We start from the raw sequence: 230,686 nt of genomic DNA, 5'->3' as shown, positions 1-230,686 counted from the left end.
CAATTAACTGCTGCAACACTGATACAACTAGCTCAGCAATCACTTCTTGGGACTACTGTTCACACGGTGTAGCATGGTTAGGAGGACCGAAGCCTTCACCGGGAGTATAGCTATTGCGCAGACAGCGGGACAAATACACCTGTGCTTTTTTCACGGAAGTTTTTAAATCAAACCCGTGTGCAAGGAATGTTGCAATGGCTGCTGACAACGTACATCCGGTACCATGCGTGTTTTTCGTATCCACACGAGCATGATGCAACCCTAGCGGCTCTTCACCTGAGAGCCCAAGCCAGTCTATAAGATCTGGATTTGCTTCATCAAAATGCCCACCCTTGAGCAATACAGCCTGCGGGCCTAATGCAAGAATACGCTTAATGGCCGTTGCAGCATCTTCTTTTGATTCAATCTTCATTCCAGCAAGCAATTCTGCTTCCGGTTTATTCGGCGTCACAACAGTAGCCAATGGAAGTATCCGTTCTACCAAAGCGTCTACTGCATCCTGCTGCAACAGTGCATGACCACTTGTGCTCACAGAAACGGGATCAATGACCAGCGGAAAACTTTGCTCCTTAAGCACATCCGCCACACCGGTAATAATCGGCGCAGAGAATAGCATTCCTGTCTTTGCTGCTGCAATCGGAAAACCGTCCAAAACAGTAGTAAGCTGCTGAACCACAAAATCCGCATCCGGTGCATGAATCCCTGTCACGCCAAGTCCATTTTGCGCAGTAAGAGCTGTAATAACACTGGTGCCGAACCCGCCAAGCACGGCCATAGTTTTCAAATCTGCCTGAATGCCAGCACCACCGCCTGAATCGGAACCGGCAATGGTAAGCACGCATGGATGTTTTTGCATTTTATGATCTCCTAACAACTATTCTTTTTGCCTACGACAGTCGGAAAAATAACGCATAGCAATATCGCAATCAGTTCTCGTTTTTTTCAAGAACGTCACTAAGACAAAATGGGGGGGCTTCCCCTGCTCCCGTCCTAACATCCTATTAGGATTTATCAAAACTACAGACAACCATTTGTCAAACTAATCATCCCTGCCGGTTATCAGAAGTAAGGAAGCTGCGCCTCTCCTAAGCCGTGTCTGAATCTGTCAGTCAAAGGCAACAAAAAACCCTGCCACGTTCGCGGCAGGGCTTAACTTTTTTAAACAACGGCGTCCATGAGCAGGTTATCACGGTGAATAGCTTCCGTGTAACAACGAGCTCCCATTATATCCTCCAGTTCATCACTATGTTTGCGCATAACCTTTTTCAGGTCACCGGAGGCATAGTTTGTCAGTCCCATTCCTATGACTACATCATTTTCTGAAACAACGCGGACAAGGGCACCTTGACCGAACACTCCATCTACACGGACAATGCCTGCCGGAAGCAAGCTTTTACCGCGTTCAACAAGCGCTCTTTCAGCACCTGCATCGACGACAATAGAACCTTCCGGATCAGAATGATATGCAAGCCAGTACTTACGACTTGAAACTTTTTTTCTGTCAGGACGAACCCACGTACCCATTTTTTCACCGGAAAATGCACGGACAATTGCGTCCTTTTCCAAACCGGAAAGAATAAGAGTCGGTACGCCAAGCTGTGCAGCACGTCCTGCAGCAGTAAGCTTTGAAAGCATACCACCTGTACCCACGGTAGTTTTACCGCCGCACATTGCCACAAGATCAAGAGACTGAATATCTTCGACTACTTCGATAGGCTTCGCGTCAGGATCACCATCTGGGTTTGAAGTATACACACCCTTTGCAGAAGTCAGGTTGATGTATAAATCCGCGTTCACCACGTTTAAAAGCAAAGAAGCAAGGTTGTCGTTATCCGTAAATGCAAGCTCTGCCGTAGCAACAGTATCGTTTGCGTTTACGATCGGGATAGCACGCCACCCAAGCAGGGACGCAAAAGTGTTTCGTGCATTGAGCAAACGGTGACGATCTTTAAGGTCATCACGAGTTAGCAGTACCTGTGCAGACATTTTGCCGTTAGCGGTAAACTCTTCATTATAAAAATGCATGAGTCGTCCCTGACCAACAGCTGCGGCAGCCTGCTTATCCGGCACGCCTTTAATCTCACAACATGTTTTTAATACTGTTCTGCCCGCTGCAACTGCACCGGAGGAAACCAGAACTACCTGAGTTCCACGGTCATGCAACTGTGCAAGCTGATGTGTAAGATTTTTAATAACAGTAAGGTCTACCCCCAAACCGGAAGTAAGAACAGCGCTACCGACTTTAACAACAACACACTTAGCCTGGTTCAGAACCTGCTCGCGCTCCAGTTCCCAATCCATGATTCACCTGCTATTTATTCTTCAGTCACCCATACAACTTCTACATCAGAGAAGTCTTCATCATCGTCTTCTTCGTCCTCAAGTTCCCATGTTCGTGCGGTGTTAACCGGTGCACTCATGTCAAGAGTATCGCGAAGCTTCCACATCTCTTCTACAACTTCTTCTACACCAACGTCGTTGAGTGCAGACATGAAGTAGATGGTTCGTCCATCTTCAGTAGCTTTTTGCTTAAGATGCTCCACAATCTCCTCATCAGCAAGGTCAATTTTGTTAATAACCTGAATCTGAAGACGATCACCAAGCACTTCGTTAAACTTGCAGAGTTCTTCGTTAATAAGATCAAAGCCAGACCATGGATCTTCAAGGTCTACGTCTTCAATGCTAAGGATATGAACGAGAAAACGGGTTCGTTCAACGTGTTTAAGAAAACGATGGCCAAGTCCCTGACCTTCATGAGCACCCTCAATCAGCCCCGGAATATCGGCAATAACCATACGCTGGTCAGTATCATACTCGTTAATCATTACACCAAGGTTCGGCGTAAGGGTTGTAAATGCATAGTTTGCAATTTTAGGACGAGCTGCAGATACTTTAGAAATAAAGGTAGATTTACCAGCGTTTGGAAGACCAAGCAGGCCAGCATCAGCAAGAATTTTAAGCTCAAGGCGAACCTTGATTGACTCACCCTCTTCACCCGGCTGAGCAAAGCGTGGAGTACGCATTGTTGCTGATTTAAAAAATTCGTTACCGTGACCACCACGTCCACCGCGACAAAGGAGAATTTCCTGATCCGGTTCAGAAAGGTCAGCCACGAGTTCTTCTACACCATCTTCCCGAATAGCATAGAGAAGTGTACCAACAGGCAGATCAAGGATAAGGTCTTTACCCTTACGGCCAAACATCTGGCTACCACCACCAGAATGACCGCCTTCTGCCGCGTAGTTACGCTTTAAACGGAAGTCGTACAGAGAAAGCAGCTTGGAAGAACCGCGCACATACACGTTACCGCCGTCACCGCCGTCACCACCGTCAGGGCCGCCTTTCGGGATAAATTTTTCTCTGCGAAAAGATACGCAGCCGTTGCCGCCCTTGCCGGCACGAATATTGATGATTGCTTCATCTACAAAACGCATAATTAGTTGCCTTTCTTATGGTTAAATTTTTGCGAAATTGTATCGCATGTGCCCGCGTGCGTACAGGGTGAGATATTGTATAACGGGTACGGATTCATTGCCCGTAGCAAAACCGCTCTATACACAAAAAAAGGCGGAAGCGCATTGCGACTTCCGCCTGACAGGTCACTATAAAAGTGGATTACTCAGCAGCAAATGGAACAATGCTTACACGAGTTTTCACAGCTTTTTTGCGCATGTACTTTTCGTACTTAACTACGCCGTCAACCTTTGCGAACAGGGTAAAGTCTCTACCCATGCCTACGTTTTCACCAGGGAAAACTTTGGTGCCGAGCTGACGAACAAGGATGTTGCCAGCAAGAACATTCTGACCACCGTAGCATTTAACGCCACGTCGTTGGCCGTTTGAGTCGCGGCCGTTTCTGGAACTACCACCAGCTTTCTTATGTGCCATGATTTACACTCCTTTCAAAAATTTACTAGGCTTCGATGCCTTTGATTTTAAGAGCAGTGTATGCCTGACGGTGACCCTGCTTTTTACGGGAGTCGTGGCGACGACGTTTTTTGAAGATAATAACCTTCTTGCCGCGGCCATGCTCGAGCACTTCAGCGGTTACTTTAGCGCCTTCAACGTAAGGAGCGCCTACGGAAAGCTCAGAACCACCAACCAAAAGAACTTTATCGAGAACAATTTCGCTACCAGCTTCTGCTTCGAGCTTCTCAACAAAAATTTTTCCGCCTTCTTCAACACGGAACTGCTTACCGCCAGTTTCGACGATTGCGTACATAATATTTATCCTCCAAAGAAAGAAAGGTAGACTATACCTCTTTCCAAGGAAAGGGTGTCAACCTGGTTTGCTTTTTTTAAGAGCAATGTCAAAAGGGAAGCAATGCCCTATCATGCGGCTTCGCAATTGACAAGTATCTATTTACACTTTTTCCTCGCTTCGACCAATAAAAAAGCAGTGTCCTCCCTGTAGAATACACTGTCAGGGACACAGCGCGAAGGCCACACAATTTCCTATTTGAAAAGTATCATTGCCGCTAAGAAAATTTATAACTGACAGGAAGATACGGTTCTAGTAGTCACTAACTGAGTGTGTCTCATCTCGTGTCCGGAGAGAAGTACCGCACCAAGGCCCTCCCCCAAGGCTTTTCTCTCCGGACCCTGCAATAACTAAGGATTATTCCTTATTTCAATATTTAATAGCCCTGATTATATCAGGGCTATTTTTTTACCTACACTTTCATCCAAACAAAACATAATCAAAAAACTACCTCACACAACCAGTCACACCTCAAACACTCTTCCTTTTCCTTCCGCACTGCTTGTATCCACGTTACTCATTGTTACCTTGCAAGTGCAAAACTAACGAATGAAACCAACCAAGCGCTCACATTTTTTAACAATTTAAAATAGTAAAACAGAAAAAGCCCTCTCCCTAATGTAAGCGAGACTCCATGCCACACTTTTTTAGAACCTGTTACATCAAAACAAATCACGCCTCAAAAAAAATGACACATAAATAAACACTGCTCCCCACCCTCATTCTTTAAAAATGAGAACACAAAAATCTAGAAGCTATTCTCAGCAAGGCATTCAATTACTCTTGCATGTCCTTAAGCCAACACACTTCTCTAAGACTCATTCGTAGTTAGAAAAATAAAAAATTATCTCCCAGCATAAATTTTCATCTCCACCTTGGAGTAATACTTTTTTGCGCCCCCCCCAAAAAGCACGCAAACCAATAAGCCAGCCACTCACATTTATCAAACGGCACTATTAGAAATAATAATGACGCATTGCTTTTACAATGTGTCTCATTGATACACTCTTCAAGAAACCGCTTCCAAAACGTGAAACAATTCGTAACACAGTTTTCATTTTTCAAAACAAATATACGCTTTCTTTTCAGATAAATAGACAAAACCAAGCGATTCACAATGAAAATAGATGTTGTTTACCGCTTGCATCTTGAAAAAAATATCCGTATCTAACACTCACGTTATTGAGGTGAATCACTATTTGTTCCATACAGGCAAATAATGACCCAACGGCGGGCAGCTAACTCCACTTGGCTTCCTTCCCCGTTTCATCCCAATAATAAAAATTTGTGAGACCTGTGCTCTTAGTGGCCTTAGTATAAGATGAGATACGATAACAATTTTTTACTAGGCATATCCGTTTTTTCTCCACTTTACGGATAACCGCACACTAAAAACACCCGTCTAACATTTAAGCCCGCTTTCGTGGCAGAAAGCGGGCTCTTTTTTGTCTTTAAGATACCGTGCAGCAAATACAGTCTCTAATTCCAAGTCATTGTTCAACCCTACCGACCTCCAAAAAAAGACCTCATATGCTGCGCAACACCATGCTGCGTTACCAATCTCCACCTAAGCTTTTTTCATAGTTATTCAATCTAGTTTCATTTAAAGCATTTTTGTTCCACCTCCTGATCCCCCTCGCACTCTCAATACATCTAAACCAACTGTACAACACAAGCAGGGGACCTATATGACATGTAAGCTTTGGGTAAAATAAAATCTGTTGCGAATGCATGACGCAGCACGTAAAAACAATACCCAACCGATCACGACGAATAAGGAACAAATTTTATGAAAGGCATTATCCTCGCTGGCGGCTCCGGCACACGACTCTACCCGATAACACGTGGAGTCTGTAAACAACTGCTGCCAGTCTATGACAAGCCGATGATATATTATCCGCTTTCAACGCTTATGCTCGCAGGCATTCGCGAAATTTGTATCATCTCCACACCGGAAGACCTTCCACGTTTCAAGGGAATGTTCGGAGACGGGTCACAACTCGGTTTGAAACTTGAGTACATCGAGCAGCCGAAACCTGAAGGGCTGGCACAGGCGTTCATTCTTGCCGAAGAATTCATCGGCGACTCTCCTGTCAGCCTCATTCTTGGAGACAACCTTTTCTACAGCGATGGTCTTATTGAATTACTGGAACGTTGTGCATCCATCACACACGGCGGAGTCGTATTCGGGTACCACGTACAAGATCCGGAACGGTATGGCGTTGTGGAATTTGATGAAGACTTCAATGCATTAAGCGTTGAAGAAAAACCGGAAAATCCTCGTTCTTCCTACGCAGTCACCGGACTATACTTCTTTGACAACCGCGTTGTGGAATTTGCCAAAAATATTAAGCCGTCACCACGCGGCGAGCTTGAGATTACCGATATTGTAGATATATACCTGCAGGAAGGAAGTCTTAAGGTCGAGGTGCTTGGACGCGGCATGGCCTGGCTGGATACAGGAACATTTGACTCCATGCAGCAAGCATCCTCCTTTGTACAGACAGTGCAAAACAGACAGGGCTTGAAAATCGCCTGCATTGAAGAAGTGGCGTATAACAAAGGCTATATCAACAAAGAACAGTTACGTGCTCTGGCACAGCCGATGCTCAAAAACGATTACGGTCAATACCTGATGCGACTCGTCGAAGCATAGTACGCTTAAAAAGAAAAAAAGAAAAAGACCGTTACATGCTAACTATACGTAACGGTCTTTTTCTTTGTAGACATAGCCTTTCGGCCTGCACCGAAAGAACGGGTAGCCCGCAATCTAAATTCTAATGGTGGTCAAGATGTTCGCCTTTTTTCACGCGGTAAATCGCAGTAGAAAAAATGACCACAAAGTAAATGAAAATAAGGCCAACGCCCACGAAGCCCTGTGGGGTTGAGTGCATCATGCCTTCCAAAAGTTCACCTAACATAACTCCACTCCTTTTACTCGTTCCAATAACCCCTGCAACATCAAAAAAAGTAGTTGCGCTATTTAGTAAAAATGTCAAGATCAGTTTTGCAAATTCAGCAAAACTTTTCCCATTATCCCTTGCAGCGCAAGGCATAGTATTTCTCTAACCTTTTCCACCAGTTTTCACCTCACCGGATTTTTATATGACAACCAAAGATTCACAGTTCGCCAAGGGCGACATCCTTACCGTAACCATTGACGCCCTTGCTACCGGCGGCAAAGCTCTCACCCGCTTAGAAGGCATGGTTATCTTCATGGACAAAGGCATTCCCGGCCAGACTGTTGAAATAAAAATTACTAAAAAGAAAAAGCGGTTTGCAGAAGCTGTCCTCACCAAGGTGATCAGCGACGCGCCTGACCAAATTACCCCTCGCTGTAGTCATTTCGGTGTATGCGGCGGTTGCCAGTGGCAGAACATGGAATACAGTAAGCAGCTTGAATGGAAGAAACGTTTTGTTTCCGACAGCCTAAATCGCATCGCAGGTGCTCAAGATATCAAAATCAACGACCCGATTCCATCCCCTGAAACCTTCTTTTACCGCAATAAAATGGAATTTGCCTTTGGCGACAAACGCGGTGACAAAACAGTAGGTCTACGCCGATATGGAACCCATAACGTGGTCGACCTGCATGAATGCTACATGCAATCCGAACGCACCATGGAAATGGTTAACCTTGTGCGCGATTTTGTAAACGCAATTCCAGCGCTTACTTCATATGATGCAAACGCACGTCGTGGATACCTCCGCTTTCTCGTTATCCGTGAAACAAAACATACTAACCAGTGCATGGTGCAGATCATTACCGGCAAAGATACCACTAACGGCGACCAGCAACACCGCGCTATCCGCAAGCTCGGCCACATTCTTCAAGAGCAGATGAATGTAACCACCTTCATCCATTCACTGCGCACACACACTACACAAGTTGCGTACGGTGAAAAAACAATTGCTGTTCTGGGACAAAAAAGCCTTACCGAAGTACTTAATTTCGAAAACGGTATGCCTTCGCTATCCTTGACATCTCATGCTGACGGCTTCTTTCAAGTAAACACTGACGCCACAGCACGCCTTTACGGTACAGCTATTGAACTTGCTGAACTTACCGGTACTGAAAAAGTATGGGATCTCTACTGTGGCGTTGGAGGAATTGCCCTTGCTGCTGCACGAAATGCCGCCGACGTTTTTGGAATGGAAATCACTCCGCAGGCAATTGAGTCAGCGAATGAAAACGCCACAATCAATAATATCGACAACGTCCGTTTTGTAAGTGGTGATGTTCGTGGTGCACTTGATAACGAACCATCCAAGCCAGACGTCGTTTTTGTTGACCCACCTCGTTCAGGAATGAACCCAGAAGTTATTGAACTGATTATGGAACGCTCCCCGAAACGCATTATTTATGTTTCCTGCGATCCGGCAACTCAAGCTCGAGACATTGCCCTTTTAAGTAGTCAGTACACTGTAACAACTGTTCAGCCTGTTGATCTCTTTCCGCAGACAGCTCATATCGAGAACATTGTCCGCCTCGACCTTACAGACTAAAATACAAAAAAAGAGTGGAAGCATTTGCCTCCACTCTTTTTTTCTCCCCTGTTCCTGCCAGTCTTCTACGTGCTACACTAAAAAAATGTTAGAAACCTCCGGAACTGAAAACGGAGACACTCCACCCGCTTTCAGCAACCTCTTTCAAGCGCAAAAGCGTTGCGCCAGTTAGACTCACCGAGAAGCTGTTTGCATACTCAACCTGCTTGTTTTGTGTGAAAAAAAGAACAAAAAAGCAGCTTCATAAGTTGACGCAGAGTATTGTGCGTGATAACTCCAAACCAACTTGTGAACGATTGCACGAAGTGATCTAACTTATGCAGTGCTTTCGCATGCTAAGGGAAATCATTTATGGTCGTTAAGAAAAACAAGGGAGCTAATCCCGGAAAGTACTACGACACTATGGGGACAGTCGGTACGATTGGCCTACACATGGTGTCACACCCCGCAGTGGGGGCGGTGGCCGGCTACTTTCTGGATGATTGGTTAGGGACGAAACCATGGATGTTCATAGCCTTTCTGATTCTCGGTGTGATCGCCGGATTCAGAGCTGTGTATGTTGACACCAAAAAGGTAATGAGGAATCAGGAAAAAGAAGAAAATGATAGATTTCAGCGAAAAGATTGAAAAGCGTCTGTACTTCAAAGGATTCAGGCTGCCGGACATCCGCTCGATTCTTCGTATCCAGATTCAACTCTGCGGCATTACCATTATTGCAGCATTATGCACAGTCTGGTTTAGCATGTGGCCAATTACATTTGCAATTGGGGCAGTAATAGCCACGTTTAGTTTCTTTTCAGTCGCTAAGTTCATACAGCAAATCATCTTGCGTGAGTATGACCGAAGCATGCTGTGGGGAATGCTATTCAGATTTTATGGACGTCTTCTTATGGTCGGGGTGGCTGTCGCCATTTTGATCGTGAAGTTTCATGTTCCTATGATGGCACTTGTGTCCGGTTTGGCTACAAGTATGGTAACGATGCTCATCTGGATGATCTCCAGACAGAATGGGCGGAAAACCAAGGAGGCTTAGGATATGGCAAGCGGTTTGCCTCATCCGGTGCTGCTCGCGCCTCTCGCAGGCATGGACAGCATTACTATCAACGGGGAAGTAGTCAATTTTAGCCATGTGTTTTACACATGGATCGCCATGGCAATTCTATTTACTTTGGCCTTCCTTGTACGCGGACAAATTAAACTTGTCCCCGGAAAGTTACAAAACGTTTTCGAGGTCATTATTGGCGGTCTCGAAGATTTCGTAGTGAGTAACATCGGTGAAGACGGAAGAAAAATCTTCCACGTTCTTGCTGCCCTGTTCCTCTTTATTATTACAATGAACCTCATGGGCCTTATTCCGGGCTTCGACGCCCCAACTGCGAACGTTAACACGAACGCAGCAATGGCTCTGTTTACATTTGCATACTACAACTGGATCGGCCTCAAGCGTTGGGGCTTCGGTTACATCAAGCACTTCTGCGGCCCATTCTGGTGGCTGGCTCCGCTGATGTTACCACTTGAACTCATTTCTCACTGTGCTCGTCCACTTTCTCTGACACTCCGTCTTTTCGGTAACATCAGAGGTGAAGAAATTGTTCTGATCCTGTTCTTCCTGTTGGCACCTCTTGTAGGTACTATTCCGATCTACTTCTTGTTCGGTCTTGCTAAGTGTCTGCAGGCATTTATCTGGTTCATGCTCAGCATGATCTACCTCAAAGGCTCTCTCGAACACGCACATTAGTCCGCATGTTCCGGCCTTATTCCGGGGGAAATGGTCTTCGACCAACTAACATAAAATAATTTTAGGAGTGTTTCAAAATGCGTAAGTTTCTTATGATTGCTCTCAACACCGTTGCTCTGATCTCCATCGCAGCTGTAGCATTTGCATCCGACGGTGCTAACACCTACGGCGACCTCGTATACTTTGGCGCTGCTCTCGGCATGGCTATTGCTGCTGCTGGTTGTGGTATCGGTCAGGGGCTTGGTCTGAAAGCTGCTTGTGAAGGTACTGCACGTAACCCAGAAGCATCTAACAAAATTACCGTTGCTCTCATTCTTGGTCTGGCATTCGTAGAATCCCTTTCCATTTACGCTCTCGTTGTTAACCTTATGCTTCTCACTGCGTAAGTCTACAACTTGCCTATTTAGAGGAGGCCGTAGCTGCGGCCTCCTTTTTTCACCTTAACTTATGAGAATTATTTCACAAATTTGGAGCGTTCATGCCACAACAAAAAAGTGAACATATTCCAAGAGCGACCATTCAACGTCTGGCCGTATATGTTCAAGTGTTGGAAAACCTTCAGCGCGAAGGTACTGAAGTTATTTCTTCAGAGCCGCTTGCAAAAGCGTGCAATGTTAACGCTTCACAGATACGAAAAGACCTTGCTTACTTTGGCGAATTCGGTGTGCGTGGTGTTGGTTACTACGTAAAAAACCTTATTGCTTCTATCACCAGCGCTCTTGGTGTTGATAGGGAATGGAGAACCGTACTCGTTGGTGTAGGTAACCTTGGTAAAGCTCTTCTCAACCATAAAGAGTTCCGTCTCCGCGGTTTTAACATCGTTGGTGCATTTGATTGCGACCCGTTTAAGATCGGCGAAGAAGTATCAGGACTAGAAGTTGTTTGTACAAAGCGTTTGCGCGAGATGATAGGCGATAACGGCGCCGAAATCGGTATTATTACTACTCCTCCGGAGCGTGCCCAGCGTGCTGCTAACCACCTTGTGGAAGCAGGTATTAACGGTATTCTCAACTTTGCACCGTCCCGTATTACTGTTCCTGACCATGTATATGTTGAATACGTAGACTTTTTTCACCATTTGTACGCACTTTCTTTTAATATCACTCATCCACATTCTAAGTAGTACATTTGGAAATATATTAGTTATTGCGCTCAAATTATCGGTCGAAAATTTTTCTTTAGTTACCCCGTATACTATTGTGTACGGGGTAAAAGCGTTATGATGGATTCTGGCTTCTAGCTTCTGGAGGAAAAAAATGTCACTCAGCTTTTTTCTACTTACAGACTTTGGTAACACAGACCCATACGTTGCACAGATGAAAGGCGTGTTAAACACACTTGCTCCGCAGCATCAAGTTTTCGATATTACACACAACATTGCGCCATACAACATAGCTCAGGCAGGGTTCTTTCTCGATTCAACTATCGAGCACCTCCCGCCTTACTCTATTACAGTGTGCATTGTTGATCCGGGCGTAGGAACAACGCGTGATATTCTATGCATGGTTTTAGATAATAAAACCATTCTTGCTCCGGATAATGGCTGCCTCTCTTTCCTACATAACCGTTATCCGGCAGCTCCTGTGTACAGAATAATGCAACATAACCTGCCGCTGGACTACACAACCCACTCTTGTACATTCCATGGTAGAACCCTGTTCTCTCCATTAGCGGCAGACATTGCCTTACATATTGAACAAATGCCATCATATATGGAATGCATAATTCCTGCGCCGTTCAGTAAAAATTCAACGCGGGACTGCAGGGTGAAAATATTCCCGCCGCAACCAATGAAAACAGATTCCATTTTGACCCCCTACATGAAACGTCATGGTCACCTACTGACCGACTCTATAGTCATGCTGCCAGATTTTTTGGCCAAAGTGGACAATAACATTATTGAAACCCATGTGCTGCACATAGACTCCTTCGGCAATGTTGTCCTTGGGTTACCAAGCGAAACATGGCGTGAACAAATCGCAAACGGCGGCGAACTAACTCTGTATACCCAAACAAGTCGCCCACTCAAATTCATATCTGCCTACGCAGAGCTATCTGAAAATCAGATTGGCATAATCTGCGGGAGTCAAAGATACTTGGAAATTGCATGCAATATGTGCTCAGCAGCACAATTCATCAACCTCAAGCTAGGCGAACAAGTCAAAATAGGTCTCTCTGTTACGCCCGAGATGTAATAATGCTGACACAATACTGGTCTGAATATATGACGGCGCTCAGTTTTATGACGCGCCTCGGTTCTGCACGCATGTGCTCCAGCGAAGAAATCGCCGCAACCATGCGTCAATTTTATGCTGTCGGCCTCACAATCGGGGCTCTTATAACCTTTCCTTTTGCACTCGGTATTTTTTCCCAGCATCCTTGGATTCAGGCATGGTTATGGGTTTTCCTTTCTATATGGATTACACGAGCACTCCACTGGGATGGGTGGGCAGACATATGGGATGGATGGGGAAGCTGTGCCAGAGGAGAACGCTTCTGGCAAATCGTCAAAGACAGCAGAGTTGGTGCATTTGGCGCTATTGCTATGGTGATAGGCATTCTTGGCCAAACTCTACTTGCACACGAACTATTTTTGCTCGGTGAATGGCAGGTGCTTATCTTTGCGCCTGTTGCAGGCCGTGTTGCTTCTGTTATTATCGGTGGTCTAGGTGACGCACCAGAGGAATCCGTACAAGGACGTCTTTTTTTGCAAGGTGCAACGCGCGCTACCATACTCATTCAAACAGCCCTCGCGATTGTCACAGGATTCCTTCTCTGTGGCTTCTTACCTACCATATACACAGTTATCCTCAGCGCAGGCATGCTCTGGGCCTATCTCCGACTAGCCAGCATTCAAGGTGGTATCAACGGTGACTTTCTTGGTGCTACCATTATCGGTGGAGAACTCATCGCGATGCTGGCATACCTCATCTAATGCCTCTTTCTTCATGCACCGAAAACCTGATTCAGCAACTTCGGCACGGAACATGCTATAACTAGTATACAACTAGGTAACATGTCATTCAGTTGACACTACTAGGAAGGGTTATGGCACCATTCAAGTTCAAGTTACAGCAGGTGCTCGAATACAGGACACAGCTGGAAGACCAGGCCAAACTTGTTATGGCTGAAGTACAACGCAAGTACGAAAAACAGGTACAACGCGTTGACGGCTTACGAGAATCGTTTGCGGAGAACCAGGCACTCATGAGCTCTACTTCAGACCCTGCGCAGGCATGGATTATCCGCAATTTCCTGCAAGGTGTGCGTCAAGATATCAGCACAGCTGAACATCGTCTCCTGACACTCGCACAAGAACTACACTCTGCAAGGCAAGATTTGACTGAGAAATCTCAGGAAAAAAAGCTTCTGGAAAAACTTAAAGAAAACCAAGCAAAGCGGCACGCACATGAAGAAAAGACAAAAGAACAACAACAGCTCGACGAAACAGCAACACTTAGGTTCAAAGCTCAAGCTTTCTAAACTCTGTAAGCTTCTCGGATGCGCGATTCTGTTCAAGCTCATTCTCGTAGGGTCTATTGTTTTTGATACTGACACACAAATTACTTCTATCCTGCCGACAAGCTCTGAGAAAAATATAGAGACAGTGGCTGACAATACCTCTCTCACACTTGAGGAACGCTTTGCACATGTTAAAGAGAGCTTGCCAACACCATCAGCAACGCTTACTACCACCAAAGCGCATGCTGAAGAAAAAGAAGCGCCTAAAAAACCTGCTCCAGAGCCAAAGGTAGAAGATTCCATGACTCGCGACCTGCTTAAAAACAAGCAGGTTGAATTGAACAGACGCGAACAAGAACTCACTCGCCTTCAGGCAACCATCGACGGGAAGCTTGCTAAATTGCAGGCACTTGAAAAACGTCTCCAAGTCATGCTTAACAATGCAAAAGAGACGCAGGACAAAAAAATGAAGCACCTTGTAGACGTGTACTCCAACATGAAAGGGAAACAAGCTGCACAGGTTCTTGAAAGCCTCGATGAAGAAATTTCTGTAAAAATTCTGGCTGGCATGCGTGGACGTAAAGCAGGTGAAATCCTGACCTTTGTCAGACCGGACAAGGCTGCACGTCTTTCCGAGGCACTGACAAATATGCAGTTACCATTTGAGTAGAGAATGCCCCGTATAAAAATTACTGTCGCCTACATTGGTACCCGATACGTCGGGTGGCAAATTCAACCTCCCAAGGTTGAACACCCACAACCAACTATCCAAGGCGAAATTGAAAAAGTTTTGACCGCTGTCACCGGCACTCTAGTTAGAGTGCATGGCAGCGGTCGCACTGATTCCGGTGTACATGCAGATGCCCAAGTCGCGCACTTTGATTTGCCGGAAAAATGGGCACGGGTGAACTGGCAAAAAGTATTCACCACCAAACTCCCGCATGACATTGCTGTCACCAGTGTGGAAACAATAGATGACGAATTCCACTCCCGCTTCAGTTCAATAGGCAAAAGCTACACTTACACCTTGTGGCTTAATAATAAGTACGTGCTGCCTGCACGCTATCCGTTTGTATGGAAAACAGGTCCGCTGGATATTGCGGCCATGGAGACCGCAGCAGAGTCACTTACCGGAGAGCATGACTTTGCAAGCTTCCAAAACATTGGAACCGATATCACCCGCACAGTCCGCACAATGACCCGCATCTCCCATAACTGCCCTGATTATGCCCAACGTGAATCACTGCCGGATGAACTCGTGTGGACGTTTGAGGCCACAGGTTTTTTAAAGCAAATGGTGCGTAACCTCATGGGAACACTCGTAGCATGTGGCAGGCATAAAATTACACCGGAATCCGTACTTGATATTCTTGCCGCTAAAGATCGAACTGTAGCTCCTGCTACAGCTCCTGCATGTGGTCTCTGCATGCATAAAGTCTTTTATTAACCCAGGGTACATCCTTCAGCTGCGCACTTCCGCTGCCCACACTCCGATAACAAACCTATATTTTTATCAATAAACACAAGAGAAGGCCGGATTGCTCCGGCCTTCAGTTGAACACGCATAACCATTTGTCCAAGATACGCGCACCGTGCCCTCTGCACAGTATGGAATTACTGTACGGTTGTTGGTGCATTGTAGCTATTACATTTTTAATGATAATTACTAGCTACGTGTAGCTTGGCTCTTCTTCTTTTACAATCTGGAACGCCTTGTTTGATTTTACCGTACCGCTGATTCCATGGAACTTTTTGACGCCTTCGATTGTTGCTTCAAGCAAATCTTCGGTGTCCGTATCCAGCAGCAGGACATCTCCTACTTTAAGGCGAAGCAACTGGTTACCAGTTATTTTTGACTCCCCAAACCGGACTTTCATATCTACAGGAGTCTCAAGCAAACGTTCTTTCAGGCGGGAAACCCAAGCATGGTCAACTTCCAAACGTTCAGTCTGGAAACTTGCATGCAGCTTGGAGCGGATAGGTTCAATGGTCGCATAAGGCAGACACACAATTAATGAACCGATTGCGCTTTCCAGCTCCACCTCGAAGGTAATAACAACTACAACATCGCTTGGCGGCACAATTGCAGCAAACTGCGGGTTAATCTCAGAACGAACAAGCTCCAAGTTAACTTCATGCACAGGGCGCCAGCTTTCTTCCATGTTATCCAGCGCAATCTTTATAACGCGGTCAACAATCGCCTGTTCGATACGGGTAAATTCACGCCCTTCAATTTTTGGCTGACTTCCTGCCCCGCCAAAAAAGTTTTCCACCAAAGCAAAAACAAGGCGGGAATCTACAACGATAATGGCGTTACCGCGAAGCGGCTCCATTTTAAAAATATTGATGCTTGTCGGAACAGGCAAAGAACGCATGAAGTCCCCGAACTTCGTCATATCAATCGAAATCGGGTTCAGCTCCACTCGCTTACGCACTGCGTTGGAAAGTGCGTTTGTGCAAAGACGTGAAAAGCGATCATTTACAATCTCAAGAACCGGCATACGGCCGCGGATAATCCTGTCCTGGTTTGCCAGGTCAAATGCAACTATCCCAGTCTCATCTTCCGGAATATCCGTTTCACTTTCGATTTCGCCGCCAGATAGTCCACGCAGCAGAGCATCTACTTCATCTTGTGCTAAAATCTTATTCATACGTCCTGTATCTCCGAAAACCTGTACTCATGCGTTGTGCAGAGCACATAGCGAGTAATCAAGTAGGAATTTTTTGACACAACATGTGTCTGGGTAATTATTATGCACTATTAATGCCAATACCCTGTCTACTCTCACTGTAATGCATACCTAAAAGTATACAGAGCGTAGACACACAATTCCTCCTATTGACCATTCACACTAACACACTGGTTTGTTACGAATATTTTTCTCTCACCCTGTCCACATCATGCTGGCTTGCATATCCGAGCATGATAATTGTTTCTCCAACATCATATGGACAGGAAGTTGACCGACGGTAATTTTTTACCCGGTCAAGTTCACGCTCAGTGATTATTTTTTGACTTACCAGCTCTTGTTCGAAGTTTCCCTGCGCTCTGCTGGGGGTACTGGGATTTACATCCATTACCACCTCCTTCTGCGAGCTGGATTCAGCCCTTGCCATGCGCAGTTTATTAATCACAATTTTCTTCTCTTCACGCTTGGAGATGAGTGCTGCCTGTAATTCAGAAACTTCATTGTGCAGGGCACGGCGTGCCTGCTTCGAAGCGTTAATCTTATCGTGCATTCTGGTTGTTGCGAAAAAATTGCATCCCGCAACCAAACATACAAAAATAAGCCCACAGAATCCTAAGACCAAAAGATCCATTCCCACCTCTTTTCATAAACGTTAGGCTGAGGACGACAACACACCCATTATAGACTTTAGTGAAACTAGAGCAACGTACCTGCTTTCAATCATATTCTCAACCTTCAAGATTAAACGTAAGAATAGTCCTGCTTTCTTCCTGACATGTTTTATGGCATGGTCTCCCTACTATGCAGATTACCATCATTGATTACACCGGTCGGAAAAAGTCCCTTCATGTTCCTCAGGCAGAGCCTCGTACCTTGGCTCAGGTTATTTTTACCAGCGGACTTGTTCCTGCCCCTCCCCTCTGCTCAGGATTGGGTCAGTGCGGAAAATGCAGAGTACGCTTCGTGGAAAATGCGCCACTTCCTGTTGGACCTGACACTCTCATCTTTAAAGAACATGCCATTGACGCGGGCTGGCGACTGGCATGTAGACATGAACCGGAAGACGGAATGGTTATTGAAATACCGAAAAATTCCTATATCCGACATGTCGAAATCGCGGAATCCAGCAGCAAATCGTTACACCTTGCTATAGACTTGGGCACCACCAGTATGCACTGGACGCTGCTGGACGGAAAAAAACGCATCGCTTTCGGGTCTGAACCTAACCCTCAAATGGGTGCCGGATCAGAAATTATGTCCCGCCTCAGCTTTGCCACAACAGACTCCGGAAAAGAAATTCTACAAGACCTTGTTGTCAGCAGGATTACAGAACTCATTGGAGAGCTTACCGAAGATTCCTTTGGTTCTGTAGACTCTCTTGCCATTGCGGCAAACCCTGCCATGACTTATCTGCTTTTAGGGCTTGATACATCCGGACTTGCTACCGCCCCATACAAACTTACCTACAAGGGTGGAACAGTAGAAACAATCGCAGACTTACCACCTGCGTATATTGCGCCCCTGGCAGCGCCATTTGTAGGCGGAGATTTAACCGCCGGACTGACTTCAATATTACAGAAAAAACCGGAATACCCTTTTGTCCTTACTGACATGGGTACCAACGGAGAATTCATTCTTGCTCTCAGTCCGGACAACTACCTTGTAACCAGTGTTGCACTTGGGCCTGCACTGGAGGGCGTCGGTCTGCATTATGGTGCAACTGCAGCCAAGGGTATTGCTACATCGTACAAATTAACCCCTAATGGTCTTGTGCCGTCAGTTCTCGATGGAAAATATTCAGACGGGATCAGCGGGACAGGCTATCTTGCTCTGATCCATGCATTACGCAAAATCAATTTCATATCCAACGACGGCCTGTTTATTGAAAAGCAAACTCAGGGACTGGGTGCGCGGCTGGCAGAACGTCTGGAAATTCGTCACGGCATCCAGCACTTAGCGCTGCCTGACAGCATGTACCTTTCTGCAGAAGATATTGAAGAGTTCCTCAAGGTAAAGGCAGCATTTACTTTTGCACTTACCCGTATTCTGGAAACCGCAGAAATTTCTGCAGCACAGTTGAAAAAAATATATCTTGCCGGTGCCCTCGGAGAGCACGCAGCAGTGCAAGATCTCGAAGGATTAGGATTTATTCCGGCTGGAATGGGCTCCAGAGTGGAAGCTGTAAATAACACCTCCCTGAAGGGAGCTGAACTGATGCTTATTGACCCCACCCTACGCAGCATGGCAGAAAGCCTGACCGCAAACTGTGAAGCCGTTGATCTGACCGCAGACCCCGACTTCACGCAAACATTTATGCGCCACATGCGCTTTACATTTATATGAGCACAGTTCTTTCATTCCCGACAGCAAAAATCCGTAGTGTTTTAGACGGATACGATAAAGTTTTAAACAAAGCCATGCCTATCAAGGCGGCTCACAGACGCGACCTGCCATACGCTGTGGCAGATCTGTCACGTATGCTTACCAACGAACGTGGTGGTATGCGCGCCAACTATTGGGCTACCCCGCGTACCCTTTCTGCATACCTTCGCTTTTTCCTCCCATGGAACCTGTACAGACTTTCGTGGCTGCTGCCACAGCTGCACGTTCCACTGAAGAATGGCGATACCATTTTAGATTTAGGCTCCGGCCCGCTCACTTTTGTGCAGGCATTATGGCTAAGTCGTCCTGACCTACGTAACAAAGACCTTACGTTTATCTGTACAGACGTAGCCAAAAAGCCAATGGAACACGGTCGCCGTATCTTTGAGGTAATGGCTGGTGTTGAGCCAGGCAAAGGTCCTTGGAAAATCAAGCTACAACGCGATACTCTTGAAAAAAGCTTACGCAGCAACTACGGCAAAATGGCGTTAGTTGCCGGTGCAAATGTACTGAATGAGCTTTCTCCAAGTCGCGGACAAACTATGGAAGACCGCTTCGTTGAGCTTTCCTACAACATGGCTGCTGCATGTAAAGAAGACGGCTCTATTCTTTTTATTGAACCAGGCACACGCCTTGGCGGCAAAATTATCGGACTCACCCGTGAAGGTCTTCTCGAAGAAGGCTTCCTGCCGCAGGCTCCATGTCCTCATGAACTGGAATGTCCTATGCTTGAACGCGGCGCAACAAGCTGGTGTCACTTTAACATGACAGCTGACCATGCGCCGCTGTGGCTGCGTGATCTGACCCAGCGTGCTCGTATGAACCGCAAAAATGTCAGCCTGAGCTTCCTTCTGGCAAGCAAGGCAGCCCCTGAGTATACGGAAAACGTACGGGTACTTTCTGATCCAGTACTTATTCCGGGCAGAAAACAGAAGGCTCGCTACGCCTGTTCTCGTAAAGGAATTGCCTTACTGCATGAGGCTGAAAAGTTTGAAAGCGGTAGCCTTGTAGATGTTGAGTGGCAGGACAAACCACATCGAGATGCTAAATCCGGTGCTTTGGAAGTTTTTCCAAAACGTCGATAGCTAAATATAGGGATACAAACAATGCGCGTTGTTGATTTGGGACTCATCTCCTACGCTGATGCTGAAAAGATTCAAAAAGAAACTCTGGCCGAGGTCGTGGAAGGAGCGGAAGAAACGCTTTTTCTGCTAGAACACCCGCCAGTAATTACGCTTGGTCGCAACGGCGGCAGAGAAAACCTGCATGTAAGCGATGAGTTTCTACAACAACAAAACATTGAGCTTGCCCAGTCTTCCCGAGGCGGCAATATCACCTGCCACTTCCCCGGTCAGCTGGTCGCATATCCAATATTTCGCGTTGCCAAAAAACCTGGAGGCATGCGCGGACTCTTCCACGACCTTGAAGAGGTCGTCATACAGACCTGTTCTCATTACGGATTGCAAACCACTAGGCAGGAAGACAGACCCGGTGTATGGATTGAGAACAGAAAGATTTGTTCCATTGGCATAGCCATGCGTAAATGGACAAGCTACCACGGACTTGCATTCAACGTTTTAAACGACGTCGATTTATTTTCATTAATCACTCTTTGTGGTCTTGCTGATGCCGAGCCTACTTCGCTCGAAAAAGAACTTGGCCGCAATGACATAGACATGCAGGAAGTGAAACATGTGCTCACAGAAGCGTTCAGAACCGTATTTGCGGATCCCACCTTGGCTCAGGGTTAAGATACCTTGCAACAAGACCTATTCTGCAACAACAGAACTGGTAAAAGACCTTAATCTTAATACGGTATGCCAAAGTGCCAAGTGCCCGAACATGTTTGAGTGTTTTACGGCGCACACAGCGACCTTTTTGATTATGGGCAACACATGCACCCGTAACTGTGCATTCTGCAATATCAGTAATGATCCTGTTGAAAAACTTGATGCTGATGAACCGGCTCGCGTAGCTGAAGCCGCAAAACGCCTCGGTCTGAAGCATGTGGTTATTACTTCTGTAACACGTGACGACTTGATAGACGGTGGTGCAGAGCACTTTGCAAAAACAATCCGTGCTGTCCGCAACACAATTCCGGACTGTAGCATCGAAGTTCTTATCCCTGATTTTCAGGGTAGCAAGGCTTCCCTTCAAATGGTTATCGATGCCCAACCGGACATCATCAACCACAACGTAGAAACCCCGCCTGTGCATTACGACGACATTCGTCCGCAGGCAGATTATGAGCAGAGCATTACCCTGCTCAAGCGGGTTAAAGAAGCTGGTTGCCGTTCCAAGTCCGGCCTTATGGTTGGACTGGGGGAAACTGATGAAGAAGTACGTGGTGTTATAGACGACCTTGCAGCAATTGACTGTGATATCGTAACAATCGGTCAGTACATGCGCCCTTCTCGTCTACACCCTGAAGTGAAGCGCTACGTGCACCCTGATGTTTTTGATGAGTATGCAGAATACGGCAAAAGTAAGGGCGTTAAACATATGTTCAGTGCCCCACTTGTCCGCTCCTCTTACAACGCAGCAATGTTTGCTGAAGAAGAAAAAAACAAAGCTGTAAAAACTGCTTTATAGAATTGTATCTATACGCCGTTATCCCCGCGTAGGGGTGGCGGCGTATTTTCATATTGGAGACGCTGTAGAGACACACTACGATACAGCGCTGGAACCTTATCGATGTTATCGAATGATTGCGATGACACGAAGAACCATAATCTATTACACTGGGGGAGGCACATAAAGCTGAACACTTCCGCAACCATCAGCTTAAACAAATAATTATTCATTTACGTGTAAAGTTTGGATCTTTCTTGCTGCTCATGCTGGAGAAGTTCTCCTTTTCTGGTAATCGCAGCACTTTTAGTCAACCGATTATTCCCAGAGAAAATCACTATGAATGCACATCCAAAAGACCTGTTACACGAAATACTCGGCGCGGCGCTTAATGCGGTTGCACCGGATAAAGCCGTCGGTAGATTTGTATCCCTTGACGGAGATACCCTGCTTATTGACGACGTTACTTATTACCTCAACACCTTTGAGAACATCTATGTTGTTGGTGCCGGCAAAGGCGCTGCACCCATGGCGGCAAAGCTCGAAGAAATACTCGGTGACAAAATTACTGACGGTGTAATTTGTGTAAAATACGATCACACTGTCCCGCTGCGTATCATCCGTACAATAGAAGGAGCACATCCTGTTCCTGATGCCAACGGCGAACGCGGTGCGCGTGCTATTCTTGATCTTGCTACCAAAGCCGGAAAAAAAGACCTTGTACTCTGCTGCATTACAGGCGGAGCAAGTGCCCTGACACCTGCACTTGTGGACGGCATTTCTTTAGACGAAGGCAAGCAAGTAACTCAACTTCTTCTAGACTGCGGCGCGACAATTAATGAAATCAATGCGATTCGTAAACACATGTCCATATTCGGCAGCGGAAACCTGGCCCGTGCCGCATATCCGGCTCCACTTGCAGCATTGATTATTTCAGATGTCGTAGGGGACAGTTTAGACGTTATTGCTTCCGGCCCTACTTCGCCGGACAACTCCACGTTTAAAGACTGCATGGACATTTTTGAGCGCTACAAGCTTATCGACAAAGTACCTGTCAACATATTGGCACACATGGAAAAAGGGATTGAAGGCGTAATCTACGAAACACCCAAAGTAGGTGACCCTGTCTTTGATTCTGTGCAGAATCTACTTGTAGCAACAAATAAACAAGCCTTAGAGGCTGCAGCAGTAAAAGCTAAAAAACTTGGGTACACACCACGAATTGTGACTTCAACAATGACAGGTGAAGCACGTACGGTGGCCAAAGAGATCGCTCAAAAAGCTCAGAATGTTATCAGTTCTAAAAAAGGAAAGCTCTGCCTACTCTCCGGTGGTGAAACCACAGTTACCCTGACAGGGAAAGGAGTTGGGGGCCGAAATCAGGAAATGGCACTGGCGGCAGCAGTTGCCCTTGATGGATGTCCTAATATTGCAATGCTGTGCGCAGGCACTGATGGTTCTGATGGCCCAACTGACGCTGCAGGCGGCTTTGCACTTCCGGACTCCCTGACACGTGCTAAAGAGTGCCGCATAGACCCGCAAGTTTATCTGGCAGATAACGACTCTTACAACTATCTGAGAAACACAGGAGATCTTCTGCAAACCGGCCCGACGCTCACCAACGTAATGGATATTTGCATTACGTTGGTACAGCATGAACCTTTTTAATACATGCGCTTAGAACTAATAAAAAAATCCCGGACAGACCTAGGTCTGTCCGGGATTTTTATATTCAAAGCAAAAGATGCTTGAACAAAAAACCGATAAAATATCAGCGCATCAGATTGATAGAAACTCACACATTGCAGCGTTGCCGCAAAAACGGAAAACATAGTGGAAAACGCAGTCTACTCTATGCTCTTACGTATGCTTTGCGTACAGTTAGTTCAATCTGCATAAGTGCAACAGGCAAAAGCCTGAATGCATCAGGTAGATCTCAAAGAATTATTTTACAACTTCTTTAAGAGTTTTACCTGGAGTAAACTTAACAACTTTAGTTGCTGCAATCTCAATTTCTTCACCAGTGCGAGGGTTGCGGCCTTTACGTGCTGCACGCTCAACAACTTTGAAGCTACCGAAACCGGTGAATACTACAGAATCACCGTCCATGAGTGCTTCAGTGATGGTTTCAATAGTAGATTCAAGTACAGTTTCAGCCTGAGATTTAGAAGCAAGGTTAGCTTTAGCGAAAAGCTTTTCTACGAATTCAGCTTTAGTCATGAAGTTCTCCGTTACATAATGTATGAGTTTAACAGACCACGAAGGTCTGATAATTTCCAATCGGGCGCTCGCGCCAGCAAAGAGCAATCGCAAAGCTTAGTCAGTTTGTCAACAACCAATGGCTCGAAAACTGTTAATTCTCAGGCGTTGAGAGCTTTTTATGGCATTTTTGCCCCGATAAACTCTTTTTTCATCTTCCATTATGTCAATAACCTATCGCACACAGAAAAAACGTCCCCAATCAAGGACTGCTGCACTCTCTCAATTTGTCTTTTTGATACGGATACTCACGGGTTGCTGTTATATAGCATTTCGCTATACAACAGAGGGCAATACAAGGAGCATTCTACATGGAAGTTGTTATTGAGAAGCTACCCGACATACGCGTAGCCGCTGTTCGAGAAATTGGTCCATATAACACGTCTGCACCACAGGCGTGGAAGCAGCTTTCCCTGTGGATTGCCAAAAATGGTCTGCTGTCACGGCATTCAATATTTTTAGGTTTACGCCACGATCCCACAATAACGCCGGAAGATCAGCTACGCTATGATGCAGCAGTAAGTATATCTGCAGAAATGGATAATTCCGGCATAGCACGAGAGCTATTTGTTCCCGGCGGTGAATTTGCCATGTACACACATAAGGGTTCATACAACACACTCAATGAAGCCTGGGAAAAACTGTACTGGAAATGGCTACCTACCAGCGGCAGAACTCCTGCTGATCAACCAAATATTGAAATCTATCTAAGCGACACCAACTTTTCTGCCGATAAAGAAATCATCACCAGACTATTACTCCCACTTCAGCCCATATAACCTTCTGGAGGCCACATGCTTGGCGCACATCGATCTTTAGTATTACTTCTTTGCGCTGCACTGCTGACCATTTCCGGCTGTGCATCTTCTCAAGTTCGTTTACGATACGTTCCGGCAGACAAACTCCCTGCCGTACAAACCCAACACCATGCCAATATCGGCCTTGTGCAATTTACCGACACACGCCCGACTCAAGTTCTTGGCATTGACCAAGGCAAAGAACTTGCTCCCGTCTCCAATGTAGCCGCATGGGTTACACGTGGACTTGAAAATGAACTGGTACGCCAAGGGGCAGCTGTCACTTACGTTATCAGCCCTGATCAAATTAAAACGCTCCCAACCCGCGTAACCGGAACCATTACCCAGCTTCAAGTAACTCCCCTTTCTGCCATGGAATACCGCGGAGAACTCACACTCACTATCGCCATAAATGATGACCTGCCAACAACCTACAAAGCAACCGTAGTTAAACAAGGTGTACCTTACACAAACATCATTGAACCGTTGCTTGCAGAGTTATTACAGGAAGCAATTACTCCTGCTATCCCGACAATCTTTGCCACCCAGTAATGTCATGCAAAAACTTCGATCTCTTACCATCGCACTCGCTGTTATAAGCATCTGCACTTGTACATACGCTCTGGCCTATGCAACTCCAGAACGTCTTGCGCCGGCACCTTTTTCACACACAGTGAAAATCCCCTATGGCTACTCTCTCACAGAGCAAGCAGCCACGGTCATTGCCGAAGCTTTTGCCCTGCACGGGGCATTTAAACGAGCATCACGTTGGGTTGAACATCGGCAGCAACTCGCGCGGACACCAAGCACCACGCCAGCCCTTGCCGCAAGAGACGAAGCAATTGTCGCCACACAACTCTACAAGTTCCATCGTTCAAAGATATTCCGCACTAAGGATATCGACGGGCATTACATCAACGTCGAAGTAACAATCACTCCCATTGAAAAATTCGACGAGAAGCGCTTACTTGCACTCAGACCGACAAGTTGCTCAACTATCTACGAAGCCATATTCATGGCAGAAGAGAAATACCTGCGGGATTTTTCAACGACTGTTTTTAACGATAAGCAGCGAACTTACCTGCTTAACCTCAACCCAAAATCAAAATTCTTTTTTGATAATATAGCCAACCGACTACGAGCACTAAAAGCCTACCGAAAGCTTGTTCCTAAATACGAGCAAGGCATTTGGGAAAATCCTAAGCAAGTGCTTTCGAAAATTGATCAACTTTTGGCATCTGCCCCCACTGAACCGATTCTTTTACACGCCAAAGGGAGCATCCTTTTTCAGTTGAAAGATACTATTGGAGCCATTAGCCACTACAATGAAGCAATCGATCTGGAACCAGATCTAGTAGTCGCCCTGCACGACAGAGGCACAGCGTACGTTCGGGCAAACCTCGCGGATATGGCACTCGTAGATTACGACAAAGCTATTTCGCTTTCGCCTAACAATCCGCACCTCTACATCTCACACGGTTCGGCAGATCTCGTTCTCAAAGACTACGCCTCCATGTGTGAGAACTACCGTAAAGGCTGCACGCTCGGTCTCTGCAACGAGTTCAACTGGGGCATCGCACGCGGCTTCTGCAAGCGGTAGCTATTAAACAAGGCTGCCTCCGGCGGGTCTCCGACGGGCAAGGAGCCAGCCCCTTGCATCCCCGCGAGAGGAACTTCCTCTCGACTACGATTAGCGAGAACCTATTTTCTCTTTATTAGCATCTCGGCTTAAATATGATTTAAACAAAAAACGGGTGGAGTTTTTACTCCACCCGTTTTTTGCTATTCACGCTTTTCACCATCCATATTATTCCTACCTCAACCCCCTAACCGTCTACTCTAATTAAAACAAACCAACGCAGCTAAAACACACCGAACCAGAATAACCCTCTAATTTTTCTCCTACCAACCCACCTAAAAAACACCACCAACCTCATTAAGAACTCATAATGATTCGGCACAGATTTGGTGAGTAAAAGATGGAGAGGGGCGAGGGGTGAGCGAAATGTTCGAGTGCAAGACATCAGAAGAAAATCAAACGAAGGCGTAGCAGCGCTACGTCGATGTGAAAAATTTTGTCTGATAACGCAGCAAGCGGGCATTGCAACCATTCATCGCCCTTTCCACACCTCCCACCCACCAAACTAAAAAGACGAGTCGGCCGTGCCCGAGGGGTAAGGGGCACGGCCGACGCTGCAAGGGAGGAGGATGAGTTGTGTGGCATCGCTGCCTTGCCACACGCAAGCCAACTGCTGCCTGTCGGCTTGGACTAACTCTGCTGTCTCCGCAAACCTTCGGAAACAAGCATCCATGTATCCACCATACCCTGAAAAAAGGAGTTCGCCATTATATTCTGATTTCTTTGCCACTACTGTTCCTATACCTAACTCATGAAAAATAAAAACAAGTTCAAATAGATAACGGACTACATTCATTGTGCATTCAAGACTCCCTATGAACCATCTTCGGTGCATAGAGCCAAGTACAATAATCAACAAAATAACATCAACTTTGAGCAAGCAAATTAGAAAGCATGAACACTTCAAATCAATCCTACTATGACGGCAAGGACATCTTGAAGTCCAAAAACTTGGAGCGTATGATCAACCAATGATAGATATTAACCGCACAATTCCTACCGTCATTTCACGTGTTGCTTCATTAGAAATATTACAAGGGATACGCATCGCAACGTTCAAAAAAGATCGACACATAACTATACGACGCATCAACGACACGACCCTGCGGATAACTCGACATGGATTCACCAACGCCGAATACGAATTGGATGAAGAGAAGCTAAAAAAAGAAATGAAGACACTGCTTAAGCAAGAATTCCCCCGTAGCAACAAGGTGCACTTAAGCTCTGTTTCACAAGAAGAGTAGCCAACTTGCTATGACAACACTATTTCTGAACCTTCGCGCATAGCAAAGCATAACAACCTCGGAGAGCGCTGAGCAGCTTCACGCTTGCACTTCTCTACTATCGTAGACAGCTGATCATCTGTACGGTCAGAATCATGATGGAATAATCCAAGCTGCTGCACGCCAGCGGCTATTGCCAACTCCAAAGCCTGCCGCCATGACGAATGTCCTTGCCCCTTGCAACTGAGGTATTCGTCACACGTGTATTGAGCATCATGCACAAGTAAATCTACGCCACTGCACATTTGAACATACGCAGAAAAATCCATATTCGCACCGTGATCAAAGTCCAGTTCATTATCAGGCAAATAAACTACAGACTTACCACGATCTGCAATTTTAAATCCCGCACATCCGCCTGGATGAGACGCCGGAATAGATGTCACAAGCGCACTACCAATTTCGGTAATATATCCATGCTCTAATGCAGGCTTCCACTCAATAGCAGCCTTTATGGTACGGGTACATTGCGGAGAAAATTTCTGCGCCTCCAAAGGATCACACATCCTTTCCAGCTTATCGCGCAACCCCCTGTGTTCAAAAACAGTAATGCGGGTATCAGAAAAATAAAGAGGCTCAAAAAAAGGTAAACCATCCAAATGATCATCATGCGCATGGGTCAACAAAAGGGAATATTCCATGCGTTGTTCTTTTAAAAGAGCGTTACCTAACTTACGGATACCTGTGCCGGCATCACATATGATAACAGACTGATCTGATGTGCGGACCTCAAGACATGAAGTTGCCCCGCCATACAACTGTGTCTGCCCGCCTGAAATGGGGATATTACCGCGGGCACCCCAGCATCGAACAAACATAGACGCTCCTCTGGAAAAATTCTTAAGTTACATAGTATAACCATACAATCTTATTCCAGAATGGTACATTACATAAATGGTTACTTTTGATAAACAAGACGCTGTACGCGACCCCACATTGCAGCACTCACCGGATCATGCTGAAATCCCCTTGCACTAAGGGCTTCTTCCAGTCACAATTTAAAGAAAACAGTAATTCGCTGCAAAAGTAACATTTCAGAGCATAGGTCAATAAAACCTACATCTGAAAGGAGAATATATGTACGACACTCCTACATTAGAACGATATGCCGAGATACTTTTTTGGGCCCTGTCTAGAGCCAGAACCACTCCCTACAAGAAAAGTGATATCATTCTAGTAAACTATGACATCGACGGTCTTCCCTTAGCTGAGGAAGTATGTTCATTGCTGTACGATAGAGGAATGATCCCCGTTCCACGCATGAACGAAACGCCGCGCATGCAAGTCGACAAGTACACCAAGGCAAACAACAAACGCCTCACAACCCTTATTCCGGGACAACGTGATCTATACAACCACCTTAACGGATCAATTTCCGTTTATGCTCCAGCGTCGTTAGCACATTTGGCCAATATTGATCCGGAACTGATCGCAATGCATAGCAAAGCACAACAGCCAATACGCACCATCATGCAGACACGAGAAGATATGGGCGCATTCAGCTGGACGTTATGCATGTTCCCGACAGAGGCACTAGCTTCGCAGGCTGGACTGACACTTGAAGAATATGCACGGCAGATTGAGACAGCGTGCTATCTCAATAAACCAGACCCAACGCTGGAATGGCGTCAGTTTGCACGAAAAGTGGATGAACTTACAGAATGGCTGGATAGTTTCGGCGATTGCACTATGCAAATAGAATCTGAATCAGTTGATCTGAATGTCCGCATAGGTCAGCGACGCAAATGGGTTGGTTTCACAGGCCGCAACATTCCTTCATTCGAGCTGTATGTCTCTCCGGATATGCACCACACCAACGGTGTGTACAAATCCACTCTGCCAACGTTCCGTTCCGGCAACATTATTGGAGATATTCAGCTCATATTCAAAGAAGGACGTGTCACTAAAGTTACTGCAGATCACAATCAAGCCTTTGTAGAACAGCAGTTAAATCAAGACACTGGCGCTGCGCTAGTGGGCGAATTTGCATTAGTTGATAAACGCTTCTCTCCTATCTCCAAATTTATGGCAAACACCTTGTATGATGAAAACCATGGCGGAGAAAATGGATCAATGCATATTGCACTAGGTAATTCTTATTCAAACACCTTTAGCGGCAATGCAGAACAGCTCACAGAATCCACAAGAAAGACTCTTGGATTTAACAGTTCGGCGCTACACTGGGACTTAATCAACACTGAAGAAAAACGAGTCATAGCACTTCGTCCAAGCGGAAAGCGCGTAACAGTCTATGAAAATGGAATGTTTACTCTATAGAGATCTCTATAGAGCATACTATGCAACCTGTCTTAGATACAACTACCATTTTATATTGACTTCAACGCACCAACTACATAGTAGGTATGAAGACATACTATACAGTGGGCGCAAGACTTTGCAATGCGTCCACTTCATTTTTAGAATTAGTCTAAAAATACGACAGGTAGGGGAGTGTTATGGAGACAAAAGCAATATGCACAGAAGACCTCAAAGATCTTATCTACCATAAGAGCTTAAAAGTAGGTACTTACTGGATTCTTTTCTCCTCCTGCGTTCTTCAAGTATTAAACACCTACTATGTCATTAAAGATTATGAACTAATCACACCAGTCGGTGTAGTATGCAACACTATCCACACCTCTTTTCTTATTCTTGGAGCACTATGCATACGAGTAGCCGTTAAAAGTAAACGCGCTTCACACCCCAGCTGGCTTATTGCAGCTCTTTGTATTGGTTTTTTCTGGGCAGTGTCCACAGTAAACACCGCCTACTTCTGGAACGAACCAGAACCTGCCTCCCGTGGAGTCGTCATCGGAGCCTTCTCCCTTGTTATCGGCTGGTATGCCCGCCCTGCCCTACTTCTAGCAGCATTCCCCACAATGCTAGTGTCCTACCTCTACCTTATCATCGGGTATAGCGACAAAACTCTTCTGGGCTTGCTGCTTTCAGTACTCAAATTTCCTGCACTCATTGGCGCAAGTCTTTACACACTTCGTCTCTGGCTCTCGTTCTGTACAGAAAAATTTGTTGAAAACGAAATTTTAACAAAAAAACTTGAAGCAATGGTTCGGGTTGATGAACTCACCCAAATTGCAAACCGCAAAGGGTACAACGAAGCGCTTGATCGAGCCCTCGAAGTTGCAAGACGCTTTGAAAAACCGCTAACGTTGCTGCTCATTGATGTTGATTACTTCAAGCAATATAATGACCACTTAGGACATCATGCTGGTGACCGGTGTATCAAAGGCATTGCAAAAATAATCTCAAAACAAGCCCGCCGTGCAATTGACACTGCTGCCCGTATTGGCGGTGAAGAATTCGCACTCATACTTCCCTCATGCACTCTAAGTGATGCTGAAACCATTGCGGATCAAATGCAGGACGCATTGGCAAAACAAATGATCTACCATCCTGCATCGCCAATCAGCCCTAATGTGACGATCAGCATTGGTATTGCTGAATTCCTTCCTCAGGATGACGCAAGCAGCCTCTACAGAAAAGCCGACAGGGCACTGTACGAAGCAAAACATCAGGGAAGAAACTGCGTCGTCATTGCCCAGCAGCACCCCGTTGATGGCGATCTTGAACCCACCGCAATATAATTTTTTCTTGCCCGCAAAAAGCAAAGAAGGCACCATCTGCCCTATGGAACACATTCTTATCAAAGTGTACGGAAGCATTTCGAATGCGAATCCTGAACTCTTTAAAGCTGCACAAGCAATGCTTGAAGGACAGGATGAAGATGCAGTGGAATTGGATGGCACATTCTTTACCATCAGCTTCGAAGGCATTTATTTTATGATGGATGAATTCATCGAAGCCATTAAGCCATACCTTACAAAGGAATGCTCTGGACGTATTGATTATATTGACGTTGATGAATGGAGCCTGACTCGATTCTGGATAGAAGGCGGGCTGATTACACACAATACAGCTAACTTAAACCACGTCATGGATCATTCTGGACATTAAGCACAAAAAAGCCGCTGAAAACAATCAGCGGTATTTTTTTAACCTTGAACAAAGCCCCTCTTAGCAACTTGAACCGCCCCCCTGCATTCTTCTCCGCTTAAATGTCTTCGAACCATGTAAGACCAAGTGTTCCGAGGGTGGGATGCAAAGTTAAATTCTGCATCGACCTATCATATAGTTCTATACAACCACTTTCTTTTTAATTTGATATACTCACACTTTACAGGCATATTCGTAATGTCTGCTAAGGAATATCATGCACAATTACGAAACAATATTATTTGCCTTTGGGCTCACACTTTTTGCCGGTCTTGCAACCGGCATCGGCTCTGTGCTTGCTTTTTTTACAAAAAAAACAAACACAAGCATTCTTTCTGTAGCGCTCGGATTTTCCGCAGGTGTGATGCTCTATGTGTCTTTCGTAGAAATTTTTGTAAAAGCGAAATTGGAATTACAATCTGTGTTGGGAGAAGTGCAGGGAACGTGGGTAACTGTTCTAGCGTTTTTCGGAGGAATCTTCTTCATAGCCATTATTGACAGACTGGTACCTTCCGAAGAAAATCCGCATGAAATTCATAAAATTGAAGAGATTGATTCTCTAGAAAAGAGAATCAATCGAGAAGCGTCTGAGCAAAAAGATAAAAAGTTACTCAGAATGGGCGTATTCACTGCGCTTGCAATAGGAATCCACAACTTTCCGGAAGGTCTTGCGACATTTACAGCAGCACTGACTGACCCGAACCTTGGGATTGCCATTGCCGTGGCCATTGCAATTCACAATATCCCAGAAGGGATAGCCGTTGCGATTCCCATATACTATGCAACAGAAAGCAGAGGCAAAGCCTTTACGTTATCCTTCCTGTCTGGATTGGCAGAGCCTATAGGTGCACTTATCGGTTACCTAATACTCATGCCTATCCTTACACCGACAGTCTTTGGTGTGGTCTTCGCCGGAGTTGCAGGAATTATGGTATTCATCTCACTGGACGAACTGCTCCCGACAGCGCAAGAATACGGCGAACACCATCTTTCCATCTACGGACTGATAATCGGAATGGTTGTAATGGCAGTTAGTTTGCTACTTTTTTTGTAGGACAAACCTCACCATAGCGCCCTGCGCCGTGCCCCATCCGATTCACATTCGCTTCTTCATACGAATCCAGAGTGTACAAACGAATTTTATTAGAACGCGGAAACTCTTTTTTCAGCAAAGTCTTCAGCAAACGTTTCACCTTATCAGCACTCTGGTTTTCCCACACTTCCTGATAAAACCCGTCTTCCACAACGCGAAAAGAATCTTCACCACAGCACACAATAGCAACAGATCGATTGCGCTTATACGATCGCATGTCAACACACTGACCAACCTTCAGCTTCTTCATGCGCTTTAATACAGATTCAATGGATGTCTGTTTGTTTGTCATTAATTTCTCTTACTTTTTCCTAGGTGAAGAACCCCTTCAATGTCGAGCAGGTACCTTTTCATATCTAATCCTTGTGCCGAAAAGCCGCCAAGTCCGGATGCAGACACAACACGGTGACAAGGAATAATAAGAGGCCACCGGTTACGAGCCATAACCTGCCCCACACCACGTGCAGCGTTTGGACTTCCTGCGAGGGCAGCCAATTCGCCATAGGTGACTGTTTTCCCGTACGGCACCTGCATTAAAGCAGTCAGAACCTTTTGACCAAATGGTGTCATTTTTTCAAGAGCAAAGTAAATATCAGGCCACTGTACTGGCTCACCGGCTTCATAACGCAGCAGGCAATCTTGCAATTGCTTACCCATATCTGACAACTCTTCGGTGGCACTTTCACCATCTGCCCATTGCAAAGAAATCTCAGTTAGGGTGTCGTCCTGCCAATTCAGGATAAGACGAAGCTTATTACCGACAATCTGTTCTATCTCTGGTAAATACATGCTCACTCGCCCACATAAATGTTTCTTTTGAAGCCTGGCTACCGCGGCAAGAAGCCCATTTTATCTGCAACCGCGTCGTATTCTTTATCCCACTGTTCGCGCAGACGCTGTGGCAAATTTTCCCTAATTGTGAACCATAATGGAACACTATCAGCCGCATCCACTTCTTTCCCCTGCCACACGTCACGCTTAGCAAGTTCAGCCATAATTTTGTCTACAAGGGCACGCTTTGCTGTTCCCCAATGCGGTGCAAGCAACTCCCCTTCCATCGCATCCCCAGTCAGGCGCTGAATAACAACAGTACTTGGGACTTTCGGCACAGCACGTGTGATGGCATCAATAAATTCCTCTTCTGTCATCGGGGTGTATTTCCCGTCACGCCACATTTTCGCCAATACAGTGTTGTCAGCAACATAGAGGCTATGAAATTTTATGCCACGTATAGGAAGTTCACACACCATTTCCACCGTACGCAAAAAATCTTCAGTTGTTTCATTCGGGAGTCCTGCAATCAGATGCACACACACCTTTATTCCACGTTCTGCAGCAAGGGTAACGGCATTAACAAAATCCTGATAAGTATGACCGCGGTTAATAAGCGAGAGCGTACGGTCATGTGCGGACTGAAGCCCCAATTCAAGCCATATTTCGTCCAAATCCTGTTTTGCGATGATATCTAATTTTTCTTCGTCGACACAATCAGGACGAGTGCCTATTGATACTCCCATAACACCCTGTAAAGATGCAATAGAAGTAAGGTTTTTAGAGAGTTTTTCAGCAGGCCCATAAGTATTGGAAAAAGACTGCAAATAGGCTATAAACAATCTCGCGTTTTGAGAGCGTGTATATTTTTTATACCAGGAATCCCACTGATCATTCAAATTCATCCCCTGGAGACCCATCCCAGACCCTGAGCCGGAAGGGTTGCAGAAGATGCAGCCAGTACGGGAAATAGTACCATCCCTGTTGGGACAGGTTGCCCCGGCATCCAGAGGGATTTTTTGTACGCGTTCCGCAAAACGATAGCGAAAGTAAGTTGCCAATTGGAGATATCTATTCATCTTCTTGAATTCTTCTCTAATTTTCTAGTTTTCAACAGGTTACGATGTAACAAGCCACATCTTATAGCCAAAGCAAGCGAGAGCATATGGCCAACGCATTAAATTTTCTTCTTGGAATGTTTTCCAACGACCTTGCTATTGACCTTGGTACCGCAAACACCTGCGTTTACGTAAAAGGGCAAGGCATTGTACTGCGCGAGCCTTCCGTAGTTGCTGTTAAAAAAGACAACCGCGGCGGCAGCGTTGTACTTGCTGTAGGGCAAGATGCCAAGCGCATGCTTGGACGTACCCCGGGCAACATCCAGGCAATCCGCCCGATGAAAGACGGCGTTATCGCAGATTTTGAAATTACGGAAGCTATGCTCCGTCATTTCATCACCAAAGTCCACAACTCCCGTCGCCTTGTGCGCCCGAGAATCATCATCTGCGTACCTACAGGCATTACTCAGGTCGAAAAACGAGCAGTTAAAGAATCAGCCCAGAGTGCCGGCGCCCGTGAAGTATACCTGATCGAAGAACCAATGGCGGCAGCAATCGGCGCCAACCTTCCGATTCAGGAACCTACTTCCAACATGGTAGTTGATATCGGCGGCGGTACGACTGAAGTTGCAGTTATCTCCCTTTCCGGTGTTGTTTACTCCAAGTCTGTTCGCGTTGGCGGTGACAAAATGGACGAAGCCATTATGACACACGTTAAACGCAAATACAGCATGCTCATCGGTGAAGCGACTGCAGAAGACATCAAAATCAAAATCGCTTCCGCATACAATATGCCGGAAGAAGAAACTCTGGAAGTAAAAGGCCGTGACCTCGTAACAGGTATTCCACAGCATATTACCATTACTTCCGAAGAAATCCGCAAAGCAATTGCAGAACAGGTAGACTCCATTGTTCAGGCTGTTCGCATTGCACTTGAACAGACTCCTCCGGAACTCGCTGCAGATATTGTAGACCGAGGTATTGTTCTCACTGGTGGTGGCGCACTGCTCAAGGGTCTCGACCAGCTTCTGCGTGAAGAAACTTCCCTGCCTATTACCGTAGTGGATGACCCGCTCTCCACTGTTGTTATCGGTACCGGTAGAGCTCTTGATAACTTGGATATTTTGAAGGAGGTAACGGTCGATTAACTCCTCACTGAAACGCATCCTTATTTTCCTGTTCACCGCTCTTCTCTTGTACCTGCTGTTGTTATCATGGAACATGCGTTCCGGTGCGGTAGACCGCTTTGCTGCCAACACAGGACTGGAATTTACAGGTGCTGTGTTGAAACCCGGCAAATGGGTAGTACACAATGCTACCGATCTGTGGAATCAATACATCTACCTGCAGGATGTACAGCAAGAGAATGTCCGGCTGCTGAAGCAAGTAGAAAAACTAAGTTTTGAACTTGCCGATGCCAGAGAAAATGTTGCCGAGTTAAAACGACTTAGGGCACTTATGAGCCTCTCTCCACCTCCTACGTGGAGCAGAGTAGCTGCCCGTGTGCTTTCTTACAGAATCGGAGTTCAGGCAGAACTGGACTCCATTATCCTTGATAAAGGCTACATAGATGGCGCTGGCAAAAATACACCTGTAGTTACCCACGAAGGTATTGTAGGCCGCATTGTTAAAGCCGGTCCTACCACCTCCTCTGCCCTACTGCTTACTGACCTTAACAGCCGCATCGCTGTTATCAGCAGTAACAACAGGACGCGAGGCCTGCTTGTGGGTTCTGGCTCCCGCGACGAGCTTCAACTTAAATATGTCCCTATCAACGCTCAGCTTGAAGAGGATGAATTGCTCGTAACGTCCGGCCTTGCAGGTGTATACCCTAAAGGATTGCCTATTGCCAAAATAGTATCCATCACGCATTCGGATATTTCGCTTTTTAAAACGGTAAAGGCTGTCCCGCTTGCCAGCCTAGGCAACCTTGAAGAAGTTATTTTGCTTCAGGCAACTCCTGTTACAGCAGAAGTTAAAGCCGAGCCTTTATCTGGAGAAACTGCTTCTTCGGAAAACGTAGAACAGAATGCAACTAACTAGCGCTGTTTTCACACGCGGACAGGGTTATGCGAAAAAGTAAGCGTCCCGTCTTTAAAAATATATTCTGGTGGCTCGGCTATACGATCGTTGCCATCTGGATGCAGTATGCAATCGCAGGTGTGGATTTTTTCATGCCTGCGGTTATCTGCTCTATGCAGGAAGAAAATCCCCGCCAAACTTTCTGGCTAATTACAATGTTCGCCCTCATTCAAGAAGGCACTGGGGCCATTGCCTTCGGCTCCTCTACATTATGGTATTGTTCCGCCCTCGTGCTCATGTACTACGGTCGATGGTTGTTCGATGCGAACAACTTCTTTTTCATCGTACTGGTATCGTGTGCTCTAGGAGTATGGAACGTAGGACTCACCTTGCTGATGGCAAACTTGCAATCATTCCAAGTTAACCTTCAATTACTTGTCGCCGACAGCTGCTTGCTAGCCGGCCTCATTCCTCTCGTCTGGTTTATTCTGTACTCACTACGGCAAGGATTCCTGCGTAATGTCAATGCAACTTGATCCGGATGGCTACCAACCACCTAAAACAGGATTATGGTTATTGCAGGGGCTTGTCTTTCTGCTTTTTCTCATATTTCTGCTCAGATTCTGGTATCTGCAAGTTCACCACGGCGATGACTTTGCCAAAAAGGCCCGTGACAACCGAATTCGTCAGGCACAGATATATGCTCCGCGCGGTCTACTACGCGCCCGTGGCGGTGAGCTGCTTGCAGAAAACCGCCCTGCATACGGTCTCGGCATCGTCCGTGAAGATGTAAAAGATACTGAGGCTACCCTTAAGCAGATCAGTTTATGGACAGGTGTACCTCTTGAAAATATTGAAAAAAGATACAAGAAAGGCCGCTGGCGCACTAAAGCATTCGAACCTCTATTGCTTGTCCCTACCATCGATTTTTCCCAGCTAGCTATCATTGAAGCTAATTCACTGGACTGGCCTGGACTGGCGGTTATGACCCGCCCTCAGCGCTACTACCCTGAGGGAGATCTCTTCGCCCATATTCTTGGCTATGTTTCAGAAGCAAACGAAAAAGAGCTGGAAGCAAATAAAGAATTAGACCTTGGCGATACCGTAGGTAAGCAAGGTCTTGAGCTCATCAAAGAAAATACCTTACGCGGTATAAAAGGTCTGCGCCAGATGGAAGTTGACATTTCCGGACGCGAATACAACTCGCAGACTCTGGAAGAGCCTTCCGCAGGCTCATCTGTCACCCTCTCCATTGATCTTGGCCTGCAACGTTTTGCAGCTAAGCAATTGGAAGGTCAGGCCGGCTGTATCGTTGTTATGGATCCAGAAACCGGTGAGCTCTATGCACTTGTTACCACCCCAAGCTTTGACCCGAATGCGTTCACTCGTGGACTAAGTCATAAGGAGTGGGCGGGACTACGTGACAACCCTAAGTTCCCGCTTCAAAACAGGGTTATTCAATCCGTTTACCCTCCAGCTTCAATCTGGAAACTGCTTATGGCAGGGTTATATCTCGAGGAAGGTATTGACCCGAATGAAAGCATTAAATGTAACGGAAAATACAAATTAGGGAACCATACATTCCGTTGCTGGAAAAAATGGGGACACGGCCCTCAAAATATGACCGAAGCGCTCGTGCATTCTTGTGACGTCTACTTCTATGAAATCGGACAACGCATCGGTATCGACAAAATTGAAGCCTTTGCACGCGAGAACGGTTTTGGAGTAAAAACCGGAATTGACCTGCCGCACGAACGTTCGGGACTTGTTCCTTCCAAAGCATGGAAGCGTAAGCGTTTCAAACAGCCATGGCAGGGTGGCGAAACTGTAATTACATCCATCGGTCAGGGTTTTACCCTAGTCACACCTGTCCAGATTGCTGTATTCATATCTTCACTGCTTAATGAAAACGGTGAGTTACTTAAACCAAACCTGTTCAAGGATGCTCCAAAAACAATTCAGGGCACATCTTCTATGACCCGAGAACAGCGTAATTTTATTCTTAAAGCAATGCAGGAAACCGTTGAAGCCAAACGCGGCACAGCACGTATTCTACGCACAAAAAAAGCTATTGTTGGCGGTAAGACCGGTACCGCACAGGTTATGAAGTTAAAAATTGATGCCAACGATAACCGCTTGAAAAACGAAGACCTTGAATACTGGCAGCGAGACCACGCATGGATGGCCGCTTGGGCAAAGTACAACGGTAAAAAATATGTAGTTGTTACTATGGTTGAACACGGCGGCGGTGGCTCCTCCACTGCAGGGCCTATTATTCGTGATATCCTGAATTACATATACGAGCACAACAAATGATTGCATTTGACAGACGCTTACTCACCCATATGAACTGGGGGTTGCTTCTTATAACAATCCTCCTGTTCGGCATTGGCGTATTGAACCTCTACTCTGCAAGTGCGTTTATGTCTCAAGAAGGTATGGCCGTTACTGCCTACTACCAGAAACAACTTGTCTGGGGTTTCATAGGGCTGGGTGTCCTCATTCTGTCCATGCTTATTGACTATCGTCACTTAAAAAGTCTGGCGTGGCCTATCTTTATTGTAACCATTATTGCACTCGCGCTGGTCCCCGTTGCCGGTAAAACCATCTATGGTGCACGCCGCTGGCTTGATCTCGGCTTCTTTAACTTTCAGCCGAGTGAACTTGCCAAGATTTCAACTATCATCATCACGGCACGACTTCTCTCCCGCTCCGCACATCCGCTGGACTGGAAAGAACTTTTTATAATGCTCGGTATCTGCTCCATTCCAGCTGCTCTCATTTTGACTCAGCCGGACCTTGGAACAACACTGAACATGCTGCTTAACGTAGGTGGAATCATCTTGTTCCGTGGACTTACACGCCGTGTTTTTAAAACATGCGCGGTTGTAATCCCATCTCTCATACCTTTGGGCTGGCTATGCATGTTGGATTACCAACGGCAACGAGTGCTCACATTCCTCAACCCGGGGGATGACCCTCTGGGAGCTGGTTACCAGATTATCCAATCTCAAATTGCTATCGGTTCCGGTCAACTTACAGGAAAAGGCTTCCTTGGTGGCACACAGTCACAGTTGCGTTTTTTACCGGAAAAGCATACGGATTTTGCTATTGCTGTTTTCGGGGAAGAATGGGGATTCATTGGCTGTCTTTTGCTTTTATCTCTATTCTGTCTCTTCTTGCTGGCTATATTTACCACCAGCAGAGATGCTAAAGACCGTTTCGGTTCTTTTTTATCCGCCGGCGTTTTCTTTTACTTCTTCTGGCAATTCCTCATCAACATGGGAATGGTAATGGGACTTATGCCGGTAGTTGGCATTCCACTACCTTTTATCAGCTACGGCGGCAGTGCTACGGTGGTAAACCTCTGCCTCATCGGTCTAGTACTAAATGTCTCTATGCGACGTTTTGTTTTCAAAACAGATTAACCTGTTATACGATTTTTTTGATACGCGACGTGCGTGAGTAGAAAGGAGTCTCCAATGGCTAAAGACGAAATCAACGCCTTTTTAGGTTCTGGCACCATTTACGAAGGTAAGCTGAACTTTCAGGGGTCTGTACGCATCGACGGCAATTTTACCGGCGAAGTGTTTTCCGAAGGCACTCTGGTTGTTGGTAAAGATGCCAAAATGAAAGGCCAGATCCGTGTAAGCCAAATGATCCTGTCCGGACATATTACTGGCGAAGTTTACGCCACAGACCGCGTTGTACTGCACAAAACTGCCAATCTCGTAGGCACACTTCACACCCCTGCTCTTGTCATGGAAGAAGGCGCTAAAATAGAAGGTCAAATCTCCATGAACGGTAACACTGAAGCCATGGTTGCCGAACCAGCAGCATAACCTCCGACCACTCTTTAATTTTTGTAAAAAAAACCGCCGAAAGGCGGTTTTTTGTTTACGGTTACATTTTATAAATAAAATTCTCCCACAACTTTTTACAACCATTAAATATTTCTTTCTTCCACCTTGTGCAATAATGCGCGTCCACGTAACTCATCAAAGTCACATAGTTAGGCAGATAAACCCCCACCGCCGGTGAATTACATTTTTCGTCAATGCACGATTATCAAGTGTTCCCGAGCGACTGTTTAACTACACAGTAACCCTTTTTTTTAAAAAAGGTTTTGACACAACATAGTGAATCAGCTAATTCGGAAACGACTTTGAGCTTAAATTCACAACCTCACCAAGGGAGCAGGCATGATCGATTTGGATATTACGTTACTTATCCAATTGGTGAACTTCCTCATCGTGCTGGTTGGCTTGAACGCACTCCTGATCCGCCCCATCCGGGAGATTATCAAGCAACGCCAGGACAAGATGTTAGGGCTGCTTGGCGACGCCGAACAGTTCGTCGAAGCCTCTGACTCCAAAATCAAGAACTACGAGAACGCTCTTACTGAAGCGCGTAAAGCAGCAGTTGCTGAACGCGAAAAAGTAAAAGAGGCCGCTCTCGCTCAGGAAGCAGACATTGTAGCCAAGGCAACCGCAGACGCCCAGGCATCTATTGCTGCATCCAGAGAAAAAGTCGCTACCGATGTAGCAGCAGCAATGGGTACTCTGAAAGGGCAAGTGGGCGCTCTTGCAGAACAAACCATGGCTAAAGTGCTCGGATAGCCGCGAAAGCGTTGAAGGAGGGTTCGCTTTGAACAAGCTGAGAACTATAGTCGGTGCATCGACGCTGGTACTGCTTATGGCAGGCACTGCGTTCGCGCAATCCGACGGACATGGCTTACCGTGGGATAACTTCGCTTACCGCGTAATTACCCTCGCAGTCGTACTCGGCGTCATCTGGTATGCAGCTGGAAGCAAGATTAAATCCTTCTTTAAAGGCCGTTCAACCGGCATTGAAGAAGAGTTGATTTCTCTTGAATCCCGCAAAGCAGATGCAAAAGCCAAGCTAGCTGAAGTAGAGCAGCGAATTGCCAACATGGATGCAGAAGCCCAGAGCATCCTTGATGAATACCGTAAACAGGGTGAAGCAGCTCGTGCTGCTATCATTGAGCGTGCTGAAAAGTCCGCTGTCCAGATTACGGAACAGGCAGGCAAAGCTGCAGAAAACGAAGTAAAGCAGGCAATGGAGCAGATGCGTGAAGAAATGGCAGACCTTGTTGCTGAAGCTGCTGAGCAGATGATTGCTAAGAAGCTCGACAAGAAAGGCCATGAGGCACTCATCGATAAATACTTAACTAAGGTGGTGCTCAGTTGACCGGTAACATCATAGCACGCAGATATGCCAGGGCGCTTTTCTCCCTAGGCAAGAAAGCTGGTTCTGAAGAACTGAAAGCTTTCGGCAAGGAGCTTGATGCACTGGCTGGAGTGATCAAGAGCACACCTGAGCTTGGCAAAATATTCCGGAATCCAATCATCTCTATCGATGAAAAAAAAGCAGTTTTAGCTTCTTTATTGGATAAAGGACAGGTTAGCGCTATTGTCCGCAACTTCTGCAATTTGCTTGCGGACAAAGATCGTCTTTCCACCATTCCGGAAATTCAAGCCTTTTACAATGTTCTGCTTGATGCCGACCAGGGTGTTGTTCGCGGTGAACTTATTACCGCAATCAAACTTCCAAAGGCCAAGTGCGATAAAGTAAAATCCCAATTGGAAAAACAGGCTGGCCAGAAGCTGTTCCTGTCTTTCAGCACAGACAAATCCATTCTTGGTGGCGTAGTTCTGAAAGTAGGAGACAAGGTACTCGATGCTAGCCTTAGAGCACAGCTGGGTATCTTGAAAGAAAACATCAAGAGGGGTGAGTAGGGCCATGCAGATTAAAGCAGAAGAAATCTCCCAAATTATTGAAAGCCAGATCGAGAATTACGAGCAGCGCGTAGAAATGAGCGAAACCGGTACCGTACTGTACGTAGGTGACGGTATTGCTCGTGTATACGGTGTTCGTAACGCTATGGCCATGGAGCTGCTGGAATTCCCAGGCGGCCTTATGGGCATGGTTCTTAACCTCGAAGAAGACAACGTTGGTGTTGCTCTTCTTGGCGACGACACAGGCGTTAAAGAAGGCGATCCAGTAAAACGTACTGGTCAGATCTTCTCCGTACCAGTTGGTGACGCAGTTATGGGTCGCGTATTGAACCCACTGGGTCAGCCACTTGACGGCCTTGGACCAGTAGAAGCTGAAGAGGTTCGTCCTGTTGAGCTTAAAGCTCCTGGTATCATCGCACGTAAATCCGTTCACGAGCCAATGCCTACCGGTATTAAAGCTATTGACGCAATGACCCCAGTAGGTCGTGGTCAGCGTGAACTGGTTATCGGCGACCGTCAGGTTGGTAAAACCGCTGTTTGTCTCGATGCTATTATTGCACAGAAAAACACTGATATTCACTGCTTCTACGTAGCAATCGGTCAGAAAAAATCTACCGTTGCTCTTGTAGCAGATACCCTTAAGAAGCACGGCGCGATGGAATACACCACCATCATCTCCGCTACCGCTTCTGAACCGGCACCACTGCAGTTCATTGCTGCATACACCGGTTGTACCATGGCTGAGCACTACCGTGACAATGGTAAACACGCACTCATCATTTACGATGACCTTTCCAAACAGGCTACTGCGTACCGCCAGATGTCTCTCCTGCTCCGTCGCCCTCCAGGACGTGAAGCGTTCCCAGGTGACGTATTCTACCTGCACTCCAGACTCCTTGAACGTGCAGCTAAAGTAAACGACGATCTCGGTGCTGGTTCCATGACTGCTCTGCCAATCATTGAAACTCAGGCCGGTGACGTATCTGCATACATTCCTACCAACGTAATTTCCATTACTGACGGTCAGGTATACCTTGAGCCAAACCTCTTCAACGCCGGTATCCGTCCTGCGATTAACGTAGGTCTTTCCGTATCCCGAGTTGGTGGTGCTGCTCAGATTAAAGCTATGAAGCAGGTTGCAGGTACCATGCGTCTTGATCTTGCTCAGTACCGTGAACTCGCAGCATTTGCTCAGTTCGGTTCTGACCTTGATAAAGCAACACAGGCTAAACTGAACCGCGGTGCCCGTCTCGTTGAGCTGCTCAAACAGCCTCAGTACGAGCCAATGGAATTCTGCGATCAGGTTGCTTCTATGTATGCTGCTACTCGTGGCTTCATGGATGACGTTGAGGTTGAACAGATTCGTGCTTTCGAAGCCGGTTTGCTTGACTTCCTTCGTACTTCCAAGTCCGACATTCTTGCTGACCTCAAAGATCGTGAAGTAATTGACGATAACATTGAAGGTCGCCTGAAAGCCGCTATTGACGAGTTCAAAAAAAGCTTTAGCGCTTAAGGATTGGAGGTAGTTTATGCCTTCATTGAAAGATGTCCAACTACAGATTGCCGGGGTAAAGAAAACCAAGCAGATTACAAAAGCAATGAACATGGTTGCTTCTGCAAAACTGCGTGGTGCCCAGTCTCGCATCGAACGCTTCCGCCCTTATGCGGAGAAATTCTACGAGATGTTGGGTGATCTTGCCAGCAAGGCAGATGAAAATGCGCATCCACTGCTTGAAGTCCGCGAGGAAATCAAGACTTGTGCGATCGTACTTGCAACTTCCGACCGCGGACTCTGCGGCAGCTTTAACGCCGGCCTTATCTCTAAGGCTGAAAAGCTTGCCAAAGCAAAAGCTGCGGAAGGTAAAGAAGTTAAATTCTACTGCATTGGTAAAAAAGGACGTGATTTTGCCCAGAAATCCGAGTTTGACCTTGTAAAAGGCTATCCGGATTCCATGGGTAACTTTGACTTCTCCCTTGCCAGTGAGCTTGGAACAGAAGTTATTCACGCATACCTCAGCGGTGAATTTGATGAAGTTGTACTCATTTACGGCGAATTCGTAAGCATGGCTAAACAGGTACCTGTTGAACAGCAGATCCTGCCTATGTCCTCTGATGCAGCACCTGAGGTTGAAGAAGATACCACAGGCGTCAAAAAAGAGTTCATTTACGAACCAGCTGTAGAAGGTCTTCTTGCAGAGCTTCTGCCCCGCTTTATTAAGGTCCAGATTTACCGTGGTCTGCTTGATACTTCTGCATCTGAGCATGCAGCACGTATGGCAGCTATGGATAACGCCACAAAGAACTGTGACGAAATGGTTGATAACCTGACACTTATCTTTAACAAGACCCGTCAGGCCGCCATTACCAGTGACCTCATGGATATTGTCGGTGGCGCTGAAGCGCTGAAAGGATAAGTAAGGGAGCGAATAAGCTATGGCTAACGTAGGTAAAATCGTTCAGGTTATCGGCGCGGTTGTTGATATCGAATTTGCCGATGGCAACCTGCCGAATATTCTGAATGCTGTTAAAATTGATAACCCGAATAACACCGACGCCCCTGTGCTCATCTGTGAAGTTGCACAGCACCTTGGCGACAACGTAGTTCGTACCATCGCGATGGACGCTACTGAAGGTCTTGTTCGTGGTATGGAAGTAACCGATACTGGCGCAGCTATTACTGTACCAGTTGGTGATGCTTCCCTTGGCCGCATCATGAACGTTGTTGGTGTACCAGTGGATGAAATGGGTCCTATTGACGCTAAAAAGCGTATGCCTATTCACCGCCCTGCTCCGGATTTCACCGAGCAGGACACTAACGTTGAAGTTCTTGAAACCGGCATTAAAGTTGTAGACCTTCTCATTCCATTCCCTAAGGGTGGTAAAATGGGTCTCTTCGGTGGTGCGGGTGTAGGTAAGACCGTTATTCTCATGGAAATGATTAACAACATCGCTAAGCAGCACGGTGGTATTTCCGTATTCGCTGGTGTTGGTGAGCGTACCCGTGAAGGTAACGACCTTTACCATGAAATGAAAGACGCGGGCGTTCTTGAGAAAGCTGCCCTCGTTTACGGTCAGATGAACGAACCTCCGGGAGCACGTGCACGTGTTGCGCTTACTGCTCTCACCTGTGCGGAATACTACCGTGATGAAGAGAACCAGGACGTGCTTCTCTTCGTTGACAACATCTTCCGCTTTACTCAGGCTGGTTCCGAAGTATCTGCGCTCCTCGGTCGTATGCCATCTGCGGTAGGTTACCAGCCTACTCTCGGTACTGACCTTGGTGGCCTTCAGGAACGTATTACATCCACAACCAAAGGTTCTATTACCTCTGTTCAGGCTGTATACGTACCTGCTGATGACTTGACTGACCCTGCTCCAGCTACCACATTCTCTCACCTTGACGGTACTCTCGTACTTTCCCGTCAGATTGCGGAACTTGGTATTTACCCAGCGGTAGACCCGCTTGACTCTACCTCCCGTATTCTTGACCCTAACGTTGTAGGTGAAGAACACTATGCTATCGCTCGTGAAGTGCAGATGATCCTCCAGAAGTACAAAGACCTTCAGGACATCATCGCTATTCTCGGTATGGACGAACTCTCTGATGATGACCAGCTCGTTGTAGCACGTGCTCGTCGTATTCAGCGTTTCCTCTCCCAGCCGTTCCACGTAGCGGAAGTATTTACCGGTACCCCTGGTGAATATGTTAAACTTGAAGACACCATCAAAGGCTTCCGTGGCATTCTTGATGGTGACTACGACCACATGGCCGAGAACGACTTCTACATGGTCGGCGGCATCGAAATGGCTATCGAGAAGTACAACCAGGGTCAGCAGGCTTAATCCAGAAAAGGAGCTGACTTATGGAAAATACACTTCGTCTCGAGATTGTTACGCCAGATCGGCTCGTACTTAGCGAAGATGTGGACTACGTAGGCGCACCTGGTTTCGACGGTGAGTTTGGTATCCTTCCAAATCACATCCCGTTCCTTGCTGCCCTGCAGGTTGGCCCTCTGCACTACAACGCTGATGGACAGACACGTTACGTGTTTATCTCCGGTGGGTTTGCAGAGATCTCCGACAACAAGGTAACCGTCCTTGCTGAGGCTGCTGAGCGCGCTGAAGATATCGATATCGATCGTGCGCGTCAGGCTAAAGAGCGTGCAGAACAGCGTATGTCCATGGAAATGGACAATGTTGACTACGCTCGTGCACGAGCAGCTCTTGCTCGAGCACTTCACCGCCTCAAACTGCTTGAATCTTAATAAGATTCAGACAATCGCAATATAAAAAGCAGGCTGTTTTCGAACAGCCTGCTTTTTTATTTTTTAACGATTTCAGTCCCCTGCCCTGTCCCCTCCCTCCCTTCAACTCCCGTCCTGTGCTCTCTTACGTATTTTCTTATAAGCATCTATTATAGGTTTCTACTAGACAAGCCCCCGTTCCCACACGTAGTACATATGCGTTAGAAGTACTTGTTACCATGTTATCTCAGGAGTGATAATGTCTGCCAGAGAAACAATCGGAGCACTTGTGCTTGCCGCGGGTAAAGGAACCCGTATGCACTCTGACAAGCCTAAGGTTCTTCAAGAGCTTTTAGGCGCACCAATGCTCCGTTACGTATATACAGCGTTAGATCCTCTTTTCGGGGAAGGCATCTGGACTGTTATCGGTCATAAGTCTGAAATGATCGAACAGGCATTTGCAAACGAAAATAGAAACTTTATTCATCAAACCGAACAGCTCGGTACAGGACACGCATTACAGACAGCTTGGGACGAACTTATAGAGTCCGGCCTTTCCCACGTGCTTGTCATTAACGGTGACACACCGTTATTACCGCAGCCACGTCTCATCAATTTTTTAAAAGAGTCTTTAGCCAGTAACGCTGATATTGGCTTCATGACCCTTACCCTCCCGCAACCTGGCTCGTTCGGCCGCGTTGTGCGTCATCTTGGCGATGTAGCAGCTATTATCGAAGCAAAAGACTACGATGAAAGCTTACATGGTCCGGAACCCCGTGAGATCAATGCAGGCATTTACCTGCTTAAAATCGCAAGTGTTGCCCCGCTTCTCAAACGCCTCAGCAACGAGAACAAAAGCGGCGAATACTATATCACCGACCTCGTAGGATTTGCTGTTGAACAACAAATGACTGTTGTCGGCGTTGACTGTGGAAACGATCCACATCTTCTCGGCATCAATAATCCTGCAGAGCTTGTCCGTTCAGAATCCCTGCTCCGCGCCAACCTTGTTATGGAATGGCTTGAACAAGGTGTCACCATCCATGCACCGGAATACGTCCGTCTTGGGCCAATGGTTACTCTTGAACCCGGTGCAGTCTTGCATGGTCCGTGCGAACTCTACGGTACAACACACGTTTCACGCGGTGCAGAAATTTATTCTAACACTTGGATTAAAGATTCCAATTTAGCGGAAGGATGTGTTATTCATCCATTTAGCCACCTTGAAGGTGCAACCGTGGGAAAAAACTGCTCTGCAGGTCCTTACGCACGCCTTCGTCCAGGTGCTGTCATGGAACAGGGTTCCAAAGTCGGTAACTTTGTTGAAATGAAAAAATCCGTATTAGGAGAAGGCTCCAAAGCAAATCACTTCACTTATCTTGGGGATGCTGAAGTGGGCACAGGTGTTAACATTGGCGCAGGTACTATTACCTGTAACTACGACGGTGTTAACAAGCACAAAACAACCATTGAAGATGGTGCCTTTATCGGCTCTAACACCTCTCTGGTTGCCCCTGTTTGCGTAGGGCAAAATGCACTTATTGGCGCAGGCTCCGTTATAACTAAAGATATTCCTGAAAACTCTATTGCTATTGCTCGCGCTAGGCAAAAGAACTTGCCTAAAAAACGCTAGTATTGATTTCTCGTACCAAAAAGGATAGTTAAAGCTTATGGAACTTATAGACCGTTTAGAACAAAGACTGGAATCTCTTCTTGAAGAAATTGAAACCCTTAAGAACGAAAACATTCAGCTTAAAGAAGAAGTTGAAGTAAGCCTTTCTGTGCTTGAAGAAGAGAACCGTTCATTAAAGGAAGAATTGGAACAAGAACGTTCCACGAAAGAAGCAGTTATGGGTCGTATCGACGGTCTGCTGTCTAAACTTTCAACCTCTTCAGACTCAATGTAGTACATTATGCGCAGCTTCAACCTGAAGATACTCGGCACTGAAGTCTCTTTCAAATCGGAAGCAGACCACGACACTGTCGAACGAGCAAAAGTGCTCGTAGAAGATCGCTATAATGCGCTCTACAGTCCGGGTATGCCTATAAGCAAGGAAAAGTTGCTCACCTTCCTTCTTTTAGGACTTGCTGATGATTATTTGCAAACAGCAGATAAGCTGCATGCGCTTGAAGAGCGATTAGAACGACTAACAACGAAAGTGGAAAGCTGCGCAGATAATAACGCAGCACCGCAGGAATAATCTGTCTAACTTTTGCATATGTTCCTGCTCATAGTACGCAATACTGTATTATTGTAATGCAGTCAGTCGGGGCTTTTTTCCACTTTCACTTTATATATAAAGGCACAGTTGTGCTCTAAACTTGTACATCTCAGATTCACCAAATCTGTGTGTAATAACGGGAGAAAAGGTATGAGTCTGATCTCATTCGGGCTCGTCCTTGTAGGTGCTATCATTGGAGCTGGTTCCGGATACGCACTGCATAAAGTTGTTTCCTCTAAGCGAATGGGTGACGCAAAGGAACTTTCCACACGCATCATTGAAGAAGCTCGCAAGGAAGCACAGGCTCAAAAGAAAGAAATCATTCTTCAGGGTCAGGACGAGATTTACAAACAAAAACGCGAAATTGAGCGTGAATTTAAAGACCGTGAAAATGAAACAAAAACTCGCGACCGTAAAATTCAGGAACTCAGTGAACGCGTAGAACGCAAACGCGAACAGGCTAACCAGAAAGAGCAGGAACTGCTTTCACTGGAAAAAGACCTCACTCGTAAAGAGCGTAAGCTTGAAGATAAAATTACCCTGCTTGATTCCAAACTGGATGAGCAGGAATTGAAATTACAAGAAGTATCTGGCCTCACCATTGAAGAAGCAAAAGAACGCCTCTTCAATGAAGTGGAAGCACGCACCAAGCATGAAGCCGCTAAAATGATCCGCCAGATCGAAATGGAAGCAAAAGAGACTGCAAACCGCAAATCTCAGCACATCATTGCTACTGCTATCCAGCGCTACGCAGGTGACTACGTAGGTGAACAGACCGTTACCGCTGTAACCTTGCCAAGCGAAGACATGAAAGGACGCATCATTGGCCGTGAAGGGCGCAACATCCGCGCTATCGAAGCAGCCACCGGTGTTGACCTCATCATCGACGATACCCCTGAAACTGTAATCCTTTCTGCTTACAGCCCGCTGCGTCGTCAGATTGCCAAAATGGCACTTGAACGTCTCATCAGCGATGGCCGTATCCACCCTGCACGCATCGAAGATGTTGTTCGCAAGGTTGAACAGGAACTGGAAGTACAGCTTCGTGAAGTAGGTGAACAGGCTACATTTGATGCTGGCGTTCACGGTATCCACCCAGAGCTTATCAAGTTCCTCGGTCAGCTTAAATACCGCACAAGTTTCTCTCAGAACGTGCTGCAGCACTCTCTGGAAGTTTCTTCCCTCTGTGGCATGATGGCTGCTGAGCTTGGCCTTGATGTTAAAAAGGCTAAACGTGCAGGTCTGCTGCACGACCTTGGTAAAGCTGTTGACCATGAAGTTGAGGGCCCGCACGCACTCATCGGTGCTGATCTGGCTAAAAAATACGGCGAAGCTAAAGATATTATACACGCAATTGCAGCGCACCATGAAGATACTCCGCCGACCACTGCTCTTGCTGTTCTCGTTCAGGCCGCGGACTCCCTGTCCGGCGCCCGTCCAGGTGCTCGTAAAGAACTCCTTGAGAACTACGTAAAACGCCTTGAAGAACTTGAAGGCATTGCAACAGCATTTGACGGCGTAGCTAAAGCATACGCTATTCAGGCTGGTCGAGAAATCCGTGTTATGGTTAACTCCGATAACGTTGATGACGACTCCACCTACCTGCTCTGCAAAGAGATTGCTGATAAGATTGAAAACAATCTTACCTACCCGGGTCAGATTCGCGTAACCGTAATCCGCGAACGCCGCGCAGTAGGCTTTGCAAAATAGCAAGACGCTCTCTAGAGTACGTAAAAAAGACCGCACATTGTGTGGTCTTTTTTTATGCGCTACATAAATACGAGATTAACTGTTCAACCAGAGAAGAATGAGTTTCCCTTCACATGAAGCTATTGAGTATGTAGTATTGAATCAGTCAGTTATATATTCATTTTTTCAGTTTTCTAATCACGGTTGCCAACTATGTTACCAACACTTCTTGTTCATCCGGATCCAGAAATCCGCACACAGCTCAGAAAATTTTTCGAGCCAGTTGATTTTGTGCGAATAGTGGGCGAGGCCGTGCATGTAGACGAGGCACTTGAACTGCTTAGTGCCATTGAATATGCAGTTCTTGTTGTGGCAGTTTCCATACAAGAACCACGAGACGGCTTTGAACTCACGCGGCGCCTCCGCGGACGCACCAAACAACCTGCTCTTATTTTTCTGGCAGACAATGAGGACGACGCTTTTACAGCGTTTGAACTCGATGCCACAGATTATCTCATTTTTCCTTGTACACAAGAACGGTTTGCGCGTTCTGTTTCGCGTCTTGAGCAATTCAGGATGCACTTCAACCTCGCGCAGGAACCATCCACACAATGGCAGGAACCAACTGTCCGTGACTCTTCCGACGATATGCAGGAAGAACCGGAACAAACACTGCAACTTCCTTTAGAAGAGGAAGAGCAGGACCAGTTCCTCCACGCGTTACGACAGGCATGGGAGCTTACAGAAAAATTCCGCCCCGCAGAGATCGAAAAACTTGCTATCACCTCTGGCGGACGCACTATGCTGTTGCCGTACAACGAGATTATCTTTATTGAAGCCAGCGAAGACTACACCTATGTCCACACCGCTTCAGGAAAACACCTAACCTCGTACAGGTTGAAAATCCTTGAAGCCAGACTGCGCCCGCACAACTTTTTCCGTGCGCATCGTAAGTTCCTTGTGAATCTTGATATGGTTACAGAAATCGCATCACTTCCCGGCTCTAACTTTATGCTGAGAACAGCCGGACGTACTCGCATTGAAATTCCTATCAGCCGCAGGCGGTTAGGCGAACTCAAACAAGTTTTGGGGCTATAGCATGACAGACAACACACAACCTACATCTAACGGCACTATTGAATCTCTTTTAACGGAACAACGTGTCTTCCGTCCTCTGCCGCGTGTTATTGCAGACTCTGCTGTAAACCCTGCTGATCTCAAACATGCCCACCACAAAGCTAACGTTAATAGCTTGGCCTACTGGGAAGATGCCGCAGAACGACTTCAATGGTACCGACGCTGGGACACCGTTCTTAACGAGACGGATGCCCCCTTCTACAAATGGTTTTACGGTGCTCGCTGTAACATAGTTCACAATGCCCTCGACAGGCATATAACCTCCCCTAACCGCAACAAACTTGCGCTTATCTGGGAAGGTGAACCGGGCGATACCAGACGACTCACATACTTTGAGCTTTACAGGGAAGTTAACAAGTGCGCCAACGCACTACGCGAACTTGGTGTAACTAGAGGTGACAGAGTAGTCATCTATCTTCCATCCCTGCCGGAGACCGTTATATCCATGCTGGCGGCAGCTAAAATCGGCGCAATTCATAGTGTCGTATTCGCTGGATTCTCTGCCAATGCTCTCGCGGAGCGTATTGAAGATGCAAAACCAAAAATCATCATTACGGTTGATGCCTTCTACCGTAACGGTCGAATTCTCTCGCTTAAGCCGCTTGTCGATGAAGCACTGAAACAGGTTGAACACTCTGTAGACCACACCATTGTTGTGCACCGCACTCATGTAACAGTAGACATGGATACAGAAAAAGATTTGTGGTGGCATGATATTATGCGCGGCAAATCCTACGAAGCCATAACAGAAACTATGGATGCAACCGACCCGTTGTTCATGCTCTACACTTCCGGCACAACAGATAAGCCCAAGGGTGTTGTCCATTCCCATGGCGGCTATATGGTCGGGGTTCATCACACCTTCACTCAGGTTTTTGACAACAACGCTACCGATATTTTTTGGTGTACTGCTGACGTAGGTTGGATTACAGGACACTCGTACGTGGTCTACGGTCCCCTCATGGCAGGGACCACTACCTTTATTTATGAAGGGCATCAGCTATATCCGGAAGCAGGAAGATTATGGTCTGTAGTTGAACGCTGGGGTATTTCCGTACTCTATACAGTGCCGACACTTATCCGTATGCTTATGCGCTTTGGTGAGAAATACGCCCTACGTCATGATTTAAGTACACTTCGCCTGCTCGGCACTGTCGGTGAACCAATTTCACCGGAAGCATGGGTCTGGTTTCATAAGCACATCGGCAAAGGGAAATGCCCGTTGCTGGATACATGGTGGCAAACTGAAACCGGAATGATCATGATTTCCCCGTACCCGATTTCTATACTCAAACCGGGGTCTGTAGCTCGACCGTTACCTGGAATTGATGTTGATATCATTGATGATGATGGTAACACAGTGCCAACAGGAAAAGGTGGATATCTGGTCATCAAAAAACCTTGGCCAGCTATGATTACGACTCTTTTCAATGACGATGAGGCCTACAAGGATATATACTGGTCGCGATTCCCCGGATGTTACTGCTCCGGAGATATTGCCCGAAAGGACGAGGACGGATACATCTGGCTGCAAGGTCGCGCTGATGATGTAATATTGATCTCAGGACACCGCATCGGAACAGCTGAATTTGAAGCTGCGTTTGCCACACATCCGCTTGTGGCAGAGTGTGCCGTCATCGGTATTCCCGACACCATTCGAGGTGAAGTGGCAAAAGCTTTTGTCGTACTTAAGGAAGATACAGACACGCTGTACCTTATGGACGAAGAAGAGGAAACAGAACAGCAACTCATTGACCATGTCCGTGCTGAACTCGGCTCAATTGCTGTTGTTGGTTCCATAGAAATTCGTGACACCCTGCCGCGTAACCGTAGTGGTAAAATCATGCGCAGACTACTACGCGCAGAGGCCACCGGAGGTGACCGTGGAGATACCAGTACATTAGAAGAAGACCCGTTCTGGGCAACAATCAAATAGGACCGTTGCACCGTGCAATCTGTCCGGCATTGTTGTCCGCCCAGTTGAACGTGGTGCATTATTATTTTTCGGAGATAACATGGCATTAAAAATAGCAGTACTTGCGTCCGGTTCCGGCTCAAACTTACAATCTATTATTGATGCCGTAGAACGCGGTTCGCTGGAAGCAGATATCCGTCTGGTTCTATGCAACCGCAGCGATGCCTTTGCGCTTGAACGCGCAAAAAAAGCAGGAATACCAACAGCTACCATTCTTCATGCAGGCTACGAAAACAGAGAAGCATTTGATGCGGCTATGATCGAGCAACTTCAAGCTGCTGGTGCTGATCTTATCGTACTTGCTGGTTTTATGCGTCTACTGACTCCTTTGTTCATTCAAACATTTTCAGGACGCATTATTAACATCCATCCTGCCCTGCTTCCTTCCTTCAAAGGAGCACATGGCATTGCAGATGCTGTTGATTACGGTGTAAAGCTGGCAGGATGCACTGTACATTTCGTAGATGAAATTATGGACAATGGTGCTATTATTGCTCAAGCAGTGGTTCCATTTTCTTCTGAAGAGTCAGCAGAGATTGTGCAGAAGCGTGTTCTTTCATTTGAGCACCGCATTTACCCGCAAGTCTTACAGTGGATTGCTACCGGACGTGTAACCCAAGACGGACGTAAAGTTTTTGTGCAGGATACAGGCTTACCTAAGGTAGTGCCTGACGGCAGCTTTATTGTTTCACCTCAATTAGAAGATGGATTTTAGGGAATGAAAATAGGGCGAGTTAATCTAGCTTCAGTAAACCTTAACCTGCTTGTTGCGCTAAAAGCGTTGCTGGATGAAGGCAACGTTACCCGCGCAGCAAGTCGTTTAAACATTACGCAAAGTGGTATGAGTAAAAACCTGCGACACCTACGGGAACTCTTTGATGACCCGCTTCTGGTTCGTAGCGGCAACCATTTTGCCCTCACTGAACGTGCTGTGGAACTTAGCCAGAATCTAGAACGCATTCTTGGTGAAGTAACAGAATTACTCGACCGCAGCAGCTTTGATCCGGCAGAATGTACTCGCACATTTACATTCGCCACATCTGACTATGTGGCCGAATATATCTTCCCCACCGTTTTGGAAAGCTACCGAAAAGTTGCTCCTAACATTTCCATCAATCTAGAAATTGCGGATGAAACCTCTATCAGTAAGCTATCGAACGGTTCATACGATCTGATTACATCCATGCTGGATTCCCAGTATCAGGGGCTGCATCACCTTGTTATCGGCCGCGATCAATTCGCCTGCTGCATGCGCAAGGATCATCCACTAATGCGACGTGGTGGCGGACTTTCCCTCAATGAATACTGTACACTCGAGCACGCTGCCATTACTGGCGGTGGGGACAAAGTTCATATTATTGATGCTGAACTGGCTAAAATCGGCAAGCGTCGTACAATACGATTTTCTGCCACACTGTTTACGACAGTCTGTAAAGTTGTAAGTAACTCTGATATGATTGCGACAATGCCAAGCCATATTGCAAGCAACCTTGCCCCCGAATTCGGCCTATCATGGTGCGCACTACCTTTCTATATTGAGTCCTTCGACTATACTATTGCATGGCATGAACGACAGCATCATGATGCCTCACATATATGGTTCCGCAATATGATGCAGCAGCTTATTCAATCCAGCCTATACAGTCATATGGCACAGGAAGCACCGAGTGACATATTGTGCGTGCTATAAATGGAGAAGAGTATGAGCAACGAAAAAAACGACGTCCGTAGTCTTTCCCTGTCAACAGCAGATAAAAACTACCTGAAAAATCTCGTACAGTGGAGCATTACCACGTACTTTGAAGGTGCTCGTCCTCTTGAAGAAAAAGCCGTTCCGAAGCCGGATAACCCTGCGCTTACAGAAGAGCTTGGCGCTTTTGTCACGCTGAAAAAAAGTGGTGCACTTCGCGGCTGCATCGGCAATGTCGTCGGAAAGGGACCACTATATATCACCGTAGCCCGCATGGCTCGCGCCGCTGCATTTGAAGACCCTCGTTTTCCGCCGGTCTCAGAATCTGAATTTGCTGATCTTTCAGTAGAAATCTCTATCATGGGACCAATCAGCATCTGTCCGGACACTGACCTTATTAAAATAGGCAGGCACGGACTCATTATGCAGTACGGATCATACTCCGGCCTGCTCCTTCCTCAGGTTCCTAAAGAATTGCATTGGGACCGTAAAACATTTCTAGAGCAAACTTGCGTAAAAGCAGGGCTCAAACCCGACATGTGGCAGCATCCGGAGACAAAAATCCTCTGGTTTGAAGCCTACGTATTTTAATCCACACTCAAACAACCATCTTTAATCCATACACTTTCATAAAGTGTATGGATAATCCTGCTTGCTTGGACAAACAATATCTTGCATGATCGTGCCGCGCACATGGGTGTGCGTATTATCCTTCACATATATTGCACGACATTCTGGAGAGCCTACCATGTCCGACGCAGATCGCCGCCGAATGTATATTTTTCTGCTTGTTATGACCATTGCTGTTGCAACTGGTTTTCAAGCGTGGCGCACCCTCTACAACAACTTTGCAGTTGATATTGTAGGACTGACAGGCCAACAGATCGGTATCATTCAATCCGTTCGCGAAATTCCGGGTTTTCTCGCCCTGCTTGTCATCTACATTCTGCTCTTTATTGCAGAGCACCGCCTTGCCCCTATCTCTATAGCCATTCTTGGACTTGGAGTAGGACTGACAGGCTCGCTGCCTACATATCACGGAATGATCATCACAACGCTCATTATGAGCTTCGGTTTCCACTATTATGAGACAATAAACCAGTCACTTATACTCCAATATTTTGATTTGAAAAAAGCTCCTGTCATCATGGGTAGACTCAGAGCTATGGGCTCTGCAACCAACCTTATTGTAGGTGGCGCTATCTTCCTGTTGAGCATGGCGTTAAACTTCCAGCAGCTTTTTTGGCTATTCGGTATCATTGTTATTCTCGCAGCCTTCTGGTGTTTAACGCAAAACCCAACATCAGCTAACGTACATCCGCAGCACAAAAAAATGATTCTGCGCTGGCGTTACTGGCTGTTCTATCTTCTTAACTTTTTTGCGGGAGCACGCAGACAAATTTTTGTGGCATTTGCAGTTTTCCTTATGGTGGATAAATTCCAATTCACCATTCAAGAAATCACCCTGCTCTTCATTGCCAACAACGTCATCAACTGGTGGCTTTCACCTGCTATTGGCCGTGCCGTTAACAAGTTCGGTGAACGCAAGGTACTTTCCTTGGAATATGCAGCCATGATTGTAGTCTTTATTTCATACGCCTATGTTGAATCTAAGATGCTCGTAGCACTTCTATATGTGCTGGATCATATTTTCTTCAACTTCTCCTTGGCGATTAAATCCTACTTCCAAAAGATTGCAGACCCATCCGACATTGCGCCTTCCATGGCAGTCAGCTTTACAATTAACCACATTGCAGCAGTCGTTGTTCCGGCTCTTGGCGGCATGCTCTGGATGGTCGACTACAAAATTCCGTTCCTTGCGGCGGCAGGACTAGCAGGGGTTTCTCTTACATTAGTCCAACTTATCCGCACACCGGACAATAGATAACACTTAACTCACTGACATCGCTCACAGTACGTGCTATGTAAAGTCACATACGTAACGAAATGACATAAGGAGAACCAAGTGAAACGATTACTCTGCTTCGTACTCATTTGTATTACATTTACGGTACTCACTGCATTTGCAGAAGCTGCACCAAAAACAACCAAGGCAACGCAATCTGCCCAACCTAAAGCAGATAAACCTGCTGTTATCACTTCCCGCACAACTCCTATCTTTATTGAACAGAAAGGGGCGGACAATCTGGGCTCCATGCTGGCTTTTGAACTCAAAAGCACCTGTAATACTACAAGTCTCTTTAAAATGACCGGTGATGACGTACCGAAAATCACTGTCATGCTCACAACAATGTCAGAGTTTACTGACCGCCCAACAATCGGCTCAGTATACAGCATTGTGTGGGTCTTTTCCGAAAACGCTAATAACCTGAAGTACTATCTTGCTCAGGATACCGGCATCGTAACAGCAGAGAACGTTACCATGCTCGCAACCTCCATTGCGAACAAAACAGACCAAATTGCTCTGCAGTACGGATACTTATTTGAATAACGCTCCGACGTAAGCAGTTGTTTCACCCAAAAAGAGGACAGTGAAAAAAAATCACTGTCCTCTTTTATTGTTACTATTAGTCATCCTTAGTTATCTATTTCAGCAGTATATAATTATATATAATTAATTCAGGTAGTAAAACCAGTACGTTTTTACAATGTGTCATTTTATACGCAGGTATTTTTGGTTTCCTTTAGTCGAAAAATATGGTTACACCTCTTTTTGTTCCTAATCAGGACTAAAAATAACTTAAAATGACGATGGAGCTTGTAATGAAAAAATTTGCTGCCTTACTTCTCGCATTAGCCCTGCTTGTACCAGCAATGGCACAGGCAAAAGATAAAGTTCTTATGATGGCTACCACCACCAGTACCGACAACACCGGTCTGCTTGATGAACTTATGCCAGAATTCACTAAAGATACCGGCATCGACATCCGCTGGACTGCTATCGGCACCGGTAAAGCTCTTGCTATGGGCCGAAACTGCGACGTTGATGTTCTGCTCGTACACGCTCCTGGTGCAGAAAAGAAATTTGTAAAAGAAGGCCATGGCGTTGACCGTACCCAGCTTATGTACAATGACTTTGTTATCGTAGGTCCAGCTGCTGATCCTGCACACGTTAAAGGTATGCATGTAGAAGAAGCACTGAAAGCAATTGCAAAAGCAAAAGCTCCTTTCGCTTCTCGCGGTGACAACTCCGGTACCAACAAAAAAGAAATCTCTCTCTGGAAAGCTGCAGGGATGGCTGTTCCTGACAAAGCAGACTGGTACATGCAGCTTGGTCAGGGTATGCTCAAAACCCTGAACGCAGCAGCTCAGAAAGGTGCTTACACCATGACTGACCGTGGTACCTGGATCAAGTACATGGACGTAAACAAAGGTAAGACACCGTTGAAAATCGTAGTAGAAGGCGATAAAGTACTCTTTAACCAGTACAGTGCTATTGCTATCAACCCTGCTGTTTGCCCTAAGGCAAAGGTAGAGTTTGCTAACGAATTCATCGCATGGATGGCTTCTCCTAAAGCACAGAAAGCAATCGGCGACTTCCGTCTTCTCGGCAAACAGCTCTTTACCCCTAACGCAGGTAAGTAATTTGCTTTTGTAAAAATAGACTTTGCTGGGGTGGCTTTTGCCACCCCATTTTTTTTGGCAAGGAGATTACATGGGTTTCATTTACGAAGGCTTGCTGAAAGCTTTTCAACTTCTCTTCGACGGCAATCCTGAGACATGGTCTGCCGTATACATCACACTCTGCGTATCATCCCTTTCTATTTTCTTTACCATCCTGATCGGGGCACCACTCGGTTTTATACTCGGATACTGCCGCTTTAAAGGACGCGATACCTTACGGATGACTACCGACACCCTGCTCTCCTTTCCCACCGTAGTTATCGGTCTGCTTGTATACTCGCTGGTATCTCGACAAGGCCCGCTGGGTGACTACGGGTTACTCTTTACCCTTCCCGGGATTGCTATCGGGCAAGTGATGCTCGGTATGCCGATTGTTGTAGCAATGGTCGCAAATGCTGTAGAAAATGCAGACGCCGGCATGAAAGAAACTTTGCTTACCCTCGGTGCAGATAAATTGCAGGTACTACGTGCAACCTTATGGGAAACCCGCTACCACCTTATGCTCGCCGGTGTCGCAGCCTACGGACGCATCGTATCAGAAATTGGCATATCCATGATGGTCGGCGGCAACATCAAATGGCACACACGCACCATCACAACCGCCATTGCGCTGGAAACCGGTAAAGGTGAGTTTGCAATGGGCATTGCCCTTGGTGTGGTTCTGCTTATTATCGCGTTTGGTGTTAACTTCAGTGTCGCCAAACTCAAACGTCGTGCGGGGCAATAATCATGTCGCTTTATCAACTTTCGAACATCGTACAAACCTACGGCGGCAGGACAGTTCTCACTATTGATTCCCTTACGCTGGAATCTGGTACCATTACAGGCATCATCGGTCCTAACGGTAGCGGCAAGTCAACGCTCATGCGTATGCTTGCGTTTCTGGAAGCACCGAAAAGTGGAACTCTCCTATTTAGAGACGCCGAAGCCTCAATTACAGACACTTCACTACGTCGGGAAGTTACACTGCTCACTCAGCAGCCTTATTTGCTAAAGCGAACCGTTAAAGAAAATGTTGAGTACGGTCTACGCGTGCGCGGCATGTCTAATATTACCGACATGGCAGCCACAGCACTGGAGGAAGTCGGTCTTTCACCAGAGACTTTTCTCAACCGCAACTGGTTTGAACTTTCCGGTGGCGAGGCACAAAGAGTAGCTCTTGCAGCACGCCTTGCTATCAACCCAAGCGTACTTCTTATGGACGAACCGACGTCATCCCTAGATGAAGAATCTACTGAGCGTATTCGAAATGCAGCAATACGTGCAAAAGCAGAACGCAATACAAGTCTAGTTATTGTTTCACACGACAGAGAATGGTTAACATCTGTATCTGACAGAACTATACTTATTCGTAACGGAAAAATAGAGTCTGCACATATAAGTTAGCTACATCTGCACTCACGCAACTGTATTTACACCTTAACAATGCGCCATCACATTAGCATAATACAGGAGCACTATATTTCTCTGCTCTTTCACGAGTTCTACGCCACAACACTTGTCGTTATTCCAGTTACTCGCTATAGTTAACACTGCATTAATCTGCGCAGTAACATTTTTTTATCAGGTGATTAACATGGATGCTTTTACTTATAGTGCCCCTACTCAGGTAATTTTTGGTCAGGACGCTGTCGATCTTATCGGCTGGCATATTGTAAAAGAGGCGTCTTCCGTCCTTCTCGTTCTCGGCGGCGGATCTGCACGTAACAACGGTGCCTATGAGGCTACCATCCGTTCGTTGCAGGAAGCAGGCGTAGACTGGACTGAATTTTGGGGAATTAAACCAAACCCGTCACTTGATCAGATTGAAGCAGGCATCAACATTGCTCGCAAAGCCAGTGTAGGAGCTGTACTCGGTGTTGGTGGCGGTAGCGTTATTGATGCTGCAAAAGCCATCGCTGCCGGTGTATATCTTGATGATTACTGGGAACGCGTTGAGTCTCGCAAAACTGTAGAGCGTTCTTTACCTGTATACACAGTTGTTACGTTGTCCGGAACCGGTTCTGAAATGAATGGTAAAGCCGTTATCACTAACGAACGGATGCAAAAAAAATGGAGCCTTGGTGGACATTGCATGATCCCTAAAGTGACCGCAATCGACCCGCTCTATCAAGTTCAGACCCCATGGAAAATCACCGCAGGCAGTGGAATTGATGCAATGACACACATCATGGAAAACTACTTCCGTGGTCGCATTGCAGATAAGCGTACCGGATATTTCAATGAGGAAACAACCCTGAACATCTGTGAAGGGCTGCTCATTTCTCTCATCAACTCCCTGCACTCCCTGCACCACGATCCTTCCAATTATGAAGCTCGTGCCAACCTTGCCTGGGCTTCCTGCTTAAGCCTCAACGGTCTTACAGGATGCGGCTTGTCCGGTGGGGACTGGACTTCCCATGCACTTGAACATGCATTGAGCGGACGCTTCCCGCATATTCCACATGGTGAAGGCCTTGCCGTCATCTTCCCTTCATGGATGCAACAGGTATGTGCAAAAGCACCAGAAATTTTCAATCGTTTTGCAGCAACAGTATGGGGACAGGACACTATTCAGGGTGGCATTGATGCAACCCGCGCAGCGTTCTCAAGTTGGGGCGCACCATCCCGTCTTTCCGGCTGGGGTGTAACCGAAGAAGACGTGCCTCACCTTGTCGATAGTGCATTCGCGTATCGAGACCTTGGACGAATTGCTCCACTCAGCAAAGACGATGTAGCTGAAATCTTTATGCGTATACTGTAACCATCCACTCTCTAAAAAAATAGGCCGTCATCGCAAATGTGATGACGGCCTTTCTTTTAGCCATACATTAAAAAACAAGCAGGTAAGACTTCAGAAATTTATTATCCAATTACAGAAGAAACAGCTATTTCACGTAACGTTTGATAGTACTTACGGAACAGCTCTTCCTGTTCCATTGTCGGAGCATTCCCCTCCCCACTAACACCGGACTGGAACATAAGCACGGTACCATCAACCAGCATATACCAGTTGTAATAGTATCCAGCACCGTTGTCGCCTTTCCCATTCGCTGAAAACATCACCCATATACTCTGGGTATTACCGAGTCGCTGAACACCTTGTGCGAGAATTTCAACAGTACCAAAATGTTCTGATAACGTATCCAACGAAACTCGACGTTGAAGTTCCTGCATAACTGCGTCTTCCGAGGACACACGTCTCGCCGGTGCATATTGAATAGAAAAAAAAGGAATACCATTTCCCAAGGCACTTCGATATTCAACAGAACGTCTTGCCCCAGTGGATGCAACCTTCCCCCATGTTTTTGGAATAGAAACACGGCAGGTACGTTTTTTACCACTGGCATTCCATTGATAACGGGTAATAGAAACCAGACCGTCACTAAATTCCTGTTCGGGAGACAATCGATATTTTTCGGTATGGAATAATACAGTGCGTGCCATCTCAGCAGGAAGACCGTTCTCAGAATACTTCTGAACATCTTCTACCAAAGCAATACAAGACGTACAGCCAACAGAGTCAGAAAATTTTCCCTTGCTGGCTGCATACAACTCTCCATCATATTTACGAAAATCTACAGTACCATACTGCTCACTACGTATAGAACTAACAGCATCATCAAGCAGAACGGCAAGTGTACCGGAAGCATTTTCAAACGCTTCTGCATGATCAGGACATATACTGTTACACAACTCCAACCCCTGACTCTGCTTCATGTAGAACGTATAAAGCTCCATATCTACACTGCGCATCGCAGCCGCCCGTTCAACGCGCACATCCCCCGCTAAAGCCTGCACTGTCGCAGTGCACACAATTAGCACCATCGCAACGATACAATTGGTTACAAGCTTCACAGCACCCCCTCCACAACGGTAAAGCAATTCTTACAATGCAATAAAGACACTCTTACATAGCATTATTTCCCTTAAAAAATAAATAGTTATTTCACAGCAAACCTGCATAACGGCCCAACAGACACCAAGCTTTACCAGCTGTGTATTGCGCAAAGGTTTGCCCCGCCTCTTCACAGGGCAACCTTTAATGTATATAGAGTCTGTGGCGATGGCGCACCGCGACCATCCACAGATTCACCGGTACACATTGCCGGAAAAAAGGGGCCGTCATGGTTAATATTCTTGATCTCTCATATGAAGAGCTTGAAGAGTTCCTCGTTGGACTCGGGGAAAAAAAATTCCGCACCAAACAGGTTTGGCAGTGGCTGTGGAATAAATATGTTCAATCCTTCGATGAGATGACAAACATCTCCAAAGTTGTTCGCGCACGTCTGAAGGAAGAAGCATACATCCGCTGGCCGGAAGTTGTTACTACTCAAGAAAGCAAAGACGGCACGATCAAGTTTCTCTTAAAGCTGCATGACGGTGCTCTGGTTGAAACAGTACTGATTCCCGGCTCCAACGGCCGCTACTCCCAGTGCCTTTCCTGTCAGGTAGGTTGCGCTATGGCGTGTACTTTCTGCTCAACAGGCACAATGGGCTTCAAACGTAACATGACCCAGGGTGAAATCTTGGGACAGGTACTCGTTGCACGTCATTTCCTGCAAGACGTTGCAGAACGTCCTATCCTGCGTAACATCGTATTCATGGGAATGGGCGAACCGCTGTTGAACCTGAACAACCTCATCAAGTCTCTCAAAACCATGCACAGCACTCTCGGCCTTGCATTTTCTCCACGCCGAGTAACCGTGTCTACCTGTGGTATTGAGAAGGGACTCTCCGTACTTGGTGAATCCGGTCTTGCATTCCTCGCAGTTTCTCTTCACGCGCCAAATCAGGAACTGCGCGCTGAGATTATGCCTAAGGCTGCACGCTGGAAACTTAATGATTTTATGGACGCCCTCAAAAACTACCCGCTTAAAACACGCGAGCGTATCACATACGAATACCTTCTGCTCGGCGGCGTAAATGACTCTGTAGAACATGCGCGTGAGCTTGTGAGACTCATCTCACAGACAAAATCAAAGCTTAACCTCATCGTCTACAACCCATCCGAGGGAGATCCGTACAAAGCTCCATCAGAAGAAGCGGTTCTCAAATTCCAGAAGTTCCTCTGGGACAAAGGCATTACCGCTATTATCCGCCAGTCTAAAGGAGCGGATATTAAAGCTGCTTGTGGTCAGCTCGTTGCCGACCAAAATAAAAAAGAAGCAGCTTGCTAGAAAAGATAAAGCCCAGAGCGGATTCTCTGGGCTTTTTTTTATCTGTGATACTTTCCACTGATACACTGTCGCTAGCTATAATCTCTCGTTCCTCGAGAACAGCACCGCTTTGAAAAGAGCTTCTCAGGACTCTCCTAAAACTTTCATTTTCGAAGCAGGAACCTTTGCTACACAGTCTCACGGTTTATGATCCACGACCTTTCGCATAATTAATAAGGGGCTGTCCTTCGCATGAAGAACAGCCCTTTTGCAATTCAAATCAGAAAGATTAAGGCGTATGAGCAATTAACTAATTTTTTTTCGCACCAAAAGGTTTTTCCCAAACCTCTGAGGCTAAAAAATGTCAGCAACGTATTACAATTCAGCAAGTGTACAATCTTTTCCACTGGCAAGCTGCTTATACAACGTCTCTACAATAACGATTGAGTCTGGATGTCCTTGCAAGGTATACTGCATCACACGTTCTGGATGATAATGACAAACAGCCGTAATCACCTCTGAAACATACGTTGATGAGGCTGGACGCGCCAAAATATACGCAGCGTTATCTGCTTCAACCTTTGCAGCAAATCCTTTTTCTTCCAGTACGCTAAGTGCATCCTCCACAAGAAGTTGCGATACTTGGAGACTGTCACTCAAAGACTCCACAGTCACTGCCCCGCCATTATTTCTGTATGTCTTGGCAAGTGTTGCCATTACTGCTGTAGCAAGTATGGATTTTTCATAACAACTGGTTCTGCCTGCCAGCATTTTATCTTCTTCAGTAGAACCGTATTGAATAGCGTAACAAATCTCCACACCGAACAACACGATCAACCAACTGATGTAAATCCAAAGAAGAAAGAGCGGAAACTGCGCAAAGCTGCCATAGATAAGGTTGTAGTTATTCGCACCAACAAGATACGAAATGTACACATTTTCAACGCTCTTCCAAAGAAAGACGCCTACCAGTGCACCGACAAAAGCACTTTTTGCCTGAACCTTAAGGTTCGGGATAAAAGCATACGCAAAAAAAAGCAGGAACCAGATCATCACAGTCGGGATCAGTTTCAACAACTGGAAATAGACATAGCTTATGGCATCAATACTGAGCAATCCCTGCAGGATAGAATCGTGCTGCATTGTTACGCTTAAGCTAACAGCAACACCAAGTAAAATAGGTGCAACAAGAACTATAGAGAAAAAGTCTGTAAACTTGCGCCACATTGTGCGCCCTTGCTTTACATTCCATATCCTATTGAATGCAGACTCAATATTCCCCATCAAGGAGATAACTGTAACAAATAACGTGGCAACACCGATAACACCAAGGGTGGTGACATTAGTATTGTTCACATACTGCAGAAGATAATCCACAGCCTTTGTGTTTCCAGCAGATGCGTTAAGAAGAATAAAACGCAATGTCTCGCTATTTTGAACGCCCAGCCCCTTAGAAATGGAAAATAGAACAGCAAGAAACGGCACGATTGAAAGAATGGTTGTGTAAGCTAGTGCTGTTGCCCGTAACATGCAGTTATCGACAAAAAAACCTGTAAATATAACAGATAGACGCCTGCAAAAAATAACCGCCCTTCGTTGCAGCAAAGGCAATTCTTTTACATTAACACTCCACATGCCCTTGGTAACAAAGTGAATCAATGAAGATATATTCATCTTAGAAAAAGAACTACCCATGGTGTATCCTGCTAGTACGCTTTATTAGTTAACAATCTTGTACCAGTCAGCCTACATGCTGTAGCTTGACTCCACAATACTCTTGTAAAACAATATCCCGAAACAAAAGGCTTTCTGATTATATTAGGAGTATCACATGGAAGAGCATATCGATGTCTGCCCACACCTTTCAGATGTTCTACGCGAAATGGACATAGCATTTCTCGTTGCGGGTGAATATGGGATAACAGTTGAAGAGGCCAGTAAATTTATCGACCACGACCATTTTGTATTTCTGGATGTAAGAACACACGAAGAAGCGAAGACGTTACGCTTTTCATTCGCAAAACATATTCCGCTGAATGAACTTCCAGACCGGATGAGTGAAGTGCCTCGCGATAAGTTCATCATCACCTTCTGTCTCTCTGGCTTTAGAGCCTCCATGGCCTACACCTACTTGAGGACACAGGGATATGATGAAATCAAAGCGTTGAAGGGGCGCCTCGACCAACTGGCCGGAGCTATGACACCTGAGCGCTTCTACTCATTACGCTAACCACAAAAAAATCCGTCAATCTCCACAAAGATTGGCGGATTTTTTACTCAACTATTTTGTAGCTAATTCTTCCATACCAAAGCACGTTCCACCCAACGGGACAATATAGAACAACCAAGAGTCAACAAAAGATACATCATAGCAATGGTGATCCAGATTTCGAATACCAAATAGGTAGACGCCATCAGTTCCAGTCCTTGAAAAGTCAGTTCTTGAATAGAAATTACTGACAGGATGGCTGAGTCTTTAATTGTTGAAATAAACTGCCCTGCAAGCGGTGGAATAATTACCTTGAGTGCCTGCGGCAGCACAACAAGTCTCAACTGATCAAAACGATTAAAGCCGAGCGATGCGGATGCTTCCCATTGCCCTCGCTGCACACTATTGACGCCACCACGAACAATTTCTGTAATATATGCGCCTTCATATAAACCAAGTGTTATGACCCCAGTTACAAACTGGACAACCTGCGATGGCTTGCAAAATACAATCGAAATGACAGAATGCAGCCAGGGTGGAAGATCTTGTACAGCTGTATCAAGCGATAAATATTGGGTTAGTTGTGCAGACAGAAAAAAGTACGAAATAAAAATGAGCACAATAGGTGGCATGTTGCGCACTATCTCTACATAGGTACGTGAAATCATCTGCCCAAAATGGCTCTGACTCACCCGCGCAAGTCCCATCAACACTCCCACTACGGAAGCAAGAAGCGTCGCCCATATGCTTAAACGAATTGTAGTGAAAAGGCCTTCGAGTAAAAAGTTAGGCTCCCATGTCCCATTTGAATTCTTCAAAAGAAATTGTGGGATGGTTTCCCAGCTCCACTCATATTGCAACTCGTTTTCCAACTGCCAGTAGAAATAGAGAATGCCGCCACCAATAAGTGCCAGCAGGATATAATCGAGGAGAACAGGTTTGTATCGTTTGTGCTGCATAAGAAAAATGTGGCGGACCAAGTCCGCCACAGTGTTAAATGTAATGTTTCAACCCAGTCATCAATAAATTAAAGCTACTTAAGCAGGGACTCCCACTGTTTGCCTTCGAACCAGTAGTCCTTACGGGCTGTAAGCCAGCCGGAATCGTGCTTGATACGAATCCAGTTATTAAGAACATTCAATGTATCCGGATCGCCTTTACGGAGAGCAAATGCGATAGGTTCTTTTGTAAATGTCCCTTTTACCGGCACAAAAAGTTTTTTCGGGAACTCGTATGCCTTAAACGCAGGAAGCGGAGCACTGGCAAGCATTACGGCTGCACGACCAGTCATAAGCTCCTGCACACACTGTGTTTCTTTTTCAAAAAGACGAATTTCTGCTTTAGGAAAATATTCTTTAGCGGCGGCAGCTGGAGTTGAGCCAATGCGGGCAACAATAATCACACCGTCTTTATTTACATCTTCCAAGGAGTGAATGTTGCCACCTTTTTTCAGTGAAGCAAGAATACCGATTCCGGTGTAGTCGTAAGGATCTGTAAAGTTCACTTTGAGATTACGCTGTGTCGTTACAGACATACCGCCAATAATGACATCAAACTTATCTGAAAGCAGCGCAGGAATAATACCGGACCAAGTTGTCGGAACAAATTCAATTTCAACACCAAGGTCTTTGGCGAGCTCCTTCATTACATCGATTTCAAAGCCGATAAAATTACCGTTCTTATCTTTCATTGCCCAAGGAACAAAAGTTGAAAAACCTACACGCAGCTTATTACGTTCAATCACTTTAGAAATCACGCTTTCCTTATTCAACTCGGACATGACATTCTGCGCAGCTGCAGGAAGGCAAAATACCACAACAAGCAGTAAGGTACTCACTGTTTTCAATATAGCTTTACCCACGGAAATCCTCCACTTTATCTTGGAATCGGTTTCTAGAGGTCATACGAATATTTCTTTTCCAAATAATGTACAACAAAAGATAAACCAACTGTAATCACTAAATAAATAAACGCCACTATAAACCATATCTCAAATGTAAGATAGGTTTCCGAAATGATAGCCTGTCCCTGCATCGTCAGATCATAAATTGCAATAACCGAAACCAATGCGGAATCTTTTACCAAAGACACCGCCTGTCCAGTGAGGGGCGGTAACGTGGCTCGAATTGCCTGCGGCAGTACTATAAGCCTGTAGGTGTGAAAACGGCTAAGCCCCACACTTTCGGCAGCCTCCCATTGCCCCTTAGGAACCGAACTAATGCCTGCCCTGAAAATCTCTGCAATATAGGCTCCTTCAAAAAGTGCCAAAGCAAGAACAGCAGAAAGAAAGCGCTCCATTTCCAAAACCGGTGCAATAACAAAGTACATTATTAACACCTGAAGCATTAACGGCGTATTACGAATGAGTTCGACATAAAAAATAGCTACATAACGGGCAACTATCGAACGTGAAAATCTAAAGAGTACGGCTATCAGCCCGAAAGCAAATGCCAGCACCATGGAGTAACAAGTGATTTCAAGTGTGACTCCAAGGCCTGTAAGTAACGGCCCTGCATGAAATGCTCCGTCTGAAAGCGTAAAAAGATAACGAGGGACTCTACTCCACTGCCAGTTATAGCCAGACGCCTCTGCACCGGAAAAGATACTCCAGACAAAAGCTGTAATCACAGCAAGATACATAGCTAAATCAACGGCAATGGCTCGAGAGTCAGGATGAATATGATGAAAAATTTTACGATAGATATACTGCATGCTGACCAGATAGTACTCCACAAAAGTAAACAATATCCGAATGATACTAAAAAGTTAATCTATTGGACAGATAAACATTCTGCTCTTTCACTTTGGGCTATGTCTTTTCATTTTTGAGGAATTCGTCAAAAAAGTGTAAATACAAACTGATACACAATTCCAAATAAATTTAATCACGTATCAGCTCACTTGCTCTCCCAGCATCACACTTTCATCCCGTTATAACGCATCGAATAATAAGAATAATGATGAAAAATGCAGTGGCGCAAAACTATAAACTTCCTCGAACTCACCAGAGCCTTAATAAAATAAGGAAACACACCTTCCTTTCTATACTCCCTGAATGCATTTCTCGTAGCAAATTTGGTACAATTATACATACGTAATTTGAATTAAATTAAAACGGAAAATGAGAATCTGCGCTGACTAGCCCATTTTCAGGAGCTTTTATTCGCCAACACTCACCTTAGAAATAAAAAAGGACATGCAGACGAGATACCGTCTAGACTTTAACTAAAAAATCAAATAATCTTATTATATCATAATATTAGAGCGATCTAAAAAAAACTTCGAAGTGCTTTAGTTGTCCATTTATCTTCTAATTGCATTATTAATGCAGACATCCTCACCACACTACCCAGCTGCAAAGAGGCAAAAAGCACTGCACTAAAATTGGCATGAAATTCTCTACTTAAAGTTTTTTTATACAAAATAGTAAAAAGCGCTTTTTTTATTCTTCAATTTTTTTTTCATAACTTCATACAGATTTGTTATTCAATTAATAAAAAATCATTAGTAACTTTTTATTACATACAAAATTTGCATGACAAACACGTGATGTCTTACTCACTTTTCTACATTTAAAATAAACAAAGCAGTTTTTTTTACTTTAAAATTGTTTAAGCATTGTTAAATACAAGTACTGTTTTTTTGCTTACAAAAAACTATAGTAAAATATTCAAACAACGATAATACGTTATATACTGCAAAAAATTCTTCGTAGACAAACTACAAAAGATAGCGCAACATGCAGTAACTCTTTTGTAATTTCATCTTGTATAGATTTTGATTAACAAGGAGCAAGCACAGCTTCAGGTTGTGTTTTCAATTTTAACACTCTTTGTCAGGTAAAAAATTTACTGTACAGTTTTTCACTGTTGCTTAACATTTTTGACTGATCAAAGAAGATTGAAGCTGTTTTTTAAATGTTAGAATAATTCTTTGGTAAACAAAGAATAGAAAGTAGGTAATACTCACCAGTGTTATGCTATGTGCATTGTTCTGCGCTTACCCCAGCAGGTCAGAATGTGTTACGCATGTCCGTAACTAAAAAACATAGCAGCCTCAAAACTATGGTGAGCATGTTCTAACTTAAGCACATTAAATGACGTTGCAGACATTTATGGTGCGAATAAATTCCCCTTGTTCAAACCGTACTATGCAATTCACATGTTCCCCAGACGAAGTGTATAAATCTGTCTGCTGTTTAGTGCTTACAACCTTACAGGCTATATCAGGTAATGACACAAGCTGTTCCCCAAGTACCTCTTAGTGAGGATCTGTCGCACGACTTTTTCCCCGTCCTGCCTTCACTGGTCTTGCGTTCGACCCGTGGGAACTACGACATTTATATCCGCAGTGAAGATTCCTTTGCGCTCTATGCTAAAGCTGGAGACAGTTTTACTGAGCATCATGAACGAATCCTGCTCAATAGCGGCCGAAAAAATGTTTATATCAGGCACGATCAACGACCGGAATATTTTGACCACATTACATCCCATCTCGGCGAAGCACTGCTCGACGAAAAAATTCCAAGACCCGCAAGAGCGCAAATTTTTTACGAGACATCCCTAGAAATCGTAGAAGATATCTTTTCTAAAGAACTTCCTCCCACTATAGATCGAGGCCAGTTCAACAGGGTTTTTGAATTTGTAACAAAGGGTGTAAGTTTTCTTACTCTGGAAAATTCCCTTCAAACCATGGGCTCAATCATTGCTCATGACTATCAAACCTATTCACATTCACTACATGTCTTTGTTTACTCCCAGCTTATTCTGCAAACATATTCATTTGCAGAGCGGGACATGGTGCAGTTCGGGCTTGGAGCCATCCTGCACGACATTGGTAAGAAAAAAATTTCAGAAACAATTCTCACTAAACCCGGAAAACTAACTTCAATTGAACGGCAGCATATCAATACCCACCCAGTACATGGTGCCGGTATATGCGCACGCCTTCCACTTTCACAAGACGCTCTCAACTGCATTCTTTTCCACCATGAAAAACTTGATGGTTCAGGCTATCCTTGCGGGCTTAATGATCCGGACATTCCTCTTCCGGTTCGAGCTGTAACCATTGCGGACATCTATGATGCCATCAGGTCTTCAAGACCATATTCAGATGGAACTGATGCGTTCAGAACCTTGCGAATTATGAAGGAAGAAATGGCGACACAAATTGATATGAATGTATTCAGAAGGTTTATCGAAATACTGAGCGGAAATAATGTGATTTAGCATGCAGCTACAAAAAAAATAGTCTGCATTTCTGCCCTGTTCGTATATTCTTAAAATGACCGAAAAATACCAATTGAATTCGGGTTCAATCGTAAACTCCTGCGCATCATTTCAAAAAAAAATGGGTTTCCCCCTTCCCTAACCCATTTTGTATTACTATATTGCAAGGTGCGCTCACAATACTTTTGAACAGAATCCGGAGGATACTTGTAATGTGGGAATACACTGAAAAAGTGCGCGAGCACTTCTTAAACCCAAAGAATGTAGGTGAGATGAAAGACGCCAGCGCTGTTGGCGAGGTGGGAAGCCTTGCTTGTGGTGATGCGCTTAGACTCTACCTTAAAATAGATGACAATGACCGTATCGTTGACGCCACATTCCAGACCTTCGGGTGCGCCAGCGCTATTGCATCATCTTCTGCACTGACTGAATTGCTTAAAGGCAAAACTCTCGAAGAAGCAGAACAGATTTCCAACAAAGATATCGCCGAATTTCTGGGCGGTCTTCCTGAAGAGAAAATGCACTGCTCCGTTATGGGGCAGGAAGCGTTAGAAGTTGCGATTAAAACCTACCGCGGTGAGCCTGTAGAAGTTCACGAGCACGAAGGTAACATCGTATGCCATTGTTTTGGCGTTACCGATGAGCAGATTATGCGTGCTGTGAAAGAAAACGGCCTCACAACTGTAGAAGATGTTACACACTACACCAAAGCTGGTGGCGGCTGTGGTAACTGCATCGACGATATTCAACGAATCATCGATGAAGCCACAGGTAAAGCTGCTGTGTGTGAAGTGCCAAAGACACCAACCCGCCCTGTTCTTTCTAATATTGAGCGTATGCAGCTCGTAATGAAAGTGCTCAACGAGGAAATCCGTCCACGCCTGAAACAGGACGGCGGCGACGTTGACCTTATTGATATTGAGGGACACATTGTAAAAGTTGCGCTGCGCGGCATGTGCACTAGCTGCCCATCCAGCCAGCTGACTCTCAAGAATGTTGTGGAAAAGGCATTGCAGGAACAGGTAGAACCTGAACTTACCGTTGTGGAGGTATCGCAGTGACAACAATCTATCTTGATAACAACGCAACCACAAAAATTGACCCACTCGTACTGAAGGAAATGATGCCGTTTCTTACAGATTACTACGGCAATCCTTCCAGTATGCACAAATTCGGTGGTCAAGTCAGTTCACATATTGCCAAGGCACGTCATCGGCTTGCGTCTCTTTTGAACGTACAACCAGATGAAATTATTTTCACCGCAGGCGGTACAGAAAGTGACAACACAGCTATTTACTCAGCGCTTGAATCACAGCCGGGTAAAAAGCATCTCATCACCACCCGTGTCGAACACCCTGCAATCCTTAACGTGTGCCGTCATCTCGAAGAACATGGTTATGAAGTAACCTATCTTGATGTAGATGAAAAAGGTCAGCTCAACCTTGATGACCTTCGTGCAGCCTTACGTCCTGACACCGCTATTGTTTCCATCATGTACGCTAACAGCGAAACCGGCGTTATCTTCCCGATGCAGGAAATCGCCAAGATAGTTAAAGGACAAGGCGTAATGCTGCACACTGATGCTGTGCAAGCTGTCGGTAAAATAGACCTCAACCTCCAGACACTTCCTGTGGACTACCTGTCCCTTTCCGGCCACAAAATTCACGGCCCTAAAGGCATCGGTGCATTATTTGTTCGCAAAGGTGTTCCATTCCGTCCTCACCTGCGTGGAGGACACCAGGAACATGGACGCCGTGCCGGTACCGAAAACACTGCGTCAATCGTTGGTCTTGGTAAAGCTGCAGAACTAGCTCAGCTGAACATGGATATTGAAAGCAACGGCGTTAAACATATGCGCGACGTTCTTGAGGAAGGACTTCTCAAAGCTATCCCTCAAGCTATCATTAACGGTGACACAGAACACAGATTGCCAAATACCACCAACATCTCCTTTAAACATGTTGAAGGTGAAGCAATCCTGCTCATGATGGATGGATTTGGTATTGCAGCAAGCTCCGGCTCTGCATGCACATCCGGAAGTCTTGAACCATCTCACGTACTCCGCGCAATGGGCGTGCCGTTCACCTTCGCGCACGGCTCCATCCGATTCTCTCTTTCCCGCTTTAACACCGATGAAGAAATCAAAGTAGTACTTCAGGAGCTTCCTCCTATCATTAAGCGCCTACGTGAAATTTCTCCTTTCAAGTGTAACAACAGCGCAGACGCGCCGAAATGTCCCTGTTAATAACAGACCCTAAGACTACACTTCTGGGTCGGACAACGCATATAGTTTGTCCGACCTTTTTTTTCATCCTATAAGGAACTCCCATGAACATTGCAGATTCAATGATTGACCTTGTTGGCAAAACACCATTAGTGCGACTCAACCGCGTTTCAGAAAACGTTGAGGCAGAAGTTATCGGCAAGCTTGAGTCCATGAACCCATGCTTCTCCGTTAAAGACCGTATTGGCTTCAACATGGTGCAGACCGCTATTGATTCCGGTAAAACTAATGAAGAGACTGTATTTGTTGAAGCAACTAGCGGTAACACCGGCATCGGCATTGCCTTCACCTGCGCTGTAAAAGGCTTTCCACTTATTCTCACCATGCCGGAATCCATGAGTCAGGAACGCCGAGCCCTGCTCAAAGGTTTTGGTGCTCAGCTCATCCTGACCCCAGCCGCTAAAGGCATGGCTGGCGCTGTTGAAGAAGCAAACCGCATTACTGAAGAAAACCCTAATGCCATCCATCTTCAGCAGTTTGCAAACGAAGCAAACCCTGCAATTCACCGTAAGACAACTGCAAAAGAAATTCTCGCAGACACTGACGGCACCATCGATATTTTTGTTGCAGGCGTAGGAACTGGCGGCACAATTACCGGTGTTGGTTCCGTACTTAAACAACATAACAAAGAAATTAAGTGCGTTGCTGTCGAACCAGATGCATCACCTGTTCTTTCAGGCGGCGAAGCCGGTCCTCATGCAATTCAGGGCATCGGGGCAGGTTTTATACCGGAAGTACTCGACAGGAACGTGATTGATGAAATAATACGAGTAACCAACGAAGACGCACTCGCCATGGCACGTCGCCTTATGAAAGAAGAAGGTATCATGTGCGGGATTTCGTCTGGAGCAAATGCATACGCGGCGTTACAGCTCGCAAAACGACCAGAAAACAAAGGTAAGCGCATCGTATTTATTATCTGCGACACAGCAGAGCGTTACCTTTCAACCCCGCTTTTTACAGAAGCTGACTAGCAAACTCGCAAGGGAGACCTCATGCAACGTAATTACGCTGAACTGGAGCAACACAATATGACAGAACTCGACAATGTCGTTGAAGAGCTCTGCGCTCCAGAATCTTACGCTGCGGTATACCATCGTTCCAAACACGATGCCCCAATGCCTTCAACAGAGGCATTGCTTGAACTGGTAGAACGACTTAAGGCTGCCCTTTTCCCAGGCTATTTTGGGGATAAAACCGTACGCCTTGAATCCATGCGGTACCATCTGTCTGCAAACCTTGATTCTATTTATCGAATTCTTGCAGAACAAATTAAACGCGGTGGTTGTTTTATCTGTGCTGAGTTTGCTGACGAGTGCACTTCTTGCGAAGAACATTCACGTACCACAGCCATGAAGTTTGTTCAGTCGCTGCCAAAGCTGCGTAGACTTCTTGCTTCAGACGTAAAAGCTGCATTTGAAGGCGACCCTGCCGCAAAAACTCCAGGTGAAACCATCTTCTGTTACCCATCTATTACAGCGATGATTCATCACCGTATTGCACACGAACTCTACCGTCTTGAGGTTCCTATTATCCCTCGTATCATCAGTGAAATGGCTCACTCCAACACTGGAATCGACATTCACCCGGGTGCTCAGATTGGTGAAGAGTTCTTTATTGACCATGGTACAGGCGTCGTAATAGGCGAAACCTGCATCATTGGTAAATGCTGCCGTCTCTATCAGGGGGTAACTCTCGGTGCGTTGTCATTCCCTAAAGACAGCGATGGACTGCTTGTAAAAGGCAACCTGCGCCACCCAATCCTTGAAGACAATGTTACTGTTTATGCAGGGGCAACAGTGCTTGGGCGCATCACCATCGGTCACGATACCATGATAGGTGGTAACGTCTGGATTACACATGATGTGGAACCAAACTCAAAAGTTGTTCAGTCACGCACTACTAAGCCGAAGAAAGAAGAAAAATTGGTGGGCGAAAAGGCCTAATCTTAAATTGCTGCCTGCGAGGTAAGTCCATCACAAGCGTTGATCACGGCTTATTGCCTCACTACCTTTCATTAAATTTAAAAAGGGCTGTCCCTGTTACCAGGACAGCCCTTTTTTCTTTCATGTCTTTCTAAATTAACAGCTCGTGCTTATTCTTTTTTGCTTTTGAAGTACTCAATGGTCTTCTGTAATCCCTCTTCGAGGCTCGTTGTTGGAGACCAATTAAGCTTTTCACGAGCCAAGCTGATATCCGGCATACGCTGTTTCGGATCATCATGCGGAAGAAGATTAAATTTAAGCACGGAATTAGAATTCGTGAGTTCAATAACTTTTTCAGCCAATTCACGGATAGTTATCTCGTGAGGATTACCTAAATTTACTGGCCCCCCGAACGAATCATCTGTTCTATCCATAAGGCGGATCATGCCTTCTACCAGATCATCCACAAAGCAAAACGAGCGGGTCTGCATCCCGTTACCGTAAATTGTCACAGGCTCTTCTCTGAGAGCTTGAATAATAAAATTAGATACGACACGCCCGTCATGCGGATGCATCTGCGGACCATATGTATTAAAGATACGAGCTACTTTTATTTTTACATCATACTGACGCTGGTAATCGAAAAAAAGCGTCTCCGCACAACGCTTCCCTTCATCATAGCAGGAACGAATCCCTTTAGGATTAACCCTGCCCCAGTAATCTTCTGTCTGCGGGTGTATTTCTGGATCGCCATATACTTCTGATGTGGAAGCCTGAAATATCTTTGCACCGGTACGCTTTGCGAGTCCCAACATATTAATAGAACCATGCACACTGGTTTTTACTGTCTGAACAGGGTCATACTGATAATGTATCGGTGATGCCGGACACGCGAGGTTGTAAATTTCATCTACCTCAACATAGAGCGGAAAAGTTATGTCATGCCGGAGTAACTCAAAATATGGATCTTCAAGCAGGTGGACAATATTCTCTTTGGTGCCTGTGAAAAAATTGTCCACACACACTACTTCACACTGTTTTTCCAACAAACGCTTACACAAATGCGCCCCGAGGAACCCTGCTCCGCCTGTTACCAGCACTCGCTTTTTCGGTGTAAAAGTCATGCGTACCCCTTCGCTAAAACATACTCATTTTAAATATGATTTCAGGTACGTAGAGTAATTACTCTCACAGTTTTATTCTTTGATAATTTACATAAAAAAAGAGGATAGAACAAAAGTTCTATCCTCTTCTTATATTCTTACACTACCTCAACCAATCTTTCGAAAGGTAGTGGCGCATATGCCGCCGGAGGCTCGTCGAAGACCTGCCGGAGGAAATCTTACTATAACTTTTCTACCAACTCATCCACAAGTGCAGGAATGGTGTAATCTTCCGGCTGAATATCCGGAGTAAAACCAAAGCGCTCAAGAGTTTTTGTAGTGATCGGACCAATAGAAGCAAGCTTCACTTTGTCACGATGTTCTTTGATCATGTCTGGGGACACGAGATCGAAGAAGTTTTCAACGGTAGAAGAAGAACCGAAAGTTACGCAGGAGAGCTCACCGCTTTTGATGAGTTCAAGAACTTCGTCACGCTGCTCACCTGCTGGCTTGGTTTCGTATACAGGAAGAATATCTACCTGTGCACCAGCTTTGCGGAGTTCTTCCGGCAATACTTCACGAGCTACTTTAGCGCGTGGAAGCAGAATCTTGCTGCCGTCCATACCACGCTCAAGAAGTCCTTTTACAACGCCTTCAGCAACGTATTTTTCTGGAATAAAATCAGGCTCAACACCTTTTTCACGAAGAATATCAGCTGTTGCTGGGCCGATTGCCGCAACTTTGCAGGAACCGAGAGCACGGGTATCAAGACCAAGCTCTGCAAGCTGATTCCAGAAATGCTTTACGCCGTTAACGGAAGTGAAGATAACCCACTCGTATTCGTTAAGGGACTTAATTGCTGCATGTACTTCACTGTAGTCAGCAAGCGGATCAATTTTGATAGTTGGGAACTGAATTACGTTTGCGCCAAGCTTGGTAAGGGATTTTGCCATACCGCTTGCCTGCTCACGAGCACGAGTTACTACTACGCCTTTACCGCGCAGTGGAAGCTGTTCGAACCAGTTAAGTTCTTCACGGAGCTTAACTACGTTACCAACAACGATGAGAGAAGGAGAGGTAAAGCCCTGCTTTACGCCTTCTTCAGGAAGAGTTGCGATAGTTGCAGACATGGAACGATGCTTTGCTGTTGTACCCCAGTGCACAAGTGCTGCCGGAGTATCAGGGTCCATACCGTTTTCAATAAGCTGCTTGGAAATATGCGGCAGATTCTTCATACCCATAAAGAACACGAGAGTGGATGTTCCGGTAGCAAGGGACTTCCAATTATGGGAAGAACCAGGCTTATCTGGGTTTTCGTGACCGGTGATAAAGGACACGGAGGAAGCATAATCACGGTGGGTCAGCGGAATACCAGCATATGCAGGACCTGCGATAGCAGAGGTAATACCCGGTACTTCTTCAAATGGTACACCGGCAGCAAGCAGTTCCTGAGCTTCTTCGCCGCCACGACCGAACATGTACGGGTCGCCACCTTTCAGACGTGCAACAGATTTACCCTCTTTCGCTTTATCAACGATGAGCTGGTTAATACCTTCCTGACTCAGAGTGTGGTCGCCGCCTTTTTTACCTACGTAGATAATTTCGGCTTCAGGCTTTGCGTAAGAAAGAAATTCAGCATTCGCAAGATAGTCGTACACAATAACATCTGCGGTACTCAAAATATCACGGCCTTTAATTGTCAGCAGGCCGGGATCGCCCGGACCAGCACCGATAAGGTAAACTTTCATCATTCCTCCGGTAATAATCAGGAACCGGAGTTGCCTCCGGTTCCCTGATAATAACTTTATCTTACTTGATGGAACAAAACTGTGTTTGCCTCCGGCGGCTCTCCGAGGAACAAGGACTCTGCCCCGCACCCGCATGACCGCGGACTGCTAATGGCTTTTTTTCAAAGCCCGTTAACATGCAACCAGTTATGTGTACTCCCCCATCTCAGCCAACAACCTATTGCAAAAACGTATATTCGTTTTGCAACAAATCCAATCGCCTAGCATGGGGTGCAGGGGAAATTATTTCCCTGCTCGTCGGAGACAAAAGCGCCGCAGGCATATACCTGCCCAGCCTCCAACTCTTAGCATCCTAAACTTGCTTACTAGCCCATTGCGTCAACAAGACGCTTCTTAAGCTTAAGCAGTTTCTGCTGGGTATCTTCAAGTTCGGCAGCGCGAGCTTTCTCTTTTTCAACAATAGCAGCCGGAGCGTTGTTAACAAAGCTTTCGTTACGAAGCTTGCCGGAAGCCTGTTTGAGATCTTTTTCAACTTTACCGAGCTCTTTATCAAGACGGGCAAGTTCGTCTTCAAAGTTTACGAGACCTTCGAGAGGTACGATAACCTCGTTACCCTGAACTACGCTGGAAGCAGAAGCTTTTGGTGCTTCAACGTCTGCGCCAAGTTCAACGCCATCGAGACGAGCGAGAGCCTGCATTACTTCCATTGCATCTTCGTACAGTGCTTTTGCTTCATCAGATGCAGTACGAACAAGCACACTGAGACGAGTCTGCGGAGCAACATTGAGCTCTGCTTTAATGGTACGAATTGCAACAATTGTTTCCTGAATGAGGTTCATTGCAGCTTCAGCTTCGGCATTTTCACATGCAGGACGCATTTCAGGATACAACTCAGTTGCGATGTCTTTGTTTTCCATACCCGGCAGCACGCTCCATACCTGTGCGGTAATGAATGGCATGATTGGGTGAAGGATAACCATCATTTCCTGCAAAACAGTCCAGAGTACAAACTGTGCTTTTTCTGCACGCTCGCCGCCTGCACGCATATCAGGCTTGATAAGCTCAAGGTACCAGTCGCAGAACTCGTTCCAGATAAACTTGTACATGATCTGAGCAGATTCGTTGAAATGGTAGCTTGTAATAGCGTTATCCATATCTTTCTTCACAGATTCAAGACGAGAAAGAATCCAGCGGTGATGTACGCCGTCGATTTCGTCAAATGCGAAAGTCTTAGGCTTTCCTTCCGGCAGGTTCATCAGCGCGAAACGAGCTGCGTTCCAAATTTTGTTACAGAAGTTACGGTAACCGTCGATGCGCTGCTCAGACAACTTAATGTCACGCCCCATTGCTGCGAATGAAGTCAGAGTAAAGCGCAGGGAGTCACAACCATACTTGTCGATCATCTCAACCGGGTCGATAACGTTACCTGTAGATTTGGACATTTTCTTGCCCTGCTCGTCACGTACGAGAGCGTGGATGTACACATGATGGAACGGTACTTCGTCCATAAAGTGCAGACCCATCATCATCATACGGGCAACCCAGAAGAAGAGGATGTCAAAACCGGTAACAAGTACAGAAGTCGGGTAGAATGTATCGAGCTCTTTAGTTTTTTCAGGCCAGCCCATAGTGGTGAAAGGCCAGAGAGCAGAAGAGAACCAGGTATCGAGAACGTCTTCGTCCTGTACAAGATTCTTGGAACCACACTTACAGGTGGTTGGATCTTCTGTAGATACAATAAGCTCACCACAATCCTGACATGTCCAAGCCGGAATACGGTGTCCCCACCATATCTGACGGGAAATACACCAGTCACGAATGTTATCGAGCCAGTGGTTATAAGTCTTAATCCAAGACTCTGGGAAAATCTGAGTAAGTTCAGGTACAGCTGCACGAGCACGTGGAGCAAGTTTAGTCATTGCTACGAACCACTGAGTGGATACGTACGGCTCAACAATAGTTTTACAACGGTAACAGTGACCAACACTGTGCTCATGTTCTTCGATTCGATCGAGGAAGCCTTCAGCTTTCAGTGCTTCGAGGATTTTTACACGTGCTTCAACGCAAGTAAGGCCTGCGTATTCACCGGTATCTTCGTTAAGAGTACCGTCTTCGTTGAGGATATTCATTACCTCAAGACCATGTTTGCGACCGAGCTCCCAGTCATTATGGTCATGCGCAGGGGTAACTTTAAGACAACCTGTACCAAATTCGATGTCTACGTAACTGTCACCGATGATGTCGAGTTCACGACCCACAAGCGGAAGAATTGCTTTCTTACCGATGAGATGGTTGAAACGCTCATCATCAGGGTTAACAGCAATCGCGGTATCCGCAAGCATAGTTTCAGGACGGGTGGTTGCGATAATGAGTTCGCCGGAGCCATCCGCAAGCGGGTATTTAACGTAGTGCAGAGCACCTGGTTCGTTAGCGTGATCTACTTCGTCATCAGCAAGAGCAGTGTGACAGCGAGGACACCAGTTGATGATGTAGTCGCCTTTATAAATGAGATCCTGCTCGTGAAGTTCTACGAAAACTTTACGAACAGCTTTGGAAAGACCTTCGTCCATGGTGAAGCGTTCACGGGTCCAGTCAACGGATGCACCCATTTTGCGAACCTGATTAAGAATACGGCTGCCGTACTCTTCACGCCATTCCCATACACGTTCAACAAATTTTTCACGGCCAAGATCGTGACGACCAAGCCCCTCAGTTGCAAGCTTACGCTCTACAACGTTCTGAGTAGCAATACCTGCGTGGTCAGTACCCGGTACCCACAGAACTTTTTTACCTTTCTGACGCTGGTAGCGGCAAAGAATATCCTGCAAAGTAAGGTTAAGAGCGTGCCCCATGTGCAGAGCACCGGTGACGTTTGGTGGCGGAATAACAATAGAATATGGTTCACCTTCGGCATCCATATCCGGTGTGAACACGTTGTTTTCTTCCCAGTACTTACGCCACTGGTCTTCAACTGTTTGAGATTCATAACCCTTAGAAAGAGCGTTTTCCGCCATACTGCTACTCCAGATTCGTTATTGTATTCAGGCGCGTAACGCCTGATTTTGTATCATTATGTACCCCAGACACACGTTGCATGACCGTGGTGCCTGCGGTTTATGGGTTCCCCCCGCATCAGCAAGAGAACATTCCCTCTAACTGCACTTCAGGACACCCCTTTTTCAAGTTAGTATTGTAACTATTTGCACTCGCTGCCCTCGCTTGGTAGAGTGCGCTTCCACGACTGAAAAAAGTCAGATTAATTAGCGGAAGGACAATGTCAAGCATCTATATATTATGGGACGAATCCCACCTATGGGGTCTACTCGTCTGGCGGGCACTGGAAGCAATGAAACTTCCATACTGCATTGTGCGGGGAGAAGAAATAGCGCAGGGTTTGCTTTCTTGCAACCCACCAGCCTTACTTCTTGCTCCTGGCGGCAATGCCAGGCTCAAAGCAAACGCCCTTGGCTCCAAAGGAATTGAAGAAATACGTAAATATGTTGCTAATGGCGGCAAGTACCTTGGCTTCTGCGGTGGCGCAGGACTTGGTCTTACCGGTAAAAACGGGCTTAATCTTTGCCCGTGGGAACGCGCCAAATTTACCAACCGCATGCAACATTTTGTAAGCGGTCATCTTCATTCTTCTATCGGTGCAAACATTACTCACGCCGCCGACCTGATTCCAGATAATTTTCCGGAAAAACCAGCGCTTCCAGTCTGGTGGCCAGCCAGATTCTCCCCAAAAGAAAATACCGACGTTGAAATCCTAGCCAGCTACTCAACTCCGGGTAATGACTTTTGGATTGCCGACCTGCCGCTAAACACCTTGCCGCCAGGAACCTTCAACGAATGGGAATCACTGTACGGCATCAAACTTCGCCCAGAATTCCTCGAAGGACAACCATGCATTCTTACAGGAAAATTCGGGAAAGGTCGCTATGTACTAAGCTACACGCACCTTGAGACTCCGAATTCTCCTGAAGCAAACGCTTGGCTTGCCCATATTATCAATACACTTACCGAAGGCACGATTACAGCAAAACAAACGTTGGTAACAGACTGGCACCCAGCAACTGAAACGCCGCAATGGACGGACGAACAGTTGCTGGAAGCAAAAGGGATATTTGACGATATTGTTACAATTGGCAAGAACCATTGTTTATTCTTTGCAAGAAATTCATGGCTTATCGGATGGCGAGCTGGAATTCCGGGTGCAAACCTGAACAACCTTTATAACAGCTTATGCTCTGCCGTTTCAATGAAGCCAACCCCTGCAGCTCAAGAATTCTGGAACGACGCCTCTGAAGATTTTATGCGCAATCTGAACATCTTTTATGAAGGAGTGAAAGGATACCTCCTGGCTGAACGTCTTGCTATGACCCTTTCAAAAACATTCCCTGAAACAGTTTCATCGGAATCGCTTCGCAACCAACGGACAGCCTTATTTGGCCCCCCTATGGCCAGCGGCGGAGTATATCTGGAACTTCTTAATACGTTAGATCACCTTGTATATCTTTTGTTGCCACACACTATCGAGTCGTAAAAATCTATAAATACGCATAAAAAGCATCAAGCGTATTTTACTACAGCGTAAACAGCAAAGCTCATTCTGTTGTAACCATCCAACAGAATGAGCTTTTTTATGTTGTAACGATTAAAACTCATTGTAACACATTCAAACTGTTATGAAGTGTAGCCATCAACACTTCAGTAGACGGGGTATTCTTTTCTTTAATCCTTGCTGCAAGACTCTCATAATTCTATCGTTACAGTTGAGATCGACACACACCTGGCAAGGAGTCTCTTTCCATGAAAAAGATTTTCTTATTAATGCTGCTTTCCGGCGTAATAGCATTCGGAATTAGCTCGTACACAACGGTTTCCATAAATCCAATCCTAAAAAAAACAGCACATTACATAGGGCCTAAAGTCATGGGCACTCGAGTGCAGCTTGAGGATGCCAAACTGTCCACTCTTTCCGGATATGGGACCATCCACAATGTATACCTTGCCAATCCTGTCGGATTCCCCCGCGGGCACTGCATCCAAATAGGGGAAATAGATATAAACATGCTCCCATCATCCATTGGCACTGGAACCATCATCATTGATAACCTTACGATTAAAGCAATGGATATCTCGCATATAACCAATCGCAAAGAAAACAACTTTGATATCCTGCTCCAAAACTTACGAAACAAACTTCCAGAACCACGTGAATTTCCGCCTAATCCGTCAAAAGACATTGACTACAAGAAAGTTATCGGAAACCGATATATCATTAAGAATGTACACGTCATTACCCCTTCTGTTAGCGGCTCTATGCCTAAACCGCAAAAAGCCAACTTCAGTGTAATAATGGATGACATGCATTTTACTGATATAGGAGAAGCGGAAAACGGTGTTCCATTTTTAGTAGCCCTTGAACAAATCCTTACTAAAATCGAGCATAATGTTGAGTACGCTATTATGGACACTCATTTTCGCTATAAAGATAGATAAAAATTTTGAACAACAAACTATTTTATGAATATTTTTTTATTATAACAAAACGAGAGCAGCACTCTTATTAAAGCAATAATCTTCAAATTTTTAATAATAAAAGACACCCCAAACAAAGAGCACACGTAATATAACTATTACATGTGCTCTTTTATATGTTCTTTTTTCTTTTTTGTAATTATTAACAGTATATTTCCGTTTACTCGATCAACTGCAAATGATACTCGTCTCCACCTACGCATAAGGAGATATAGCATGCAATATGGAGTATTCATTTAATGTTTACCATGGATTTTGATGTCAATTTTCTCTGGCTGGGCTGGTTTGCGTTAGCAGTTGCCTTCTTTCTTATTGAAATATTTACGCCAACCTTCATTATTATTTTCTTTTCAGCCGGAGCCTTGTTTGCAGGCTGTGCAGCATTGCTGGATCAGTCTCTGACCTTCCAAGTTGTAACATTTTTCTGTGCTTCTGTTGCATTGTTAACTCTTCTGCGAAAACAAATGCCAAAGATATTTGGTCAGACTTCTTCTGATGATGAAGTCTTCAAAGATGCAGCTATAAACGCAACCGCAATCGTTGTTGAATCAATTTCAAGCACGATCAGCGGACGCGTAAAATATCAGGGTACATTCTGGAACGCCGAGGCAGACGAAGCTATTCCTTCCGGTTCTACTGTAACCATTCTCGCCCGCAAAGAATCTGACCCCAATACTTTCATTGTTAAAAAGGATTAACATGACCAGTCTTATCACCTCTATTGTTATCGCCGTTCTTGTTCTCATTACGCTGATTAAAACGGCTGTTGTCGTGCCACAAAGAAGCTCCTACGTTATTGAACGATTAGGTAAGTACTCCAAAACCCTTGAAGCCGGTCTGCATATCCTCATTCCTTTTGTAGACAAGGTAGCCTACCGCCGCTCTACCAAAGAAGAGATCTTAAACATCCCATCTCAGTCCTGCATTACCAGCGACAACGTTGTGGTTGAAATCGACGGTGTCCTCTACATTCAGGTACAAGATGTTATGAAATCCTGCTACGGCGTAAACGACTACTACCTTGCGGCAGGTCAATTGGCACAAACTTCCCTGCGCTCTGCTATCGGTAAAATCAGCCTTGATAAAACCTTTGAAGAACGTGACAGCATCAACGCCGCGGTTGTGAGTGCTATTGACGAAGCTGCACGCGAATGGGGCATCAAAGTTATGCGCTACGAAATTCAGGACATCACACCTCCTGAAACTGTAATGCATGCCATGGAACAACAAATGAAAGCTGAACGCGAAAAACGTGCAGAAATCGCAAGTTCTGAAGGCGACAGACAGTCCCGTATCAACCGTGCAGAAGGCTTAAAACAGGAAGCAATTGAACTTTCTGAAGGTGAAAAGCAGAAAAAAATTAACGAAGCAGCCGGTCAAGCTGAAGAAATCATGCTTATTGCAGAAGCTACTGCAAAAGGTATAACCATGATTGCAGATGCTATGGCTGCACCGGGCGGTGCTGAAGCTGCTAAGCTGAAAATTGCAGAACAGTTCATTAACGAGTTCGGTAAAATGGCTGAGAAATCAAATACCATGATCGTTCCGGCCGACATGGCAAACGTAGGCGGCATGGTCGCTTCTGCCACTGAAATTTTAAACAACGTTAAACTCCAAAAATAACGTTTGTCCTCCTACCTTCTTAAGGCTGCTTCTGATTTCTATAACCAGAAGCAGCCTTTTGCATTTCAGTCTGTTATATTAAAAACTAGGCTCCAATTTTTGATACACAATTTGGGATGACTTTGCGTGTGCTCCTGAGTATAGTGCCGCCATGGCAAAAATCGGAGAATTTACATTACACGCAACGGACGGAGCTGCCCGTACAGGTGAACTGCAAACTGCGCACGGCGTAGTGCAGACGCCTATCTTTATGCCTGTGGGCACGGTAGGCAGCGTTAAGGGCATTGCTCCTGACGACTTGAACAATATTGGCGCTGAGATCATTCTCGGCAACACCTACCACTTATACCTTCGTCCGGGCGACGATCTTGTTGCACGCCATGGCGGTCTGCAAAAGTTCAATTCCTGGAACAAACCAATCCTCACGGACAGTGGCGGATTTCAGGTATTCAGCCTCAGCGATTTACGAAAAATCAAAGAAGAAGGCGTCACCTTCCGCTCCCATCTGGATGGTTCCAAGCATCTTTTCACACCGGAAAAAGTTATCCAGATTCAGCGCAACCTGAACTCTGACATCATGATGGTGCTGGATGAATGCGTAGGCTTTGGCGCTGACAAAGAATACACTGCCCGCTCCTTGGAAATGACCACCCGCTGGGCAAAACGCTGTCGTGAAGAATACCCTCGTGGCGCCGGAGACAACCTTCTCTTCGCTATCACACAGGGCGGCTTCTTCAAAGACTTACGTGAACGCTCCATTGCACAGCTGACCTCTGAAGATTTCGACGGCTTCGCACTTGGCGGTCTGTCTGTTGGTGAAAGCAAAGAGAAGATGATGGAAATCTTATACCATTCCGCTCCTCTGCTTCCAAAAGACAAACCACGCTACCTTATGGGCGTCGGTACCCCGCTCGACATTATCAACGGTATTAACGCCGGCATTGATATGTTCGACTGCGTTCTGCCTACCCGTAACGCACGTAACGGCACTCTCTACACCTCACAGGGTAAAATCAGCATCAAGCGCAAAGAGTATGCCGAAGATGACGGACCGCTTGATCCGAACTGTAACTGTTACACTTGCCGCACATTCTCCCGTGCGTACTTGCGTCATCTGTTCCAGGCAAAAGAGCTGCTCTCTTTCCGTCTGAACTCTATCCACAACCTTACCTACTTCCTCGACACTGTTCGTGGAGCACGTAAGGCTATTCGTGAAGGTAGATTTGCAGAGTACAAAAAGTCTTACGAAGCTATTTATCCTAACGAAGTCGTATAACTACAAAGCGATACATTGCAGTTACGCTGCAAAAAACATAATAAAATACGTCCTGTTCACCATGTACAGGGCGTTTTTTTATTCCATATATGTGAAAATTATTTTTTTTCCTAAGTAATATAAGAAATTCAACCGCTGCGGTGTATTTTTTATTGCGTTTTATATCTGCTCACGATAAACAGAAATCTGCCTCAACATATGGATCTCGGTTGAAGGTAGCAGGAGAGACCGTCTTTTTTTCCCCAAAAAAAGAAACGGCGCCGAAGATGTAACTCTTTCAGGCAAAAGGACTGCTGCTCGGACGAGCCTCTGGAGAGACTCCGCAAGGAGCACCGAAGGAGCAAACTGCTTTCCCAGTGCAGTGAAACTCTCAGGTAAAAGGACAGAGTGGACCCATAAAACCATTATTGCGTTTTCTTGCGTCCTCTTTCCCTCTTTCCAGTCGCCCCGTGTTTCTTATTTAGGCACCGCTAATGCGGGCTTTTTTTGTTTCTATGCATATCAGCCTGCAAACTGGGAGCATTTGATTACGTTTGTAATCGCCTATGTGCGATACATATATGGGGGAATATAGATTCCCCTCCTGACTGGTTTGTTGTTGTGGTTGCGATGCGCCGGAGCTGTAAGTTCCGGCGCATCTGCATTTTTATAACATCCGCTTTTTTTCCTTCATATTTTCTTCCCTTCTTCGCCACACTCCTCCCCCCTTTATTTGGTATCTTGCAGTGCAACAAACATTATCATTGCTACCCCGCCATAAAAAAAGCACTACACTTTCATAGTACTCTTTTTTTATGGCACTATCTGAAGCTATTAATAGCGTTTTGTTTTTATCAATTTTTTCTGCCGTTACACTGCACCCAATATAAAAAATTATCTTCACAGGAGCTTACTATGCAAACAGTTTCCTTGAAAAGAAATGGCAAAGAAGACCTAGTATTTACAGGTGAATTGCTTGTGAGCCTTGATGACAGAGAATTGATGGGCGTGACACCAAACTGGTGGGAGCTGAAGCTGTACAAAACCTCAATCGGTAAATTCATCCTCTCTTCAACATTCCATATCAACTATCCTAGCAGACGCACCCTGCACGGGGCACTCAGTTTCTCCAAAGCTGAACACCTGCAACACTACCTCGTAAACGAATGCAACGGACCTACAAAAATCGCTGACGAATTCATCAACAGAGCTGCCAAACGGGATCAAGCATTTCAAGCAATTCTCAACAATCAGAAAGGGGGATCTGCTTTCAAGCAACCAGCCAGCAGACCTGTTGCGTCAAAGGCATTCTAACATTTCGCTAAGGTAAGTTTGTCAGCCGGACCTTAACAAACAGGGGTAGGTACCCCCTGCATCCCAAAACAAACAAAGCACCTATTAGCGGTCTACCAAAAGAAATCACGGAAAAAGGATGAAGCATCTGCTTCATCCTTTTTCATTTCACCTTGAGTACACAGAAAAGTTCTTCTTCCTACAGCTTGATCAAACAATATCAATGAATGATTAACGATAGAAGCTAACTACATAAGACAAAAAAAGGGCAGAGTCATTGCTCTGCCCTTTCTTCTTTTCCTATACAATTGCTATAGCTAGCTCAGCCTAGGAACGCATATTCTCAATAATACCATTCAAATCCTGTGCAAGCTGTGCAACCGATTCTACCGCTACAGTAGATTCTGTCATGGCAGCAGCTGTCTGTTCAGAGATGTCATTAATTACCGTAACAGAACTATTAATCTGTTCACTTGCAGCAGACTGCTCTTCTGATGCAGTAGCAATTGCACGAACCTGATCAGCAGTTGCTTCAACCATTTTCATAATTGATTTTAATGCCTCACCAGAACGGGTTGCAAGCTCGGTAGAATCATCCACAAGCTCTACAGCTCGTTCTGTAGCCTCAACGTTCTGCTGTGTGCTTGTCTGAATTGCACTTACATACTCAACAACTTCGCGAGTAGCATTCATTGTCTTTTCTGCAAGTTTGCGCACTTCATCCGCAACAACAGCAAAACCGCGGCCCGCATCACCTGCTCGAGCAGCTTCAATAGCGGCGTTTAATGCAAGCAAGTTTGTCTGGTCTGCAATATCTTCAATCACGGTAATAATCTGACCAATACCATCTGCACGACGACCGAGTACAGTCATCTCTTCTTTCAAAGCCTGAGCTTGGTCAGCAACAGCATGAATTCTCTCCACTGCCTGATCAACAACCTGACCACCTTCAACAGCTTTTTCCTGTGTCGATGCTGCTAGTTCGGCTGCATCCGATGCGTTACGGGCAACCTCAAGAACAGATGCATTCATCTGCGTCATGGCACTTGCGGATTCACCTGTAAGCTTCTGCTGTTCATCAGCACCGTTACTCGACTGTCGTATCTGCGCCGCAAGCTCTTCAGAAGCAGAAGATACCTGTTCTGAAATGGCACGTGCAGAATTTGCGGCCTGAGTAATCTTCTCGTTCTGTTCTTCAACTCTGCTTTGTTGCCTACGCATGGTCGTCATGTCTGTAATCATCACAAACACACCAAGCATCTTGCCATCCAGATCATAGATAGGCGCGGCATCAAAAATAAGGGTGAGTTCTTCACCTGCAAAGTTTTCCAAGACACCTTCATTACCGGTAGAAGGTCTGTGCGATGTCATCACATCACTAATAATGCGATCACAACATGGATCGTTAACAACAAAATCAGAGACCGCAACACCCTTGTAATCAACCGGCGTTCCAGCAATCCCCATCAAATCAATTGCTTGCTGGTTTGTCGAAGTAACCTTGCGGTCAACATCACAGATAAGAATAGGTGCCGTCATGCCGCGCAAAACGCCCTTGGAGAAACCAAGTTCAACCTTGAGCTTATCAACCATTGCACCAAGGTTTTTAGACAAATTACCAAGCTCGTCTTCACTGTTCACCAAGAAATGTGCGTTAAAATCACCATTACTAATGGCATCTGAAGAAGAAGCAATCTGTTCAATAGGACGAATAACTACTTTACGAATGAAGAACACAACACTCAGGACGAGAACAAGAAGTCCGGCAAATGAAATCGCGATGTTCTCATACATTTGCAACGCGATTGTATCCATAGCCCCTGAGATGTCTTTCGTAATAACTAGCTGTCCGAGAATTGGTTTTGATGCACCGTGACAGTGCTTACAGGAGGGCGCGTTTGGAATTGAGATAACTCTGACAAAAACAGGACTGTCGCCACCGCTCACAATCAGATTCTCTTTTACAGGCTGTTTTAATGCTCGTTTTGACACATCCGCAAAACCATCAATAGGTAATAGTTCTGCTATCTGCTTATCAATGTCAGCCTCTTGTGTTGAATATGTGACTTCACCTGCAAAATCTGCAAGATGAACTTTCATATCAGGATACTCTTTCCCGAGGCGAACAAATTCTCCCGTTGTCCCTTCATCGTTACCGACAACCATCGGACGCTCGATAGCTTCCTGTACCAGTTGCGATGTCTGCGTCAAAGACTGACTCAGTTGTTCCAGCATTCCATCATGCTGCAAATAGGTGGAAGTGCCTATCAGAACGGCGAACACAACAAACGAAATAAAGGTAATTAAGAGCGAAATCTTCGCACCTAACGAAGTCCGTATCGACATTATGTCCTCCTAGTGTGCACCACTGTTTACAAGCGGTTTAAACCCAAAATCGTTCACACGAGCAGCGCTATGGCATACCGTGCAATCTTTTGGATCAGGCTTACGCTTGATTAAATCAGGATCGCCGTCTTCAGCATGTGCCGCACCAGGTCCATGACATGTTTCACACCCTACATCTGAAAGTTCCGGAGTCTCTTCGTAGCTAACAAATCCCCCTTGCTTGTACCCTGTCGTATGACATTCGTAGCACTCTTGTTGCTCTGCCTTTGTAAGTTTTGGCGCCATAACCACAATACTCTCCCACGATTTTGCTTTTTTAGAGTATTGCATAAAACGACTGTGCTCTGCTTCATGACATTCACCACATGCAGCCGAACCCACAAACTTAGCTGCGAAAGCAATGCATGGCACACACAGAACCAATACGAGAGCAACAAGAAAGACTCTCTGGTTTTGCATAATTTCTTTCTCCCTTTTTGGAAGAGTATAAGCGTACATCCCTCGTACGCTTGCCCGAACACTCTTCACGACAACACCCACGTATTTCCTTTTTTATAAGGAACCTCTTCTATACCCCATCGGTTTACATTGCTATTTCTTTAACTTTTTACAAAAAAGACAATACGACAGATTAAAAACTGGCTGAGCATTCAACCTGCCACAAACACTCACAACATACTTTTTTTATTAGATAAAATAAACAAAGGCAAACAAATTAGCAAAACAGCAACACGGCATTTGCATGATCATATACATACATAAATGCCACTACAGATTCAAAACGCATCTACACAATAAGAATATACTTTTTTCAATATCATATGTTCTTGCTGCACTCACATATTACACTGCTAGTGGAGAAACTAAGACACTCACTTTACCAACCGTGCATAAAAACAATATCCATTTTACTTTGGGGAATAATAAATGGTTCAAGATCTTAAAGTTTCTGAATCGCGTACAGTACGAAACATCTTGCTCGTTATAATCTGTATAACGTTTGCAATAGGCGTATGGCGTATTCTGGTAGACACGACACCAAACGACATTCCTAAGGCAGAAAAAATAAGTATTGAAGAAAAGAACGTAGATTAAAAAAACGATCATTCACATAGCTGAAATTGCATTACTTACTTGCCTATAGGAGTAAGCGGAGGAATTCATGCCTACAATTGAAGAAGCTCTATACATAAAATTAGAAGCCAGTGATCCGACTATTGCAGGTGCTCTACATAATATGCTGTGTGAAATACACTTTACACATCTGATAAACACACTTCAGCTTACCAAGCCAGAAGTTCTTGTTATCGGCTGCACAACATATTCTAATGAAATTAAAGATCGTATTATCGAGGCAAAAAAACACAACTACGGTGCAGTGTATGTTTGTGCATCACAATACACAGAAGGCAATAAGCACGAAGCACTTATTTCTGGAGCACGGGACTTCTTCAGCTATCCCGTGAGCAAACTTATTTTGCAACGGGCACTGGAAGACTATCTTACAAGCCGAGCTGTCGATCCAAGCAAAGCTCATCGTTCAAAAGTAATTGCCGTTATGGGTGCACGAGGCGGTTCAGGAACAACCTCTGTTGCTGTAAACCTTGCAGCGTGCTTTGCAAAAGAGGGCAAGCAAGTCGGTCTGCTTGATTTTTCCAGACCGTATGGAGACGTGGCAACCTTTCTAAACACACCATGTAAACGGGACAGAAGGCATGCTGCAAAAGAAATTGAATTAATGAATGCATCATATATGAAAAGCGCCATGTATCATCACAGTAGCGGAATACTGGCACTAGTAGCGCCTGAAGTGACTTTGGGAACAGGAAGTGTTGTTCCAGAAACAGTTTCCGCCATGATCATAGCCGCCGCAGATGCCTTTAGAACAGTTGTTATTGATATGGGAAGCAGGGTTGATGCCGGTCTGTACAGAGTAATGGAAATGGCTGACGACAGCCTGCTTATAACAATGCCTACAAAACCTTGTATGGGAAGTGCCAAGCGTTTTGTACAAACCATCACGGCAGGCGGTTTTGAAAACTTCTGCAAACTGTCCTTGGTACTTAACGGATGTATTTCCGGTAATACGCTCTCAAAATTTGAAATGGAGAAAACCATTGGTGTAGACTGCATCACATGCCTGCCGGACGATCAAAAGGGAACTTTCATTGCTATCAACGACGGGACCCCCTACTGCCACCTATTCCCTGATTCACCACTCACGAACAGCTTACAAGAACTTGCAGTGCTCTTACACCAACACGAATGTCCAGATGACTATGAAGAAGAGTAATAACCAATTCAAGAGCTACATTCTTCAGACTGGCTACATGGTTAGCCAGTCTTTTTTAATGCAGTACCTCGTTCCCCATCTTCTGCCTTTATAACCATTCTTGCCTGCTTGTTCATTTTTTCTACAACCTGCCAAATATTACGTCTTAATAACGCTCAAAACACCATATGGTAAATTCTTCACTAATACTCTTTCGTATGTAGTAAAACTACTGGCAGTAGCCATCACTAGACGTCCGTTCCCCGTTAGAAAGCCCGAATAGCCACAGTTCTTAAAAAACAACTTCACGAACATAGTCGGCAGACTAAGTCTTCAAACGCTAACAACCTTGATTATAAGACATAATACAGCCCCTTCTTTACATTCTTTGTGAAAAAAATCTTTATTAAAAAAAGTTTTTTTTCCACTGGACGCTGCAAAAACTATCGTATAGATAGCCCGTCATCAGGCACGGGGACCAGAAATTTTCCTGCCCCTTTTTATTAATTTTAACCAAGGACTTTGTATGCAGAATACGCAGATCGCCAATAGTCAGATAACGCTTTCCAGTATGGAAAGCATCTTTGCGTGCGTATTCCACGAGCCTTGGAATACGCTCGAACATACGCGGCTGCGATAAGCTGCGACTTTTATTGCTGTTACAAAGGCTCGGAACATTGTGTTCGAGCCTTTTTTTTATATAAAAAACCAATTTCGGCATTCGCCACATATGCGGCCTGCCAAAGCACAACGTTACTTGGCGCACAGAATATCCTGAAACCGGCCTTACCGGAGCACAATCTAAGCTGTAAAACAAAAGGAAAGCACAATGCAGTTTAACCGTCATGCTCTTGCCTACTCCCTTCCGTGGAACATTTTTCTTCTCACCCTCGGCTCAGTCGTTTTTATCGTGGGATACAACGGCATTGCCGTGCATCACAATTTTATTCCTGCAGGCCTTTACGGTTTCGCAGTTCTCGGAAGTTACCTCAGTGATACTTTTACCACTTCACAGTGGTACCTTATCTTCAACATCCCGATCTTTGTTATTGCGTGGCGCAGTGTCGGCAAGAGATTCTTCTTGTTGAACCTTTACTGCATGCTCCTTGTAACATTTCTTACACAATATTTTTCTCTGAATCTCCATATTCAGGACAGACTGCTTGCATCTATTGCTTCCGGTGTCATTATGGGACTCGGCAGCGGCATCATTTTGCGCTCTTTCGGTGCTGGTGGTGGTTTTGATGTGCTCGCTGTTATTCTTAACCAAAAATTCGGCTTGCGTATCGGTGTATTCTACTTCGTTATCAACGCAATCCTCATGAGTCTGATTGCGGTACGCTTTAACCCTGACCTTGTTGTAACCACACTGATCATGCTCTTTTTAAGCTCGTACGTAACTGAATATGCACTTTCCATGTTCAACCAAAAAAAGGCTGTACGAATCATCTCTTACAAAAACGAAGAGATAATGGCACAGATGCGCCGTGCCCGCCGCCTGAACGGTACGCTCGTGTGGGGTACCGGATCATATTCCGGTAAAGCAGTCAGCATGTTGTTCTGCATTACAGACAACATCCGTATGAAACAGCTTGAATCCATAGTTTTTGATACAGATCCGAACGCAATTTTCATTGTTGAAAACACATTCTCTGTTGTTGGGGCAAACTTCAACCCACGCAAGAAATACTAGTTCGAGTACCTGTATACCATAGCGTAAGAAGCCCCCGTCAGGCTGCACAGCGAATTTGCTGTTGCCGGATGGGGGCTTCTTTTTTATCTGTCCAAAACAGCAGACTTACTCTTACATATGCTTGACGAATCCCGAATATCTGGTGACTCTGCTAGTCGGTCAACCTTGGAGAAATTATGTTCAAATTATATATCTATACAGCCATACTAAGTATCATACTTACAGGTATGTCCACTGGATGTACTGTAAAAGCTAAAGGCAACTACACAATTGAACATACTATTCAACGAGTTAAATAGGAGAACACGTTGTACCGTGCAGTCCATACCGTAACACACAATTAAAGCTGTCTGCCCCGAATCTTGACAGCCATATGGACGACACGATATTTAGCCAAACAACTAAATGAAGCGCCCAACAGCTTCATAGGGAATGTCGACGCCTTAAAAGCAAATTTTTTTAGCAAGCACAGTGTAAAAAAAGTGACGGGGAAACAAAGTATTTCACTCCGTCACAGAACTGTCCACGCACTGTAACATGCAGTTAAAGAAGTTAGCTTTATGTGTAAACACATGTCCCGGGACGATTATGCAAAAACTTACTCAGACTTTGAAAGCGCTATCCGACCAGAACCGACTTCGCATTGTCATCGCGTTAATGGAAAACGATGAACTATGCGCCTGCCAGTTTACAGAACTGCTGGGAATAGCCGGTGCCACTGTCTCACGCCATTTAGGCGTGCTGCACAATGCAGAGCTTATACAATTTAGAAAAGAAGGCCGATGGATATTCTACAGACTTAACAAAGACATCGAATATCCAAAATCGCTTCTGGCATGGATTCACGAACAATCTGAAACTTGTACCGAAGTACAGCAAGACCTTATCCAACTACAGAAAATTCTTTCCAGCGCTCCTGAAGATATCTGTAGAAAACAGCGCAGTGCTTGCTGTTCTGACTAGGAACAACCATGAGCAAAAAAATTAATATTCTCTTTTTATGCACAGGCAACTCCTGCCGCAGCCAGATGGCGGAAGGCTGGACAAAACATCTTAAAGGCGATGTCCTTAATGCCTATTCTGCCGGTATTGAAACCCATGGCCTTAACCCGAATGCTGTAGCAGTAATGAAAGAAGCAGGTGTGGATATTTCTTCACACACTTCCCAGCTGCTTAGCGAGTTTGACGATATCTATTTTGATGTTGTGGTTACCGTGTGCGGTCATGCACATGAGACCTGCCCTTACTTTCCGGGCAATGCGAAAGTCGTCCATGTAGGCTTCCCAGACCCTCCTGCACAGGCAAAAGAGCTTGCAGAACAAGGGGCATCTGAAGAAGAACAACTAGAATGCTACCGTAAAGTCCGCGACGAAATTAAAGCGTTCGTTGAAACTCTTCCGGAATCCCTTGGATTATAGCCACTACTGAAAACGGTGTTCACTAAAAAATATGACTTACTTTTCAAACCCTTGTCGTTTTTTTGTTTGAACATCATGCATCGTAACATAAATGTCACATGCGAAATATACATTGTTTCTGTCAGCCATTAGCAACTATGGTGACAGCAACTCTATTCTATGTCTTACTGTATGGGCCAGCAACTACCATACGCCAAGACACCTAATCGGGGCAGGAAACCTCTCTCTCCCTGCCCCGATTATTTAATTCCTGCGTTACGCAAGCCCCCTCTTTTATATCTCCCCCCACTTCCAACTAAAACCCTTGCCATTTTCTTATGCTACTAGCGTATTTTTTTGTGCGTCTACAACTTCAAGCAACTGCACTCCCCAATCCTTTTTCCACATAGTCGAAAACAAAAACACATCGAAGACAAAAACGTCAAAAGTTCGTACAGTTGTTTTTCCTACAGATTTTTTTCAAGTGAGACGGCTATGAACACATTGATAGATTTTGAAAAGATTACCCAGTTGTTTTCCGCTGCTGACACAGAAGGCAGGGACTTTCTATATGAATATGAAGTGTACAATCTGTTAGCTAACTCTGGCGCAGAAACACCACCTATTGCAAACCTTCTTCCTCGAGGCGCACGTTTTTCCGATGAAGAGCTTATGGCAATTCCGGGCGAAAAGGCTGTACTCAAAATCGTATCCCCTACAATCATTCACAAAACAGAAGTAGGCGGCGTACGCATTGTAGAAAAACAACCATCAAAAATCCGTTCTGCTGTCCGCGCCATGCAATACGAAGTGCCGGAAAACTACGCAGCATACATCGAACGTAATCCTGACCATGCACCGGAAGCCTACAAGGGGCTGAAAAATGAAGCGCTGATTAAAGCCATCAGCCGCGATCTAAAAGGTGTGCTGCAAGTACAGTTCATGCCGCCAGATTCCAGTGCATTCGGTAACGAACTTATTGTTGGTCTTCGTTATACCCGTGAATTCGGCATGGTAATCAGCGCCGGTCTTGGCGGAACAGATACCGAACTCTATGCCGAGCGTTTCCGTAAAGGACAGGCTATCGTCGCAGCCTCCACTGAACTTGTTGACGGTGAAGCATTCTTTGCCCTGTTCCGCAAAACTATTTCTTACCGCAAACTTGCCGGTCTCACACGCGGTCAGCGTCGTATCGTCACTGACGAGCAGCTCATTGAGTGCTTCAGTTCCTTTATTGAAATGGGACGCTACTACTCTCCTTCCAACAGCGATGCTCCATTCACAATCCAAGAGCTTGAAATCAACCCGTTTGCGTTTACAGACTATCTAATGGTTCCACTGGATGGCATGTGCCGCTTCGGCAAAGCCGAAAAAACGGCTAACCCGCGTCCGATCAACAAAATTCATAACCTCTTGCACCCAGAGCGCATCGGCATCATTGGCGTTTCCGCAACCCGCCGCAACTTTGGACGAATTATTCTCGAAAACATTCTTGCTGAAGGATTCTCTAAAGAAAACGTCACGCTTATTCGTGAAGGCATCGACGAAATCGACGGCGTTCGCTGCGTACCGAACCTTGCAAGCTTAGATCACAAGCTTGATCTGTTCGTTGTTGCTGTTTCCGCAGCCCAAGTTCCAGAACTTGTAGATGAAATCATCACTCTTGATGCTGCCAACAGTGTTATGCTCATCCCTGGGGGCATGGGTGAGACTCAGGACAGTCAAGAAAGAGCAGCTGAAGTTATCGCCCGCATCAATGCCACCCACTCAAACGGTGATGGTGGACCAGTGTTCCTCGGCGCCAACTGCATGGGCGTAGTCTCCCATCCTGGTAATTACGACACATGGTTCATTCCGGAAGAGAAGCTTCCAAAGAACCGTAGCACTACACCACACCGCGCAGCGCTTATCAGCCAGAGTGGCGCCTTTATGCTGCATCGATGCAGCCAGAGCCCTGAACTGCATCCTAGCTACATGATATCTATGGGCAACCAGACAGACCTCACCCTTGGAGACATGGTTCGATATTTCAAGGACGCAGACAATGTAGATGTAATTGCGGTTTACGCAGAAGGATTCAGTGACTTGGATGGTCTTGAATTCTGCAAAGCAGTTCGCGAAGCCATCCTCAACGGCAAAGAAGTAATCTTCTACAAAGCCGGTCGTACCCCTGAAGGAAAAACAGCCACCAGCGGTCATACCGCCTCCCTCGCTGGGGACTACATGGTATGCGAAAGCTGTGTGCGTCAAGCTGGTGCACTCGTAGCCCGTACCTTCCAAGAGTTTCAGGATCTCTTCCTGCTTGCAGAAATGCTCCACAACAAAAAAATCGCTGGCAACCGCCTCGCGGCTATCAGCGGTGCAGGTTTCGAAGCAGTAGGCATGGCAGACTCTATCCACTCCGACGATTTCCAGATGGATTTAGCGCAGTTCAGCTCCAGCACCAAAAAAGCCATTGGCGCAATGCTTGAAGCAAACAAACTGCAATCTCTGGTAACCATCCAGAACCCGCTTGACCTTACGCCAAGTGCAAACGACACACTGCATGCAGAAGCAGTCACAACAGTCGCGAAAGACAAAGCTGTCGACTCCATCATCGTTGGCCTCGACCCGCTCTCTCCTGCAATGCACACGCTCGCAGAGCCAACATTACCAGCCTTTTCCATGGAAGACAGTAGTTCCATTGCCAACATACTGGTAGAAGCGGCTAAAAAGTCTTCCAAGCCAATCATTGGTGTTATCGATGGCGGCAGACTTTACGATCCACTGCGCGACCATTTCCTACAGAACAACGTGCCAGTCTTCCCAGTCTGCGACCGAGCCGTCACCGCGCTCGCGCTCTACTCCGAATCACGGCTCCGCGTTGAAGAAATCCGCGCTACTAACGAACGTTTTTAAAAGTACTTTTTTCTTTGTCTCCGACGGCTGGGGAAAACCTTTCTGTAGAAAGGTTCTTCCCCAGCCTCCTTTCCAAAGACTTTTATTTAGCGAAAAAAGCCCGTCATTATATATTTCACACGGCTTTAATTCAGCCGACTTAAGTAATCAAAAAAGGCTGTCCTTTGATTAAAGGACAGCCTTACTAAAGCAACTCAACTACTTTCTACGCCGCCTATTGTTCACACAGAGCACGTGATACTTACCATTTTTGACTTCAGCACCTTCAGTAACATGCTCGAAACCGGGGAATCGGTTGTCCCAATCTTCGAGATGCTTGAGGTACTGGATAGCGGGGCATTCTTCTTGTGTCCCAAACGCTTCACCCGACATGATCATTGGAATACCTGGGGGATATGGAAGCAAAGAATTAGCGGCAACCCTGTTTCCAAGTTTGTCGGAAGGAATAAGCTCAACTTCCTGCTGCACTATCTTTTCATAGGCATCACGTGGTTTCATAAGTGGAGTGAACCGACTGGTATAAGCCTTGTCGAGAGCAAGGTGCATTTCACTTGATTTCAAGAACGCAAACATCTCCTCTCCAAGTGCCTTGAGTGTCTTGCCTTCATACTTATCAGGATAGGCTTTGAATAAGGCTGGTAATACGTGACGCACGGTATCGCCAGAGTCATAATGCTCTTTAAACCGAATAAGCGTGTTGAGCAAAGTTCCCCATTTACCGCGAGTTATCCCCATGGAAAAGAGGAACATTATCTGAAAGTCTGTTGTACGTGTTGGAACTATCCCGAAACGGGTGAGATACTGGGTTACGAGTGCTGCAGGAACCCCGTCTTGTAACAGCTTGCCATCGTCCCCCATACCAGGGGTAAGAATGCTGACTTTAATAGGGTCGAGCATGCACCAATTATCTTCATCCAACTCGAAGCCGTGCCATGTATCATTCGGCTTGAGCCGCCAGCAGTCCTGATCTTTTGTCAGTATATCCACGGGAGCATCTTCAAAAAGAACCCATTCTTTTTCTCCCTGTTCTGTCACCTGAACATACTCTGGATTCCATGGCTTAAAGAACCAGTCCTTGTGATTCTCGTGCTCACGCCAAAGTCGTGCCATGGCTCTACGGAAATCTACGGCCTCCTGAATTACTTCTTGCGTAAGTGATTCTCCGCTCTCTCCGGACATCATTGCGGCAGTGATATCATTAGAAGCAACAATAGAATAGAGAGGAGAGGTTGTGCTGTGCATCATATAAGCTTGGTTGAACATGGTCGGATCGACTTTTTTACGCCCTTCACGCACATGAATATATGATGACTGTGAAAGCCCGTTAAGAAGCTTGTGCGTGGAATGAGTTGCGAACACGGTAGCTCCCTCATGCTTATCCGGTTCCCCATTCATGGCAAAATGATCCTCGTACATATTATTGAAACGGGCATAACCGTACCATGCTTCGTCGAAATGGATAATCTCTGTTGATTTCTCCAATTGCTCTTTTGCCTTCTTTGCGTTGTAACACAATCCATCATACGTGCAGTTAGTTACCACTGCGTATACAGACGCACCATGACTCCGTCTTCCATCCATTTGTTTTACGAGTGGAGACCTTTTCACCGTATCGGCAATGGCTTCAGGGGTCATGTCGGCAACTTGAATAGGTCCGATTATGCCGTATCTGTTACGAGTGGGAATCATGTAAACTGGAATTGCACCAGTAAGAATGAGTCCTTGTTCAATAGACTTATGGCAATTACGATCAATCAATACGACATCATTGTTGGTAATGCATGACTGCATAATTGTTCTGTTGGAACCGGAACTTCCTACAACAACATTATAGGTTTGATGTGAGCCAAACACTCGAGCTGCATACAACTCGCTGTCACCAAAAGCTCCGGTGTGATCGAGCAAAGAGCCAAGGGAAGCACGTTCAATGCCCATATCAGTGCGAAATAAGTTTTCACCGTAATAATCAAAAAAGACTCTGCCCACAGCAGATTTTGTAAAGCCGATACCTCCTTGGTGTCCTGGGGCTGCCCATGAGTATTCTTTTATTGCAGCATACCGCATTAAGGCATCCATCAGCGGCGGCAACATCTGATTGCGATAACGGCGCATTGCGGCCTCAATTCTTCCCGCTATAAAGTCTGCGGTGTCTTCCACAATCCACACAAACTCATCCACCATTTCCATTAAATGGCTGGACATGGCTAAGGTAGTTTTTTCTCGTTCTGCAATAAGGAACACCGGAACATTTGTCTGTCTACGGTGCAACTTTCGAATCAAACGCTCCGCTTGCTGATATTCTTCATCATTCTCGTTGTGCATATTAGCACTAAGCAACAGGCAATCAACAGGTGTATTTGCTTGCAGGATAATACGGGCATCACAAAAACTGTAGGAGCGGGTAATGCGTACATTCTGCTTTTCCAGCTCCTGCATAAGTCTATGCACAGCATTACTCACGTAGGTCTCTGCCTGCGTTGTTTCGTCCTCTGCCACTAATACATGAAAGTCTGACACTGACACGTAATGCTCCTTACTGCTAGTTGCCCCCATTACTTACCGTACCCGCTGCCAAAAAATACCGCCGCAGTTATTGCTATCCCTACAAGCATAACTGCTCCTACTTTCTCCCATCCAACAAACAGAACTGCAGCACCCTGTTCTCGTTTTGCTTTCCAGAACACCCCTAAACCAAGGGCAAATAATATGCTGGAGAGCAATAACAGTTTAGGTGTTGCAGCGTAGAGAAGCCATAATGCATAGACCGCAGCAAACCCACCGGAGAACTGCGCCATGCTTTTAGAAACTGGCTGGTCTTCTGGATAGGTATTAGTCATGCACAGCTTGCTCAAATAGACTGCACTGACAAAATATGGATAAAGAATCATCACACCTGTGATATCTACCAAAAACAACCAGGCATCTTTAGCAAACAACACAACAAACATGGTCAGCTGCATAAAGAGGCTTGTCACCAGAAGTGAAACATATGGTGATTCATGCCTATTTTCTTTTGCAAATATTTTAGGAAAAACACCGTCTTTTGCGGCAACATGCGGAACCTCTACCACCATAATGGTCCACGACAACCAGCTACCCAACAACGCAATGATCACACCGGCATTAATAAAAGATGCACCCCACGGCCCTACAAGTTTTTCCAACACATAAGCCGCGGACGGGGTAGGAAGCTTTGCAAGTTCTGCCTGTGATAAAAATCCATATGGAAGAAGAGAGATAAGAACATAAAGAGTAAGGCACATAAGCAGGCTTATGATGGTTGCTCTGCCCACGTCATCCGCATTCCTAGCCCTGCCAGAGACAACAACAGCACCTTCTATACCAATAAACGCCCATAACGTTACAAGCATAGTGCTTTTAAGCTGCTTACCTAACCCACCAAGCCCTGCGGATGCTTCTCCCCAGAAATCAAACGTGAAATGACTTGCTGAAAAAAAGATTGCAAGAATCACCACAAGCACCAGCAACGGCAACATCTTTGCAATCGTTGTAATAGTATTTAGCACACTGGCTGTGGACACACCGAAGAGGCAAATCGCACACATGCTCCATATAAGAACAGAACCGCCTATGAAAGCTTGAATCTGTGCGCTGAATGTTTCCGGCGGAAAAAAGTACGCGGCAGAATCCATAGTTAAAACAGCATAGCCAACATTACCGAAAACAGCACTCAACCAATATCCCCATGCCATTTCAAATCCGACAAAGTCCCCAAATCCATCATGGGCATAGGCATAGATGCCGGAATCAAGGTCTGGACGTGCATCCGACAACGCTCGGAAGGACGTAGCAAGGAAAAACATCCCCAGCCCAGTCAGTACCCATGCCAGCATAACTGCACCGGCTGCGGCACCTTCTGACATATTTGATGGCAAATTGTATATTCCACCGCCAACCATGGCACTCACTACAATGGCTACTAACCCAACCAATCCAAGCTTCTTTTGTCTTTCTGCCATCACATTCCTCGTGCTACGCTGTTAGAAGTGCTTCAACCCCATCCTTACTATTCAGCAACACAGCCCGTCACAAAGAAATTATTTATCGCAACCATCCAAACATATTTTATTTTTTTAGCAACCATCTGTTTACTCAAACAAAAAAGGTGTGTCTCTATTGCAACAATCTAGTGTCAAATAGTGCTTGAGCTTTTTTTTCTGGAGATAAGTCATAAGCTATGAAAGATACACATTAATGAATGTCTTCGCGTTGTTCCGGTCTCAAGTCGCATTAACCCGGCGACGGTACCTCCCAGAGATGGATTCTTTTTCAATTAAGTGAAATTCATCCCTAAAAAAATCCGGAACTTACCCCACGCATTTTAGAGACAACCTAGACAGAAAAACCCACCTGGCAGCAAGTGGGTTTTTTCTATTATGAAGCCTATGTCTTCAGAAGGGCTGCACGCAGACTCATCATTCATGAATAAACGGCAAGCCATTTTGCATTCAACGTTAGTACTGCATACAGCAGTGCATGGAGACAAGAGCCTTTACGCTTTCAGCATCCGGTAAATCCATTGCCTCCAAAGCAACCTCTTTTGCTTCACTCGTTACTATGGTGCGAATCATCTCTTTCGTCTGTTCAAGCGAAGTAGGTGATACAGCAAGCGAGTCTATTCCCAGCCCAACAAGCACAAAAACTGCCTGCAAATTACTGGTTATTCCTCCGCCGACACTCACCGGAATCCCCGATTCATGTGCCAGACGAATTATGTCACGCATTATCCGCAATATTGCAGGATGTAACTGTGTAAACTCTGTACCTAATACAGAATTTTTAACATCAAATACCATCACATACCGTGCAAGATCATCACCACCAAGTACAAAGAAATCTGCTTCGCGTGCTAGCTGGTCAGCAAGAAATACAGATGCAGGTACTTCAATCACGACTCCAAGGTCTACGTTAGGCGCAGCAGGTATAGATTCTTTTTTCAACATGACACGTGCTTCATTAAAAACACCATACACTTCACGCAGTTCTGTCAAATGGGAAACCATCGGAACCAACACTTTAATTGGATACTCCGCTGCGAGACGAATAAGAGCCTTAATCTGTTGAACAAATAAATCACGATGAGCAAGGCTGAAACGAACTCCACGTCTATCAAAAGCAACATTACGCTCTACTGGACTCTTTTCCATGTATGGAAGTATAATATCACCGCCCAAGTCTGCAGTTGAAACAACAAGAGGCTCCCCGTTCAACATTTCTGCAGCTCTTTTATATTCCTGATACTGCTCTTCTGAAGAAGGTGCACTATCCCTGTTCAGATAAAGGTATTCTGTACGTAAGATACCGATCCCGTCCGCACCGGCTTCAAGCGCAACTGGAATTTCATCCACGTTCTTCACATTCACTTCAACTCGTACAGATTTACCGTCACGTGTTATCGCAGGTTCAACTGCTTTCTTACGCACTTCCTGCAAGTGAACATCCCACTGAGAACGCAATGCCGTCAGCTTTTCCTGCTCTCCTGCATCCGGAGAAATCCAGACTTCGCCAGTAGCCCCGTTAAGTCCTATAACATCTCCATCTTGAAGAGAACTGATAAGCCTTTTTACCCCGACTACAGCGGGTATTCTCAAAGTTCTGGAAAAAACTGCCACGTGGGAAGCAGCACCACCTTCCTGCGTAACAATTCCCAACACATTTTTCGTATCAAGATTAGCCATATCTGACGCCCCAAGATCGTTTGCTATCAGAATAGCTGGATTTTCAACCTTAGGACCACAAAACTCTTCCCCCGTTAATGCGCGCAGTACACGGGAACCAACGTCAAGCACATCCACAACCCTGCCCCGAACATATTCATTCTGCAAAGTGCGGTATCGCTCCATGGTCTTCTCTATAGTCTCTGCCCATGCAGCTTCAGCATTATATTTTGCCTTAGTTATATAATCATGTGCAGAACAGGTAATGTACGGATCGTCCAGCAACATACTATGCAAGGCAAAAAACTCTGCCTCCTCTGCAGTCTCAACATTACCGGAAGCCTGATGCTCCAAGTCTGCCAGTTCAATCCGGGCCATGGCTATAGCTTCCGCCAGACGAACCATCTCTCTTTCAGCATCTGAAACTATTTTTCGTTCGACAATCGGTAAGGTAGGTCGATACCAAACTACTGAACCAAGAGCACTGCCTGGTGCTGCTGCTATACCACCTTCCGGCATTCGTTCTCCTCGCAAGCGAAAGTCTGGCTTATCTACATCACCAAAATTCACATTCGCCAACGCCTGCAATGCCTTTAGTACATCTTTAGCATCCGCCCCCACGGCTCTGAACTGAATAACGTCCCCCTTCTGCACTGTCAGCATGGTAATCTGGTTTAACGAGCGTGCATCCGCACTATCAGATCCCCGAATGAGCCATACATTGGAAGAATATCCGCCAACAGTTCCTGCAATACGAGCTGCCGGACGAGCATGAAGTCCAAGATGATTGGGGACGACTAATGAAATTTCTTCACTTTCCTCTTTTGATGGAGGCATATTCTCATCCTTTTGCGCCGTAGGTATTCTCACTTCTATTCCGAGTTGCTTGGATTTTGTAGGCATAATGGATGCAATTTCTTTCAATATTGTCTCCACACTCGCTCCCGCAGCCGACTGAACCACCGCAGCCAATGCACCTTCCACAAAAGGAGCTGGACTCAGAAATACTTTACCTTGCTCTTCCTCAGGCAAGAGTTCAACGGCAGCCTCAGTACTAAGCAAAGCACTGCCAAAATCCATAAGCACAATAACCCCGTCTCCCTGTTGCGCCTCTACAATAGCCTCATGGATTCTCATGGGGTCAGTACCGATAGGGTTCTCTTCATCACCTGTTCCGCAAGCCACAAACACAGGAACAGTCCCTTTCGTCATCTGTTCAGTTACTTCCAGAACCCCTGCCACCAGAAGATTACTATGAGAAACTAAAACAATACCTACCATAGGGTTACCCTCTTACACTCTCGTACAATGCCGTAATAAGATAATACGACGATGTTGCTCCCGGATCCTGATGTCCTATACTCCGCTCTCCGAGGTAGCTTGCTCGTCCCTTTAGAGCCAGCATGGGGATTGTTGCCTTCATGCCTGTCTCAGCTGCATCAACACAGGCCTTCAGAATTTCTTCTAATCCCATACCTGCATCTAAATTTTTTTTATATTCACGCAGCACGGGCGCCCACACATCATACATTGTTTTTTCGTTCTCCTCAGTTCTTCCCCGCTCAACCAGTCCAGCTACTCCAGTAGCAAGAAATGTCATAAAAGCTGCTGCATCAAGCTCATTTGCATCCCCAACTGTTATTGCTCCCTTAAGGAACAATGCACCATACAAAGGACCGCTTGCACCACCGATACTGGAAAGAAGCACCATACCAGCACGCTTAAGCATCTCTCCCAAACTCAAGTCTTCCATTTTCGGCAGCTCGCTACGAAGCTTGTTAAACCCCCTGTCCATATTAATCCCGTGATCAGCATCTCCAATAGCGGCATCAAGTATACCCAGTTCGTCCTTATTGGCAGCCATAGATTCAGCAGCCCTTTCGAACCACGTCAGCACAATGCGTTTATTCAACATCCCTATCCTCTTCGTTCTATTCACGACCGAAGCGACGCAGAGCTGGCGTCTCCACCCGTGCATCCCACAACTTCACCATCTCATCATCTGCCCGCAGGAGGCTTATGGAGCAGCCCTGCATTTCCAAAGCTGAAATATAGGTTCCCACAAGATTTCGTATAATACTAACGCCGCGCTCCTCACATATAGCAACAAGTTTTCTGTACACGCCGTACAGCTCGCCCAGAGGAGTTCCACCCATGCCGTTCACCAGCACAATAAATTCATTACCTTTTACAAAAGGCTCACTCACAAGCTGCACATCTTCCCACTGGCCCGTATCTAGATTCAATTCACGAGCAACACGGACGTAGGCTGGATCTGAAAAAATACGTCCAACAAGATTCTCTACGAGTTCATCCATGGGTGACATACACCTCCGCTCTACGCCTTGTTCTCCGTGAATACCAATGCCGATCTCAACTTCATCGCTTCCCAAAAGAAACGTAGGTTCCCCCACAATCGGAACAATGCACGAACTTAAAGCAACCCCCATCGAACGTCCGTTCTGGTTCACACGTCTGCACAAGTCCGCACATTCTTCCAATGAATACCCAGCCTGCGCAGCCGCCCCCACAATCTTCTCAGCAAGCACAGTAATACCGATTCCACGCCTGCCAGCCGTATGTCCTCCGCCTTTTACCGCCACATCATCATCGATTAAGACACACTGAACCCGCATACCATCCATCACACACAACTCGGCAGCAGTTTCAAAATTAAGCACATCTCCTGTATAATTCTTCACCAGAAACAACACGCCTGCACCTCGGTGCACCTGCTTTGCGCACTCATAAATCTGATCAGGAGTTGGAGACGTAAAAATTTCCCCGGGACATGCTCCATCAAGCATTCCGTTCCCGACATATCCACAATGCAGTGGGTCATGACCACTGCCGCCGCCAGAAACGATGGCAACTTTCCCCTCAGGTATATTTTCCCTGTACACGAACCGTGGCTCAAGATTCAAAAGAAGATCTGAATTTGCTGCCACCAGTCCCTGTAACTGTTCATTCACAACATTTTCCGGATCATTAATAAGCTTTTTCATTGTCATCTCCGAGATCGTCTACTCACACTTTCTCGTATTAAAAAACAACGATACCACGGATGGTCACAGAAAATCGTGGATTATCTACACCGCATCTTTTTTATCTGGTCCGAGAGTTATCTTTGCTACGCAGCGAACTTAGGACCTTTCAAAAATAAAAAAGGGCTGCCCTAACTAAATAGGACAGCCCTTCGTTGCTGCTTAGGAAGCACAATCACACTATGTGCCCCTTGATTCTCTCATCAATTATAATTCAAAAAAGCTAGCCGCTCGCGGACCCCAACGTCATAATCAACGAACAGTCTCTTCGCACGTTAATGCTTCAGAAAATCTTGTATTTTTACTTAGTAACTATCTTGAAATATTCTGGACGGTAGACAGCAGAACAATATTCTTACATTCCGCGGATGCATCTCTTTTTAGGCATTACGCTTTGCCGCAGAGTTTGTCAGATAAACACCTGCTACAACGAGGCTTACACCTGCAAGCAGCGAAAGCGAAAGCGGCTCACCAAGGAAAAACCAACCAGAAAGGATTGCAGCTACAGGAACAAAGTTAATAAAAACAGCCGAGCGTGACGCACCGATGGTATTTATTGCTTCATAGAACCAAGTGAAACCGATGACAGTACCAAGCACACCAAGATACGCGATACATAGAAAATGGTTCACAGTGTAACTGGAAAAATCACTTATCATCCCTTCGTAAATGGCAAACGGTAAAAGCATGATTGTGCCTGTAATACAGGAGTAGGTAATCGCCGCATACGGTGTCAGGAATCCCATCATGCGTTTCCCTAGCAGGGAATAAGCAATCCAACTAGCCACACCACCAAAGATTGCAAAGTCTCCACCACTTAAACCGCCAGTAAAAAGCGATACAGGATCACCACGAGAGATCGCAATTGTTGCCCCTGTCACCGACAGACAAATACCGAGTCCCTTACGGGAGCTAAGCTTTTCTCCAAAAAATAGTGCCGCAAGCAACGTAATGAATATCGGGTTGGTTGAAACGATAACTGCGGCTCTCCCCGCAGGTACAGTCTGCAACCCTGTAAAAAAGAATGCATTGTAGGCAAATACACCGGTTGCCCCCAAAAGCCAGACACCAATCCAACCTTTCTTGTCCAACACCGGCAGACCACCGGCACGAGAATACATAATCCATATAAGACAGAGCGATGCTAATAAAAACCGCAAAAAAGCTGCGGAAAAAGCTCCCATTCCATCCGAAAGCAGTCTGCCAGCTACGAATGTTCCTCCCCACAAGAATGCGGTAAGAATAAGTTTTACAAACACCACCATATCTATTTTCTCCTAGGGCCCTTAAAACATACGCCTCAACAGTGGTGCTTTTCGCAATATAACCGCTGTAAGGAACCAACAAAGCGCCATAGCGGTTATAAACACAACCGCAGCTTTCAAGTAAATCGAGCATCGTACGGGAATCAAAACATACACCAGCCAATAAACAATCAAGGCATGTAGAAAATAAATGCCGTACGAGTTATCTGCAGCCGAGCGCCAGATCCGCCCGCTGCTGTTTACCCACGTACTAAAAAGAGCACTCCAACCCATTAGTGATGCTATGCAATACGTTGCAAAAGAACAGGCGAGGACAAGCTGTTTTTTCCACAACGGTGCATGTGCAGTTGTGAATCCCATTTTTGCAGTGAGATATACGACCATAGTGATAGCAAGAACAGGCAGCCATGCCCTTTTACGGGGACGATAGCCTCCGTCGGTAAACCAACCATATTTCCAAGCCCATATGCCAAGACTAAAATAGAGAATGTGCTGGAAAACTCGTTCCGGCTGAAATGAAAGAAGGTAACTGACGAACCAATAATCTACAGGGAAAAATTGAAGAACTATATAGAAACACACGGCTGACGCCGCTACAAACGCAGGAAAAAACCACAATGGAGCAGTTGCAGGAGTTCGAGTTAACTCACGTAACGCTGGAATGCATTTCCACAACAGAGTCAACCCGACAAACATCCAGAACAATAGCGCAAGAAACCAGTATACTGAATGCTGAAACGCCTCAGTCCAAAATGTACTTGTCCAGAAGGAAAACAGCTCTACAGGAAGCTTTCGTGTAAACGGGATCATAAATGCTGTTGGCGGAGCAAGAACCACAACGCCCAATACCCATGGAAAGAATAGACGCCAGACCTTTTGCCATAAAAACTCCATAGCTCCATGCCGTCGCAACGACGGTAGCGCAAAGTAACCGGCGATAAAGAACATAGCAGGCATAATCGGTACATCAATCAGCACCACTAGCAGCGTGAAAAACTTGCTTGTTACCGGATCAATCACATACCACCAGTTGGGAGCATACATCATGTAGCAAAGAGACACATGCAACAAAACTACGATAAAAATGATTGAAGCACGTAGATTATCTAAAAAATATAGCCTGTTCTCACCCATGCAAGCCTCCACTACTCTGATGCCCTTAAAAGCGTCCTTTTTTCAAATCTTATAAGAGGATACTATCTTTCACATCAAGCAATATTGCAGGCTTATTTAATAAATTTAATTTGTTACAAAGAACGCATACCAATTCACATCATACAAAAAAAATCCCGCACATTGTTTTTCAAAACAACGCACGGGTACAAAAACATCTTTTTGTCAGTTTGTGGCCTAAGTCAGTCTCAATGCTAATTAGCTCCAAGGTATGAGAGAAAAATACATAGCATTTTATCGTCTTACGCAATCGCTACTAATTGTGTAACAGCGCTTCTCAAGATTATACACGCCATTACAGCAAGCATTCCAAAAAGAACCTTACGGTAAGTAAATTCACCTATTCTTCGAGATAACAGCACGCCAAGACGAGCACCAATCATAACAGCCGGTGCCGCTGCTGCAAACAACATGACTGTCTCCTTGGTCTGGATTCCGGCATAAGTCTGCAATGAAATAACCAGCACGCCGGACACAATAAAATAGCTAGCAATACCAGCTTTAACAGTATCCTTCGCCCAACCTGCAAGAGAGGTATACACAATAGTTGGAGGACCTCCCATGCCAATAGATGAACTGATGGCAGTTGAGCAGAATCCCGCTACAACACCCCAGCCTCTGTGAACTACTTTTTGGCTTTTGCCCTCAAAGAAAAGTCCCCACAGCGCGTAAATGAACAAAAAGATGCCCATACCTAACTTCAGGTAATGAGCAGGAAACTCCTGCATCATTGTAATACCTACAACAGCACCTGGGACAGTGCCGATGTAAATAGGCTTAAGCCGATCGAAATCAATATGTTTACGATACGTCCATGCCATTTGCAGGCACAATGTAACGCCGAGAATAGTGCAACTTGGTACTGCCAAACGCAGTGGAACCATGGTTGTAATAAGGGGCATGGCAATAAGCGCGGCACCAAAGCCCGCAATACCGTTGATGAATCCACCAACGCCCCAGCACAATGCTACAAAAATAACATGTTCCATTATATACTCCGTTGCCCGACACCTGTCGGACAGTTAATGACTGGAGGCACTGTGGGCTAAAAAAGGTAAAATGTTAAATACTAATTTATGAGACTTGCCATAGGCTCTATCTATGCTGCCTCTCATTGTTAACAAAACACACATTTTTTATGCCCAAAAACGCCCCTCGGAATATATATTTTCTCTTTAATTCACATCAGACAAAAAGATTAAACCAATAAACTCAAAAGATTCTCTCTCGGCCCCTTCACCTCTCTAACATGCCGAAACACAAACACATCTTCAAAATCCCCCCTATTTTGAAGGGCACGCAAAAAAAGCACTGCAAAAGCTTGGACAAGCTTCCGTCAGCGCTTTATGTACAATGAAACAACAGTCACACAATAACTTCTCACGTAACGCTCTAAAAAACGCATTACGGAAAACACATGTATATTCTATTTGCAGCTCTTTTGGGACTTATTCTCGGCAGCTTCTACTCTGTCTGTGCCAGCCGTTACGGAACAGGCAAAACTATTATTAAACCTGCCCGTTCTGAATGTCCGCAATGCGGACATCAACTTTCGGTCCTTGAAAACATCCCGCTTGTAAGCTTCATCATCCAAAAAGGACGCTGCAAGCACTGCGGTGTACGTATACCGTTCTTCTATCCACTAATTGAGATATTCTCGATGGCTTGGGCTGTCCTTGCTGCATTACACGCTTCCTCCCCAGCTGAATGGGGTGCGCTCATGATCATCGGGGGCATATGCTTAGTTGCGTCTGCCATTGATCTTCAGACCTTCCTTCTGCCGGATGTACTAACATACCCCGGAGCTGTGGTTATACTCGCCGCTAGCTACGCCGGCGTACTCCACATCGACTTCATACAATCCCTGCTCGGAGCGTTCATCGGTGCTTTTGCATTATGGGCAGTTGCAGCTCTCTATAAGCTTATTCGCAAGATCGACGGCATGGGATTTGGTGATGTTAAATTTATGTTAATGCTCGGGGCACTTACGGGGCTTGATCATCTTTCAATATTTGTCCTCATCGCCAGCCTATGTGCACTTTTGTTCAGCATCATATCACTACGGAAAAAAGTAGGAATATCTACAACATATATACCATTCGGCCCTTTTCTCGCTTCGGGGGCACTTCTTACGTATCTCTATGGAAACCAGATTGCCGCAGCTATCCAGTAATCAAAAGAGCTGATAAGCCATTATCTTGAACCAGAAAGTTCATATCCCCTTCTAACATTATTTAGTATTTTTAAACAATTCTCAATAATTACCCCCTGTATTCCTACTCCACTATGTGCTAAGAAAACATATTATTTTCAATACCCCGACTAAGAAGAACTGGTGTGAAAAAGATTTTCTGCACCTCAATCTTTTTCACAGCCTTTACCCCCCGTCCGCGGGTATTCGAAGGTCAGAGGCATATTAACGACTATGCCTCCGACCTTTTTTATTCTGCGTTTATTTATAGCACAGGTAATGACTATTAAACCCGTCCTCAGGAATATCGTACACTTCAACAGAACTGAAACCAGCAATTGAACACAGCTCCAACGCCTGCTCCCTGCCCCACATCATTCCAAGTCCCATGCCATTCTCTACTAAGCCAACAGGCATACAATGCATCAAGCTTACTGTGTACAGAAAAGCTCCCATAGGATGATTCTTATTCTTTGCAACAGAGGAACTCGCGGCAATATCAATCATTGAAAAAACACCACCAGATTTGAGCATCAGCTGTATATTCCTCAGTGCTTCAAACGGACGAGTCTGATCATGAATTGCATCAAAAGCCATAATATAATCAAACTGTTCAGCCTCAACAACTTCTGCTGCGGCATCCTGAACCTTAAACTGAATATTCTTCAACCCCATCTCTGCAGCACGCTTTTGTGCTTTCTCAATACTTTCCTCTGCAATATCAAACCCCATAAAGGTTGAATTTGGAAAAGCCTCTGCCATTAACTGCAGAACAAGACCATCTGCGCAGCCGATATCACAAACATGGATGCCCTGCTTCAAGCGTTCAACTATGACTCCATTCTGAACAGAAGGAAGAAACGTATCAACAAGTACCTGTTTGTGTTTCGCATTCGCAAGTTGTTCCATAAAGGCATAAAATGGTTGATATTGCGCATAACTTATCCCCTCACCATTCCGCATTCCAGAAACAACCTCATTCAGCACCCCTTGAGTCAGTAATGGAATTTCCTGTGTGTATACACCAAGATTGGCATTGCCACCGTTACGAGTAAGAAGCGGAACATACTCCTTAGGCAGGAAGTACAATTCGACGCCATATTCTTCAGTCACCTCGACAATCCCCCCCGTAACCATGACCCCCAACCACTCCTGAAAATAACGCTCGTCCAAGCCGCCTTGCAGGGCAATGGATTCACACGGAGCAGGTTCATCAAAATTAGCCAACGCTTCAAACGCACCAGACGCATATCCAATGCCCATTGCCGTATTTAATGCACCATAATTCAGTATATCACACAGCTTCTGGCAAAACTGTTCAGTCCTATCTACAGAAGTTCCCATTCTGTTTTCTCCTAATGAATCACTTCGAAAAAATATAATAAATACGTATAGAAAGCCGTCAACTGCAACCTCAACAGTAGATACTCAACAAGCTACATTTACAGGCAAAAAGTTCTTTTATTACACGCCCTCAATTTTTCTCATGAACACGATAAGAATTTTTAAATAGTTTGAACTACTGATTACGTATATATAACTACAGTAACTGGATGATGCTTACATTTGAGACTGTAGAACGCGAATTTCATTATTACCGCAACTGCAGAACGAAAACGTTACTATATTTTTCATCCACAAAACTCTCTGTCACCCGCTTTACTCAAACAATTTTTTTCACCATATGCAACATGTAACATTCTAATTTCATTTACCTAATATAGCAAAAAACCTTACAATAAAAAATGTTTTTAAAAGGATTAATCGGTGTCAACAGCTTCTGCTTATCTAAAACTCTTTCCTTTCCTCAGCTGGTTACAAACATACTCTATCAAGACCTTAAAGCTTGATATAAACGCAGGGTTAAGTGGAGCAATTATTGTACTTCCGCAAGGTGTTGCCTTCGCCGCAATCGCAGGTCTCCCACCAGAATACGGATTGTATTCTGCAATTGTACCTACCATTGTTGCAGCGCTTTTCGGGTCTTCAAGACACCTTATATCCGGTCCGACCACTGCGGTTTCACTTGTTATTTATGGAAACCTCAGTCAGCTATACACACCGCTATCTAGCGAATATATTACCGCAGTCTTTTCCCTGACACTCCTTACCGGTATCATCCAACTGCTATTCGGCCTGATGAAACTCGGAACGCTAATCAATTTTGTTTCTCACTCTGTTGTTGTCGGCTTTACATCAGGGACTGCAATACTTATCGGTTTCAGCCAGCTTGGTAACTTCACCGGCATAGCGTTCCCATCAGGATCTGCTTTTTATGAAAAATTACCTCATCTTATCAATCACATAAACCAAATAAGTACACCTGCCCTGACTATCGGGTTTGTCGCGATGCTTATTTCGGTTTTCATTCAAAAGTACGTCCCGAAACTCCCTCACATGCTCTCCGCACTTATTTGCGGTGGTATTGTTGCATACATTCTTGGTGGTGCAGATGCCGGAATAAAACTCTTGGGAGCTCTGCCTTCACACCTTCCACAATTTGTCATTCCAAACCTGTCCATGACAACTGTTGAGCAACTCGGCACTAGTGCTCTCGCCATAGCTATTCTAGGTCTCACAGAAGCACTCTCCATTGCACGCTCTATTGCAATGCAGTCAAAACAGCATATTAATACAAATCAAGAATTTACAGGACAGGGGCTATGCAACATTGCTGGCAGCTTCTTCTCCTGCTATGCAGCATCCGGCTCTTTCACACGTACCGGAGTAAACTACACAGCTGGTGCACGTACTCCAGCTGCAGCAGTCTTTGCAGCATGTTTTCTCGCTGGAATCCTGCTACTTATTGCACCTGTAACAGCCTACCTGCCAATCCCTGCCATGGCAGGAGTTCTCATGGTTGTTGCATTCAGGCTGATTGATTTTCACCACATCAAAGGCATCATGAAAACAAGCCGTCAGGAATTCGGAGTAATGCTCGTAACGTTGCTTTCCACTCTTTTCCTGCACCTTGAATTTGCAATTTATGTCGGTGTGATTCTTTCCCTCCTCCTGTATATCAACAAAACATCACATCCAGAACTTGCTTCCATCACCTTGCAACGGGACGAGGCAGGCATCTCTTCTTTTGTTGAAGTAACAAGCGAAAAAGTTCTTGAATGTCCACAAATCAAGATCGTCCGCTTACGCGGTGAAATCTTCTTTGGAGCCACTAACAACATTATTGAAAGCCTGCATAAAGAAATTGATGAATGTCCTACACAAACAAAACTTCTTGTGATACTTAAGGCTGTAACATTTATTGATATTGCAGGATGTGAAATGTTCTCTTCAGAACGAGAGGCATTCCGTGAAAAAGGCTGTGAAATGTATCTGAGTTCCCTGAACCCTGAAGTAAGGGGAATGCTGAACAGGGCTGGCGTTCTGCAACAATTTGGAAATGACCATATTTTCGCAAACAAACGAGTTGCGATTAAAAAACTTGCTGCTTCCGTCAATACTGAAAAATGCACTACTTGTAAGGCTCGCATTTTTGACGAATGCGCTGGCAACACCCTCGCATTAAACTTACAGTAACGTACCAGCTCTCGCCCAGCAGTTACAGCACTGTCGAGCAGTTATAACGTATCAGCAAGCAATTAAAGAGGCAGGTCTATTGTACCTGCCTCTTTACTATTTTTACCGCCCCCGTCTTACCTCTGCCATACTCATCGACACAACCCCCACTCAACACAACAGCAAAACACACTAAGATCTTGTATATATTCAACATTAACGACACCGCCTCACACATTCTCTTGCCTACAAATCCCCCTAAAAACTCCACCACAGTGCATCAGTAAATATACTTTAAGGCACAAAAATTCCGCGTAGTCTAAAAATTAGCAGAAGGAGGCACACCTATGAGTACAACAACATACCACTCACGTTTTCGCTTTAGATGCGAGTCACTTAAATTTGATGAGAAAGCAAAAGCTGTTAAAGAAGCGCTGACAAAAACAAAGGGAGTAGTTGAAGTTGCCGTCAACAAACGAGTAGGAAGCTTACTTGTGATCTTTGACCATGCAAAAATCCGTGCTGAACAACTTTTTTCAACAATCGCATCATCGCTGGGAATGGATCCAGAACAGGTAAAGGACAAGCTGCGTAGTGTTAGCCAAGCGATTAACAGCAAAAGAGGAAGACGTTATGTAAAACGAGGATTGCTTGGAGCAGGAGTTATCACACTCAGCCTGCTGACCATATCTGAAGATGCACACGCTTTCTCTGGCGTAATCTGGCTATCGTTGATGGCGACACACATCTATCAAAACAGACGAACATTATTTTCATAAAAAAAAGCCATGCGACAATGACCGCATGGCTTTTTTAACGACATGATACCAACATATTTTCTGACAGCAAGCGTAACTCGCTAACTAAAAATCATCTCAACTAGGCGATGGTACGTGCCGGTAACATAGGACGCATAGAATGTACGCATGTCACCACCGTTCCAATATTGTGCAACAACGCCATCAACGCAGGGGTAATCACCCCCACAATGCCCAGCCCTATAAGCAGCGTATTACTTGCGACAATGAACATAAAATTGCATCTTATACGCCGCATGGTACGTTTTGCTATCTCCATAGCATCTGTAAAGCTATCCAGCCGCTCACCTGTAAGTAGAATATCACACGCCTCGCGGGCTATGTCCGCACCATGTTTCATGGATACACCGACGTCAGCTGCGGTCAATGCTGCCGAATCATTAATACCGTCGCCTACCATGGCCACAGTGTACCCTTGAGATCGAAGGGTATTAAGCAGCGCAGTCTTCTCATCAGGCAGTGCCTGAGCATAATACTCTTTGAGCTGAAGATCCGCCGCAACGGATGCCGCTGTATCCTCGCCATCGCCTGTAAGCATAATAATGCGCTCCACATCCATTTGCTCCAAGTTACGAATAAACCGTCCGGCATCCCCCCTAAGAGGGTCTTTAATCGCTATTACACCGGCCAGCTTGTCCCCGCACGCAAAATACAGCAACGAAATCCCGGCACCGGAGCACTCTGCGATTGCATCCTCAGCCACATCAAACGAAATTCCTTCATCCTCGTGCACAAAATGCCTGCTGCCCAAAACAGTACGTTGCCCATCCAACGTTGTTACAATGCCATGCGCGAGTATATATTCAACTTCGGCATGATCTTCAGAATGTACCAACCCAGCCTCATCGGCCTTGCGAACAATAGCGTCAGCAACAGGATGCGGGAAATGCTCCTCCATACATGCAGCCTGCTGTAATACAAATTGGTCAGTATATCCGTTAAATGAGCAAATCTCTACAACCTCTGGACGTGCCTCTGTCAAAGTTCCGGTCTTATCAAGAACAACAGCATCCAATTTAGATAAAGACTCCAGATACTTTCCGCCTTTAATTACTGCACCGTTATGTGCAGCTTCCAGCATTGCAGAACGAACTGCAAGCGGTGTCGCCAACTTGACTGCGCACGAGTAATCAGCAAGTAATACGGCTGCAGCCTGTCTAGCATTACGAGTTGCAACGTAAACTAATCCTGCAAGTACAAAAGAAAACGGTACAATCTTATCTGCCATTTTAACAGCCTGACAATGTATCTCTGCTTTACGCTCATCAGACTCTGTTAATATTTTAGCAATCTTAGAAAAACGTGTATCACTACCGACGGCATTGGCGTGTACAATAATACGCCCTTCTTCTACAACGGTTCCGGAATACACCTCACTCTCAACACCTTTTTCAACCGCAAATGGCTCCCCTGTCATTGAAGACTGGTTAACAAGAGCAAGCCCGTCTGCAACAACACCATCTACAGGGATACGTGCTCCGGAACGAACAACTACAAGATCACCTACTACAAGTTCTTCTGATGAAACGACCACAGGCTCATCATCACGCAGAACCCACACCGGCTTTTTTTCACCGTCAAACAATGCAGCAATATCACGTCGCGATTTTTCTTTGGTCCAGTCTTCCAATGTTGCACTGATGTCGAGCAGCAAATTAATAGTACCTGCCGTACGATAATCGCGCATCGCAAATGCTGCTCCTACAGCGGCAGCATCCAGCACATTCACATCCAGCTTACGTTGCCCCAAGGAGTTCAACCCTTTCCATATAAGTGGAGCCACATTAAATGCAGTCCAGTACGGAAGCAAAGTGGGAGGCATAAACATGCGCCCCATGTAGTGGTTCATAACCTTTTTTGAGATAATCCAAACAGAATGTTCGACGTCATCCTCGGGAGGGGTAACCTGTACATCAACAGCCACCTCATCAGCTGTTTTTTGAACATCTACAGATACCGTTGAGGACGCAAGCTGATGCGCCATCCCTTCAATCACATCTACGAGCAGGTTTGTCAGGTCGCTACTTTTTTCAAAAGTCAGCAACCCGCGTTTTGTGCGAGGATTATATTTCACCGCGACGTGTGTCTCAATCTGATCAAGCGCTGCTTCTGCCTCCTGCTGCAATAGCTGGACAGCTTCAGGCGTTTGAGCCGAAAACCGGATACGCCCCGGATGGCTTCGTATTACCGTCATGTATTCTCCGCCACTTACTATGTGTCCGCACCAAAACTCACACAATATTCCGTGCAAATGAAACTTTATTCACCCTTGCTCTCTGAGGAATCGACAGTGCTTTCCTCTTTTGCTTCAGGCGCAGGCTCTACTTCTGGCTCTACGGACGTATCCTCTGCTTCAGCGGCAGCCTCTTTAGCCTGTTCAGCCTTGTATTTCATTTCAGCCACGTAATCTTCAATATCTTCCTTGACGGTTTCCACACGGGCCAGCACACTCTCTGCAAGCCCGCAGCCACCATGAATCACTCCAGAAACAAGCTGTTTGCCTTTTCCGCTTTTCACCATTGCCAGTCCCGCAGCTCCAAGCACTGCCCCTGCCAAAAAGTACGCTAACCTATTTACAGCCATCACTTAACTCCTTCTTCTGGAGGCGTTGAAACAGTTGGCACACCTCCCAAATCCTCCACCTGCTGCTCAACAAGTTCTTTTCCCTTATCAAGAACAAGATCGAGCAAATCATGAAGCTCATCCCTGTTTTTCCATGCCAGATAGCCTATTGCTCCAACAGCGGCACCGGCTGCCACTAACAATAATTTTTCAGAGAATTCCTTCAAAGCGAGTTCCTCCTACTTGGATAAAAAAAAGTCTTTGCGATAGATTGTATCGCAAAGACTTCATTACAAAAAGCTCTCTAGCAAAAGAATATAGATTCATATAATCGAAACAACTGAATCTATTCGAATGACCTAGTTTTGATATACCTGCTGTGAAACATTATTCATTAAAACCTTCATCAATCCCTGACAAACAGCCTGCCCGACACCTAGGTTCAATTGATTACATACCATCACCCCACACAGTGACATCAGCAACCCGTAATCTCTTTTCCGTGAACGCTTTCTGAGCTCTTCAACAGAATGAGCACAACATGTTTCTACTTGTGGTAATTCATCGCACTGCGCAGCAAAACGCTTTGCCTTTTCCCGAATATTTTGATCCATCGGGGTCCCCCTCCATGCAATTTATATCATCCTATTTAGTGAAAACGATTATCATCGTCAACATATTTTTTTGCATAAAAAAATCCCTATCCTGATATCAAGATAGGGATAAGAAAACATTCTCTATACACCATACAAAAGACTATACAGCTTTTCTACAATGACGCTAGCAGCCTCATCCGAAGGTGCGTTGATCAAGTCCTCTAATAACTGAGGCGGAATACGGTCTGCGTCATACTCAATGACAAGAGACTTAGAAAAAATATTTACACTTGTCTTCTTCACTGCATCCGGCATTTTTGGTGCTGTCTTAACAAGCTTAAGCGCCTCTGGATCCGTAATGATTGCTCTATCAAAAGTAATACGAATTCTACCGGGAATGTGATGCTTTACCGTTAAATATTTCCGCAACTTAGCAACTGTAGTAAAATCCATAAAAACTCCATTCATCCTGACTGAAGCCGCTAGTGTTTACAGCTTACTTAACTCTATTCCTATCTCAGAGATACCATTATAACAGACTATTCCTGCCGATCAAAAATACTTATATTCAATTTCAGCAGCGCCTTCAGGTTCGGTTACATTTTCCATTTCAGAAGTAGAATGTGTAGCAGCTTCAAGCTGGACTTCAGAGTCAACTGATCCAGACACAGGCTGAACTTCAGCTAATTTCAAATTCTTTAGCTCAGGCATAATCATATCTGTGACGGAGTACGAAAATGTATCCAGCATTGATCCAGAAGTCTGCATTCCCTCTTTAAATGAGACAGCTCCCTGACCACCTTGACCGCCACCAGATTTGCCCATGCCACCACGCATGCCGCCCATACCACCGCCACGGCCACCAGTCGCTCCCATTAGCAAAGAAGGTAGACCGCCACTGGCTCCGCTAAGCCCCATGACAGCCATAGTTGCAAGACCAGCTCCGCCGCCTTTACTTGCCGAGGTAAGTGAGGATACCGCCGCAACACCGCCAAACAAGACACCTTGTTTAATTGCACCAGCAACGGCATCCCTCTGCGTCATCTCACCGCGCCTGACTCCTAGCCAGCCTCTGATACCACCAATCCCTGCTCCTAAAAGAATACCCACTCCAGCTGCTACAACCGGAGACTTAGGGAGAATATTTTTAATCATACAAAGTACCTTGCTATGCAGTAAATGTAATCAAAACCATGAGGCAAATCGAAACATCTACATTACACTATTTTCTGCTAACAACATACTAAATCAAAGATATTCATCCGCCTGCTACCAAAGACAGTTATTAGATTACTTAATAAATGCGGAAGACGCCGTAGCCTGACAAAATAGAAAAATTACACATAGCTATTCTATTTGGCTTGGCTTTTCATCAAGACAGCAGATGAATCACAATACCATCAACTCCATTTATCAGGAGGGAAAAATGCCCGAAATGACTCCTGCTGAAATGCTGTTGCTCATAAGTTCAATCAGCGTGCTTCCCATCGCTCTTGCGTACGGGATTTGTCCTAAATTTACAGTAAAAAAGCTCTACCGTATTGAGATCCGGACAATAAACCATGCCAATATCTTCCGCTCAATTATGGGACTCTATCTGGGATTTATTGTTTACTGGATGCTCGCATTCTGGGGATTCATAGATATAAAGGCAGCTCTTGGTTCACTGACAGTGTTTATGTTTGGCTTAGCATTCGGGCGCACTATCAATTGGTGTGTTGAGGGCAAAGCAAACATGGTCCTAGTCTCCTATCTCGTACTTGAAATATTCTTTGGCTGCGCAGGACTCTTTCTTGCTCTTACCGCATGACAAAGTAGTAACTCGTGGCAGGCACTGCCCGTATGACCAGCCTGTTAAGACTGTCTAGCAATGAACATTAATCCTTAAAAACAAAATACTAAAACCATACGGCTCTCACACTACTGTATGAAAGCCGTATTATTTCAAACCTTACATATGACTAGATTCTAACTATTACATAAAGCAAAAGAAGAAGGAACGTCTTTCCCCTAAATGGCTTCCAGCGCAGCAACACTTTTCCTATTACGAGGCAAAACGGATTCTATCGACTTCTTCTTTTATCTTAACTCCGGAAGGAGTTGTGCACAGCCCACCTTTTCCAGTACATCTCAAGGTATCTGACATAGAATTTCCCACTTCCCACATGGCGCAAATTACGTCATCAAACGGCAAGTTTCCCTTAAATCCATGCATTGCCAGATTTGCCGAAGTTACGGCATTACTAACTGCACTAACATTGCGGCCTATACAAGGCACTTCAACCTGTTCCGCAACTGGATCACACGTAAGCCCAAGAGAATTCTGCATTGCAACCGCTGCCGCATCGCATGCAGCCTGCGCAGACCCACCAGCCATATTGACCAAGGCTCCTGCCGCCATGCTCGCAGCTGAACCACATTCTGCCTGACAGCCACATACTTCAGTAGCGAATGTAGATTGTTCGCTAATAAAAACTCCGATAAGCCCTGCGGACAACAAAGCCTTTGCAGCAACTTCCATCCGACAATCATCCGGCACACCAAGAGCATCAAGAGCACTAAAGACTGCCGCAGGCAATACCCCGCAGGAGCCTGCTGTAGGAGCTGCCACAACACACCCCATTGAAGAATTCAATTCCATCACAGCTACAGCCATAACCGTTGCTGCATCTAACATTCCTGTCGGTATAAAACTTCTTTCCTTCACAGCGTGTTGTAATCCACTGGCGGTAGGCATCAAAAAGCCCCTCATAGAAAAATCACCTGTCAGTCCCGTCGTAATGGCTTCTTCCATTTTTCCGGCAAGATACTCCATCATAGTAACGACTTCAGACTCATCAACATTACCGCGGGCTGCTTCATAAGTAACGGCTGCTTTCCACAACGGAGCATTATCATGTTCAACGCACCATGAGAGCATTTCCTCTGCACGAGTAAAAGGAACTTCACAGCGAGCAGACGCAAGCACAGGCATAACTGGGGCGACTTGGCGAAGTTCTGCACTTCCACAAAGTTGCTTAACATCTTCAAGGCACTCGGGTGACAAACGCTGACGAGAATGAATGACTATGACACCACGCCACTTTTCCCCCTTTTGACTGTTATCACTGACGGAACTTCCATGAACTTGAACCTTACCTTTCGCCAACTTCGATTCAACCTTACTGCAAAGCTGTTCCATTGAAAACGCTGGATGCTCGGAAAGCATTATCACTAGCTCATGATAATCCCCAGCCATATAGACAGGGCACCCGTTAATTTCATTCAATTCAATACGACCGCCACCAGTCGACAAGGCCTTAACAAAGACCCGACCGCCTTTTTCATCCTGAATATCCAGCAAAACAACATTCGGATGTTCTGCCTCAAAATCCTTAACAAGAAATTTCAAATCAATGCCTTCATCCCGCACAAGTGACAACGCGTCAGACAGCCGAGAATCTTGCGGAAGCATCCCCAACAATCCGGCGGCCAATCCCTGATCCGATTTCTGTCCTCTGTACGTCGTCGCAAAAGACCCATTGGTTTCAAAAGTTATTTCAACACGGGAAAGCGTTCCACCGGCCAATTGTCCTGAGAGATTTCCGATACGGGTTGGAGCAGCTGTATGAGAACTTGATGGACCAGTCATTACTGGCCCTATGACTTCATTAAAGATACTAGATGGGAGTTTAGTCATGCTGGTTCCTTATGTTGCATTGTCATACCGATATTCAATTCCAAGAAACAGTTTGGGTAGATACAGTGCAATATATGGAAAGCATGTTGTTCAAAACAAACAAAAAACAGAAAAAGGCAATAACACAAGAGACTATTAACAAAATATTTTTTACCTGTAACATCTAGTGCAGATAACAAAACACATCAGAAGCAGCATCAACGAAAAAGTATTGCCTATATGATTATTCACAGCGAAATTTACATCCAATTGCACTATAGAAACATCAAGCTCCAAAATATTTGACTAAAGCAAAAGACCTGCAGCAGGAGTCTTGATACGTCTCCCCTTAACACAGCATTAACCAATATGAATACCTGAATAATTATAAGAGCATTAATTCTTTTTATAACACGACTGACACTCCCTAAAACAAGCTTATTCTATGAAAAACAAAAAAAGCATAAATTCCCTAACGTCACCCCTTAAGATGGCACAAATCAAAAATAAAGTTTTCTGGCATAATGACGTAAAGCCAATAAAAAAAGCACCTGATCAGGTGCTTTTTTTATTGGGCATGGCGCAAAAATTTGTGTCTAAAACAAGCCTTAAGCTGCTAGTTTCTTCATAGCTTGACACATAGATTGCACCGTTGTGTTGTTTGGGTATGCTCTTTCCAATAGCTCCATTTGCCCGGCAATAAAAGTAATAGCTTCATCGTTAGATGTACTTTTCAGCATCGGAACAAAAGAGATAGCAGATTTTGAGAGGAATTCAGCAGCAAGTTCATTTTGCGGTTGGGTATCGCATAGTTTGCTAAGTGTATTGTACGCGCGCTGGTACTCTATCAAACTGTCATTTTTAGCACTGGTAATGGCATAATTGTATGCAACTTTTGCATACTCTTCTCCAATTATCAAAGAGTCTGTAAAACATTCTGCAATACTTTGTGCCTTTTCAAAATGGACACTTGATGCTGTAAAATCTTCTTGTTCTGCACAGCGAATACTTTCTGCATTTTCTATAATAAGCTTTACTCGTGCTGCTTCTTCGTTGTTTTTTATAAGCTCACAAAGTAAGTTTATTTCATTTTTAATCTGTGAATAGGACAGCTCTTTGTTGTCTGGATTAAGGGCAAAAAACAGGAATGTGCTGTAACACTCTACATAGCGTGCAAGTAAAGCTTCATTTCCAACACAGTGAGCTTTAAGCCCATGCATATGTTTAAGCATAGTGCTTAATGGTACGACATGTTGTCCTGTTCGTTTTTTAAGAAGAATATTGCATGCCCATAAAGCTGGGTAAAGCAACTGTGGTGTTGGATATTTTAAGCAGTTTGTTATAATTTCTTTGTATAACTTAATAGAAATTATGTTATCTTGCGGAGATGTGGCTGCAATAATGTTTGCAATCATTGTCGCATACGGATCAGCAATTTCTTCTTCGTTAGGAAAAGCTTCAAAAACGTTCCGTACATTCGCAAGAATATCTATACATGCCTGGAGATTTTTTTGTTTAGCAAAATGCAGGAAGCCAGCAGAAGCAATTTCTGCATATACAATCCAATACTGTCCTGAAGCATTTGCCTTGCTCCCTTTAGTAAAGAGAGTCGGGATCAGTTCTGCAAACTTTTCACAATCTGGCTGTGTTTCAACAAGATTAAAAGCAATTGCATTAATCTGAAGAAGTAAAAGCTGTTGTATTGCATTACGTGTAGCTTCTTCGCTCTCCAATTTTAACTCTGTTTCTGTGACAAGCATCAGTAGTGAGTAAAGCGTCTTAGTTCTTGGGCCTTTTAATGACAGTTCTAACTGATACATTTGTAGCAACGCATCTGCGACGGCAGGAGCACATTCTTTATGGCGAACAAGCCCCTTTTCTGGATCAGTCAGAATAACATATGCTTGAGACGCATTTTCGTATTGATCTTGTTGCCGGCTGATAATGTATAAACTACGTGCAGCATCAGCAAGCAAGATGCGTACACTGGTGTGTCTATGCTTACGACAAAGATTGCAAATATCCTCGAATAAACCTGCTGCCCCCGCATGGTCTTCCATAGTAAGCGAAGTCGTCATGAGACTGATTGCAACACGAGCAAGTTCTTTAGCTGCTTCAACGCTTCCACTGTAAGACTCTATTATTTGTAAGTCTGTATACAGCTTGTTTGCAATGTCCATGTTGTTTGTACTCAACGCAGCAATCGCTGTCGTTGCTGCAATGGAGTACAGGGTTGTGTGTAGCATGCTATATTCGCATTCATCACATAATGATGTGAGTGAGTCGTATATTTGTAATGCACCCTGTAGCTCATTGCACATAAGAATAGTCGGTAAGGCAAGTCGTACAATCTTGCAGTAGTCGTTTATGCGAGCTTCTTTTTCGATGAAAAGCGATACGTTATCATCAAGTTTTGCTATAATGTTGAGTAGCTCAGAAGCTTTTTGTGTCTCCGACTCCAGGCTGTTGGCCTGCGCAACTTGTGCTTGTATATCTGTAAAGAAAATTTCAATTTTACTATTATCTTTCACAATATCTCACCTTCCGCTAGAGAGTGTTTTTCATCTCAAAGTGGTAATCAAATAAACTGATTAGTCTATTTAATTATACCAGCTTCTTTCATTGCTGTTCCCATTGTTCCCCAAGATTCAATCAACGCAGCTACAGCATAGGAAACCTGATGAGGGAAAACAGGAGCATTTGCGGTTACAGGAATGTCCCAAGACAAAACAACATTTCCTTCATCATCGGTGTACAAGCCTTGTGGTACTAAGTTTGTGTTATGCCATTCAGTAGAAAATTCTGTGAAACGTTTTTTAGCAGCTACAGATGTAATAGGTTTGATGTGTGGAGTTGCTCGAACACGGATAATATTTACTAATGCTGTATTGTTTTTTTTGTCGAAAGTACGAAGAAGTGTATCTACTACAACGGTACAATTGGGAATATCAATTTTACTGTAATCAATGTCGTACTTCATGATGTAGTAGTCTTCACTTTCTGTAGAGCGGAGCAAATCGAACTTGTATGGAGACTCGTTGTGTATAATTTCTGCAAGGCTTTTTGTAATATTGCCTGGAACCATACTTGGCTGTAGAAGAGTAATAGTTACATCCTGAGTGGTTTCAGCTGCAGTTTCTTGTTTGTTTTTGTTGCTCATAGTTGTTTCCTGTATAGTTGTTTGTTTGTTTTTCTTTACGCAGCCAAGGCAGCAGAGAGAAAGCAACGCAAGGCTAAGGACTACTGCCAAAAGTGTTGATAATTTTGAACGGGTTATTTGAGCCATAGAATGCTCCTGTTATGTTTAGGATTTTAAAATTAATGATCTTAGTCGATTGAAATCGTAGAAGCATATTGCTGCAATAACGTTGACCATGCTGTCTCCCACCCTTTTGTATGCGAACATTTTGGCACCGTAATAATTCTTAAAGAATCTGCCTTAGACCGATTGCCAAATGATCGTGCAATTGAGGACGGGATATTTTTATCTTCTGCCCCTACGTAGTGTACCTGTGGGATGTGGCTTATTTTATGTGCATAATTCTCGGGGCTAATAGAGTCATAAAGTGGTGTAATGTCGTGTAAATCAGTCCAAAGCTGTGTGTTGATATTTCCAGCAATAGTTCTGATAGATGCAATGTCATCTCTGCGAGCGGCTATAAGGATGGCAATACCACCTCCGCCTGAATAACCGACAAGATGAATGTTTTTAGCACCACTCTGTTGTTTTGCTGTAGAAATAGCTTCATCCATGCTGATAATAACTTCGTCACTCATGCGGGCGAACGTCCATACATTAGTGTCACAGTTTCTAGCGTCTATTCCGCCTGTAAATTGGCAAGGGCGAGCTAAGTAGACAACATTTTCAGCTGGGTCTTTTATGGCTAATGCAAGGGCAAGTGGCGGAACAGGGGTGGGGTCTGAAGAAGGGCGCGAACTGGTATACCAAGCTCTACCATCACCTTCGATGTAGATGACAATATCCTTACTCACTCCATATTTTGTGTAAGCAACAATATCATAACGCAGGGTACGGATAATTTTTTTGACAAACGGTGTCGTTTCCACCAGTTGCCTTGCTGAGTAAGAAGATGCGGAAATTCCAGTACAACTGCTGCAGCAAAGGATAGGGAAAATAACGAATATGTTATACAAGGAGTGTTTCATCTCGGCGTAGTGTAACAAGGTATAAATGTTGCCTTATGTCTTTTGTAAGATAGAAAAATCGCTTTTAGCGGCATGCAGAACTAAAAATTTTTAATGGGGTTGTTTGAACAGCCACATGCACAGAATTATTTCATAAGTATGTATCGGAGCGATTGTTTTAATAGAGGGCGCAGGTATGTGCGCCCTCTATCGTTAGTACTTCTCGTACCTTGGAGGGATATGAGAAGATCGGAAGGGGAATGTGCCCTTCCGATTATATACAACTACAAACGATTAGAATTCGTAAGTAGCGTTAAGTGCGCCACCGTAGCTTTTGCGGTGTGAGCTGCCGAGGAAGTCGAAGTCGGCACCGAGCTTGAATGAGTCAGTGATCTGGTAGTCGAGACCTGCGCCAACAGCGAGGTTGGTGGTGTCACGTTTAACAGATGAGCTTGAGAGAGCTGGGCCAGTAGCAAAGCGACCGTTAGTCACAACATTTTCGCCAGCCCAATCCTGTACCCATGCAACACGGAATTCAGGAGTGAACTTGTTAAAGGTGCCGCTTACGCGAACACCAAGAGCGGTTTCGAAGATGTTGTTGTTCTGGTCATCAACAATCAGGTTAGACTTGCCAGCGCCGTGTTCTTTGTAGGAATCAGTGCTGATGTAGCTGTAATCCGCTGCGAGGAACGGAGTAACAACAGCTTTTTTAACCATGATGTCTTTGCCAATTTCAGCACCAACGTTGAGGGTGTAACCATCAAAGCTAGCAGATGCTTTATTTGCAAGAACGGTCATGTAACGATCTACGTGGTACTTGTTAAAGCCGTAAGATGTGTGACCGTCGAGGTACCAACCTTTACCGAAGGTGTAGTCAGAGTACAGGGTAAAGAGATGGGTATCGATATCGTTTTTGTTTGAGGAGTTCTTAGAATCAACTTCGGTGTTCATGTAGGTGTATGCAAAACCAAGACGGAAGTTGTCTTTGAGAGCACGGTCAATACCGAAAGTAAGACCAAGAGTTTTGGAATCGTATGCGGTACCACCATCATGAGCAGACTCGTCTGCAGAGTTGCCAAAGAACTGAGACCAGAGTTTCCACTTTGCATCTTCGCTACCGGAAGATTTGCCGCGAACACTAGCAACACGGGTGTTAATAACGTTACGGGCAGCTGAGTTAGCATTGATTACAGAAGTAACAGCACCGGAGAACGGCTCTGCGTGCGCTTCTTTAATTGCTTTTTTAAGGAGAGCAGTATTTGCAAGACGTGGGTCGTTGCCAAATACTGTTTTAAGAGCAAATGCATCGTTTGAATTTACGCCTTCAGCAGCAAAGTCTTTAGCATCCTTAACGTCAAGGTCAAAAGTAAGCTTTTTGTCAACAGCTTTAAGGTTGCTAAGTGTGTAGAATGCACTGTTAGCATTAGCAAGTGTAGTTTTGTTGGCAGTAAGGTTACCCGTTTTAGTTTCTGCAACTACAATACCTTTCTGGTCAACAGCATTGTCTGCAACATTAACAACTACAGCTGTATTGTTGAGAGTAATGTGACCAGCATTTGCAGTGATTTTACCGTTAACGTTCGCTTTCGCTTTTTCGTCGTATTTAACAAAAGTTGTAAGGCGAGCACCACGGTTATTGGCTGCAGTATTTGCATCGTAAGCACCGAGGGTAACATTGTGATCAGCTGCAACTACATTAGCTGTATTAAGGTTCAGTGTTGCAATTTCACCAATTTTTGAATCACGGTGATCATGGTTAACACCTAAATTACCACCAAGTGTTAAATCCTGATTGAGTGTCAGAGAAGCATTTTTGGCTACACCAACAACACCTGAGGTAGTTGTTTTACGGTTAAGGGTAATTTTGGAGTTATCAGTTGCCAGGATTGTTGAAGCATCAAATGTAGACGCAGAGGTAGCACCGGCTTCAACAGTAAGAGAGCCATTCTTTCTACCACCAAGTCCAATTTTCTGAGTTGTGCCATCTACATCTTTAGTAATAGTTACTGTAGACTTGTCAGTAGCACCAACAATGGCCAAGTTGTTTGCAGGAGAAACAGCATCAGCGGCAGTACGGAGCTTTGCAGTATCAACAATTACGTTTGCAGAACCGGAAGCAAGAAGGTTCTTAAACCCAGTGTACTGCTTTTTGTTTTTCACAAAGTCAGATACTTTAGTGTTAACGCCAAATCCAAGAGCTGCATTCGCGCTAGCCGTAGAAACTGTTTTTCCGGCTGCAATTGTGCCGCCATTGTATGTGAATACAGCATCGTTTGCTACTGCAACATTTTCTTTAAGAGTGCCGGAGTTGATGAAGTTACCTTTGTTCAAAGCAACTGCACCTTCAACGATACCTTTGTTGTCGAATACGTTGTCAGCAGTAGTATCCATAGTAACAGCGCCTGTTACTTTACCAGTGCTTTCGTTGACAAATGTACCGTTATTTACAGTAACAACGTCAGCTGTACCAAAGTTAGTAACTTTAGCGCCAGCACCATTCAACTTCATTGCACCAATTTTACCAGCAGCGGCGTTAACAAGTGTTGCATGATCTTTGATCTGGAACTTGTTGACATCATTAAAGGCAGCAAAAGGAGTTGTTGTGTTGTTGGTTACAGTGATTGCGTTTTTAGCATCAGCACCAGCAAGTTCAACACCGGAAGCGCCTACAATAGTACCGCCAGCACCTTTGTTAATGCTGAACTGAGCTGCCTGACCGGTTACGTTATCAAGAGAAGCAGTTGCACCGATGATAGCTTTACCTGCGTCAAGGGTAACTTTTTTCGCGGTACCACCTTTGTGGGTAAAGGATTTGCCATTTGCCAGCGTAACATCAAGGTCAAGAACACCTGCGTTAGAAACATCGCCTACGCCAGTAATGCCTTTAGCTACAGATTTTGCAACGGTGGTGAGTTTAGCGCCTTTTCCAATTTCAAAGTTGAGGCCGTCAGCGGTTGCGTCAGAATCAACTTTAACTGAAACTACAGTACCTTCTCCAGAAACTGCAATTTTCTCAAAGGCCTGAAGGTCTGCAACTTGGCTGGAAACTTTAGCACCGTCGTGTGCAACAGCAGCGTGGTCAAATTTAGTGCTGGCTTTTGCCATTTCAGTAAGGGTACCGCTTGTTGCGAGTTCAGCAGTGTCGTCACCACCGCCCGCAGCAATTGGCAGGTTTGTAAGCTTACCACCGCCAAGAACAACAGTGTCAGCGTTACCGCTACCTGTCACGGTGCCGGTTGTGCTGCCTGAGTTCAGGTATGCCTTACCACCACTAAGGGCAACTGTTGTAGTTTGACCTTTAGCGATGTTTTTAAATGTACCGCCTTCGAAAACAGTAAGAGCCTTAATGATGCCGCTGTTTTCGAGAGTAGCTTTGTTATCAGCTCTGTCGCCAACAGCAAGTGTATTGCCAGGTGAATTGTCGAAGGATGCGAAAGCTTTTTTCGAGGTGTTGGTAACGGTAAACGCTTTAGTGCCAGAAATGGACACCTTCTTGAAATTGTTAAGCTTTGTTTTGCCGAAGACAAAATCATCAGCAGCTGGGGTGCTTGCATCTGCAATAGTACCAGTAGTGCTGATTACAGCTACATCTTTTGCGCTTGCGTTAACTGTTGCTACAGCCTCAGCACCGGTAAGCTGTACTATATCCTCAGCGTCGTCATTAGTAAGGTCTAAAGCGTCAGTAATAGTACCAGCTTTCAGGGTGTAGGAGTTGCCTGAATTATCATTAGTGACGGTTTTAATTACGCCACCTTCCATGAAGAACTTGTCTTTATCACCACCAAGAGCAACTGCGCCTGTAATTTCGCCACCTTTCATAACAAAGGTGTCGATAGCAGCACCACCAGTTACGGAAGCAACTTTGCCACCTTCCATGGTGAATGTGTTAACGCCAGCTCCAAGAGTAATTGCGCCAGCTTCAGCTTTACCACTGATTTTTACCGTGTCATCACCGGCACCACCAGTAACTGCTGCAACTTTACCACCTGTCATGGTGAATTTGTTGTCACCGTCGCCAAGGGTTGTTGCGCCTTTGATTTCACCACCGGTAACGGTAAGAATGTCTTTATCATTATCAAGACCAACGTTACCAGTTACTTCACCTTTGTTGATAACAACAGTGTTGGCGTGGTTACCACCAGCGATGCTAGCAACCTTGCCACCGTCAACAGTTACTTTACCCTGAGTAAGCTGAACAGCACCTGCTTCGCCAGAAACGTTTTTAAATACAGCAGTAGCAGCATCTACAGTAACAGCGCCAAGTTTGCCTTCGTTAGCAAGTGTGCCGTGAGCTCCAACGTTGATGGCTTTTGCGGCAGTAAGTTTACTTGTTACAGTAACAGGTGAACCAGCAGCACCGACAACATTAATGGTTTCAAAGCCTTTAATCTCGTTGCCGTCAAAAGTTAAATCGTTGCCGGCTTTTGCGCTGGTAAGAAGTTCAGCAGTTTTTTTAAGATTAAGAATGTCTGTGCCACCTGCACCACCGTCAATTACGCCGGTTACTTTACCGCCAGCAAGGGTTACGGTCTGGTCTTCACCAGCAGTACCAGTAATGCTTGCAACGGTACCCCCTTCGAGCACTGCATTACCAAGGCCAGCAAAGGTAATAGCTTTTGCTGTAGAACCAGATTTAGCTGTGTAGGTTTTACCAGCAGCAAGTTCGATTGTAGCAACGTCGATTGTGCCGGAGTTGGTTACATCGCCAAGACCGCTGAGTTTAGTGATAGCTGCTTCTGATGCTGCACCACCGTTGTCATGACCAGCTTTAAGGACAGTATTTGCACCGATTTTGAGATTTTTCGTTGCAAGAGCACCAGAAGTTGCTCTGTTATCAGTAGCATCGTTAACAACCAGTTCAACTGGTGCTTCTTTGGTGCCGCCAGCAAGTTCAATGTTTTCAAAACCAATTAATGTGTGGTCAGAACCATCGTTGAAGATAAGATTTGGAGCAGCGTCTTTAATCTTACCAGATTTTTTGAAGATTGCAGTGTCAGAGCCAGCAGCTCCACCATCAACATTGCCAGTTTTGCCACCTGCAAAAGTTACGGTGTCATCTTTAGCACCAGAACCAGTAATTGTACCTGTTGTGCCGCCTTCGTTGACAGTGATTGCAATAGCTGTAGGAGCTGCTGCGCCAACTGTAATATTACCAACTGTTCCGTTGACAGTTAAGCTGGCAGTTTTTAAGCCGCCGCCTGTTGCAATGAATTCAACCGCGCCTAACTCGTTGTCTTTTGCAACAACGGTAGTGGCATCAAAGGCCTGAACTTCAATTGTAAGTTTTCCGTCAATACCTTTTTCTTTGGCATCTGTTGGGGTTGCAGCACCTACAGATTTTTTCCAAATATAGGCTGTCTTACCAATTGTAGCTGTAAGTTTGTCTGCTCCAAAAGTTATTTTTGAAGCATCTCCTACTGGGTTTAACGATGTGTCTACCTTAGTAAAGGTAGTATCAGCAGCAACGGCATTACCAGCAGCGGTAGTGTTAAGTGTTGCATCAGCAGCCAAACCAGCCGCAGGTGCTGCGCCTACAATAAATGCTAAAGCAGCAGCGGCAGCAGCTTTTTGAGTTCTAGTCATTTTCTTCTTAGAAGCCATGAAATATTCTCCCTTTAAGGCCTTAAAAAAAGATAATAAAATATACCAACCTGTTGAAAATGACGTGCTAAGGTTAGCGCTTGTGTGTAAATAATATATTTACGTTTTAGCTAGCGATACGCTGTTGCTGTACTGGCGAGAGTTACATTCTTATAGGTAGGAAAAAAATGCGTGTGAGTTAGCAGTAGAGGCTTTTATAGATGTTGTAATACATCATAAGAGCTTTTCTGTTTCACAAAGCATGTTGTAATTATTTCTCTACTATAAAGTGCATTGAAATAACTTCTTCTCTTGCTAGTTCAATACCTTAGTGTGTCATTCTCAAAAAGAAGACATAGCTTGGTTAACTAACATAAAAAAAAGAAAGAAGAAAAAGTGACCTTGAAAGGCTTTAGACTTTAGATCTATCTTATATTCTAATGTGAAATACTGTAAAAAAATTACCAATTACTTCTAACAAAAGTTAATAGTAAATTAATATTTAATTACTCTTTATTAAAATTAAGACTGCTTTAAAAAAAAACATGAGTCTTCATTTTTTAAGTTTTATTTAAAAAGAACTACTTGTTCTGAATAAATTTTTTAACTACATATTTTAATTTCAGTAATATTGGACATCTTAAGTGTGGAATGCATGGAGAGCGCACTGTATATTATTTTTTTAATTTAGTTTGTTATCTTGTTTAGGTACGATAAGGCGCTATATTAAAAAATTACAGTTTAAAGAGACCAATCTTTTTTGGTAGCAGCTTGCTAAGAACAGATCGTTGTTAGCTTTATAAAAATAATATATTTTTTATTTATTAGATTAAGATGTTATAAAGAGTATTATTTTGTAGTTTATTAATTTGTGTATCCATATTGTTCTAGTAAATAACTATCCAGCATGTCTTCCTATCTAATATATAAAGAACGGATTGCTGTATGCCGTAACGTCTTCCCGATAAACTAAACCAAGTCAAAATAGAGAATTTTGGCAAACCAACCTCTTATGACTCAAGTATTTTGCCATAAAAAAAGAAAGTTACCGACGAGCATTACTTTTGCCTGACGCCAAGCTACAGACACACGAGTTAAAGAAGAATGGCGTAAGATGGGTATATCAGAAGCTACGTTCTATAATTGGAAGAAAAAGTATGGTTGACTTGGGATAAGCGAGCTTCGCCGTTTAAGGCAGCTTGAAGAGAAAATTGGCAACTAAAAAAGCTGGTTGCAGATTTGAGCCTTGATAAGTAAATATCGCAAGATGGTCTCACAAAAAAGCTTTAAAGCCTAATCAATTGTTAGAATTTGCTGAAAGCTTGGAACAGGCTTATTAAGTCAGCATGCCTAGACGTCATCCTGCCTTATGCATGAGTAGATCAAGCTATTATTACAAGCCTACGCGAAAAGATGATTCTGCACTTCGTTTTCGTATCCGTAAGATTACTGAAACTCGAGTGCAGTATCGTTGCCAAAGGCTATATATGCTCTTGCGAATGGAAGGATGGTATGTGAATCGTTAGAAAGTTCACAGATTATACTTCGAAGAAGGATTAAACCTGCGCTCCAAACGTACTAGACAAAATGTTCCAGCAGTTCACCGCATGGATCATACCAAAACTCTCTAGTATTGATGAGTGTTAGCTATGTTTTTTATGGCAGCCAACCTGTTCAGCAGACGAAAAATCCGTGCCTTAATGTGGCTTGATAATTTTAGTCATGAGTACCTGGAGATCCATGTTGGTCACACTATTAAAAGGGCAGCATGTGTAAATAGGCTCGAATGACTTCGGCTGTTCTCTAAACGCAAGCCACAACGCATTCAAGTAGATAGTGTTATCAAGCTCATTTCCAAGGCACTCGACAAGTGAACCTATGAACGTGGCTTATCAAGGCCCGAAAAAACTACGGACAACCCCATTTATCGAGTCTTTTAACGGAAATTTTCGGGATGAGTGCTTCCCCCCATTGGTTCCTATCACTTTCTGATTCTCAAAAGAAGATTGAAACATGGCAGAAAGCATATCACGAGTTTCGTCCTCATTTTTCTCTTGAAAATATGCCCCCAAACGACTTTGCCTGTACACAGATTGACCATTCAACTAGCCAAATTTTTCTATAATCTACCGGTGCAAATTAGGGGGAAATGCGTCAGAACTTTCATCAGTTATAAGTTTTTTAACTCTTCTTTATGGAGCGTTATACTGGTTATAAAATTTAACGAAGTATTCTTTGGTGTTATCTCGTTATTGTTCTAGGTGATGTAGGAGTTTTGTTATGCGAGAGCTTTCTGTCAAGTCGTTGTTGCTTGTCCTTTTGTCGTTTGTCATGATGTATTTTTTATTGTTACAGTTTCATCAATTTAAAGTGTGGAGCCAAGTTCTCGTATATAACGACTTGAATTGGGAGGATGTCTATTATCTCTCAAATGATGGCATACCTGCAAATTCATTATTTGGAATGAGTGAAGAACAAGTGGCTGAGGCGATAGCTATGAATGATTCTTGGCTTAATCCTCATCTTGTTCGCTCTCTACTTGTGCGACCATTTATATTGCTTTCAGGAGCCTTGCAAATCAATTTGAATTTGATATTTTCAATAGCAGCAGTTTGTTATTTATTAATCGCATCTCTATTAACTTTTTTTGCATTACCGTTTTCTAAACGTAATATATTGTCTGCACTTTTTATATTTAGTTTTTTTTATCTAGTTGCATTTTTCATGAATGGTCGCCTCACTCATGCGTTTGTAGCAGCTTCGCTATTGTTGTTTACGATGACGTACTTTAATAGGCTCCCTCTATTTTATATTATAGGGCTTGTGATGTGTGCATTGTTTTTTGCTACAGTTAGTAGTGGGATTTTTTTCTTTTTGTTTTGTTACGCAACACTTTGCCCTTGTATGTTAACTTATAGAAAAAGTGACCCAAAAAAAATAGCAATACTGTTGGGAATAGTTGTTTCTTTTTCTTCTTTATATCTTTTTCAAATTATTCATAAGGTCATTGCATACTACAAAGAGAACCTAGTAGATGGATTACTTTTACATGGTGCTGGGCAACTTGCTTTCACAGTATCGTTTAGCCAATGCATATTAGTAGTTGTGAGTGCAATTCCTCTAGTTTATTTGGGTTGTAAAAAAAGAGAAGTAATATGGCGATGGCTAGTTAATAACTGCCCAAGCTTTTTAATGGTGCTGATAGGCCTTGGGGGCTGTGTTGTGGGGTTTAGTGCAATTGCTATTGCAATTCCATCATCCTGTGTTTTAAGTATTTCTTTAATTCTACCGCAAGAACAGATCATTGAAAACACCGTTTAAAGTTGTCTAAGGGTATAAGTAAAAATAACTCGTTGTCAGGTTCCTGCTTTTGCAACTACAAAAAATCAGGGTGCCGTCATTAGTAAAGACTCTTTCGTGTAAGCGGAACCATTTTAAGATAGAGAATTTAGTAAAACAGCCTATTGTGGTTTAAGGAATTTACCATTAAAAAATACGTAGTTTATTGCGACCTCCGGTCAAATCAAAAACGCAGAACAAAAAAACGGCTTCCAAAACAAATTAAATAGTCGCTGCTAACGCCATTTCAACCTAATCAGACTTGGTCTTGCAGATTTCATGAATAATTCTCTTTATGCAAGGAACCAATACTTTGATGTCATTGATGACTTTAGCAGCTAGCTTTTGCATATTGAAAATGACACTTCCATAACTTGCAAGCGGCTAATCTGCGTTTTTTTGTTGCTTGGACAAAGTAATTCGGCATGAATATTCAATTTATCCAGCCAAGCAAGCCTTATCAAAATGCTTACATCGAACGGTTTTACAAAACTTGCCGAACCGAAATCTTGAATTTGTATTTATTTCGCGATCTCAAAGTGATTCGTGAAATCACGTATTGGTGAAAGCTGTCCTACAATGAGCAATGACCACTCGATGCTCTTGCTGGCCTTACCCCATCAAAATTTTTATCTATTAACGCTGAAAACTTTGATTTTAAAATGGCAGCTTGACGGAGAATCCTACGATCCAAATCATACCATTGCAGATCTATTTGATAGGTTAGGAGTCTCTTAAGAAGGACATGTTGCAGTGCTGACGTAGAGAGTTTTCACCCCAAGTAAAATTGCATTTCTTAAAAGAGCAATAAAGATTTGGCGAGTAAGCAATGAGGCTTTAAAAGATAAAACAATAATTTCAGAATATTGCAATAGAGATTGACGTATACATCGTCTTGAGTGCCTTCAACAGTGTATCGAAATAAACTTTTAGTTCGTAGAGCCAAACCGTTTTGCGTTTCCGGCGAACAAAATATGCTATGAGGCTGCAAAGTTTCCATGAGCGTTTTTTTAAGCTTGGCTTGATCGTTCTAAGTCAATCAGACGGTAAAATAATATGAGTAAGAAATTCGAATCATAGAGATATATAAATGTCGTCTTATACTCACTTCTGGATTGTGTTTTGAGTAATTAATCCAGATTGCTCACCAATCTCGTGTTGAGTGGCTTAAGTAAGCATCAAGGATTCGATGTAAGTATGAAGAAATTTCACCTGCAATAGATGAGTATCTTGGGCTTATTATTTCTAATCTGGTCGAACGTAACATTGCTACTAGACTGTGTTTAGCAAAATTAAACAAGCTCAGATCGATGTTATAGTAAGTTAAAGGTTTATAAACATGAGCTTTCCAACATTGGGATAGGTGAAATCACCTCCATGCAAAAACTTCAGCTTGTTGTTTTGTTGCCCCCTTTAATGACTATCAAAAATGAGGTGATTTTTCGTGACGGCTCTCTACAGAAAGAGGGTTCAGGCTGGACAGATGATCGGTGCAAAGTTTAATGTTTGCCAGCTTGGTCAAAAATAGCTGAATGTTGAATAAGTAGTTCAACAGAAATTATAATTAGTAATGTGGAGTATGGAGTAACAATAGTTGTTATTCGATGCTCTCAGAAAAGGTTATTGTGGTTTATTGTAATCCGCAAGCCAGAAGATTTTTGTTGATGAAATAGAATTATCCAGTGCTGTTGACCAGCGAAAAAGTGTTGTTGCTATATCCATTTGGCGCTTTGCTGGTTGAGTAGTTCTTCGAGTAACTCTGATGTTAGTTTGTTAGATAAGAGAGTGTTATGTTTTCTAACCTTGGCTTGAAACTTATAGCGTTAAGTCGCGCTCAGAAAAAAGCTTTAATGCTACTTGCTGATTTTATACTTATTCCTTTAGCGTTATGGGGAGCTTGGGCGTTACGTTTGGGAGAGCTTTGGCCAACTCATCTGGCAAGTTCTATTTTGCTTTTTCCACTACTTGTTTTTGGAAGCATGATATTTTTTGTTCGGTTAGGGTTATACCGTGCAGTAATTCATTTTATGGGTATTAAGGCTATTCGCACTATTGCGTTGGGTGTGTGTGTATCTAGTTGGCTTTTGTTTTCATTAGCATTTATTCTACGTATCGAAAGTTTTCCTCGTTCCGTCCCGTTTATCTATTCTTTATTATTGTTTATTTGCGTAGGCGGTAGTCGTTGGACAGTTCGCACATTGTATCACCATTTACGATTTAAACAACATGCAAAGCATCCTGTAATTATTTATGGTGCAGGTGAGGCTGGTTTTCAGCTTGCTAAGAGCCTGATTGCAGGTGAGGATTTTTTTCCGAGCGCTTTTTTGGATGATGATAAGGCGCTTCACAATTGTATTGTGCATGACATAAAAGTTTATCCACCTGAGCAGTTAGCTAGTGTAATTGCGATAACAAAAGCTAAACGAGTTTTGTTGGCTGTTCCAAGTGCAACTCAAGAAGAGCGAAAAAAGATTTTGGATAAACTTGATGGACATTCACTCCGAGTACAAACAATTCCTTCTCTTGAGGCGATTGTTTCAGATAAGGCAAGGCTTAACCAGCTTCAGGATGTTGCTGTAGAGGACTTGTTGGGTCGTGATCCTGTCCCCCCTAGAGAAGAGCTTTTTTCTGCCTGTATTAAAGAAAAAAATGTATTGGTTACTGGTGCTGGAGGATCCATTGGGTCAGAATTATGCAGACAAATTGTCCGTGCAAAACCTAATGTCTTAGTATTGTATGAGCTAACAGAATTAGCACTTTATACTATTGATCAAGAACTTCATGAATTACTTAAGGAGCTAGATTCTGCTTCGATTCAAGTAATTCCAGTTTTGGGATCCGTATGTGATCGCCAAAGATTAAATGAAGTCTTTATAAAATATGATATTAATACAGTATACCATGCTGCTGCGTATAAACATGTTCCTCTTGTAGAAGGAAATGTTTTTCAAGGTATTAAGAATAATATTTTTGGAACAAAAATTTTAGCTGAATCAGCTGAACAGGCAGGAGTTAAAAATTTTGTCTTGATTTCAACCGATAAAGCTGTCCGCCCAACAAATGTGATGGGGGCTACAAAACGTACTGCAGAGCTAATCTTACAGGCAATGGCAGCGAAAGAATCCAAAACTGTATTTTCCATGGTTAGGTTTGGAAATGTGTTGGGGTCATCAGGTTCGGTTGTGCCATTATTTAAAAAACAAATAGCAAGTGGCGGTCCTCTTACTGTTACCCATAAAGATATTACGCGTTATTTTATGACGATTCCCGAAGCTGCTCAGTTGGTTATTCAGGCTGGTGCAATGGGGATAGGTGGTGATGTGTTTGTCTTGGATATGGGGAGTTCAGTAAAGGTACTTGATATGGCTCGCAGAATGGTGTGGCTTTCAGGAAAAACTATTAAGGACGCAGAACATCCCAATGGTGATATTGAAATTTCTGTAGTCGGGTTGCGTCCTGGAGAAAAGCTATACGAAGAATTACTGGTTGGTGATAATGTTCAACAAACCAAACATCCTAAGATAATGCAAGCACACGAGGTCTTTCTTTCACTCAATGTTTTAGAAGAAAAACTGTCAAAGTTTGCATTGCTTGAAGTTGAAAATGATTGTTTAGCCGCTCGAAACATGCTTCAGGAAATTGTCAGTGGTTTTACCCCAAATTCTCCGATTGTTGATTCGCTGTATAACCCAACTAAGGAAGTAGCCTAGATTAGTGATATGTGGTTCGTCAGGAACCTTGTAACTAAAAGAATAATTAGTTTTTGTTAGATATTACTTCTGCCTTTCGCGCAGGCGACGGGGAGGAAAATCCCCCTGGAGACGCCAACGGATATCAAGCTCTCACAGCTTTGCTGTGAGAGCTTTTTCATTTTATAGGCTTCCCCGTCAAGCTGATCATACTGTAACTATCCCTCAAACCAACCGAAAGTAGAGATTTTCGTTAGCCTGTCTTTGAACGATGCGGAAACCTCGACGCACTGAAAGTAATATAATTCAGCACATTAACGAAATTGAAGGCGCAGAAAGTTTTTTGAAGTTTGCCGCGAGCACTCTACTTACTACAAGTGGGAATCAAAACACGGCGGGATGAAAGCATTTGACATTCGCCGGTTGCGTAACCTAGAAGCCAAAAATACCCGTTTGAAGCAAATGTTTTCCGATTTGAATCTTAAAAACGAAGCGCCCAAGAATGTTTATTACAAAAAAGCTTTAGAGACGGCTGGTAAGCGTGAACTGATCACGTTTATGTATAAGGTCTACAGCCTAAGTCTTAGACGCTCATGCGCAGCATTGAAACAATGCCGTTCTGTCCACGCCTACAAAGCAAACCCGAGAGACGATTCGGCTGTCAAAGAGCTATTGCTTCAGCTGGGAGAACGATATCCAACCCACTGTTTTCACAAACCATTTCAGGATATTCACTGAAACCACAAGCGCGTTTATCGTTTGTACTGCATGCTGAAGATAAATCTACGGAAAAAAGATAACAAATTTGATCCTCATTCTTCTCTTGAAAATATGAATGCTAGTGATTTTTTCCATACACAGATTGACCATTAATCCAGCCAATTTTTCTACAATCTTTCAGCACAGATTAGAAGAAGACCTCAATATGTCTTAAACTGAAAAGCCATCATCAATAACTATATTTTGTCCAGTAAGATATGCTGAAGAATCAGAAAGAAGAAAGATTATCGTAGGTGTTACATCTTCAACATCTAACATTCCTTTTCCATTTGTCTGATCTCGATATTGTCTTAAGAAAGCTTCTGGTTGACCATCCAATATACCGCCTGGACTTACGGAGTTCACTCGAAAGCGACTGTCTTTTACGTATGCACTAGTATATTTGGTAAGATGGATTATTGCTGATTTAATGGCAGCATATTCAACCGGCATCGTCATAGAAGTGCCATCATAAATACCAAATGTAGGCGCAACGACCCCATAAATCGAAGCCAAATTTACCAAGGAAAAGCCATCATTATTTTTTAAAAAATAGCGAGCACATTGCTGACAAAAAAGAAACGCAGACCCCAAATGAAGGCTAGAGTTTTCATTAAAACTTTGAAGAGTTACATCAAAAAAATGGGCTCCATATGTGGCATTTCGAGGATACGTACAATTAACCGCACCGCTTAACCCTTCGGCACCTGCAAAAAAAGCAGCAACACTATCCTCAGAAGTAACGTCTAACTCACATATCTCGACTCGACCGCTTCCTGTGTCTACCCCTGCTGCTTTCAATCGTTCTTCAGCAAGATTGGTATCAATATCTGCTGCGACAATTGAGCCCTGATTCTGTAAAATTGCAAAAGCGACACTCGCACCTAGTAAGCCCCCAGCACCAGCAACCAAAATTTTTTTTCCAGCTAACATCTGCTTCCCTTTGTCATTAAAATAGCTTCAGCAAATTTGAAGTCATAAATGTCATCAATGTCTACTGCTCGCTCTTTCGGAATTTCAATCGCTACAGTTTTTCCATTTAACACGCCAGTTCCATTCAAAACGTAGCTCGCGGTTGTAGCATAAACAGCTGTTGTAATGTCATAAACCCTAGGGACATCCTGCCTGCGCACAAAGTTCCCACCATCAGAACAAACTAGTTCGGTAAGCCCTTCTTCATTAATCTTAACCATATTAAAGTAAGGGCTCCGTGAGGCAGCTGTAACAGCAATACATATATCTGCTTTTGAATTTTTCAGTCTATCCATTGCAGCGACAACATCCTCTACACTTCGCAATGGACTAGTTGCAGGCAAACTTACAAAGCCATGAAAATGACCGTATTTTTTCTCAACCCACTTAACCGCGTCTATCCACGCTAACCACTCAGGTGTTGTATCTTCAGCCAATGCTTTAGGGCGTGGAATTACAATCGCACCTACAGATTCAGCGACTGAAGCAATTTCTTCATCATCTGTTGAAACAAAAACCTTATCCAAACCCTGCACCTGTTTTGCCACTTCAATGGAGTATTGCAATAACGGCTTACCACACAACTTTTTAATATTTTTTCCAGGCAACCCCTTCGAACCGCCCCGTGCAAAAACAAAACCATGGCTAACCATTACATTTTCTCCACTACCGCATGTTGCTTTATTGTTTCAATCAACGAAACAACAGAACCTGCTTCCTCAAATGTTGTACACATCCCTGCTTCTCCAGCTAGTATTCGCTCAAAATCTTTCAGCATATCAAGGTACATTTTATTTTTATCATACAGAACATCGTCATACAGAACCGTTTTGCCGTTTTGATCATAAAAAGCTACTGAGTTCGCAACAAGATTCCACTCAAGCCTCCCTTCAGATCCGACAATTAAGCATTCCCTGCGAGGATACTTTTGAAGCAAGTCAAGGTGCACATTACAAACAGCGCCGCTATCTGTTCGCAATACAACATCCACAAGCTCCTCTACATCCAACCCTAGCTCTGTTGAAGTACGTAAGACTCCGTATGAAAAAGAAAGATCTCCAAACAACCACTGAAGGTAATCAAACTCATGGCTAAGCTCCAGCAAAGCTCCTCCACCAAGCTCTGCGTTAGCAGTGACGCTGTTCCGAAAATCAATGGCAGGTCGCCAAGTTGGTAAAAACTGCCCAACTGATGCTGTGACATTATAAATCTCCCCTACCATATCATCATATATTGCCTTTGCCACAACTTGGGCGGAAGGCAGGAAGCGAAGACAATAACCAATAGCCACAGGAAACGTAGGGTCGTTAATAACGCTTCGCAAAAAGCTCACATCAGCAGCAGTTGAGGTAACAGGCTTCTCTATAAAAAGCGGAATATCTTTTTCTAATATTTTTCTGGAATGAATTGCGTGAAACGGTGCTGGTGAGGCGATTATTGCAAAGTAAATAGGATAAAAAAGTGCAATCTCTATATCTGCAACAACCAAATCTGCATCAGGTACAGGTGCTGTTGGTAATTTTCCTCTTGAAGGCACTGCAATTACCTTCATTGCAGGAAACATTTTTTTTATATTTGACCGATGCCGTTTTGAAATCTCCCCAAGTCCAACGACAAGGACATATTTGATCATCCACACTCTCCCAATTTCATAATATCTTGCTGTGCACGTTGGAAGTCATCCATTCGTCCAATATCCAGCCAATAATCATGCACTGGGTACATCAAAACTTTATTATTTAGTTCAACATGCTGTTCTAAAAGAGTGGGCATATCAATATATGTATTAGGAGGAACACTTCTCACAACACTTGAGCTTACAACATAAACTCCTGCATTAACGTGAAACCGTTGCACAGGCTTTTCAACCATCCCTAAGATTCGATTACCTTTAGAAGTTACAACGCCATATGGCACCTGATATTCGTATTCTCGAACACACATTGTAGCATCAGCTTCTTCTGCATTATGATATGCCAGCAACTTTTCAAAACTCAAAGTTGTTAGAATATCACTATTAATCATAAGCAATGGCAGGTCGGTAAGATCATCAGGAAGTAAACCAAGTGCCCCACCTGTTCCAAGCGGCTCCTCTTCATGTACATATTGAATCGTCACTCCCCACCGACTGCCATCCCCAAAATAATCCATAATTTTTTCAGCAAGATAATGGGTCGATATGTAAAAATCATGGAACCCTTCATTAACAAAATTCAACAACACACGCTCTAATATCGGTTTCTCACCAACATGAAGTAATGGTTTTGGACAGGAGTCTGTCAAAGGACGCAGTCGAGTGCCAAACCCCCCAGCCATCAAAAAAACAGGATTATCGTGTTGCTTATTTTTTAAAAGATTTTCCAGAGTTGCTAGTCCACAGATAACTCCACCGTCAACTAAAGGAACTGCTAGTATACTTTTTTCTTGCATCAAATTAACAAGTTCACTACCTGACATAGAAGAAGGTGCTATAATTGGATGATCGGTCATAAACTGAGTAATCGAATCCTCTTCAGTAAGCCCGTTCAGTAAGCCACGTCGAATATCACCATCAGTAATAGTCCCAAGCAACCGCAATTCACCATCTTCAACAAGAAGAATACGCTGAGAACTCGCATCAAGAACAGCAAGAGCTTCACGCAATGTTAATGTGCTTCTAATAAGTGTTTTTTTCCAATCTGCTACCATGATCTACCTTTTTATAATCCCACGCGCAGGATACACCTTTTTAAAACTATCCACATTTTTTGTAACAATTGCGCCTGCTCCTACAACAACATCTTCTCCGACAGAGATGGACTGAATAAGATTCGCTCCAGTTCCTATATGAACACTAGTACCTACAGATACTTGCCCACTCATCGTCACACCGGGAGCAATATGGCAATGCTCACCAATCACACAATCATGCTCAATTATTGCCCCGCTATTAATTATTGTATTAGCGCCAATAACTACACCTGCCTGAATAATAGCTCCTGGTAACACCTGAACACCATCACCAAGTTCTGCATAGGTGGAAACAATAGCCTGTGGGGAAATAACTTTTTTAAACCTATATCCAAGCGCACTAAAAGACAAAAACAGCTCTTTTCGCAAATGCTTCCCCGGCAACATACCTATGCCATTTACAAGCACAGTATTTCCGGAAGAAAACTTACACACATCGTCATCAGAAGCCAGCCACTGCAGTCCTGAAAAAACCGGTTCGCTAGTAAACATTGGGCTTACAAACGCTCCACAAAAATGCTCTCTCTGCCGCAAAATATCGACCAGAACCTTTGCGTGGCCTCCGGCGCCTAAGATAATAGTGTTAGGAGTATTCAATTAACTCACCTTCACAATACTCTTTATCGGCTTTCATCTGCAGCAATTGCCAGTAATCATAAGGAGAAACCCCAGAACCGGGACGTTTAATCTGCAAATTTAATTTAGAAAATGATTCACCGACAGCTATTGAAGCAGCGGCAACAACACTTTTGCGGACTTGTGGTAAATTTTTCAGTTCCACAACACTAGGCTTCTTTTCACCTGTTCCTAACGCCCGTTCCACGTCACGTACTCCCTGCACCATCGTCGCAAGTTCATTTGGCTCTAGAGATGCTTTATGGTCAGGCCCTGGCAAATTACGATCCAGTGTGAAGTGTTTTTCAATTACAACAGCACCTCTTGCGACAGCGGCAATAGGAATAGTAGTTCCTGCGCTGTGATCAGAGTAGCCCACAGGTAACTCAAATGTGTTTTTAAGCGTATCCATTGCTCGAAGGTTAATACTATCCATCGGTGCCGGATACTCAGTTGTACAGTGTAACAAAGTTACCTTGTCACGCAGTGCCTTTTTTCCTTCAACAGAATTATATGCAGCAGCAAAAGCAGCTCTTCCTGCCAACTTTTCATCATACCCAAGTAGTCCAAAAGCCAATACACCTAGTGCATTTTCTACTTCTTCAAGTGTTGCCATCCCAGTTGAAAGAATAAGCTCACAACCAGTTTTCGCATGCTCTAATAAAAAAGGCGCATTCGTAATTTCGCCACTTGGTAGTTTAAGAAGCGGTAACTTAATATCGTTTACTAAAAAGGCTAAGCTTTCAGAATCAAAGGCTGTTGATAAAAATTTAATATTCTTCTTCTCACAATATTCCAAAAGCTTAAAATGAGTTTCTATAGGAAGTTCCAAGCGCTTAAGCATAGAAAATTGCGACTCGCTTTGCCCGATATTCTCTGCTTGATAACTACACTGCTGAGCGGTCTTGGTCACTAAGTTTCTAGCCTTAAATGTTTGAAATTTTACTATATCTGCACCAGAAGCACTCGCAGCGTCTACTAACTCAAAAGCCAGTTGTTCATTACCGTTATGGTTTACTCCAGCTTCCGCAATAATTAATACACTCATGGCTTACTCATTACCTCCGAAGTATTCTGTAACTACTAGCTAGATATCATAAAAAGTCTTAGACAAAATTTTGTCAAAAGGAGTAGAAAGCAACACTTCTGCTATGCGCTCTGAGGCAGTACCCTGTCCATATGGGTTCTCCAATGTACGACACTTCTTCTGAAAACTTGGATTGGTAATTTGTGAAAAACACTGCCGCAAAGAATCCGGTGAACCGTCACTATGCAAAACAGAATCACTACAAACACGACCTTTTTGCCTGGCACCAATATTAATAGTGGGGATCCCAAAAGATGGAGCTTCTATTATGCCGCTTGAAGAATTACCTACTACAGCCTGACAATACTTAAGGACACTCAAATAGCGAACTTGCCCAAGAGATTGTGCTACCTTTACTCTAGTTACATTTTTTTCATGAAACGCTTTTAGCAGTTCAATGACCCTATGGCTGCTTGAATCTGCATTTGGATAGGTAATCACAACATCGTATTCCGAATGTTCCTCAATAACATCCAACAAATTTTTCAGATCATTAACTCCATCATCAGCAAGAAGGGTAACTGGATGGTAAGTCATCACAATATACTTTGGTGACAATGAAAAAGGCAAACTCTGCTGTAGCTCATCCCAACTAAGCAACTTGAGTTTTACAATATTGTCTATTCCTGGCGCGCCAACATTGAAAACTCTATCAGGCTGTTCACCAAGTTGGATAACTCTCTTTCGGTATTCCTCTGTAGAGGTAAAGTGAAGATGGGACATCTTCGTCAATGAATGCCGGATAGCTTCGTCAATAGCCCCTTCTGTTATTTCGCCACCATGAATATGAGCAATTGGGATTCGAGTAACCATTGCAGCCTGAGCGATGGCAAGAGATTCCGTCCTATCACCAAGAATAACTAATAAATCTGGTCGTAAACGCTCCAAGCAATCACTTGCAGCAATCAAAGCCAATCCCATTGACTTGGCTGTGCCAACTGCGCTTCCTGAGGACAATAAAAAATCTATTTTTTCAGCAATTGGAAAGCCATCTTTTTCAATCTCTGTAACTGTGTAGCCAAACTCCGGTGTAAGATGCATTCCCCCCACAATCAACTGAAGACTCACATCTTCATTCACATGAAGATGTTTTATCAGTTGGTATAATAGACCATACTCAGATCGTGCGCCTGTAAATACAGCTATCTTTTTCATAAATTAGTCCATAGGAGGGGAGCTTGGTAAATTGACAATTCGAGATTCAAAAGATTCTGAATTGCATAAAGGACCGCGTGGGGAAGAGCTAAAGGCAGGCAATCTATGCATCAAAGTCCAAACAGGCCGAGTCATAACTGAAGCACTATTTGTAACCTGCAGTAATCTATCCCTAACATCTTTACTAGGGCAAATAATAGCATTTAGCCAATAATTAGATTTAGCATATGGAGGCTCTTTAACGAATTCAAACTCAGTCCCTTCAAAAAAGTCTTGATAACACAGCGCCAAGCGTCTTTTGGACTCTAAAAATTCTGCAAGTTTCTCAAGCTGCCCACACCCCAATGCAGCATTCAAATTAGGCATGCGATAGTTAAAACCAGGCTCATCATGAAAAAATTCGTATGGATGGGGTTTCTTTGCTGTAGTCGTAAGATGTTTTGCGCGAACCCCATTTTCATACTGATTGCATAACACCACACCACCACCACCAGTGGTAACAATCTTGTTACCATTAAAACTTACGGCACCATACTCACCGATAGTGCCAGTATGTTGCCCCTCATAGTAGGAGCCGAGACTTTCAGCAGCATCTTCAACCAGCACCAGATTCCACTTTTCACAGATAGCATCAAGCTCTCCCAACTGCACAGGATGACCAAATGTATGCATTGGAACTATTGCTTGAATACGTCTCCCTGTCTCCGTATGAATACACTGTCCGTCACCATCAATATGGGCATTTTCATCCAAATATGCTTCAGTTGCAATTGGACAAAGCCCTAAACTCACTTTCGAAACATCAACAAATATTGGAGTAGCTCCCATGTGATGCAACGCATTACAAGTTGCAACAAAAGTAAGAGCTTGAGTAATTACGAAATCGCCACACCTCACTCCTGCCATAACTAGTGCAGTATGTAGAGCAGCAGTTCCATTCACAGTAGCAACAGCTTTTCCAGTTCCTGTAAGAGCCTCCATCTGCTTTTCGAACTGATCTACGTACTTACCCACACTAGAAACAAAAGTGCTCTTGATAGCACGTGAAACGTACTCATGTTCATTCCCTTCAAATACAGGGGCATGAAGTGGAATAAAATCGTCAGTAGAATACACTGAGCGTATGAAAGGAATTATCGAATTTAGCATCTTAGCCCCCTACATCTTACTATCAAGATACTTCCCGGTTTCCTTATGATCAAAATCAGGAAGCATTTTAAAAAACAAATCTACAAGCTCTTTCTTATTCCAATATTTTCTCTTTTTTATTGTTGCAATTTGTTTTTCAAAATCATCAAGCAATGCACTGTCATATACTGGCTTGTTCTTAATAACACCAAGATTCTCAAAGCGTTCAAAGTCAAGGACTTCACGCTCCGTATAGAACTCCTCAAAATCTTTCTCGCCAGTAGTGTCGCTTTTTGTAAATATACAAGGCCACTTGCGCTGAGAAGGAAGGTCTTTTATACGAAAACGAGCCTCATCTTCTGTTTCGCACAGTACAGGCTCATAGCCTAGCTTTTTAAGATAGCTCACAGCAATTTCGGAAAAAGAAATCAAATGAAGGGATTCAGATAACTTTGGAAAAAAAATATCTCTATTTTCACCCAACAAGCACGACATCAAACAAAGTTCACCCGACTCTTGAGGGGTTAAAAAATATCGCCTGATATCGCTTGGGGCAGCAATGGGCTGCTGCTTCGCTATTCGCTGGTCAAATCCGTGCAGTAATGAGCCATCAGAAAAGGCAACATTTGCGAACCGTGCAGTTGATATAGGCAACTGTTCACTTCTACGCATCAAAAACATTTCCATTATCCTTTTTGATGCGCCCATCATGTTGACTGGATTTGCCGCCTTATCAGTCGATACGCAAAAATATTTTTTTACATTCTTTTCGATGGATTGAAGAATCGTTTTCTCTGTATTCAAAACATTTACATCAATCATTCGCATTAACGTAAATGGATCTTTTTCACTTCGAACATGCTTCAAGGCAGATAAATTCAAAACGTAATCATACTCGCCATCTGCAGCAATAAATGCATCATATTCAATTGACCCTATATCAAGAGCAAAGGTTCGAAAATCACCATTAATATATCCATATGAACTTCGAATATCACGAACAACTTCTGTTAAATTATTCTCACTGATATCAACAAGGTGCAGTTTTTTAGGGTTGCGCTTAAAAATTTCTTTCACAACAGCTTGCCCAATAGTTCCAGCACCCCCTAATACAAGGAATTTTGAAACACCAACCTCTTCCCTTAATTTTTCTTCATAGTAAGCAATATCACTACAAAAAAGTTCAGTCTCCCTACCTATCAAAGACAAGACGTTATTCATTACTCCACCCAAGAACACAATTAATATTATGTTAAAAACAAGTATCCAGCTTTAATACCATGCTGGAAGCTCACTCTATATTACGATTGCTAGCCACTAGTTACTTGCAAAGAAAAAAGCCATAACATTTCTTTTAAAAATAGCGTCATGGCTCTCTTCTCTCTTATATTACTTACGGCAGTCCCATACAGGTTGTTTCAGCACCCATTGCCCAAATTTATCTTTGGTAAAAAGCTCAGTATTGTAAAATTTGTCTACAATTTCATAAAACTCACGAAGAGTGTACCCTGTAAAATTGCAAAAATCATCCACAGCCTTTTGATCAACCTGATGATCAAAACGCTTTACAACCAGCACGGCCTCCTCTCTACTCATTAATCCATAACGAACAAATTTTGAAGCATAGTCAGTAGCTGTGGCGTGACCAAACTTAGGATATTTCATCCATGCATGAACAAGGTATCCCATTGTATCAATTTGATCAAACCACTCTGGGGTATGCTCACGCTGCCATTCATGCTTAATGTCTTTAAAACCTAAAGACTTAGCTACTAAATAGTTTTCATAACTATTCCAACGGATAAAATAGCTTAAATACACAGGATCTAGCTGAAAGTCATTATTCATTTCAGGAGCTTTACAAAGGTACAGATCTTTTTCAGTGACATCATCTGAAAGCAACTCACTCCAAGGAATATCGGAAGCCACTCCATTTTCCACCTGTGCTAATGCAGAAGGAGTCTCTTCACTATCAATTCCTCCATATTCATAGCTAATATTCTCACCATAAATAACAAGTGGAAGTTTAAACTTAATAGCCATATGCAGTGGGAAGGTATAAATAAGTCGATCAACAAACCATGTTGGCTTTCCCCACTTCTCAAAACAAATCTTGGCTAATTGCTTTTGAACACGTTTATTAGGCTTAATTGTAATTAAATGACAGCCAAAGCTCTCAGATATATTTTGTAAATTGTGCTTACCCGCCTCAGTCATGGTAAAGTTATCTTCAACTGAAACGAGTAAGGGATTCATGCCAAGTTGTTCTTTTATAACATGAACTTGACGGTGACTATCTTTCCCGCCTGAAACAGCAATAATGCAATCCCAATTACCCTTCCCATATTTTCCACGATGCTTATCACATAATGCTTCAAGCTCCTTCCAACGAGCATCCCAATCAGTTTTATTTTTTTGCTCTTCGGCATTACATGCTTGGCATACTCCATCATCACCAAAGCGAATTCCTGGACGAGTATCTGGCATTACACACTTCTTACAAAAACGCATATCATCCTCCCAACAAATCAATAATTCAGAACGTAATCCAACCCAATCAGGGTTGATAAAAGACCATATAAACAATTTATTATAGTTGTAAGATAGTATTACTACTTCCACTTGCACCTAAACAGCCAGAGTGTGTGGAATTCATGATCAGGCAAGAATAAGGAGGCAACAAAAATACAACGTGGAGGAATTGTAATTTCGATTGCGCTCCCCCCACAACATCTCATCCAAGTCCTATTAACAGCATGAAAAAATTTGAGTAGTCATAAACTAGCCATCGCCATACGGCTTCTCTTTTTTCCAAGTAAAAAACTAAGAGAATCACACCTACCCAAATTGAGGTGGTGCCATTTTCTAGGACCATTTTGCAGCAAAATTAAGGCAAACGAATTAGTATTCATGCCGCTTGCTGAAATACTTCTGAGGAGACGAAGAGGTATTCAGTGAAGTAGAATATCTGTTCATCGGCTTATCCCCGTCAAAAGTAAAGTGTGGACGGCGATGGTTATAAAAGTTGAACCAACCTGCGAGTGCATGTCGAACCTCTTTGCCATTCTGAAATTCTTTCAAATAAACACACTCATAGTTCAAGAAACGCCAAGGACGTTCAATCGTAATATTATCCTCGCCATCCGTTAAAACTCGAAGCTTACCTTTTAGGCCGACTGGTAAAGGCATAGCTTGTAAATTAAGCTCCTTGATCGGCATTAAAAATCTCAGGGACCCATATCGCATCAGCGCGTTTCAAGAGCTTGAACACAAAAATCAGAATCCAATGTGTTGGACAGTATCCATGACAACACATCGTCTATACAAGTCCGTTACAGTCACTTAGTACAACAACCTTTCCCTGTTGGAATATATGTGATGTCAGCACACCACACATGGGTAGACCCATTACTGCAAAGCTCTCAAAGAAGAAGATATGGGTAAACTTTATTTTCAGAATAGAGGGAGTGCTTGTTTTAAGCTTTGGAACACGACTATCAGTCCCTTCTTTCGCATTAAACGGCGTACCCTGCCACGACCGTCAGCATATCTAAGGTCGCATAGCGTGTTACACATTTTTCTTCTTCCATAAAACGGACATCCTAAAAACAGTTCATCTATCTTTCGCATTAGTTCCGTATTAAAGAAAAATTCTTCTTCAGGCTGAGAATAATATGTAGATCAATTTTTGATTGAGCAGATCACACTGTTTCCGGATGCTAATCATAGGATGCGTCTTATATCGACGACACAACACCTTCGGGCTGTGCTCACATTTTGGTGAAGGCTTGTTGCAAAAAATATTTCTCCAATGTGAGATGACCAATCTTCGCATAAAGATCTTTGATTTGATCTTCAGCACACTGAACAACCTTTTGCTGCTTACCGGCAAAGGAAGCAACAACCACTTCCTTTGCTTGCTTCTTCCCTTTGACAATCTGGATTGGTATGAACACCATATTTACTGGCTAGTTCAGCTAATGTCTGCTCACTTAAAAGGACATCTAGGGCAAAACGACCTTTAAATTCTGCTATAAAACTTCTTCTTTTTCGGGACCTAGTTGAACATCCTGTGGTTCTTCTATGTCCACCTTAGCGAATGGTCTATTTTTTTAGAACCACCTTAAAAATCAATACCCTTCTGAAGTTAAAAAACTATAATTCAAAAGACCTACAACCTTGAGCCCCCCCCAGTCAATCCATTATCCTGAATGAAAGAGGATATGGAAATGAGTGTCCGAAAACATAGCTCATATGATGCCGAGTTCAAGAATAGTGCTTACTGCTCTGTGATGAATAAGGCCGAACTGTTGTTGATCAGTAGATTTGATACACGATACGTTAATGAGTGGGCAGAGGTTCCTGACTTTCAACGTCATCGATGACTTCAGTCATAAATGCTTAGCCATTGAAGTCAATACCAACATGCCTACGGCCAGAGTATTACGAGTGCTGAATCGTATTGTTACGTGGCGAAGGCTTCCTAAAAAGATCAGAATGGACAATGGGCCAAAGCTAGTCTCTATGGCAATGATCGATTGAGCAGAACGAAAAGGGATACATCTGGAACACATTCAACTAGGAAAGCCACCTCAGAATTCGCACATCGAATGGTTAACTAAACCTATCGCACTAAAGTGCTTTATTTTTATCTGTTCCGGACTTTTACAGAAGTCAAAAAGTAAACAAAACGTTGGCTGAAAGAGTATAACGAAGAGTGGTCTCATAAATCTCTCGACAACCTGCCCCCACCGAATCCCTTGAAATCCATCCTCCCTGCGAAATCTTACTTACGCGTGGAACTAATCAAAAGAAATTTACACTTACTCATTGCCTATGATTCTAAGAGCAACTCACTTTTTAACTTGCAACAAGCGGCCTTGCACAATTCGAACAATTTAACCATCTGATATTGATCAACAATACTACAATAGGTACTTTTTAGTTGTTAGTACTGGTGTAATTTTTTATAAGCAAACGCATTCATTAAGAGCGAAGAAATAAGGAACAACAAGTTGCATAATGGTGACAAAAATAAAAACGAAGGGAAACATGTTGTTCTGTAATAGTGCTTTTAAATATTAAAGTGGGAGATCGGGTTGAAAAGACTTTCAAATGGTAGTTCAGTTTCATTAGATTTTATTCGCGCTGCAGCATCACAGGCAGTAATGATAGGACACGGGATATCTTTTTGTGGTGTATTCAAAAGTTATCATCCCCCCAATTTTCCATGGATACAAAATATTTCTGTGGTAGTTTTTTTTATTCTTTCCGGTTTTCTTATTTCATATTCAATGGCTGCCAAGAAAGAAAATAGTCAGTACAAATTTCGTCACTATTTTGTTGATCGTTTTTCAAGGATATATACAGCGTTTGTACCGGCGCTAGCATTTGTCTTAGCAATTGACCTAATAACCAAATTTTTTTTTGGAAGTAATTATAGGTATGAACGCGCATTTAATATAGAAACTTTGCTCGGAAATTTATTGCAATTTCAAGATTTTCCAATTTTACGTGCCATCACCAGTTTTGGTTCTGCTCGACCATTTTGGACGTTGGCAGTTGAATGGTGGATATACATGTTCGTTGGTTATGTTGTTTTTTATCTTATGAGAAAAGATCAGATTCAGCGTTTTGATTGGATTATCCTTTCTTTATTATCTATCATTCCAATATATAATTTTTTTGGCGGCCGAGGAAATGGGTTGATGCTGTTCTGGTTATATGGGACAGCTGCGTTTGTTGTATGGAATTCTTGCTTGTTGAACCGTTTTTCCATTGCAAAAAAAATATTTTTTTTATTTTTATTTGGCTATATTGCAGGATTAAGGGTTGGGCTTACATTACGAGAGTATGACTCATTATTTGCTTTTTGTATTGCAATAATGATCTTGCTTATTGTTGAGTTAGCTTCGAACATAAAACTTTTTACTTTTTTTACTAATTTTTCTAAATATATAGCAAGCTTCTCCTATACATTATACCTGACCCACTATTCAGTATTTGATTTTCTGACAACAGGTTTTGCTGGAGACGTTAACCCCTATGTATTGTTTTGCATCGGGGTTGTAATTTCTAATCTTATAGCAATAGTTATAGGTCGTCCTATAGAAACTTATATGACAACAGTAATAAAGGATAGGATGTATCGGTACGTAGAAAATTTTTAATACTTATATAACATAAATGCTTCTAATAGTGATCGCTGTTTCAGATACAGACATTGTGATGTCTTCCCAGTAAACTTAACCAGTTAAATATAGAAAATTTGAGCAGACTTACCTTTTGTGACTCTAGGAGCTTGCCATGAAAAAGACGAAATTTACCGACGAGCAGATCGCTTTCGCCTTACGTCAAGCTGAGACAGAATCAAGAGTTAAAGAGGTGTGCCGTAAGATGGGCATATCAGAAGTTACGTTCTACAATTGGAAGAAAAAACAAGGTGGGCTTGAGGTAAGCGAATTACGTCGCTTAAAACAGCTTATCAAGTCAGCGTACGTAGGCGCTGTTCTGTCTTGTGCATGGGTAATCAAGTTATTTTATTACAAGCCTACACGGAAAGCTGACTCCGCACTTCGTCTTCACATTCAGGACATTGCCGAGACTTGAGTTCGACATGATTGCCAAAGAATATATATCCACTTACGCAGGGAAGGTTGATATGTGAATCATATTATGTTGCGAAGAAGGATTAAATCTGCACTCCAAGCGGCCACGACGATATGATTTCAGCTGCACACCATAAAAGGGCAACATGTCGTGAGCAAGTGGCTACGCTTGTTTGCTGGACGTAAGCCGCGTCGTATTAAAGTAGATAATGGTAGTTGAGTTCATTTCAAGGCACTCGATAAGTGGGTCTATGAAAATAATGTAACGCTGGCCTTCTTAAAACCGAGAAAAACTACGGACAACCCGTTTATCGAGTCTTTTAACGGAAATTTTCGGAATGAGTGTTTAAACACGCATTGGTTCCTATCACTTTTTGATGCTCGAAAGAAAATTGAAACATTGCGGAAAGAATATAACGAATTTCATCCTCATTCTTCTCTTGAAAAGATGATCCCAAACGACTTTACCTGCACACGGTTTGATCATTCAACCAGTGCGATTTCTCTACAATCTACCCCAACAGATTAGGGGAAGAACTCAAAAGAAAGTACGCCGTTAATCAATCTCGCCCTAAGCTTGAGAAAGTACGATTTGGGCAATATGCTCAGAGGCTATGCCTTCATAAAGGGCATATTTTACTTTCAACTTACCTAATTCACTCTCAATTGCGGCTTCTAACTCATCGACAGAATAAATCCCTGTTGACAATCCTAAATCTGCATACGAACCCATCTCTGAAAAAATTGTATTTTCTAGTGATACCAAACCGGTCCCTGCAACTCTTCCTTCTAGCCCGACAGTACTAAAAGAAGTTACAACAACATCAACTTCCATTAACAAGTTGTGCAGTGATTCGCTAGGTAAAGACACTTTAACGTTTTCATATTCATCGTAAGAATACTCTTGACTGGGATGAGGTCTAAAAATGATGTCCCAACTTTTTTCCAAAGCTAATCGATTTAACTCTTCGCGAAGTTCATCTCGCAAATCTGGATAATTGTGCTCACCATTATGTACAGGTAAGGACCAGTCAGCATAAAGAATGACTTTTGCCCGCTCAACAGTGGTTTTCTTTCTTTCAAGCTTCTTGATGAAATCAAAAGCGGGGGAACCTGTTACAACAATCGTGGCACTAGACTCTGGACACTCAGCCAAGAGTTTGTCTTTAACCGACTCAGAACAAACACAGATAGTATCAGCCAGGTTTTGTTGAGCCACATCAAGAACCCCTTTGTCGTCACCTCCTCCTATCAGCCATACGCCATCGTTAATACACAAAGCGGGGATTTTTAGTTGCTTCGCAGCAATCAGAGAAGCACGCTCTCCCCGGGGAGAATTTGTGGTAATAACAAGATCAGGTGAAAATTTATCAAGAAGAAAACGAAACGTTTTAATCGGTAAAAAAACCTGTCGTCCACTCTCTTCATATCTTCGGACAGCCCCTTCTTCTCCATACTCTTCAACCAGTTCTGCATAGGAACACCCCATATACACAACGGTTTCCTTGTACGGCACAACCGTAGAAGGGCTCATATTTGCGCTTAGCTGCTCCCCATAGGAGATAGATTTCGAAGTACTTAGCTCAGGAAAATCACTTAGTCGCACAAAAGGAACTCCCTTTGACTCAAGGTAGTCACCGGCTGTAGTCAAAGCTAAAATCGTAACATCACAACAATCTTTTAACTGATGGTAAAGAGGCTCAATTATTCGGACATGCCCTCCACCATAACAAGTCATAAACACTTTTTTCATTACTCATCCTCAAAACAGCGATACCAATATTCTAAAGCCATTAACGCCCGAAGTTGACGCGTATAATTTGAAAGCCCTTCACAATGCTCTTTAAATATCTGAGCCACATAATCATAGTTAAACAGCTGACGAGCCCGTACCCGCTCACTCAATAGCAGATTCTCACACTGCGCTTTCAGTTCGGTTTTAAACCACTCTCCAACTGGGACAGTAAACATCTGTTTCTTACGATACGCAAGATGTTCACCAATGAGACTAGTTACAGCTTTCTTGTAAATATACTTTGTTTCACCATTATGCAGCTTAAGCTCACCAGGCATAGAAAAAGCGAGTTCAATCATTCTATAATCAAGAAAAGGGGCTCTATTTTCAATTGAAGCAGCCATCCCCATTCTATCTGGTTTTACAAGGTTATTACCCGGAAGAAGTAATACTGTATCGATATAAAGAACTTGGTTGATACGATCCATATGTGCAGAGGCATCATAAACAGGCTGAAGCACATCAAGTAACGTGTTGCTACACTCCAGCTGGGATTGAAGACTTGAAGCAAACAATCTACTCCGTTCAGAAGCAGTGAACAGGGAAATATTATCAGCATAGTTATTCTGAAACTCTGTACTACTACTCAACATATTATCTGATGAAGCGAAGAAATTTTTGTACTTATCATACCCTGCAAAAAGCTCGTCAGCGCCATCTCCGGTTAAGACCATTTTTACGTCTTGAGCGGCCATCTTAGAAACTCTATACGTCGGCATAAAAGAGACATCGCCATGTGGCTGGTCACAGTGGTACGTCGCCATTGGCCATAAAGAAAGCATGTTTGGAGCTACTACATTCAAATGGTGATCAGTCCCAAACCGTTCAGCAGCTTCCTGAGCATAAGGAGATTCATCATATCGAGGATCATCAAATCCGATACAATATGTTTTTACAGGAGATGATAAGTGCTTAGCCATCACTCCCACAACAGAGCTTGAGTCAACCCCGCCTGACAAAAAGGCACCTAGAGGGACATCCGAACGAAGACGAAGCCGTACTGCGTCGTCTAAAGTGGCATTAAATTCCTTAATCCATTCATCTTGTGTTTTATCCTGGATTTCAATTTTAGAAAGATCCCACCAACACTTTTCCCGAACACCGCCAGCATCAACTTCCAAGTAGTGACCTGGCATTACGTGCTTAATCCCCTTATACATTGTACGAGGGGGAGGAACATAGTTAAAAGCTAAAAACTGATCCAGAGCCTGATAATCCACACTGTGGGACGGCATTGCTTTAAGAAGAGATTTAATCTCTGACCCAAACAAAAAACGCCCATCATCAAAGGAATAATGAAGTGGCTTTTCTCCTGCTCTATCACGAAACAAGTACAATCGATTAATACGGTAATCAAAAATTGCAATGGCAAACATACCATTAAATTTTTCTATACCGCAAACCCCATATTTCTCATAAACCCTTAGAATTACTTCTGTATCACAACCTGTCACGCAAGGATAACCTGAACGAGCAAGCTCTTGTGCAATTTCTACATAGTTAAAAATTTCACCGTTTTGCACAACAACAATGGACTTATCTTCAGAATAAAAGGGTTGTCCGCCATGCTCAACATCTAAAATAGCCAAACGTTGATTTCCCAACGCAACAGCCCGATCAACGTCATGGAAAATACCCATGCCATCAGGCCCCCTATGACGAATAACAGCTCCCATTTCACTGATAACTGAAGATTTAAGAGCATTTCTTCTAAGATCGTAATATCCAAAGATGCCACACATTATTAGTTGGCTCCTTTTGAGCAAAGTACTGTTCTAGCAGTTAAAACAAGAATCCACAGGTCATACATAAATGACCTGTTCTGGATATACAACATATCAAAGTCGTACCGCTCTTTCCACGTTCCCTGGGAACGAACTTTTGCTTGGGCCAACCCAGTAATCCCAGGAATTACACTGTTCCTTAAATTCCATTGTTCCTCTGTATATTCTTCTTTCTGAGCTGGAACATTAGGACGAGGGCCAACAAAGCTCATATCCCCCTTTAGTACATTCAAGAGTTGAGGAAGTTCATCTATACTTGTTTTCCGAAGCCACTGTCCTACTGACGTAATGCGAGGATCATTGGCCTGAGTAGAATATCCGCCAAGTGATTCGGCATTTATAACCATGCTACGAAATTTATAGAGTTGAAAGGGCCTACCGTCTAACCCAACTCGTTCTTGTCTAAAAAATGCTGATCCACCATCCTTCCGAATCAAGCAAGCGATAACAATAAAAAGTGGGAAGACTACCGCTAATAAGACCACAGCAAAAATCACGTCAAAAATTCGTTTCAAAGACATCTCTCTACCCTACAATATCTTGAATGCGCTTACAAAAATCATTATGCAAAAATTGCAATTCATTCTCATCAAAGGCCATATACTTTTTTCGAACTGCTTCTAATTTTTCAATTTCACTCTTTAAATCAATTTGAGTAGTCAATTGTTCCAAGGTTTCACTGCGTAAATGAAACGCACGAGATAGAATCACCCCAGCAGAGCCTAGACGCACATGTTCAGCCATTACAATTTCACCAGGTATTATTCCATCACCTACACGTGCAATTCCACCAATGCCAAATGGTTTATGAATTTTTTTTACAAGAGCTTCAACATAACCGTTTGCTAATAACTCAAACATAAAGTTCAACTGAAGGTCGAGATGTAAGTCATTCAAACCAATGTGAACTTCATTAACACAGTCTAACGCAACAACACTCTCAATAGATTCCGCTGCACCACATGTTTCCACAAGCGGAATAAGTTTTGCTCGGCCTCTAATAAAACCACCAAATGTTGCAACCTCTTGAGCAGTTCTAAACATTGGAAGCATAATAATATCACAGCCTGCTTCAATAGCTTTTTCAACTTCATTCTTAGAGTCAGCGTGCAATGGATTCAGACGAACCATTAATTCAGCCTTCGAAAGAACTTTTTTGATTGAATTGATATCTTCAAAACTATGTTTACTTATAACCGTGTCCAAGTGTCCCTGCCGCTTTAGCTTGCCTTTGCGTTCCAAATCAACAAAAATTCGGGTTACACCACATCGCTCAGCAAAAGAGGCAATCTCTGCTTTGTTTGTAATAAAAAGATAGTTAAACACTTTTTAAAACCTTTTGTTTTAAAAGTTCTCTTGCTTTGCTGTGCATACAGAGTAATGTACTTAACATCCCACCCCCTATCGCGAGCATTGGAAAAATTAACCACAGAGATTCAGAAAACAACACAGTAAGTTGTTTTACTCCCCAATAGCCAATAATAACAACAGCAACAATTCCACAATAAAAAAAGCCTTCCCTTAGCAAAAGTCTATAACATTTTACATCAAGGTTAACTGTGGCCAAAAGCATCAAAGATAAAAGCACATACGCAGCTAATAGCCCGAGCATAATTCGCTCAGTCGTCAAAAACTCTCTCCAAAGAGACAGCCCAGCAACAAGTACGACTGCTCCAAGTAATGTGACATATAATGGTTTATGTGTATTTTTTTCAGCATTACAAACCGTTGTAGCAAACGAGGCAACGCCTTGAAAAACAATGCTCATTAATCCAATTTGTACTAGTCCATATATCTTATCTAACTCACTTGGTGCCAAGCTTCTACCAAACACTAAGTTAGTATATGGGACAACTCCAGCAGTAAGCACTGCAGCAACACATAATCCCAACGCAAGAATCAGTTGGAAACCATGCACTATCAACTTACGATAGACCTCAGGAGCAGTTGTACGACTTTCGGCAAGTCGAGGAAGCAAAGCGATAGAAATAAAATTAATGCACAAAAGCAACGGCAACTCTATTAACCGCATTGAATAATTAAATAATGCTACGCTTCCAGCTTCTTGATACGAAGCAAAAGATCTTGCAATTACAGGAAAGGTCAGCAGCAAGCCCCCAGAAAACATTGCCTGAAAAAAACGCTTAATCAACTCTCGTGACAACATATTACCTTGAAAAACACACCGTAAGCTCCATCGAGGCTTTACTGCGATAATTTGACTCGTATACCTGCAGACACCTGCACCTATCAAACTCAATAAAAGAATTGATAAAGAGGACTCTTCTGTTAACAGCATGTACACAAGTCCTAGTATAATACACCCATTAAAAATCAACGTCCCAAGGCTTGGTAAAAAAAACTTATTCTTTGATTGCAGATAAGCTGTTGTCACCCCAGTTAAAACAGAAAGGGGTAACAACAAGAGCGCAATTGCCACACCATCTTGAGCTAGCACCACCTTTTCACCGCTAAAGCCAGGAGCTAACAAGCTCATTAACATGTCAGTATTTAAATACAAGATTCCAGTAATTGCAGAAAACAGAAGCAGTAACACGACTGATGCTTGAAATAGCAATTTTTTCGATTGGTCAGCCTGAGTAACAAAAGAAGGGATTAGAGCTGCACTTAGGGCCCCACCAACTAACAGGTTTAAAAGCAAATCGGGCAAACTAAGTAATAGTACGGCGACATCCGCTAAATTTGTTGTTCCATAAGTTGATGCAACTAAAATTTCTCGTACAAATCCTGATAGCCTTCCCAGTAAGACGCCAAGTATAATCAAAACTGAGGAGCCAATGATATTCTTTAACACAGAAAACCTTACTTTAATCAATTAAATATGTTAACTGCACAGCTTACCAAATGCCGCATCACAAATACCCCTGCTACACTTTTACAACATTCTTGTTAAGCTAAAAAACAGATCATTCCCTAGGCATCTAACTGCTCAAAAAAATCAACATTATACTATTTCCTTATCCTAATTATAACCAATTTGGATACCATAAGGTTTAAAAAATATTAAACTACTTTTCTTTCAACATTACAGATAGTTTTAGTTCCTTCGTAGACTTCTCCGCCAAGCAGACAGTTCAAAATTAAAATTTTCAGCGTTAATAGATAAAAATTCTGACGGGGGAAGGCCATCAAGAGTATCGTGTAGTCGTTGCTCATTCTAGAACAGCTTTTACCAATACGTGATTTCAAGCTCCATACCAGCGTACATTCGTTTTAACTGCGACAGTTCATACTCGATGCCTTGCACTTTGCCGCCGGCTTCGCCTTCCTTCTAAATCGCAATAATCTGAGTTTTAGTGACTAGAGATTTCTTCATAGATACCTTTTGACTGCGTTACACCCGAAAACTCTATTTCTGACTTGTGCCTTTTTAAAGGAATCTTACGGAAGTGAGTGTTCGTAAAACTAGAACATCTGATGCCGAATCCAAGAAGAATGCTGTTCTGCTCTGTGATGAACAAGGCCAAACTGTAGTAGGTGGAACAAGGAGTTTGGGGATTCCTAAAATTACTTTATCGTTGGCCTAAAGAAAGCTGACAACGCAAAATGAAATCATATTCCCTAGACATCAACAGAAGAGCAACGAGAGATATAAAAAAATCGAAAATGACTCCAAGGCGCTAAAATAGAACGCGATATCTAAAAAAATTTTGAACATCTTCAGCAGACTATCGACATGAGATTTAAGTTCGTAAAGTCAAACCGCTCTACGTTCCCGATGAAAAATATGTGCAAAACCCTACAAATTTTCATGACCGGATACTATGTGCGTGGGGTAAGCCTCCAGAGCCACAACAAAAACAGGTGAATACACTACTTAGCAAGCGCAGAACAGCAATAGACAACGAACATAATCAGAAACGCTATGCTCACTTCTGAATTGCGTGGCGAGCTGTTATTCCAAGGTCTTAGTCAGACTCGTGTTGCCAGGCACATGTAAACATTGGGCCTGACCTGTAAGTATCCAAAGAAATTTGTACATACAACAGATTCTGTACATACAGAGCCTGTTGCTCCTAATCTGGTTAATCGAAACTTTACTACACCAATTCCAAATATGTCTGGATCTCTGATTTTACGTACATCAAGGTTAGACGAAAGTGGCATTATCTGACCATGTTCATCGCCCTGTATCCCCAAACGGTTGGTGAGGTGAGATTTAAGTGATTCGTTAGAGCAGCACTCCGTTATCCATGCTCTAAAGAAGGCTGTGCACGACGAAAACCATCTTCCGGCCTTCTGGTTCATAGTGACCGAGGCATACACTATGCAAGCAAGGATTTCCGCAGTTTCTTGAAAAAGCACGGCTACATTCAAAGTATGAACCGGAAAGGGACCTGCTGGGATAACGCCAAAACAGAGTCTTTTTTCCGCACAATCAAAAATCAATTGATCCGTCACAGAAAATTTAAAAACAAGCATGAAGCTGAATTGACTCTAATTAACTATATTGAAACGTACAGCAATCGAAGACGGCGACATGTGAGCAATCAATGGCTTTCCCTGCCACCTTTGAGTCTCGAAATAAACAGTATTACCTCGTGGCTTAACTTGGTATCCACATTTTCATTGTAGGATCTGATCAAGCCATTAAGAAGTGAAAAAGTTACTTCGGCATCAATCTACACAACAAACAGATCGGTATTTGCGAAAGGTCGCTAAAGCAAATAAGGCCGTTGGAATTCTCAATTCACTGGCATCATCACTTCAGCAAGCTGGAAGTTTTGAAGAAGAAAAGAAGGCCCAAAAAGTAGGGTAAAAATCTTTTTCAAAAAATTACACCCTTTGGCTTTTGAACACAAAAAAAGCACCTACGATTAACGTAAGTGCTTGATTTACTTTGGCGTCCCCAGGGGGATTTGAACCCCCGTCGCCTGCGTGAAAGGCAGGTGTCCTGGGCCAGGCTAGACGATGGGGACGCGTCTTATATACAGATTAAAACTTCTGACCTTGTCTTAATCTAAATAACTTGATGGCTGGGCTACAAGGACTCGAACCTTGATTAACGGAGCCAGAACCCGTCGTCCTGCCAATTGAACGATAGCCCAACAAGTTGCGAGAAGTGTTACTATGAGAGTCGCAGAACTTTGTCAACGGAAAAAAAAGAAAAAATATCTTTTCTTCCAATAGACCTCTATATGGCTTGAATTAGTAGACTGATAACTATTTTTATCGGGTGTCGTTTTTTTTCAAGCTAATGTTACACTCTTGAAAAACAGTACAACGCAGCGCCTTCGACAAGTATTCACCAGCCACCTATTCACAAAATGAATCAACCATCTGGTATCAGGAATAACCATACTCACTCCCTGATAAGACGGTCTGATAAAAGCGTTTACGACTTATGACATTAAGGACTTGTAATGAAAGCAAAACACACTCTACATAATATTTTAACGAAATTTGCTAGCCCGTTCCATCCTTCCCAGCAAGATTTGTCCCTAACAGGCTACACACATATTACAATTAACGGTGAAACAACCATACAAGTAGACTTTAATGAAGAAAAAGAGTCAGTTACAATCATAGCACCTATAGCTACCAACAATCCTGATTTTTACGCTGATTTATTAGTACTCAACGCGTTTCGAGATCAACTTGCCGGTGCCAGATTTATTCTTTTACGCGAAACCAATCAAATCGGCCTGCTGACACATTTTGACCTTACGAATCTGACGGTGCAAAAACTAGAGCAACTTTTTGAAGAATTTTTTGACGTTACGCAAAAATGGGCAAAAGCGTTTGAAAATAAAGATACTAACCAGACTGAAGACAGCGATACAATCCCTTCACAGATCTATAACGACATCTTCAATAGAGCGTAAGTTGTGCATTTATAATTCTTAGTAGCTAATTCCTTAATAATAGCCTGCTTGTATTCTCATGTATAAGCATGCCATTCTCCTATAACCTCATTACCTTTCCACTCAAAAAAGATACTACCAATCAAAAAAACAATACGCTTTACTCGTAGTACCAATCAGCATTGTATAACACTCCCCTCTCATAAGAGTCTTGTCACTCAAATAAGAGTACTCTTTCCAACATCGCAATGAAATTTAAGAAAAATATAAACTTATATTTAACTTTGTCGATAATCCCTAGTAGAACAGTCAACAATTGTAGGGGGTAGCCCTCTTGCAACCGGAATTTGTAACGGAAATCTTGCCAAAGATAGCCGTTCTTTTACTGCTGTCATAACGGTGTATCGTAGGCTGATACAAAGTTACACGTAAAAGTGGTTACTTACTGCTCCGTTCCATTCCAACCTATTTGTCTACTCGCCAAATAGACAAATGTTACAGAACCTTATATTTAAAAGTAAGGGATGCAATTTTTTTAGGGGAAATTTCATGTCGATCAAGAAACTACTTGTATTAGGGTTCAGCGCGACAATCGGGTTATCGCTGCTGATTGGGGTCATGGGGTACAACTCCGCATCACATTCCACAGAACACATCGAAGAACTTATCTATCAGGATGTGGCACTGCGTGAACAAGCCTTAGAAATTACAAAGTCACTCCTCTTACACCGCCGCTATGAAAAAGATATTTTTCTTAATGTCGACAACAGTCAAAAGCAAAACGTATATTTACAAAAACTGACAAAAATCAGTAACGAAACGCGTAAGCAGATTTCCACCATTGAAGAATTATCTTCAAAAATTCCCCATCTGACTCCTGAACAGCGCTCGCTTATCACCAATTTTTCAAGCTCCTACTCACATTACTTTAACGGTGTTCAACAAGTAGCATCACAAGTCATCAATTCGAACATTTCTGCTGTCGAAGCCAATAAGCTCATGAAGCCATACAAAGCACCAATGCATGAGATGGAAGAGGCACTAGACAAACTCGGCACACTCAGCCACGATTTACTCCTCAAAGAAGGCGAGGAGTCACTCGAACTTTTACATAGCTCAGAACGAATGATCATAGGTGGATGTGCCGTATCGGTTCTACTTGGTATATTAATTGCCATTGTTATTTTCCGCGCCGTCAACACACCACTTGAAGAACTAACCTCCTTTGCAAACAAAATTGCAGATGGTGATCTCAACGCCAAAACAACCAATACGTTCTCAGGCGAAATGAAAGTTCTTCATGATGCCATCGACCGCATGATCATTGAACTGAAGAACAAACTAGGCTTTGCTGAAGGGGTGTTGAACGCAATTCCAACACCGTGCGGCATCGTCGGCGCAGATTTCAATATGCGTTGGCTCAACCAACAATTATGTGATCTGTTGGAGAAAAAAGGTACTCCTAAAGACTTCATAGGAGTCCGTTCCGGTGAACTCTACTGGGATGACAAAAACAAAGAGACTCTCTCCGATGTAGCAATTAAAGAGCGAAAACCGATGCATGTCACCTGTGAACGCCCTGTACCATCCGGAAAGACTCTCTTTATCGACGCTACCACCACTCCTGTATACGATCTCGACAACAACATTCTGGGCTCAGTATCATTCTGGTACGACCTTACTGAATTGAATACTCAGCAAAAAACTATTGAAGAACAAAACGAACGTATCAGTCGAGCAGCTCAGGAAGCTAGTGCCATTGCTCAACAAGTTGCCGGTGAAGCTGGACAACTTGAAGTACAAATTAACCAGACTACGCAGGGTGCAGCTCTTCAAAGCGAACGCATGGGCGAAACAGCAACCGCTGTTGAACAAATGAACGCCACAACGCTGGAAGTTGCAAGCAACGCTGCTCGAGCTGCCGAAGAAGCAGACCTTGCACAATCTACAGCAGCAAACGGAGCTGAACTCGTCCGCAAGGTTGTTCAATCCACCGAGGAAGTACACCAATTCGCAGAAGATATGCGTGGCACTATTACAGAACTTGGTACACAGGCAGATTCCATTGGCAACATTATTAACGTAATCAATGACATTGCCGATCAAACCAACCTTCTTGCGCTCAACGCCGCCATTGAAGCAGCACGCGCAGGAGAAGCCGGTCGTGGTTTTGCTGTAGTAGCAGACGAGGTTCGTAAACTTGCTGAAAAGACCATGCAGGCAACAAACGAAGTTGAAAGCGTTGTGCATGGAATCCAGAATAGCTCCAAATCAACCCTGACACAGATGGAAAAAGTTGCATCACATATCGGTCAAAATACAGAACTGACCTTGGAGGCCGGAACAGCGCTTAACCAGATTGTTGAAGCAAGCACACAGGCTACTGACCGGGTACGTTCCATTGCTACAGCTTCTGAAGAACAATCCGCAGCCTCTGAACAGATCGCTCGTGCATCTGATGAAGTTAATGCGCTTACACAGGAAGCTGCTCAGGGCATGGTAGAAGCTGCTGACGCTGTTGCTGCACTTGCCAACCTGTCTCAGAAACTTGAAGCTGTAATGAGTGATATCCAGCAATAGCCAAAGATCATGATTAAACACTGCACAATCGGATAGGACATAGCCCACTCCAGCTATGCCTCCTTATGATACCGTTACGTAGTAATGATGTGTTGCTTCATTCCGTACAAGCTATTTCCATCAACTACACACCTCAAAACCCTCTGGACGCCATGTCCAGAGGGTTTTTTCTAATCCCATAATAAAAATTGAAGCTCATTATCACAAAATGGTTCTTCAATATTATTGGAATGTTAGTTGTAACTTTTTTCACAAACTGATGGTTTGAAGTCCGTTCTATCCATAAAAACTATTTGTAATTGTTGAATAATAATAATAGACATCTTACCGCAATTTACTTTTCCGACTACTTAGGTACGAAATAATGCGACCACTGTGCAGCGGGCTCTGCATGGCAACGGTAGTCAGATTTTACGTTATGTCAGCCAAGACATAACGCTCGGCACAAAATCTATTTTCAAGATTCATAAGGAGTTGCTTTGATGGCAGAGAAAGCTGAAAGCCAACCTGCGTACCTTGCTGATATTCAGACCATGGTTCATGGGGAAGAAGTTTCCATGGAAGGTATCACCTACAAGGTTAATGCACCGACTGAAACCGATCCTGCTGACATCTTTTTTGTTCAGGTTAATAAAGACGACTGTCAGGCATGCGGCGAGTGTGAATCCTACTGCCCTACCGGCGCTATTCAAGAAGTACACGAAGACGGCGAACGCGGCGTTGTTGACCCAGCAGCATGTGTTAACTGTGGTCAGTGCCTTGCAAATTGTCCATTCGGCGCTATCCATGAAGAAGTTTCTTTTGTAGGAGAAATTCTCGAAAAACTTAAAGACCCTGAAACTATTGTTGTTTCCATGCCTGCACCGGCAGTTCGCTATGCACTTGGCGAATGTTTTGGCGCTCCTACCGGCACCTACACCGGTGGAAAAATGCATGCAGCCCTGCGACGCCTCGGTTTCAACCAGATCTGGGATACCGAATTTGCAGCAGACGTAACCATCATGGAAGAAGGCACCGAGCTTATCGAACGAGTTAAGCATGGTCACAAGCCACTTCCTCAGTTCACATCCTGTTGTCCGGGCTGGATTAAGTTTGCAGAAACCTTCTACCCAGACCTGAACGAACATCTTTCCACCTGCCGTTCCCCTATCGGCATGCTTGGCGCACTTGCCAAGACATACGGTTCACAGGAAACCGGTGTTCTTTCCAAAAAAATCTACACCGTTTCCATTATGCCTTGTATCGCGAAAAAATTTGAAGGCATGCGTCCAGAGCTTCAGTCCAGCGGATTCAAAGACATCGACGCAACCATCAACACACGTGAACTCGCATGGCTCATTAAAGAAGCCGGTATCGACTTCAACTCCCTGCCAGACGAAGAAGCAGATCCTGCACTGGGTATGTCCACAGGTGCCGCTACTATCTTCGGTACTTCTGGCGGCGTAATGGAAGCTGCTCTCCGTCTTGCATACGAAGAACTCTCCGGTCAGAAACTTGCTGATCCAGACATTAAAATGGTTCGTACAAGCGAAGGTCTTAAAACCGCTGAAATCCCAGTTCCTAACTTCGGTACTGTAAAAGTTGCCATCGTAAGTGGACTGGAGCAGGCAGCTGAGCTTTGCGATCAGGTTCGCGAAGGCAAGTCCCCGTACCACTTCATCGAAGTAATGACCTGCCCTGGCGGCTGCGTAAACGGTGGCGGTCAGCCATTGGAGCCTGGTATTCTTGAAGCATCTCTCTTCAAATCTACCATCGCAAAAATTAACCGTCGCTTCACCAAACGCAAAATCGCATAGGGGACAAAAGCATGAAGAAAAAAAGCATCGGCACCATCAGTCGTCGCGGTTTTATCAAACTTGCCGGTATCACCTGCGGCTACGCTGTTCTCGGTTTGAATGTTGCTAAAGAAGCAACTGCAGCTACTCTTGAATTTATCGGTATCCGACAGGCTTCCGTCTACAATGCGGACAAAAACCTGTACAAAATCCGTAAGTCTCAGGACAACCCGATGATCAAGAAACTATACTCCACAAAGGATGGTTTCCTCAAAGAAGGCCCTTGCAGCCACAAGTCTCATGACCTTCTGCACACTCACTTTGTTGACCGTAGTGCACGACTTGCAGCGCTTAAAGAAAAAGGCGTTGAACTGTCCTTGTAGGCACCTTGTAATACTAAGCAAAGAAGGCATCCCGACATGATGTCGGGATGCCTATCCTGTATGGAGCATCTTTGCGAACCGGATAATGAGGGACATCTATGCAGCCCGACACCTCCGAGCTAGAAAATTTTATTAATGAACAAGCAATAAACAACACTCTCGAGCATGCCGCAAATCCAGACCGCGCCAACGTTCTGGAAATTCTATCTAAAGCACGTGAGGCAAAAGGGCTGACTCTTGAAGAAACAGCAACATTACTTCAAGTAACCGACCCTGAGCTTGACGAAGAGCTTTTTGCTGCTGCCCGTGATGTTAAAAACGCAATCTACGGCAACAGACTGGTACTCTTTGCCCCAATGTACATCACCAACGAATGCGGAAACAGCTGCCTGTACTGCGGGTTCAACGTTACCAACAAAGACCTTACCCGCCGTACCCTTTCACCCGAAGAGATTCGAAGCGATGTAATCGCCCTTGAAGAGCAGGGACATAAACGTCTTCTCCTTGTATACGGCGAACATCCCAAACTCAAAGCTGACTGGATTGCCGAGACAGTTCAGACAGTCTACGACACCGTCTCTGAAAAAAGTGGAGAAATCCGACGTGTTAACGTCAACTGTGCTCCACTATCCGTGGAAGGCTTCCGAAAATTACAAGAGGTAGGCATTGGTACCTACCAATGTTTTCAGGAGACCTACCATGAAAAAACGTACGACTCTGTCCACAAGGGCGGTGTGAAAAAAAATTTCCTGTGGCGATTACATGCACTGCACAGGGCAATGGAAGCTGGCATTGAGGATGTCGGAATGGGCGCGTTATTCGGATTATACGATTATAAATTCGAAATACTGGCGCTGCTAACCCATGCTCAGGATTTAGAAAACAAGTTTGGAGTTGGTCCACACACAATTTCTTTTCCACGGCTAGAACCGGCACTCAATGCAGATATGGCGTACAATCCGCCATGTCCGATTGATGATATGACCTTCAAACGAATAGTTGCCATCCTGCGCCTTGCCGTGCCATACACAGGTTTGATCTTGAGTACTCGCGAATCAGCAGTGTTACGCCGAGAGTTGCTAGATATCGGTGTATCACAAATAAGTGCTGGCTCGCGCACCTATCCTGGGGCGTATAGTGACCCTGAGTATGACCGTCCGGAAGTGCAGCAATTTTGCATTAGTGACAACAGGAGCTTAGATGAAGTTATCCGAGACATTGTAGATGCCGGATATCTCCCTTCCTGGTGTACAGCATGCTATCGCCTTGGCAGAACTGGCGAACACTTCATGGATTTGGCCAAACGAGGATTTATTCAGCAATATTGTCTGCCGAATTCACTCCTTACCTTCCAGGAATATTTAGAGGACTACGCATCAGAGTCCACTCGAAAAGCAGGCAAAGTCTGCATCACCAACGAGGTGGATAACTGTCCCGTAGAAAGACGATCTGTTGTGGAGTCCCGACTAAAGCGCATAGAACAGGGAGAACGTGACCTCTACCTGTAGCTGACACTGCTGCCATCATCCAGCGTATAGCACGGCACTTTATTGCTCTACGTACGCAGCATTCAGTCACATGCTTCAGCCGTCACCTTATTTTTAAGGTGACGGCAACCTAGCAGCGCGCAACTGCTATTTTTTAAGGAAGTTTTGTACATGTCTTTAACACGTAATGAAATTATTGAGATTTTGAAGAGTCCTGTCGCGTATGATGGTAAATCATTCAGCGATACTGATAATTCCTTGTTTACAGCTGCAACGGCTACTGCTCGAGCTTTATTTAACAATACTGTGTATCAACGAGGAGTTATCGAGTTTTCATCACATTGTAGAAAAAATTGCCACTACTGCGGGCTTCGCAGCAGTAATACCGACCTTCTACGCTACCGGCTGACCCATGTAGAAATTATGGATGCTGTTGAAACTGCCGCAGCAATGGGGATGGGAACTATTGTTCTACAAGCCGGAGAAGATGAGGATGTAAACCCTCATTTTATTTATACAATTGTTCGAGCCATCAAAGAAAAGTTCAATCTGGCAGTAACGCTTTCGCTTGGCGATCATCCGGACGATGTATACAGACTATGGCGCGACAGCGGCGCAGACAGGTATCTGCTTAAAATTGAAACGACGGATACTGACCTCCACAGCCTCTACAGGCCCGGGCAACATCTGTATGACAGGCTGAACCGCATTGAATCGCTCCAACGCCTAGGGTACGAAACCGGTTCTGGAATTATTATCGGGCTGCCGGGCATGACTGAAGAAACCTTAACTGATGACCTTCTGCTCCTCAGTACCATGGGGCTGGATATGATAGCCTGCGGGCCGTTTATTCCTCACCCCCAAACACCATTGCGTCACGCTGCACCAGGCAAACTCCTGGAAAGCCTTCGCGTTACCGCACTTCTTCGCCTTTTAAATCCGGCAACAAATATTCCCGCGACTAGCGCTCTGGACTCCCTGCGCACTGTTCGCAATAACGACGGGCGGATACTTGCACTAAATGCAGGCGCCAACGTCATCATGCCATCCATCACTCCGGATGAAGTCCGGAGCAGCTACTCAATATACCCCGGCAAGAATGATCCTGCATTATCACAAAATTCTACCGTTAAACTGCTCCAGTCCAGAGTCCAGCAAGCCGGATTTACACTTAGTTCCCAAGCTGGCTCAAGCATGCAACGCACATTTCGAGCTCAACCGGCAATTTAGTTAGTATGAACACATCCACTGCTCCCAGAGGCGTACGCCTCATTATTACACTCACTGGTCGCTGTAACGCAGGTAAGTCTGCCCTTATCAACGCGCTTGTAGATCAGGAAGTTGCTATTGTTTCCGGCCATCCCGGAACCACCACAGACCCTGTAGGCAAACATTACGAACTGCATCCCATCGGCCCTGTGACATTTTTTGATACAGCCGGTATGGATGACTTCGGAACAGTTGGCCTGCAGCGTATGTCTGCAACGCGCAAAGTTCTGCGCCGGACAGACGTAGCTATTCTGGTAGCAACTGAACAAGGTATGCAACAGGAAGAAAAACAGCTGCTCAAAGAGCTTTCTGATTTGAACCTTCCTGTAATCGTTGTTTTTAACAAATCTGACCTTTCGACACCGTCTCAGGCTGATTTGGAAGCGTGTTCCGGTCATTCCATTGTCACTGTTTCTGCCACCACAGGTGAAAATATTGATGAGTTAAAGCGGTTCATCATTGCAACTGCTCCAAAAGAACTTATTGAAGATCCCCTGCTGGTAAGCGATATGGTCTCTCCAGATCAAACCGTACTACTAGTTGCTCCAATTGACGGAGCTGCACCAAAAGGACGCCTGATTCTACCTCAGGTTCAAGTTCTACGGGATGTACTGGATTCAAACGCAATGGCACTGACCGTAAAAGAAACGGAGCTCTCTGCTGCGCTTAACACGCTCAAAGAACCTCCGGCGTTAGTTGTAACTGATTCGCAAGTAATCCATCAGGTAGCTGAAATAGTGCCGGACTCTGTTCCTCTCACAACCTTCTCTACCCTCTTTGCGCGATACAAGGGCGACCTCCCTAAACTTGTGCACGGTGCATCATCAATTGATGACCTGAAAGATGGTGACAAAGTACTGATGTACGAATCCTGCTCACATCATGCCGTGGACGACGACATCGGGCGCGTTAAAATTCCTAACTGGATCAAAAAGTACACAGGAAAAGAGCTGACCTTCGAACTTTTTTCCGGTCATGATCTTCCTGAAAATCTGGAAGACTACAGCCTCGCCATCATGTGTGGCGGCTGCATGTCCAACCGGTCCGAAATGATGCGCCGCATCCGAGACCTTAACGCACACAATGTACCGGCAACCAACTACGGCGTTGCTATCTCCAAGGTACAAGGCGTGTTGGAAAGAGTTATCCAACCGTTGGGCATGTAATTACACGTCCATAAAAATCCCCCGCCTGGATACAACCATGCGGGGGATTTTATATTTCCACCCCTCTTCCTAAAAAAATACACAGTATAACTTCTGCACCCCGCCCTTTCCCGCTGCTACTGGCAATTTCCTCGTTATTCCTTCTGAACATACTTTTTAGCATTTTTAGCTGTAATGTGTTATGTTCTGCCCAGACTGCCCTCTGCTATGAGTGCTGATCATTAAATTTAATACAGAACTCATAGCAGCGCATTTCTAGCTAATCGGATCACATAAAACACACACGCATAACTCACAAAAGATGCAGGTATGCCATGAAAAAAACGACTCTTATCAACTCTGAGGTATCGTATGTTATCGCTAAGCTGGGGCACTTTGATGCTATCACAATCTGCGATGCCGGACTTCCTATCCCCAAAAATGTTCAGCGCATAGATCTAGCCATATCTGAGGGAGTTCCTTCTTTCATGGACACACTCAACGCTGTTTCCACAGAAATGGAAATAGAGTCTGTTGAGCTTGCAGAAGAATTCCCGAAACTCAGTCCAGAACTTCACGGTATCCTGAAAGACTTCATCGCAACATTAGCTGCACAACGCGGAAAAGAAATCACTGTTACCTACGTCCCCCACGCAGTATATAAAGCAACTACAGAAAAAAGCGTTGCCATTATCCGCACCGGCGAGTTTACTCCTTATGCTAACATCACATTAAAATCTGGTGTCGTCTTTTAACGGAGACAACAATTATGGAAAACGAGCTTCTCAGACTGGAAGGCATCGAAAAAAGTTTCCCGGGTGTAAAAGCACTAGACGGAGTTAACCTTACCGTCACAGCCGGACGTGTTATGGCGCTTGTAGGCGAAAATGGCGCAGGCAAATCCACGCTTATGAAAGTTATCACGGGCATTTATAAACGTGATGCCGGAATCATGACCTACCTTGGCCAAGAAGTAGACTTCAGAGGTCCTGCCCAGTCTCAGGACGCAGGCATATCTATCATTCATCAAGAATTAAATCTTCTTCCTGAACTATCCATTGCTGAAAATATTTTTCTCGGCAGAGAACAAACAGGAATGTTTGGAAAAATCCGTTGGGATCAAATGTACCATGAAGCTGACGCCCTGCTGCGTCGCCTCAGTGTCACCCGTTCATCCAAAACCCGCCTCGGAGATCTGGGCATAGGCGAACAGCAAATGGTAGAAATTGCCAAAGCGTTGTCGTTTGAAGCTCGCGTCATCATTATGGATGAGCCGACTGATGCCCTCACCGACACGGAAACACAGGCACTATTCTCTGTCATCAATGAATTACGCGATGCTAAATATGGTGTTGTATACATCTCCCACCGTCTGAAAGAAATTTTTACCATCTGTGACGATGTAACCATCCTTCGCGACGGAAAATTTATTGCGGAAATGCCAGTATCAGACATTAACGAAGACACGCTGATTGAATTGATGGTAGGACGCAAGCTTGAAGAACTATACCCACGAATAGCCGTAGCCAAAGGTGATGTCAGCCTGCGAACCGAAAAACTTTCCGCCCACGGCGTTAATGAAGTCAGTCTTGAAATATGCGAAGGAGAAATCGTAGGCATTGCCGGACTGATGGGAGCTGGTCGCACAGAGCTTATGAAAGCCATCTTCGGCGCGAATCCTATTACAGGCGGGTCAATTTTCATCAGTGGCAAAAAAGTAGACATCTACAGCCCCAAGGATGCTCTTGAGGCCGGGATAGCCCTTATCAGTGAAGACCGCAAAGCGGATGGTCTCATCCTCGACCTCTCTGTCAAAGAAAACATGACGTTGTCCGCCCTCAGACACTTCAGCAATGCTATTGGATACATCAATAGCACTACTGAACGCGAAGCTGTGAGCGAATACATAGACACGTTCAACATTAAAACTCCGAGCCGGCGACAGCCTATCGGCAACCTTTCAGGAGGTAACCAACAAAAAGTTGCTATTGCCAAGGGGCTCATGACCCACCCGAAAATTCTTATCCTCGACGAACCCACCCGCGGGGTTGATGTCGGAGCCAAAAAAGAAATTTACCAACTCATCAACACCTTCAAAAAAGAAGGCATGAGCATCATTCTTGTTTCTTCCGACATGCCGGAAATCCTCGGCATGAGCGACCGTATTGTTGTGATGCACGAAGGCCACATCAGTGGAGAATTTACCGCTGCCGAGGCTAATCAGGAAAATATTATGGCCTGCGCTGTAGGCAAGAAGCGTTAGGAAGACACCCATATGACTATCCAGAAAAAAACATTCTCTGCATGGCTTATTGATCAGAAGACACTCATCGCACTCATTATTATGATTGTAGTTGTATCGTTTCTGAACCCTCACTTTTTCACTACAGGAAACATCCTAAATATTCTCAGGCAGACAGCTGTTAACGCCATCATCGCCGTAGGTATGACAATGGTTATCCTCACGGCAGGCATCGACCTTTCTGTCGGCTCCATCCTTGCATTCTGTGGTGCAATCGGTGCTTCACTCGTTGCCAGTGAATTTCCTGTTTTTGTGGCCATTGTGTTGGCACTCGTTGCCGGAGCCATTACTGGCGGTATTACCGGTATCATCATCGCCAAAGGCAAGGTTCAGGCATTTATTGCCACTCTTGTTGCCATGACCCTCGTACGCGGACTTACGCTCGTGTACACAGACGGTCGTCCAATATCCACCGGATTTACCGATGTCGCAGATAGTTTTGCAATTATCGGAACAGGCTACATGTTCGGTATCCCAGTTCCGGTCTGGATCATGGCGTTCACCTTCCTTGGCGCATGGTACGTTTTAAACCATACACGCCTTGGACGTTACATCTATGCATTAGGCGGCAACGAAGCAGCCACACGCCTTTCCGGCATCAACGTCGATCGAATAAAAGTTTATGTCTACGCTATATCCGGCACATTATCCGCACTGGCAGGGTTGATAGTCACTTCTCGTCTTTCTTCTGCACAACCGACCGCAGGACTTGGATACGAGCTGGATGCCATTGCAGCCGTTGTGCTCGGCGGCACAAGCCTTATGGGCGGCAAAGGCACCATCATAGGCACCTTACTAGGTGCGCTCATCATCGGATTCCTTAACAATGCTCTGAACTTGCTTGATGTTTCATCGTACTACCAGATGATTGCCAAAGCACTGGTTATCCTTCTGGCCGTCCTCATTGACACAAAAAGCAAATAAGATCCTCATTCCAAGGAGAACTACAAATGAAAAGACTTTTAGGTTTAACTGCTACATTGGCACTTACGCTTGCTCTTTGCATTCCTGCGCAGGCCAAAGACACCGTTGCACTGGTCGTTTCTACACTGAACAACCCCTTCTTTGTCTCCCTGAAAGACGGGGCTGTTAAAAAAGCAAACGAGATGGGCTTAGAACTCATCGTTCTGGATTCTCAAAACGATCCGAGCAAGGAACTTGCAAACGTGGAAGACCTCACCGTACGCGGGGTAAAAGTTATCCTCATCAACCCTACAGATTCTAACGCTGTTTCCAATGCAATCCGCATGATCAACAACGCTAACATCCCTGTTATTACTCTTGACCGTGGTGCAACACGCGGAAAAGTGGCAAGCCACATCGCTTCCGACAACAAAGCAGGCGGCAAAATGGCAGGTGATTACATGGCATCACTGCTCGGTAAAGGTGCCAAGGTAATCCAGCTTGAAGGCATTGCAGGCACGTCTGCTGCTCGCGACCGTGGTGCAGGTTTTGCTGAAGCTGTAAAAGCAAATGATTTCAAACTCCTTGCAAGTCAGCCAGCCGATTTTGACCGAACAAAAGGTCTTAACGTTATGGAGAACCTCCTTGCAGCACAGCCGGAAGTACAGGGGGTATTCGCACAGAACGATGAAATGGCTCTTGGAGCAGTGCAGGCCATCAAAGCAGCAGGCAAAAAAGTTATTATTGTCGGCTTTGACGGCACAAAAGACGGTGTTGAAGCTGTAAAACGCGGTGACATGGCAGGAACCATCGCCCAACAGCCTGCGCTCATCGGCTCATTGGGTGTTGAAACCGCTGGCAAGATCCTGAAAGGCGAAAAGGTTGATGAAAACATCCCTGTGCCACTTAAGGTCATCAAGTAATTTTATTTTTGTCTCAGGTGACTGGGGGGGAAACTCTTTAAAAAAAGGGTTCCCCCAGCCGCACTTCCTAAAACTTTCATTAGGACTAACCACGGTAACGGTTAATCGAAATATTTCCTTATAACATGCACCCCAAAGTTCCCCTAAAGGCAGTATCATCTCACAAGCTAGTACAGGGCAGCGTCTCGTCCCTAAGAGAACAGTCAGAGACAACCGCTGCGGAGTAGATATGACGAATAAAAAACTTGTTGTCCTTGGCAGCGTTAACGCTGACCATATTTTGCAGGTCGACTCATTCCCACGCCCGGGAGAAACAGTTACAGGACACGGGTATCGTGTTGTGGCTGGCGGAAAAGGTGCAAATCAGGCAGTTGCAGCCGGACGGCTTGGTGCAGACATTGCTCTCATTGCCTGCGTGGGGAATGATGATTTTGGCCGGAACATAATTAAAACGCTTTCTGCCGATGGCATTCTGACCACCGGCGTTATCACAGTACCAGATACGCCTACCGGAATTGCCATTATCTATGTGGATGGTAAGGGGGAGAACTCTATAGGTATTTCTGCTGAAGCGAATGCCCATCTATTACCAGAAGTTGTGGAGCCACATCTCACACTGCTGGATCATGCTGATGCACTACTTATGCAGTTAGAATCCCCCATTATCACAGTAGAACTTATGGCAAGGCTAGCCCACCATGCTGGAAAGACAGTGGTACTTAACCCCGCTCCAGCCCGCCCACTTCCTGATTCATTATTGGCGAATGTAACTATGATTACGCCAAACGAAACTGAAACTGAGATTCTGACAGGCGTTACAGTTAAAACCGAAGAAGAAGCACGCAAGGCAGCTGCTGTATTTCATGCAAAGGGTGTTGAGAAGGTCATTATTACACTTGGTAGCAAAGGTGCTTTTATTAGTGACGAATTAGGTATGCGGACTATTGCAGGCTTTTCTGTCTCCCCTGTTGATACAACAGCTGCGGGTGACGTATTTAACGGCGCACTTATCACAGCACTTCTTGAAGGAAAGACTATGGATGATGCTGTCCGCTTTGCACATGGTGCAGCCGCAATATCAGTTACTCGTCTCGGAGCACAAACTTCTATCCCTACACGTAATGAAGTAGATACCTTCATAGAAAAAGAATATTGTTCTACATAAGATTAACTAGTACTACAGTCTGTTTCTACCAATTACTATTTTACTACGTTATTAATACATTAAAAAACTGTGTTCTATTCTTTTGAATGGGACACAGTTTTATTCATCAATCCCTTGTAAACTGCGATATTTTTTCCTGCCCTATCACATTGAAATAAATAGTAGTCGATATTCCTTCAGACAACTTGCCAACAGACAAACAGTATGCCAAAATCCAGCATATTTTATTGTGATTAAACAGACCCTAACTCAAGCAGAGACGCTATGACCCGAGTATCAAATTTTACACGCACGCTCCTGTTCTCCACAATGACTTTCTGTCTGCTCTGCGCGACACTGCCCGCCCCTGCTCATGCGACCTCACAGGAAATGCGGCTTACTTCGTTCCGCCTTTCTGAAACTGACGGCGCTCTGATGCTCACTTTTGGCGTAGGTGTTACCCAGCTTGACCAGCTACGCGTGCTGCTTAATGAAGGCGTACTGGTAGAACTCAACTGCCAAGTCGACTTATCCAGACCGCGCTCCTACTGGTTCAGAAAAAATTTAGCTGAGACCAATATTACAAGCCAACTATACTATGACACACTAACAAAAGAGTATTTTCTCACCTTACCGGACAATAAGGCACCGCACAGAAACAAAAGTCTGCGCAAGTTGCTTGAAGGGGCTTGGAAATCTATTTCTCTTCCGGTGGGAAGCACGACCTTGATGACTTCCGGTAACGAATACAGAGTCACATTGAGCGTTGAGATGGTTAACACTGACGTTCCAGAATGGCTCAGCAAGTCATTCTTTTTCTGGTCATGGGACCCTGCTCCACCAATACAATACTCAACGGACTTTACGTACTGATAATACGCAGGAATATCTATGACCCCTAATGATCAGGGCACGATTATAGTAAACGCAATCGACGCACGCGAAAAAAAACGTCGCAAGCGCGAGCTGATAATTGCGGCTGCTATCTTTCTCATCATCATTGCCCTCACTTGGATTGAGCTTAAGTATCTTGGCGTGGACTCTTATTTTTTCCTCGCCCTGTTCAACTTAAACTTTATCCTTGTTCTGCTTATTCTTTTCATCGTGTTACGTAACGGGATTAAACTTATCCTGGAACGCCGCCGCAAGGTACTTGGCTCTCATCTACGAACACGTCTTGTCCTTGTCTTCATGTGCCTTTCTCTTATCCCTACTGCACTGATGTTTGTCATCAGCACGCAGTTTGTGCAAACATCCGTAGATTATTGGTTTAAAAACCAAGTTGAAACATCCATGGAAACAGCACTGGATATTGGACAATCATTTTACGCCGACTCTCTCAATGACCTTCAACATTTCAGCAAAAATATTCTTGGTCAGATCCGCAAACGTCAATTTGCATGGGGCGGCAAAGGCATGGACAGCTTCCTCGAAGAAAAACGCACTGAATATAATCTGACCGTTGTAGGCGTTATGACGCCGAAACGTACCGAACAGAACTGGCATGGTGAAAAGGATATTGAAAAAGTCTGGGACGAAACCAAGAGCCGCATCAACTGGGGCAACTTGGAGAAAAATCCCCGATTCTGGTCACTCATCTGGCCGGGAGCAGCTTCAGATTACGCCGTAGGGGTTATGCCTGTTGATGAAGGTAAAACCGGCTATCTTGTACTCGTCCGAAGTATCGGTAAAGATACCATGTTCAAGCTTGACCGTATTGTTCGCGGTCTGGATGAGTACAAGAAACTGCGAACCCTCAAACGTCCTCTCAAAATCACGCTCTATTTTATTCTGGGTGTAGTCACCCTGCTTATTATTCTCGGCGCGATGTGGTTCGGTTTCCGTCTGGCAAAAGAACTTGTTGAGCCAATTCTTGCACTTGGCAAAGCTACTGAACGTATTTCGAAGGGCGACCTTTCCGTACGTCTTGAAGACACATCCAACGACGAACTTGGCGTGCTTGTGGGCTCGTTCAACCGTATGGCCGAAGACTTGGAGCAAACCCGTAACAGCATTACAGATGCAAACACTCAGCTTGAAAAACAAAATCTCGAAAAAGAGCAGCGTAACCGCTACATCGAAGCAGTACTTGATAACACCGCAGCAGGTGTAGTTTCCGTTGATTCTCTTGGACAAATTTCAACCATCAACAAGGCGGCTGCAAGCATGTTCGGCGTATCTGCACAGTCGCTTATCGGATGGAATGTTCGCACACTTCTACGTTCACGTGTTGAAGGCGAACTGGTGGGCGAACTCGTAAGCCATTTCCAAACCACGCCGGAATCACCATGGAAGCGTGAGGTTGCTGTAAACATTGGTGGTCGAGAACTTAAACTGCTTCTAAGTGCAATTGGCTTGCCTGCACATGACAGCAACCAGTTCGGTTTTGTAGCAGTGATTGAAGATATTACAGAGCTTGAAAAGATGCAGCGCATGGCGGCATGGCGAGAAGTTGCACGACGCATCGCCCATGAAATCAAAAACCCGCTCACACCAATCAAGCTTTCTGCACAACGCCTGCAGCGCAAATACGGCAAGCAGATCGACGAACCGGCATTTAGCCAGTGTACCAACCTGATTGTAAAAGAAGTAGAGGAACTGCAAAACATGGTGCAGGAGTTCTCTGCCTTTGCAAAGCTACCTGAAGTTATGCTTGCACCGGGTAAAATTGACCCATTACTACAAGAGCTTGTAACGTTATTTAAAAACTCACACAGCAAGATTAGTTGGAATTACCAGAGAATAAACGATATTCCGATCATCCAGATGGACAGTTCGGCCCTTAAACGCGTGTTCATGAACATCATGTCTAACGCAGCAGAGATTCTAACTAGCAAAGAGAACGGAACAGTTACCGTCACCCTTGAGTACAAACAGGAATTAGGGCTTGTCCGAGTAGATGTGGAAGATAACGGTCCCGGCCTTACGCAGGAAGAACGTTCGCGCCTTTTTGAGCCATACTTCTCCCAAAAGAAAGGCGGAACAGGTCTTGGGCTTACCATCGTAAAATCTATTATCAGCGACCATCGAGGCTACGTACGTGCCAACAGTCCTGAACATGGTGGAACCATTGTCACAGTAGAACTTCCTGTGGTATAACTATAGCGCACTAAAAATTAAACAACGTTCCAATCCCAGAACAAGAGGGAGCTTGAGACTATGCATGCTGTACTTCTTGGTGGTTCGGGTTTTATAGGCAGAGCACTCACAAGCCGCCTGCTTGAAAATGATGTTCATGTGGTCGTTACTTCACGCAACCCAGAGCGTGGGCGCTATCTCATTCCGGAGGGGCACTCTTTCCATGTTGAGTTTGCACCATGGGACGGTAAAAACCCTGAACAACTGGCAACGCATTTAAAATCTGCCGATGTGGTTATTAACCTGATCGGATCGAACATTGCCGCTGGACGATGGACAGACGAACGTAAAGCAGAAATACGTAACTCTCGAGTTTCTGCTGGCGCTTCCATGTGCCGTGCCATAGATTTTCTCGATGAAAAGCCAAAGGTTGTTATCCAGAGCTCTGCAATAGGATTTTACGGCTCACAACCTGCATCCCCTGAAGACAGTCCAGCAACTGAGAAAAGTCCCGCTGGACAGGGTTTTCTGGCTTCTGTCTGCAAAGATTGGGAAGCTTCCACTTCCTGCATGGACATTTCCGGCACAAGAAGAGTGATTATCCGTACCGGTCTCGTGCTCGGCCACGGTGGCGTTCTTCAAAAATTCCTACCACCATTCCGCTACGGCGTAGGTGGCCCGCTCGGTAGCGGCAAGCAGGTCATGTCATGGATTCATATCCAGGATCAGGTAGATGCAATAATTCATATTATAAACACACCAACCTGCGAAGGTGTATTCAATCTTACGTCGCCGTCCCCAGTGACTATGGATACATTCTGTAAAACTTTGGGCGCAGTACTCGGTAAACCATCATGGTTACGAGTTCCAGCTCCTGTTTTACGTTTAGCACTTGGGGAAATGGCTGAAGAACTTATCCTGCAAGGACAACGCGTCTTACCGGAGAAACTACTTAAATCTGGATTCCGCTTTTCGTACCCGTCTCTGAATGGCGCACTTTCAAACATCCTTAGTCGCTAGGCTCACACTATTCTTTTTCCGTTTAATCACCTCATGGAGCTTCTATGCCTCAGTCCAAGGCTCGTATATTAATTATTGATGATGAAGAAGGAATTCGCTTTTCTCTCCGCGGAATTCTGGAAGATGAAGACTACTTGGTTGAAGAAGCTGAGACTGGGGAACTGGGGCTTGAAGCTGTCAAAGAATTATCGCCTGATCTTGTTTTTCTGGACATTTGGCTTCCAGGCATGGACGGCATGGAAGTGCTGACCAATATCAAGCAATATGACAAGTCACTGCCAGTCATCATGATCTCTGGGCATGGGAATATTGAAACAGCGGTTAACGCTATCAAATACGGTGCACACGACTTTATTGAAAAACCTCTTTCACTTGAAAAAGTTGTCATCGCAGCCAACAAGGCTCTTGAATTCCAGAACCTGCGCAAAGAAAACCTTGCCCTCAAGTCACGCATCCGTACCGAGCAAACTGTAGAAGTAACAGGTAATTCTGCACCAATACGTGAACTTCGTGAACACATTGAGCGAGTAGCTCCTACAGACGCATGGGTACTCATCACCGGAGAAAACGGAACAGGCAAAGAAATTGCTGCCCGTTCCATCCACGCACACTCACGCAGGGCCGATAATCCTCTCGTGGCAGTGAACTGTGCCGCTATCCCAGAAGAACTCATCGAATCAGAACTCTTTGGACACGAACGAGGTGCGTTCACCGGTGCCGACCAGTCCAAGACCGGTAAATTCGAAATGGCGAACAACGGCACCCTGTTCCTCGACGAAATCGGTGACATGAGTATGAAAACACAGGCAAAAATCCTGCGTATTCTTCAAGAGCAATCCTTCGAACGTGTCGGCGGAAACAAAACCATTAAAGTAAACGTGCGCGTTATCGCTGCAACAAACAAAAAGCTTGAGGATGAAATCCGTGAAGGCAATTTTCGCGAAGACCTTTACTATCGCCTTCGCGTCTTCCCAATCTACGTTCCGCCACTCAGAGAACGTGGTACAGACGTCATTTTGCTTATCGAAAACTTTATTACCACGCTTGTTGCAGAGCACGGGTTCAAACCACTTACCTTTGACGAAGAAGCAACCAAAGCCCTGCTCCAATACGGCTGGCCGGGCAACGTACGCGAGCTAAAAAACTTTGTGGAACGCATGCTCATTATGTACGGCGGAAAAATAGTAACAGCAAAGATGCTACCGCCAGAATTCTCAAAGTTCGTACCACTACCGTCCTCCACAGGCGAACAGCTTATCTCAAACGGCGCTGTAGACTTTAAAGAAGCACGCAACCACTTTGAGGCAGCGTTCCTTGAAGCAAAGTTAAAGGAGTTTGATGGTAACATCACACGCCTTGCAGAAGCTATAGGGCTTGAGCGCAGCTATCTTTATCGCAAGCTTCGGTCATACAATATTCAATCAGAATAATGTGCCTGTTCTTTTTGGCTGCCGCACTTAATTTTTCTATGCTTCTACGTGAAAGAGCTTTGTCCCCCTTTCACCGGAATAAAGAACAGACAACCTATTATTCGTAAAAATACAAAACGTCGTGCAGAAAAAACTAACTAAAAAAAGGGTGGAGTAAAAAACTCCACCCTTTTTTAATTACATTTCGAATCCAAATAATAAATATTTGACTCAGTTTTATACAGCCGACCAAAAGACAAACTACATAAGTTCTTTCATCGGGTAAATGCGTTGCAGCAATGTTGTCTTATCTTTATTAATGCTCACCTGAAGTGCATATGCCTCGTTAAGCAACATTGCTTCCGGAACCTCGAAAGTCGTAACAATTCGCTTAAAACGGTTAATGCTGAAGTCCATATCCTTTTCATTAGCATCAATCACAATGACTTTACCTTCTTTGGTAATGAAGGCCAGTGCAATTGAGCCGCGAATATTTCCTTTAGCATTTTTATTATCGAGCTTAAGTGATAACCGCAGATTCCCCCCTGTCGCCTTTTGCAGCTTAAGGTTGGAAACCTCGACAAGGTTTGCATCTACAATTTTTAAAATAGAAGAAAGATCAATAGGTGGTGGTAACTCTGCTGAAGCAGCCACACTCATAGAAGAAAACAATGCCTGAAGTTCTTCAGGATCGTTTGATTGCAAAATTTGTTCTATATTTTCAAGGCGTTCAACGTACACCTTTAAATCACGTAACTCTTTTTGTACACCGTGGCGCTCTTTCATAAGAGCTGTATTTGTTTCCCAGAGTGAAAAACTTGTAAAGATTCCGCATAGCGCCACGAGCACCACACAGAACAAAACAACTAAAAGCATCCTTAAGCTGGACGAACTCACCCTGTATCGTCGTACGTTTGTATCATCACGCATTATGAGGACACTATACTTTTCACTCATCTATCAGGATCTCCACTCTTCAATTACGATGACCCATTGGCCATCTTTTGGCAGTAAGACCAATGTCTTAGTCCCTTGATCTGAGTAACCGGTACTATCTTCATAGTATTGGTTCATGGTTACTTCAAGCCCCCGTCGGGACATAGACATTTTGATGTCTGAAAGCACAATCTTAGCAGGCTTTTTTTGCTGCCACAGCTTACGCTTATGATTTGCTATGGCATTAACACCCCGATGCGATCCTTGTACGGCTTTGATCGCATACCTACTAATGTACTTATCCACTGTTCCGTTTTTCCAGTCAGTGACCCAAGTATCAAGAAAGTTATGCACACTTGCAGCGACAGCGTCAAGATACGCCTTCTCTATACCTATTTTCCTTTCTTTCCATTCCATGCCCACAATTACAAACTCACCGTCGCTGTTCTTCTGCCAGTACAAACGGCGTACACCTTGCGTTACAAGGTTTGGGGCATGGTAGTATTGGTCAAACCATGTTACCCAGTAATCAGGTCCCTGAAGCACATTAACGTTATTCGTCCATGTAATAATCCATGGAAGTCGAGAAAAAAGACGTTCCTTTTGTTGTTTGAAAGAAGAAAAAGGCTTCTTCATACTTTTTGTAAATGCCTCGGGTGAGAACATTTGCAAATATTCTGGAGAACGATCCTGCCATGCGGCAACCCACTGAAACGTTTTTTCTTTCAATTCGTTAAATTCAGATTCAGAACGAAAATACGGTACTACCTGTTCGGCTAAAATTACAGGAGTATTAACTGTCACCTTGGTATATAGATCGGCAATATCCGGATTATTTAAAGCAATACATCCTTTTGTTTCTCTAGGAACAATAGGTGTGCCCCTTCCGTGTATCCAAATGCCATGCCCATTCTTCTCTCGAAGCTTATCTACAGGGTTAGGATAATTAAGAGTATATGCTTCCTGACCGTATAAAGCATAGTCTAACCCACTAGTACGCCTTTTTTCTACAAAGTAGATACCTTCAGGGGTCTTTCTGTCTCCCTCACGCTGCTTATCCCCTTTCACCTGTCCGGAACTGCAAGGAACTTTTTGCGAAGAAAGCTCGCTGGCCTTTTGACCAAAGAACTGAGCAGATTGTCTGGATTTATCAACTGCAACAAGCATTGGAAGCTTTCCAGCTTCTTCAGGAACAACGGCCTGCCAACCAGCAAAGGCGGGAACAATGGAAATGCTAAAACAAAGGCAAAATGAAAAGAGGTACGGAAGCAAGCGCATGAAGATCCTTATTTCGAGGAAAAATCCCCAACATGCCGTGATTTATTTGAAGACTAAAGTAATTGTAAATCCAAACTGACAAAGGACATGAGACAAGCAAACTTGTCAAGAAATTGCAGTTCAATGCACTAGAAAAAAGTGTAAAAAAAAAAGTGCCCCCATGCAGGAGGCACTCAAAAACATCTCTATTTATAACGCGTTAGCTAGTAGCAAGTTCTACAAGCTCTTTACGGTTAAAGATAGATACAAGGTTGTAACCACGCTCTGCAAGCGCTTCGCGGCCACCCTCATCACGATCAAGTACTGCGCATACGCAAGACACTTTGAGGCCAGAAGCTTCAATACGCTCAATTGCAGTAATAACAGAGCCACCAGTAGTTACTACATCTTCAAGCATAACAACTACATCGCCATCTTCAAAATTAGCAAGACCTTCAACGCCCTGTCCGGTTCCATGACCTTTAGGCTGCTTACGCACGATAAGTGCAGGAAGGTGTCCGCCTTTTTCAAAGGAGATTACAGAAGTAGAGCTTACAAGCGGGTCCGCACCAAGAGTCATACCGCCTACGCCTTTAATTTCTGCTGCATTCTCAAGGCCGGAAATGAGTTCGTAGAAAAGGTTGCCGATCAACCACGCACCTTCAGGGTGCAGAGCGGTCTGACGGCAGTCGAAGTAGTAATCACTCTTTTTGCCGGAAGCGAGAGTGAAGTCCCCTTCTTTGTAAGACTTCTCGTACAGAAGTTTTGCAAGTCGTTTTTTAAGTTCTGCCATTTTCCGCTCCATAATTTTTTACTATAAATCTATGAATTGAATACGCGATCGAAAATCAGATCTTCATGACGCAGGTAGTATTTTGCATCGAAGATTTCATCCATTTTTTCAGGTGCGATGCGTGCACTGATTTCTGGATCTTTTCGAACGAGGTCTTCAAAAAGCTGTTTTGTATCCCAACTTTCCATTGCACATTTCTGCACCATTACATACGCATCCTGACGACCCATGCCGGTATCAACAAGGCCAAGAAGTACACGCTGGGAGAAGAAGAGTCCCATTGAACCAACAAGATTGCGATCCATGTTTTCAGGAATGACACGCAGGTTGGAAATCAGATTGCACAGACGGTTAAGCATGTAGTTCATGAGGATTGTGGTATCCGGCATAATTACACGCTCAACAGAGGAGTGACTGATGTCACGCTCGTGCCAGAGAGCCTGGTTTTCCATAGCAGAAACAGAGTTGGTACGGATAAGACGGGAAAGACCAGTAAGGTTTTCTGCAGAAATAGGGTTCTTTTTGTGTGGCATTGCGGAAGAACCTTTCTGACCTTTGCGGAAACCTTCCTCAGCTTCAAGCACTTCGGTACGCTGCAAGTGGCGCAGTTCAACACAAAGACGCTCAATACCGCCTGCTGCAACAGCAAGGGCTGTGAAGTACGCAGCGTAACGGTCACGGTTGATTACCTGTGTGGAAATAGGATCCACAGCAAGACCGAGCACTTCGCAAGTGATAGTTTCAACTTCCGCTGGAATCATTGCCATTGTACCTACCGCACCGGAAATTTTACCGACACGAATGCCTTCAACAGCAGCTTTGAAACGTTCGTAGTGACGCTTGAACTCAGCATAGAAGCCAGCCATCTTCAAACCGAAGCTGGTAGGCTCTGCATGAATACCGTGGGTACGTCCCATGCACAGACGACCTTTGTTCTCATGCGCGATGGTTTTCAGGGTCTCAAGTAATTTTTCAAAATCTTTGAGAATGATATCACCTGCGCGGGAAAGCAGAACGCCGTTAGCTGTGTCCACAATGTCGGAAGAAGTACAGCCGAGGTGGATAAAGCGAGCCGCAGGGCCAACTTTCTCTTCTACAGCAGTGAGGAATGCAATCACATCGTGACGAGTAGTTTCCTCAATCTCAAGAATACGGTCCACGTCAAAATCGGCCTTCTCACGAATCTGCTTCATACTTTCATCATCGATTTCGCCAAGGCGGTGCCACGCCTCACAAACAGCGATTTCAACTTCGAGCCAGACGCGGAATTTGTTTTCAAGCGTCCAGAGCTGACCCATTTCGGGGCGAGTATAACGTTCGATCATTTTAGCGTTCTCTTACATAAGGTTGTGGTTAAAGATTGCTATGCATAAAAAAGGCAGCCAGTACAGGCCGCCGAAAAATCTATCAAGATGCAGAAGAAGATGAGGAGCTGGAACACCCGGAAGAACCGGATGGAATATCCTTTTTAGCGGGATTCGATGCCGCACTGTTTTTTCCATATTCGGAAACATACCAGCCACCACCTTTAAGCACAAAAGTAGTGTTGGAGATAATACGCTCGGCTACTCCACCGCATACAGGACATTTAATGGACTCGTCACTTTCAGAACAGGAAGTGGTCCATTCTTCAAAAATTTGTTCGCACGCATTACAGCGATATTCATAAATGGGCATAATACCCTCCATCAACAATACAAAACTTAGAAAAGCTAAACAGCGGCTTCACTGTTTAGAAACATGAAACCGCTGCCAAGAAAAATGCCGTTTTCCAACCTGAAATGCAGCTGGAAAACATTATCGCGCTTGTAGGCAGCCGATAAAATTATCGAAAAGAAACTTATGCGTTCTTAGCAGCAACAGCTTCTTTAATGCGAAGTTTCATTGCTTTTTTACGGCGATGACGACGACGATCGAGTTCTTTCTTACGTTCATGTTTTTTATGAGCCATTATAATTCTCCTTAGCGGTCTTTTCGAAAGTCGGGATGATACAGAAGAAGCTTACTGTTGTCCAGTAGTGCTATAGAGTATCAGATGATTCTATTTGCGGTCGTAAAATCCACTTACGCGTTCAGAACAGTGAATTATTGCTGATTCAAACCCTGCGCTGCGCAGGGTACCTTCAATAGCGTCGTGATGCTTATGCAATAGACCTTTTTCTGCTGTAGACACCTGAAGCAACTGCGAGCCGTCATCCAAGATACGAACTCTAAAATTCTGCAATCCGTAACGCTTAAGTGCGGCCTCGCACTCTTCAATCTTCTGCAAAAGACGCTCATCCGGCGTACAACCATATGAAAAGCGGGTAAGCAGACACGGCGTAGCAGGCTGGTCAAAGTGCTCCATGCCTGTAGCTTTTGCCAACTCACGCACTTCATCTTTAGTGATTCCACATAATGCGAGCGGGCTTACAACATCCAACTCTTCCAAAGCCTTCAGCCCGGGACGATATTCACCCAGATCAGAAGCATTGGTTCCATCGATAACGACGAGCTGTTCTCCTTCTCCGCCATTGACCTGAACCAGTTCTTTAATACTAGAAAATAACAGCCTCTTGCAGTGATAACAACGAGTCTTGTTATTTTCCGCTATCTCCGGAACAGAAAGCGGAGAAAGACGTAAAGCCTGATACGAAACATCATGCGTTTGCAGCCAGTTGAGAGCCTTAGCCGATTCCGCACGGGGAACATGTTCACCGGTTATGTGGACTGCCGTAAAGCTAATTTCTGCGCGGTGCATGAGATGCGCCAGAAAACGACTGTCCACTCCACCGGAAAACGCCAATACAGGAGAAAAAAAGCCCTTGAGCTTATACTCAAGGGCTTGAAGTTTAGACGTATTTACCATGCTGGAATTTTTTCCACTGGTTCGGTCAAAAGGAAGTCGCCCTTTTGAATCCATTCTTTAAGTTTATCTGCAATCTCAAGTGAAATCGGGTAACTGGTCATCGGTACTGTTTCAACCTTTTTGCCCATAATTTCAACTTCACCGGACTTCAGTTCCTCGTATGTACAATGTTGCAGCACACGCGGTAATCCGTTTGGATAATCATGGCCGTAGTCTTTTACCGGCATCTGAATGTCACTGTCTGCAACGCCTGTGTACCACGCCATTTCTTCGTTGAGAATTGGAATCGGAATACCTACACCGACACTCATAGTGTTACCGTATCCCAAGAAACTCAGGCCGCGCAAGTATCTGGCATCCATTTGTTTTAAATCGCCCTTCAATTCCAGCGTACCGGCTGCAGAAAGAGGAATCCCCCGTTCATTACGTTTAGGATTTGGTACATGTTGAGTACCAGCGCCAATAACATAGCCGATACCACCACCAAGGAAGATACGAGTTCCAAGGCCAATGGTCTTAAAGTACGGATCATTAAACAATGGAGACAAACAACCGGCAGTCGCAAAGTTTACGTTGCGCATATTCGGCTTTAGCGGTCCCATGTAGGTATACACAATACGGCTAGTAAGGTTCACAGCAGCATTGTAGTTCTGGTAGCAGTTACGAGGGTTCAACAACTCTGCATGCGGCAAGTCAGCAAGAGTAATTTCTTTCTCATACAGCTTACGCGGATAACAGTCCGTTCCATATGCTTCAGCACGCAGAGAAACAGATCGACCAGCAACAAGGTCTTCAATTACGTTACCACCGCCATATTTAAACTGGCCCGGATATACCTTGTTAAGCGGATCATCTTCCCGTGGCTCAGTAGCGCCTATGTAACCATCCACAGCAGCAAGACCTGAATATGCAGGAACGCCGTTAAGAGTTACTTTGGATGTTTTAATTGTTGGCGGCTCCGGCTGCCCGATATTGAAAAGAAGACCGGATGAGCACATCGGCGAAAATGTGCCGGTAGTCACAACGTCTACCTCTTTGGCAGCCTTTTCTTTACCCATTGTCTTGACCGCATCAACCATCTCTTCTGCGTTCAATACAACAGCTTTACCGGAACGAATTCGCTCATTAATTTCAGCAATAGTTTTATTTACTTTAGTGTGTGCCACTTCCGCCCCTCCTCAAGGAAGATATACAATTTTCGTGATGTGCTTCGAGCTATATCAATTTTTGCAGATAACCTCAAGTAGTCTACTTTTGATAATGTAATTATTGAAACAAGGTGAGTAAAAAAATTTTCTCCTTTATTTTCAGCATAAAAAAAGGCAGCCCTCCTTTACTTGCTACGCAACGATTCAACAGACCGCGTAACAATTCAAAAAAAAGCCGCCTTTTTTTGTATTTCTGTAAAATAAAATTTTACATAAGTGATAAAACTTTTTTGGCACTGGCATGATTCGGATCCAAACTCAAACATATCTGCAGATGCATCTTAGCCATATCAAGGTCAGAAGCTCTAAAAAAGATCAGTCCCATATTATACGCTACGGCCGGTTCAGTACGCACAAAGTTCTCATTCAGTTGAATAACCTTACGCAGATACGCTGCAGCCTGCTCAAACTCTTTTCCCTCTGCAGAAGCAACTGCAATGTTGTAATAAAGATTCTCATCCCTGCGTGAAATCTGCAATGCTCGCTTGTATTCCTGAATAGCCTGACGCCATTTGCCCTGTTTACGCAGCACAATTCCAAGGCTGTTAAAGGTATCAACATCACCCTTATCGAGATTATCTCCTTTGGCGCGCAATGCCTTACGAAGATACTGTTCCGCACGAGCGGGATCACGTTTTTCATACGCAGAAGCAATCTGCTGAGAAACATTACCTACATAGTCTAAAGCTTCCTTGTTCGCCTGCCGAAGCGCACCTTCAAAGTACACATCCGCACTCACATAGTTGCCAAGCTCTACATAAATATGACCGATATCAAGCTTGCGCTCCACGTTCAGCGGACTCATCTTGTCCAGCTTTGTAAGGCAATCAAGTTGCCGCTTCTTTACGCCCGCAACTCCGTATAAATCAGCAAGCTTTTTTAACGGATCAAGAAAGAGAGGGGCAGAGTCTCCTGCTCCCAGATAACACTTATGTGCCTGTTCGTATTTTTTCAGTCCCTTATACGCATCACCCATTACAAGCATGGCAGACGAAAGATCCGGCTTGGCATTGAGCACTGTCCTTGCAACATTGGCTGCATCTTCATATGCGCCCTGCTCCAACATCGTCTTCGCTATATCAATTAATTGCCCTAACTTACCTTGCGGTTTAATGCTGTGTGCAACCTTTTCAATAAAGGTGTTAATGGCAATAGGCTTTGTAATGAAGTTATCCGCGCCCAGCTCATGCAAAAGAATGAACTGCTCACGAGGTGCTTCAGTCATAGTGATAAAGACCTTACACTTGCTATAGTCTTTCTTAATCTTACGAACAAGAAAAGCCATTTCCTTATCCCTGTGAATACGTTCGATAAAGACTAACAGTTTTTTTCCGGCGGCAAGCTCTTTTCGTATTTGTTTAATTGTTTCTTCAACGGTACTGACTTGCGAAAAACACTTATTCCGCAATCCAAGATGCTTGTTGAGTGTTTGCCGCAAAAGTGCCGTAAAGTTGGTATCTTCAGTCAAGACAATTGCATAGCCGTTCTTTTTTGAAAAAAAGTCTACTATACTAGCCTCGAACTTTCTAAACTCCATTTTAGCTAAAACACTTTCCATCGACATAAGAGCTCCAGCCCAGGCTAATTTCTATCTAAAAAATCGTCTCAATAGTGCGAAGAGAATTCTATGTGCAGACAGATGTAAAATACGATCGTACCGGCAACTGTATTATGTTATCGCCCATCCTCTATTGATAACACAATGTACTGCAGTTTCGAAGAAGGGTAGTAGATATTTACTTTGATGCAGCTGTCAATAATTTGGCCATGTATATCTTATGCTAATTTGAAAGATGATAACTTTATTCCTACATACTGCACGCAAGTGCATGTTAATGTCTGTTAACTAAAGTATCAACACATAAAATTTTCATCATTCATCAGTAACAAAACACTACAAACGATTACCGCAATGCTTGCAATACACTGCATTATGCTCATGATCTGACTTTCCACATGAATTGCACGACAACGTTTGGATGTTTTTTTTCATATCAGAAAATTCTTGTGAAATAACACCAGCAAGTATCACTATCATACTATAACCAATCAACATAATTAATGCCGCAACAGCTTTGCCAAGCACAGTCTGTGGGACAATGTCTCCATAGCCCACTGTAGTCAACGTGACGATTGCCCAATAAATTGAAATAGGAATAGATGTGAAACCATGCTCCTGCCCCTCGATAACGTACATCAACGTTCCAAAGATAACGACAAGCACCATAATCCATAACGTCAACACGGCAATCCTACGTCTACTGTTACGCAAGATCTGCACTATCAAGTGCATATCGTTCAAATACTGCAATAACTTTACTAGACGAAGGATTCGCAGCACGCGAAAAAGGCGTAATAGGGCAAGAGATGGGAAGAAAGGAAAGAGGATTGTTATCCATGTAGGAGCAATGGACAGAAAATCTATCACACCGTAACCACTCATTATATATGCCTTAGGAGAAGGAGTACACCAAACACGTAAGGCATATTCTATGGTAAAAAGTACTGTGAAAAAAAATTCCAAATAATTTACCGCGTACCAATATTCTGCAGCAAAAGAAGGAATTGAATACGCAAGCACAACACCTACCGACATAAGAATACATGCTATAAGCACAAAATTAAAAACCTTGCCGGCAAGCGTGTCCTGCAAGTACATAGTATCATATACAATATGTTTTAATGTTCTTCTTTTCATCTATGCACACCATTCTGTTAAGTATCCCTCCTTCAAATAATACATAATCAAAGATTCGTACCAGTATTAACTCCGTATTTTGTATATAAAACAGCATAATGGAGCATCACAATACAGTTTGAATCTGAAAAATCCGTACGCTAAAAAAACAACTCACCCAAGTGCTTCAGGGCAAATAATGCATACTCAAAACACAAAAAAAAGGCAGAGTACGCATGACGCGGCACTCTACCTTTCGTACAGTTCAAAAAAACTGTTACCTAGCTGATATCAATCAACTAGTGAACATATAAACAAGTTACTTTCGCTTACTTTCTTCAAGGCCGTATTTTTTAATCTTACTATGCAGGGTTGCACGGGTGATTCCCAATGCATTAGCAGCATCCACTTTCTTTTTATGCTTTTTAAGTGCGGCCTGCACAGCGCGCTTTTCCAAACTTTCGAGCGAAACATCACCCAACGGCAACTCAACACTACCGGCATTAGTGCCTGTCTGTTCTAGGAAGGCCTTACGCAGGTTAGCTGGCAACTCCCTGTCGGTAATATACTCTGTAGTAGCCATAATAACAGCACGTTCCATCGTGTTTTCCAGTTCACGGATATTCCCCGGCCACGGACAATTTACGAGAGCATCCATAGCCTGAGGAGAAAATCCCACGATATTTTTGCCATATTTTGCAGCATACATATTCATAAAATGCTCAGCTAATAATGGGATATCTGCCTGACGCTCACGCAAGGAAGGAACTTCCAGCCCGATAACATTAAGACGGTAAAATAAATCCTCACGGAACGTCTTGTTAGCAACTTCTTCCTGCAAGTCTCTGTTCGTAGCCGCAATAACGCGGATATCTACATGCAAGATTGCGTCACTCCCCACACGCTGCAATTCACCCTGCTGCAACACACGTAGCAACTTTGCCTGCAACGAGAGGGGGATTTCCCCCACTTCGTCCATAAAAATTGTACCACCGTTCGCCTGCCAGAACAGTCCGTCACGACGTTTATCTGCCCCTGTAAAAGCTCCCTTTTCATGCCCGAACAATTCAGACTCCAGCAGGCTTTCACTCAAGGCAGCACAGTTAATGGTCACAAACGGTTTGTTGGAACGTTCACTTGCCTGATACACCGCTTTAGCAACAAGTTCCTTACCTGTTCCGGACTCTCCTGTAATAAGGACCGGCGCATGTGTCGGGGCAACAGTAGTAACAGTTTCTACCAGTTCATGCATTCGCTCACTGCTGCCGACCATGCCGAACTGATTTTTAACCGAATTATTCTCTTTCAAAGAACGGTTCTCTTCGGCAAGACGGGTATGATCGAGCATCCGTTCTATGGTCAACTTTAAGACATCAAAATCCAGCGGCTTAATAAGATAGTCATATGCGCCCTGCTTCAAGGCAAGTACAGCTGTATTAATGGAAGAATACGCCGTCATAATTAATACAGGAATTGATGGATTATGCTTTGCAATCTGCTTCTGTGCAGTAATACCGTCCATACCACCCATGCGAATATCCATAAGCACACTGTCATACGGACGCTCCTGCGTCATTGCTACAGCGGTTTCACCGTCAGGAGCTTCAGAAACTTCATAGCCCCAGTCTTCAATAATAGTGCGGAGTACCGTACGGTGCGAACCGTCATCATCAACAATTAAAATATGTGCTGGCATCATTACTCCTTATCCATACAAGGCAGCTGTATCACAAATCGTGTTCCCTTATCCTTGTGAGAGAACACACGAATAATTCCGTTATGGGCTTCAATAATCTTATGCACGACAGACAAGCCAAGCCCCGTGCCATGAGACTTGGTTGTAAAATATGGCTCAAAAATCCGCTCTCTTGTCTCGTTGTCCATACCTTCGCCATTATCTTCCACAATAACGCTTATGGACTGAGCCTCCGGCACCACGGTAACCTTTAACTCACCACCTTCATCCATCGCATCCAGACTGTTCAGACACAGGTTTAAAATAACCTGCGAGAACCTGTCCTTATCTAACATAACAAACGGGGTGTCTTCAGGAATACTGACAGAAAGCAACACATCTCGCAGTTCCGCTTCCTGCGTAATCAGCGCGGTGCAATGTTCGATTACACTGGCAACAGCAACTGGCTTCATGGTCAAATCCGAAGGACGAGAAAGCCCGATAAGATCGGTAATTACACGGTTCAAACGCTCCACTTCGTCAATAACAATGGTAGCTGTTTTTTCTCCGGCACTGCCTTGTGAGAACTGGGATTTAAGGTAGGTTGCACCACCTTTAATAGAACTGAGCGGATTACGGATTTCATGTGCAACACCTGCCGCAAGGGAACCGATAGCCGCAAGTTTGCCCTTACGCTCCACTTCGGTTTGCAAGTTATGCATCTCACGCAGGTCGCGCATGAGGAACACAGTTCCGACAACCACATCATGCTCATCTTTAATAACAGAACCTGTTACCCCCACAGGCAGCAGCGGTAATGCCTCAGTCGAAAGTTCAATAACTTCCTCGCGACGCAGCAATCCTTCACGCGCCTTAATGTAGTAAGGCACGAGATCCGGTAACAGTACGTGAGCAGCATCAAGTCCTGCGGTAATGTCCCCATCACAGTGCAACAAGACCTTGCTCAACTCGTTCATGTAAACAATCTGATCATTACTGTCGGTTACAATCAGTCCATCCGGCAAGTTGTATACAACCTCCTGAACCATGGCCTGACTCCGTCCTGCTTTTCGACGAGAACGCTGAGCACGATGCGCCCAGTATAGGGATAAGAATCCAACCACAGCTAACAGCAGCACACTGCTGCTCGTAACAACAGTCTGTACAGTGCTGGCACGCTGTAAGTCACGCAACGAACGGGCATCCAGTCCTACATAGATAACCGGCTGTTCCTTATCATCTTCGGCAGAGTTAAGAAGCGTGCTGATATCCTTAGCAAGATTTTGCGTATCAACCTTCTTCGTTGATTTCTGGGTGATAGTCGCTGCTTCTGTTGAAGCCTTCTTACGAAACAACTTCATAAACCGTTCTAAAGGCTTTAGGGTCGGCTCCTTTTGCAGCTTATTCCAGAGTTCCTTGCGAGTTAACGGGGTAAATTCTCTATAGGCTAAAAAAACCTGACGCTCATTAGCATTGTAAATAATCGAGCGTCCTTCTTCCCCTTTCGGCAACTCCTTTATGCGCCGTAAGAACTGTTCCTCCATGCGTTTTTGCCCTTCAGTAAAACTACTTTGCATGATGGTGCCATCACTGAAGGTAATAGCTATGAAGAAAATTTCGGGACGGTCTGCCATCTCGTCCAACAACAACTTGAGCCGGATTGTTGAATTTCTGCTCCGTAGATCTGTCCGTACTCCAGCCTCTACAGAGGTGATAAGGGAGGCTCCCTTATCTTCGTACAGACGCACATACTCTTTCATGTTCTTCTGAATAGTATTGTACGTAAGAAAAGCTACGCCCAATCCCACAAGCAGAACAACCGCCACTATACAATATGGCGAGAGCAATCTTCCCGGAGTTATCTCATTTCGTGTATTTTTTGAACGCATTGCGCTCTGTGCTCCAAACCTCTTATGCATAAAAACGTATTATTTTATGCCATTACAAAAAATAACGTTTAATTTTTAAACGTTTTTTTCTAAAACGTATAAATTTTATACATTGCGTCTCTACCCCGATCTCCAAGAAATAGCACGACTTTTTTTATTTACCTGTAATCCAAGGATAAATGAAAAAAGTTATTTTTTGGCACACCAGTTGCTAATAGGAAAACATAAGCAAGCTAGCTCCCCCGACTGGCTGCTGAAGCGTATAGAGCGTAGCGTCACAAAAAATGAGTTCACCCTCTCATTGTATGGCAACAAAATTGTTTTCAGGAAGCGTGGCGCTACGCCCTAAAAAAAATACGGTGCAAAACCTTTTTTTCTGCTCGTTTTCATATCTGTTTTGCATTTTTACATATGAGGTACTGACCATGACTAGCCGTCTTTTCGTTGCATTTATTCTTGTACTCTCAATGGCTAGCAGCACCATTGCCGACGCCACTGATTTTGCTAACTACGAAAAGGCTGTAACTCATTGCGTTGAGCTTACACCTGCTCAGCAAAAAGAAGTGTATAGCCTCACTAAAGTCTATACAGAAAAGACCCGCCTGATACGTGAAGAACTTTGGGCAACAAAAACTATGCTTCGAGCACTCACTAGTAGTCCCGATGCCGAAGTTAACGATATTCAAAAGATAGTGAACGCCATGAAGGAACTCCGCGCCAAGCTGCATGCAGAGCGTGTTGGGTTCGAAGAGGGAATGATGAAAAAGTACGGCTTCATCCCCTCCAAAAACTGGATTGATAATAATGATGCGTTCCAACACGCTGACACTGGTACTGATTCCGCAACAGAAGATCCTCAGGAAACAGATGACAGCACCCCTAATGCGAAGAGTTTCTTGTCGAAACTCTTCGACTGACAACAGACTGCGGCAACAGCGCAGGTAGAGCAACCAGCACGTCTGTTGCCGCAGTTCTGTGAACCTACGGGTTCTAACTTTACTAATCTCACTGCATAGTTGAGCAGGAGTTTTCGATAATACGGTTTGTTCTTCACTCAAGCATCACTGGATGCATCTCCCTGCAACGGTATTGGTAATCGCACCGCAGCGGGGGGAGAGTGAGGGGCTAGCACACAAGTTGATTGCCACAATCCACTTTCCCTATTGCTTCTTGTACAATTTCAGTTCCCCTGACTTCCCAGTCAGGGGTTTTCTTTTTTTATGACTGAATGAATCCCTGCAACCAAAGGCATGAGCGTCATCTCCTCAACAAGATGTCCCCCACCTCTCAAGCACAGAAAAATCCATACAACAGCACCAACGGTAAGCTGTAGGACAAAAAAAGCATTACCTTTAATCCGTAACATGTTACTGTCACAATGAATGCCACAGACGTAGCCCCCACAGAACAAAAGCATAAAAAAGTCAGCGGTAATACTAACTCCTTCTACTCCGATTCATCCTGACCTTCTATGCCCGTCGCAGCCATGTTTTTTATGCAGTTTCAGGAGTACATTATGTTTCACACGGTATGCTCACTGCTATGCAGCGTCCTTACGTTGTGTTTATTTCTTTCCAACGCGAATTGCGCACCTCAGCAAGGGCACGAACTACCGCCTCCCGTCACAAAGGAGATCGCTCACGAATGGCCGATATCTCCGGACTGGCAAAAATCCACTTACACCTTTCATAAAGAAGAATTCATCAATCCGAAAATAGTTGAAGCAATGCAGGGCCCCTTTGCAGACAGCGGCTCACAGATAGTTTCCATAAACGTGCATAACGCCAACATCAGCAATCAATTCTTCAGCCAAGTACATGTTCGCACAACAAACACTATGCCCTACGTCTACTACAAAGAGCAGGATAACGAATTCGGCTACACCTTTGTCGGGGCAACTTCATCAGGCATCAATGTTGTACATACACTGAGTACCCACAATGGCTCAGGCATCTTCCACACCCTTCTGTTTTTCATTTTCACCGACTCAGATTCCATGACATTCGGGCTGGAAGTTGCACCAAAAGTTCAACCTACGCTCACGCTGATAGGCTCCCTCCCTCTAGGAGACAGATTTGCAGGGACCATATCGTTAGAGAACGACGTCTTAACCGTTTTACCGCCCAAAGGTTTTGCACAGCCCCTTCCACTATACAGCGGCGGATTAATCTTGCGTTTTAAATAAAAAAAGGATGAGCAGTCATGCTCATCCTTTCATATTACTTTACGGCAAAAAACAACATCCCTGTCGTTACTTCCGAACTCTTATAGCCCGTTTCTGCAACTTTTGAGATCTGTTTGAAGCCCACCTCTTCAAGCAGTGCCAGAAACTCCGTTTCCGGTATAGCGCCGCCTTGTCATTTAAACCAGCTGTCTACCGCCTGCTCACCACTCATTGTTGCCCCGACGAATATCTGATCAGCGACATGAAGTCTTCCGCCTTCCTTAAGAACACGGTAGACCTCTTTAAGAACACCGGCCTTATCAACCGCAAGATTCAGCATGGCATTTGTGGTAACAACATCGAACTGTTCGTCGTCAAACGGCAACTCTGCACTATCGACAATTTGAAACGAAACATTTTCTAACTCTACGAGTGCCTTATTACTCTGTGCGCGTTGAATCATTTCATCGGAGAAGTCAACGCCCACAGCTGTCCCTGAAGGTCCGGCAAGCTTTGCAGCTAAAATGGTATCCACTCCGGCTCCACACCCTAAATCAAGAACATGCTCTCCCGGTCGGATGTCACTCAGTGAAAACGGATTTCCCACTCCGCAATACCACTTAGCGACATCATCCGGTAACCATTCAAAAAGCTCTTCAGGATACTGTAATCCCCGCAATCCTTCTCTTCCTGTCGGATACTGGAATTGATGCTCAAGAGATTCAGCAACGTTTTTGTACTTTCGTTTTACAACAGAAGTAATTTTCTGCGTATCTTCCGCACTGGGTTTCAGCATGCTTCACCGCACTCCAATTTCTATGCGTTAATGCATTACCACCTATATGGTTTATGGTGCCCTCTATCAAAAAGTGATATTACCCTATCTCCTTGAAAACAACATGTGTCTATCTCTCTTCATAAAAACAGATAAGCACTTACTAACAAAAGTGCCTCTACAATCTTGCAGAGGCACATAGAGAAGTGCTGTCATAGTAACCAGACATCATGTTATAAGAATTTTGCTATCTCATCTAATGAGTACAAACACTTGCGATAAATTCCATATCCCATAAAGCGGGAATGGGCGAATTTCACATCCATCGAGTCACGAAGTAACCGAACAACATTTTGCAGTTCGTTAGAGCGGATAAGCTTACCAAGCTGCCCCCCTTCCGGCTCGAGGTTAGCAAGGTTGATTACCAGATGCGGCTTATTACGTATGATTTCTGTGAAGCCCTCCTTAGGACCAACCATACTGCCCGGAAGCAACAGTCTTTTTCGTTGATAAAAGACTTTTTCCACTTCTGTTGCCAACTCTTCCAGTGCATGCGAGCCTTCAACAAGCTTAAACAGTTTCTCAAGAAACGACATCAGCCCATGCGGTCCTGTAAGATTCATGGAACCAAAACGCATAGCAAAAACAGCCAGAGCAGGGTTAGGATCAATCTGAGCAGCAGCTTTTGTCGGAAGATACAGACCCAGCATATCGAAACGCATTATAGTGCCTGTTGAAAATGAACTTTGGCAGTCAATATCTGTGATATGGTAGTCGGTTCGCGGAGCAACTGCGGAGTAGTTATTCTCACGCATAGTTGTCTGAAGAAAGTCCTTCACAACAACCTGTTCCTCGCAGTAATACACCGTCTTTTCGTTACAGGATAAATAGACATCAATACATGTCTTCAAATCGGCAAAAACTTCTACCCACCGTTCAGGGTCATCCATAAGTGTGTTATCTACACTAGGCAGATCAACTTCATAGCTTTTTGTCAGGTAGTTCTGGTTAAACAGCATATCGTACTTTCCAACTCTAAGGCGGACAATCAGCAACGCTATGCCTCTATAATAAATATGCACCTCATCCGGACGAATTTGCATATCCAGAGAGGTATCTTTGCGTACAAATTCCAAAAACGGATACAGTGTACCGCCTTCTTTCAAGTCTTCAATAAACTTACTGCTCAGCTCTCGTGCCATGACAAACTCCTTTTCATAAAAAACCCTACTCATACTATCCCAATATAAGCAGAGAAAACCTATGATAAGGCTATGTCTTTACGAGTAATAAAAACTAAAAAGCCCCTTGCGCCGTAACGCAAGGGGCTTTTGATTTTTCTATCGACTGAAAATGGTGATGCAGGGTTAGTGCATCATGAATTTCAGAACAAACAGACCTACGAGAATGTAAGCAAGGTTAGGAATCTCGGAACGGCGGCCTGTAAGAAGCTTCAGTACTACATATGAAGTAAGACCGAAGATGATACCTTCTGCGATGCTGAAGGTATAAGGCATCATAACGATACAAAGGAAAGCAGGAATTGCTTCGGTGTAGTCGTCAAGATCAATCTCGCGGATCGGGCTCATCATGAACATACCTACAGTGATGAGTGCAGGTGCAGTTGCCTGAGCAGGAATTACGAGAAAGATAGGGGCAACAAGCAGTGCAAGGGCAAACATACCCGCAGTAGTGAGCGCGGTAAGACCGGTACGGCCACCTTCAGCAACACCAGCTGCACTTTCCACGAAGGTAGTAACAGTGGAAGTACCAAGACAAGCACCAGCGGTGGTTGCGATAGCATCTGCAAAGAGAGCCTGTTTTGCATTTGGAACACGACCACGTTCGTCGAGCATGTTTGCTTTAGCGGTAACACCGATAAGGGTACCAACTGTGTCAAACATATCAACAAACAGGAAGGTAAAGAGAATAATAAGCATGTCCAAAGAGAATACATTGGAGAAGTCCAGCTGCATAAAGAGCGGAGACAGGCTTGGAATGCTGAAAAGGTGGTCAGTGCTAAAAGTGCTCAGGTCGGTTACGCCAAGAGGAATACCAACAACAGTTGCTACGAGCATACCAATAAGCAGTGCACCTTTCACCTTTTTAGAGAAAAGCACGCCGATAATGATGAGGCCGATGATACAAACCATTGGGCCCGCAGAAGCAATGTTACCAACAGTAACAAGGGTTGGCTCGTAAGGAACAACAATACCCGCGCTCTTAAATCCGATAAGCGCAATAAAGAAGCCGATACCGGCAGAAATAGCGCGCTTCAAATTTACAGGGATACTGTTAACAATTGCTTCACGGATGTTAGTACCAGTGAGAATAATAAAGATCACACCTTCAAGGAATACTGCGGTCAGCGCAGTCTGCCAGGAGTAGCCCATAGTAAGGACTACGGTGTATGCGAAGAATGCGTTCAAACCCATGCCCGGCGCAAGAGCGAATGGCAGGTTTGCAAAAATCGCCATAATCAAAGTACCAACAACTGCGGACACTGCAGATGCAGTAAACACCGCAGCAGGGTCCATTCCAGCAGCTCCCAGAATAGCAGGGTTAACAGCCAGAATGTACGCCATAGTCATAAAAGTAGTCAGGCCCGCAGTCACTTCTGTGCTTACAGTAGTGCCATGCTCGGACAGCTTGAACATACGCTCAAGAAATCCCTTGCTCACAACAAGATCCTCCTTACGTAACAGTCACCGCATTTCCTCACCTCAAAGCTCCGCACAGTCCCAGTACGGAATGCCGCACCTTGCCCAGAAGGTGCTCCCTGAAATGCGATTCTGCTCGTTAACAACAGCAAAGCCGACCAAGGGAAGCTGGTCGGCTCGGACTCCATGCACCAAATCGTATGGGAGCGCAAGAAAAGAGATCAGCTTGTCTCAACGTGTTTCACACCTTGTGTCTCAACGTGTTTCACGAAATCAAGAGAGAAACAACTCACATCGTTTTTTAGGGGTGGCATATGCTTATTAATGAGCCTTAGCGTCAAATTAACAAAGCATTACTCTATAGCGCTATGTATTTCTGTTAGAATATGTATGCTGCTGTTTTTTCTTATTGCTGCGTCCACTTTTGACTTAGCAACATGCACACCTACATGGCCTTTCCATATTCTGAGTACTTACATTCGTAGGAGTATGAACATTATGTATCCGCAAAAATGTTCGGGGAAGAGAGCCTTTTTCTTTAAGTAAAAAACCGTCTGCATCACCATAGATGATGTTTTTACAGCCTCATACGTTTCAGTATCCAGAAACCTTCACAAAATCTCAACAGCATCATCATAGATACAAAAGAACTTTCTATCAGATAGTCGTAGAATGCTTCTGATGCTGAGGAGTAAACAGAATCTATTTGTTATGCACTGTCACACCATAGCTTAATAAAAATTGTGGCTTACCAAATGCATTACGAGAACAATGGACAGTTCCCAATTAGGCATCAGGAAGAGGTGACACTATGCAACAACAAAAAAAGATTAAAATTTCTGCTGTAGTAGGAACAAGACCTGAGGCCATTAAGATGGCACCACTTCTACAGGGGCTTTCCGCAGTTCCAAGCATAGAAACGCACCTTATCTCAACAGGACAACACCATTCTCAGCTAGAACAGGTCTTTTCCTTTTTCGAATTAACACCAGATGTTGACCTGAAGCTTATGAAAAAGAACCAAAGTCTTAACGACATTGCATACAAAGCCATTAAGGGAATGGACAGATTATTAGAACAGGCTGATCCAGATCTTCTTTTGGTTCAAGGCGATACTACAACCGCTTTTGCCGGAGCACTCGCGGCTTTCAATCGGCAAACACCAGTCGGGCATGTTGAAGCAGGACTTCGTAGCGGCGACCTTATGAATCCATATCCTGAAGAAGCGAATCGCAAACTCATCAGCGCAATCGCGACCCTTAACTTCGCCCCAACCTATGTTGCGCGTAACCACCTATTGTCAGAGGGTATTCCCCCCTCAACAATTGTAACTACAGGCAATACTGTGGTCGACGCATTATACAGCATCACCAGTAAGGTCACAGATCTTCCTGAGGAAGTCTCTCGAGCTATTACAAATCACAATAGAGTAATCCTTGTTACAGCACACAGACGTGAATCATGGGGAAAACCTCTTGCGGACATTTGTGCTGCCATCAACGAACTTGTGTATCTCTTTAACGATGTGGAAGTTGTGTTCCCGATACACAAAAATCCAAAGGTGCGTGATGTCGTTTTCAATAGTATCGTAGAACATAAACGAATCCACATCATTGAGCCTTTAAACTACTTTGATTTCATATCAACCATGAAACACTCTTCACTGGTTCTCAGTGATTCGGGAGGAGTGCAGGAAGAAGCACCAACATTTGGGGTACCTGTCCTTGTTTTGCGCAAAACAACAGAACGCCCTGAAGCGCTTACTGTAAACCTTTCAAACATCGTGGGCACAAATACAGAAAAGATTGTTAAGCAGGCATCAAAAATACTTGGGGACACACAACGTGCAGCACAAATTGCAAAAAGCGGAAACCCATTTGGGGACGGACGCGCTTCCAAACGTATTATTAAAGCTATTCTCGCATGGAGTAACGGAAAGGTTCCCTACCTGAATGAGGATGAATCGTTTGTGTATGCAGAGCTAGAAACGTCAGACGGATGATTTATCGGCTTCTACTTCACAAAAAAAGACGACTTTAAGAAGCACTTTGCAAACGGCTTTTCAATCCGATAGTTCGCAGAAGAAACGGTAAATCCAAGTCAACTGTTCAGCGATTAAGAACAAAACATGAGAGTGTCCCACTGCCCCGTCTACTAGATAGAGGGACAGTGGGACACTTGAATAAATTTTAAGGGGGGAGGGCGTGAGTTAACATTTCGTTATCATAGCCATAAAAATCAATTAGTAAGATCAAAACACGCCTTATCTAAACCACCTCAGATATTTTTCTCACGACCCAAAAAAAACATGAAAAAAATGACTATCGCAAAGAAAAAGCTATGTCCCACCACAAGCCAAGTTGTTGTAGTATACAGACCTAACATCGCACAGAGAGCAAGGAAATAAAGCCCACTGAACGACACAGTTATTGGAACCAAAAAACGCATTTTTTCATATGGCAAAAACAGAAAAACAATATTCAACAATACAATCACCATATTCACATGCGTTATCAATCCAAACTCACCACCATCTTTTTCTAACTTAAAACGAATAGCTTTTATGATCCATAGAATAAACCCAGCACTCGTCAAGTACCCTGCAATTCTTGCAATCTGCTTCATACCCTATCCTATTTCATCTCTCTAAAAACTTACTCATCGACCACGAAATGAATTTCCATCACTGTCAATTCGCCCAAAGCTTTCGCGCATTCCGTTTCCTCCATTTCGTTTTGGTTCGATAAAATATTTTAGAGTATTAGCTATAACTCCAGATCTTGATGGCAAATCAACTACAAGAGACTTGCCAATGGTCATAACACCACTGACCCATTCCAATAACTCTTCGTGTAAAAAAGCATTCTCATCACTAGTCAACCCAAACAAACCAATCGGATCAATCAAACTAACAAGATCATCCAAACAATATCCATATACTGAGGTGCCTTCAACTCCCCCGCCCTCTGTTACTTTACGAAGGCGGAATCAAGAAAATCCCCACCAACGATATGGCAGGGATGGTAAAAACCTTTTGGATGCATGAAGGTATTATATGGATGAATGTTATTTGAACTTCACTTAAAACAAATTACATACCTTTTGTCTGTATCGTAGCAGCCAGCCTAAAAGCCAGAAATACAAATAAAGCAACCAATACATGTCCAATAATTACAATGAACATACTAGGGTCAAAGTCTTGAAGGATACAGCCTGCTATAAAAAATAATATGCTGGTACCCATTATACTCATCGATGTTGCCCATGTTCGCACTTGTTCAGGAAGAAACAATGTCAAAAAAGTAAGCAACACAAAGACAGCGTATGTAACGCCGCCTGGTGGCATTACATACTCATAGGATTGCCATAATAAATAAAGAGCACCTAGTTGGTATAAAATATAAGCAAAACAAATAATAAAAGCCAATACAGTCCAAAATCTATTCTTCATATTGTCAACTCCTACAACAACGACAACTTCGGATATGATTCTTCTGGAACTCCTCGATGCTCTTTGTATTCACCCCTTCTTTCATAACTTTCGTTATGTACTTCATCTTTTGGATTATCTCGCTCATCTCTTTCATCCTTCGATGGAAGTACATTTTTTAATACATCAGCAAATACAGAAGCCCTGTCTGGTAAAGATGTCAACAACGTCGCTAACTGTTTCATAATGTGAGCCCAACCACGGGTCTTTCCATTTATCATTTTTCTTTCATCATTAGTCAGCCCAAACAAACCAATCGGATCAATCAAATTAACAGGATCATCCAAACAATATCCATATACATCAGCATCACCGCCTCGCAACCCTAATGGATCTTGCTGAATAAAGCGCCCCGTTGACGGATCATAATCACGGAATAGGAAATGAACCAAACCAGTATCGGCATCTAACAGCCCTCCGCCGAAACTCAACATAGCAACGTGAGCGAGCTTATGTTGCGACAACCTTCTGCCAAAGCTATCTGTTTCTTCAACATGTAGCACTCGCCCTAACTCATCTGCAACAGCTAACAATGTTCCAACATGGTCATATGCCAAGAAATATTCTTTCCCGTTACACATAAGTGATGTCGGATGGAGCTCTTCAGTATCTTTTTCTGAATATTTGAACACAATGTGCTCCTTATCTTCGCCAGTACAGGCAGCTTCCATCCGCAACATATCTTTCCAGCAATACTTTTCTGATATTGCACCATTAACAAGTTTAATTGCACGGCGTCCCAATGGATCATATCCATATTGAATACATCGCCCATCAGGCAAGCAGACTTCTTTCAATAAATTTGAACTATTATAGCAATATGTAGTAATACCCGCACCAGAACGCTTTTCAATAAGATTTCCTCTTTCGTCGTATGAAAAATAGATTCGTTCTCTTGGAGAAATCAACTGTTCTAGCTGAGATGAGTGGTTATAAACATATCTGGTTCCATTTAATTCCTGTAACCGTTCGCCACGAGAACCATATCTGTAACGCTCAGTACAAAGGCCGTCTTGCATTACATTATTTAAACGCCCTTTTTGGTCATAGCTATATTCTACTATTATCGTTTTATCTTCAAATGTTGTTGAACGGCTTACTACTTGTCCCTCTTGATTACGATGCAGTTCCATTCGCCCAAATGTATATCCTGTCTTAGTTATGAATTGTTCCTGCTGAAACTTCAGTGCAGTGGATGGCGTGATATCTTTAACGTCATCTGCACCACGTTGCGCAATCGCACCACCTCGTTCAATTGCAGAATGTTTTGCGGATTGTCCAAAGACATCGTTACGTAAATACTCTTCTGTCGACATAGACTGATTCCGAGAACTATTTCTCGGAACATTGTTGATATGATCTGTCACAGACTTCATCACATCACGTCGTAACCATTCTTCTGTGCTCATCGCTGATACCTTACGCATATAACTTCTCCTCATGATTGATACAGAGAAGACATATCTAGTCACCGCAGGATTCTTTCTAAACGGGGTTCTAACTATACGTACCACTGATTTAAAGCGTACACATCATCTGTTGACAGCATCTCTGTAAACTTCCCATATTTTTTAGTTGTGTCTCTTTAGGAGAAGCTCACGCAATCCTAAATATAAGAGGTTGGACAAACTCGTTAATCTCAGTCGCTGGGCACAAAAAAAGTCCTCACAGTTTTCACTGTAAGGGCTTAATATCATGGCGGAGAGGGAGGAAGACCCATTGGGGCAGCCGTTTCATCCGAAAACAACAATCGCTAACCCATTGTTTTTTACAAAAGGAATCACTCAAAAAAACTAACGTTTTGTTACAAGTTATTTTTGGCAATGTACCCATAACCGACCAAAAGCAATGGGAAATTCTTGATTGGGTGATCACCCTCAAGATTCTTGTAAAAGCTCTACATATTTTGAACCTCTTAAAATGCCAGCATGAGAAACAGGGCAGCCTATACAAATTCACATTGTCTACCTTGCAGATTCTTTTTTTACAGAGTGTTGCGATTCAAAAACGACCCATCTCATCGTTTTCATTATATAAATACTTCAACCCCTCTTTTATCTTACAAAATAGATTGTGCGATCATATACTAATTTTTTTTGCACTCTTTTATAAGCGGCTTGTGGTGCTATTCCCTGTGATTGTGCAATGAGGGGTGTTGTACTGCTGATGAATTTGATGATGGTTGTTTGTTCAACCTCTTTTTTTTTATTTTTTTAGCATGTTATTTACCTTATTAAGGGTCCCTGTAACGATTTTAGGTGGCGCTATATTCCTATTTTCGTTTGTGCAGAAAGCCGTTGGGCTGTCTGCTGTCATTCTTTATCTAAAAAGCAGGTTTAACATGGAATTTTTTTCTCAGTTGCAGATGTTTGTTAGTGACCTCAGTGGCTTTGTTTGGGGTGCGCCCATGCTTATTATGCTTATCGGCACAGGGGTGTTCCTTACGCTTAGTCTGCGAGGTATCCAATTTACCAAGCTTATTTATTCCCTCTGGTTGGCGTTGGTAAAGCGTAAAGAAGAGGGAGCGGAAGGCGATATCAGCAACTTCCAGGCTCTCATGACAGCACTTTCCGCCACTGTTGGTACCGGTAACGTGGCCGGTGTTGCTACCGCTCTGGCCATTGGCGGCCCCGGCGCCATGTTCTGGATGTGGGTATCCGGTCTGCTGGGCATGGCTACCAAATATGGCGAAGCCGTGCTGGCTGTTAAATACCGTGTAGTAGATGCCAATGGTGAAATGAACGGTGGCCCAATGTATTACATCAGCAACGGATTGAATAAATGGTGGCTTGGGGCTGCATTCGCCGTTTTTGCTTCCATCGCTGCTCTGGGTACCGGTAGTATGGTGCAATCCAACTCTGTAGCCGATGTACTACAAACCTCTTTTGGGGTTCCGGAATGGATTACCGGTGCTGTTCTGCTTATTAGCTGTGCAGTGGTGCTTATTGGCGGCATTAAGAGCATCGGCCGTGTTACCGGCGTACTCGTTCCTATCATGATTTTATTTTACATTGCCGGTGCGCTGCTCATCGTGTTTATGAATCTAGATCAGGTGCCTGGTGCATTCGCACTGGTATTTGAGAAGGCGTTTAATCCTACGGCTGCAACAGGCGGCTTTGCCGGTGCCAGTGTTATGCTTGCCGTGCGCATGGGAGTGGCTCGTGGTGTTTTCTCTAACGAGTCTGGTCTTGGTAGCTCTCCAATCGCAGCTGCTGCTGCACAAACAAGCCACCCCGTTGGGCAGGCGTTAGTTTCAATGACACAGACCTTCATCGACACATTGATCGTCTGTACGCTTAATGGCCTGGTAATAATTATTGCAGGTGGGTGGTCCAGCGGTGCTACTGGTGCAGGTATGACCGCTATGTCCTTTAAGTCCTTGCTGGTGGGCGGCGATTATATTGTGTCCATTGGGCTGGCGCTATTTGCATACTCCACCATTCTCGGCTGGTGTTACTATGGTGAAAAATCCATTGAATTTTTGTTTGGCGAACGTGCTGTTCTACCATACCGCTTGGTATATATTGCCTGTATCGGTGTTGGTGCTGTGATGGAATTGAATTTCCTGTGGCTGCTTTGTGATTTGTTTAACGGTTTGATGGCGTTCCCAAACCTCATTGGTCTGCTTTTATTGTCTCCCGTGATTGTTAAAGAAACTAAAAATTATTTTGCCGATAAGACTCGTGAATCTGCGAGAAGTGCTGCTGTAACAGAACCTGCCCGTTAGTATTACGTGTGTTGGTGCTAGTACTCGGCAGTCCTTTGGTGCTCATTCCCTAATTTATAGGGTTACACACCAGACTTCATAACAAATACGTCCGGTAGCCTGAAATTGCTGCCGGACGTATTTTGATTTCCAGTTATAGTTCGTGGCATCTGGAATCCCATGTGCGCGACAACTGTCATTTACCTTAATGCCTTGCAATAATCTGAGTCTCAGCAAATCGTGAGTTCTTCATAAATTTTTCCTAGCTGTGTTGTGCCAGAAAACTCTATTTTTGACTTGTATCTTTTTAAAGGAAGCTTACGGTTAATCTCAGTCATTGGACACAAAAAAGCCCTCACAGCTTTCACTGTAAGGGCTTTAATTACATGGCGGAGAGGGAGGGATTCGAACCCCCGGAAGGCGCAAACCTTCAACGGTTTTCAAGACCGCCGCGTTCAACCGAGCTCTGCCACCTCTCCGTATTCTGTTGTAAGACTCTCTGCGAAGCAGAGGTGGTCTGTATAGAGAATTCCGTTTCAAAGCGCAAGCACTTATCGCATTTTTTTTAATTTTTTATCCTGACACTAACTTGAAACAGACTTTGAAGATTCTAGAAGCCCAAACAAAACACGCAATAAGTTATCAGGATTAATAGGCTTTCCAACATATTCATTCATTCCGGCTGCAAGAAAAGCTTCCCTGTCACCTTTTAACGCATGTGCTGTCATAGCCACTACAGGCACATCTGATCGAACTTTGAGCGAAGTTGATTCTCGAATTCTTCGTGTGGCTTCAAGACCGTCCATCTGTGGCATGGCTATATCCATCAGCACCAAATCATAAGCCTCTTCTTTCATCGCTTCCAACGCTTCAACACCATTGGTAGCCAGTTCGACTTCAAACCCTTGCTTTCTCAAAAAGATATCCATGTACTTTAGATTTACTACATTATCATCAACTACAAGAACTTTCTTTGAACTACCAAGCACAGGCTTTGCCATGGCAGTCTCACGCGTTGCTACCTCTCCACGCTCATTTAACTTTCCAAGCTGGAATGAAAGTACGAAAAAGAACTCTGCACCTTCACCGGGAACACTGGATACCTCCAAGGTTCCTCCCATTAGTTCGACTAGCTTCCGACAAATGGCCAAACCAAGCCCTGTTCCCTGATATTGACGGGATACAGAACTATCAGACTGAACAAAACGCTCAAATATAGCTTCCTGATGCTCTTTAAGAATACCTATTCCGCTATCCTTTACAGAGAAGCGTAACTGTGCACAGTCTCCTTTTAGTTCCACCAATTCGACAGCCAACCGGACTGAACCACCATCGGTAAACTTCAATGCGTTATCAAGCAAGTTAACGATAACCTGTCGAATGCGGGGAAAGTCGCCGACAAGCACATCCGGAACATCATCAGGAACAGTAAAGGTAAGCCCCAGACAACGCTCCTCAGCACGATGGAAGAACATTGTACGCAACGCTGAAAGACGCTTTCGTAATCTGAACGCCTGATTGTCAATTTCCAACACTCCAGCTTCAATCTTTGAGAAATCTAAAATTTGATTAATTAAAACAAGCAAAGATTCTGCTGAATTTTCTACCGCCTCAAGATATTCCCGTTGCTCTGCATCAAGCTCAGTATCCAATGCGAGATCTAACATACCAAGTAAGCCGTTCATTGGAGTTCGAATCTCATGGCTCATGGTTGTAAGAAACTCACTCTTTGCTTTGTCTGCAGCCTCTGCAGCATCTTTGGCAGCCTTTAATTCACGCGTCATTTCAAACTCGTGCGAGATTTCATTCGTATATTTTAATAGTAACGAATCACCCTTTTCGGACTGAAACGGAATATGCTGAACAGTACGATACTCTCCACCTGAGTAGCCTTCATTATCTATAGGGAGGTCTCCCTCCATAGGATGAGCCTGCTGTGTATGCTGCTCGTAATCACGATCAAGCAAACAATAGCTGCGCCCTGTCACAACCTGCGACGTCTCCGTCGAAATGCTGGTCGAAAACAACACGTCTCCATCCGAATTATAGATCGTTGTATCAGCAGGAATTGCACGCAACACATCCTTAAGCAGCGAAGCTTCTCGCTTTGCTGCCGATGCTTCTAACTCAAGCTGTGCTGCATACGCTTCCAGCTCAACTATTTTTTCTATCGCTGTAGTGAAATCAACCGGTTCAGACACACAACAGTTTTTCCCTGTTCTAGCACTCAGCAACGAACCGTATTCTCTAACTTCTTTATTCATATGCGCTCCCGCTTCTTGCACATATACACGAAATCACACTCTCCAGTATCACAGCTTCAGAAAAAAATCTTCTTATTATACGACATTTACCGATAAAATTTATTTTAATGTAAGTTTTATCGACTAACTAGGCTCAACTCCAAAACGTTCTTTCAACCAGCTGTTTCATAAACTAAATATTTTTTGCACAAAGCCAAAAACACTACTAACCCACTCCATTTATACACCTAACCACTTTATTTTTATTTAAAAAAAATCTTGTTTGGACTTTCAAACAGTCAGGTTTCCGTAGTTTTTTTAGTACCAAAAACTTTATTTTTATGTTTTAGAAACACAGTTAATGGATACGCCGCATCCGCTTAATGTGTACGTTTCAGAAGGGTTAGTTACCGCTCGTGAAATATTTCACCTTGACGCAATTGCCCCTAAGAAGTAGACACAGGGGTGTGGTAATGTGGGCTTTTTTTCAATATTTTAAACCAGCTATGAGGCGAAGGGTTATGGAGGAGAGGCTTTTACATCCTGCCGACGGGAACAGTACGTCACGCCAATTTGGCGGCGCGGCCCCGTTCTTCGTAGGTCTGGTAGTGGCACTCATCTTTGGTTGGTGGGCTTTCCCTGGACTGCTTTTCTCAGAACAGGAACAACCTATTAATTTCAGCCATAAGGTGCATATTCAAGACGCAGAAATGGAATGTTCTGCGTGCCATTATTTCCGTGAAGACGGCACTTTTGCCGGCCTTCCAACAACTGAGAGCTGTGCTGAATGTCACAGCGACGAACCACTCGGGGAAGATCCGGAAGAAGCACGCTTCATCAAGGAGTATGTGGAAACCGGTAAAGAAGTTAAGTGGCGTGTTTACCAGGCACAGCCAGACAACGTCTTCTTCAGTCATGCAGCTCATTCTATGGAATCATGTAACGCATGTCATGAATTCACAGAAACTGAGCTCTGTTCCCAGTGTCACATTGATGTGGCAAACATGGACAAGGCCCCGACTTACTATGAAAACAAGCTGACCAAGTACAGCAAGCAGACCATGAAGATGTGGGAATGTGAACGCTGCCATGCTCACCCAGAGCACTATGGCGTTACCCGTTCCAGCAACGCATGCTTCGTCTGCCATAAGTAAAAGGGGAGTATGCAATGGCAGTAGATAGACGAGGATTCCTTAAGTTTGTTGCAGGCGCCACCACTGGTGTTCTGGCTACTCCCGTACCTTGGAAACTCCTTGATGACGCGAGTATCTGGACTCAGAACTGGTCCTGGATTCCACGAAACGTAGACGGTGAAAACTCCTACGTTTCAACAATCAGTAAATTATGTCCTTCCGCTGCGGGCATGAAAATCCGTCTGGTTGGAGACCGTCCTGTACGTGCTCTTCCAGATGATAACCACCCTCTTTCCATGGGTGGCATCACAGCCCTCGCTGCAGCAGAAGTTCAGCTTATGTACTCTCCTTCCCGTGTAAAGCGTCCACTTAAGCGTTCCGGTGACGGTGCTTATGTTGCGATTTCCTGGGAAGAAGCAGAAAAAATGCTCAAAGAAAACCTCAGAAGAGCAGGTTCCAAGGTTGCATATGTATCCGGTGACGAAACCGGTACAATCAACGAACTTCTCTCCGGTATGGCGAAAGAAAGTGGTTCCGAAGAGTTCTACGTTATGCCTTCCGAGGTTCAGCCAGCAACACGTGCATTTGCCAGCATGAATGGCAAAGGCCAGCTTGGCTACGACATCGAAAACAGCGACTACGTTTTCGCTATCGGTGCTAACATTCTTGAGTCCTGGGGCACCGTGCTTCGCAACCGCGCTGCATACAAAAAGTCCCACCCTGCTGGAGAGAAACCAACCGTAAAGTTCGTTTACGCAGGCCCTGTGCAGAACAACACTGCAGCAGGCGTTGACGAATGGTTACCAGCAAAATCCGGTACAGAAGCAGTCTTTGCAATGGGCATTGCAAACCTGCTCATCAAATCCGGCGCTACAGTTGGTGCACCTGACTTTGAAGAGTTCAAAGCGCTTGCCGCTCAGTACACTCCGCAGAAAGTTGCATCACTCACAGGCGTTGCTCCTGCAAAGCTTAAAGCTATTGCAACAGAGCTTTCAAAAGCTCAGCGTCCAGTTGTTCTTACCGGTTCTGAATTCGGTCAGGGCACAGGCGTTGCAACTGTTCTCGCTGGCACCGCGGTTAACATGCTGCTCGGTAGCTTTGGTCGCGAAGGCGGCGTAAAAGCTCTTCCTTTAGTACCGAAAGTTATTGCTTCCGGTATGGATCGTAACGAAATTGCTGAAAAAGACCTCGTGGCATACCTTTCCCGCATCAGTGCTGGTAAAGTTGGTACCCCGCGTGCAATGGTCTTCTACGAAGCAAACCCTGTTTACGGTCTGCCTCAGCCTGCAGCTATGGCTAAAGTTATGGACAAGGTTCCATTCAAAGTGGCTTTCACCAGCTTCCTTGATGAAACTGCGAAAGCTTGTGACCTTGTTCTGCCTACCCCACTCGGTCTTGAACGTTTTGATGACGTGGAAACTCCATACGGCATCAATCAGGCATTCTACGGTCTTGCCCGTCCAGTTGCGCCATGCGCGATCGATGGCAAACCTGCTGCTGACGTTCTTCTGAGTGTTGCTGGCAAGCTCAACATGGACCTTGGCTTTGCTACTTTTGAAGAAATTCTTCAGGCAAAAGCAGAAGCTGCAGGTGCTGATTGGGATAGCCTGATGGAAGGCGAATTCTTCACTAGCGATGCTGTTGTAGAGCAGTCCGATCTGCGCCTCGCCGCAGACGTTATCGGTAAAGCACTTGCTGCTGCACCGAAAGCTGCAAAACTGAGCATCGCCCCTGTGCAGAAGCTTAACATCGGTACCCCTAACACTGCTATTCCACCATACAACAACAAAACAATTCGTCGCTGGGAACTCCAGAAAAACGAAATGTACGTTGCTATGAACGGTGCAACAGCACGCGAGCTTGGCGTAGTAAAACACGACCGTATTAAGCTCAGCAATAACAGTGGCAGCATCCAGGCCCGTGTGAACATTTTTGAAGGCGTTATGCCAAACACCATCGCAGTGCTGATGGGCTTTGGTCACACCGCATTTGATGAGTTCAGCAAAGGCAAAGGCGAAAACGTCATGGAGCTGCTGACTGTTGGTTATGAAGCCGGCACAGGACAGTCTGTCTGGAACGTTGCTGGTGTAAACGTCAGCAAGGCATAAGGGACGAGCGTCATGCAAACTAAAGAATTCACTATCAAATGGGGCATGGCAATTGACCTCGACAAGTGTACCGGTTGTGGTGCCTGCATGGTTGCATGTCAGGCTGAAAACAACCTCGCACCAGTTGTCGATGCTTCCAATAAAATCAAAGTAATGAACTGGATCACAGTCTACGAACTGTCCAACGGTAAACCTTACCCTGAACACGACGTAGCCTACCTGCCTCGCCCTTGCCAGCAGTGTGGTCACCCACCTTGCGTTTCTGTTTGTCCGGTTATCGCGACTGACAAAAACGAAGAGGGCGGTATCGTTAGCCAGGTAACTCCTCGTTGCATCGGCTGTCGTTACTGTATGGCAGCTTGCCCTTACCACGCACGCTACTTCAACTGGAGCGATCCGGTATGGCCTGGTGGACTTGAGAAAGCTCTTACTCCAGACGTATCTGTGCGTCCTCGTGGTGTTGTTGAAAAATGTACTTTCTGTCACCACCGCTGGATGGCTGCAAAAGATAAAGCAATCGTTGAAGGTCGTGATCCTATGGATCTGGCTGAAGGCGAATACGTTACTTCCTGTACCGAGGCTTGTCCTAACGGTGCTATCACCTTCGGTGACCTTAACAACGAAGAACATGAAGTAGCTAAACTTGCTAGCTCCAAATACGCTCACAGATTGCTCGAACGTCTCGGTGCCGATACACAGGTGTACTACATTAGCCGCCGTGAATGGGTACTGCGTCAGCTCGATAACTATCTGGAAGACGAAAAGGTTAAGGGGTAACAGTCATGGGAAAGAACTACTCTCTTCCTGCAGATCATGAACTCTTCCCAGAAGGCACTAATCGCTGCTCTCTGACGAAGTTTTCTATCTGGATGGGACTTGTCGGTGCTGTAGCTCTTTGGGGTCTTTACGCTGCATTCCGAGTGCTTGCTGAAGGCCTTGCCGTTACAGCCCTTGATGACTACTTCGGCTTTGGTCTCTGGATTACCTTTGACCTTGCTGTTATTGCTCTCGGTGCTGGTGCGTTCTTCACCGGTCTGCTCAGATACATTCTGAACATCGACCCGCTGAAAAACATCATCAACCTCACCGTTATTATCGGCTTTATTTGCTACTCCGGTGCTATGCTCATTCTCGTGCTCGACGTTGGTCAGCCGATTCGTGCATGGTTCGGTTACTGGCATGCGAACGTACACTCCATGCTTACAGAAGTTATCTTCTGTATTACCTGTTACCTGATTGTTCTGATCATCGAATACATTCCGCTGATCCTTGAACAAAAGCAGCTTAACAGAATTCCAGTACTGCATCACCTCGCGCACAACCTGCACGTTTGGATGCCACTGTTTGCTGGTATTGGTGCGTTCCTTTCCACTTTCCACCAGGGTTCTCTCGGTGGTATGTATGGCGTTCTCTTTGGTCGCCCTTACGTACTCCGTGATGGTTTCTTCATCTGGCCTTGGACATTCTTCCTCTTCGTTATTTCCGCAGTTGGTTCCGGTCCGGTATTCACCGTACTTATCGCAACCATCATGGAAAAAATGACTGGCAAGAAACTGGTTAGCTGGGAAATCAAAAAACTCATGGGTAAAATTGCTGGTGCAATGCTGCTCGTATACCTCGTATTCAAGTTTGCAGACACCTACGCATGGGCAGTCGACGTACTGCCACGTTCCGGTCTCACCTTTGACCAGAACTTCTACCAGACAATCTACGGCAAGTGGCTCCTGTGGTCAGAGCTGTTCCTTTGTGGCGTAATTCCGTGTATCATTTTGCTTTCACCGAAACTGCGCGACAATCCGGCTCTGTTCTACTCTGCAGCTCTGCTCGATTGTATCGGCATTACCATCAACCGTTACGTATTTACGGTTCAGGCTCTTGCTATGCCAGTAATGCCTTTCGACACCTGGGAAACATACGCTCCAAACTGGGCAGAATGGGGTGCAAGTGCACTCGTTATTGCCTATGGCGCTATCGTTCTCAGCTTGTCATACCGTTACCTGCCGGTATTCCCGCAGGAACGTGCTTTGAATGCGACTAAGTCCAGCTAGGGCTTAGTTTCAGATAGGTAAGCTTAAAGTCAGTTGAGCCCCGGCCGGTCCCCACCCGCGCCGGGGTTCTTCGTTTTTATACGGTTAGATATGGGAATATCCTCTTCTTCTTTTTTGCCTCCGGCGGCCAAAGAAAGCGCTCCACACTGTTTAGAATGAACAAAAAACTCTTTCGCAAGGCACATAGGAATGATGCATCACCCAAAAAAATAATAAGCAAGAGTAAAGAGAATTAGCGATGCAGCACGAACACTTTGGTTGCAAGCGATAAGCGACAGTGCAAGGCGCGGCGGAAATATGCCCATGTACACAGCAAGCTGATGTCGAACTGCACGCATCGGCGAAGATAAGATATTGCCAGCAAGCAAAGCTAACACAATATCTTTGGTTTGAATGGTCCCTTCTGTCAGCAGTGCTCCAGCGGCTGCCATAGAGGCTGCAATTTCAGCTGCCAGACTGAGAATAAGTACACCCGCTGCTTCCGGACTAATGAAAGGTAGCAGCCCGTTACTTCCTCCAATAATATCGTTTAATGCAGCAAATGCTCCAGAACGGTTAAGTAGAAATACGATGGTGTACACAGGAATTGTAACAAGCAACACCCGCTTAATTCTACGTATAAATCGTGAGGAAACTCGCTGAATCAGCTCTTTCACACTGTTGGAAGCATTGTCATCCAGCTCACAGGTTATACAGCCTTCCGGTGCCGGTGGAAGCATTATCCGCCCAGCGAATACAGTACCTACAGTACGAAACAATGCCGCCGATACAATTATTCCAACATACCAAAATGCTGCCTTACCTAAAAAAGGCACTGCAAGAAAAAAGAGTGATGGCAGATGCATAAAAAGCACCGGTGCGCTGTTCAGCAAGTTAGAAAAATACAGTTCCTTTCTAATTATTTTTCCCTGCTCATATTGCTCAGCTAAATATGTATTCGCCGTAATGCTTGAAAAAAAAGCCATGGTGAATGCTGCGCCGGACACATCCTGCAAATGCCCCATTCGTACGAGCGGTGACGAGATGCGAGCGAGAAAGCGCCCCCAATGTAATACTTCAATAATATTGCCGATAGCCAATCCAAATGAAATTGAGAGAACAAGCCTCATCAGCGGACAAAATAGTCCGCTCCAGAGGATCTCAAAGTCCATAAAAGAATAGAGTTCTGCATACATACTGAACTCTTACCACACTTTGCTTCAATAACAAATTTCCCCGTATCTAAACTTATTGCTACCGAGGCAACTGTCTTGTTCGCCTTCTTTGGATTACGTAATAAAAAAGGCTGTCACAAACATACTGTGACAGCCTTTTCTGTTTCAGAAAAGAAGTGAAACTTAAGCCGCAAATATATTCAACTACAGCCTTCTTCCACATATATAATTTTGAGAGAACCTAAAAAGTCTTGCTTCACCAGTGGGAACTGGGTCTCAAGAAACGAAAGATCTTAGAAGCAACAGGGGAGAAACAAACTCACTACCCATGAACCTCCATTAAGATATTACGCGGCTTCATGCCCTTCATCAGGAGGTAAATCAGGCTTCCCAGCTTCAGCACGTGCAAGATCGTCGCAGCGTTCGTTTTCAGGATGCCCATTATGTCCACGTACCCAGTGGAGAGTTACATCATGTTTTTCAAGATACGGAAGCAGACGCACCCAAAGATCTTTGTTTTTCACTGGTTTCTTGGAAGCATTCTTCCAACCATTCTTCTGCCAATTGACCAGCCATTTCTTCTCTACAGCGTTACGCACGTACTGAGAGTCTGTATAGAGTTCGACCTTACATGGCTCTTTGAGTGCTGCGAGACCTTCAATAACTGCCAGAATTTCCATTCTGTTGTTTGTGGTCAGCGCAAAACCGCCTGAAAGCTCTTTTTCATACTCACCATATCGCAGGATGGTTGCCCAACCACCTGGGCCTGGATTGCCAAGACAAGAGCCATCTGTATAAAGAAAAATATGTTTCATTATAACCTTACTCGGATACTATATTAATTGAAGAAATGGATACGTTAACCGCAAGCGTTTCATGCATCATAAGTTAATGTATGCTCAGTTTGGAACATAAAAAAAGACGAACGGCTAGTTTTTTTCACCATGACAACGTCTTGTTCAAGGGCTTTTTACTTCATAGATAGATAAACACCATGAAAAAATATACACACGTTGTGACTTGTTCGGGCTATACTGAGTAAAAATTTGTGCAAATACTGAAAGTTTACAAACACGCAAACCTACACTCAAGACATCTAAATACTATGAAAAAAACTAAACCAAATGCTGCTGGAATCATTAAATGGTTGTTCATTATTTTGTGCACACTGATGCTTGCCGGTTTTCTATTTTTCAAACACTTGGGCACGTGGTCTGCGGATATATCACCAAAACTCGGTGTAACTAACGGACAATTTGCCGCCATGCCGGAAACACCCAATGCCGTTTCCAGCCAAACAGGTATAGAATCAAAACATGTCGAACCTCTTCCCATGACCGGCTCTGTAAAACAAACCAAGAATAAAATTTTGCAATGTCTACAAGAGCTGGGAAGCAACAAAATCGTGACCCAAAATGAAGATTATATCCATGCAGTCTTTGTCTCGCCAATCATGAAATACCATGATGATGTGGAATTCTTCATTGATACTACGACACAGAAGGTACAATTTCGGTCTACTTCACGCGTTGGGAAATATGACCTCGGAGCAAACAGAGCGCGGTATGATGCCTTTAAGAAGCTGTACCTAAGATAAATATACATTAAAATGAAAGCGGCAAGTCTTATGACCTGCCGCTTTTTTTCTTGTATGTCTTGGACGAGGTGACAACTATTTTCCACCCATGTCATCCCATAGCTTTTGAAGTGCTGTTGCTAATCCCAGTTGCCATTCATTCTTTTCAAAGTATGGTGTAAAATATTCATTTTGCAACTTATACATGTAGTCTGCCCCCAAAGCCTTCCGCAATAACGGCGGGAACTCTACAAGAACCTGACGGGTATAAGGATTCAGGCCAATGAACACTGTCTTGGTATCCAGCTTTTCTGGTAACACAACCGGAGTATTACGCACCTGTATGCGCAGTTTTAAACCGTAGTTTTCAAGCATTGCAGACGCATAATCGCGTAACGCTGACTTCTGTGCTGAAGTCAGTGTCTCTGTCTGATCATACACAGTGCCCCGAGAGCGAATCTCTTTATAGCTACTTTCTGTCTGATACCAGAACGCAGCGGACACTACTGCGAACACTGCGATCAGCAGCATTGCGCGCAAAAAGAATTCGCCAGAAGATTTGGCGCGGATTATCGGACCGCGTTTATTTCTAAAAAATCCCATCTGCTCTCCGGTTCTGCTGCGTCACTATTTGCTCCGCAGGCTGTTATCTATTCTCCACATTGAGCCATCTCTTTAATGGCTGCGGCATAACGCTTTGCTACTTCGTTCATGTACCCAGTGTCAATTTTACCTTTCCACGTGACCACTTCGCTATAGCGTTTTGGAATATTCACTGCATCAACATCAAATCCGGTTCTACACTTCAGCTGCCAACGCAATTTTTGGATATACTGACCGGCCTCTTCAAGATTATCGGCAATATTTCCAAAACCTGCTGCTGTGAGCGCTTCTTTTAACTTTTCAGGCCCGTAGGTACCACGCGCAAAAAGACACCCCATCATGCTGTTGATGTAAATTCGACCACGTTCATCTTCGAGCATAAATTCAATGGCCTTATCAACATTCTTCTCTGTGTTACTCTGATCGAATGCGTAGCCACCGGTATCAAGGTGCGAATGACGGAACCCGTAAGCTGAAGCGACAAAGAACACTTCACCTGTGGCATAACCAGCCATTTCTTGTCCGAGAACACAGGCAAAGTCTTCACCACCATACAGCTTTGCTGCTGCCATAGAACCACGAGAAAGAGCCTGATAGAATGCATTTTCACCAGAGGCAATAAATTTAAGCCCCTCATGGAAGCCCTTCATCTCGCCGAACTTGAGATCAACAATAGTTTCTTCTTTGGTGATAATGCCCTTCTCAAAAGCTTCTGCCGCCCATGCAAGGGCAACACCCGCGCTCATGCAGTCCAGTCCAAGCTTTTCTGTTTCATCCAACAAGGCAAGTACATCCGCGGCACTGGTAATTCCAAGCATACTGCCCTGCGCAAAAATCGGCTCATAGTCGTACGAAACCTGTTTGTAGAGAAACTCGTGCTCGCTGGCAAACTGCTGCCGCAATAATCCTATATGGATACAGCCAACCGGACATCCGGCACATGCAACCTGACGAAGAAGGAGTTGTTTGGCAAAAGTTTCACCTGAAATATTCTCAACACGTTCATCATACGTTTTTTGCAGGTTATTCCATGGCAATGCCTTAAGCTCATTCAGCGGAATCAAATTCTGCGGAGTACCTAAGTCATGGTACTTCTTCATTTTCCCTGTTTCAGTGATATCTTCATAAATATCTTTCATCATGTCAGCATAGGCTTTCCCTTCTGGAAGATCGAAAGAACCATCGCCTGAGACAACAATCCCCTTAAGATTCTTAAAGCCCATAGCCGCACCGGATCCCATTCGTCCGAAATGACGGAAGGAATCCACGTTAATACAGGCGAATGCAACACCGCGCTCACCAGCTTGACCAATACGGATCGCAGAACGATGCCCTGAATTCTTTTTACCGAAACGGCGCAGAAACTTACCAGTGGCAAATACATCTTTGCCGCGAAGATAGGGGACTTTTTCTACTTCACATGAGCGGGAGCCTATAACAAGTGCGCTCAATTGGTTAGCTTTACCCGTAATCATCAATGCATCGTACCCTGCAAAACGAATAGATAAAGCAAGCCGCCCACCGGCATGGCTTTCAGACCATTGTCCTGTGTATGGGGAACGGAAACCGCATACAACCTTACTCATAAGCGGATAAAATCCAGTTAGAGGACCAACAGCAAAAATCAACGGCTGTCGCGGGTCATCTGCCGGTGCATCATCAATACCGTATTTCTCATAAAGAACAGCCGCAAGACCGCTACCGCCAATGTGCATGTGACGGTCTTCTATTTTCAGGACTTCACTTTTGCCTGCATCAAGATCTACATGCAATACGCGGGAGAAGTTTGGATCCATTTTCATAGTAAGGCTCCCTTATTCTTCGTGTGCTGGGATTTCACGCAGCTCTATACAGTGATGCGGACAAAACGGAACACAACGTCCACAGTGGATGCACAGATACGGAAGATCATCTTCCGGATCGTAGTAAATAGCATCCACTGGACATGCCTCTGCACACTTTCCGCATTTAATGCATTTATCATGCTTTGCTACAACGCCCCCACCCTTCCGTGGCTTAAGGGCTGCAGTGGGACACACTTCCGCACATGGTGCCGGATCACACGCCACGCAAATATGTGCTTCAAACCCCGTGGTAAGACCACCGGCAGAAGAAATTCGTATTCCCGCAGTATTCCATGACAATTTTTTATGAACAAGTCGCGCACAGGCGAGTGAACAGGAATGACACCCGATACACTGCTCCATGCGAACACCTTCCAGTCTTTTCATAGCAAATCCTGCTGTTTATCCTCTATTTGAGGGTTACCATCTTCCTTTATTTGTACTGTTCCGCAGCATACATATCCTTGATATTCTAACGGGCAACAATCCGACTGCGTGCTGGTGTCCTCTGCGCTTTGAGTTCAATTCAACACACGCTGTGCAATCTGGTTTTTGCCAACGCCCGTCCAGCTTATGAAACAGTTCAGGAACTATATTGAAATATTACCACATTAATATCACGGAAGGATATCTTCCCACCCGTAATTTGTTTTTTTGATTATATCACAGCATCATACTATTTTTCGTATTTTTCAGGAACATATTCCCCTAACCCCCCGCCAACGTGAATCCTATAGTAAAATTTATACAATGACTTATAATTGTTAAGGGGAATGCTGCTTGACCTATTAAGACAACTGACCTAAATTTCATATATTATGAATTGGGATTGGGAAAAACTGCAAGAAAAGCGGCAGAGGCAATCGGGTCAAGGGCCAGGCTGGGGTAGTACACCTCCAGAAGGCAACGATTCTGATCCGATCGGCGATGGCCTGAAGAAACTCCGGGGACTTAACTTCCCAGCGGGCAAGTTCGCTCTTGCCTTAGTTGTTCTTCTGTGGCTCGCATCCGGCATTTACATTGTACAACCTGACGAAGAAGGTGTTGTGCTCCAGTTCGGCAAATATGTTGCCACAACAGGTCCTGGTCCACACTACCATCTTCCGTACCCTATTGAGACAGTTTATAAACCTAAAGTGTCTCAAATCCGCCGTATTGAGATCGGGTTCCGTTCTACTGGTAGAGCTTCATCCTTCCAGCAAGGACAGTCCCGTACTGTCAAAGCGGAATCACTCATGCTTACTGGTGATGAGAACATTGTCGATGTTCAGTTCATTGTTCAGTACCGCATTAGCAATGCTGTAGATTACCTCTTTAATGTTACCCAGCAATCTGTCACTGTTAAAAGTGCTGCCGAAGCCGCAATGCGCGAAGTTATCGGGCACAACCAAATTGACAATGCACTGACAGAAGGGAAACTGCAAATTCAGAACGATTGCCGCAAGCTGCTGCAAGATATTCTGGATCGCTACGAAGCTGGTATCCAGATTGTTGCTGTACAAATGCAGGACGTACATCCACCAAAAGAAGTTGTTGACGCGTTTAAAGACGTTGCCAGCGCCCGTGAAGACCGCAGCCGTATTATCAACGAAGCTGAGGCCTACAGTAACGATATCTTGCCTAAAGCACGCGGTGCCGCAGCAGAAATCGTCAACCAGGCACAGGCATATAAAGAATCTACCGTTAACAAAGCTCAGGGTGATGCATCACGATTCCTTGCAATCCTTGCTGAATACAATCAGGCTAAATCCATCACTAAAAAGCGTATGTATTTAGAAACTATGGAAAAAGTTTTCAGCGGTTCTGGAGTCAACAAAGTTATTGTTCCTAACAAAGGCGTTGCTCCAACTATTCCATTTTTACCGCTCAGCAACGACAGCATGAAAGGGAGTAAGTAATGAAAAAAACAGCTACTCCAATTCTTATTCTGCTGGTTCTCATTGTTGCTGTAGTGTTCCAGTCTGCATTCATTGTTAAGCAGACTGAAAAGGCTATTGTTCTCCAGCTTGGTAAACCGGACAACAAAGTTTACGCACCAGGTCTGCACTTCAAGATCCCGTTTATCCAAAACGTGATCTACTTTGATGCACGCCTTCTGGAGTATGATGCTCAGCCTGCAGAAGCCCTCACAAAAGACAAAAAAGCTCTTGTGCTGGACAACTACGCCCGCTGGCGCATCATTAACCCACTCCTTTTCTACCAGACCGTGCGCACAATTCCGGGTGCTCAGGCACGACTGGATGATATTGTATACTCCCAGTTACGTGCTGCCCTTGGTCGCTACACACTGACTGAAATTGTATCTACTGAGCGTGACAACATCATGCAGAAGGTTACTAAACGTTCATCCGATCTAATTAAAGCATACGGTATCGAAATTGTTGACGTACGCATCAAGCGTACCGACCTTCCACCGGAGAACCAGCGTGCTATTTTTGGGCGCATGCGTGCAGAACGTGAACGTCAGGCAAAACAATATCGTTCTGAAGGTCAGCAACAGGCAATCACTATTAAATCTCTTGCAAACAAAGAGCGTACCATCATTCTTGCAAAAGCTAATAAAGAAGCTGAGATCATCCGTGGTCAAGGCGACGCTCTCGCAACGAAGATATACGCAGAATCACTTGGAAAAGATGAAGATTTCTACAACTTCCAGCGTTCACTGGAAGCATATCAAGAAAGCTTCAAAGAGAAGACTCGCATTATCGTGACTCCGGAAAACAAATTCCTTCATGAAATGCAGTAAATAACAATGCAAAAGAGCGTAGCAGCATCATATACCAATGCCGCTACGCTCTTTTTTATATTTAGATTCTCTCTAATGTAATTTTTAAGCAATTCACTCTATCTCCAGACGCGATGCTGACGTCTTGAACTCACCGCAAGACGCAGTGTCCTTGACACTCCTCATCAGTATTCAATGCAATGATTTACAATTTTTAATGAATATCCATTCATCCCGATATTGACAAAACATTGCAAATCCGTCCACAAAGAGTATTTGCATCCACTAAGAGTTCTAAAAACCTTTTAGTCATCTAAAAATCTATTCTCGTAATTTTTAGATGTATTTTGCATTAGAACAATGTCCCTATTGTTTCGCGCACTGCCTTGTTTGTTCTAAATAAACATCTCGCAGTAATTACACTACATACCCAGCAATTTTCAACGACAAGACTAGCCCCCCGTAAGCTACACGCTTATTCTAACGTCTTGGCGGGAGAGACACCGTGTCCACCTTTGATGAAGTTTTTGAACGTATAAAACTAGCTACAAATACTAGAACTCAGGTTGAATTGGCGGAAGTACTTGATATCCGTCAATCAAGTATCTCTGATGCTAAGCGTCGAGATTCTGTACCTTCCGACTGGTACATGAAGCTGTTTGAAAAATTTGGTCTCAACCCTGACTGGCTTAAAAAAGGCGTCGGCCCTATGTATCTGCGTACAGAGGAAGACGGCTACCAGCCAGTTGAAGGCCCTGCTGCTGGACGGGTTTTTGAAAACCCTACTAAATTTGGCGATCCAGATGCACGCAGCGCTGTCGTAACAATTCACTCTATGCAAAATGTTGAAGTTTCTGACGACGGTGAAGAAGCGCGCCGCTTTACCAGTGTTGGCAAACTGTCCATCCCTCAATCTTTTGCTGGTGCGACAATTCAAGTATTCCGTGTAGATGCCTCCAGCATGGAACCACTCATTAAGAAAGGTGCATTTGTTGGTATTGATACTGCTCAAACCAATATCCTTTCCGGCGAAATTTACGGTGTATACGTTCCTTACGAAGGCATCTCTATCAAGCGCATCTTCCTTGATGCAGCAAATCAGCGTTTCATCTTACGCAGTGAAAACCCTGCCCACCCAGAGCAGTACCTGCCAATGGACCGCTGTTCAGAAGACATTATAGGCCGCGTTGTCTGGAACCTTCAGACTATGTAGTCGAGCATATTCCAGCTTTTTAAGGCGGTCTTTTGACCGCCTTTTTTTATGCTTTTCCGCATAAAAATTCCGCACACCCCGTCTAGACAACTAGATGCATTTATTGCATATACATCAATAGTCTTACGTATTTTTCCTTCATAACAGCAAGACACCGCTGTTTGAAATATCTTACGCCGCATGCGCGCGCCCACACAAGTTGCTGCATGCTACGCATATACGGCAGAGCGGGGAACACAATATGGCCTCTATCAGTATTCTTGTAGTCGACGATGAACGCATTGTTGCGTTGGACATTAAAGGTACACTGGAAACTCTTGGATACCGCGTCTGCGCCATCGCCAACACAGCAGAGCGTGCACTACAAGCAGCTGAGGAGCACTCCCCTGACTTGGTCCTCATGGACATCAATCTCAAAGGCGAAATGGACGGCATAGCTCTTGCCCATGTGTTCAACGCAAGACACTCGACCCCTGTCGTTTTCCTCACAGCGTATTCTGACAGGGACACATTTGACCGTGCAAAATCAGCCAACCCATACGGCTTTATTCTTAAACCGTTTGATGCAAGAAAACTCCATTCTGCCATTGAAATTGCACTCATCAAACATTCCGAAGAAGCACGCCTGACTGAAGCCAGACACAAAGCAGAGCTGGAAAACAGTGCCAAATCGAGTTTTTTTGCCAACATGAGCCATGAGATACGCAACTCGCTCAACGGCATTGTCGGTATGACAGACCTTGCACTTGAAACAGAACTGGACAAAGAACAGCGAGAGTACATGACAACAGTGCTGGACTCTGCCGAAAACCTGCTGGATATATTAAATGACATTCTCGACTTATCCCGTATTGAAGCACGTCAACTAGCACTGACGCCAAAGCGATTTGATCTAGAAAAAGTGATTAATAAAATTATCCGTGCACATACACCGAAAGCACACAAAAAAAAGATCACCATCACATACGACATCCCAACATTTGTGCCGAGGATACTAAAAGGTGATCCAACACGTTTATCACAAATTATTACCAACCTGATTTCAAACGCAATCAAGTTCACAGAACAGGGCAGCATCTCACTTGAAATCTCTGACCTTGCAACGCTCGGGGCATACGCAGAACAACAGCATATGCCTACGCCTAAATACCGTATGCTCCTGTTTTCCGTCAGGGATACTGGCATCGGTATTACAGAGGAAGAACAGAACTATATTTTTGACCCATACAAACAGGTACTGTCAGAAGAGAAAACGCCTATCCGCGGGACAGGTCTTGGTCTTGCCATATGCCGTGACCTTGTTGAACTTATGAATGGAACCATCTGGGTGCGAAGTAAACCGGGCGCAGGCAGCACCTTTCACTTCACTGCCCAGTTTGAACACGGTAAAGTTGAAGAAGAAATTGCAGAACCTGAAACTATTCCAGAATTCCCTCCTGGACTACATGTTGCAATTGCCGATAACAACGTTGTCGGCCAAAAACTACTTTTCGAGTTACTGGAAAAAAAAGGCTTTGCATGCCACGTCACTTCAAATGGAGCAGAGCTGCTTGAATTATTGGCATCAGAATCCATTGATCTTGTCATAACAGAAATTAAACTTCCGTTCCTAACAGGCCTGGAAGCCATGAAACATATACGTTCCGGAACAATTCCAGATACACCGACCAACCTTCCGATTATCGCGGTAACTGCTTTCGCGCTCAAAGGGGATAAAGAGCGATTTATCGAAGCCGGTATGGATGGGTATGTAGCAAAACCAATTCATGCCTCTGAATTTTATCGAGAAATTGCACGAGTCATTCAACCGGAAGAACTACCGGCACAACCGGAAAAAAAAGTTACAAAAACTGATATGACGCAACTTCTTGATGTTGAAGGAACATTAGCACGCCTTGAAGAAGACACCGAGTTAATATGCAGACTCTACTCTCTCTTTGTAGACGAAGTTGAGGAACGTCTGTATGGATTGAAACTCTTTTTGCAAGAAAAAGCTTATGATAAAGCGGCACTGCATAGTCAGTCATTTGCAGCTGCAGCATTCAACATCGGTGCAAATAGTCTCGGCAACGCGCTCATGCAAATCTACACAGCAGCCAGCAATACGCAGCAGGTCTCTTCTGAGCAGTTGCAACAGCTTGAAGCACTCAGTAGTAAGACCACAAAAGAAATTACGCGCAATATGAAGAAACTCTCTTAATATTGCTCTGTTCGGAGAGCTCATGACACAGCTACTGCCAACCGCTACACCATCATACTCATCCACTCAGTTGCCGGAAGCTGTCTCCTGCCTGTTGCGCCAATTAAGTGACTCCTGTTCTTCAGATCAGAGCCTTGATCTTGATTACGTGCGTAGCTTTCTATCTTCATCTCTGGGATGGGAACGCAAGGATGTTCTGCAAAACCTGAAAATCCAGCTTCTTCAACCAGAAAATCTTTCAACGCTGTCGCATCACATTCAATTGCAGGTGGCAGGAAAAGTAAATTCATTTCCCTTATTCTTTTATGACAGTTACGGCCAAAAGGTTACTATCCTTGTGCATCCGCGTCCGCTGCGCCTTCCCGATGGGAGTAAGGTCATAAGCAGCACTCTTTCCCTCGGTTCGGACATCTATCCTACGCAAAAGCAATCTGACCGCCAACGTCTTAACCTGCTTGCTATTCTGGATAAACTTCCAGAGTTCGTAGCGCTGGTCACACCACAGTTTACCCTGCGCTACATCAACAAACCATTCAGTGAACAGGTACAATTAAAAATAGGAGACTCCTGCTACCACGCATTCACTGGAAACACAGACTATTCCGGAACACCTACCCATCCGTACTTACCGCCGTTTGATGTCTTTGAAACCGGCTCACCGTCTTTTTCTGCATGGAAAAGCCCGCGATCAGGACGTTCTTACCGTTTCTTAAGCTACCCGTTTACGGATACCGACGGTGAACAGCTTATCCTGCTTATGGGGCTGGATATCACACAGCTCACCCGTTTTCAGGAAAAACTTGCAATTACAGAGCGCCAGTATCACCTGATCACCAATAACCTTTCGCTGGCTATTGCGGTTATCGACGGACAACAAAACATTACGGCAGCCAACAGCCAATTCCGCAACTGGTTTAAACTACATGATGAATCATATCCTGTAAGCTGCCCTAGCATCCTCACTAAGCTTGATGAAGACGGAGAATGCCTGCTCGACAAAACTACCAACCTTACAATTAAGGATGGTCAGGAGCACGAGTGCGAATTTTCTACATCCCGTGATGGAACTGAATATACATTTCGGATTACAGCATGCCCGCTCCACCGAACAAAACTTTTTTCTTCAGCAATTATTCTTCTGGAAGATATTACCGAAAAGAAAAAGGTAGCTCAGCGAACCCAGCAATTACGCAAGCTAGAAGCCATGAGCACTCTTGCCGCCGGTATCGCCCACGAAATCAACCAACCCTTGTCTGCACTGCGGCTTTACGCCAGTGGACTGGATTTAATGGTTGAAAAACATGACACCGTACCGACCGAAATCTTGCAGGAACGTCTTGGATGGATTCTACGGGAAACCGCAACTATTGAAGATATTATTAGGCACATGCGCTCACTTGTGCGTCATCAGGGTTCATTCCCGCTTCAACAATCTGACGTAAACCATGCCGTCATGCAGACACTCACCTTACTGCAAAGTAAGCTGGACACCCAAAGCATAACTGTTCAGGAACAGTTGCAAGACAACCTGCCATATGTTCTTGCACTGCCTATCCAGCTGGAACAAACGGTGATCAACATCGTGATGAATGCTGTTCATGCACTTGAAAACACAGAAGGTGAACGGCGTATTTCGATTACAACACGCGAAACAGATGACGGCTATATCCTGCTCAGCATCAGGGATAACGGCCCGGGGTTGAAAGGGCTCGGTGACAAGATATTTGATCCATTCTTCACTACAAAAGAATCAGGAAAAAATATGGGGCTTGGACTTGCGCTGGTACACACATTCGTAACCAGCTGGGAAGGAACAATTACTGCTGAATC

General features: G+C 44.4%; 196 protein-coding genes, 3 tRNA genes, 9 pseudogenes and 1 riboswitch (1 of these 209 cut by a window edge). Of the genes and pseudogenes, 119 read left to right on the top strand and 89 right to left on the bottom strand.

All coding sequences use genetic code 11. From position 1 onward, the window contains the following. Nucleotides 1-52: 52 nt before the first annotated feature. The 5 genes from thiD to rplU form a co-directional block, all read right to left on the bottom strand. Nucleotides 53-856 carry a bifunctional hydroxymethylpyrimidine kinase/phosphomethylpyrimidine kinase gene (gene thiD, locus BUR09_RS08100; RefSeq protein WP_074216425.1) on the bottom strand — a complete coding sequence of 268 codons (804 nt, stop codon included), beginning with the start codon at nt 854-856 and terminating at the stop codon, nt 53-55. A gap of 302 nt (nt 857-1,158) precedes the next feature. Next, nucleotides 1,159-2,301 carry a glutamate 5-kinase gene (gene proB / locus BUR09_RS08095; protein ID WP_074216424.1) on the bottom strand — a complete coding sequence of 381 codons (1,143 nt, stop codon included), beginning with the start codon at nt 2,299-2,301 and terminating at the stop codon, nt 1,159-1,161. 14 nt (nt 2,302-2,315) lie between these two features. Further along, nucleotides 2,316-3,434, bottom strand: coding sequence for a GTPase ObgE (gene obgE, locus BUR09_RS08090; protein ID WP_074216423.1), 1,119 nt, complete (start codon nt 3,432-3,434; stop codon nt 2,316-2,318). 181 nt (nt 3,435-3,615) lie between these two features. Then, nucleotides 3,616-3,888: a 50S ribosomal protein L27 gene (gene rpmA, locus BUR09_RS08085; RefSeq protein ID WP_066855440.1), complete on the bottom strand. Its 273-nt coding sequence runs from the start codon at nt 3,886-3,888 to the stop codon at nt 3,616-3,618. A 25-nt stretch (nt 3,889-3,913) separates the two neighbouring features. Then, complete coding sequence (gene rplU / locus BUR09_RS08080; RefSeq protein ID WP_074216422.1) at nt 3,914-4,222, bottom strand: 50S ribosomal protein L21; 309 nt, start codon at nt 4,220-4,222, stop codon at nt 3,914-3,916. 1,828 nt (nt 4,223-6,050) lie between these two features. On the opposite strand from rplU, the gene rfbA reads away from it, so the two are divergent. Continuing rightward, on the top strand, nt 6,051-6,917 hold the full coding sequence (rfbA, locus tag BUR09_RS08075; RefSeq protein ID WP_074216421.1) for a glucose-1-phosphate thymidylyltransferase RfbA: 867 nt from the start codon (nt 6,051-6,053) through the stop codon (nt 6,915-6,917). A gap of 121 nt (nt 6,918-7,038) precedes the next feature. Here the strand turns inward: rfbA and BUR09_RS16700 are convergent, their stop codons facing one another. Continuing rightward, on the bottom strand, nt 7,039-7,317 hold the full coding sequence (locus BUR09_RS16700; protein ID WP_139296764.1) for a DUF2076 domain-containing protein: 279 nt from the start codon (nt 7,315-7,317) through the stop codon (nt 7,039-7,041). A 49-nt stretch (nt 7,318-7,366) separates the two neighbouring features. On the opposite strand from BUR09_RS16700, the gene rlmD reads away from it, so the two are divergent. The 11 genes from rlmD to truA all read left to right on the top strand — a co-directional run bounded on the left by rlmD (nt 7,367) and on the right by truA (nt 15,414). Beyond that, on the top strand, nt 7,367-8,767 hold the full coding sequence (gene rlmD / locus BUR09_RS08070; protein ID WP_074216420.1) for a 23S rRNA (uracil(1939)-C(5))-methyltransferase RlmD: 1,401 nt from the start codon (nt 7,367-7,369) through the stop codon (nt 8,765-8,767). 351 nt (nt 8,768-9,118) lie between these two features. Beyond that, nucleotides 9,119-9,394: an AtpZ/AtpI family protein gene (locus BUR09_RS08065; RefSeq protein WP_074216419.1), complete on the top strand. Its 276-nt coding sequence runs from the start codon at nt 9,119-9,121 to the stop codon at nt 9,392-9,394. After that, on the top strand, nt 9,369-9,800 hold the full coding sequence (locus BUR09_RS08060) for an ATP synthase subunit I (RefSeq protein WP_074216418.1): 432 nt from the start codon (nt 9,369-9,371) through the stop codon (nt 9,798-9,800). The genes BUR09_RS08065 and BUR09_RS08060 overlap by 26 nt, the downstream gene beginning before the upstream one ends. 3 nt (nt 9,801-9,803) lie before the next feature. Then, nucleotides 9,804-10,505, top strand: a complete 702-nt coding sequence (atpB, locus tag BUR09_RS08055) for a F0F1 ATP synthase subunit A (protein WP_074216417.1) — start codon at nt 9,804-9,806, stop codon at nt 10,503-10,505. A gap of 77 nt (nt 10,506-10,582) precedes the next feature. Continuing rightward, nucleotides 10,583-10,891 (top strand): ATP synthase F0 subunit C, encoded by a 309-nt coding sequence (locus tag BUR09_RS08050; protein WP_074216416.1) that lies wholly within the window; start codon nt 10,583-10,585, stop codon nt 10,889-10,891. A 92-nt stretch (nt 10,892-10,983) separates the two neighbouring features. Further along, nucleotides 10,984-11,628 (top strand): redox-sensing transcriptional repressor Rex, encoded by a 645-nt coding sequence (locus tag BUR09_RS08045; RefSeq protein ID WP_074216415.1) that lies wholly within the window; start codon nt 10,984-10,986, stop codon nt 11,626-11,628. Between the two features lie 133 nt (nt 11,629-11,761). Next, nucleotides 11,762-12,700, top strand: coding sequence for an SAM hydrolase/SAM-dependent halogenase family protein (locus BUR09_RS08040; RefSeq protein WP_074216414.1), 939 nt, complete (start codon nt 11,762-11,764; stop codon nt 12,698-12,700). 2 nt (nt 12,701-12,702) lie between these two features. Next, complete coding sequence (locus BUR09_RS08035) at nt 12,703-13,440, top strand: adenosylcobinamide-GDP ribazoletransferase (RefSeq protein WP_074216413.1); 738 nt, start codon at nt 12,703-12,705, stop codon at nt 13,438-13,440. A gap of 113 nt (nt 13,441-13,553) precedes the next feature. Beyond that, nucleotides 13,554-13,988, top strand: coding sequence for a flagellar export protein FliJ (gene fliJ, locus BUR09_RS08030; RefSeq protein WP_074216412.1), 435 nt, complete (start codon nt 13,554-13,556; stop codon nt 13,986-13,988). Beyond that, nucleotides 13,915-14,637: a MotE family protein gene (locus tag BUR09_RS08025; RefSeq protein ID WP_074216411.1), complete on the top strand. Its 723-nt coding sequence runs from the start codon at nt 13,915-13,917 to the stop codon at nt 14,635-14,637. The genes fliJ and BUR09_RS08025 overlap by 74 nt, the downstream gene beginning before the upstream one ends. A 3-nt stretch (nt 14,638-14,640) precedes the next feature. Beyond that, nucleotides 14,641-15,414, top strand: a complete 774-nt coding sequence (gene truA, locus BUR09_RS08020) for a tRNA pseudouridine(38-40) synthase TruA (RefSeq protein WP_074216410.1) — start codon at nt 14,641-14,643, stop codon at nt 15,412-15,414. A gap of 223 nt (nt 15,415-15,637) precedes the next feature. Here the strand turns inward: truA and fliM are convergent, their stop codons facing one another. Further along, complete coding sequence (gene fliM, locus BUR09_RS08015; RefSeq protein WP_074216409.1) at nt 15,638-16,618, bottom strand: flagellar motor switch protein FliM; 981 nt, start codon at nt 16,616-16,618, stop codon at nt 15,638-15,640. 217 nt (nt 16,619-16,835) lie between these two features. Further along, the gene (locus BUR09_RS08010; protein ID WP_074216408.1) at nt 16,836-17,288 is read right to left on the bottom strand and encodes a hypothetical protein; all 453 of its coding nucleotides are present in this window, start codon (nt 17,286-17,288) and stop codon (nt 16,836-16,838) included. A gap of 170 nt (nt 17,289-17,458) precedes the next feature. Here BUR09_RS08010 and BUR09_RS08005 point away from each other — a divergent pair, with 170 nt between their 5' ends. The 5 genes from BUR09_RS08005 (at nt 17,459) to BUR09_RS07985 (ending at nt 23,278) form a co-directional block, all read left to right on the top strand. Further along, the gene (locus BUR09_RS08005) at nt 17,459-19,000 is read left to right on the top strand and encodes an ASKHA domain-containing protein (RefSeq protein WP_074216407.1); all 1,542 of its coding nucleotides are present in this window, start codon (nt 17,459-17,461) and stop codon (nt 18,998-19,000) included. Further along, complete coding sequence (locus BUR09_RS08000) at nt 18,997-20,124, top strand: small ribosomal subunit Rsm22 family protein (protein WP_074216406.1); 1,128 nt, start codon at nt 18,997-18,999, stop codon at nt 20,122-20,124. Before BUR09_RS08005 ends, BUR09_RS08000 begins: the two co-directional genes overlap by 4 nt. A 21-nt stretch (nt 20,125-20,145) precedes the next feature. Further along, on the top strand, nt 20,146-20,790 hold the full coding sequence (lipB, locus tag BUR09_RS07995) for a lipoyl(octanoyl) transferase LipB (RefSeq protein WP_074216405.1): 645 nt from the start codon (nt 20,146-20,148) through the stop codon (nt 20,788-20,790). Beyond that, nucleotides 20,732-21,631, top strand: coding sequence for a lipoyl synthase (gene lipA, locus BUR09_RS07990; RefSeq protein ID WP_074216404.1), 900 nt, complete (start codon nt 20,732-20,734; stop codon nt 21,629-21,631). The genes lipB and lipA overlap by 59 nt, the downstream gene beginning before the upstream one ends. Nucleotides 21,632-21,949: 318 nt before the next feature. After that, nucleotides 21,950-23,278, top strand: coding sequence for a glycerate kinase type-2 family protein (locus tag BUR09_RS07985; protein ID WP_074216403.1), 1,329 nt, complete (start codon nt 21,950-21,952; stop codon nt 23,276-23,278). 276 nt (nt 23,279-23,554) lie between these two features. On the opposite strand, the gene BUR09_RS07980 is transcribed toward BUR09_RS07985, so the two are convergent. Beyond that, a complete protein-coding gene (locus tag BUR09_RS07980) occupies nt 23,555-23,830 on the bottom strand; it encodes an HU family DNA-binding protein (RefSeq protein ID WP_074216402.1) in 276 nt (91 codons plus the stop codon). Between the two features lie 350 nt (nt 23,831-24,180). Here BUR09_RS07980 and BUR09_RS07975 point away from each other — a divergent pair, with 350 nt between their 5' ends. The 4 genes from BUR09_RS07975 to BUR09_RS07955 all read left to right on the top strand — a co-directional run bounded on the left by BUR09_RS07975 (nt 24,181) and on the right by BUR09_RS07955 (nt 27,552). Further along, nucleotides 24,181-24,648 (top strand): AraC family transcriptional regulator, encoded by a 468-nt coding sequence (locus tag BUR09_RS07975; protein WP_074216401.1) that lies wholly within the window; start codon nt 24,181-24,183, stop codon nt 24,646-24,648. Between the two features lie 15 nt (nt 24,649-24,663). Beyond that, on the top strand, nt 24,664-25,218 hold the full coding sequence (locus tag BUR09_RS07970; RefSeq protein WP_074216400.1) for a YajG family lipoprotein: 555 nt from the start codon (nt 24,664-24,666) through the stop codon (nt 25,216-25,218). 4 nt (nt 25,219-25,222) lie between these two features. Continuing rightward, entirely contained in the window at nt 25,223-26,266 is a 1,044-nt protein-coding gene (locus BUR09_RS07965) for a tetratricopeptide repeat protein (protein ID WP_074216399.1), read from the top strand. Between the two features lie 1,010 nt (nt 26,267-27,276). Then, nucleotides 27,277-27,552: a hypothetical protein gene (locus BUR09_RS07955; RefSeq protein ID WP_074216397.1), complete on the top strand. Its 276-nt coding sequence runs from the start codon at nt 27,277-27,279 to the stop codon at nt 27,550-27,552. A gap of 8 nt (nt 27,553-27,560) precedes the next feature. Here BUR09_RS07955 and BUR09_RS07950 read toward each other — a convergent pair whose 3' ends face one another. Further along, nucleotides 27,561-28,409, bottom strand: a complete 849-nt coding sequence (locus BUR09_RS07950) for an MBL fold metallo-hydrolase (protein WP_074216396.1) — start codon at nt 28,407-28,409, stop codon at nt 27,561-27,563. Nucleotides 28,410-28,668: 259 nt separating this feature from the next. Here BUR09_RS07950 and BUR09_RS07945 point away from each other — a divergent pair, with 259 nt between their 5' ends. From BUR09_RS07945 to zupT, 4 genes are all read left to right on the top strand, one after another. Then, complete coding sequence (locus BUR09_RS07945; protein WP_074216395.1) at nt 28,669-29,868, top strand: aminopeptidase; 1,200 nt, start codon at nt 28,669-28,671, stop codon at nt 29,866-29,868. A 179-nt stretch (nt 29,869-30,047) separates the two neighbouring features. Next, nucleotides 30,048-31,193: a GGDEF domain-containing protein gene (locus BUR09_RS07940; protein ID WP_074216394.1), complete on the top strand. Its 1,146-nt coding sequence runs from the start codon at nt 30,048-30,050 to the stop codon at nt 31,191-31,193. Then, the gene (locus BUR09_RS07935; protein ID WP_084539390.1) at nt 31,165-31,563 is read left to right on the top strand and encodes a hypothetical protein; all 399 of its coding nucleotides are present in this window, start codon (nt 31,165-31,167) and stop codon (nt 31,561-31,563) included. Before BUR09_RS07940 ends, BUR09_RS07935 begins: the two co-directional genes overlap by 29 nt. 256 nt (nt 31,564-31,819) lie before the next feature. Beyond that, nucleotides 31,820-32,656, top strand: a complete 837-nt coding sequence (gene zupT, locus BUR09_RS07930) for a zinc transporter ZupT (protein ID WP_074216393.1) — start codon at nt 31,820-31,822, stop codon at nt 32,654-32,656. On the opposite strand, the gene BUR09_RS07925 is transcribed toward zupT, so the two are convergent. The 3 genes from BUR09_RS07925 to BUR09_RS07915 are packed head-to-tail and all read right to left on the bottom strand — an operon-like array spanning nt 32,634 to nt 34,545. Further along, nucleotides 32,634-32,987: a hypothetical protein gene (locus BUR09_RS07925; protein ID WP_074216392.1), complete on the bottom strand. Its 354-nt coding sequence runs from the start codon at nt 32,985-32,987 to the stop codon at nt 32,634-32,636. The genes zupT and BUR09_RS07925 overlap by 23 nt on opposite strands. Continuing rightward, nucleotides 32,987-33,484 carry a methylated-DNA--[protein]-cysteine S-methyltransferase gene (locus tag BUR09_RS07920; protein ID WP_074216391.1) on the bottom strand — a complete coding sequence of 166 codons (498 nt, stop codon included), beginning with the start codon at nt 33,482-33,484 and terminating at the stop codon, nt 32,987-32,989. Before BUR09_RS07920 ends, BUR09_RS07925 begins: the two co-directional genes overlap by 1 nt. A gap of 38 nt (nt 33,485-33,522) precedes the next feature. Further along, on the bottom strand, nt 33,523-34,545 hold the full coding sequence (locus BUR09_RS07915; protein ID WP_074216390.1) for a TIGR01212 family radical SAM protein: 1,023 nt from the start codon (nt 34,543-34,545) through the stop codon (nt 33,523-33,525). Nucleotides 34,546-34,631: 86 nt separating this feature from the next. Between BUR09_RS07915 and BUR09_RS07910 the strand changes: the two genes are divergently transcribed. The 28 genes from BUR09_RS07910 (at nt 34,632) to BUR09_RS07775 (ending at nt 61,590) form a co-directional block, all read left to right on the top strand. Then, on the top strand, nt 34,632-35,672 hold the full coding sequence (locus tag BUR09_RS07910; protein ID WP_074216389.1) for a rod shape-determining protein: 1,041 nt from the start codon (nt 34,632-34,634) through the stop codon (nt 35,670-35,672). Between the two features lie 58 nt (nt 35,673-35,730). Beyond that, entirely contained in the window at nt 35,731-36,567 is an 837-nt protein-coding gene (gene mreC, locus BUR09_RS07905; protein ID WP_245796713.1) for a rod shape-determining protein MreC, read from the top strand. Nucleotides 36,568-36,593: 26 nt separating this feature from the next. Beyond that, nucleotides 36,594-37,082 (top strand): hypothetical protein, encoded by a 489-nt coding sequence (locus tag BUR09_RS07900; RefSeq protein ID WP_074216387.1) that lies wholly within the window; start codon nt 36,594-36,596, stop codon nt 37,080-37,082. Then, nucleotides 37,066-38,862, top strand: a complete 1,797-nt coding sequence (mrdA, locus tag BUR09_RS07895) for a penicillin-binding protein 2 (protein ID WP_074216386.1) — start codon at nt 37,066-37,068, stop codon at nt 38,860-38,862. Before BUR09_RS07900 ends, mrdA begins: the two co-directional genes overlap by 17 nt. Continuing rightward, nucleotides 38,859-39,974 carry a rod shape-determining protein RodA gene (gene rodA, locus BUR09_RS07890; protein WP_074216385.1) on the top strand — a complete coding sequence of 372 codons (1,116 nt, stop codon included), beginning with the start codon at nt 38,859-38,861 and terminating at the stop codon, nt 39,972-39,974. Before mrdA ends, rodA begins: the two co-directional genes overlap by 4 nt. A 54-nt stretch (nt 39,975-40,028) precedes the next feature. Next, nucleotides 40,029-40,388: a bactofilin family protein gene (locus BUR09_RS07885; protein ID WP_074216384.1), complete on the top strand. Its 360-nt coding sequence runs from the start codon at nt 40,029-40,031 to the stop codon at nt 40,386-40,388. 360 nt (nt 40,389-40,748) lie between these two features. Next, nucleotides 40,749-41,165 (top strand): ATP synthase F0 subunit B, encoded by a 417-nt coding sequence (locus BUR09_RS07880; protein WP_074216383.1) that lies wholly within the window; start codon nt 40,749-40,751, stop codon nt 41,163-41,165. A 28-nt stretch (nt 41,166-41,193) separates the two neighbouring features. Continuing rightward, a complete protein-coding gene (locus BUR09_RS07875; RefSeq protein WP_139296762.1) occupies nt 41,194-41,757 on the top strand; it encodes a F0F1 ATP synthase subunit B family protein in 564 nt (187 codons plus the stop codon). Then, entirely contained in the window at nt 41,754-42,305 is a 552-nt protein-coding gene (gene atpH, locus BUR09_RS07870; RefSeq protein ID WP_074216382.1) for an ATP synthase F1 subunit delta, read from the top strand. The genes BUR09_RS07875 and atpH overlap by 4 nt, the downstream gene beginning before the upstream one ends. A gap of 4 nt (nt 42,306-42,309) precedes the next feature. Further along, complete coding sequence (gene atpA / locus BUR09_RS07865) at nt 42,310-43,818, top strand: F0F1 ATP synthase subunit alpha (RefSeq protein WP_074216381.1); 1,509 nt, start codon at nt 42,310-42,312, stop codon at nt 43,816-43,818. A gap of 16 nt (nt 43,819-43,834) precedes the next feature. Continuing rightward, nucleotides 43,835-44,719, top strand: a complete 885-nt coding sequence (locus BUR09_RS07860; protein WP_074216380.1) for a F0F1 ATP synthase subunit gamma — start codon at nt 43,835-43,837, stop codon at nt 44,717-44,719. Nucleotides 44,720-44,738: 19 nt separating this feature from the next. Beyond that, the gene (atpD, locus tag BUR09_RS07855; RefSeq protein ID WP_074216379.1) at nt 44,739-46,148 is read left to right on the top strand and encodes a F0F1 ATP synthase subunit beta; all 1,410 of its coding nucleotides are present in this window, start codon (nt 44,739-44,741) and stop codon (nt 46,146-46,148) included. Between the two features lie 20 nt (nt 46,149-46,168). After that, nucleotides 46,169-46,570 (top strand): F0F1 ATP synthase subunit epsilon, encoded by a 402-nt coding sequence (locus tag BUR09_RS07850; protein WP_074216378.1) that lies wholly within the window; start codon nt 46,169-46,171, stop codon nt 46,568-46,570. Between the two features lie 238 nt (nt 46,571-46,808). Beyond that, nucleotides 46,809-48,182, top strand: a complete 1,374-nt coding sequence (gene glmU, locus BUR09_RS07845) for a bifunctional UDP-N-acetylglucosamine diphosphorylase/glucosamine-1-phosphate N-acetyltransferase GlmU (protein WP_074216377.1) — start codon at nt 46,809-46,811, stop codon at nt 48,180-48,182. A gap of 37 nt (nt 48,183-48,219) precedes the next feature. Continuing rightward, nucleotides 48,220-48,456, top strand: coding sequence for a cell division protein ZapB (locus tag BUR09_RS07840; protein ID WP_074216376.1), 237 nt, complete (start codon nt 48,220-48,222; stop codon nt 48,454-48,456). A 6-nt stretch (nt 48,457-48,462) separates the two neighbouring features. Continuing rightward, nucleotides 48,463-48,750, top strand: coding sequence for a cell division protein ZapA (gene zapA, locus BUR09_RS07835; RefSeq protein ID WP_074216375.1), 288 nt, complete (start codon nt 48,463-48,465; stop codon nt 48,748-48,750). 171 nt (nt 48,751-48,921) lie between these two features. Beyond that, a complete protein-coding gene (rny, locus tag BUR09_RS07830) occupies nt 48,922-50,481 on the top strand; it encodes a ribonuclease Y (RefSeq protein WP_074216374.1) in 1,560 nt (519 codons plus the stop codon). A 192-nt stretch (nt 50,482-50,673) separates the two neighbouring features. Then, complete coding sequence (locus BUR09_RS07825; RefSeq protein ID WP_074216373.1) at nt 50,674-51,558, top strand: LytR/AlgR family response regulator transcription factor; 885 nt, start codon at nt 50,674-50,676, stop codon at nt 51,556-51,558. Between the two features lies 1 nt (nt 51,559). Continuing rightward, the gene (gene acs, locus BUR09_RS07820) at nt 51,560-53,533 is read left to right on the top strand and encodes an acetate--CoA ligase (protein ID WP_074216372.1); all 1,974 of its coding nucleotides are present in this window, start codon (nt 51,560-51,562) and stop codon (nt 53,531-53,533) included. 79 nt (nt 53,534-53,612) lie between these two features. Further along, a complete protein-coding gene (gene purN, locus BUR09_RS07815) occupies nt 53,613-54,287 on the top strand; it encodes a phosphoribosylglycinamide formyltransferase (protein ID WP_074216371.1) in 675 nt (224 codons plus the stop codon). A gap of 3 nt (nt 54,288-54,290) precedes the next feature. Next, nucleotides 54,291-55,262 carry a LysR family transcriptional regulator gene (locus BUR09_RS07810; RefSeq protein WP_074216370.1) on the top strand — a complete coding sequence of 324 codons (972 nt, stop codon included), beginning with the start codon at nt 54,291-54,293 and terminating at the stop codon, nt 55,260-55,262. A gap of 12 nt (nt 55,263-55,274) precedes the next feature. Beyond that, on the top strand, nt 55,275-55,853 hold the full coding sequence (gene amrA, locus BUR09_RS07805; RefSeq protein ID WP_074216369.1) for an AmmeMemoRadiSam system protein A: 579 nt from the start codon (nt 55,275-55,277) through the stop codon (nt 55,851-55,853). Nucleotides 55,854-56,010: 157 nt separating this feature from the next. Next, the gene (locus tag BUR09_RS07800; RefSeq protein ID WP_074216368.1) at nt 56,011-57,150 is read left to right on the top strand and encodes an MFS transporter; all 1,140 of its coding nucleotides are present in this window, start codon (nt 56,011-56,013) and stop codon (nt 57,148-57,150) included. A 78-nt stretch (nt 57,151-57,228) separates the two neighbouring features. Next, nucleotides 57,229-57,714, top strand: a complete 486-nt coding sequence (locus BUR09_RS07795; RefSeq protein WP_074216367.1) for a hypothetical protein — start codon at nt 57,229-57,231, stop codon at nt 57,712-57,714. A gap of 272 nt (nt 57,715-57,986) precedes the next feature. After that, nucleotides 57,987-58,808 carry a substrate-binding domain-containing protein gene (locus BUR09_RS07790; protein WP_074216366.1) on the top strand — a complete coding sequence of 274 codons (822 nt, stop codon included), beginning with the start codon at nt 57,987-57,989 and terminating at the stop codon, nt 58,806-58,808. 70 nt (nt 58,809-58,878) lie between these two features. Next, a complete protein-coding gene (locus BUR09_RS07785) occupies nt 58,879-59,574 on the top strand; it encodes an ABC transporter permease (RefSeq protein WP_074216365.1) in 696 nt (231 codons plus the stop codon). Between the two features lie 2 nt (nt 59,575-59,576). After that, nucleotides 59,577-60,233: an energy-coupling factor ABC transporter ATP-binding protein gene (locus BUR09_RS07780; protein ID WP_074216364.1), complete on the top strand. Its 657-nt coding sequence runs from the start codon at nt 59,577-59,579 to the stop codon at nt 60,231-60,233. A 190-nt stretch (nt 60,234-60,423) separates the two neighbouring features. Next, nucleotides 60,424-61,590: an iron-containing alcohol dehydrogenase gene (locus tag BUR09_RS07775; RefSeq protein WP_074216363.1), complete on the top strand. Its 1,167-nt coding sequence runs from the start codon at nt 60,424-60,426 to the stop codon at nt 61,588-61,590. A gap of 101 nt (nt 61,591-61,691) precedes the next feature. Here BUR09_RS07775 and BUR09_RS07770 read toward each other — a convergent pair whose 3' ends face one another. After that, nucleotides 61,692-62,684: a hypothetical protein gene (locus tag BUR09_RS07770; protein ID WP_074216362.1), complete on the bottom strand. Its 993-nt coding sequence runs from the start codon at nt 62,682-62,684 to the stop codon at nt 61,692-61,694. Nucleotides 62,685-62,953: 269 nt separating this feature from the next. On the opposite strand from BUR09_RS07770, the gene rlmN reads away from it, so the two are divergent. Further along, the gene (rlmN, locus tag BUR09_RS07765) at nt 62,954-64,006 is read left to right on the top strand and encodes a 23S rRNA (adenine(2503)-C(2))-methyltransferase RlmN (RefSeq protein ID WP_074216361.1); all 1,053 of its coding nucleotides are present in this window, start codon (nt 62,954-62,956) and stop codon (nt 64,004-64,006) included. A gap of 354 nt (nt 64,007-64,360) precedes the next feature. Here rlmN and BUR09_RS07760 read toward each other — a convergent pair whose 3' ends face one another. Beyond that, on the bottom strand, nt 64,361-65,680 hold the full coding sequence (locus tag BUR09_RS07760) for a YhjD/YihY/BrkB family envelope integrity protein (RefSeq protein ID WP_074216360.1): 1,320 nt from the start codon (nt 65,678-65,680) through the stop codon (nt 64,361-64,363). Between the two features lie 136 nt (nt 65,681-65,816). Between BUR09_RS07760 and BUR09_RS07755 the strand changes: the two genes are divergently transcribed. Next, nucleotides 65,817-66,215: a rhodanese-like domain-containing protein gene (locus BUR09_RS07755; RefSeq protein WP_074216359.1), complete on the top strand. Its 399-nt coding sequence runs from the start codon at nt 65,817-65,819 to the stop codon at nt 66,213-66,215. A gap of 62 nt (nt 66,216-66,277) precedes the next feature. Here the strand turns inward: BUR09_RS07755 and BUR09_RS07750 are convergent, their stop codons facing one another. The 3 genes from BUR09_RS07750 to BUR09_RS07740 all read right to left on the bottom strand — a co-directional run bounded on the left by BUR09_RS07750 (nt 66,278) and on the right by BUR09_RS07740 (nt 68,906). Next, a complete protein-coding gene (locus tag BUR09_RS07750; protein WP_074216358.1) occupies nt 66,278-67,153 on the bottom strand; it encodes an amino acid ABC transporter permease in 876 nt (291 codons plus the stop codon). 74 nt (nt 67,154-67,227) lie between these two features. Then, a complete protein-coding gene (locus tag BUR09_RS07745) occupies nt 67,228-68,055 on the bottom strand; it encodes a transporter substrate-binding domain-containing protein (RefSeq protein ID WP_084539389.1) in 828 nt (275 codons plus the stop codon). Nucleotides 68,056-68,087: 32 nt separating this feature from the next. Then, nucleotides 68,088-68,906 carry an amino acid ABC transporter permease gene (locus tag BUR09_RS07740; RefSeq protein ID WP_074216357.1) on the bottom strand — a complete coding sequence of 273 codons (819 nt, stop codon included), beginning with the start codon at nt 68,904-68,906 and terminating at the stop codon, nt 68,088-68,090. A gap of 1,520 nt (nt 68,907-70,426) precedes the next feature. Between BUR09_RS07740 and BUR09_RS07735 the strand changes: the two genes are divergently transcribed. From BUR09_RS07735 to epsC, 5 genes are all read left to right on the top strand, one after another. After that, nucleotides 70,427-71,422, top strand: coding sequence for an HD-GYP domain-containing protein (locus tag BUR09_RS07735; protein WP_074216356.1), 996 nt, complete (start codon nt 70,427-70,429; stop codon nt 71,420-71,422). A gap of 212 nt (nt 71,423-71,634) precedes the next feature. Further along, complete coding sequence (nifU, locus tag BUR09_RS07730; protein ID WP_074216355.1) at nt 71,635-72,483, top strand: Fe-S cluster assembly protein NifU; 849 nt, start codon at nt 71,635-71,637, stop codon at nt 72,481-72,483. Continuing rightward, nucleotides 72,480-73,667, top strand: a complete 1,188-nt coding sequence (gene nifS, locus BUR09_RS07725) for a cysteine desulfurase NifS (protein WP_074216354.1) — start codon at nt 72,480-72,482, stop codon at nt 73,665-73,667. The genes nifU and nifS overlap by 4 nt, the downstream gene beginning before the upstream one ends. A gap of 83 nt (nt 73,668-73,750) precedes the next feature. Continuing rightward, entirely contained in the window at nt 73,751-74,680 is a 930-nt protein-coding gene (gene cysK / locus BUR09_RS07720; RefSeq protein WP_074216353.1) for a cysteine synthase A, read from the top strand. 21 nt (nt 74,681-74,701) lie between these two features. Next, a complete protein-coding gene (gene epsC / locus BUR09_RS07715; RefSeq protein WP_074216352.1) occupies nt 74,702-75,652 on the top strand; it encodes a serine O-acetyltransferase EpsC in 951 nt (316 codons plus the stop codon). Nucleotides 75,653-75,801: 149 nt separating this feature from the next. On the opposite strand, the gene BUR09_RS07710 is transcribed toward epsC, so the two are convergent. The 3 genes from BUR09_RS07710 to BUR09_RS07700 all read right to left on the bottom strand — a co-directional run bounded on the left by BUR09_RS07710 (nt 75,802) and on the right by BUR09_RS07700 (nt 81,496). Then, a complete protein-coding gene (locus tag BUR09_RS07710) occupies nt 75,802-76,755 on the bottom strand; it encodes a UDP-glucuronic acid decarboxylase family protein (RefSeq protein ID WP_074216351.1) in 954 nt (317 codons plus the stop codon). A gap of 221 nt (nt 76,756-76,976) precedes the next feature. Further along, on the bottom strand, nt 76,977-78,482 hold the full coding sequence (gene cobA, locus BUR09_RS07705; RefSeq protein ID WP_074216350.1) for a uroporphyrinogen-III C-methyltransferase: 1,506 nt from the start codon (nt 78,480-78,482) through the stop codon (nt 76,977-76,979). A 365-nt stretch (nt 78,483-78,847) separates the two neighbouring features. Continuing rightward, on the bottom strand, nt 78,848-81,496 hold the full coding sequence (locus BUR09_RS07700; protein ID WP_074216349.1) for a valine--tRNA ligase: 2,649 nt from the start codon (nt 81,494-81,496) through the stop codon (nt 78,848-78,850). Nucleotides 81,497-81,756: 260 nt separating this feature from the next. Here BUR09_RS07700 and BUR09_RS07695 point away from each other — a divergent pair, with 260 nt between their 5' ends. The 6 genes from BUR09_RS07695 to BUR09_RS07665 all read left to right on the top strand — a co-directional run bounded on the left by BUR09_RS07695 (nt 81,757) and on the right by BUR09_RS07665 (nt 88,215). After that, the gene (locus BUR09_RS07695) at nt 81,757-83,025 is read left to right on the top strand and encodes a BPL-N domain-containing protein (protein ID WP_074216348.1); all 1,269 of its coding nucleotides are present in this window, start codon (nt 81,757-81,759) and stop codon (nt 83,023-83,025) included. Nucleotides 83,026-83,291: 266 nt separating this feature from the next. Beyond that, nucleotides 83,292-83,984 carry an AsmA family protein gene (locus BUR09_RS07690; RefSeq protein WP_074216347.1) on the top strand — a complete coding sequence of 231 codons (693 nt, stop codon included), beginning with the start codon at nt 83,292-83,294 and terminating at the stop codon, nt 83,982-83,984. A 278-nt stretch (nt 83,985-84,262) separates the two neighbouring features. Next, nucleotides 84,263-84,721 (top strand): NfeD family protein, encoded by a 459-nt coding sequence (locus BUR09_RS07685; RefSeq protein WP_074216346.1) that lies wholly within the window; start codon nt 84,263-84,265, stop codon nt 84,719-84,721. Between the two features lies 1 nt (nt 84,722). Further along, nucleotides 84,723-85,646 carry an SPFH domain-containing protein gene (locus tag BUR09_RS07680; RefSeq protein WP_074216345.1) on the top strand — a complete coding sequence of 308 codons (924 nt, stop codon included), beginning with the start codon at nt 84,723-84,725 and terminating at the stop codon, nt 85,644-85,646. Between the two features lie 151 nt (nt 85,647-85,797). Then, nucleotides 85,798-86,922: a tRNA guanosine(34) transglycosylase Tgt gene (gene tgt / locus BUR09_RS07675; RefSeq protein WP_074216344.1), complete on the top strand. Its 1,125-nt coding sequence runs from the start codon at nt 85,798-85,800 to the stop codon at nt 86,920-86,922. Between the two features lie 299 nt (nt 86,923-87,221). After that, a riboswitch (glycine riboswitch) is annotated at nt 87,222-87,318 on the top strand. A 498-nt stretch (nt 87,319-87,816) separates the two neighbouring features. Beyond that, nucleotides 87,817-88,215, top strand: a complete 399-nt coding sequence (locus BUR09_RS07665) for a hypothetical protein (RefSeq protein WP_074216342.1) — start codon at nt 87,817-87,819, stop codon at nt 88,213-88,215. A 306-nt stretch (nt 88,216-88,521) separates the two neighbouring features. Here the strand turns inward: BUR09_RS07665 and BUR09_RS07660 are convergent, their stop codons facing one another. Together BUR09_RS07660 and BUR09_RS07655 are read right to left on the bottom strand one after the other, a co-directional pair. Then, on the bottom strand, nt 88,522-90,540 hold the full coding sequence (locus BUR09_RS07660; protein ID WP_074216341.1) for a methyl-accepting chemotaxis protein: 2,019 nt from the start codon (nt 90,538-90,540) through the stop codon (nt 88,522-88,524). 9 nt (nt 90,541-90,549) lie between these two features. Next, on the bottom strand, nt 90,550-90,999 hold the full coding sequence (locus BUR09_RS07655) for a cytochrome c family protein (RefSeq protein WP_074216340.1): 450 nt from the start codon (nt 90,997-90,999) through the stop codon (nt 90,550-90,552). A gap of 468 nt (nt 91,000-91,467) precedes the next feature. Between BUR09_RS07655 and BUR09_RS16830 the strand changes: the two genes are divergently transcribed. The 7 genes from BUR09_RS16830 (at nt 91,468) to BUR09_RS07625 (ending at nt 98,800) form a co-directional block, all read left to right on the top strand. Beyond that, the gene (locus BUR09_RS16830) at nt 91,468-91,635 is read left to right on the top strand and encodes a hypothetical protein (protein WP_175566004.1); all 168 of its coding nucleotides are present in this window, start codon (nt 91,468-91,470) and stop codon (nt 91,633-91,635) included. Between the two features lie 67 nt (nt 91,636-91,702). Then, complete coding sequence (locus tag BUR09_RS07650; protein ID WP_074216339.1) at nt 91,703-92,833, top strand: AAA family ATPase; 1,131 nt, start codon at nt 91,703-91,705, stop codon at nt 92,831-92,833. A gap of 808 nt (nt 92,834-93,641) precedes the next feature. Next, on the top strand, nt 93,642-94,505 hold the full coding sequence (locus tag BUR09_RS07640) for a YitT family protein (RefSeq protein ID WP_074216337.1): 864 nt from the start codon (nt 93,642-93,644) through the stop codon (nt 94,503-94,505). Nucleotides 94,506-94,681: 176 nt separating this feature from the next. After that, on the top strand, nt 94,682-94,804 hold the full coding sequence (locus BUR09_RS17130) for a hypothetical protein (RefSeq protein ID WP_281248139.1): 123 nt from the start codon (nt 94,682-94,684) through the stop codon (nt 94,802-94,804). A gap of 289 nt (nt 94,805-95,093) precedes the next feature. After that, nucleotides 95,094-95,468 carry an ArsR/SmtB family transcription factor gene (locus BUR09_RS07635; RefSeq protein WP_074216336.1) on the top strand — a complete coding sequence of 125 codons (375 nt, stop codon included), beginning with the start codon at nt 95,094-95,096 and terminating at the stop codon, nt 95,466-95,468. Nucleotides 95,469-95,476: 8 nt separating this feature from the next. Beyond that, on the top strand, nt 95,477-95,923 hold the full coding sequence (locus BUR09_RS07630) for an arsenate reductase ArsC (RefSeq protein WP_074216335.1): 447 nt from the start codon (nt 95,477-95,479) through the stop codon (nt 95,921-95,923). A gap of 474 nt (nt 95,924-96,397) precedes the next feature. Next, nucleotides 96,398-98,800, top strand: coding sequence for an acetate--CoA ligase family protein (locus tag BUR09_RS07625; RefSeq protein ID WP_074216334.1), 2,403 nt, complete (start codon nt 96,398-96,400; stop codon nt 98,798-98,800). A 198-nt stretch (nt 98,801-98,998) separates the two neighbouring features. On the opposite strand, the gene adiA is transcribed toward BUR09_RS07625, so the two are convergent. The 8 genes from adiA to BUR09_RS07585 all read right to left on the bottom strand — a co-directional run bounded on the left by adiA (nt 98,999) and on the right by BUR09_RS07585 (nt 110,949). Beyond that, entirely contained in the window at nt 98,999-101,323 is a 2,325-nt protein-coding gene (gene adiA / locus BUR09_RS07620) for an arginine decarboxylase (protein WP_217694177.1), read from the bottom strand. A 29-nt stretch (nt 101,324-101,352) separates the two neighbouring features. Next, on the bottom strand, nt 101,353-102,780 hold the full coding sequence (locus tag BUR09_RS07615; protein WP_074216332.1) for a basic amino acid/polyamine antiporter: 1,428 nt from the start codon (nt 102,778-102,780) through the stop codon (nt 101,353-101,355). 495 nt (nt 102,781-103,275) lie between these two features. Beyond that, a complete protein-coding gene (gene ptsP / locus BUR09_RS07610; RefSeq protein WP_074216331.1) occupies nt 103,276-105,759 on the bottom strand; it encodes a phosphoenolpyruvate--protein phosphotransferase in 2,484 nt (827 codons plus the stop codon). A gap of 4 nt (nt 105,760-105,763) precedes the next feature. After that, on the bottom strand, nt 105,764-106,393 hold the full coding sequence (gene dhaL / locus BUR09_RS07605; protein WP_074216330.1) for a dihydroxyacetone kinase subunit DhaL: 630 nt from the start codon (nt 106,391-106,393) through the stop codon (nt 105,764-105,766). A 16-nt stretch (nt 106,394-106,409) separates the two neighbouring features. After that, nucleotides 106,410-107,483 carry a dihydroxyacetone kinase subunit DhaK gene (dhaK, locus tag BUR09_RS07600; protein ID WP_074216329.1) on the bottom strand — a complete coding sequence of 358 codons (1,074 nt, stop codon included), beginning with the start codon at nt 107,481-107,483 and terminating at the stop codon, nt 106,410-106,412. A gap of 419 nt (nt 107,484-107,902) precedes the next feature. After that, the gene (locus BUR09_RS07595) at nt 107,903-108,787 is read right to left on the bottom strand and encodes a DMT family transporter (RefSeq protein WP_074216328.1); all 885 of its coding nucleotides are present in this window, start codon (nt 108,785-108,787) and stop codon (nt 107,903-107,905) included. Nucleotides 108,788-108,808: 21 nt separating this feature from the next. After that, a complete protein-coding gene (locus BUR09_RS07590) occupies nt 108,809-109,921 on the bottom strand; it encodes an acyltransferase family protein (protein WP_074216327.1) in 1,113 nt (370 codons plus the stop codon). Nucleotides 109,922-110,202: 281 nt separating this feature from the next. Next, nucleotides 110,203-110,949 carry a sulfite exporter TauE/SafE family protein gene (locus BUR09_RS07585; RefSeq protein WP_084539388.1) on the bottom strand — a complete coding sequence of 249 codons (747 nt, stop codon included), beginning with the start codon at nt 110,947-110,949 and terminating at the stop codon, nt 110,203-110,205. A 428-nt stretch (nt 110,950-111,377) separates the two neighbouring features. Here BUR09_RS07585 and BUR09_RS07580 point away from each other — a divergent pair, with 428 nt between their 5' ends. After that, the gene (locus BUR09_RS07580) at nt 111,378-112,133 is read left to right on the top strand and encodes a prepilin peptidase (RefSeq protein ID WP_074216325.1); all 756 of its coding nucleotides are present in this window, start codon (nt 111,378-111,380) and stop codon (nt 112,131-112,133) included. 279 nt (nt 112,134-112,412) lie between these two features. Here the strand turns inward: BUR09_RS07580 and BUR09_RS07575 are convergent, their stop codons facing one another. Continuing rightward, nucleotides 112,413-113,495: a methyltransferase domain-containing protein gene (locus BUR09_RS07575; RefSeq protein WP_074216324.1), complete on the bottom strand. Its 1,083-nt coding sequence runs from the start codon at nt 113,493-113,495 to the stop codon at nt 112,413-112,415. A gap of 423 nt (nt 113,496-113,918) precedes the next feature. On the opposite strand from BUR09_RS07575, the gene BUR09_RS07570 reads away from it, so the two are divergent. Next, entirely contained in the window at nt 113,919-115,688 is a 1,770-nt protein-coding gene (locus tag BUR09_RS07570; RefSeq protein WP_074216323.1) for a SulP family inorganic anion transporter, read from the top strand. 326 nt (nt 115,689-116,014) lie between these two features. Then, complete coding sequence (locus BUR09_RS07565) at nt 116,015-116,446, top strand: HMA2 domain-containing protein (protein ID WP_074216322.1); 432 nt, start codon at nt 116,015-116,017, stop codon at nt 116,444-116,446. A gap of 100 nt (nt 116,447-116,546) precedes the next feature. Here BUR09_RS07565 and BUR09_RS07560 read toward each other — a convergent pair whose 3' ends face one another. The 6 genes from BUR09_RS07560 to BUR09_RS16695 all read right to left on the bottom strand — a co-directional run bounded on the left by BUR09_RS07560 (nt 116,547) and on the right by BUR09_RS16695 (nt 120,798). After that, nucleotides 116,547-118,679 carry a heavy metal translocating P-type ATPase gene (locus tag BUR09_RS07560; RefSeq protein WP_074216321.1) on the bottom strand — a complete coding sequence of 711 codons (2,133 nt, stop codon included), beginning with the start codon at nt 118,677-118,679 and terminating at the stop codon, nt 116,547-116,549. A gap of 65 nt (nt 118,680-118,744) precedes the next feature. After that, on the bottom strand, nt 118,745-119,068 hold the full coding sequence (locus BUR09_RS07555) for a DUF6110 family protein (protein WP_074216320.1): 324 nt from the start codon (nt 119,066-119,068) through the stop codon (nt 118,745-118,747). Next, nucleotides 119,068-119,274 (bottom strand): hypothetical protein, encoded by a 207-nt coding sequence (locus BUR09_RS07550; protein WP_074216319.1) that lies wholly within the window; start codon nt 119,272-119,274, stop codon nt 119,068-119,070. The genes BUR09_RS07555 and BUR09_RS07550 overlap by 1 nt, the downstream gene beginning before the upstream one ends. Before the next feature lie 132 nt (nt 119,275-119,406). After that, nucleotides 119,407-119,661 (bottom strand): hypothetical protein, encoded by a 255-nt coding sequence (locus BUR09_RS07545; RefSeq protein ID WP_074216318.1) that lies wholly within the window; start codon nt 119,659-119,661, stop codon nt 119,407-119,409. Nucleotides 119,662-119,784: 123 nt separating this feature from the next. Further along, on the bottom strand, nt 119,785-120,096 hold the full coding sequence (locus BUR09_RS07540; RefSeq protein WP_074216317.1) for an HMA2 domain-containing protein: 312 nt from the start codon (nt 120,094-120,096) through the stop codon (nt 119,785-119,787). A gap of 99 nt (nt 120,097-120,195) precedes the next feature. Further along, nucleotides 120,196-120,798 carry a hypothetical protein gene (locus tag BUR09_RS16695; protein WP_074216316.1) on the bottom strand — a complete coding sequence of 201 codons (603 nt, stop codon included), beginning with the start codon at nt 120,796-120,798 and terminating at the stop codon, nt 120,196-120,198. 271 nt (nt 120,799-121,069) lie between these two features. On the opposite strand from BUR09_RS16695, the gene BUR09_RS07530 reads away from it, so the two are divergent. After that, nucleotides 121,070-121,453, top strand: a complete 384-nt coding sequence (locus BUR09_RS07530) for a DUF4345 domain-containing protein (protein WP_175566003.1) — start codon at nt 121,070-121,072, stop codon at nt 121,451-121,453. A gap of 234 nt (nt 121,454-121,687) precedes the next feature. Here the strand turns inward: BUR09_RS07530 and BUR09_RS07525 are convergent, their stop codons facing one another. The 5 genes from BUR09_RS07525 to BUR09_RS07505 all read right to left on the bottom strand — a co-directional run bounded on the left by BUR09_RS07525 (nt 121,688) and on the right by BUR09_RS07505 (nt 133,048). Next, the gene (locus BUR09_RS07525; RefSeq protein ID WP_074216315.1) at nt 121,688-123,322 is read right to left on the bottom strand and encodes an L-serine ammonia-lyase, iron-sulfur-dependent, subunit alpha; all 1,635 of its coding nucleotides are present in this window, start codon (nt 123,320-123,322) and stop codon (nt 121,688-121,690) included. 587 nt (nt 123,323-123,909) lie between these two features. After that, entirely contained in the window at nt 123,910-125,832 is a 1,923-nt protein-coding gene (locus BUR09_RS07520; RefSeq protein WP_074216314.1) for a hypothetical protein, read from the bottom strand. A 65-nt stretch (nt 125,833-125,897) separates the two neighbouring features. Further along, nucleotides 125,898-126,587 (bottom strand): hypothetical protein, encoded by a 690-nt coding sequence (locus tag BUR09_RS07515; RefSeq protein WP_074216313.1) that lies wholly within the window; start codon nt 126,585-126,587, stop codon nt 125,898-125,900. A gap of 41 nt (nt 126,588-126,628) precedes the next feature. Beyond that, entirely contained in the window at nt 126,629-127,369 is a 741-nt protein-coding gene (locus BUR09_RS07510) for an alpha/beta fold hydrolase (protein ID WP_084539384.1), read from the bottom strand. Between the two features lie 372 nt (nt 127,370-127,741). Next, nucleotides 127,742-133,048, bottom strand: a complete 5,307-nt coding sequence (locus tag BUR09_RS07505; RefSeq protein WP_074216311.1) for an autotransporter outer membrane beta-barrel domain-containing protein — start codon at nt 133,046-133,048, stop codon at nt 127,742-127,744. Between the two features lie 1,060 nt (nt 133,049-134,108). On the opposite strand from BUR09_RS07505, the pseudogene BUR09_RS07495 reads away from it, so the two are divergent. The 6 genes and pseudogenes from BUR09_RS07495 to BUR09_RS17195 form a co-directional block, all read left to right on the top strand. Further along, nucleotides 134,109-135,152 (top strand): annotated as a pseudogene (locus BUR09_RS07495) (IS3 family transposase); the annotation flags it as partial. A gap of 155 nt (nt 135,153-135,307) precedes the next feature. Beyond that, a complete protein-coding gene (locus BUR09_RS07490) occupies nt 135,308-136,348 on the top strand; it encodes a hypothetical protein (protein WP_074216310.1) in 1,041 nt (346 codons plus the stop codon). Nucleotides 136,349-136,521: 173 nt separating this feature from the next. Then, nucleotides 136,522-136,705, top strand: a pseudogene (locus tag BUR09_RS17205) (IS3 family transposase); the annotation flags it as partial. Between the two features lie 83 nt (nt 136,706-136,788). Continuing rightward, nucleotides 136,789-137,040: pseudogene (locus BUR09_RS17200) on the top strand (integrase core domain-containing protein); the annotation flags it as partial. A gap of 1,116 nt (nt 137,041-138,156) precedes the next feature. Beyond that, nucleotides 138,157-140,076 (top strand): polysaccharide biosynthesis protein, encoded by a 1,920-nt coding sequence (locus BUR09_RS07480; RefSeq protein ID WP_074216309.1) that lies wholly within the window; start codon nt 138,157-138,159, stop codon nt 140,074-140,076. A 336-nt stretch (nt 140,077-140,412) separates the two neighbouring features. Beyond that, a pseudogene (locus BUR09_RS17195) lies at nt 140,413-140,793 on the top strand (transposase); the annotation flags it as partial. 192 nt (nt 140,794-140,985) lie between these two features. On the opposite strand, the gene BUR09_RS07470 reads toward BUR09_RS17195, so the two are convergent. The 12 genes from BUR09_RS07470 to BUR09_RS17190 all read right to left on the bottom strand — a co-directional run bounded on the left by BUR09_RS07470 (nt 140,986) and on the right by BUR09_RS17190 (nt 152,131). Continuing rightward, nucleotides 140,986-141,747, bottom strand: a complete 762-nt coding sequence (locus BUR09_RS07470; RefSeq protein ID WP_074216307.1) for an oxidoreductase — start codon at nt 141,745-141,747, stop codon at nt 140,986-140,988. Beyond that, complete coding sequence (locus BUR09_RS07465; protein WP_074216306.1) at nt 141,741-142,439, bottom strand: acylneuraminate cytidylyltransferase family protein; 699 nt, start codon at nt 142,437-142,439, stop codon at nt 141,741-141,743. Before BUR09_RS07465 ends, BUR09_RS07470 begins: the two co-directional genes overlap by 7 nt. Beyond that, nucleotides 142,439-143,419 carry a Gfo/Idh/MocA family protein gene (locus tag BUR09_RS07460; protein WP_084539382.1) on the bottom strand — a complete coding sequence of 327 codons (981 nt, stop codon included), beginning with the start codon at nt 143,417-143,419 and terminating at the stop codon, nt 142,439-142,441. The genes BUR09_RS07465 and BUR09_RS07460 overlap by 1 nt, the downstream gene beginning before the upstream one ends. Beyond that, entirely contained in the window at nt 143,416-144,474 is a 1,059-nt protein-coding gene (locus BUR09_RS07455) for a nucleotidyltransferase family protein (protein WP_074216305.1), read from the bottom strand. Before BUR09_RS07455 ends, BUR09_RS07460 begins: the two co-directional genes overlap by 4 nt. Before the next feature lie 3 nt (nt 144,475-144,477). Further along, a complete protein-coding gene (locus BUR09_RS07450; protein ID WP_217694176.1) occupies nt 144,478-145,113 on the bottom strand; it encodes an acetyltransferase in 636 nt (211 codons plus the stop codon). Beyond that, nucleotides 145,100-146,179, bottom strand: a complete 1,080-nt coding sequence (neuB, locus tag BUR09_RS07445) for an N-acetylneuraminate synthase (RefSeq protein WP_074216304.1) — start codon at nt 146,177-146,179, stop codon at nt 145,100-145,102. Before neuB ends, BUR09_RS07450 begins: the two co-directional genes overlap by 14 nt. A gap of 39 nt (nt 146,180-146,218) precedes the next feature. Next, on the bottom strand, nt 146,219-147,373 hold the full coding sequence (neuC, locus tag BUR09_RS07440) for a UDP-N-acetylglucosamine 2-epimerase (protein ID WP_074216303.1): 1,155 nt from the start codon (nt 147,371-147,373) through the stop codon (nt 146,219-146,221). Between the two features lie 3 nt (nt 147,374-147,376). Further along, entirely contained in the window at nt 147,377-148,522 is a 1,146-nt protein-coding gene (locus BUR09_RS07435; protein ID WP_074216302.1) for a LegC family aminotransferase, read from the bottom strand. A 9-nt stretch (nt 148,523-148,531) separates the two neighbouring features. Then, nucleotides 148,532-149,722 carry a UDP-N-acetylglucosamine 4,6-dehydratase gene (locus BUR09_RS07430; protein WP_074216301.1) on the bottom strand — a complete coding sequence of 397 codons (1,191 nt, stop codon included), beginning with the start codon at nt 149,720-149,722 and terminating at the stop codon, nt 148,532-148,534. A 168-nt stretch (nt 149,723-149,890) separates the two neighbouring features. Further along, on the bottom strand, nt 149,891-151,012 hold the full coding sequence (locus BUR09_RS07425) for an N-acetyl sugar amidotransferase (RefSeq protein ID WP_074216300.1): 1,122 nt from the start codon (nt 151,010-151,012) through the stop codon (nt 149,891-149,893). A 390-nt stretch (nt 151,013-151,402) separates the two neighbouring features. Then, the gene (locus BUR09_RS16690) at nt 151,403-151,720 is read right to left on the bottom strand and encodes an integrase core domain-containing protein (RefSeq protein WP_175566002.1); all 318 of its coding nucleotides are present in this window, start codon (nt 151,718-151,720) and stop codon (nt 151,403-151,405) included. A 234-nt stretch (nt 151,721-151,954) separates the two neighbouring features. Next, a complete protein-coding gene (locus BUR09_RS17190; RefSeq protein WP_084539381.1) occupies nt 151,955-152,131 on the bottom strand; it encodes an IS3 family transposase in 177 nt (58 codons plus the stop codon). A gap of 687 nt (nt 152,132-152,818) precedes the next feature. Between BUR09_RS17190 and BUR09_RS17040 the strand changes: the two are divergent. From BUR09_RS17040 to BUR09_RS16680, 5 genes and pseudogenes are all read left to right on the top strand, one after another. After that, nucleotides 152,819-153,252: pseudogene (locus tag BUR09_RS17040) on the top strand (DDE-type integrase/transposase/recombinase); the annotation flags it as partial. A gap of 348 nt (nt 153,253-153,600) precedes the next feature. Further along, complete coding sequence (locus BUR09_RS07405) at nt 153,601-154,671, top strand: acyltransferase family protein (RefSeq protein ID WP_074216298.1); 1,071 nt, start codon at nt 153,601-153,603, stop codon at nt 154,669-154,671. Nucleotides 154,672-154,807: 136 nt separating this feature from the next. Further along, a pseudogene (locus BUR09_RS16685) lies at nt 154,808-154,972 on the top strand (transposase); the annotation flags it as partial. Between the two features lie 114 nt (nt 154,973-155,086). Further along, nucleotides 155,087-155,225: pseudogene (locus BUR09_RS17185) on the top strand (IS3 family transposase); the annotation flags it as partial. Nucleotides 155,226-155,287: 62 nt separating this feature from the next. Then, nucleotides 155,288-155,638, top strand: a pseudogene (locus BUR09_RS16680) (integrase core domain-containing protein); the annotation flags it as partial. Between the two features lie 42 nt (nt 155,639-155,680). Here the strand turns inward: BUR09_RS16680 and BUR09_RS07390 are convergent. From BUR09_RS07390 to BUR09_RS07370, 5 genes are read right to left on the bottom strand one after another with little or no spacing between them, the layout of a single operon-like run. Beyond that, a complete protein-coding gene (locus BUR09_RS07390) occupies nt 155,681-156,862 on the bottom strand; it encodes a CDP-glycerol glycerophosphotransferase family protein (RefSeq protein WP_074216297.1) in 1,182 nt (393 codons plus the stop codon). Next, complete coding sequence (gene asnB / locus BUR09_RS07385) at nt 156,862-158,646, bottom strand: asparagine synthase (glutamine-hydrolyzing) (protein WP_074216296.1); 1,785 nt, start codon at nt 158,644-158,646, stop codon at nt 156,862-156,864. Before asnB ends, BUR09_RS07390 begins: the two co-directional genes overlap by 1 nt. 2 nt (nt 158,647-158,648) lie before the next feature. Beyond that, nucleotides 158,649-159,209 carry a sugar transferase gene (locus BUR09_RS07380; protein WP_074216295.1) on the bottom strand — a complete coding sequence of 187 codons (561 nt, stop codon included), beginning with the start codon at nt 159,207-159,209 and terminating at the stop codon, nt 158,649-158,651. A gap of 4 nt (nt 159,210-159,213) precedes the next feature. Beyond that, nucleotides 159,214-160,014, bottom strand: coding sequence for an aldolase/citrate lyase family protein (locus BUR09_RS07375; protein ID WP_074216294.1), 801 nt, complete (start codon nt 160,012-160,014; stop codon nt 159,214-159,216). Then, entirely contained in the window at nt 160,007-161,503 is a 1,497-nt protein-coding gene (locus BUR09_RS07370) for a lipid II flippase MurJ (RefSeq protein ID WP_074216293.1), read from the bottom strand. The genes BUR09_RS07375 and BUR09_RS07370 overlap by 8 nt, the downstream gene beginning before the upstream one ends. A gap of 595 nt (nt 161,504-162,098) precedes the next feature. On the opposite strand from BUR09_RS07370, the pseudogene BUR09_RS16675 reads away from it, so the two are divergent. Further along, nucleotides 162,099-163,259 (top strand): annotated as a pseudogene (locus BUR09_RS16675) (IS3 family transposase). A 291-nt stretch (nt 163,260-163,550) separates the two neighbouring features. Here BUR09_RS16675 and BUR09_RS07360 read toward each other — a convergent pair. After that, nucleotides 163,551-163,628 (bottom strand) — tRNA-Glu (locus BUR09_RS07360). Nucleotides 163,629-163,682: 54 nt separating this feature from the next. After that, nucleotides 163,683-163,757: transfer RNA gene (locus BUR09_RS07355), tRNA-Gln, on the bottom strand. Between the two features lie 315 nt (nt 163,758-164,072). Here BUR09_RS07355 and BUR09_RS07350 point away from each other — a divergent pair. From BUR09_RS07350 to BUR09_RS07280, 16 genes are all read left to right on the top strand, one after another. After that, nucleotides 164,073-164,534: a type III secretion system chaperone gene (locus BUR09_RS07350; protein WP_074216291.1), complete on the top strand. Its 462-nt coding sequence runs from the start codon at nt 164,073-164,075 to the stop codon at nt 164,532-164,534. A 528-nt stretch (nt 164,535-165,062) separates the two neighbouring features. Then, nucleotides 165,063-167,093, top strand: a complete 2,031-nt coding sequence (locus tag BUR09_RS07345) for a methyl-accepting chemotaxis protein (RefSeq protein ID WP_074216290.1) — start codon at nt 165,063-165,065, stop codon at nt 167,091-167,093. A 482-nt stretch (nt 167,094-167,575) separates the two neighbouring features. Beyond that, nucleotides 167,576-168,889, top strand: a complete 1,314-nt coding sequence (locus BUR09_RS07340) for a [FeFe] hydrogenase, group A (RefSeq protein WP_074216289.1) — start codon at nt 167,576-167,578, stop codon at nt 168,887-168,889. 11 nt (nt 168,890-168,900) lie between these two features. Next, on the top strand, nt 168,901-169,251 hold the full coding sequence (locus tag BUR09_RS07335; protein ID WP_074216288.1) for an iron hydrogenase small subunit: 351 nt from the start codon (nt 168,901-168,903) through the stop codon (nt 169,249-169,251). A gap of 98 nt (nt 169,252-169,349) precedes the next feature. Further along, entirely contained in the window at nt 169,350-170,759 is a 1,410-nt protein-coding gene (gene hydG, locus BUR09_RS07330) for a [FeFe] hydrogenase H-cluster radical SAM maturase HydG (RefSeq protein WP_074216287.1), read from the top strand. 150 nt (nt 170,760-170,909) lie between these two features. Then, nucleotides 170,910-171,968, top strand: a complete 1,059-nt coding sequence (gene hydE, locus BUR09_RS07325; protein ID WP_074216286.1) for a [FeFe] hydrogenase H-cluster radical SAM maturase HydE — start codon at nt 170,910-170,912, stop codon at nt 171,966-171,968. A 5-nt stretch (nt 171,969-171,973) separates the two neighbouring features. Then, complete coding sequence (hydF, locus tag BUR09_RS07320; protein ID WP_074216285.1) at nt 171,974-173,173, top strand: [FeFe] hydrogenase H-cluster maturation GTPase HydF; 1,200 nt, start codon at nt 171,974-171,976, stop codon at nt 173,171-173,173. 314 nt (nt 173,174-173,487) lie between these two features. Then, nucleotides 173,488-173,907, top strand: a complete 420-nt coding sequence (gene rbsD, locus BUR09_RS07315; RefSeq protein ID WP_074216284.1) for a D-ribose pyranase — start codon at nt 173,488-173,490, stop codon at nt 173,905-173,907. Between the two features lie 14 nt (nt 173,908-173,921). Next, nucleotides 173,922-175,415, top strand: a complete 1,494-nt coding sequence (gene rbsA / locus BUR09_RS16670; RefSeq protein ID WP_139296758.1) for a ribose ABC transporter ATP-binding protein RbsA — start codon at nt 173,922-173,924, stop codon at nt 175,413-175,415. A gap of 12 nt (nt 175,416-175,427) precedes the next feature. Continuing rightward, a complete protein-coding gene (rbsC, locus tag BUR09_RS16665) occupies nt 175,428-176,378 on the top strand; it encodes a ribose ABC transporter permease (protein ID WP_139296757.1) in 951 nt (316 codons plus the stop codon). Nucleotides 176,379-176,404: 26 nt separating this feature from the next. Further along, on the top strand, nt 176,405-177,280 hold the full coding sequence (gene rbsB / locus BUR09_RS07305) for a ribose ABC transporter substrate-binding protein RbsB (protein ID WP_074216283.1): 876 nt from the start codon (nt 176,405-176,407) through the stop codon (nt 177,278-177,280). A gap of 229 nt (nt 177,281-177,509) precedes the next feature. Next, nucleotides 177,510-178,445 (top strand): ribokinase, encoded by a 936-nt coding sequence (gene rbsK, locus BUR09_RS07300; RefSeq protein WP_074216282.1) that lies wholly within the window; start codon nt 177,510-177,512, stop codon nt 178,443-178,445. A 264-nt stretch (nt 178,446-178,709) separates the two neighbouring features. Next, nucleotides 178,710-179,297 carry a DUF4390 domain-containing protein gene (locus BUR09_RS07295; RefSeq protein WP_074216281.1) on the top strand — a complete coding sequence of 196 codons (588 nt, stop codon included), beginning with the start codon at nt 178,710-178,712 and terminating at the stop codon, nt 179,295-179,297. An 18-nt stretch (nt 179,298-179,315) separates the two neighbouring features. Then, on the top strand, nt 179,316-181,523 hold the full coding sequence (locus tag BUR09_RS07290; protein WP_074216280.1) for a sensor histidine kinase: 2,208 nt from the start codon (nt 179,316-179,318) through the stop codon (nt 181,521-181,523). Nucleotides 181,524-181,583: 60 nt separating this feature from the next. Continuing rightward, nucleotides 181,584-182,522 carry a TIGR01777 family oxidoreductase gene (locus BUR09_RS07285; RefSeq protein ID WP_074216279.1) on the top strand — a complete coding sequence of 313 codons (939 nt, stop codon included), beginning with the start codon at nt 181,584-181,586 and terminating at the stop codon, nt 182,520-182,522. Between the two features lie 44 nt (nt 182,523-182,566). Beyond that, a complete protein-coding gene (locus BUR09_RS07280) occupies nt 182,567-183,952 on the top strand; it encodes a sigma-54-dependent transcriptional regulator (RefSeq protein ID WP_074216278.1) in 1,386 nt (461 codons plus the stop codon). A gap of 240 nt (nt 183,953-184,192) precedes the next feature. Here BUR09_RS07280 and BUR09_RS07275 read toward each other — a convergent pair whose 3' ends face one another. From BUR09_RS07275 to BUR09_RS07225, 12 genes are all read right to left on the bottom strand, one after another. Then, nucleotides 184,193-184,888 (bottom strand): hypothetical protein, encoded by a 696-nt coding sequence (locus BUR09_RS07275; protein WP_139296755.1) that lies wholly within the window; start codon nt 184,886-184,888, stop codon nt 184,193-184,195. A gap of 3 nt (nt 184,889-184,891) precedes the next feature. Then, nucleotides 184,892-186,145 (bottom strand): L,D-transpeptidase family protein, encoded by a 1,254-nt coding sequence (locus BUR09_RS07270; protein ID WP_084539376.1) that lies wholly within the window; start codon nt 186,143-186,145, stop codon nt 184,892-184,894. A gap of 199 nt (nt 186,146-186,344) precedes the next feature. After that, on the bottom strand, nt 186,345-186,917 hold the full coding sequence (pyrE, locus tag BUR09_RS07265) for an orotate phosphoribosyltransferase (RefSeq protein ID WP_074216275.1): 573 nt from the start codon (nt 186,915-186,917) through the stop codon (nt 186,345-186,347). A gap of 29 nt (nt 186,918-186,946) precedes the next feature. Further along, a complete protein-coding gene (purB, locus tag BUR09_RS07260; RefSeq protein ID WP_074216274.1) occupies nt 186,947-188,242 on the bottom strand; it encodes an adenylosuccinate lyase in 1,296 nt (431 codons plus the stop codon). Between the two features lie 82 nt (nt 188,243-188,324). Continuing rightward, entirely contained in the window at nt 188,325-188,594 is a 270-nt protein-coding gene (locus BUR09_RS07255) for an FmdB family zinc ribbon protein (protein ID WP_074216273.1), read from the bottom strand. A gap of 163 nt (nt 188,595-188,757) precedes the next feature. Further along, a complete protein-coding gene (locus tag BUR09_RS17150; RefSeq protein WP_322788046.1) occupies nt 188,758-188,868 on the bottom strand; it encodes a DUF6800 family protein in 111 nt (36 codons plus the stop codon). A 90-nt stretch (nt 188,869-188,958) separates the two neighbouring features. After that, nucleotides 188,959-189,765 (bottom strand): ATP-dependent sacrificial sulfur transferase LarE, encoded by an 807-nt coding sequence (larE, locus tag BUR09_RS07250; protein ID WP_074216272.1) that lies wholly within the window; start codon nt 189,763-189,765, stop codon nt 188,959-188,961. Beyond that, nucleotides 189,759-190,931, bottom strand: coding sequence for a homocysteine biosynthesis protein (locus BUR09_RS07245; RefSeq protein ID WP_074216271.1), 1,173 nt, complete (start codon nt 190,929-190,931; stop codon nt 189,759-189,761). The genes larE and BUR09_RS07245 overlap by 7 nt, the downstream gene beginning before the upstream one ends. Nucleotides 190,932-191,181: 250 nt before the next feature. After that, the gene (locus tag BUR09_RS07240; RefSeq protein WP_084539374.1) at nt 191,182-192,537 is read right to left on the bottom strand and encodes a tetratricopeptide repeat protein; all 1,356 of its coding nucleotides are present in this window, start codon (nt 192,535-192,537) and stop codon (nt 191,182-191,184) included. Between the two features lie 330 nt (nt 192,538-192,867). Beyond that, nucleotides 192,868-193,671: an ion transporter gene (locus tag BUR09_RS07235; RefSeq protein ID WP_074216270.1), complete on the bottom strand. Its 804-nt coding sequence runs from the start codon at nt 193,669-193,671 to the stop codon at nt 192,868-192,870. Nucleotides 193,672-193,969: 298 nt separating this feature from the next. Further along, on the bottom strand, nt 193,970-195,349 hold the full coding sequence (locus BUR09_RS07230) for a sigma-54-dependent transcriptional regulator (RefSeq protein ID WP_074216269.1): 1,380 nt from the start codon (nt 195,347-195,349) through the stop codon (nt 193,970-193,972). Beyond that, complete coding sequence (locus BUR09_RS07225) at nt 195,349-197,214, bottom strand: ATP-binding protein (protein ID WP_175566001.1); 1,866 nt, start codon at nt 197,212-197,214, stop codon at nt 195,349-195,351. Before BUR09_RS07225 ends, BUR09_RS07230 begins: the two co-directional genes overlap by 1 nt. A 425-nt stretch (nt 197,215-197,639) precedes the next feature. Between BUR09_RS07225 and BUR09_RS07220 the strand changes: the two genes are divergently transcribed. Both BUR09_RS07220 and BUR09_RS07210 read left to right on the top strand, forming a co-directional pair. After that, entirely contained in the window at nt 197,640-198,131 is a 492-nt protein-coding gene (locus BUR09_RS07220) for a hypothetical protein (protein ID WP_074216267.1), read from the top strand. Between the two features lie 599 nt (nt 198,132-198,730). Further along, a complete protein-coding gene (locus BUR09_RS07210) occupies nt 198,731-199,399 on the top strand; it encodes a hypothetical protein (protein ID WP_074216265.1) in 669 nt (222 codons plus the stop codon). Nucleotides 199,400-199,433: 34 nt separating this feature from the next. Here the strand turns inward: BUR09_RS07210 and BUR09_RS07205 are convergent, their stop codons facing one another. From BUR09_RS07205 to BUR09_RS07195, 3 genes are all read right to left on the bottom strand, one after another. After that, entirely contained in the window at nt 199,434-200,174 is a 741-nt protein-coding gene (locus BUR09_RS07205; RefSeq protein WP_272483559.1) for a methyltransferase domain-containing protein, read from the bottom strand. A 212-nt stretch (nt 200,175-200,386) separates the two neighbouring features. Beyond that, a complete protein-coding gene (locus BUR09_RS07200) occupies nt 200,387-201,355 on the bottom strand; it encodes a hypothetical protein (protein ID WP_074216263.1) in 969 nt (322 codons plus the stop codon). A 165-nt stretch (nt 201,356-201,520) separates the two neighbouring features. Continuing rightward, nucleotides 201,521-202,834, bottom strand: coding sequence for an NCS2 family permease (locus tag BUR09_RS07195; protein ID WP_217694174.1), 1,314 nt, complete (start codon nt 202,832-202,834; stop codon nt 201,521-201,523). Nucleotides 202,835-203,624: 790 nt separating this feature from the next. Here BUR09_RS07195 and wecB point away from each other — a divergent pair. Then, nucleotides 203,625-204,815 (top strand): non-hydrolyzing UDP-N-acetylglucosamine 2-epimerase, encoded by a 1,191-nt coding sequence (gene wecB / locus BUR09_RS07190; RefSeq protein ID WP_074216262.1) that lies wholly within the window; start codon nt 203,625-203,627, stop codon nt 204,813-204,815. A 275-nt stretch (nt 204,816-205,090) separates the two neighbouring features. Here wecB and BUR09_RS07185 read toward each other — a convergent pair whose 3' ends face one another. The 4 genes from BUR09_RS07185 to BUR09_RS07170 all read right to left on the bottom strand — a co-directional run bounded on the left by BUR09_RS07185 (nt 205,091) and on the right by BUR09_RS07170 (nt 207,730). Continuing rightward, entirely contained in the window at nt 205,091-205,438 is a 348-nt protein-coding gene (locus tag BUR09_RS07185; RefSeq protein WP_074216261.1) for a hypothetical protein, read from the bottom strand. 33 nt (nt 205,439-205,471) lie between these two features. Next, nucleotides 205,472-205,738: a hypothetical protein gene (locus BUR09_RS07180; protein ID WP_074216260.1), complete on the bottom strand. Its 267-nt coding sequence runs from the start codon at nt 205,736-205,738 to the stop codon at nt 205,472-205,474. Nucleotides 205,739-205,904: 166 nt separating this feature from the next. Continuing rightward, complete coding sequence (locus BUR09_RS07175) at nt 205,905-206,264, bottom strand: hypothetical protein (protein ID WP_074216259.1); 360 nt, start codon at nt 206,262-206,264, stop codon at nt 205,905-205,907. A gap of 11 nt (nt 206,265-206,275) precedes the next feature. After that, a complete protein-coding gene (locus BUR09_RS07170; protein ID WP_074216258.1) occupies nt 206,276-207,730 on the bottom strand; it encodes an RHS repeat domain-containing protein in 1,455 nt (484 codons plus the stop codon). 914 nt (nt 207,731-208,644) lie between these two features. Here BUR09_RS07170 and BUR09_RS07160 point away from each other — a divergent pair. Next, on the top strand, nt 208,645-210,030 hold the full coding sequence (locus BUR09_RS07160) for an alanine/glycine:cation symporter family protein (RefSeq protein WP_074216256.1): 1,386 nt from the start codon (nt 208,645-208,647) through the stop codon (nt 210,028-210,030). Nucleotides 210,031-210,084: 54 nt separating this feature from the next. Here the strand turns inward: BUR09_RS07160 and BUR09_RS17180 are convergent, their stop codons facing one another. The 3 genes from BUR09_RS17180 to BUR09_RS07150 all read right to left on the bottom strand — a co-directional run bounded on the left by BUR09_RS17180 (nt 210,085) and on the right by BUR09_RS07150 (nt 212,273). Then, nucleotides 210,085-210,246 carry a transposase gene (locus tag BUR09_RS17180; RefSeq protein WP_407645269.1) on the bottom strand — a complete coding sequence of 54 codons (162 nt, stop codon included), beginning with the start codon at nt 210,244-210,246 and terminating at the stop codon, nt 210,085-210,087. Between the two features lie 150 nt (nt 210,247-210,396). Further along, nucleotides 210,397-210,488: transfer RNA gene (locus tag BUR09_RS07155), tRNA-Ser, on the bottom strand. A 105-nt stretch (nt 210,489-210,593) separates the two neighbouring features. Continuing rightward, nucleotides 210,594-212,273: a response regulator gene (locus BUR09_RS07150; protein WP_074216255.1), complete on the bottom strand. Its 1,680-nt coding sequence runs from the start codon at nt 212,271-212,273 to the stop codon at nt 210,594-210,596. A gap of 500 nt (nt 212,274-212,773) precedes the next feature. On the opposite strand from BUR09_RS07150, the gene qrcA reads away from it, so the two are divergent. From qrcA to qrcD, 4 genes are read left to right on the top strand one after another with little or no spacing between them, the layout of a single operon-like run. Beyond that, entirely contained in the window at nt 212,774-213,406 is a 633-nt protein-coding gene (qrcA, locus tag BUR09_RS07145; RefSeq protein ID WP_074216254.1) for a menaquinone reductase multiheme cytochrome c subunit QrcA, read from the top strand. 14 nt (nt 213,407-213,420) lie between these two features. Next, on the top strand, nt 213,421-215,493 hold the full coding sequence (gene qrcB / locus BUR09_RS07140) for a menaquinone reductase molybdopterin-binding-like subunit QrcB (RefSeq protein WP_074216253.1): 2,073 nt from the start codon (nt 213,421-213,423) through the stop codon (nt 215,491-215,493). Between the two features lie 12 nt (nt 215,494-215,505). Then, nucleotides 215,506-216,270: a menaquinone reductase iron-sulfur cluster-binding subunit QrcC gene (gene qrcC, locus BUR09_RS07135; protein ID WP_074216252.1), complete on the top strand. Its 765-nt coding sequence runs from the start codon at nt 215,506-215,508 to the stop codon at nt 216,268-216,270. 5 nt (nt 216,271-216,275) lie between these two features. Next, a complete protein-coding gene (qrcD, locus tag BUR09_RS07130; RefSeq protein WP_074216251.1) occupies nt 216,276-217,541 on the top strand; it encodes a menaquinone reductase integral membrane subunit QrcD in 1,266 nt (421 codons plus the stop codon). A 197-nt stretch (nt 217,542-217,738) separates the two neighbouring features. Here the strand turns inward: qrcD and BUR09_RS07125 are convergent, their stop codons facing one another. Continuing rightward, nucleotides 217,739-218,716, bottom strand: coding sequence for a hypothetical protein (locus BUR09_RS07125; protein WP_084539371.1), 978 nt, complete (start codon nt 218,714-218,716; stop codon nt 217,739-217,741). Nucleotides 218,717-219,042: 326 nt separating this feature from the next. Then, the gene (rnhA, locus tag BUR09_RS07120; protein WP_074216250.1) at nt 219,043-219,510 is read right to left on the bottom strand and encodes a ribonuclease HI; all 468 of its coding nucleotides are present in this window, start codon (nt 219,508-219,510) and stop codon (nt 219,043-219,045) included. Nucleotides 219,511-219,800: 290 nt separating this feature from the next. Here rnhA and BUR09_RS07115 point away from each other — a divergent pair, with 290 nt between their 5' ends. Continuing rightward, nucleotides 219,801-220,292 (top strand): DUF1499 domain-containing protein, encoded by a 492-nt coding sequence (locus BUR09_RS07115; protein WP_084539370.1) that lies wholly within the window; start codon nt 219,801-219,803, stop codon nt 220,290-220,292. A 75-nt stretch (nt 220,293-220,367) separates the two neighbouring features. Here BUR09_RS07115 and BUR09_RS07110 read toward each other — a convergent pair whose 3' ends face one another. The 3 genes from BUR09_RS07110 to BUR09_RS07100 are packed head-to-tail and all read right to left on the bottom strand — an operon-like array spanning nt 220,368 to nt 223,105. Then, nucleotides 220,368-220,874 (bottom strand): TPM domain-containing protein, encoded by a 507-nt coding sequence (locus tag BUR09_RS07110; RefSeq protein WP_074216249.1) that lies wholly within the window; start codon nt 220,872-220,874, stop codon nt 220,368-220,370. A 47-nt stretch (nt 220,875-220,921) separates the two neighbouring features. After that, nucleotides 220,922-222,676: an aldehyde ferredoxin oxidoreductase N-terminal domain-containing protein gene (locus tag BUR09_RS07105; protein WP_074216248.1), complete on the bottom strand. Its 1,755-nt coding sequence runs from the start codon at nt 222,674-222,676 to the stop codon at nt 220,922-220,924. 12 nt (nt 222,677-222,688) lie between these two features. Continuing rightward, the gene (locus BUR09_RS07100) at nt 222,689-223,105 is read right to left on the bottom strand and encodes a 4Fe-4S binding protein (protein WP_074216247.1); all 417 of its coding nucleotides are present in this window, start codon (nt 223,103-223,105) and stop codon (nt 222,689-222,691) included. A gap of 431 nt (nt 223,106-223,536) precedes the next feature. Between BUR09_RS07100 and hflK the strand changes: the two genes are divergently transcribed. From hflK to BUR09_RS07075, 5 genes are all read left to right on the top strand, one after another. Further along, a complete protein-coding gene (gene hflK / locus BUR09_RS07095; protein ID WP_074216246.1) occupies nt 223,537-224,616 on the top strand; it encodes an FtsH protease activity modulator HflK in 1,080 nt (359 codons plus the stop codon). Continuing rightward, nucleotides 224,616-225,464: a protease modulator HflC gene (gene hflC / locus BUR09_RS07090; RefSeq protein WP_074216245.1), complete on the top strand. Its 849-nt coding sequence runs from the start codon at nt 224,616-224,618 to the stop codon at nt 225,462-225,464. Before hflK ends, hflC begins: the two co-directional genes overlap by 1 nt. A 484-nt stretch (nt 225,465-225,948) precedes the next feature. Then, nucleotides 225,949-226,656 carry a LexA family transcriptional regulator gene (locus BUR09_RS07085; protein WP_074216244.1) on the top strand — a complete coding sequence of 236 codons (708 nt, stop codon included), beginning with the start codon at nt 225,949-225,951 and terminating at the stop codon, nt 226,654-226,656. A gap of 241 nt (nt 226,657-226,897) precedes the next feature. Then, nucleotides 226,898-228,856, top strand: a complete 1,959-nt coding sequence (locus tag BUR09_RS07080; protein WP_074216243.1) for a response regulator — start codon at nt 226,898-226,900, stop codon at nt 228,854-228,856. A 22-nt stretch (nt 228,857-228,878) separates the two neighbouring features. Continuing rightward, nucleotides 228,879-230,686, top strand: the 5' portion of a protein-coding gene (locus BUR09_RS07075; protein ID WP_074216242.1) for a PAS domain-containing sensor histidine kinase. 64 nt of this gene lie beyond the right edge of the window; 1,808 of the gene's 1,872 nt are visible here — the first part of the coding sequence; its start codon is at nt 228,879-228,881; its stop codon lies beyond the right edge, outside the window.

The organism is Halodesulfovibrio marinisediminis DSM 17456 (assembly GCF_900129975.1).
Taxonomy (GTDB): Bacteria; Desulfobacterota; Desulfovibrionia; order Desulfovibrionales; family Desulfovibrionaceae; genus Halodesulfovibrio; species Halodesulfovibrio marinisediminis.
Note: the sequence above shows the minus strand (reverse complement) of the source record. Positions and strands in the feature narration are given on the sequence as shown.

Excerpts from the sequence above, each read along its gene's own strand:
- thiD (WP_074216425.1), bottom strand. The coding sequence starts at position 856 with ATGCAAAAACATCCATGCGTGCTTACCATTGCCGGTTCCGATTCAGGC.
- proB (WP_074216424.1), bottom strand. The coding sequence starts at position 2,301 with ATGGATTGGGAACTGGAGCGCGAGCAGGTTCTGAACCAGGCTAAGTGT.
- obgE (WP_074216423.1), bottom strand. The coding sequence starts at position 3,434 with ATGCGTTTTGTAGATGAAGCAATCATCAATATTCGTGCCGGCAAGGGC.
- rpmA (WP_066855440.1), bottom strand. The coding sequence starts at position 3,888 with ATGGCACATAAGAAAGCTGGTGGTAGTTCCAGAAACGGCCGCGACTCA.
- rplU (WP_074216422.1), bottom strand. The coding sequence starts at position 4,222 with ATGTACGCAATCGTCGAAACTGGCGGTAAGCAGTTCCGTGTTGAAGAA.
- rfbA (WP_074216421.1), top strand. The coding sequence starts at position 6,051 with ATGAAAGGCATTATCCTCGCTGGCGGCTCCGGCACACGACTCTACCCG.
- BUR09_RS16700 (WP_139296764.1), bottom strand. The coding sequence starts at position 7,317 with ATGCCTTGCGCTGCAAGGGATAATGGGAAAAGTTTTGCTGAATTTGCA.
- rlmD (WP_074216420.1), top strand. The coding sequence starts at position 7,367 with ATGACAACCAAAGATTCACAGTTCGCCAAGGGCGACATCCTTACCGTA.
- BUR09_RS08065 (WP_074216419.1), top strand. The coding sequence starts at position 9,119 with ATGGTCGTTAAGAAAAACAAGGGAGCTAATCCCGGAAAGTACTACGAC.
- BUR09_RS08060 (WP_074216418.1), top strand. The coding sequence starts at position 9,369 with ATGATAGATTTCAGCGAAAAGATTGAAAAGCGTCTGTACTTCAAAGGA.
- atpB (WP_074216417.1), top strand. The coding sequence starts at position 9,804 with ATGGCAAGCGGTTTGCCTCATCCGGTGCTGCTCGCGCCTCTCGCAGGC.
- BUR09_RS08050 (WP_074216416.1), top strand. The coding sequence starts at position 10,583 with ATGCGTAAGTTTCTTATGATTGCTCTCAACACCGTTGCTCTGATCTCC.
- BUR09_RS08045 (WP_074216415.1), top strand. The coding sequence starts at position 10,984 with ATGCCACAACAAAAAAGTGAACATATTCCAAGAGCGACCATTCAACGT.
- BUR09_RS08040 (WP_074216414.1), top strand. The coding sequence starts at position 11,762 with ATGTCACTCAGCTTTTTTCTACTTACAGACTTTGGTAACACAGACCCA.
- BUR09_RS08035 (WP_074216413.1), top strand. The coding sequence starts at position 12,703 with ATGCTGACACAATACTGGTCTGAATATATGACGGCGCTCAGTTTTATG.
- fliJ (WP_074216412.1), top strand. The coding sequence starts at position 13,554 with ATGGCACCATTCAAGTTCAAGTTACAGCAGGTGCTCGAATACAGGACA.
- BUR09_RS08025 (WP_074216411.1), top strand. The coding sequence starts at position 13,915 with ATGAAGAAAAGACAAAAGAACAACAACAGCTCGACGAAACAGCAACAC.
- truA (WP_074216410.1), top strand. The coding sequence starts at position 14,641 with ATGCCCCGTATAAAAATTACTGTCGCCTACATTGGTACCCGATACGTC.
- fliM (WP_074216409.1), bottom strand. The coding sequence starts at position 16,618 with ATGAATAAGATTTTAGCACAAGATGAAGTAGATGCTCTGCTGCGTGGA.
- BUR09_RS08010 (WP_074216408.1), bottom strand. The coding sequence starts at position 17,288 with ATGGATCTTTTGGTCTTAGGATTCTGTGGGCTTATTTTTGTATGTTTG.
- BUR09_RS08005 (WP_074216407.1), top strand. The coding sequence starts at position 17,459 with ATGCAGATTACCATCATTGATTACACCGGTCGGAAAAAGTCCCTTCAT.
- BUR09_RS08000 (WP_074216406.1), top strand. The coding sequence starts at position 18,997 with ATGAGCACAGTTCTTTCATTCCCGACAGCAAAAATCCGTAGTGTTTTA.
- lipB (WP_074216405.1), top strand. The coding sequence starts at position 20,146 with ATGCGCGTTGTTGATTTGGGACTCATCTCCTACGCTGATGCTGAAAAG.
- lipA (WP_074216404.1), top strand. The coding sequence starts at position 20,732 with ATGTGCTCACAGAAGCGTTCAGAACCGTATTTGCGGATCCCACCTTGG.
- BUR09_RS07985 (WP_074216403.1), top strand. The coding sequence starts at position 21,950 with ATGAATGCACATCCAAAAGACCTGTTACACGAAATACTCGGCGCGGCG.
- BUR09_RS07980 (WP_074216402.1), bottom strand. The coding sequence starts at position 23,830 with ATGACTAAAGCTGAATTCGTAGAAAAGCTTTTCGCTAAAGCTAACCTT.
- BUR09_RS07975 (WP_074216401.1), top strand. The coding sequence starts at position 24,181 with ATGGAAGTTGTTATTGAGAAGCTACCCGACATACGCGTAGCCGCTGTT.
- BUR09_RS07970 (WP_074216400.1), top strand. The coding sequence starts at position 24,664 with ATGCTTGGCGCACATCGATCTTTAGTATTACTTCTTTGCGCTGCACTG.
- BUR09_RS07965 (WP_074216399.1), top strand. The coding sequence starts at position 25,223 with ATGCAAAAACTTCGATCTCTTACCATCGCACTCGCTGTTATAAGCATC.
- BUR09_RS07955 (WP_074216397.1), top strand. The coding sequence starts at position 27,277 with ATGATAGATATTAACCGCACAATTCCTACCGTCATTTCACGTGTTGCT.
- BUR09_RS07950 (WP_074216396.1), bottom strand. The coding sequence starts at position 28,409 with ATGTTTGTTCGATGCTGGGGTGCCCGCGGTAATATCCCCATTTCAGGC.
- BUR09_RS07945 (WP_074216395.1), top strand. The coding sequence starts at position 28,669 with ATGTACGACACTCCTACATTAGAACGATATGCCGAGATACTTTTTTGG.
- BUR09_RS07940 (WP_074216394.1), top strand. The coding sequence starts at position 30,048 with ATGGAGACAAAAGCAATATGCACAGAAGACCTCAAAGATCTTATCTAC.
- BUR09_RS07935 (WP_084539390.1), top strand. The coding sequence starts at position 31,165 with ATGGCGATCTTGAACCCACCGCAATATAATTTTTTCTTGCCCGCAAAA.
- zupT (WP_074216393.1), top strand. The coding sequence starts at position 31,820 with ATGCACAATTACGAAACAATATTATTTGCCTTTGGGCTCACACTTTTT.
- BUR09_RS07925 (WP_074216392.1), bottom strand. The coding sequence starts at position 32,987 with ATGACAAACAAACAGACATCCATTGAATCTGTATTAAAGCGCATGAAG.
- BUR09_RS07920 (WP_074216391.1), bottom strand. The coding sequence starts at position 33,484 with ATGTATTTACCAGAGATAGAACAGATTGTCGGTAATAAGCTTCGTCTT.
- BUR09_RS07915 (WP_074216390.1), bottom strand. The coding sequence starts at position 34,545 with ATGAATAGATATCTCCAATTGGCAACTTACTTTCGCTATCGTTTTGCG.
- BUR09_RS07910 (WP_074216389.1), top strand. The coding sequence starts at position 34,632 with ATGGCCAACGCATTAAATTTTCTTCTTGGAATGTTTTCCAACGACCTT.
- BUR09_RS07900 (WP_074216387.1), top strand. The coding sequence starts at position 36,594 with ATGCGAAAAAGTAAGCGTCCCGTCTTTAAAAATATATTCTGGTGGCTC.
- mrdA (WP_074216386.1), top strand. The coding sequence starts at position 37,066 with ATGTCAATGCAACTTGATCCGGATGGCTACCAACCACCTAAAACAGGA.
- rodA (WP_074216385.1), top strand. The coding sequence starts at position 38,859 with ATGATTGCATTTGACAGACGCTTACTCACCCATATGAACTGGGGGTTG.
- BUR09_RS07885 (WP_074216384.1), top strand. The coding sequence starts at position 40,029 with ATGGCTAAAGACGAAATCAACGCCTTTTTAGGTTCTGGCACCATTTAC.
- BUR09_RS07880 (WP_074216383.1), top strand. The coding sequence starts at position 40,749 with ATGATCGATTTGGATATTACGTTACTTATCCAATTGGTGAACTTCCTC.
- atpA (WP_074216381.1), top strand. The coding sequence starts at position 42,310 with ATGCAGATTAAAGCAGAAGAAATCTCCCAAATTATTGAAAGCCAGATC.
- BUR09_RS07860 (WP_074216380.1), top strand. The coding sequence starts at position 43,835 with ATGCCTTCATTGAAAGATGTCCAACTACAGATTGCCGGGGTAAAGAAA.
- atpD (WP_074216379.1), top strand. The coding sequence starts at position 44,739 with ATGGCTAACGTAGGTAAAATCGTTCAGGTTATCGGCGCGGTTGTTGAT.
- BUR09_RS07850 (WP_074216378.1), top strand. The coding sequence starts at position 46,169 with ATGGAAAATACACTTCGTCTCGAGATTGTTACGCCAGATCGGCTCGTA.
- glmU (WP_074216377.1), top strand. The coding sequence starts at position 46,809 with ATGTCTGCCAGAGAAACAATCGGAGCACTTGTGCTTGCCGCGGGTAAA.
- BUR09_RS07840 (WP_074216376.1), top strand. The coding sequence starts at position 48,220 with ATGGAACTTATAGACCGTTTAGAACAAAGACTGGAATCTCTTCTTGAA.
- zapA (WP_074216375.1), top strand. The coding sequence starts at position 48,463 with ATGCGCAGCTTCAACCTGAAGATACTCGGCACTGAAGTCTCTTTCAAA.
- rny (WP_074216374.1), top strand. The coding sequence starts at position 48,922 with ATGAGTCTGATCTCATTCGGGCTCGTCCTTGTAGGTGCTATCATTGGA.
- BUR09_RS07825 (WP_074216373.1), top strand. The coding sequence starts at position 50,674 with ATGTTACCAACACTTCTTGTTCATCCGGATCCAGAAATCCGCACACAG.
- acs (WP_074216372.1), top strand. The coding sequence starts at position 51,560 with ATGACAGACAACACACAACCTACATCTAACGGCACTATTGAATCTCTT.
- purN (WP_074216371.1), top strand. The coding sequence starts at position 53,613 with ATGGCATTAAAAATAGCAGTACTTGCGTCCGGTTCCGGCTCAAACTTA.
- BUR09_RS07810 (WP_074216370.1), top strand. The coding sequence starts at position 54,291 with ATGAAAATAGGGCGAGTTAATCTAGCTTCAGTAAACCTTAACCTGCTT.
- amrA (WP_074216369.1), top strand. The coding sequence starts at position 55,275 with ATGAGCAACGAAAAAAACGACGTCCGTAGTCTTTCCCTGTCAACAGCA.
- BUR09_RS07800 (WP_074216368.1), top strand. The coding sequence starts at position 56,011 with ATGTCCGACGCAGATCGCCGCCGAATGTATATTTTTCTGCTTGTTATG.
- BUR09_RS07790 (WP_074216366.1), top strand. The coding sequence starts at position 57,987 with ATGAAAAAATTTGCTGCCTTACTTCTCGCATTAGCCCTGCTTGTACCA.
- BUR09_RS07785 (WP_074216365.1), top strand. The coding sequence starts at position 58,879 with ATGGGTTTCATTTACGAAGGCTTGCTGAAAGCTTTTCAACTTCTCTTC.
- BUR09_RS07780 (WP_074216364.1), top strand. The coding sequence starts at position 59,577 with ATGTCGCTTTATCAACTTTCGAACATCGTACAAACCTACGGCGGCAGG.
- BUR09_RS07775 (WP_074216363.1), top strand. The coding sequence starts at position 60,424 with ATGGATGCTTTTACTTATAGTGCCCCTACTCAGGTAATTTTTGGTCAG.
- rlmN (WP_074216361.1), top strand. The coding sequence starts at position 62,954 with ATGGTTAATATTCTTGATCTCTCATATGAAGAGCTTGAAGAGTTCCTC.
- BUR09_RS07760 (WP_074216360.1), bottom strand. The coding sequence starts at position 65,680 with ATGGGTAGTTCTTTTTCTAAGATGAATATATCTTCATTGATTCACTTT.
- BUR09_RS07755 (WP_074216359.1), top strand. The coding sequence starts at position 65,817 with ATGGAAGAGCATATCGATGTCTGCCCACACCTTTCAGATGTTCTACGC.
- BUR09_RS07750 (WP_074216358.1), bottom strand. The coding sequence starts at position 67,153 with ATGCAGCACAAACGATACAAACCTGTTCTCCTCGATTATATCCTGCTG.
- BUR09_RS07740 (WP_074216357.1), bottom strand. The coding sequence starts at position 68,906 with ATGCAGTATATCTATCGTAAAATTTTTCATCATATTCATCCTGACTCT.
- BUR09_RS07735 (WP_074216356.1), top strand. The coding sequence starts at position 70,427 with ATGACACAAGCTGTTCCCCAAGTACCTCTTAGTGAGGATCTGTCGCAC.
- nifU (WP_074216355.1), top strand. The coding sequence starts at position 71,635 with ATGTGGGAATACACTGAAAAAGTGCGCGAGCACTTCTTAAACCCAAAG.
- cysK (WP_074216353.1), top strand. The coding sequence starts at position 73,751 with ATGAACATTGCAGATTCAATGATTGACCTTGTTGGCAAAACACCATTA.
- epsC (WP_074216352.1), top strand. The coding sequence starts at position 74,702 with ATGCAACGTAATTACGCTGAACTGGAGCAACACAATATGACAGAACTC.
- BUR09_RS07710 (WP_074216351.1), bottom strand. The coding sequence starts at position 76,755 with ATGACTTTTACACCGAAAAAGCGAGTGCTGGTAACAGGCGGAGCAGGG.
- cobA (WP_074216350.1), bottom strand. The coding sequence starts at position 78,482 with ATGAAAGTTTACCTTATCGGTGCTGGTCCGGGCGATCCCGGCCTGCTG.
- BUR09_RS07700 (WP_074216349.1), bottom strand. The coding sequence starts at position 81,496 with ATGGCGGAAAACGCTCTTTCTAAGGGTTATGAATCTCAAACAGTTGAA.
- BUR09_RS07695 (WP_074216348.1), top strand. The coding sequence starts at position 81,757 with ATGTCAAGCATCTATATATTATGGGACGAATCCCACCTATGGGGTCTA.
- BUR09_RS07690 (WP_074216347.1), top strand. The coding sequence starts at position 83,292 with ATGAAAAAGATTTTCTTATTAATGCTGCTTTCCGGCGTAATAGCATTC.
- BUR09_RS07685 (WP_074216346.1), top strand. The coding sequence starts at position 84,263 with ATGTTTACCATGGATTTTGATGTCAATTTTCTCTGGCTGGGCTGGTTT.
- BUR09_RS07680 (WP_074216345.1), top strand. The coding sequence starts at position 84,723 with ATGACCAGTCTTATCACCTCTATTGTTATCGCCGTTCTTGTTCTCATT.
- tgt (WP_074216344.1), top strand. The coding sequence starts at position 85,798 with ATGGCAAAAATCGGAGAATTTACATTACACGCAACGGACGGAGCTGCC.
- BUR09_RS07665 (WP_074216342.1), top strand. The coding sequence starts at position 87,817 with ATGCAAACAGTTTCCTTGAAAAGAAATGGCAAAGAAGACCTAGTATTT.
- BUR09_RS07660 (WP_074216341.1), bottom strand. The coding sequence starts at position 90,540 with ATGTCGATACGGACTTCGTTAGGTGCGAAGATTTCGCTCTTAATTACC.
- BUR09_RS07655 (WP_074216340.1), bottom strand. The coding sequence starts at position 90,999 with ATGCAAAACCAGAGAGTCTTTCTTGTTGCTCTCGTATTGGTTCTGTGT.
- BUR09_RS16830 (WP_175566004.1), top strand. The coding sequence starts at position 91,468 with ATGGTTCAAGATCTTAAAGTTTCTGAATCGCGTACAGTACGAAACATC.
- BUR09_RS07650 (WP_074216339.1), top strand. The coding sequence starts at position 91,703 with ATGCCTACAATTGAAGAAGCTCTATACATAAAATTAGAAGCCAGTGAT.
- BUR09_RS07640 (WP_074216337.1), top strand. The coding sequence starts at position 93,642 with ATGCAGTTTAACCGTCATGCTCTTGCCTACTCCCTTCCGTGGAACATT.
- BUR09_RS17130 (WP_281248139.1), top strand. The coding sequence starts at position 94,682 with ATGTTCAAATTATATATCTATACAGCCATACTAAGTATCATACTTACA.
- BUR09_RS07635 (WP_074216336.1), top strand. The coding sequence starts at position 95,094 with ATGCAAAAACTTACTCAGACTTTGAAAGCGCTATCCGACCAGAACCGA.
- BUR09_RS07630 (WP_074216335.1), top strand. The coding sequence starts at position 95,477 with ATGAGCAAAAAAATTAATATTCTCTTTTTATGCACAGGCAACTCCTGC.
- BUR09_RS07625 (WP_074216334.1), top strand. The coding sequence starts at position 96,398 with ATGAACACATTGATAGATTTTGAAAAGATTACCCAGTTGTTTTCCGCT.
- BUR09_RS07615 (WP_074216332.1), bottom strand. The coding sequence starts at position 102,780 with ATGGCAGAAAGACAAAAGAAGCTTGGATTGGTTGGGTTAGTAGCCATT.
- ptsP (WP_074216331.1), bottom strand. The coding sequence starts at position 105,759 with ATGGTAGGTATTGTTTTAGTTTCTCATAGTAATCTTCTGGTGGCAGGG.
- dhaL (WP_074216330.1), bottom strand. The coding sequence starts at position 106,393 with ATGTTGAATAAACGCATTGTGCTGACGTGGTTCGAAAGGGCTGCTGAA.
- dhaK (WP_074216329.1), bottom strand. The coding sequence starts at position 107,483 with ATGAAAAAGCTTATTAATGATCCGGAAAATGTTGTGAATGAACAGTTA.
- BUR09_RS07595 (WP_074216328.1), bottom strand. The coding sequence starts at position 108,787 with ATGGTGGTGTTTGTAAAACTTATTCTTACCGCATTCTTGTGGGGAGGA.
- BUR09_RS07590 (WP_074216327.1), bottom strand. The coding sequence starts at position 109,921 with ATGGGTGAGAACAGGCTATATTTTTTAGATAATCTACGTGCTTCAATC.
- BUR09_RS07585 (WP_084539388.1), bottom strand. The coding sequence starts at position 110,949 with ATGGAACATGTTATTTTTGTAGCATTGTGCTGGGGCGTTGGTGGATTC.
- BUR09_RS07580 (WP_074216325.1), top strand. The coding sequence starts at position 111,378 with ATGTATATTCTATTTGCAGCTCTTTTGGGACTTATTCTCGGCAGCTTC.
- BUR09_RS07575 (WP_074216324.1), bottom strand. The coding sequence starts at position 113,495 with ATGGGAACTTCTGTAGATAGGACTGAACAGTTTTGCCAGAAGCTGTGT.
- BUR09_RS07565 (WP_074216322.1), top strand. The coding sequence starts at position 116,015 with ATGAGTACAACAACATACCACTCACGTTTTCGCTTTAGATGCGAGTCA.
- BUR09_RS07560 (WP_074216321.1), bottom strand. The coding sequence starts at position 118,679 with ATGACGGTAATACGAAGCCATCCGGGGCGTATCCGGTTTTCGGCTCAA.
- BUR09_RS07555 (WP_074216320.1), bottom strand. The coding sequence starts at position 119,068 with ATGGCTGTAAATAGGTTAGCGTACTTTTTGGCAGGGGCAGTGCTTGGA.
- BUR09_RS07545 (WP_074216318.1), bottom strand. The coding sequence starts at position 119,661 with ATGGATCAAAATATTCGGGAAAAGGCAAAGCGTTTTGCTGCGCAGTGC.
- BUR09_RS07540 (WP_074216317.1), bottom strand. The coding sequence starts at position 120,096 with ATGGATTTTACTACAGTTGCTAAGTTGCGGAAATATTTAACGGTAAAG.
- BUR09_RS16695 (WP_074216316.1), bottom strand. The coding sequence starts at position 120,798 with ATGATTAAAAATATTCTCCCTAAGTCTCCGGTTGTAGCAGCTGGAGTG.
- BUR09_RS07530 (WP_175566003.1), top strand. The coding sequence starts at position 121,070 with ATGCCCGAAATGACTCCTGCTGAAATGCTGTTGCTCATAAGTTCAATC.
- BUR09_RS07525 (WP_074216315.1), bottom strand. The coding sequence starts at position 123,322 with ATGACTAAACTCCCATCTAGTATCTTTAATGAAGTCATAGGGCCAGTA.
- BUR09_RS07515 (WP_074216313.1), bottom strand. The coding sequence starts at position 126,587 with ATGGCTCAAATAACCCGTTCAAAATTATCAACACTTTTGGCAGTAGTC.
- BUR09_RS07505 (WP_074216311.1), bottom strand. The coding sequence starts at position 133,048 with ATGGCTTCTAAGAAGAAAATGACTAGAACTCAAAAAGCTGCTGCCGCT.
- BUR09_RS07490 (WP_074216310.1), top strand. The coding sequence starts at position 135,308 with ATGCGAGAGCTTTCTGTCAAGTCGTTGTTGCTTGTCCTTTTGTCGTTT.
- BUR09_RS07480 (WP_074216309.1), top strand. The coding sequence starts at position 138,157 with ATGTTTTCTAACCTTGGCTTGAAACTTATAGCGTTAAGTCGCGCTCAG.
- BUR09_RS07470 (WP_074216307.1), bottom strand. The coding sequence starts at position 141,747 with ATGTTAGCTGGAAAAAAAATTTTGGTTGCTGGTGCTGGGGGCTTACTA.
- BUR09_RS07465 (WP_074216306.1), bottom strand. The coding sequence starts at position 142,439 with ATGGTTAGCCATGGTTTTGTTTTTGCACGGGGCGGTTCGAAGGGGTTG.
- BUR09_RS07460 (WP_084539382.1), bottom strand. The coding sequence starts at position 143,419 with ATGATCAAATATGTCCTTGTCGTTGGACTTGGGGAGATTTCAAAACGG.
- BUR09_RS07455 (WP_074216305.1), bottom strand. The coding sequence starts at position 144,474 with ATGGTAGCAGATTGGAAAAAAACACTTATTAGAAGCACATTAACATTG.
- neuB (WP_074216304.1), bottom strand. The coding sequence starts at position 146,179 with ATGAGTGTATTAATTATTGCGGAAGCTGGAGTAAACCATAACGGTAAT.
- neuC (WP_074216303.1), bottom strand. The coding sequence starts at position 147,373 with ATGAAAAAGATAGCTGTATTTACAGGCGCACGATCTGAGTATGGTCTA.
- BUR09_RS07435 (WP_074216302.1), bottom strand. The coding sequence starts at position 148,522 with ATGCTAAATTCGATAATTCCTTTCATACGCTCAGTGTATTCTACTGAC.
- BUR09_RS07430 (WP_074216301.1), bottom strand. The coding sequence starts at position 149,722 with ATGAATAACGTCTTGTCTTTGATAGGTAGGGAGACTGAACTTTTTTGT.
- BUR09_RS07425 (WP_074216300.1), bottom strand. The coding sequence starts at position 151,012 with ATGCGTTTTTGTAAGAAGTGTGTAATGCCAGATACTCGTCCAGGAATT.
- BUR09_RS16690 (WP_175566002.1), bottom strand. The coding sequence starts at position 151,720 with ATGCCGATCAAGGAGCTTAATTTACAAGCTATGCCTTTACCAGTCGGC.
- BUR09_RS17190 (WP_084539381.1), bottom strand. The coding sequence starts at position 152,131 with ATGCGAAAGATAGATGAACTGTTTTTAGGATGTCCGTTTTATGGAAGA.
- BUR09_RS07390 (WP_074216297.1), bottom strand. The coding sequence starts at position 156,862 with ATGAAAAAAGTGTTTATGACTTGTTATGGTGGAGGGCATGTCCGAATA.
- asnB (WP_074216296.1), bottom strand. The coding sequence starts at position 158,646 with ATGTGTGGCATCTTTGGATATTACGATCTTAGAAGAAATGCTCTTAAA.
- BUR09_RS07380 (WP_074216295.1), bottom strand. The coding sequence starts at position 159,209 with ATGTCTTTGAAACGAATTTTTGACGTGATTTTTGCTGTGGTCTTATTA.
- BUR09_RS07350 (WP_074216291.1), top strand. The coding sequence starts at position 164,073 with ATGAAAGCAAAACACACTCTACATAATATTTTAACGAAATTTGCTAGC.
- BUR09_RS07345 (WP_074216290.1), top strand. The coding sequence starts at position 165,063 with ATGTCGATCAAGAAACTACTTGTATTAGGGTTCAGCGCGACAATCGGG.
- BUR09_RS07340 (WP_074216289.1), top strand. The coding sequence starts at position 167,576 with ATGGCAGAGAAAGCTGAAAGCCAACCTGCGTACCTTGCTGATATTCAG.
- BUR09_RS07335 (WP_074216288.1), top strand. The coding sequence starts at position 168,901 with ATGAAGAAAAAAAGCATCGGCACCATCAGTCGTCGCGGTTTTATCAAA.
- hydG (WP_074216287.1), top strand. The coding sequence starts at position 169,350 with ATGCAGCCCGACACCTCCGAGCTAGAAAATTTTATTAATGAACAAGCA.
- hydE (WP_074216286.1), top strand. The coding sequence starts at position 170,910 with ATGTCTTTAACACGTAATGAAATTATTGAGATTTTGAAGAGTCCTGTC.
- hydF (WP_074216285.1), top strand. The coding sequence starts at position 171,974 with ATGAACACATCCACTGCTCCCAGAGGCGTACGCCTCATTATTACACTC.
- rbsD (WP_074216284.1), top strand. The coding sequence starts at position 173,488 with ATGAAAAAAACGACTCTTATCAACTCTGAGGTATCGTATGTTATCGCT.
- rbsA (WP_139296758.1), top strand. The coding sequence starts at position 173,922 with ATGGAAAACGAGCTTCTCAGACTGGAAGGCATCGAAAAAAGTTTCCCG.
- rbsC (WP_139296757.1), top strand. The coding sequence starts at position 175,428 with ATGACTATCCAGAAAAAAACATTCTCTGCATGGCTTATTGATCAGAAG.
- rbsB (WP_074216283.1), top strand. The coding sequence starts at position 176,405 with ATGAAAAGACTTTTAGGTTTAACTGCTACATTGGCACTTACGCTTGCT.
- rbsK (WP_074216282.1), top strand. The coding sequence starts at position 177,510 with ATGACGAATAAAAAACTTGTTGTCCTTGGCAGCGTTAACGCTGACCAT.
- BUR09_RS07295 (WP_074216281.1), top strand. The coding sequence starts at position 178,710 with ATGACCCGAGTATCAAATTTTACACGCACGCTCCTGTTCTCCACAATG.
- BUR09_RS07290 (WP_074216280.1), top strand. The coding sequence starts at position 179,316 with ATGACCCCTAATGATCAGGGCACGATTATAGTAAACGCAATCGACGCA.
- BUR09_RS07285 (WP_074216279.1), top strand. The coding sequence starts at position 181,584 with ATGCATGCTGTACTTCTTGGTGGTTCGGGTTTTATAGGCAGAGCACTC.
- BUR09_RS07280 (WP_074216278.1), top strand. The coding sequence starts at position 182,567 with ATGCCTCAGTCCAAGGCTCGTATATTAATTATTGATGATGAAGAAGGA.
- BUR09_RS07275 (WP_139296755.1), bottom strand. The coding sequence starts at position 184,888 with ATGAGTGAAAAGTATAGTGTCCTCATAATGCGTGATGATACAAACGTA.
- BUR09_RS07270 (WP_084539376.1), bottom strand. The coding sequence starts at position 186,145 with ATGCGCTTGCTTCCGTACCTCTTTTCATTTTGCCTTTGTTTTAGCATT.
- pyrE (WP_074216275.1), bottom strand. The coding sequence starts at position 186,917 with ATGGCAGAACTTAAAAAACGACTTGCAAAACTTCTGTACGAGAAGTCT.
- purB (WP_074216274.1), bottom strand. The coding sequence starts at position 188,242 with ATGATCGAACGTTATACTCGCCCCGAAATGGGTCAGCTCTGGACGCTT.
- BUR09_RS07255 (WP_074216273.1), bottom strand. The coding sequence starts at position 188,594 with ATGCCCATTTATGAATATCGCTGTAATGCGTGCGAACAAATTTTTGAA.
- BUR09_RS17150 (WP_322788046.1), bottom strand. The coding sequence starts at position 188,868 with ATGGCTCATAAAAAACATGAACGTAAGAAAGAACTCGATCGTCGTCGT.
- larE (WP_074216272.1), bottom strand. The coding sequence starts at position 189,765 with ATGGTAAATACGTCTAAACTTCAAGCCCTTGAGTATAAGCTCAAGGGC.
- BUR09_RS07240 (WP_084539374.1), bottom strand. The coding sequence starts at position 192,537 with ATGTCGATGGAAAGTGTTTTAGCTAAAATGGAGTTTAGAAAGTTCGAG.
- BUR09_RS07235 (WP_074216270.1), bottom strand. The coding sequence starts at position 193,671 with ATGAAAAGAAGAACATTAAAACATATTGTATATGATACTATGTACTTG.
- BUR09_RS07230 (WP_074216269.1), bottom strand. The coding sequence starts at position 195,349 with ATGATGCCAGCACATATTTTAATTGTTGATGATGACGGTTCGCACCGT.
- BUR09_RS07225 (WP_175566001.1), bottom strand. The coding sequence starts at position 197,214 with ATGCGTTCAAAAAATACACGAAATGAGATAACTCCGGGAAGATTGCTC.
- BUR09_RS07220 (WP_074216267.1), top strand. The coding sequence starts at position 197,640 with ATGACTAGCCGTCTTTTCGTTGCATTTATTCTTGTACTCTCAATGGCT.
- BUR09_RS07210 (WP_074216265.1), top strand. The coding sequence starts at position 198,731 with ATGTTTCACACGGTATGCTCACTGCTATGCAGCGTCCTTACGTTGTGT.
- BUR09_RS07200 (WP_074216263.1), bottom strand. The coding sequence starts at position 201,355 with ATGGCACGAGAGCTGAGCAGTAAGTTTATTGAAGACTTGAAAGAAGGC.
- wecB (WP_074216262.1), top strand. The coding sequence starts at position 203,625 with ATGCAACAACAAAAAAAGATTAAAATTTCTGCTGTAGTAGGAACAAGA.
- BUR09_RS07185 (WP_074216261.1), bottom strand. The coding sequence starts at position 205,438 with ATGAAGCAGATTGCAAGAATTGCAGGGTACTTGACGAGTGCTGGGTTT.
- BUR09_RS07175 (WP_074216259.1), bottom strand. The coding sequence starts at position 206,264 with ATGAAGAATAGATTTTGGACTGTATTGGCTTTTATTATTTGTTTTGCT.
- BUR09_RS07170 (WP_074216258.1), bottom strand. The coding sequence starts at position 207,730 with ATGCGTAAGGTATCAGCGATGAGCACAGAAGAATGGTTACGACGTGAT.
- BUR09_RS07160 (WP_074216256.1), top strand. The coding sequence starts at position 208,645 with ATGGAATTTTTTTCTCAGTTGCAGATGTTTGTTAGTGACCTCAGTGGC.
- BUR09_RS07150 (WP_074216255.1), bottom strand. The coding sequence starts at position 212,273 with ATGAATAAAGAAGTTAGAGAATACGGTTCGTTGCTGAGTGCTAGAACA.
- qrcA (WP_074216254.1), top strand. The coding sequence starts at position 212,774 with ATGGAGGAGAGGCTTTTACATCCTGCCGACGGGAACAGTACGTCACGC.
- qrcB (WP_074216253.1), top strand. The coding sequence starts at position 213,421 with ATGGCAGTAGATAGACGAGGATTCCTTAAGTTTGTTGCAGGCGCCACC.
- qrcC (WP_074216252.1), top strand. The coding sequence starts at position 215,506 with ATGCAAACTAAAGAATTCACTATCAAATGGGGCATGGCAATTGACCTC.
- qrcD (WP_074216251.1), top strand. The coding sequence starts at position 216,276 with ATGGGAAAGAACTACTCTCTTCCTGCAGATCATGAACTCTTCCCAGAA.
- BUR09_RS07125 (WP_084539371.1), bottom strand. The coding sequence starts at position 218,716 with ATGTATGCAGAACTCTATTCTTTTATGGACTTTGAGATCCTCTGGAGC.
- rnhA (WP_074216250.1), bottom strand. The coding sequence starts at position 219,510 with ATGAAACATATTTTTCTTTATACAGATGGCTCTTGTCTTGGCAATCCA.
- BUR09_RS07115 (WP_084539370.1), top strand. The coding sequence starts at position 219,801 with ATGAAAAAAACTAAACCAAATGCTGCTGGAATCATTAAATGGTTGTTC.
- BUR09_RS07110 (WP_074216249.1), bottom strand. The coding sequence starts at position 220,874 with ATGGGATTTTTTAGAAATAAACGCGGTCCGATAATCCGCGCCAAATCT.
- BUR09_RS07105 (WP_074216248.1), bottom strand. The coding sequence starts at position 222,676 with ATGAAAATGGATCCAAACTTCTCCCGCGTATTGCATGTAGATCTTGAT.
- BUR09_RS07100 (WP_074216247.1), bottom strand. The coding sequence starts at position 223,105 with ATGAAAAGACTGGAAGGTGTTCGCATGGAGCAGTGTATCGGGTGTCAT.
- hflK (WP_074216246.1), top strand. The coding sequence starts at position 223,537 with ATGAATTGGGATTGGGAAAAACTGCAAGAAAAGCGGCAGAGGCAATCG.
- hflC (WP_074216245.1), top strand. The coding sequence starts at position 224,616 with ATGAAAAAAACAGCTACTCCAATTCTTATTCTGCTGGTTCTCATTGTT.
- BUR09_RS07080 (WP_074216243.1), top strand. The coding sequence starts at position 226,898 with ATGGCCTCTATCAGTATTCTTGTAGTCGACGATGAACGCATTGTTGCG.